198 protein-coding genes, 3 tRNA genes and 30 pseudogenes (2 of these 231 only partly in view) are annotated in these 227,584 nt (G+C 65.1%); 132 read left to right on the forward strand and 99 right to left on the reverse strand.

Annotation, left to right across the window (positions count from 1 at the left end):
• From G4G28_RS02585 to G4G28_RS02620, 8 genes and pseudogenes are all read left to right on the forward strand, one after another.
• On the forward strand, positions 1-451 hold the 3' portion of the coding sequence (locus G4G28_RS02585) for a type 4a pilus biogenesis protein PilO (protein WP_374011276.1). Its footprint begins 110 nt before the window's first position; the window shows 451 of its 561 coding nt (coding positions 111-561); the start codon falls outside the window, past its left edge; it ends in the stop codon at positions 449-451.
• Positions 448-987: a pilus assembly protein PilP gene (locus tag G4G28_RS02590; RefSeq protein WP_182990737.1), complete on the forward strand. Its 540-nt coding sequence runs from the start codon at positions 448-450 to the stop codon at positions 985-987. Before G4G28_RS02585 ends, G4G28_RS02590 begins: the two co-directional genes overlap by 4 nt.
• The gene (pilQ, locus tag G4G28_RS02595) at positions 984-3,131 is read left to right on the forward strand and encodes a type IV pilus secretin PilQ (protein WP_182990738.1); all 2,148 of its coding nucleotides are present in this window, start codon (positions 984-986) and stop codon (positions 3,129-3,131) included. Before G4G28_RS02590 ends, pilQ begins: the two co-directional genes overlap by 4 nt.
• A 190-nt stretch (positions 3,132-3,321) precedes the next feature.
• Entirely contained in the window at positions 3,322-3,609 is a 288-nt protein-coding gene (locus G4G28_RS02600; protein WP_183107994.1) for a hypothetical protein, read from the forward strand.
• Positions 3,610-3,623: 14 nt separating this feature from the next.
• Positions 3,624-5,348, forward strand: coding sequence for an Ig-like domain-containing protein (locus G4G28_RS02605; RefSeq protein WP_183107995.1), 1,725 nt, complete (start codon positions 3,624-3,626; stop codon positions 5,346-5,348).
• 34 nt (positions 5,349-5,382) lie between these two features.
• Positions 5,383-6,994, forward strand: a pseudogene (aroKB, locus tag G4G28_RS02610) (bifunctional shikimate kinase/3-dehydroquinate synthase AroKB).
• A 10-nt stretch (positions 6,995-7,004) separates the two neighbouring features.
• Positions 7,005-8,144 carry a deoxyguanosinetriphosphate triphosphohydrolase gene (locus tag G4G28_RS02615; RefSeq protein WP_183107996.1) on the forward strand — a complete coding sequence of 380 codons (1,140 nt, stop codon included), beginning with the start codon at positions 7,005-7,007 and terminating at the stop codon, positions 8,142-8,144.
• 3 nt (positions 8,145-8,147) lie between these two features.
• On the forward strand, positions 8,148-8,924 hold the full coding sequence (locus G4G28_RS02620) for a hypothetical protein (protein WP_182990742.1): 777 nt from the start codon (positions 8,148-8,150) through the stop codon (positions 8,922-8,924).
• A 108-nt stretch (positions 8,925-9,032) separates the two neighbouring features.
• On the opposite strand, the gene mutY is transcribed toward G4G28_RS02620, so the two are convergent.
• Genes mutY through mutM form a run of 3 tightly spaced genes read right to left on the reverse strand, consistent with a single transcriptional unit; the run spans position 9,033 to position 12,935 of the window.
• A complete protein-coding gene (gene mutY, locus G4G28_RS02625; protein WP_182990743.1) occupies positions 9,033-10,130 on the reverse strand; it encodes an A/G-specific adenine glycosylase in 1,098 nt (365 codons plus the stop codon).
• Positions 10,131-10,154: 24 nt separating this feature from the next.
• Positions 10,155-12,074, reverse strand: a complete 1,920-nt coding sequence (locus tag G4G28_RS02630; protein WP_183107997.1) for a dynamin family protein — start codon at positions 12,072-12,074, stop codon at positions 10,155-10,157.
• Between the two features lie 27 nt (positions 12,075-12,101).
• Entirely contained in the window at positions 12,102-12,935 is an 834-nt protein-coding gene (gene mutM, locus G4G28_RS02635; protein ID WP_182991691.1) for a bifunctional DNA-formamidopyrimidine glycosylase/DNA-(apurinic or apyrimidinic site) lyase, read from the reverse strand.
• Between the two features lie 152 nt (positions 12,936-13,087).
• On the opposite strand from mutM, the gene G4G28_RS25130 reads away from it, so the two are divergent.
• The 11 genes from G4G28_RS25130 to G4G28_RS02680 all read left to right on the forward strand — a co-directional run bounded on the left by G4G28_RS25130 (position 13,088) and on the right by G4G28_RS02680 (position 21,164).
• A complete protein-coding gene (locus tag G4G28_RS25130; protein WP_229507861.1) occupies positions 13,088-13,669 on the forward strand; it encodes a hypothetical protein in 582 nt (193 codons plus the stop codon).
• 114 nt (positions 13,670-13,783) lie between these two features.
• On the forward strand, positions 13,784-14,440 hold the full coding sequence (locus tag G4G28_RS25135; RefSeq protein WP_229507862.1) for a lipopolysaccharide assembly protein LapB: 657 nt from the start codon (positions 13,784-13,786) through the stop codon (positions 14,438-14,440).
• Positions 14,373-14,858, forward strand: a complete 486-nt coding sequence (locus tag G4G28_RS25140) for a M48 family metallopeptidase (protein WP_229507863.1) — start codon at positions 14,373-14,375, stop codon at positions 14,856-14,858. The genes G4G28_RS25135 and G4G28_RS25140 overlap by 68 nt, the downstream gene beginning before the upstream one ends.
• Positions 14,859-14,929: 71 nt before the next feature.
• Positions 14,930-15,541: a lipoprotein insertase outer membrane protein LolB gene (gene lolB / locus G4G28_RS02645; RefSeq protein ID WP_183107998.1), complete on the forward strand. Its 612-nt coding sequence runs from the start codon at positions 14,930-14,932 to the stop codon at positions 15,539-15,541.
• Entirely contained in the window at positions 15,541-16,425 is an 885-nt protein-coding gene (ispE, locus tag G4G28_RS02650; protein WP_182990744.1) for a 4-(cytidine 5'-diphospho)-2-C-methyl-D-erythritol kinase, read from the forward strand. Before lolB ends, ispE begins: the two co-directional genes overlap by 1 nt.
• 66 nt (positions 16,426-16,491) lie before the next feature.
• Positions 16,492-16,568 (forward strand) — tRNA-Gln (locus G4G28_RS02655).
• 144 nt (positions 16,569-16,712) lie between these two features.
• Positions 16,713-17,663: a ribose-phosphate pyrophosphokinase gene (locus G4G28_RS02660; RefSeq protein ID WP_182990745.1), complete on the forward strand. Its 951-nt coding sequence runs from the start codon at positions 16,713-16,715 to the stop codon at positions 17,661-17,663.
• A gap of 194 nt (positions 17,664-17,857) precedes the next feature.
• Complete coding sequence (locus tag G4G28_RS02665; protein WP_182990746.1) at positions 17,858-18,436, forward strand: 50S ribosomal protein L25/general stress protein Ctc; 579 nt, start codon at positions 17,858-17,860, stop codon at positions 18,434-18,436.
• 179 nt (positions 18,437-18,615) lie between these two features.
• The gene (gene pth / locus G4G28_RS02670; RefSeq protein ID WP_182990747.1) at positions 18,616-19,200 is read left to right on the forward strand and encodes an aminoacyl-tRNA hydrolase; all 585 of its coding nucleotides are present in this window, start codon (positions 18,616-18,618) and stop codon (positions 19,198-19,200) included.
• Between the two features lie 155 nt (positions 19,201-19,355).
• Positions 19,356-20,687, forward strand: a complete 1,332-nt coding sequence (locus G4G28_RS02675; RefSeq protein WP_182990748.1) for a GGDEF domain-containing protein — start codon at positions 19,356-19,358, stop codon at positions 20,685-20,687.
• Positions 20,688-20,750: 63 nt separating this feature from the next.
• Positions 20,751-21,164 (forward strand): hypothetical protein, encoded by a 414-nt coding sequence (locus G4G28_RS02680; RefSeq protein WP_210283278.1) that lies wholly within the window; start codon positions 20,751-20,753, stop codon positions 21,162-21,164.
• A 73-nt stretch (positions 21,165-21,237) separates the two neighbouring features.
• Here G4G28_RS02680 and G4G28_RS02685 read toward each other — a convergent pair whose 3' ends face one another.
• Both G4G28_RS02685 and G4G28_RS24870 read right to left on the reverse strand, forming a co-directional pair.
• Positions 21,238-22,032 carry a vanadium-dependent haloperoxidase gene (locus tag G4G28_RS02685; RefSeq protein ID WP_183107999.1) on the reverse strand — a complete coding sequence of 265 codons (795 nt, stop codon included), beginning with the start codon at positions 22,030-22,032 and terminating at the stop codon, positions 21,238-21,240.
• Entirely contained in the window at positions 22,011-22,238 is a 228-nt protein-coding gene (locus G4G28_RS24870; RefSeq protein ID WP_210283279.1) for a hypothetical protein, read from the reverse strand. Before G4G28_RS24870 ends, G4G28_RS02685 begins: the two co-directional genes overlap by 22 nt.
• Before the next feature lie 881 nt (positions 22,239-23,119).
• Here G4G28_RS24870 and G4G28_RS02700 point away from each other — a divergent pair.
• From G4G28_RS02700 to ychF, 3 genes are all read left to right on the forward strand, one after another.
• Complete coding sequence (locus tag G4G28_RS02700) at positions 23,120-23,650, forward strand: glutaredoxin family protein (protein WP_182990751.1); 531 nt, start codon at positions 23,120-23,122, stop codon at positions 23,648-23,650.
• Positions 23,651-23,725: 75 nt separating this feature from the next.
• Complete coding sequence (locus G4G28_RS02705) at positions 23,726-24,823, forward strand: patatin-like phospholipase family protein (RefSeq protein WP_183108002.1); 1,098 nt, start codon at positions 23,726-23,728, stop codon at positions 24,821-24,823.
• A gap of 165 nt (positions 24,824-24,988) precedes the next feature.
• Positions 24,989-26,080, forward strand: a complete 1,092-nt coding sequence (ychF, locus tag G4G28_RS02710) for a redox-regulated ATPase YchF (RefSeq protein ID WP_182990752.1) — start codon at positions 24,989-24,991, stop codon at positions 26,078-26,080.
• A 182-nt stretch (positions 26,081-26,262) separates the two neighbouring features.
• Here ychF and G4G28_RS02715 read toward each other — a convergent pair whose 3' ends face one another.
• From G4G28_RS02715 to G4G28_RS02725, 3 genes are all read right to left on the reverse strand, one after another.
• Positions 26,263-26,721, reverse strand: coding sequence for a hypothetical protein (locus tag G4G28_RS02715; RefSeq protein WP_182990753.1), 459 nt, complete (start codon positions 26,719-26,721; stop codon positions 26,263-26,265).
• A gap of 107 nt (positions 26,722-26,828) precedes the next feature.
• The gene (locus G4G28_RS02720) at positions 26,829-27,248 is read right to left on the reverse strand and encodes a L,D-transpeptidase (protein WP_182990754.1); all 420 of its coding nucleotides are present in this window, start codon (positions 27,246-27,248) and stop codon (positions 26,829-26,831) included.
• Positions 27,248-27,736 carry a type VI secretion system tube protein Hcp gene (locus G4G28_RS02725; RefSeq protein ID WP_182990755.1) on the reverse strand — a complete coding sequence of 163 codons (489 nt, stop codon included), beginning with the start codon at positions 27,734-27,736 and terminating at the stop codon, positions 27,248-27,250. Before G4G28_RS02725 ends, G4G28_RS02720 begins: the two co-directional genes overlap by 1 nt.
• Before the next feature lie 248 nt (positions 27,737-27,984).
• Between G4G28_RS02725 and G4G28_RS02730 the strand changes: the two genes are divergently transcribed.
• Positions 27,985-29,973 carry a PhoX family phosphatase gene (locus tag G4G28_RS02730; RefSeq protein WP_182990756.1) on the forward strand — a complete coding sequence of 663 codons (1,989 nt, stop codon included), beginning with the start codon at positions 27,985-27,987 and terminating at the stop codon, positions 29,971-29,973.
• Between the two features lie 158 nt (positions 29,974-30,131).
• On the opposite strand, the gene G4G28_RS02735 is transcribed toward G4G28_RS02730, so the two are convergent.
• From G4G28_RS02735 to G4G28_RS02750, 4 genes are all read right to left on the reverse strand, one after another.
• A complete protein-coding gene (locus G4G28_RS02735) occupies positions 30,132-31,583 on the reverse strand; it encodes a ShlB/FhaC/HecB family hemolysin secretion/activation protein (protein ID WP_229507864.1) in 1,452 nt (483 codons plus the stop codon).
• Positions 31,584-31,802: 219 nt separating this feature from the next.
• On the reverse strand, positions 31,803-32,963 hold the full coding sequence (locus G4G28_RS02740; protein WP_183108003.1) for an MBG-2 domain-containing protein: 1,161 nt from the start codon (positions 32,961-32,963) through the stop codon (positions 31,803-31,805).
• Positions 32,960-34,609 carry an MBG domain-containing protein gene (locus G4G28_RS02745; RefSeq protein ID WP_183108004.1) on the reverse strand — a complete coding sequence of 550 codons (1,650 nt, stop codon included), beginning with the start codon at positions 34,607-34,609 and terminating at the stop codon, positions 32,960-32,962. Before G4G28_RS02745 ends, G4G28_RS02740 begins: the two co-directional genes overlap by 4 nt.
• Positions 34,610-34,618: 9 nt before the next feature.
• On the reverse strand, positions 34,619-36,475 hold the full coding sequence (locus G4G28_RS02750) for a filamentous hemagglutinin N-terminal domain-containing protein (protein ID WP_183108005.1): 1,857 nt from the start codon (positions 36,473-36,475) through the stop codon (positions 34,619-34,621).
• A gap of 223 nt (positions 36,476-36,698) precedes the next feature.
• Here G4G28_RS02750 and G4G28_RS27870 point away from each other — a divergent pair, with 223 nt between their 5' ends.
• The 3 genes and pseudogenes from G4G28_RS27870 to G4G28_RS28800 all read left to right on the forward strand — a co-directional run bounded on the left by G4G28_RS27870 (position 36,699) and on the right by G4G28_RS28800 (position 38,763).
• A complete protein-coding gene (locus tag G4G28_RS27870) occupies positions 36,699-37,175 on the forward strand; it encodes an MOSC domain-containing protein (protein WP_308601707.1) in 477 nt (158 codons plus the stop codon).
• Positions 37,163-37,546 (forward strand): MOSC domain-containing protein, encoded by a 384-nt coding sequence (locus G4G28_RS27875; protein ID WP_308601708.1) that lies wholly within the window; start codon positions 37,163-37,165, stop codon positions 37,544-37,546. Before G4G28_RS27870 ends, G4G28_RS27875 begins: the two co-directional genes overlap by 13 nt.
• A gap of 99 nt (positions 37,547-37,645) precedes the next feature.
• Positions 37,646-38,763: pseudogene (locus G4G28_RS28800) on the forward strand (DUF484 family protein).
• 213 nt (positions 38,764-38,976) lie between these two features.
• On the opposite strand, the gene G4G28_RS02765 reads toward G4G28_RS28800, so the two are convergent.
• Positions 38,977-40,956 (reverse strand): monovalent cation:proton antiporter family protein, encoded by a 1,980-nt coding sequence (locus tag G4G28_RS02765; RefSeq protein ID WP_182990763.1) that lies wholly within the window; start codon positions 40,954-40,956, stop codon positions 38,977-38,979.
• 97 nt (positions 40,957-41,053) lie between these two features.
• On the opposite strand from G4G28_RS02765, the gene G4G28_RS02770 reads away from it, so the two are divergent.
• The 8 genes and pseudogenes from G4G28_RS02770 to G4G28_RS02805 all read left to right on the forward strand — a co-directional run bounded on the left by G4G28_RS02770 (position 41,054) and on the right by G4G28_RS02805 (position 47,775).
• A complete protein-coding gene (locus tag G4G28_RS02770; RefSeq protein WP_183108006.1) occupies positions 41,054-42,076 on the forward strand; it encodes an SIS domain-containing protein in 1,023 nt (340 codons plus the stop codon).
• Positions 42,076-42,627: an HAD family hydrolase gene (locus tag G4G28_RS02775; RefSeq protein WP_229425412.1), complete on the forward strand. Its 552-nt coding sequence runs from the start codon at positions 42,076-42,078 to the stop codon at positions 42,625-42,627. Before G4G28_RS02770 ends, G4G28_RS02775 begins: the two co-directional genes overlap by 1 nt.
• Before the next feature lie 16 nt (positions 42,628-42,643).
• The gene (gene lptC, locus G4G28_RS02780; RefSeq protein ID WP_229425413.1) at positions 42,644-43,246 is read left to right on the forward strand and encodes an LPS export ABC transporter periplasmic protein LptC; all 603 of its coding nucleotides are present in this window, start codon (positions 42,644-42,646) and stop codon (positions 43,244-43,246) included.
• A gap of 15 nt (positions 43,247-43,261) precedes the next feature.
• Entirely contained in the window at positions 43,262-43,873 is a 612-nt protein-coding gene (gene lptA / locus G4G28_RS02785; RefSeq protein ID WP_183108007.1) for a lipopolysaccharide transport periplasmic protein LptA, read from the forward strand.
• The gene (gene lptB / locus G4G28_RS02790; RefSeq protein ID WP_229425414.1) at positions 43,873-44,634 is read left to right on the forward strand and encodes an LPS export ABC transporter ATP-binding protein; all 762 of its coding nucleotides are present in this window, start codon (positions 43,873-43,875) and stop codon (positions 44,632-44,634) included. Before lptA ends, lptB begins: the two co-directional genes overlap by 1 nt.
• 29 nt (positions 44,635-44,663) lie before the next feature.
• Positions 44,664-46,140 (forward strand): annotated as a pseudogene (locus G4G28_RS02795) (RNA polymerase factor sigma-54).
• A gap of 61 nt (positions 46,141-46,201) precedes the next feature.
• Positions 46,202-46,555 carry a ribosome hibernation-promoting factor, HPF/YfiA family gene (hpf, locus tag G4G28_RS02800; protein ID WP_182990765.1) on the forward strand — a complete coding sequence of 118 codons (354 nt, stop codon included), beginning with the start codon at positions 46,202-46,204 and terminating at the stop codon, positions 46,553-46,555.
• A gap of 132 nt (positions 46,556-46,687) precedes the next feature.
• A pseudogene (locus G4G28_RS02805) lies at positions 46,688-47,775 on the forward strand (enoyl-CoA hydratase/isomerase family protein).
• A gap of 311 nt (positions 47,776-48,086) precedes the next feature.
• Here G4G28_RS02805 and rapZ read toward each other — a convergent pair.
• The 5 genes and pseudogenes from rapZ to ilvA all read right to left on the reverse strand — a co-directional run bounded on the left by rapZ (position 48,087) and on the right by ilvA (position 53,690).
• On the reverse strand, positions 48,087-48,950 hold the full coding sequence (gene rapZ, locus G4G28_RS02810; protein ID WP_182990767.1) for an RNase adapter RapZ: 864 nt from the start codon (positions 48,948-48,950) through the stop codon (positions 48,087-48,089).
• 212 nt (positions 48,951-49,162) lie between these two features.
• Positions 49,163-50,098: an HPr(Ser) kinase/phosphatase gene (gene hprK, locus G4G28_RS02815; RefSeq protein ID WP_182990768.1), complete on the reverse strand. Its 936-nt coding sequence runs from the start codon at positions 50,096-50,098 to the stop codon at positions 49,163-49,165.
• Between the two features lie 45 nt (positions 50,099-50,143).
• Positions 50,144-50,626 carry a PTS sugar transporter subunit IIA gene (locus G4G28_RS02820; protein WP_182990769.1) on the reverse strand — a complete coding sequence of 161 codons (483 nt, stop codon included), beginning with the start codon at positions 50,624-50,626 and terminating at the stop codon, positions 50,144-50,146.
• Positions 50,627-50,982: 356 nt separating this feature from the next.
• Complete coding sequence (queF, locus tag G4G28_RS02825; protein ID WP_182990770.1) at positions 50,983-51,813, reverse strand: NADPH-dependent 7-cyano-7-deazaguanine reductase QueF; 831 nt, start codon at positions 51,811-51,813, stop codon at positions 50,983-50,985.
• Positions 51,814-52,158: 345 nt separating this feature from the next.
• Positions 52,159-53,690, reverse strand: a pseudogene (gene ilvA / locus G4G28_RS02830) (threonine ammonia-lyase, biosynthetic).
• Between the two features lie 194 nt (positions 53,691-53,884).
• Between ilvA and G4G28_RS02835 the strand changes: the two are divergent.
• The 4 genes and pseudogenes from G4G28_RS02835 (at position 53,885) to G4G28_RS02850 (ending at position 59,648) form a co-directional block, all read left to right on the forward strand.
• A complete protein-coding gene (locus G4G28_RS02835; RefSeq protein WP_182990771.1) occupies positions 53,885-54,388 on the forward strand; it encodes a YqaA family protein in 504 nt (167 codons plus the stop codon).
• A gap of 378 nt (positions 54,389-54,766) precedes the next feature.
• A pseudogene (locus tag G4G28_RS02840) lies at positions 54,767-58,784 on the forward strand (DUF3683 domain-containing protein).
• Positions 58,781-59,224 carry an HIT family protein gene (locus G4G28_RS02845; RefSeq protein ID WP_182990772.1) on the forward strand — a complete coding sequence of 148 codons (444 nt, stop codon included), beginning with the start codon at positions 58,781-58,783 and terminating at the stop codon, positions 59,222-59,224. Before G4G28_RS02840 ends, G4G28_RS02845 begins: the two are co-directional and overlap by 4 nt.
• Before the next feature lie 10 nt (positions 59,225-59,234).
• Positions 59,235-59,648, forward strand: a complete 414-nt coding sequence (locus G4G28_RS02850; protein WP_182990773.1) for a gamma-butyrobetaine hydroxylase-like domain-containing protein — start codon at positions 59,235-59,237, stop codon at positions 59,646-59,648.
• Between the two features lie 245 nt (positions 59,649-59,893).
• Here G4G28_RS02850 and G4G28_RS02855 read toward each other — a convergent pair whose 3' ends face one another.
• The 7 genes and pseudogenes from G4G28_RS02855 to G4G28_RS02880 form a co-directional block, all read right to left on the reverse strand.
• Positions 59,894-60,097, reverse strand: coding sequence for a cold-shock protein (locus G4G28_RS02855; protein ID WP_182990774.1), 204 nt, complete (start codon positions 60,095-60,097; stop codon positions 59,894-59,896).
• A gap of 200 nt (positions 60,098-60,297) precedes the next feature.
• Complete coding sequence (locus G4G28_RS02860; protein WP_182990775.1) at positions 60,298-61,014, reverse strand: LytTR family DNA-binding domain-containing protein; 717 nt, start codon at positions 61,012-61,014, stop codon at positions 60,298-60,300.
• Entirely contained in the window at positions 61,011-62,156 is a 1,146-nt protein-coding gene (locus G4G28_RS02865) for a sensor histidine kinase (RefSeq protein ID WP_183108008.1), read from the reverse strand. The genes G4G28_RS02860 and G4G28_RS02865 overlap by 4 nt, the downstream gene beginning before the upstream one ends.
• Positions 62,153-62,986, reverse strand: coding sequence for a M13-type metalloendopeptidase (locus G4G28_RS27340; RefSeq protein ID WP_374039791.1), 834 nt, complete (start codon positions 62,984-62,986; stop codon positions 62,153-62,155). The genes G4G28_RS02865 and G4G28_RS27340 overlap by 4 nt, the downstream gene beginning before the upstream one ends.
• Positions 62,969-63,605, reverse strand: a pseudogene (locus G4G28_RS28805) (hypothetical protein); the annotation flags it as partial. The gene G4G28_RS27340 and the pseudogene G4G28_RS28805, both read right to left, overlap by 18 nt.
• A gap of 49 nt (positions 63,606-63,654) precedes the next feature.
• A pseudogene (locus G4G28_RS28810) lies at positions 63,655-64,137 on the reverse strand (hypothetical protein); the annotation flags it as partial.
• Between the two features lie 118 nt (positions 64,138-64,255).
• Positions 64,256-65,467, reverse strand: a complete 1,212-nt coding sequence (locus tag G4G28_RS02880; RefSeq protein WP_182990779.1) for a response regulator — start codon at positions 65,465-65,467, stop codon at positions 64,256-64,258.
• Here G4G28_RS02880 and G4G28_RS02885 point away from each other — a divergent pair.
• The 6 genes and pseudogenes from G4G28_RS02885 (at position 65,466) to G4G28_RS02910 (ending at position 71,466) form a co-directional block, all read left to right on the forward strand.
• On the forward strand, positions 65,466-66,632 hold the full coding sequence (locus G4G28_RS02885) for a hypothetical protein (RefSeq protein WP_183108011.1): 1,167 nt from the start codon (positions 65,466-65,468) through the stop codon (positions 66,630-66,632). The genes G4G28_RS02880 and G4G28_RS02885 overlap by 2 nt on opposite strands.
• A 27-nt stretch (positions 66,633-66,659) precedes the next feature.
• Positions 66,660-67,394 carry a bifunctional demethylmenaquinone methyltransferase/2-methoxy-6-polyprenyl-1,4-benzoquinol methylase UbiE gene (gene ubiE, locus G4G28_RS02890; protein WP_182990781.1) on the forward strand — a complete coding sequence of 245 codons (735 nt, stop codon included), beginning with the start codon at positions 66,660-66,662 and terminating at the stop codon, positions 67,392-67,394.
• A 23-nt stretch (positions 67,395-67,417) separates the two neighbouring features.
• Complete coding sequence (locus G4G28_RS02895) at positions 67,418-68,401, forward strand: Tim44 domain-containing protein (protein WP_183108012.1); 984 nt, start codon at positions 67,418-67,420, stop codon at positions 68,399-68,401.
• A gap of 165 nt (positions 68,402-68,566) precedes the next feature.
• Positions 68,567-69,296 (forward strand): annotated as a pseudogene (locus G4G28_RS02900) (SCP2 domain-containing protein).
• Between the two features lie 2 nt (positions 69,297-69,298).
• A pseudogene (ubiB, locus tag G4G28_RS02905) lies at positions 69,299-70,867 on the forward strand (ubiquinone biosynthesis regulatory protein kinase UbiB); the annotation flags it as partial.
• Positions 70,851-71,466: pseudogene (locus G4G28_RS02910) on the forward strand (methyltransferase domain-containing protein). The pseudogenes ubiB and G4G28_RS02910, both read left to right, overlap by 17 nt.
• A gap of 161 nt (positions 71,467-71,627) precedes the next feature.
• Here the strand turns inward: G4G28_RS02910 and G4G28_RS02915 are convergent.
• Together G4G28_RS02915 and G4G28_RS02920 are read right to left on the reverse strand one after the other, a co-directional pair.
• Positions 71,628-73,328: a M4 family metallopeptidase gene (locus tag G4G28_RS02915; protein WP_182990784.1), complete on the reverse strand. Its 1,701-nt coding sequence runs from the start codon at positions 73,326-73,328 to the stop codon at positions 71,628-71,630.
• A 527-nt stretch (positions 73,329-73,855) separates the two neighbouring features.
• The gene (locus tag G4G28_RS02920; protein WP_183108013.1) at positions 73,856-74,392 is read right to left on the reverse strand and encodes a hypothetical protein; all 537 of its coding nucleotides are present in this window, start codon (positions 74,390-74,392) and stop codon (positions 73,856-73,858) included.
• A 265-nt stretch (positions 74,393-74,657) separates the two neighbouring features.
• Between G4G28_RS02920 and G4G28_RS02925 the strand changes: the two genes are divergently transcribed.
• From G4G28_RS02925 to epsC, 6 genes are all read left to right on the forward strand, one after another.
• Positions 74,658-74,963, forward strand: coding sequence for an FmdB family zinc ribbon protein (locus G4G28_RS02925; protein WP_182991695.1), 306 nt, complete (start codon positions 74,658-74,660; stop codon positions 74,961-74,963).
• Between the two features lie 45 nt (positions 74,964-75,008).
• Complete coding sequence (locus G4G28_RS02930; RefSeq protein WP_182990786.1) at positions 75,009-75,596, forward strand: DUF502 domain-containing protein; 588 nt, start codon at positions 75,009-75,011, stop codon at positions 75,594-75,596.
• Positions 75,597-75,654: 58 nt separating this feature from the next.
• Positions 75,655-77,457 (forward strand): aspartate--tRNA ligase, encoded by a 1,803-nt coding sequence (gene aspS, locus G4G28_RS02935; RefSeq protein ID WP_182990787.1) that lies wholly within the window; start codon positions 75,655-75,657, stop codon positions 77,455-77,457.
• A 95-nt stretch (positions 77,458-77,552) separates the two neighbouring features.
• Complete coding sequence (nudB, locus tag G4G28_RS02940; RefSeq protein ID WP_182990788.1) at positions 77,553-78,008, forward strand: dihydroneopterin triphosphate diphosphatase; 456 nt, start codon at positions 77,553-77,555, stop codon at positions 78,006-78,008.
• A gap of 42 nt (positions 78,009-78,050) precedes the next feature.
• The gene (locus tag G4G28_RS02945) at positions 78,051-78,401 is read left to right on the forward strand and encodes a DUF3147 family protein (protein WP_182990789.1); all 351 of its coding nucleotides are present in this window, start codon (positions 78,051-78,053) and stop codon (positions 78,399-78,401) included.
• Positions 78,402-78,611: 210 nt separating this feature from the next.
• Positions 78,612-79,529, forward strand: a complete 918-nt coding sequence (gene epsC, locus G4G28_RS02950) for a serine O-acetyltransferase EpsC (RefSeq protein ID WP_183108014.1) — start codon at positions 78,612-78,614, stop codon at positions 79,527-79,529.
• A gap of 89 nt (positions 79,530-79,618) precedes the next feature.
• Here epsC and G4G28_RS28815 read toward each other — a convergent pair.
• The 8 genes and pseudogenes from G4G28_RS28815 to G4G28_RS02990 form a co-directional block, all read right to left on the reverse strand.
• Positions 79,619-80,304: pseudogene (locus G4G28_RS28815) on the reverse strand (ABC transporter ATP-binding protein).
• Entirely contained in the window at positions 80,301-81,173 is an 873-nt protein-coding gene (locus tag G4G28_RS02960) for an ABC transporter permease (protein WP_183108015.1), read from the reverse strand. Before G4G28_RS02960 ends, G4G28_RS28815 begins: the two are co-directional and overlap by 4 nt.
• A 2-nt stretch (positions 81,174-81,175) precedes the next feature.
• Complete coding sequence (locus G4G28_RS02965) at positions 81,176-82,162, reverse strand: aliphatic sulfonate ABC transporter substrate-binding protein (RefSeq protein ID WP_182990792.1); 987 nt, start codon at positions 82,160-82,162, stop codon at positions 81,176-81,178.
• Between the two features lie 15 nt (positions 82,163-82,177).
• Positions 82,178-83,604 (reverse strand): annotated as a pseudogene (locus tag G4G28_RS28820) (LLM class flavin-dependent oxidoreductase).
• Positions 83,601-84,425, reverse strand: a complete 825-nt coding sequence (locus tag G4G28_RS02975) for a MetQ/NlpA family ABC transporter substrate-binding protein (protein ID WP_182990793.1) — start codon at positions 84,423-84,425, stop codon at positions 83,601-83,603. Before G4G28_RS02975 ends, G4G28_RS28820 begins: the two are co-directional and overlap by 4 nt.
• 21 nt (positions 84,426-84,446) lie before the next feature.
• A pseudogene (locus G4G28_RS02980) lies at positions 84,447-85,106 on the reverse strand (methionine ABC transporter permease).
• Positions 85,099-85,913, reverse strand: a pseudogene (locus tag G4G28_RS02985) (methionine ABC transporter ATP-binding protein). Before G4G28_RS02985 ends, G4G28_RS02980 begins: the two co-directional pseudogenes overlap by 8 nt.
• 3 nt (positions 85,914-85,916) lie before the next feature.
• Positions 85,917-87,137, reverse strand: coding sequence for an acyl-CoA dehydrogenase family protein (locus tag G4G28_RS02990; protein WP_183108016.1), 1,221 nt, complete (start codon positions 87,135-87,137; stop codon positions 85,917-85,919).
• Positions 87,138-87,326: 189 nt separating this feature from the next.
• Here G4G28_RS02990 and ssuE point away from each other — a divergent pair.
• The 14 genes and pseudogenes from ssuE to G4G28_RS03060 all read left to right on the forward strand — a co-directional run bounded on the left by ssuE (position 87,327) and on the right by G4G28_RS03060 (position 102,256).
• Positions 87,327-87,901, forward strand: a pseudogene (ssuE, locus tag G4G28_RS02995) (NADPH-dependent FMN reductase).
• Positions 87,902-87,932: 31 nt separating this feature from the next.
• A pseudogene (locus tag G4G28_RS03000) lies at positions 87,933-88,904 on the forward strand (sulfonate ABC transporter substrate-binding protein).
• A 10-nt stretch (positions 88,905-88,914) separates the two neighbouring features.
• A pseudogene (ssuD, locus tag G4G28_RS03005) lies at positions 88,915-90,065 on the forward strand (FMNH2-dependent alkanesulfonate monooxygenase).
• Positions 90,065-90,892 (forward strand): aliphatic sulfonate ABC transporter permease SsuC, encoded by an 828-nt coding sequence (ssuC, locus tag G4G28_RS03010; RefSeq protein ID WP_183108017.1) that lies wholly within the window; start codon positions 90,065-90,067, stop codon positions 90,890-90,892. Before ssuD ends, ssuC begins: the two are co-directional and overlap by 1 nt.
• 11 nt (positions 90,893-90,903) lie before the next feature.
• Positions 90,904-91,656, forward strand: a pseudogene (locus tag G4G28_RS03015) (ATP-binding cassette domain-containing protein); the annotation flags it as partial.
• Between the two features lie 560 nt (positions 91,657-92,216).
• Entirely contained in the window at positions 92,217-92,432 is a 216-nt protein-coding gene (locus G4G28_RS03020; protein WP_182990795.1) for a hypothetical protein, read from the forward strand.
• 111 nt (positions 92,433-92,543) lie between these two features.
• Positions 92,544-93,376, forward strand: a pseudogene (locus G4G28_RS03025) (endonuclease/exonuclease/phosphatase family protein).
• Positions 93,355-94,515 carry a phosphatidylserine/phosphatidylglycerophosphate/cardiolipin synthase family protein gene (locus G4G28_RS03030; protein ID WP_229507868.1) on the forward strand — a complete coding sequence of 387 codons (1,161 nt, stop codon included), beginning with the start codon at positions 93,355-93,357 and terminating at the stop codon, positions 94,513-94,515. The pseudogene G4G28_RS03025 and the gene G4G28_RS03030 overlap by 22 nt, the downstream one beginning before the upstream one ends.
• A 42-nt stretch (positions 94,516-94,557) precedes the next feature.
• Positions 94,558-94,938, forward strand: a complete 381-nt coding sequence (locus G4G28_RS03035; RefSeq protein WP_182990797.1) for an RNA-binding S4 domain-containing protein — start codon at positions 94,558-94,560, stop codon at positions 94,936-94,938.
• A gap of 288 nt (positions 94,939-95,226) precedes the next feature.
• Positions 95,227-95,838, forward strand: coding sequence for a TetR/AcrR family transcriptional regulator (locus G4G28_RS03040; RefSeq protein ID WP_182990798.1), 612 nt, complete (start codon positions 95,227-95,229; stop codon positions 95,836-95,838).
• Between the two features lie 48 nt (positions 95,839-95,886).
• Positions 95,887-97,677: an acyl-CoA dehydrogenase C-terminal domain-containing protein gene (locus G4G28_RS03045; protein ID WP_182990799.1), complete on the forward strand. Its 1,791-nt coding sequence runs from the start codon at positions 95,887-95,889 to the stop codon at positions 97,675-97,677.
• A 21-nt stretch (positions 97,678-97,698) separates the two neighbouring features.
• Positions 97,699-100,095, forward strand: a complete 2,397-nt coding sequence (locus G4G28_RS03050) for a 3-hydroxyacyl-CoA dehydrogenase/enoyl-CoA hydratase family protein (protein ID WP_182990800.1) — start codon at positions 97,699-97,701, stop codon at positions 100,093-100,095.
• 24 nt (positions 100,096-100,119) lie between these two features.
• The gene (locus G4G28_RS03055; protein ID WP_182990801.1) at positions 100,120-101,316 is read left to right on the forward strand and encodes an acetyl-CoA C-acyltransferase; all 1,197 of its coding nucleotides are present in this window, start codon (positions 100,120-100,122) and stop codon (positions 101,314-101,316) included.
• A 166-nt stretch (positions 101,317-101,482) separates the two neighbouring features.
• Positions 101,483-102,256, forward strand: a complete 774-nt coding sequence (locus G4G28_RS03060) for an enoyl-CoA hydratase (protein WP_182990802.1) — start codon at positions 101,483-101,485, stop codon at positions 102,254-102,256.
• Positions 102,257-102,340: 84 nt separating this feature from the next.
• Here G4G28_RS03060 and G4G28_RS03065 read toward each other — a convergent pair whose 3' ends face one another.
• Complete coding sequence (locus G4G28_RS03065; RefSeq protein WP_183108018.1) at positions 102,341-104,293, reverse strand: PKD domain-containing protein; 1,953 nt, start codon at positions 104,291-104,293, stop codon at positions 102,341-102,343.
• A 569-nt stretch (positions 104,294-104,862) separates the two neighbouring features.
• On the opposite strand from G4G28_RS03065, the gene G4G28_RS03070 reads away from it, so the two are divergent.
• From G4G28_RS03070 to G4G28_RS03110, 11 genes and pseudogenes are all read left to right on the forward strand, one after another.
• A complete protein-coding gene (locus G4G28_RS03070) occupies positions 104,863-105,402 on the forward strand; it encodes an MHYT domain-containing protein (RefSeq protein WP_210283281.1) in 540 nt (179 codons plus the stop codon).
• A complete protein-coding gene (locus tag G4G28_RS03075; protein WP_229508054.1) occupies positions 105,402-106,541 on the forward strand; it encodes a HAMP domain-containing sensor histidine kinase in 1,140 nt (379 codons plus the stop codon). The genes G4G28_RS03070 and G4G28_RS03075 overlap by 1 nt, the downstream gene beginning before the upstream one ends.
• Positions 106,505-106,861, forward strand: a complete 357-nt coding sequence (locus G4G28_RS03080) for a response regulator (RefSeq protein WP_202033871.1) — start codon at positions 106,505-106,507, stop codon at positions 106,859-106,861. The genes G4G28_RS03075 and G4G28_RS03080 overlap by 37 nt, the downstream gene beginning before the upstream one ends.
• A 320-nt stretch (positions 106,862-107,181) precedes the next feature.
• Positions 107,182-107,676 (forward strand): annotated as a pseudogene (locus G4G28_RS27345) (alkaline phosphatase family protein); the annotation flags it as partial.
• A gap of 232 nt (positions 107,677-107,908) precedes the next feature.
• Positions 107,909-108,634 (forward strand): annotated as a pseudogene (gene acpA / locus G4G28_RS27350) (acid phosphatase); the annotation flags it as partial.
• A gap of 257 nt (positions 108,635-108,891) precedes the next feature.
• A complete protein-coding gene (locus tag G4G28_RS03090; RefSeq protein WP_183108021.1) occupies positions 108,892-109,755 on the forward strand; it encodes a DUF4142 domain-containing protein in 864 nt (287 codons plus the stop codon).
• A gap of 172 nt (positions 109,756-109,927) precedes the next feature.
• Complete coding sequence (locus tag G4G28_RS03095) at positions 109,928-110,533, forward strand: hypothetical protein (protein ID WP_183108022.1); 606 nt, start codon at positions 109,928-109,930, stop codon at positions 110,531-110,533.
• A 70-nt stretch (positions 110,534-110,603) separates the two neighbouring features.
• On the forward strand, positions 110,604-111,170 hold the full coding sequence (locus G4G28_RS03100) for a DNA-3-methyladenine glycosylase I (protein WP_182990807.1): 567 nt from the start codon (positions 110,604-110,606) through the stop codon (positions 111,168-111,170).
• A complete protein-coding gene (gene mnmC / locus G4G28_RS03105) occupies positions 111,167-112,681 on the forward strand; it encodes an FAD-dependent 5-carboxymethylaminomethyl-2-thiouridine(34) oxidoreductase MnmC (protein WP_308601737.1) in 1,515 nt (504 codons plus the stop codon). The genes G4G28_RS03100 and mnmC overlap by 4 nt, the downstream gene beginning before the upstream one ends.
• The gene (locus G4G28_RS27900; protein WP_308601739.1) at positions 112,627-112,848 is read left to right on the forward strand and encodes a hypothetical protein; all 222 of its coding nucleotides are present in this window, start codon (positions 112,627-112,629) and stop codon (positions 112,846-112,848) included. The genes mnmC and G4G28_RS27900 overlap by 55 nt, the downstream gene beginning before the upstream one ends.
• Before the next feature lie 139 nt (positions 112,849-112,987).
• A complete protein-coding gene (locus tag G4G28_RS03110; RefSeq protein WP_183108023.1) occupies positions 112,988-114,610 on the forward strand; it encodes a tetratricopeptide repeat-containing response regulator in 1,623 nt (540 codons plus the stop codon).
• 175 nt (positions 114,611-114,785) lie between these two features.
• Here the strand turns inward: G4G28_RS03110 and G4G28_RS03115 are convergent, their stop codons facing one another.
• The 4 genes from G4G28_RS03115 to G4G28_RS03130 form a co-directional block, all read right to left on the reverse strand.
• A complete protein-coding gene (locus G4G28_RS03115; protein WP_183108024.1) occupies positions 114,786-115,619 on the reverse strand; it encodes a hypothetical protein in 834 nt (277 codons plus the stop codon).
• Positions 115,519-115,848, reverse strand: a complete 330-nt coding sequence (locus G4G28_RS03120) for a hypothetical protein (protein WP_183108025.1) — start codon at positions 115,846-115,848, stop codon at positions 115,519-115,521. The genes G4G28_RS03115 and G4G28_RS03120 overlap by 101 nt, the downstream gene beginning before the upstream one ends.
• Positions 115,806-118,073 (reverse strand): patatin-like phospholipase family protein, encoded by a 2,268-nt coding sequence (locus G4G28_RS03125; protein ID WP_183108026.1) that lies wholly within the window; start codon positions 118,071-118,073, stop codon positions 115,806-115,808. Before G4G28_RS03125 ends, G4G28_RS03120 begins: the two co-directional genes overlap by 43 nt.
• 131 nt (positions 118,074-118,204) lie before the next feature.
• Complete coding sequence (locus G4G28_RS03130) at positions 118,205-118,849, reverse strand: PhaM family polyhydroxyalkanoate granule multifunctional regulatory protein (protein ID WP_183108027.1); 645 nt, start codon at positions 118,847-118,849, stop codon at positions 118,205-118,207.
• A gap of 419 nt (positions 118,850-119,268) precedes the next feature.
• Between G4G28_RS03130 and G4G28_RS03135 the strand changes: the two genes are divergently transcribed.
• From G4G28_RS03135 to G4G28_RS03170, 9 genes and pseudogenes are all read left to right on the forward strand, one after another.
• Positions 119,269-120,111: a DUF3108 domain-containing protein gene (locus tag G4G28_RS03135; protein WP_229507869.1), complete on the forward strand. Its 843-nt coding sequence runs from the start codon at positions 119,269-119,271 to the stop codon at positions 120,109-120,111.
• Positions 120,111-120,854 (forward strand): DUF3108 domain-containing protein, encoded by a 744-nt coding sequence (locus tag G4G28_RS03140; RefSeq protein ID WP_183108028.1) that lies wholly within the window; start codon positions 120,111-120,113, stop codon positions 120,852-120,854. Before G4G28_RS03135 ends, G4G28_RS03140 begins: the two co-directional genes overlap by 1 nt.
• Positions 120,855-121,131: 277 nt before the next feature.
• Positions 121,132-122,514 (forward strand): hypothetical protein, encoded by a 1,383-nt coding sequence (locus tag G4G28_RS03145; RefSeq protein WP_183108029.1) that lies wholly within the window; start codon positions 121,132-121,134, stop codon positions 122,512-122,514.
• The gene (locus G4G28_RS03150; RefSeq protein ID WP_182990812.1) at positions 122,507-123,205 is read left to right on the forward strand and encodes a hypothetical protein; all 699 of its coding nucleotides are present in this window, start codon (positions 122,507-122,509) and stop codon (positions 123,203-123,205) included. The genes G4G28_RS03145 and G4G28_RS03150 overlap by 8 nt, the downstream gene beginning before the upstream one ends.
• A 6-nt stretch (positions 123,206-123,211) precedes the next feature.
• Positions 123,212-126,032: pseudogene (locus G4G28_RS03155) on the forward strand (ATP-binding protein).
• Positions 126,033-126,195: 163 nt separating this feature from the next.
• On the forward strand, positions 126,196-128,952 hold the full coding sequence (locus G4G28_RS03160; RefSeq protein ID WP_182990814.1) for a DUF6531 domain-containing protein: 2,757 nt from the start codon (positions 126,196-126,198) through the stop codon (positions 128,950-128,952).
• A gap of 169 nt (positions 128,953-129,121) precedes the next feature.
• The gene (locus tag G4G28_RS03165; protein WP_182990815.1) at positions 129,122-131,437 is read left to right on the forward strand and encodes an RHS repeat protein; all 2,316 of its coding nucleotides are present in this window, start codon (positions 129,122-129,124) and stop codon (positions 131,435-131,437) included.
• 309 nt (positions 131,438-131,746) lie between these two features.
• Positions 131,747-132,175 (forward strand): hypothetical protein, encoded by a 429-nt coding sequence (locus G4G28_RS24875; RefSeq protein WP_182990816.1) that lies wholly within the window; start codon positions 131,747-131,749, stop codon positions 132,173-132,175.
• 256 nt (positions 132,176-132,431) lie between these two features.
• Positions 132,432-132,809, forward strand: a pseudogene (locus G4G28_RS03170) (chromosome segregation protein SMC); the annotation flags it as partial.
• Between the two features lie 244 nt (positions 132,810-133,053).
• Here G4G28_RS03170 and G4G28_RS03175 read toward each other — a convergent pair.
• Positions 133,054-133,566 carry a hypothetical protein gene (locus G4G28_RS03175; protein ID WP_229425419.1) on the reverse strand — a complete coding sequence of 171 codons (513 nt, stop codon included), beginning with the start codon at positions 133,564-133,566 and terminating at the stop codon, positions 133,054-133,056.
• Between the two features lie 128 nt (positions 133,567-133,694).
• Between G4G28_RS03175 and G4G28_RS03180 the strand changes: the two genes are divergently transcribed.
• A complete protein-coding gene (locus G4G28_RS03180) occupies positions 133,695-133,868 on the forward strand; it encodes a hypothetical protein (RefSeq protein ID WP_182990817.1) in 174 nt (57 codons plus the stop codon).
• A gap of 131 nt (positions 133,869-133,999) precedes the next feature.
• Here G4G28_RS03180 and G4G28_RS25160 read toward each other — a convergent pair whose 3' ends face one another.
• From G4G28_RS25160 to G4G28_RS03190, 6 genes are all read right to left on the reverse strand, one after another.
• Positions 134,000-134,989 carry a translocation/assembly module TamB domain-containing protein gene (locus G4G28_RS25160; RefSeq protein ID WP_229507870.1) on the reverse strand — a complete coding sequence of 330 codons (990 nt, stop codon included), beginning with the start codon at positions 134,987-134,989 and terminating at the stop codon, positions 134,000-134,002.
• On the reverse strand, positions 134,980-135,162 hold the full coding sequence (locus tag G4G28_RS25165) for a hypothetical protein (RefSeq protein WP_229507871.1): 183 nt from the start codon (positions 135,160-135,162) through the stop codon (positions 134,980-134,982). Before G4G28_RS25165 ends, G4G28_RS25160 begins: the two co-directional genes overlap by 10 nt.
• A gap of 133 nt (positions 135,163-135,295) precedes the next feature.
• Positions 135,296-136,045, reverse strand: a complete 750-nt coding sequence (locus tag G4G28_RS25170) for a hypothetical protein (RefSeq protein WP_229507872.1) — start codon at positions 136,043-136,045, stop codon at positions 135,296-135,298.
• Between the two features lie 72 nt (positions 136,046-136,117).
• Complete coding sequence (locus G4G28_RS25175) at positions 136,118-137,794, reverse strand: hypothetical protein (protein ID WP_229507873.1); 1,677 nt, start codon at positions 137,792-137,794, stop codon at positions 136,118-136,120.
• On the reverse strand, positions 137,691-138,452 hold the full coding sequence (locus G4G28_RS25180; protein WP_229507874.1) for a hypothetical protein: 762 nt from the start codon (positions 138,450-138,452) through the stop codon (positions 137,691-137,693). Before G4G28_RS25180 ends, G4G28_RS25175 begins: the two co-directional genes overlap by 104 nt.
• Entirely contained in the window at positions 138,452-140,320 is a 1,869-nt protein-coding gene (locus G4G28_RS03190; protein ID WP_183108030.1) for an autotransporter assembly complex family protein, read from the reverse strand. The genes G4G28_RS25180 and G4G28_RS03190 overlap by 1 nt, the downstream gene beginning before the upstream one ends.
• A 194-nt stretch (positions 140,321-140,514) precedes the next feature.
• Here G4G28_RS03190 and queC point away from each other — a divergent pair, with 194 nt between their 5' ends.
• Complete coding sequence (queC, locus tag G4G28_RS03195) at positions 140,515-141,225, forward strand: 7-cyano-7-deazaguanine synthase QueC (protein WP_183108031.1); 711 nt, start codon at positions 140,515-140,517, stop codon at positions 141,223-141,225.
• Positions 141,226-141,281: 56 nt separating this feature from the next.
• Here the strand turns inward: queC and G4G28_RS03200 are convergent, their stop codons facing one another.
• Positions 141,282-141,458, reverse strand: coding sequence for a hypothetical protein (locus G4G28_RS03200; RefSeq protein WP_183108032.1), 177 nt, complete (start codon positions 141,456-141,458; stop codon positions 141,282-141,284).
• Between the two features lie 443 nt (positions 141,459-141,901).
• Between G4G28_RS03200 and G4G28_RS03205 the strand changes: the two genes are divergently transcribed.
• Positions 141,902-142,138 (forward strand): hypothetical protein, encoded by a 237-nt coding sequence (locus tag G4G28_RS03205; RefSeq protein ID WP_182990819.1) that lies wholly within the window; start codon positions 141,902-141,904, stop codon positions 142,136-142,138.
• Positions 142,139-142,265: 127 nt separating this feature from the next.
• Positions 142,266-142,766, forward strand: a complete 501-nt coding sequence (locus tag G4G28_RS03210; protein WP_182990820.1) for a hypothetical protein — start codon at positions 142,266-142,268, stop codon at positions 142,764-142,766.
• A gap of 56 nt (positions 142,767-142,822) precedes the next feature.
• Here G4G28_RS03210 and G4G28_RS03215 read toward each other — a convergent pair whose 3' ends face one another.
• Positions 142,823-144,178 carry a S41 family peptidase gene (locus tag G4G28_RS03215; RefSeq protein ID WP_182990821.1) on the reverse strand — a complete coding sequence of 452 codons (1,356 nt, stop codon included), beginning with the start codon at positions 144,176-144,178 and terminating at the stop codon, positions 142,823-142,825.
• Positions 144,179-144,269: 91 nt separating this feature from the next.
• Here G4G28_RS03215 and G4G28_RS27355 point away from each other — a divergent pair.
• The 3 genes and pseudogenes from G4G28_RS27355 to G4G28_RS03225 form a co-directional block, all read left to right on the forward strand.
• Positions 144,270-144,806: pseudogene (locus G4G28_RS27355) on the forward strand (LysR family transcriptional regulator); the annotation flags it as partial.
• A gap of 104 nt (positions 144,807-144,910) precedes the next feature.
• On the forward strand, positions 144,911-145,180 hold the full coding sequence (locus G4G28_RS27360; RefSeq protein WP_267875268.1) for a LysR substrate-binding domain-containing protein: 270 nt from the start codon (positions 144,911-144,913) through the stop codon (positions 145,178-145,180).
• Between the two features lie 121 nt (positions 145,181-145,301).
• Positions 145,302-147,257, forward strand: coding sequence for a GAF domain-containing protein (locus tag G4G28_RS03225; protein ID WP_182990822.1), 1,956 nt, complete (start codon positions 145,302-145,304; stop codon positions 147,255-147,257).
• A 211-nt stretch (positions 147,258-147,468) separates the two neighbouring features.
• On the opposite strand, the gene G4G28_RS03230 is transcribed toward G4G28_RS03225, so the two are convergent.
• A complete protein-coding gene (locus G4G28_RS03230) occupies positions 147,469-147,789 on the reverse strand; it encodes a hypothetical protein (RefSeq protein ID WP_182990823.1) in 321 nt (106 codons plus the stop codon).
• On the opposite strand from G4G28_RS03230, the gene G4G28_RS03235 reads away from it, so the two are divergent.
• Positions 147,767-148,237, forward strand: a complete 471-nt coding sequence (locus tag G4G28_RS03235) for a hypothetical protein (protein WP_182990824.1) — start codon at positions 147,767-147,769, stop codon at positions 148,235-148,237. The genes G4G28_RS03230 and G4G28_RS03235 overlap by 23 nt on opposite strands.
• 70 nt (positions 148,238-148,307) lie before the next feature.
• Here G4G28_RS03235 and G4G28_RS03240 read toward each other — a convergent pair whose 3' ends face one another.
• Both G4G28_RS03240 and G4G28_RS03245 read right to left on the reverse strand, forming a co-directional pair.
• Complete coding sequence (locus G4G28_RS03240; protein WP_182990825.1) at positions 148,308-149,810, reverse strand: HD domain-containing phosphohydrolase; 1,503 nt, start codon at positions 149,808-149,810, stop codon at positions 148,308-148,310.
• A gap of 153 nt (positions 149,811-149,963) precedes the next feature.
• Positions 149,964-150,701: a DNA-formamidopyrimidine glycosylase family protein gene (locus G4G28_RS03245; protein WP_182990826.1), complete on the reverse strand. Its 738-nt coding sequence runs from the start codon at positions 150,699-150,701 to the stop codon at positions 149,964-149,966.
• 165 nt (positions 150,702-150,866) lie between these two features.
• Between G4G28_RS03245 and G4G28_RS03250 the strand changes: the two genes are divergently transcribed.
• Complete coding sequence (locus tag G4G28_RS03250; protein ID WP_182990827.1) at positions 150,867-151,355, forward strand: DUF3016 domain-containing protein; 489 nt, start codon at positions 150,867-150,869, stop codon at positions 151,353-151,355.
• Here G4G28_RS03250 and G4G28_RS03255 read toward each other — a convergent pair.
• The 6 genes and pseudogenes from G4G28_RS03255 to G4G28_RS25190 form a co-directional block, all read right to left on the reverse strand.
• On the reverse strand, positions 151,313-152,488 hold the full coding sequence (locus tag G4G28_RS03255) for a hypothetical protein (protein ID WP_183108033.1): 1,176 nt from the start codon (positions 152,486-152,488) through the stop codon (positions 151,313-151,315). The genes G4G28_RS03250 and G4G28_RS03255 overlap by 43 nt on opposite strands.
• A gap of 139 nt (positions 152,489-152,627) precedes the next feature.
• Complete coding sequence (locus G4G28_RS03260; RefSeq protein WP_183108034.1) at positions 152,628-153,152, reverse strand: hypothetical protein; 525 nt, start codon at positions 153,150-153,152, stop codon at positions 152,628-152,630.
• Between the two features lie 24 nt (positions 153,153-153,176).
• Positions 153,177-153,392 (reverse strand): sigma factor-like helix-turn-helix DNA-binding protein, encoded by a 216-nt coding sequence (locus tag G4G28_RS27725; protein ID WP_275944332.1) that lies wholly within the window; start codon positions 153,390-153,392, stop codon positions 153,177-153,179.
• Between the two features lie 170 nt (positions 153,393-153,562).
• A pseudogene (locus G4G28_RS27730) lies at positions 153,563-153,787 on the reverse strand (RNA polymerase sigma factor); the annotation flags it as partial.
• 226 nt (positions 153,788-154,013) lie between these two features.
• A complete protein-coding gene (locus G4G28_RS03275; protein ID WP_182990830.1) occupies positions 154,014-154,457 on the reverse strand; it encodes a thioesterase family protein in 444 nt (147 codons plus the stop codon).
• A gap of 9 nt (positions 154,458-154,466) precedes the next feature.
• The gene (locus G4G28_RS25190; protein ID WP_229507876.1) at positions 154,467-155,345 is read right to left on the reverse strand and encodes a sorbosone dehydrogenase family protein; all 879 of its coding nucleotides are present in this window, start codon (positions 155,343-155,345) and stop codon (positions 154,467-154,469) included.
• A gap of 368 nt (positions 155,346-155,713) precedes the next feature.
• On the opposite strand from G4G28_RS25190, the gene G4G28_RS25195 reads away from it, so the two are divergent.
• The gene (locus G4G28_RS25195) at positions 155,714-156,007 is read left to right on the forward strand and encodes a hypothetical protein (protein WP_229507877.1); all 294 of its coding nucleotides are present in this window, start codon (positions 155,714-155,716) and stop codon (positions 156,005-156,007) included.
• Here the strand turns inward: G4G28_RS25195 and G4G28_RS03285 are convergent.
• From G4G28_RS03285 to G4G28_RS03295, 3 genes are read right to left on the reverse strand one after another with little or no spacing between them, the layout of a single operon-like run.
• Complete coding sequence (locus G4G28_RS03285; RefSeq protein ID WP_183108036.1) at positions 156,004-156,363, reverse strand: hypothetical protein; 360 nt, start codon at positions 156,361-156,363, stop codon at positions 156,004-156,006. The genes G4G28_RS25195 and G4G28_RS03285 overlap by 4 nt on opposite strands.
• A complete protein-coding gene (locus G4G28_RS03290) occupies positions 156,360-157,220 on the reverse strand; it encodes a hypothetical protein (protein WP_229425426.1) in 861 nt (286 codons plus the stop codon). Before G4G28_RS03290 ends, G4G28_RS03285 begins: the two co-directional genes overlap by 4 nt.
• Positions 157,221-157,225: 5 nt before the next feature.
• Positions 157,226-157,762, reverse strand: coding sequence for a DUF882 domain-containing protein (locus G4G28_RS03295; protein WP_182990833.1), 537 nt, complete (start codon positions 157,760-157,762; stop codon positions 157,226-157,228).
• Between the two features lie 121 nt (positions 157,763-157,883).
• Between G4G28_RS03295 and G4G28_RS25200 the strand changes: the two genes are divergently transcribed.
• The 4 genes from G4G28_RS25200 (at position 157,884) to G4G28_RS03305 (ending at position 159,732) form a co-directional block, all read left to right on the forward strand.
• Complete coding sequence (locus G4G28_RS25200; protein WP_229507878.1) at positions 157,884-158,126, forward strand: PQQ-dependent sugar dehydrogenase; 243 nt, start codon at positions 157,884-157,886, stop codon at positions 158,124-158,126.
• Between the two features lie 11 nt (positions 158,127-158,137).
• On the forward strand, positions 158,138-159,025 hold the full coding sequence (locus G4G28_RS03300) for a PQQ-dependent sugar dehydrogenase (protein WP_267875269.1): 888 nt from the start codon (positions 158,138-158,140) through the stop codon (positions 159,023-159,025).
• Positions 158,989-159,075, forward strand: a complete 87-nt coding sequence (locus G4G28_RS27365; RefSeq protein ID WP_267875281.1) for a hypothetical protein — start codon at positions 158,989-158,991, stop codon at positions 159,073-159,075. Before G4G28_RS03300 ends, G4G28_RS27365 begins: the two co-directional genes overlap by 37 nt.
• Before the next feature lie 66 nt (positions 159,076-159,141).
• Positions 159,142-159,732 (forward strand): isochorismatase family protein, encoded by a 591-nt coding sequence (locus tag G4G28_RS03305; RefSeq protein WP_182990834.1) that lies wholly within the window; start codon positions 159,142-159,144, stop codon positions 159,730-159,732.
• A gap of 118 nt (positions 159,733-159,850) precedes the next feature.
• Here G4G28_RS03305 and G4G28_RS03310 read toward each other — a convergent pair whose 3' ends face one another.
• Positions 159,851-160,837, reverse strand: a complete 987-nt coding sequence (locus G4G28_RS03310; RefSeq protein ID WP_182990835.1) for an LLM class flavin-dependent oxidoreductase — start codon at positions 160,835-160,837, stop codon at positions 159,851-159,853.
• A gap of 208 nt (positions 160,838-161,045) precedes the next feature.
• On the opposite strand from G4G28_RS03310, the gene G4G28_RS27370 reads away from it, so the two are divergent.
• The 3 genes from G4G28_RS27370 to G4G28_RS03320 all read left to right on the forward strand — a co-directional run bounded on the left by G4G28_RS27370 (position 161,046) and on the right by G4G28_RS03320 (position 164,100).
• The gene (locus G4G28_RS27370) at positions 161,046-162,017 is read left to right on the forward strand and encodes a serine hydrolase domain-containing protein (protein WP_308601755.1); all 972 of its coding nucleotides are present in this window, start codon (positions 161,046-161,048) and stop codon (positions 162,015-162,017) included.
• Entirely contained in the window at positions 161,987-162,319 is a 333-nt protein-coding gene (locus G4G28_RS27905) for a serine hydrolase (RefSeq protein WP_308601757.1), read from the forward strand. Before G4G28_RS27370 ends, G4G28_RS27905 begins: the two co-directional genes overlap by 31 nt.
• A 1,355-nt stretch (positions 162,320-163,674) precedes the next feature.
• Positions 163,675-164,100, forward strand: a complete 426-nt coding sequence (locus G4G28_RS03320) for a type II toxin-antitoxin system HigA family antitoxin (RefSeq protein WP_229425431.1) — start codon at positions 163,675-163,677, stop codon at positions 164,098-164,100.
• Positions 164,101-164,535: 435 nt separating this feature from the next.
• Here the strand turns inward: G4G28_RS03320 and G4G28_RS03325 are convergent, their stop codons facing one another.
• Both G4G28_RS03325 and G4G28_RS03330 read right to left on the reverse strand, forming a co-directional pair.
• Positions 164,536-165,030 carry a hypothetical protein gene (locus tag G4G28_RS03325; RefSeq protein ID WP_182990836.1) on the reverse strand — a complete coding sequence of 165 codons (495 nt, stop codon included), beginning with the start codon at positions 165,028-165,030 and terminating at the stop codon, positions 164,536-164,538.
• A 662-nt stretch (positions 165,031-165,692) separates the two neighbouring features.
• Positions 165,693-166,031: a hypothetical protein gene (locus G4G28_RS03330; RefSeq protein WP_183108037.1), complete on the reverse strand. Its 339-nt coding sequence runs from the start codon at positions 166,029-166,031 to the stop codon at positions 165,693-165,695.
• Positions 166,032-166,124: 93 nt separating this feature from the next.
• On the opposite strand from G4G28_RS03330, the gene G4G28_RS03335 reads away from it, so the two are divergent.
• Positions 166,125-166,529, forward strand: coding sequence for a hypothetical protein (locus G4G28_RS03335; RefSeq protein WP_183108038.1), 405 nt, complete (start codon positions 166,125-166,127; stop codon positions 166,527-166,529).
• A 138-nt stretch (positions 166,530-166,667) separates the two neighbouring features.
• Here the strand turns inward: G4G28_RS03335 and G4G28_RS03340 are convergent, their stop codons facing one another.
• The 3 genes and pseudogenes from G4G28_RS03340 to G4G28_RS03350 all read right to left on the reverse strand — a co-directional run bounded on the left by G4G28_RS03340 (position 166,668) and on the right by G4G28_RS03350 (position 168,645).
• Complete coding sequence (locus G4G28_RS03340; RefSeq protein ID WP_183108429.1) at positions 166,668-167,000, reverse strand: zinc ribbon domain-containing protein YjdM; 333 nt, start codon at positions 166,998-167,000, stop codon at positions 166,668-166,670.
• Positions 167,001-167,075: 75 nt separating this feature from the next.
• A pseudogene (locus G4G28_RS28825) lies at positions 167,076-168,010 on the reverse strand (bestrophin family protein).
• 128 nt (positions 168,011-168,138) lie between these two features.
• Positions 168,139-168,645, reverse strand: coding sequence for a host attachment protein (locus tag G4G28_RS03350; RefSeq protein ID WP_182990840.1), 507 nt, complete (start codon positions 168,643-168,645; stop codon positions 168,139-168,141).
• A 298-nt stretch (positions 168,646-168,943) separates the two neighbouring features.
• On the opposite strand from G4G28_RS03350, the gene G4G28_RS03355 reads away from it, so the two are divergent.
• The 8 genes and pseudogenes from G4G28_RS03355 to G4G28_RS03385 all read left to right on the forward strand — a co-directional run bounded on the left by G4G28_RS03355 (position 168,944) and on the right by G4G28_RS03385 (position 176,483).
• On the forward strand, positions 168,944-169,183 hold the full coding sequence (locus G4G28_RS03355) for a hypothetical protein (protein WP_183108039.1): 240 nt from the start codon (positions 168,944-168,946) through the stop codon (positions 169,181-169,183).
• Positions 169,184-169,327: 144 nt separating this feature from the next.
• On the forward strand, positions 169,328-169,459 hold the full coding sequence (locus tag G4G28_RS27380) for a hypothetical protein (protein WP_267875270.1): 132 nt from the start codon (positions 169,328-169,330) through the stop codon (positions 169,457-169,459).
• A gap of 99 nt (positions 169,460-169,558) precedes the next feature.
• Positions 169,559-169,696, forward strand: a complete 138-nt coding sequence (locus tag G4G28_RS03360) for a DUF2905 domain-containing protein (protein ID WP_229508055.1) — start codon at positions 169,559-169,561, stop codon at positions 169,694-169,696.
• 276 nt (positions 169,697-169,972) lie between these two features.
• Positions 169,973-172,627, forward strand: a complete 2,655-nt coding sequence (locus G4G28_RS03365; RefSeq protein WP_182990844.1) for a TonB-dependent receptor — start codon at positions 169,973-169,975, stop codon at positions 172,625-172,627.
• 98 nt (positions 172,628-172,725) lie between these two features.
• Positions 172,726-173,697 (forward strand): annotated as a pseudogene (locus G4G28_RS03370) (family 20 glycosylhydrolase); the annotation flags it as partial.
• Positions 173,698-173,812: 115 nt separating this feature from the next.
• Positions 173,813-174,567: pseudogene (locus G4G28_RS27385) on the forward strand (family 20 glycosylhydrolase); the annotation flags it as partial.
• A gap of 155 nt (positions 174,568-174,722) precedes the next feature.
• The gene (locus G4G28_RS28830) at positions 174,723-175,211 is read left to right on the forward strand and encodes a family 20 glycosylhydrolase (protein ID WP_374039792.1); all 489 of its coding nucleotides are present in this window, start codon (positions 174,723-174,725) and stop codon (positions 175,209-175,211) included.
• Between the two features lie 114 nt (positions 175,212-175,325).
• On the forward strand, positions 175,326-176,483 hold the full coding sequence (locus tag G4G28_RS03385; protein ID WP_308601766.1) for an MFS transporter: 1,158 nt from the start codon (positions 175,326-175,328) through the stop codon (positions 176,481-176,483).
• 95 nt (positions 176,484-176,578) lie between these two features.
• Here G4G28_RS03385 and G4G28_RS03390 read toward each other — a convergent pair whose 3' ends face one another.
• Positions 176,579-177,481 (reverse strand): helix-turn-helix domain-containing protein, encoded by a 903-nt coding sequence (locus tag G4G28_RS03390; RefSeq protein ID WP_183108043.1) that lies wholly within the window; start codon positions 177,479-177,481, stop codon positions 176,579-176,581.
• A 258-nt stretch (positions 177,482-177,739) separates the two neighbouring features.
• Here G4G28_RS03390 and G4G28_RS03395 point away from each other — a divergent pair, with 258 nt between their 5' ends.
• Positions 177,740-179,797, forward strand: a complete 2,058-nt coding sequence (locus G4G28_RS03395) for a M13 family metallopeptidase (protein ID WP_182990847.1) — start codon at positions 177,740-177,742, stop codon at positions 179,795-179,797.
• 201 nt (positions 179,798-179,998) lie between these two features.
• Here the strand turns inward: G4G28_RS03395 and G4G28_RS28835 are convergent.
• Positions 179,999-180,253 (reverse strand): annotated as a pseudogene (locus G4G28_RS28835) (CAP domain-containing protein); the annotation flags it as partial.
• Here G4G28_RS28835 and G4G28_RS03405 point away from each other — a divergent pair.
• Positions 180,165-180,425: a hypothetical protein gene (locus G4G28_RS03405; protein ID WP_183108044.1), complete on the forward strand. Its 261-nt coding sequence runs from the start codon at positions 180,165-180,167 to the stop codon at positions 180,423-180,425. The pseudogene G4G28_RS28835 and the gene G4G28_RS03405 overlap by 89 nt on opposite strands.
• A 466-nt stretch (positions 180,426-180,891) precedes the next feature.
• Here the strand turns inward: G4G28_RS03405 and G4G28_RS03410 are convergent, their stop codons facing one another.
• Positions 180,892-181,872: a LysR family transcriptional regulator gene (locus G4G28_RS03410; RefSeq protein WP_182990849.1), complete on the reverse strand. Its 981-nt coding sequence runs from the start codon at positions 181,870-181,872 to the stop codon at positions 180,892-180,894.
• A gap of 165 nt (positions 181,873-182,037) precedes the next feature.
• Between G4G28_RS03410 and G4G28_RS03415 the strand changes: the two genes are divergently transcribed.
• Both G4G28_RS03415 and G4G28_RS03420 read left to right on the forward strand, forming a co-directional pair.
• Positions 182,038-183,129 carry an alkene reductase gene (locus G4G28_RS03415; protein WP_182990850.1) on the forward strand — a complete coding sequence of 364 codons (1,092 nt, stop codon included), beginning with the start codon at positions 182,038-182,040 and terminating at the stop codon, positions 183,127-183,129.
• A 348-nt stretch (positions 183,130-183,477) separates the two neighbouring features.
• Complete coding sequence (locus G4G28_RS03420) at positions 183,478-184,614, forward strand: sensor histidine kinase KdpD (RefSeq protein WP_182990851.1); 1,137 nt, start codon at positions 183,478-183,480, stop codon at positions 184,612-184,614.
• A 73-nt stretch (positions 184,615-184,687) separates the two neighbouring features.
• Here G4G28_RS03420 and G4G28_RS03425 read toward each other — a convergent pair whose 3' ends face one another.
• On the reverse strand, positions 184,688-185,716 hold the full coding sequence (locus G4G28_RS03425) for a chemotaxis protein CheB (RefSeq protein WP_182990852.1): 1,029 nt from the start codon (positions 185,714-185,716) through the stop codon (positions 184,688-184,690).
• A 146-nt stretch (positions 185,717-185,862) separates the two neighbouring features.
• Between G4G28_RS03425 and G4G28_RS03430 the strand changes: the two genes are divergently transcribed.
• Complete coding sequence (locus G4G28_RS03430; protein WP_182990853.1) at positions 185,863-187,020, forward strand: branched-chain amino acid ABC transporter substrate-binding protein; 1,158 nt, start codon at positions 185,863-185,865, stop codon at positions 187,018-187,020.
• Positions 187,021-187,197: 177 nt separating this feature from the next.
• On the opposite strand, the gene G4G28_RS03435 is transcribed toward G4G28_RS03430, so the two are convergent.
• The 3 genes from G4G28_RS03435 to G4G28_RS03445 form a co-directional block, all read right to left on the reverse strand.
• The gene (locus tag G4G28_RS03435; RefSeq protein WP_056334485.1) at positions 187,198-187,830 is read right to left on the reverse strand and encodes a response regulator transcription factor; all 633 of its coding nucleotides are present in this window, start codon (positions 187,828-187,830) and stop codon (positions 187,198-187,200) included.
• Positions 187,831-188,022: 192 nt separating this feature from the next.
• Positions 188,023-188,163, reverse strand: coding sequence for a hypothetical protein (locus G4G28_RS03440; protein ID WP_183108045.1), 141 nt, complete (start codon positions 188,161-188,163; stop codon positions 188,023-188,025).
• A gap of 138 nt (positions 188,164-188,301) precedes the next feature.
• Entirely contained in the window at positions 188,302-189,294 is a 993-nt protein-coding gene (locus G4G28_RS03445; protein WP_182990855.1) for a HEAT repeat domain-containing protein, read from the reverse strand.
• Between the two features lie 373 nt (positions 189,295-189,667).
• On the opposite strand from G4G28_RS03445, the gene G4G28_RS03450 reads away from it, so the two are divergent.
• The 4 genes from G4G28_RS03450 (at position 189,668) to G4G28_RS03465 (ending at position 192,422) form a co-directional block, all read left to right on the forward strand.
• Positions 189,668-190,804, forward strand: coding sequence for a toxic anion resistance protein (locus tag G4G28_RS03450; RefSeq protein WP_183108046.1), 1,137 nt, complete (start codon positions 189,668-189,670; stop codon positions 190,802-190,804).
• 72 nt (positions 190,805-190,876) lie between these two features.
• The gene (locus G4G28_RS03455) at positions 190,877-191,464 is read left to right on the forward strand and encodes a TerD family protein (RefSeq protein ID WP_182989773.1); all 588 of its coding nucleotides are present in this window, start codon (positions 190,877-190,879) and stop codon (positions 191,462-191,464) included.
• Between the two features lie 68 nt (positions 191,465-191,532).
• Positions 191,533-191,733 carry a hypothetical protein gene (locus tag G4G28_RS03460; RefSeq protein WP_182990857.1) on the forward strand — a complete coding sequence of 67 codons (201 nt, stop codon included), beginning with the start codon at positions 191,533-191,535 and terminating at the stop codon, positions 191,731-191,733.
• The gene (locus G4G28_RS03465; protein ID WP_183108047.1) at positions 191,730-192,422 is read left to right on the forward strand and encodes a hypothetical protein; all 693 of its coding nucleotides are present in this window, start codon (positions 191,730-191,732) and stop codon (positions 192,420-192,422) included. The genes G4G28_RS03460 and G4G28_RS03465 overlap by 4 nt, the downstream gene beginning before the upstream one ends.
• A 3-nt stretch (positions 192,423-192,425) precedes the next feature.
• Here G4G28_RS03465 and G4G28_RS03470 read toward each other — a convergent pair whose 3' ends face one another.
• Complete coding sequence (locus G4G28_RS03470; RefSeq protein WP_202033714.1) at positions 192,426-192,587, reverse strand: DUF2256 domain-containing protein; 162 nt, start codon at positions 192,585-192,587, stop codon at positions 192,426-192,428.
• A 54-nt stretch (positions 192,588-192,641) separates the two neighbouring features.
• Positions 192,642-193,001: an MmcQ/YjbR family DNA-binding protein gene (locus G4G28_RS03475; RefSeq protein ID WP_182990859.1), complete on the reverse strand. Its 360-nt coding sequence runs from the start codon at positions 192,999-193,001 to the stop codon at positions 192,642-192,644.
• 231 nt (positions 193,002-193,232) lie between these two features.
• Between G4G28_RS03475 and G4G28_RS03480 the strand changes: the two genes are divergently transcribed.
• A complete protein-coding gene (locus tag G4G28_RS03480) occupies positions 193,233-193,703 on the forward strand; it encodes a hypothetical protein (protein WP_182990860.1) in 471 nt (156 codons plus the stop codon).
• A gap of 171 nt (positions 193,704-193,874) precedes the next feature.
• Here the strand turns inward: G4G28_RS03480 and G4G28_RS03485 are convergent, their stop codons facing one another.
• From G4G28_RS03485 to G4G28_RS03500, 4 genes are all read right to left on the reverse strand, one after another.
• The gene (locus tag G4G28_RS03485; protein ID WP_182990861.1) at positions 193,875-194,717 is read right to left on the reverse strand and encodes a surface-adhesin E family protein; all 843 of its coding nucleotides are present in this window, start codon (positions 194,715-194,717) and stop codon (positions 193,875-193,877) included.
• Between the two features lie 456 nt (positions 194,718-195,173).
• Positions 195,174-198,128: a PAS domain-containing protein gene (locus G4G28_RS03490; RefSeq protein WP_182990862.1), complete on the reverse strand. Its 2,955-nt coding sequence runs from the start codon at positions 198,126-198,128 to the stop codon at positions 195,174-195,176.
• Between the two features lie 277 nt (positions 198,129-198,405).
• Positions 198,406-198,481, reverse strand: a tRNA-Phe gene (locus G4G28_RS03495).
• A gap of 73 nt (positions 198,482-198,554) precedes the next feature.
• A complete protein-coding gene (locus tag G4G28_RS03500; protein WP_183108048.1) occupies positions 198,555-199,571 on the reverse strand; it encodes an AraC family transcriptional regulator in 1,017 nt (338 codons plus the stop codon).
• 103 nt (positions 199,572-199,674) lie between these two features.
• On the opposite strand from G4G28_RS03500, the gene G4G28_RS03505 reads away from it, so the two are divergent.
• Positions 199,675-200,544, forward strand: coding sequence for a class I SAM-dependent methyltransferase (locus tag G4G28_RS03505; protein WP_182990864.1), 870 nt, complete (start codon positions 199,675-199,677; stop codon positions 200,542-200,544).
• Positions 200,545-200,613: 69 nt separating this feature from the next.
• On the opposite strand, the gene uvsE is transcribed toward G4G28_RS03505, so the two are convergent.
• Positions 200,614-201,510, reverse strand: a complete 897-nt coding sequence (uvsE, locus tag G4G28_RS03510) for a UV DNA damage repair endonuclease UvsE (protein ID WP_182990865.1) — start codon at positions 201,508-201,510, stop codon at positions 200,614-200,616.
• 390 nt (positions 201,511-201,900) lie between these two features.
• Here uvsE and G4G28_RS03515 point away from each other — a divergent pair, with 390 nt between their 5' ends.
• From G4G28_RS03515 to G4G28_RS03530, 4 genes are all read left to right on the forward strand, one after another.
• Entirely contained in the window at positions 201,901-202,434 is a 534-nt protein-coding gene (locus G4G28_RS03515; protein WP_183108049.1) for a CPBP family intramembrane glutamic endopeptidase, read from the forward strand.
• 40 nt (positions 202,435-202,474) lie between these two features.
• Complete coding sequence (locus G4G28_RS03520) at positions 202,475-203,890, forward strand: hypothetical protein (RefSeq protein ID WP_182990867.1); 1,416 nt, start codon at positions 202,475-202,477, stop codon at positions 203,888-203,890.
• Between the two features lie 129 nt (positions 203,891-204,019).
• Positions 204,020-204,556, forward strand: coding sequence for a DUF2058 domain-containing protein (locus G4G28_RS03525; RefSeq protein ID WP_182990868.1), 537 nt, complete (start codon positions 204,020-204,022; stop codon positions 204,554-204,556).
• Positions 204,557-204,894: 338 nt separating this feature from the next.
• A complete protein-coding gene (locus G4G28_RS03530; RefSeq protein WP_182990869.1) occupies positions 204,895-205,104 on the forward strand; it encodes a DUF2945 domain-containing protein in 210 nt (69 codons plus the stop codon).
• Positions 205,105-205,155: 51 nt separating this feature from the next.
• Here G4G28_RS03530 and G4G28_RS03535 read toward each other — a convergent pair whose 3' ends face one another.
• The 9 genes from G4G28_RS03535 to G4G28_RS03575 form a co-directional block, all read right to left on the reverse strand.
• Positions 205,156-205,695 carry a hypothetical protein gene (locus G4G28_RS03535; protein ID WP_183108050.1) on the reverse strand — a complete coding sequence of 180 codons (540 nt, stop codon included), beginning with the start codon at positions 205,693-205,695 and terminating at the stop codon, positions 205,156-205,158.
• Positions 205,696-205,736: 41 nt separating this feature from the next.
• A complete protein-coding gene (locus G4G28_RS03540) occupies positions 205,737-207,035 on the reverse strand; it encodes a DUF4105 domain-containing protein (protein ID WP_183108051.1) in 1,299 nt (432 codons plus the stop codon).
• The gene (locus G4G28_RS03545) at positions 207,032-207,415 is read right to left on the reverse strand and encodes a hypothetical protein (RefSeq protein WP_183108052.1); all 384 of its coding nucleotides are present in this window, start codon (positions 207,413-207,415) and stop codon (positions 207,032-207,034) included. Before G4G28_RS03545 ends, G4G28_RS03540 begins: the two co-directional genes overlap by 4 nt.
• Before the next feature lie 3 nt (positions 207,416-207,418).
• Complete coding sequence (locus tag G4G28_RS03550; protein WP_182990873.1) at positions 207,419-207,823, reverse strand: PEGA domain-containing protein; 405 nt, start codon at positions 207,821-207,823, stop codon at positions 207,419-207,421.
• Positions 207,824-207,970: 147 nt separating this feature from the next.
• Entirely contained in the window at positions 207,971-208,753 is a 783-nt protein-coding gene (locus G4G28_RS03555; protein ID WP_182990874.1) for a LytTR family DNA-binding domain-containing protein, read from the reverse strand.
• Between the two features lies 1 nt (position 208,754).
• Entirely contained in the window at positions 208,755-209,969 is a 1,215-nt protein-coding gene (locus G4G28_RS03560) for a sensor histidine kinase (RefSeq protein WP_182990875.1), read from the reverse strand.
• A gap of 21 nt (positions 209,970-209,990) precedes the next feature.
• Positions 209,991-210,350 carry an alpha/beta fold hydrolase gene (locus tag G4G28_RS03565; RefSeq protein WP_183108053.1) on the reverse strand — a complete coding sequence of 120 codons (360 nt, stop codon included), beginning with the start codon at positions 210,348-210,350 and terminating at the stop codon, positions 209,991-209,993.
• A 93-nt stretch (positions 210,351-210,443) separates the two neighbouring features.
• The gene (locus G4G28_RS03570; protein ID WP_183108054.1) at positions 210,444-211,376 is read right to left on the reverse strand and encodes a S9 family peptidase; all 933 of its coding nucleotides are present in this window, start codon (positions 211,374-211,376) and stop codon (positions 210,444-210,446) included.
• Between the two features lie 204 nt (positions 211,377-211,580).
• Positions 211,581-212,273 carry a glycoside hydrolase family 19 protein gene (locus G4G28_RS03575; RefSeq protein ID WP_182990877.1) on the reverse strand — a complete coding sequence of 231 codons (693 nt, stop codon included), beginning with the start codon at positions 212,271-212,273 and terminating at the stop codon, positions 211,581-211,583.
• 441 nt (positions 212,274-212,714) lie between these two features.
• Between G4G28_RS03575 and G4G28_RS03580 the strand changes: the two genes are divergently transcribed.
• Positions 212,715-213,671 carry a MerR family transcriptional regulator gene (locus tag G4G28_RS03580; protein ID WP_229507880.1) on the forward strand — a complete coding sequence of 319 codons (957 nt, stop codon included), beginning with the start codon at positions 212,715-212,717 and terminating at the stop codon, positions 213,669-213,671.
• Between the two features lie 126 nt (positions 213,672-213,797).
• On the opposite strand, the gene G4G28_RS03585 is transcribed toward G4G28_RS03580, so the two are convergent.
• Positions 213,798-213,873, reverse strand: a tRNA-Phe gene (locus tag G4G28_RS03585).
• Between the two features lie 132 nt (positions 213,874-214,005).
• Between G4G28_RS03585 and G4G28_RS03590 the strand changes: the two genes are divergently transcribed.
• The 6 genes from G4G28_RS03590 to G4G28_RS03615 all read left to right on the forward strand — a co-directional run bounded on the left by G4G28_RS03590 (position 214,006) and on the right by G4G28_RS03615 (position 220,334).
• On the forward strand, positions 214,006-215,226 hold the full coding sequence (locus G4G28_RS03590) for an FAD-dependent monooxygenase (protein WP_182990879.1): 1,221 nt from the start codon (positions 214,006-214,008) through the stop codon (positions 215,224-215,226).
• 19 nt (positions 215,227-215,245) lie between these two features.
• A complete protein-coding gene (locus tag G4G28_RS03595; protein WP_182991703.1) occupies positions 215,246-215,968 on the forward strand; it encodes a DsbC family protein in 723 nt (240 codons plus the stop codon).
• A gap of 26 nt (positions 215,969-215,994) precedes the next feature.
• The gene (locus tag G4G28_RS03600) at positions 215,995-216,453 is read left to right on the forward strand and encodes a (2Fe-2S)-binding protein (RefSeq protein ID WP_183108055.1); all 459 of its coding nucleotides are present in this window, start codon (positions 215,995-215,997) and stop codon (positions 216,451-216,453) included.
• Between the two features lie 16 nt (positions 216,454-216,469).
• Positions 216,470-217,039, forward strand: a complete 570-nt coding sequence (locus tag G4G28_RS03605; protein WP_182990881.1) for an NTP transferase domain-containing protein — start codon at positions 216,470-216,472, stop codon at positions 217,037-217,039.
• Positions 217,040-217,135: 96 nt separating this feature from the next.
• Positions 217,136-218,956: a M61 family metallopeptidase gene (locus tag G4G28_RS03610; protein ID WP_182990882.1), complete on the forward strand. Its 1,821-nt coding sequence runs from the start codon at positions 217,136-217,138 to the stop codon at positions 218,954-218,956.
• Positions 218,957-219,026: 70 nt separating this feature from the next.
• Positions 219,027-220,334, forward strand: a complete 1,308-nt coding sequence (locus G4G28_RS03615; protein WP_374011280.1) for an amidohydrolase — start codon at positions 219,027-219,029, stop codon at positions 220,332-220,334.
• A 1,022-nt stretch (positions 220,335-221,356) separates the two neighbouring features.
• Here the strand turns inward: G4G28_RS03615 and G4G28_RS03620 are convergent.
• The 8 genes from G4G28_RS03620 to rpe all read right to left on the reverse strand — a co-directional run.
• On the reverse strand, positions 221,357-221,848 hold the full coding sequence (locus G4G28_RS03620; protein ID WP_182990883.1) for an energy transducer TonB: 492 nt from the start codon (positions 221,846-221,848) through the stop codon (positions 221,357-221,359).
• A 1-nt stretch (position 221,849) separates the two neighbouring features.
• Complete coding sequence (gene trpC, locus G4G28_RS03625) at positions 221,850-222,650, reverse strand: indole-3-glycerol phosphate synthase TrpC (RefSeq protein ID WP_182990884.1); 801 nt, start codon at positions 222,648-222,650, stop codon at positions 221,850-221,852.
• 15 nt (positions 222,651-222,665) lie between these two features.
• Complete coding sequence (locus tag G4G28_RS03630; RefSeq protein WP_183108056.1) at positions 222,666-223,301, reverse strand: LysE family translocator; 636 nt, start codon at positions 223,299-223,301, stop codon at positions 222,666-222,668.
• A gap of 10 nt (positions 223,302-223,311) precedes the next feature.
• Entirely contained in the window at positions 223,312-224,346 is a 1,035-nt protein-coding gene (gene trpD, locus G4G28_RS03635; RefSeq protein WP_183108057.1) for an anthranilate phosphoribosyltransferase, read from the reverse strand.
• 67 nt (positions 224,347-224,413) lie between these two features.
• Positions 224,414-224,977, reverse strand: coding sequence for an aminodeoxychorismate/anthranilate synthase component II (locus G4G28_RS03640; RefSeq protein ID WP_182990886.1), 564 nt, complete (start codon positions 224,975-224,977; stop codon positions 224,414-224,416).
• Position 224,978: 1 nt separating this feature from the next.
• Complete coding sequence (gene trpE / locus G4G28_RS03645) at positions 224,979-226,475, reverse strand: anthranilate synthase component I (protein WP_182990887.1); 1,497 nt, start codon at positions 226,473-226,475, stop codon at positions 224,979-224,981.
• Positions 226,476-226,674: 199 nt separating this feature from the next.
• Positions 226,675-227,319 (reverse strand): HAD-IA family hydrolase, encoded by a 645-nt coding sequence (locus G4G28_RS03650; protein WP_229425571.1) that lies wholly within the window; start codon positions 227,317-227,319, stop codon positions 226,675-226,677.
• A gap of 62 nt (positions 227,320-227,381) precedes the next feature.
• Positions 227,382-227,584, reverse strand: the end of a protein-coding gene (gene rpe / locus G4G28_RS03655; protein ID WP_182990888.1) for a ribulose-phosphate 3-epimerase. Its footprint extends 469 nt past the window's final position; the window shows 203 of its 672 coding nt (coding positions 470-672); its start codon lies beyond the right edge, outside the window — the gene reads right to left on this strand; it ends in the stop codon at positions 227,382-227,384.

Below are 227,584 nucleotides of genomic sequence, written 5' to 3' on the forward strand. Positions count from 1 at the left end.
CAACCTCGAAGCCCTGCAAGCCCAGAAGCTGCAGGTCGACCAGTCGGTCGAGCGCCTCGAGAAGCAGTTGCCGAGCAAGGCCGAGATGGCCGCGCTGCTGTCGGACATCAACCAGGCCGGCGTCGGCCGCGGCCTGCAGTTCGAACTGTTCCGCCCCGACCAGGTCGTCGTGCGCGATTACTACGCCGAGCTGCCGATCGCGATCAAGCTCACCGGCAGCTACCACGACCTCGGTGCCTTCGCCGCCGACATGGCCCACCTGCCGCGCATCGTCACCCTCAACAACATGAAGGTGAAGACCGAGAAGGACATCCTGACCCTGGAAGCGACCGCCAAGACCTTCCGCTACCTCGACGCCGAGGAACTGGCTTCGCAGAAGGCCGCGCGCCTGAAGGCGAAGAAGGACAAGAAGGACAAGAAGGGCACGAAAGACGCGGGGAGCGCCTCATGAAGAAGATGAACGGAGCGCTGCTGGCGCTGTCCGGCCTGCTGCTGGCCGGGTGCGGCGACAGCGACGTGCGCGAAGTGCGCAGCTGGATGGAAGAAACCAAGGCGCAGACCAAGCCGGCCGTCAAGCCGCTGCCGGCGTCGAAGGAATTTGTTCCCTACGCCTACAACCAGGCCGGGACGGTCGACCCCTTCAATCCCGCCAAGCTGGCCGGGCCGGGCGGAGTCGGCCAGGAAAAGCACGATCCGCTGCAGCCGGACCTGAACCGGCCGCGCGAAGTGCTGGAGAACTACCCGCTCGACACCATGCGCATGGTCGGCATGATGGAGAAGGGCGGGGTTTCATTTGCCCTGGTGCAGATCGAGCGCAGCGTGTATCGCGTACGCGCCGGCCAGCGCCTGGGCCAGAACTTCGGCCAGGTCACCCGCGTGACGCCGGTGGCGGTCGAGATCAGGGAAATGGTACAGGACGCCGCCGGCGATTGGGTCGAACGGATATCGAAGCTGGAGCTGCAGGAAAGTAAGGAGTCGGGTAAATGACCGTATTTGGAATCAAAGGCGCGCGCCTTGTGCTGCTGCCGCTGCTGCTGGCGCTGGGCGCCGGTGCGCGTGCGCAGGAAAACGCGATCGAGGCGATCACGGCCAACCAGCAGGGTAGCAACGTGGTGGTCAACATCGCCATGAAGAATCCACCAGCGAAGCTGCCGCTCGGCTTTGCGATCACCAACCCGGCGCGCATCGCGCTCGATTTCGGCGCCACCAGCAATGCCACCGGCTCCAGCTCGAAGGAGATCAACCTCGGCGAAGTGCGCGGCGTGAACGTGGTGCAGGCCGGTGAACGCACGCGCCTGGTGATGAACCTGAAGCGTCCGACGGGCTACAAGACCGCCATCGAGGGCAAGTCGGTCGTCGTGACGGTCGAGGGCGCCAGCGGTGGACCGGCCGTGCCGGCGCAGGCCGTCGCAAGCAACCGCGCCGCGGTCGGACTGCCGTCATCCAACCTGCGCAACCTCGACTTCCGCCGCGGCGGCCAGGGCGAAGGCCGTGTCGTCGTCGACCTGCCGCACAACCAGGTCGCGGTCGACGTGCGCCAGCTCGGCAACCGGGTCCAGGTCGACTTCATGAATACCGGCCTGCCGGAAACGCTGCGCCGCCGCCTCGACGTGACCGACTTCGGCACGCCGGTGACCCGCGTGACGACCAGCAGCCAGGGCGCCAACACGCGCATGATCATCGAAGCGCAAGGCCTGTGGGAACAGTCGGTCTACCAGAGCGATACCCAGCTGGTGGTGGCCGTGCGTCCGGTCAAGGAAGACCCGAACAAGCTGTCCACGGGCCCGCAGGGCTACCGCGGCGAGAAGATCAGCTTCGACTTCCAGAACATTGAAGTGCGCGCCGCGCTGCAGGCGGTGGCCGACATCTCGGGCCTGAACATCATCGCCAGCGATTCCGTCGCCGGCAACCTGACCCTGCGCCTGAAGGACGTGCCCTGGGACCAGGCGCTCGACGTCATCCTGCAGTCGAAGGGCCTGGACATGCGCAAGAACGGCACCGTGCTGTGGATCGCGCCGAAGGACGAACTGCTGACCAAGGAAAAGCTGGAACTGGAGCAGCGCGCGCAGATCTCCGACCTCGAGCCGCTGAAAACCGAAATCTTCCAGCTGAACTACCAGAAGGCGGAAGCCTTCCGTACCGTGTTCGGCCTGGATGCGAATGGCGGCGCCACCGGCAGTGACCGCAACCGCGTGCTGTCCAAGCGCGGCAGCGCCATCATCGATCCGCGCACCAACCAGCTGTTCGTGACCGACATCGTCTCGAAGATCGAGGACATCCGCCTGCTGATCCAGAAGACCGACGTCGCCTCCAGGCAGGTGCTGATCGAAGCGCGCCTGGTCGAAGCGAACGACGGCTTCTCGCGTAACCTGGGCGCCAAGATCGGCTTCAACGACATGCGCGCCCTGCGCGGCGGCGACCAGGGCTTCGGCATCGGCGGCAACAACCGCGTCGCGATCGGCGGCAACCTGGTCGGCATTGGCCAGGACACGCTGCAGACCCCGGACAAGGGCGACGCCTACACCAATACCACGATGGTGAACCTGCCCGCCGCGGCGATCAACGGCCTGTCGCCGACGAGCATCGCGTTCTCGCTGTTCTCCTCGGCCGACAACCGCTTCCTGAACCTGGAACTGTCGGCGCTGGAAGCCGACGGCAAGGGCAAGATCATCTCCAGCCCGCGCGTGATCACCGAAGACAAGATGGTGGCCGTGATCGAGCAGGGTATCGAACTGCCGTACCAGGTGGCCTCCTCGAGCGGCGCGACCTCGATCCAGTTCAAGAAAGCCAACCTGCGCCTGGAAGTGACGCCGCAGATCACCCCGGACGGCAACGTCGTGCTGGAAGTGGACGTCAACAAGGACTCGAAGGGTGAAGAAACGCGCGCCGGCCCGGCGATCAACACCCAGCACGTGAAGACGAAGGTGATGGTCGAAAACGGCGGCACCGTGGTGCTCGGCGGTATCTACCAGCAGGCCGAGCGCAACAGCGAATCGAAGGTGCCGCTGCTGGGCGACATCCCGGTGGTGGGCTACCTCTTCAAGACCCAGGCGCGCGAAAACACGAAGACCGAGCTGCTCATCTTCATCACGCCGAAGATCGCTGCCGACCGCGCGACGACGAGCCGCTGAGCGGTCACGCCAGCGAGGCTCCTCCAGACCAGACCATGCCGGCGCGTCCTGTCGACGTGCCGGCATTTTTTTAGCCGACAAAGAATAGGAACAACCATGTTGCAGTCATCCACCCGCATCTCTTCCGCCTCACGCGTGGCGGTCCTGACCCTGATCGCCGCCGCAGTGCTGAGCGCCTGCGGCGGCGGCGGTGGCGATCCTGGCGCCGTGCCGCCGAAGTCGGGCGTCACCCCCGACCAATCCCGGCACGGGCACGGGCACCACCCCCACCACGCCTGTCGTCAGCGAGACCAAGGTCGCGGTGACGATGGTCGACGGTTCCGGCAATCCCATCAGCAGCCTGGCCGGTGGCCAGAGCGCCACCCTGCGTGCGACCGTCGTGTCGCCGAGCGGCCAGCCTGCGGCCAATACCATCGTCGAATTCGCCACGGCTTCGTCCAACATGGTGGTCTTCACCCCTGGAACCGGCTCGACCTGACCGACTCGAAGGGCGTGGCCACGGTCAGCGTGAAGCCTGCCAGCTACAACACAGCGGGCGCGGTCGGCATCAGCGCCACCGCGGTCGTGGAAGGCAAGACCGGTACCAACGGCGTGAACATCGCCATCGGCGCGGCGCCGCTGACGCTGGGCACGATGTCCTTCTCGCCGGCGCCGACCGGCCCGCTGCCGGCTTTTAACGCCGTGGCGCTGAAGATTCCCGTCACCAGCAATGGCCAGCCTGCCGATACCGCGGCGGGCCTGGTCCTGAACTCGCAATGCGTGACCGACGGCACCGCCACCCTGGTACAGGGCGCGATCAGCGACGGCGTGCAGCTGGCGACCTACACCAACAACGGCTGCGTGCGCGGCCGCGATACCATTACCGCCACGATGGGCAGCTCGAGCCAGACCATCGGCATCGATGTCGGTGCCGCCAACATCGGCGCCATCCAGTTCTCGGGTTCCAGCCTGGCCGGCACCTCGATCGTGCTCAAGGGCTCGGGCGGCGAAGGCCGCTCGGAATCGGCCCAGCTGAACTTCCGCGTGGTCGACCAGCAGGGCAATGGCCTGGCCGGCGTCGACGTCGACTTCAGCGCCACCACGAATACCGGCGGCCTGACGGTCACCCCGCTGCGCGCCACCACCGACGCAACCGGCAACGTCACCGCCACCGTTTCGTCGGGCACCATTCCGACGCCGGTGCGCGTGATCGCCAGCGCCCGCCGCAACGGCGTGAACATCACCGGCCTGTCGGACGCGCTGACCGTGTCGACCGGCCTGCCGATCCAGAAATCGCTGTCGATGAGTGTGGCCCGCTACAACATCGAAGGCGACAGCTACGACAACGAAAGGACCTCGGTCACCGTCATGCTGGCCGACCAGTATGGCAACCCGGTCTCCGACAACACCGCCGTCAACTTCGTGACCGAAGGCGGCGCCGTCGGCAGCTCGGCGCGCGGCGCCTGCACCACGGTCGACGGCGCCTGCTCGGTCGACCTGCGCAGCCAGAACTTCCGCCCGGCCAACGGCCGCGTCACCGTGCTGGCCTACGTCCAGGGCGTGGAGACTTTCACCGACACCAACGGCGACGGCCAGTACAGCTGCACCAACTGGACCGCGGGCGACGCCAGCAACCCGGTTGCCTACCGTCCGCTGGTGGACACCTGTCTCTCCGGCGGCGAGCCCTTCGTCGACCAGGGCGACGCCTTCCTCGACACCAACTTCGATCGCAGCTACGACGGCAGCGCCGGCGACCTGCCGTTCCCCTTTGGCCATCCGAGCTATTCGGCTACCGGTAACGGCAAGTGGGGCATGAACTACATCTACGGTACGGCGGAAGTGGTGTTCAGCGGTTCCTACGCCGATGCGACGCGCCAGGTCTGCTCGGGCAACAGCTGCCGTGACTGGACCCTCAGCGATGGCAACAATCCATCGGCGATCACTCTGCCAGGCACCGCCGGCACCTGCGGCGATGGACTGCTCGCCGTGCGCCTGGCCGACAGGAACAACAACCCGATGCCGTACGGGACGACCTTGTCGGCCATCCCGGGCAGCAACGTCACCGTGTCGCTGATTTCGCCGGACAATGTTGCCTCGACTAATGGGGCCGGCGGTACCTATCACTTCCTGTCCATCAAGCCGAACAAAGCCGACGCCGCCTGCGCCGCCGGCTCGTTTACGCTCCAGGTCAAGACGCCAAAGGGTAATATTAGCCAGTTCCCGTACACGACTAACTAATGTGAAATCCGAAAATGTGTTTCTTGTCGGACTGATGGGGTCCGGCAAGACCACCATCGGCCGGCTGCTGGCGCGCCGGCTGGGCAAGCGCTTCATCGATTCCGACCATGCTATCGAGGCGCGTACCGGCGCCACGATCCCCTGGATCTTCGAAATCGAAGGGGAGGCAAGCTTCCGCCGGCGTGAAGCGGACATGATCCGCGAACTGACCGGCCAGCACGGCATCGTGCTGGCCACCGGTGGCGGCGCCGTGCTCGACGCCGCCAGCCGTGCCTATCTCGCCGAACGCGGCACCGTCATCTACCTGCGTGCCGGCATCGGCAGCATCCTGCAACGCACTTCCCACGACAAGAACCGCCCGCTGCTGCAGACGGCCGACCCGAGGAGAAAACTCGAGGAGCTGCTGGCCCAGCGCGAGCCGCTCTACCGCGAGGTCGCCGACCTCGTCATCGATACCGGCCGACCTAACGTACAATCCATGGTTCAGACCATATTGGACCAGCTGGACGCGCTCGAAGGCGGGCGTGCCCGGCGCGCAAGGGCGGCATCGATGAACGGACAAGCACACATCAACCTCAACGTCGACCTGGGCGAGCGCAGCTACCCGATCGCGATCGGCCCCGGCGTCATCCAGGAGGGCGCGGCCCTGCTGCGCCATGTCGGCGGCGGCAAGGCGGCCATCGTCACCAACACCACGGTGGCGCCGCTCTATCTCGAGCAGGTGGCAGCGCCCCTGCGCGCCGCCGGCAAGGAGGTGGTCGAGATCGTGCTGCCCGACGGCGAGGAGCATAAACACTGGGGCTCGCTGATGCAGGTGTTCGATGCGCTGCTGGCCCACAAATGCGACCGCAAGACGACGCTGGTCGCCCGGGCGGCGGCGTGATCGGCGACCTGACCGGCTTTGCCGCCGCCAGCTACATGCGCGGCGTGCCCTTCATCCAGATTCCGACGACGCTGCTGGCCCAGGGTCGACTCCTCGGTCGGCGGCAAGACCGGCATCAACCACCCGCTCGGCAAGAACATGATCGGCGCCTTCTACCAGCCGCGCGCCGTGCTGGTCGACACCGCGACGCTGGCGACGCTGCCCGCGCGCGAACTGTCCGCCGGCCTGGCTGAAGTGATCAAGCATGGCGCCATCCTCGACGCCGAGTTCTTCGACTGGATCGAGGCGAACATCGCGCGCCTGATGGCACGCGACCCGCAAGCGCTGTCACACGCGATCGCGCGCTCCTGCGAGATCAAGGCCGAGGTGGTGCGCAAGGACGAACGCGAAGGCGGCCTGCGCGCGGTGCTGAACTTCGGCCACACCTTCGGCCACGCCATCGAAGCGGGCCTGGGCTACGGCACCTGGCTGCATGGCGAAGCGGTCGGCTGCGGCATGGTGATGGCGGCCGACCTGTCGTGCCGGATGAAGCTGGTCGACGAGGCCACGGTGGCGCGTGTGCGCGCTGGTGGCGGCCGCGGGATTGCCGACGGTCGCCCCAAGCCTCGGCGCCGAGCGCTGGATCGAGCTGATGGAAGTGGACAAGAAAAACGAGGGTGGCGACATCAAGTTCATCCTCCTGAAACCCCTGGGCAGCCCGAGCATCGCGAGCGTGCCGCTTGATGCGCTGCGGGCGACATTGGCCGCCTGCACACAAGCATGAGGAGCCACGCATGATCGATTTCGACTGCAACCTGGCCCCGTATGCGGCCCATCCGGCGAAGTCGCGCGGACGCCGCTTTGCCGAGCCGGCGCCGGGCTCGCGCAGCGAGTTCCAGCGCGACCGCGACCGCATCATCCATTCGACGGCCTTTCGCCGGCTGGAATACAAGACGCAGGTGTTCCTGAACCACGAGGGCGACCTGTTTCGCACGCGCCTGACGCACTCGATCGAGGTGGCGCAGATCGGCCGCACGCTGGCGCGCAGCCTGCGCCTGAACGAAGACCTGGTGGAAGCCACCGCGCTCGCGCACGACCTCGGCCACACGCCTTTCGGCCACGTCGGCCAGGACGTGCTCAACGAATGCATGAAGGATTACGGCGGCTTCGAGCACAACCTGCAAAGCCTGCGCGTGGTCGACCAGCTGGAAGAACACTACGGCGCCTTCGACGGCCTCAATCTCACCTTCGAGACGCGCGAGGGCATTCTCAAGCACTGCTCGCTGAACAATGCGCGTGCCCTCGGTGAGCTCGGTCAGCGCTTCCTCGACAAGACGCAACCGAGCCTGGAAGCGCAGCTGACGAACCTGGCCGACGAAATCGCCTACAACAACCACGACATCGACGACGGCCTGCGTTCGGGCTTGCTCACGATGGCGCAGATGGAAGAGGTGGAACTGTTCGCGCGCCACCGCCATGCGGTGGAGGCCCAGTATCCGGGGCTGCCGGGCCGGCGCGCCCTGTACGAGACGATCCGCCTGATGATCACGGCGATGACGGCCGACCTGGTCGAGACCTCGGCCGCGCGCCTCCTCGAGGCTGCGCCGCAGAGCATCGACGACGTGCGCGCCAGTGCGCCTTTGATCCGCTTCTCGGACCAGATGCGCGCCGAGACCACAGCCCTGAAACGCTTCCTGTATGCGAATCTGTACCGCCATTTCCAGGTCAACCGCATGCGCGTGAAAGCAAGCCGCATCGTGCGCGAACTGTTCGACGCCTTCATGACGGACCCGGTGCTGCTGCCGCCGGACTACCAGGCGGCGGGTGGGGACACGCTCAAGCAGGCGCGCAAGATCGCCGACTACATCGCCGGCATGACCGACCGCTATGCCATCCGCGAACACAAGCGGATCTTTTCGCTCGACCATCTGTAGCGCGTGACGACAGGTAGCAATCGCGCCGCCCACGCGGCGCGCGCACTCGCTTACCTGGCCTGGGTGCAGCTGATCCTGTGCGTGCTGCCGATGACCTTCGCCTATGGTGTCACGGCCTTCGTCTTCGCCGTGCACCTCGTCGATGCGAATGCGCGCGCGCTGCGCGGGACCGTCGCGGCCGTCGTGCTGGGCGGCGCCGGCCTGGCGATCCTCGCCATGGTCGTGCGGCTGCTGCACTCGCTGTGGCAGGACGGGCGGCGCCATCTGGTGCGGCTGATCGTGATTGTGCTGTTACTGGCGCTGTCCCTGCCGCTGGGCGGGGCCATCCTTGCCCATGGCGAGGCCTTGCTGGCGATCCTGGCGCTTGCCGTGGGCATCTGGACCTGCCGGCAGGGCTACACCATCCGGCATGCGCTCCTCATGCTGGCGGTGCTGCTGTTGCTGCTGTTCGTACCGGCGACCCGGCTCGCGCCCCCGGGCATTGGATTGCTGGCGCTGTGGCTGCTGGTGCTGCGCCTGAAGGCCTATACGCTCGACCGCATCCCACCCCTGGTCTGGTTCGGACTGGCGCTGGGCATGTTCTTCACGGTCCGTGGCTTTAGCGCACGGATAGTGTTCGACGCCTGGGAGGCGGGCGCCTACCGGACCGCGCTGAACAAACTGTACTGGGGCGGCGGCGGTCCGCTGCTGTGCATGGCGACCGCGCTGCTGGCAATCAAGGCCGGGCGCCACGCGCTGGAAGCATCGATGGACGAGGACAGCGAACCGTTGCCGTCGTAGGGTGGGGTCCTGACCCCACGCGGTATAGCACGTTCGCGTGTCGAAACGCGGGCCAACACCGTTCAACCGGTGATCCGCGTGGAGTCAGGACTCCACCCTACAAGAGGATTAGAACAAACTGGGATGCGTCAGGTCGAGCAGCAGCTTCTTCACCGGCGCCGGCAGCGCGGCGTCCTCGATGCCCGTGAAGGGCACCCACACCTGTCCCGGCATGCTTGCCGGCCGTGCAGCCAGCGTCACCTTGTGCGGATGAATGTGCAGTTTGTAGTGGGTGAATACGTGCACCAGCGGCAGCAGGGCCTGGACCTCCTCGACCGCGCCGAAAGCGGCGATGGCTGCGTTGCGGACTGCTCCGTCGCGCATCGTGTCGATACCCAGGTGGCCGTCGACTTCCGGCAGCGACAGCAGGCCGCCCCAGATGCCGCTGGACGGCCGCTGCTCGAGCAGCACGTGGCCGTCATGCACGACCACCAGCAGATCGGCGCGTTTTTCCGGCGTCGCCTTCTTCGGTTTGCGCACGGGCAGCTCGGCGGTACGGCCGGTGGCATGGGCGACGCAGCGCGCCTGCAGCGGGCAGCGTCCGCAGTCGGGCCTTGAGCGCGTGCACAGGGTTGCCCCCAGGTCCATCAGGCCCTGCGTGTAGGCCTCGATGCCTTCGACAGGCAGCAAGGCCTCGGCACGCCGCCACAAGCCTTCCTCGATGCGTTTCTCTCCCGGGTAGCCATCGACGCCGAACACGCGTGCGAACACGCGCTTCACGTTCCCGTCGAGGATGGCGGCGCGGGTGCCGTTCGAAAACGCGGTGATCGCGGCCGCTGTCGAGCGGCCGATGCCGGGCAGTTCGGCCAGCATGGCCGGATCGGCAGGGAACACGCTCCCATGCTCGCGCACGACGCGGATCGCGCAGGCATGCAGGTTGCGCGCACGTGTGTAGTAACCGAGGCCGCTCCAGCAGGCCATCACGTCTTCGACCGGCGCCGCAGCGAGCGTCTGCACGGTGGGGAAGCGTTCCGGGAAGCGCGCGTAATAGCCGAGCACCGCGGCGACCTGCGTCTGCTGCAGCATGATTTCGGACAGCCAGACGCGGTAGGCGTCGCGCGTGTTTTGCCACGGCAGCGCGTGGCGGCCGTGTGCGCGCTGCCAGTCGATCACGGCTTGCGAAAAGCTCGGGTCGGCCAGCGTGTCGAATTCGGTCAGGCGTTTCACCGCACCAGCCTCATGCAAGCCCGGTCACGCCGCCTGCCTGAGCATCGGGTCGTCGAGCGCCACGCCGACCGCGCGGCCGAGACCCTGCAGGTGGCGGCGCTGTTCATCCAGCTCGTCCTGGCTCGTCTCGAAGGCCGAGATCTTCTGCTCCAGGCTGTCGGTGGCGTCGTGCACGCGCTGGATCGAGGCCAGGCGATGGCGCAGCTGTTCCTTGTGCTGGCGGATCTGGGTCTCGAGCGGCACCATCATCACCTTCAGCCAGGCCTCGACCTCGGCGTTCGCCGCGCGGAACAGGCGGCGCAGGCTGGAAACGATCGAATCGAAGAAGCGCTCGAGCAGGCTGGCGCGGCTGGTCATCAGGAGCGTCGCGGTGCTGAACTGCTTGGTGTACAGGCCCTCGATGGTGTCGATCGCTTCGCGGTAGCGCGCCAGCGACAGGGGCGTCAGTGGCGACAGGGTCAGCCCGTGCTCGGCCGCGAAGCCGCGCACCAGCGCATCCATCGTGCTGCCGATTTCGGCGACCTGCTCGATGGCCGAATCCATGCTCTCGCGGGCGGCGGCGAAGAAGTCGCGCACCGGTCCGCGCATGCCGGTGGCAAAGCGCACCGTGGTCGTGGCCAGGCGCACCGTGTCGGCCTGGCGCGCCAGGTTGTCCAGGGCCAGCGTCGTGTACAGGCGCGTCGACAGGGCCGCGAACTTCATGCGCGCTTCCTGCAGGCGCATCAGGCCGGCGTCGAAGTCCTTCCGCTCGGCTTCGATGCGGCGCATCATGTGCGTGAGCACGTTCTGGTTCTTGCCGCGCAGGCTCTTCAGCTCCTGCAGCTGCTCGACCAGGTTGCGCGAACGGGACGCCAGCGTGCTGGCCAGCGCCGCTTCCAGCGCCACCAGGTCTTCGTGCAGCTGCTTGCCGAGGATGGTTTTCTTCTGCGGGATCAGGCCGTGCAGCAGCGCCGCTTCCAGCTGGCCCAGGCGGCTGCGTTCGAACAGCGCCGCGTCGCCCTGGATGCGTCCGACCAGCCCTTTATGGGCCGATACCGGGTAGACCTGGCCGGGGGAGAGCCCGAGCTGCTGCGCCACGCTGGCCTGCTGGCGCGCGATCTCGGCCTGGTTTTCTTCTTCGCTGCGCAGGGCGTCCCACATCGAGTCGATCTTGTTGAGCACGACGATGCGGCCCGGACCGGCACCGATGTGGGTGCGCCAGACGTCGATGTCGCTGCGCGTGACGCCGGTATCGGCGGCCAGCACGAACAGCACCGCGTGGGCATTCGGAATCAGGTTCAGCGTCAGTTCCGGCTCGGTACCGATCGCGTTCAGGCCCGGCGTATCGAGGATCACCAGGCCCTGCTTGAGGAGCGGGTGCGGCATGTTGATGATCGCGTGGCGCCATTGCGAGATTTCGACCAGGCCGTCCGGCCCCAGCGCATCGGCCAGTTCCGGGTCTTCCGGGTCGTACAGGCCGTAGCGCTGGGCTTCCTCGGGCGCGACGCGGCGCGTCAGGCTGACCTGGCGGAAGGCTTCCTGCATGCGCTCGGGCGACTCGAGGTCGAGCGGCAGCATGGTCCAGGCTTCAGGCATGTCGCGGTAGTCGCCAGTGGACAGCTGGGTCGCGCGCGTGCCGATCGGCAGCAGCCGGATGCAGGGCGGCAGGTTCTCTTCGTAGAGCAGCTCGGTCGGGCACATCGTGGTGCGGCCGGCCGAGGAGGGCAGGATGCGCTGGCCATAATCGGCGAAGAAGATCGCATTGATCAGCTCCGATTTACCGCGCGAGAACTCCGCGACGAAAGCGACCGACAGCCGGTCGTCGCGCACCCGCGATTGCGCCTGCGCCAGGCGCGCCATGACGCCGGCGTCGGCCAGGTCATGCGCTTTGAGCGCCGCGCGATAGTCTTCCAGCGTCGCGACGATCCCCGCGCGCCAATTGCCGTATTCTTGAATGTCTTGCATTTCTCCGCCCGCTCTATCCAGTTGGCCTTACCGCTGGCAGGTCGCGCAATAAAACGTCGACCGCTGCCCTTGCTTGATCTGTTGCACCAGTGCACCACAGTTGCGGCAAGGCACTCCAGCACGATCATAGACGAAATATGTCTGCTGGAAATATCCAGATTGCCCATTTACTGCAATAAAGTCACGCAGCGTACTGCCGCCCTGCACGATCGCGGCGGCCAATACTTCGCGAATTGCCGTCGCCAATCGCTCGTAGCGGGCGCGGCTGATGCGTCCGGCGGGTGTTTTCGGGCTGATTCCGGCGCGAAACAGACTTTCGCAGGCATAGATGTTCCCGACCCCGACAACGATGTCTCCTGACAACAGTACCCCCTTGATCGGCGCACTGCGCTTGCGCGTTTGCCGGTACAGCAGCTCGGCCGAGAAGCCTTCTTCGAGCGGTTCGACGCCGAGGCCGCGCAGCAGGACGTGCTGGTCCAGCTCGCCATCGTCGTTGGCATGCCAGAGCACGGCGCCGAAACGGCGCGGGTCGTGCAGGCGCAATACCTGTTGTGTGCTGCCGTCGCTCACGACCAGGTCGAAATGGTCGTGCTTCTTCGGCTCGACACCGGGCGGCAGCACGCGCAGGTGGCCCGACATGCCCAGGTGGATGATCAGGGTCCCCGTGTCGAAGCCGAGCAGCAGGTATTTGCCGCGCCGGCCGACACCGCTGATGCGCTGCCCGACCAGCTTGTCGGCGATGTGCGCAGGGAAGGGCCAGCGCAGGCCTTCGCGCCGGAACACGACCTGTTCGACCACGCGTCCTTCCAGGTGCGGTGCGACGCCGCGCCGCGTGACTTCTACTTCGGGGAGTTCAGGCATGAAAATCTGACAAAATTCTTGTAAATTGGCGGAGCCGGGCCGCACGCGAAACGGGGCTTGAGCGTAGAATCGGACATCCTTCCACACATGGACTTGCCTTGAAAAACGCTTTCGTCATTGTAACTCTCTCCGGGGTGCTGTCGGCGTGTGCTGTGGCGCCGCAACCGCAGCCTGTTGCGCAATCGGCGCAGGCAGCCGCAGCCGCTGCCGACGCGGTGGCCGCCGATGCCGAGAGCGCCGCCCAGGCCGCCGCCGAGGCGGCAGCGACGGCCGCCGCCGACGCCGAGAAGGCACGCCTGCCGAAAGTGGAACTGACGAGCACCCTGCTGAACCAGCTGCTGCGCGCCGAGTTCGCGTTTCGCCGCGGCGACTGGCAGGGGCCCTACCTGACGATGATGAGCCTGGCGCAGCAGACGCGCGATCCGCGCCTGGCGCGCCGCGCCGCCGAAATGGCCATGGCCGCGCGCCAGCCCGAGGACACCCTGGCCGCGGTGCGCCAGTGGCGCCAGCTCGACCCGCAGTCCGACGAAGCGACCCAGTACTATCTGGGGATGGTGATCCTGTCCGACAATATCGCCGATGCCGAAGAGATCTTCCGCAAGCGCCTGGAAAGCGCGCCGGCCGGCGTGCGCGGCGTGGTGCTCTACCAGGGTTCAGCAACTGCTGACGCGTGCCAAGGACAAGGAGGCTGCCACCGCCATGGTCGAGCGCCTGGCCACGCCTTACCGAGGTAGCCTCGAAGGCCACGTGGTGCTGGCCCAGAACGCGCGCTGGCACGGGGCGACCGTGCACGCGCCAGGAGCGAGGCGCAGGCCGCGCTGGCCCTGCAGCCGAAGGCAGAGATCGCCGTGCTGACGCTGGCCCAGGCAGGTGAGGACGAAGCGCAAGTGCGCAACCTGCTGCAGCAATTCCTGGCAGCGAACCCGGAGGCGCGCGAAGTACGCGCGGCCCACGCGCGCCTGCTGGTCAACGAGAAGCGTTTCGAGGATGCGCGCCAGCAGTTCCTGCTGCTCGACAAGCAGCAGCCGGACAATGTCACCACCCTGTATGCGCTCGGCGTGCTGTCGACCCAGCTGCAGGACCCGGCCGCGGCGGAGCGCTATTTCGCGCGCTTTGTCGAGGTGCTGGGCCGCAATCCCGACGACGAGCGCGACCCCTCGAAGGCGCTGCTGATCCTGTCCCAGCTGGCCGAGGAGCGCGGCGACCTGAAGGCAGCCGTCGACTGGCTGGATAAACTGCCCGAGAGCGACGAGAAAACCCTGTTCGGCGCCCAGCTGCGCCGTGCCCAGCTGCTCGGCAAGGGCGGCGACCTGCCGGCCGCGCGCCGCCTGCTGGCCTCCCTCAAACCCGCCGAGCCGGCAGCCCAGGGCGCAACTGGCGGCGGCCGAGGCGCAGATCCTGCGCGACGCCGGCCAGGCCGAGCAAGCCTATACCCTGATGCAGGCCGCCACCAGGCGCTTCCCGAACAACGCGGACCTGCTGTACGACTTCGCCCTGCTGGCTGAAAAGACCGGCCATCTGGACGTGATGGAGCAGAGCCTGCGCGAGGTGATGCGCATGGCGCCGGAAAACCACCATGCGTACAATGCCCTCGGCTATTCCCTGGCCGAGCGCAACACCCGCCTGGACGAAGCGCGCGTGCTGGTCGAGAAGGCCCTGTCGATGGCGCCGGAAGACCCCTTCATCATGGACAGCATGGGCTGGGTCGAATACCGCCTGGGCAACCTCGACGCCGCCGAAGCCCACCTGCGCCGCGCCTACGGCCTGCGCCGCGACCCCGAGATCGCCGTGCACCCGGGCGAAGTCCTGTGGCAGAAAGGCAAGCGCAGCGACGCCCAGCAACTGTGGCTGGAAGCGCGCGCCAAGGACCCGCAGAACGACACCCTGCGCAGCACGCTGGCGCGCCTGCGTTTGTCCCTGTGAAATAATCCGCGAATGCGTGTCACGCGGCGGACGCATGCCGTCCGCCGTCCCATCCACTTTCCTGTTGACCGATGCCGATCACCCGCCGTCTTACCGCCTTCATCTTTGCCGCCGCGCTTGCCGGCTGCGCCACCACCGCCACCAGGCAGCCGGATGCCGCGCCGGGCGCCGCAACGTCCGCCGCAGCCTACCGCGACAGCATCGAGCTCGCCGGACGCCTGTCGGCGAATTACCAGCAGGACGGCCAGCCCGGTTCCGTGACCGTCAACTTCGAGTGGTCGCAGCAACCGGGCCGGATCGACGTCACCCTGGCCGCACCCACCGGGCAGACCGTCGCCATGGTCAAGGTCACGCCCGACGAGGCCACGCTGACCCAGGCGAACCGGCCGCCGCGCACGGCGAAGGACATCGACACCCTGACCGCGCAGGTGCTCGGCTGGTCGCTGCCGGTCTCGAACCTGCGCGACTGGCTGCAGGGCTATGCGACCGACGCCAACGGCCAGCGCTTCGCCGCCTCGCCGGTCAGGAGCGAGGTCTTCACGGCCGACGGCTGGCGCCTGCGGTTCGTCTCCTGGCAAAAAGGGAGTGCCACGCCGATGCCGAGCGTGATCAATGCCGAGCGCAGCGCCACCGCCACGGGTGGTGAACTGGCAATCCGCATCGCGATCAACCCGCCCGCGTGATGATGAGGTCGCTGCACGATTGCCCGGCCCCGGCCAAGCTGAACCTGTTCCTGCACGTGGTCGGCCGCCGTGCCGACGGCTACCACCTGCTGCAAAGCGTCTTTCAATTGATCGACCGCGGCGACACGCTGCATTTCGACCTGCGCGATGACGGCCGCATCCGCCGCACCAATGACGTTCCCGGGGTGCCGGAGGCGAGCGACCTGATCGTCCGTGCCTTGACCCGCCTGGCCGACGCGTTCCAGCAGCGCCATGGCCGCGCCGTACCCGGCATCGATGTCGCGATCGACAAGATCCTGCCGATGGGCGGGGGACTCGGCGGCGGCTCGTCGGATGCGGCCACCGCCCTGATGGCGGCGAACCACCTGTGGCAGGGCGGTTTCACGGACAGCGAACTGATGGAAATCGGCCTGCCGCTGGGTGCGGACATTCCCTTTTTTATCTACGGCCAGACGGCGTTTGTCGAGGGAGTCGGGGAGGCAATGCAGCCAGTGGAAGGACCGGATTGCTGGTATGCCGTGATCGAACCGGGAGTGCATGTCCCGACGCCGGCAATTTTTACCGCGCCCGATTTGACAAGAGAGTCGAAAGCCGTCAGAATAGCGGACTTTCCTGAAGCGCAGTTGTTGAGTGCGTTTGGGAAGAATGATTTGCAAGCAGTGGCAAGCCGCTTGTTCCCGCCAGTAGCTCAGGCGATCGAATGGCTGGGGCGTTACGGCGCTGCCAGGATGACTGGCTCAGGGGCGTGTGTGTTTTGCGCACTGCCCGATGAAGCGCAGGCGGATGAGGTGTTGCAGGCAGTGCCGAGTCGCTGGCGTGCCTGGAAAGCGAGATCGCTGGCACGACACCCGCTGAAAAAGCTCTTGCAAAACAGTATGTTGTAGAATAAAATTTCGCCTGTCGCAGCGTCTGACGTAAAATGTGATGCTGCGGTAAGCTGTAAGTTGCGTAGGGGAATCGCCAAGCTGGTTAAGGCACCGGATTTTGATTCCGGCATACCAAGGTTCGAATCCTTGTTCCCCTGCCATTCGATTTGTCCGGTCTGTCGATGCCATGCGTCCAGCGGATGAACCTGGTGATAGCGCTCTCGCGATCCACCAATGAACGCATAATCAGCCGGCATGTCCGGCTGATTGTTTTTCAAGAATCACGCTCACCTCCTGGGACTCCCATGGCTTACGAAAACCTGATGGTTTTTACCGGCAATGCCAATCCGGCGCTAGCAGAAGGGGTCGCAAAAAGCCTCGGTATTCCTCTCGGTAAAGCAGTCGTCTCGAAGTTCTCCGACGGCGAAGTCATGGTCGAAATCAACGAGAACGTTCGTGGCAAGGATGTCTTCGTCCTGCAGTCGACCTGCGCTCCCACCAACGACAGCCTCATGGAAATCATGCTGATGGTCGACGCTCTCAAGCGCGCATCGGCTGGCCGCATTACCGCCGCCATTCCCTACTTCGGTTATGCCCGCCAGGACCGCCGTCCACGCTCGGCGCGCGTCGCGATTTCGGCCAAGGTGGTGGCCAACATGCTGGAAGAAGCCGGCGTCGAGCGCGTCCTGATCATGGACCTGCACGCCGACCAGATCCAGGGTTTCTTCGACATCCCGGTCGACAATATCTACGCATCGCCGCTGCTGCTGGGCGACCTGCAAAAGCGCAACTACGACGACCTGCTGGTCGTGTCGCCTGACGTCGGCGGCGTGGTGCGTGCCCGTGCGCTGGCCAAGCGCCTCGGCTGCGACCTGGCGATCATCGACAAGCGCCGTCCGAAGGCGAACGTGTCGGAAGTCATGAACATCATCGGTGAAGTCGAAGGCCGCAACTGCGTGATCATGGACGACATGGTCGACACCGCGGGCACGCTGACGAAAGCCGCCGAAGTGCTCAAGGAACGCGGCGCCAAGAAAGTCGTGGCGTATTGCACCCACCCGGTCCTGTCGGGCCCGGCGATCGAGCGTATCTCGAACTCGCCGCTCGATGAACTGGTCGTTACCGACACGATCCCGCTGAGCGAAGCCGGCCGTGCTTGCGGCAAGATCCGCCAGCTGACCTGTGCTCCGCTGCTGGCCGAAACGTTCAAACGTATCGTCAAGGGCGATTCGGTGATGTCGCTCTTCATCGACTAATCGACACCAGCTTCACCACACGGCGCGCCGGGCTGAAAAGCCGGCGCGCCGTTGTACTGTCAGTGATTAAGAATTCTTGAGTGCGCTGTTGGCGCTCAATCATAGCCGGTTCCTGGTCGCGGGAGCCGGTCAACATCGGGCAACCGGGCCGGGAAAGATCCTGGCATTCGAGCCCACAACTCTTGGAGTTTCACATGAAAGTAGTCGCATTCAATCGCAACCTGCAGGGCACCGGAGCGAGCCGCCGCCTGCGCAACGCTGGCCAGACCCCTGGCATCATCTACGGTGGCGCCGCAGCTCCGCAGCTGATCGCCCTGGACGGCAACGCGTTGTACCACGCGCTCAAGAAAGAAGCTTTCCACGGTTCCGTGCTGGACATGGAAATCGAAGGCCAGACCCAGCAAGTCGTCCTGCGCGACTTCCAGATGCACGCATACAAGCAACTGGTCCTGCACGCTGACTTCCAGCGCGTCGATGCATCGCAGAAGATGCACACCAAGGTCACCCTGCACTTCGTCAACGCCGAGACCTCGCCAGCCGTCAAGCTGAGCGGTGCTGTCATCTCGCACGTGATGAACGAGCTGGAAGTGTCCTGCCTGCCAGGCCAGCTGCCAGAGTTCATCGAAGTCGACCTGGGCAACCTGGAAGCCGGTGCCTCGATCCACGTCAACGACCTGAAGCTGCCGGAAGGCGTGACCCCGATGACCCACGGCCAGAACCTGACCGTCGTCACCTCGTCGATCCCACGTGGCGCCGCCACCACCGAAGCGTAAGCAGTCATCTTCGCCTGCCGCGTGAGCGGCGCGAGCGAAAGCAAGCCCGCCGTGCGCAAGCCGGCGGGCTTTTTCTTTGAGAGCGCCCAACAAAACCGCAGCGCCCGCACTGCAGCCCGGCAGGCTGGTTTTGTTGGACGTTCTTAAGCGATAATCCCTTTTTTCCTGACGCGACCGCTATGTCCATCCGCCTCATCGTCGGCCTCGGCAATCCGGGCCCCGAATACGAACAAACCCGCCACAATGCCGGCTTCTGGCTGGTCGACAATCTTGCCAACAGCCTGCCGGGCTGCCGTCTGCAGCGCGAATCGCGCTTCAATGCGCTGATGGCGAAGACGTCCATTGGCGGCAAGGAGGTCTGGCTGCTCGAGCCGCTGACCTACATGAACCGCTCCGGCCAATCGGTCGGCGCGCTGGCGCGTTTCTATAAAATCAATCCCGACGAGGTGCTGGTCGTGCACGACGAACTCGACCTGATGCCGGGCGTGGCCAAGCTGAAGAAGGGCGGTTCCTCGGGCGGGCACAATGGCCTGAAGGACATTACCGCTGCGCTCGGTACCCAGGAATACTGGCGACTGCGCATCGGCATCGGCCACCCGCGCAGCCTGAACCTGCAGCAGGGAGTGGCCGACTTCGTGCTGCACCGCCCGCGCCGCGAAGAGCAAAGCCTGATCGAGGAATCGATCGACAAGGCACTGCGCATCGTTCCGCTGGCGGTGGACGGCAAGCTCGACACGGCAACAATGCAGCTCCACACGGCTTGACGGCGGCAGGCCAGTGCCGCCCCACGGCAACGGGCGCGCGGACGACCTTGCCGCGGCGGCGAAAAAAGGCTTGTCGCCTGTTCCCGTCGCCCCCATTCTTCTGTATGGTTGCAAAGAAAGACAGATATTCCGACGATTTTGAAAGCTGAACCGACATGATGAGCGATGCGCCGCTGTACCGGAATCACGTAATGCTGTTGTCGCAGAACTTCTTCATCAAGGACAACCGGGCGCAACTGCTGCTGCATGCGCACAAGTACGACTTCGACATCCTGTTCTTCAGCGAACTGCGCGACTTCGTCGCCGCCGTCGAGGGCGACCACGGCAACAGCCTGTACGTCATCGACCTCGACGCCCTGCACAACATGCAGGCCGACATGCAGGACAGCCGCAAGACGCTGATGCTGGGCGAACTGCTGCAGCGCTTGCCGAACGAAAAAAGCTATGTCTACCTGCAAAGCGCGCGCCAGGGCGGCCGCTTCCTGCTGCAGCAGCGCCTGGTCGACAGCAATTGCCTGGCCTATGCGGAAAAGCCGATCGCCAACGACGTCCTCGTCGACAAGCTGTTCAACCTGTTCGTCCAGCGAAAGCGCGGCGACCTGATCCGTGTTGTCGGCCTGAACGTGCCGGCCCACCTGGACGCCGCCGCCCTGCTCGAGCAGCGCCTCGAGCTCAAGCACCATCCCGATCCGCAGACCCTGCACCTGTGCGTGAAGGAGCAGCAGCCTGACCTGGTGCTCATCACCGACGCCGACTACGAACGCACCGAGGCGCTGGTGCGCGTGCTCAAGAAGAACATGGAAGCCGATCCGGTGCGCGAAATCATCCTGTTGCAGCGCCAGCTCGACCCGGGCCTGACCCGGCGCGCCCTGGCCAGCGGCTTCGACGCCATCGTCATGCTGGGCGACGCCGACCTGGTCGCCGCCCAGCTGGTCAACCGCGCCAACAAGATCCGCGTCAACAAGGACCTGATCGGCAAGGACCGCGCCACGGGCCTCCTGAACAAGGTCGGCCTGCAACGGAAAGCCCAGGAACTGATTCGCCAGGCAGGACAGGAAGGGCAGCCGCTCGCCTTCGGCGTGGTCGACATCGACAAGTTCAAGACCATCAACGACACCTGGGGCCACCATTTCGGCGATATCGTCATCAAGCGCCTGGCACTGACGCTGGCCGCCCAGCTCGAGGACGGCGACCTGCTCAGCCGCTTCGGCGGCGAGGAATTCGTCGTCGTGTTCTGGGGCCGCACCCTGGACGAAGGCTGGCGCCGCCTCGACGCGATGCGCCAGAGCTTCGGCGCGATCGCCTTCGAGGTCAAGCCGGGCGAGGTGCGCCACTTCTCGTTCAGTGGCGGCCTTGCCGCCTACCCGGAATACAAGAGCGAGAACGAACTGTTCCTGCGCGCCGACGCGATGCTGTACGAAGCGAAGCAGGGCGGACGTAACCGCATCTGCACGGTGCCGGGCGGCCATGCGGCCCGTACGGCCTGACCCCTGGGACGACGCCGTGGGCGATGTGCACGAAGTGCTGACGTGACCAGGCAAGAAGAAGCGGTGGCACGCGACGACATCCACATTCCGCGACCACGGCTCCTCGTGGCATTCGCTACTGCGCCGCTGGTCGCCGTCCTGGCCCTGGCCTTGGCGGACATTGTCCAGGGACGAACCAACTGGCGGCTCTCACTGGGCCTCATTCCCATCCTCTACATCTTTGCGGCGATATCGAGCCTGGGAGTCGCCGTACCCGCGTACTTCTTGCTAAGCCGTTATCGGCTCGTGAATTTTTTCACGATCTTCCTCGCCGGCCTGGTCGTGCCTGTGGTGGTTGCGGCGATTCTGCGCCTTCCAAACCCCCTCAATCCGGACGATCTGTCGGGGATGGTGCCGGCCGGCGCACTCTCCGCCTGTGTATTCTGGGCGATGTGGCGGCGCGCCCGCATGGAACAAGCAGGCCGGCAGGCACACTGATTTGCACCCGGGCCCGGCAGCGCAACGGGGAGTGGTTCCAGCCCGGTGCGCTGCCGGCATCTACATCGCTTCATCAAGGCTGGGTCGGCGGCGCCGCATCCGGCTGCACCAGCCCGCGCGCCAGGATGGCCTCGGCCACCTGGTGGCTGAGGTCCCAACCTGCTGTCTTGTCGAACTGCCAGTGCACGCCCAGGTAGATCCGGCTCTGGCCGGCTTCTTCTTCGGCCTGGGTCAGCGATCCATAGCTACGCGGCAGGCGTGGCCGCACCCGGCCCTGGTTGTCGCGCGTGATGCCGTTGAACTCGTCCGAAACAAAGCTGAAGCGCAGCTTGTCGCCGTAGAGCTTGCGCAGCATGTGGAAGGTCGAGCCGCAAAAGCCGGCGTGACCCGAGACGTAGGACGGGAAGGGTGGCGTGAAATTCGGGCCGGTCAGGTTGCTGGCGGGTGCGCCCAGCGGTGTCCAGGCGGGGGCGGCATGGGTGCGCGGATTGCCGTCGCCAGTTCCGGTAGGGCCCGTACCGGGGCCTGCTTCGCGGATCGCCGTCACCGGGCGCCAGAAATCGTAGTCGTACTTCGCGTTCCACACGGCGATCGTCGCGTCGGCCATGGCCACGTTCACCAGTGCCAGGGTGCGCGCCAGTTCCAGCGCGTCGCTGCTGCGCCGCAGGGCCAGCTGGGTGGTGATCTGGTTGAACAGGCGCGCCGGCGTGCCGATCCAGCCGGTGCTGTCGTAGGCCCAGTAGATGCCGGCAACGGTCTGGTCGCGGGTACGTTTGGTCGGCGTAGCCACGCCATCGCCGCCCAGCTGCTTCACTTCGTAGAAGGCACGGGTATAGGCTTCGCTCGTCAGCGCCGGTGGTGGCGGCACCGGAACTGGTCGCCCGACTGCAGGACAAAGGGGCGCACGCGCGGCCACCAGGCGCCGAGCGCGATGGGGCTGCGGCTGACCGGATCCGGGCGCCAGCTGCCAGGCGCGTTGCTCACCGGGTAGTCCTCGCCGACCACTGGCTCGTGCTCGTAGTTGCCGTCATTGGCGCGCAGCGCCGGGATTGCCGCCGCGGCGCGCCGGCCCACGTCGGCGCCGTTGAATCTGGCGCGCCCGCCCGGCAGGCGCGCCAGGTCGGCGCGCAGCCAGGTGTCGAAGCGCTCCTTCTGGCGCGGATAGAGCGCAACCGGGTGTCGTGCGTCGCCTGGGCGATGGCGGCATCCTGCGAACTGTCGGGAAGCGCGTCCAACTGCCCGCTGTAGCCGGGGTAGCGCCGGGCGATGGCATTGAGTGCGTCGTACACGGCAAGGTGGACGATCGCCATCGCCCGGGACGTGCGTGTCGGCCCCAACTGCTCGGCTTCGCGCTCGACGCTACCCACCACGGCTGGCGTATGGTCGACGGCGACGGCCCGCAGTGCCACCTCGTTCCAATAGGCTAGGCGCGCCGTGGCGTTCGGCCCGGCAGGGGGCGCGTAGCGTGGCGGCAACTCGCGCGTGCCCGGCTGGGTGCGGTAGACAGGCCCGCCGCCGATGGGGGGCTGCAAGCCGACGCAGGGGGGGCGAAGGAGGTGAACAGGGAACAGCACAACAGCGAGTACAACAGCGCAGCGCGCGACTTCATGGTGACTCTCCTGTCGGAAATGGTACCCGAGTCGAAATGGCGGGGCGCTCTGGCAGACAGTGCGGTCCCCGGTCGTGAAGTCGAGCTTAGGAACGGACGAGCTGCAAGACAAGCGGAACAGCGATCCGGCTTGACTTCGCCCAGCACGAATTCTGCTCAGCATTAATGTGCTGACGAGAATCTTTCCGCTTGCCCATTAGTACAGGGAACCGTCGGCGCGCCTGCCATGGGGCGCTGGCAACACTTGAGGTAGCGGGATACTTGTTGACAGGAAATTTGGCGGAAACCTATACTTGTTTTTTGTATATTCCCAGACCGAAGGCGGCGTGCGCTGCCGACTCCACCCATGCCCACCATCTGCCCCAAATGCGCCCATGTGCGCCCGCCCAACGCGACCAATCCCGAGTGGCAGTGTCCGGTCTGCGGTGTCTGCTATGCCAAAGTCGGGCAAGCGCAGGCAGTCGTGAGTACGGCGGCGCCGCCGCCTGCCCAGGCCTGGGATATCCCCTGGGGCAAGCTGCTGCTGCTTGGCGTGCTGGCCTGCGCGGGATGGGCTTCCTATCAGCACTGGAACAAGCTGCGCAGCGAGGAAACGGAAGAGTTCGTGGCCCTCGATCCGCGCGCCATGGCGGCGACCGTGCGGCCAGGCGATGTCGTGATGTACACCACCACCACGTGCGTCTATTGCCATCAGGCCAAGGCGTGGCTGAACCAATATGGCTTTCCCTTCAAGGAATGCAATATGACTGTCGACCGCAGTTGCCAGGACGAATTCATGCGCCGTGGCGCGACCGGGACTCCCTATCTGCTTGTGCGCAACCAGGAAATGAAGAACGGTTTCGATTCCGATGAATTCCTGCGCTTGCTGGACAATTAACCCGGCAGGCCTGTTGACCCGCATGCAAAGGGGCCACGTCGGCAAGACCCCGCTCGTCCTGCGATAATCCAGCCCATGAGTGCACTTCATTTCCACGCCGGCCCCCGTGCGCTGGCCCAGATCCGCGCGCATGGCTTGCGTGCATCGGACGTTGCCGTCATCCCCGCCGCCGCCGGCGGCCCCAAGGGCCTGATCTTCCGGGCGCTCGACCAGTTCGTGTTCGGCGACTGGCTGCCTGGCGCGCCGCGCGAGCGCATCCTGATCGGTTCCTCGATCGGCGCCTGGCGCATGGCCGCCGCCTGCCAGCGCGATCCGGTACGCGCATTTGCCCGCCTGGGCGAACTGTATGCCGGCCAGCGCTACACCAACACCAAGCCCAGCCCCCAGCAGATCGACGAGGTGGTGCGCGGCTTCCTGCACGAATTCGTCCGCGGTCACGAGGACGACATCGTGGCGCACCCGCAGCACCGCCTGCACCTGCTGGCCGTGCGCGGCAAGGGAGCGCTCAGCGCGCCCGCGCACCGCCGCGCCGAAATGCGCGGTTTCGCTGCCGCCGCGCTCACCAACTTTGCTTCGCGTGCACGCCTGGCCGGCCTGCTCGAGCGCGTGGTCATTGCCGACTGCCGCGCCCCGGCGAACTGGCTACGCGACCAATTCGACGCCTTCACTACCCATTTCGCGCCGCTCACCGGAAACAACCTGGCCTCGAGCCTGCTTGCTTCCGGCACACTGCCGCTGATCATGCCGCCGGTAAGGGGAATTCCCGGTGCGCCCGATGGCCACTACTGGGATGGCGGCATCATCGACTACCATCTGGCCTTGCCCTATGCGCGGCTGGAGCAGAACGAGCCGGGCGCCGTCGTCCTCTACCCGCATTTCAACGAGCACATCGTGCCTGGCTGGCTCGACAAGGCGATGCCCTGGCGCCGCGCTGCCCGTGGGCCGAACCGTGCCTGGCTCGATAACGTGCTGATCGTTTCACCTTCGCCCGCGTTCCTGAAAACCCTGCCGAACGGCAAGCTGCCAGACCGCAGCGACTTCAATCGCTATGGACTCGACCACGATGCCAGAGTACGTGCCTGGACCACGGCCATGCGCGAAGGGCAGCGCCTGCGCGACGAGTTCGCCGACTTCGTCGCCAATCCCGACCCAAGCCGCCTGCGCGCGATCTGAGCTTGCCGGGCAGCGCGCGGCACGGCGCAGACTGTGGCGGACGCGGTCGCTGCCCCGCCTGTTTTTGCGGCATGCGAGGCCATCCCCGGTTACAATGTGGGGTTTCCGAGTTGCGCGCTGTCGTGCAAGCTCGCGCTCCATCCCTATCCGAAAGAAAGAATTTCCATGAGTCTCCAATGCGGCATCGTCGGCCTGCCCAACGTCGGCAAGTCCACCCTGTTCAATGCGCTGACCAAGGCCGGCATCCCGGCTGAGAACTACCCGTTCTGCACCATCGAGCCGAACGTTGGCGTGGTCGAGGTGCCGGACCCGCGCATGCAGGCGCTGGCCGACATCGTCAAGCCCGAGCGCATCGTGCCGGCCATCGTGGAATTCGTCGACATCGCCGGCCTGGTGGCGGGCGCGTCGAAAGGCGAGGGCCTGGGCAACCAGTTCCTGTCGCACATCCGCGAAACCGACGCCATCGTCAACGTGGTGCGCTGCTTCGAGGACGACAACGTGATCCACGTCGCCGGTAAAGTCAGCCCGATCGACGACATCGAAGTCATCCAGACCGAGCTGGCGCTGGCCGACCTGGGCGCCGTCGAAAAGGCGATCCACCGTGAAAACAAGAAGGCGCGCTCGGGCGACAAGGATGCGGCGAAACTGGTCGCCATCTGCGAGCGCATGCTGCCGCACCTGAACGAAGGCCAGCCAGTGCGCACGATGGGCCTGGATGCCGACGAAATGGCCCTGATCCGCGAACTGCACCTGATCACGGCCAAGCCGGCCATGTACGTGGCCAATGTCTCCGACACCGGCTTCACCAACAACCCGCTGCTGGACCAGTTGAGCGAATTCGCGAAGAAGCAGAACGCGCCGATCGTGGCCATTTCCGCCGCGATCGAATCGGAAATCGCCGACCTCGACGACGCCGACAAGGCCGCTTTCCTGGGCGACATGGGCATGGAAGAGCCGGGCCTGGACCGCCTGATCCGCGCCGCCTATAAACTGCTCGGCCTGCAGACTTATTTCACCGCCGGCGTGAAGGAAGTACGCGCCTGGACCGTGAAAGTCGGCGCCACCGCCCCGCAGGCGGCCGGCGTGATCCACACCGACTTCGAACGCGGCTTCATCCGCGCGCAGACGATTTCCTATGACGACTACATCGCCTACAAGGGTGAAGCGGGCGCCAAGGAAGCGGGCAAGATGCGGGCCGAGGGCAAGGAATATATTGTCAAGGATGGGGATGTGTTGAACTTCCTGTTCAACGTCTAAGCATCAAGCCAGAACCTGACGGATCCCGCTGAACAATAAACGCCCCGCACTCCTCTGGAGCCGGGGCGTTGTTGCATGCATGATCGGCCGGCTGCGGGCATTGATCAATTTATTGGTGGTGCTGATCAGGTGGGGGCATGTCGCCATGGCAGCCCCTCATGCCGCCAGACCCCATCACATATCTATCTTTGTGCTGTCGAGGGAAATCCCAAGCAAGCCTTCTCCATCCATTCCAGTTCCGCCGCCTGCAGCGTCACCTCGGCGGCGCCGCCATCAACAACGACGGCAAGCGCGGTCCGGTCCTTGTTCGCGAACACCAGCACCGGCCCGGCCGGCTCGGCGATGACCGTGTCGCGGACGTCGATGACGCCCAGCTGATCGGGAAACGCGGCTTCGCGCTGCTCGCGCGAGAGGCCGCGCCGCGCCGTCAGCGTTGCCAGCTTGCCGAGACGCCTCGCCATGTCCTCGGATGCACTGCAGCGCTGGGCCGGCCGGCCATCTGTAAAGGTAGAAAGGATGTGATAGGGCGCGCTCGCTGCGGAGCGCTGCGCCGTGGTCATGCCGTTCGGCGTTGCATAGCTCAGGGACATCACCGCGTCCGGCAAAAAACTCACCAGCGTGGCGCCTTCACCGATCGCCACGTGTGAAGGTGACGACGCCCAACTGGTGATCGCAATACCCGTGGCCAGCCCTGTCACAAACAGTCCGGCGCCAAAGAGCAGTAAGCGAGTAACAGGTCGCGGCCGCATTAGAATACCTCCACGGTGGTGCCGAGCGGTGTCCACTCGAACAGAATCCGCGCATCCGTTTCCGACAAGCGCACGCAGCCGTGCGATCCGAACCATTCGCTGACCTTGCTGCGGAACGTACGCACGACGCTCAGTGGCACTGCGCCATGGTACTGGTGCAAAGCCTTGCCGTCGGCGGTGAAAAACATGGCGTAGTTCATTTGCACATTGTAGGCACGGCTGCGGTAGATCGGGTGCTTGCGCTGGACCTTGAACTTGCCGCGATCGGTCGCGTGATCCTTGTCGCCGCTGACGCATGCGAAGCGGTGGACGCGTTCGCTTCCATCGTAAGCATCCACCAGCTGCGCCCTCAGGTCGACCTTGATGAGCTTGCGCGACTTCGGCGCCCCAGGCATGGGGGAGGAGCCGGTCGCGCGCATCACGCGATCCTGTTCGTCGCCAGGTCCCAGCCGCCGGTCGTGTTGCCGGTGCTACCGCCTGCGATCTTCTGCTGGGTGTACTTCCACCGTACCTTGGAGAACTTGAGACCCAGGGTCTCGGCCGGGAAGTCGCCGCCGAAACTGGGCGCCAGGTGGCCGATCAGTACATTCTCGAGCTCGACTTCGAAATATTTGATCGGCTCACCGTTACCGTCAGCGCGCAGCATCTCGAGCTTTGCCTTTGGAATCGTCTTGCCGCATGCGCAGGTTTGCGCAAGGATCGGCGAGGCGATGTCGATCAGTTTGCTGATGCTGATTTCGGTGAGTTCAGCCCGCTCCGCGGTGTGCCCGCCGCCAGTGGATGCGGTCGCGCTTCTGGGTTGTTTGATTTCCCAGTGCACCATCGTGCACTCGATCCAACCCTGGTGTTTGCTGTCGGTCGATTCGCCTTTGATGCCGTCCAGCTGCAGGTAGTAGTCTACTGCCATGATGCCTCCGTTATGTGGTGAGGCATTCTGGCTGTGTTGTGTTTATTGAAACCTGTCGGGCATCAAAAGGAGGGAAGGGCGGGAGCAACGTGATGGGTAGTGCACCGTCGGCATCGACGCCATTGTTGTACTGATGAATGTTTATACGCCGAAGCACGATGCCGTCCTGTCATCAAGCTGACACACGCCTCCACTATTCTGCGCCTCCATGAACGCGGCACCCGCCGTACGACCTGGAGAGAAGACGCATGAGTTCCAACCCCGCCACCCCCGAACTGTCCCGCCGCCGCCTGCTGCGCATGCTGGGTGCCACGCCGATGCTGCCGCTGGCGGGCGTCGCCGGCGCTTCGCTGCTGAGCGCTTGCGGTGGCAACGACGACAAGGACACGCCCGTGGCGACCCTGCCGGCACCTGTCGTCACCCTCGGCTCCGTCTCCTTCGCCTCGATGCCGGCGCCGACCCTGGCCAACCCGGCCGCGATGGCGACCAACACCGTCGGCTCGACCATGACGGTGAACTTCAGCGATTCCAGCAAGTTGGACTTCAAGCTGGCCTATCAACCCTTCTTCATCACCGGCGACATGGTCCCCAACGGCAGCGGCGGCAACGTGCTGGCCGGCGGCTACTATGACATCCGCAACCAGCCCATCATCGACACCACCGTGCCGGGCAAGGAGCGCCAGTTCTTCTCGGATGCGCCGGATGGCACGTCCCTCTTGAGCGTACCGAACGCCAGCGTGCCCGGCGTGAAGGGCAAGCCCGTGTTCGCAGTCGTCCAGTTCGAGTACACGACCTTCGCCCAGGACGGCAAGACGGGCATGTATGGCCGCCTGCCGTCGCCGATCGGCGTGCTCACGCTCGACCAGGACGGGGCCACCGGCAAGCTCACCCTGGTGAAGTACCACAACGTCGATACCTCGAGCGTCGAGGGCCTGTGGATCACCTGCGGCGCCAGCCTGTCGCCCTGGGGAACCCACCTGTCGAGCGAAGAGTACGAGCCGAACGCCTTTACTGCCGCAAGCGACGCCCAGTTCAGGGCCTTCAGCAAGAATCTATACGGCAGCGAAACCCAGGCCAATCCCTACAACTACGGCCACCTGCCGGAAGTGACGGTCAAGCCGGACGGCACGGCGTCCATCAAGAAGCACTTCTGCCTGGGCCGCATCTCGCACGAGCTGGTGCAGGTGATGCCGGACGAACGCACCGTGCTGATGGGCGACGACGCCACCAACAGCGGCTACTTCGTCTTCGTTGCCGACAAGGCCAGGGACCTGTCCTCGGGCACCCTGTACGTGGCGAAGGTCGGCGCCGGCTTCTCGCTCGACCCGCAGGGTGCCGCCGCGCCGCTCACCTGGATCAAGCTCGGTTCAGCCACCAGCAACGAGATCCGCGCGCTGGCCGTCAGCATCAAGCCGCAGCAGATCATGGACGTGCGCACGCTTGATCCGCAGGACGCGTCGTTCACGAAGGTGACGGCGAACGGCGCCATCGAATGGATCAAGCTGGTGCCGGGCATGGAGAAGGCGGCGGCTTTCCTCGAGACCCACCTCTACGCCGCCCTGGTGGGCGCGTCGATGGGATTTACCAAGATGGAGGGCACCACCGTCAACGCCAGGGACAAGATCGCCTACTCGGCGCTGCAGAACTGCCAGAGTGCGATGGTGGCGGGCCACGCGCTGAACGTGCCGGGCAATGGCGTGGCGATTCCGAAGGCGCTCAATGCCGGCGCGGTGATGGCGCTGAACCTGAAGGGCGGCCAGAAGGATACGAATGGCGCAGCGATCGACAGCGAGTGGATGCCGGTCGACCTGAAGGCCTTGCTGACGGGCGAAGACATCGCCGCCGACGCCTTGGGTAACACGGCCAATCCGGAGCGCATCGGCAATCCGGACAATTTGAAGTTCTCGGAAAAGATGCGCACCCTGTTCATCGGCGAGGACAGCGGCGAGCACGTCAACAACTTCCTGTGGGCCTATAACGTCGACACGAAGCAGCTGGCGCGCGTGATGTCGATTCCGGCGGGTGGCGAGTCGACCGGGCTGCATGCGGTCGACGAACTCAATGGCTGGACCTACATCATGAGTAACTTCCAGCACGCGGGGGATTGGGGTGGGATCCACAACGTGGTGAAGGGCACGCTCGATCCATTGGTGCGGGCGAACTACAAGGACAAGTTCGGGGCGGCGGTGGGGTATCTGACGGCGGAGTTGAGCCAGATGAAGGTGGCGAAGGGGTGATGACGCGCGCGCCGCGTGGACATTGGGGGGGAACGCGTGGAGTCGGGACTCCACCCTACGAAACGAGATGACCGTAGGGTGGAGTCCTGACTCCACGCTTTTCAAGGCCGGCACGCCCGCGGCGCACAAAAAACGGGCGCCAACAAGGCGCCGTCGCTTTAAAACCGGTACTGCACATCCACCAGCACCATCGGCGACTTGGCTTCTGCATCCGACTGCGCCACCCCGCCACGGCCGCGCCAGGCGGCGACCAGGTTGGCATACCACTGGCCGTGGTGGTAGCGCAGGCCGATGCCGCTGCCCGAGAGGCTGCGCTTGTTGCTGTCGCCGGTCCACGGCTTGCGGTTGACGGTGACCTTGCCGGCGTCGTGGAATACGAAAGGCGCGAAGTCCTGCGCCGTGTAGCGTAGTTCCACCTGCATGATGCTGCCGGCATCGCCAAAGCCTTCGCCGCTCGGGTAGGCGCGCACGCCCTGGGCGCCGCCGAGGCCGAATTTTTCCGACGAATCGAGGTTTTTTGATGCCCACTGGCGCGACAGGCGGCCATACAGGTCGATGTGTTCGCTCAGCGCCTGGATGCGCGCCAGGTCGAGGTTGACCTTGCGGAAAGCGCCGGCGCTATGGGCGCTGATGCGGTCGCCCGCGGCCAGCGAGTCGTCCAGCTTCAGGTCGCCCAGGCTCCAGCGCAGGGCGCCGAAGGTGATGCCGGTGCGGATGAATTCGTCCCTGGCGTCGAAGTTCAGCGCCATGCTGGCAAGCTTGCTCGATTTATCCGCTTGCGTGTCGAGCGCGCCCTGGCGGTCGTTCAGCCGCTTGTGCTCAACCTGGCCGGAGAGCGACAGGTTGCGCCGCTGCGAGCGCACAATCGGGTAGCTCAGTCCCGCGCTGGCGATGTCGGCGGTGCCGGTGGCGTCGAGGGCGCTGAAGTCGCCCGCCAGCGTGTAGTAGGAGTGGGTGACCCCTGCGCGTCCGCGCAGGCCCGAGGAGCCCAGCGGCAGGCTGTAGGCGAGCGAACCGAACCACATTTTTTCATCGGTGACGAGGCCCTGTACCGCGATCTGGTCGCCGAAGGTGAAAGGGCTGTTCAGCTCCAGGCCGACGCGAACCCGGTACTTGCCGGTGTAGCGGTTGCCGTGGTTGTCGAGCGCGACTTCGCCGCTGTAGGGCTGCTCGCGCGCCACGCCCACCATCAGGTCGCCGCTGCCATAGGCCTGGCCGGGGCGGATCGACGGCGTGGTCTTGATGCCCGGCTGGTCGTCGAGGATCAGGGTCACGCGTTCGAGCTGGCCGCTTTCGATCGGCGCACCGGTCGTCAAGTGGTCGAGGAAAGGCTGGGCGCCTTGCACCAGTTGCGGCGTGCCGGTGGCGGCGATCTTGCCGTAGCGGCCTTCGATGACGCGGATGCGCAGCGTGCCGCCCGAGACGTCCTGCTGCGGCAGCACGGCGCGTGCGAACGGGTAGCCGGCTGCCTGGTAATGCGCGGTGATGCGCGCCGCGAGGGCATCGAGGCCGGCGAAGTCGAATTCCTTGCCGTCGACGTCGCCCGGGGCGGCCAGCAGCGCCGGCGTGGCGATGACGCTGTTGCCTTCGATGACGACGGCGCGCAGCACGACCTTGACGCCGCCGCGCTGCGCGGCCTGCGCCGGCGACTCGACCGCGACGCCAGGGGCCGTACGCGGCAGCTGCAGGGCGGACCTGGTGTTTTCCTGCAGCAGGCGGCCGGCGTCGGGCAGCTGCTGGGCAAGCGCCGGATGGGCCGACAGGGCCAGCAGGGCAGCCGGCAGGAGGGGGGAAGCTTGTTCATGGTTGCTCAGTCAGTATGCTGTTCTTCAGTTGCCGGGTGCGGCCGGGGCGCCGGACCGTTTGTCGGCCTCGCCCATGTTGATACCACCGCCGACCACCATCACGTCGAGGAACTTGACGTCGCGGCCCGAGGTCGGTGCGTGCGACGCGGCGCGGTCCAGTCCCGTTTCTTCCTTGCTGGCGTTGCCGTCGCCGGCCGCCTCGCCACCCGCGCTGCGGTCGGCCACGTTGACGTAGGAGAGGGCACCGACGGTCGGCGGCACCAGTTCGGGCACCATGTTGGTGTAGATCGACGGGACCACGACCGGACCTGCGGCCGGTGCCGGTGCCGGTGCGGGCTGTTCGGCGACGACTGGTGCCGGTGCCGGCACGGCTGGCACCACGACAGGCGGCACCACGGCCGGCGGAACCACGGCGACCGGCGGAACCACTGCCACTGGCGGAACCACTACCGGCGGAACGGCCACGGGAGCCGGTACCGCGGCGATGTCGAGCGCGCCACCATTGAAGGCGATCGCGTAGTTCGAATTGGCCAGCGTGCCCTGGCCGATGGCATAGCTGCCGGCCGCTTCGCCGGGTGCCCGCGAAAGCGCGCCGGCCAGGCTGTCGTTGCCCACCAGACTGCCGCCGGTGAGGCGCCAGCTCAGTTGCGGGTCGGCGGCGCCAAGCTGTTTCGCGACGTTGTCGGCGCTGACCGTGAGCGGACGCGGCGCGATCGTCAGCGTGCCGTCGTTTACCGTCAGCACGTAGTTACCGTTGGCCAGGCTGCTGGCGGCGATCGCGTAGCTGCCGGCGTTCTCGCCCGCGCTGCGCTGCAGGCTGACGCCCAGCGTGTCGTTGCCGACCAGCTGGCCCGACACCAGGCGATAGGACAGCAGCGGGTCGGCGTCGCCATACACCTTGGTCGCGTCGTCGACGGCCAGGTTCAAGGCGCGCGGCAGGATGGTCAACTCGCCGGCGCTCGTCGTGAGCACATAGTTCGGGCTGGCGCTGGCGGCAAGCGCGTAGCTGCCGGCGTCTTCGCCGGCCACGCGGCTCAAGGCCAGCGTGTCGCCGTTCACCAGGCTGCCGCCGAGGAGGCGGTAGGCCAGCTGTGGATCGGCGTCGCCATAGGTCTTCGATTGCGGATCGAGTGCGATCGACAGCGCGCGCGGCGCAATCGTCAGGCTGCCGTTCTGCACCGTCACCGGTAGTTGCCGTTGGCGAGGCTGCCGGCATCGATGGCATAGCTGCCGACGTTCTCGCCGGCGGCGCGCGTCAGGCTGCCCGCCAGGCTGTCGCTGCCCACCAGGCTACCCGCCACCAGGCGATAGGACAGCTGCGGGTCGGCGTCGCCGTAGGCTTTGGTCTTGTTGTCCGCCGCCACCGTGATGGCGCGCGGCGTGACCGTCAGGGCGCCGTCGCTCGCCATCACCGCGTAGTTCGGATTCGACAGGTTCGAGGCGTCGAGCGTGTAGGTGCCGACGTTCTCGCCGGCCGCGCGCACGATCCGGCCGGTCAGGACGTCGTTGCCGAGCAGGTCGCCGGAGACGACGCTGTAGCCCAGCTGCGGATCGGCGTCGCCATAGACCTTGGTGGCGTTGTTGACGGCGACGCCGACCGGACGCGCATTGATGTTGGCCGCAATGTACTTGCTGGAGGTATCGAGCACGTAGTCGCGCGCATTGGCGACGCCGCCGGTGACACCGGTCACGCTCAGGCCGGACACGATCACGCGGTCGGCGTCCGGGGCATTCGGGCTGTTGAAGGCCATGCCGGTTGCGCCGACCGTAACCTGGGCGCCGAGGTCCGCCGCGGCCAGACCGCTGGTCGAGTAGGCCGGTACGTAGCCAGGACGGACCGCCGTGGTGCCATCATAGGTCTTGCTCGTCATGCCGCCCACCTGCACGGTGAGCACACGTGGGGTGATCGCCGCGCTGTTGGCGTTCGAAGCACCGGCCAGCGACGGCAGCGCGTAGTTGGACGCCGAGCCATTGCTGCCGTTGGCCAGCACGATGGCGGAAACGTGCGTCGCGCCGTCCACGTGCAGGCTGTTGGCCAGTGCGCCGCTGTAGTTCAGGTCCTCGCCGGCGACCAGGTTGCCGAAGGTGACGTGGCCGTCCAGGTTGTCGCTGCCGTCATAGGTCTTTTGTGCCGTGAGCGTGAGCTGGCGCGGCGTGATGCTGGCGCTCATGCCGGCGACAGAATTGCTGCCCAGCGTGTAGTTGGCGGCGTCGCTGCCCTGCAGCGTGATGCCGCTGGCGCTGACGTTGGCATAGTCGCCAATGTTCGTGCCGCCGAAGCTGCCGCTGCCGACCAGGCGTACGTTGTCCGTACCGATGACGCCGAGGGCGCTCACTGCAGCCGTGCTGCTGCCGTCGTAGACCTTGCTGGTGACGACCGGGGTCAGCGTACGCGGCGTGATGGCATACGTGCCGCTGTTGAAGTAGCCCACCGCATAGGTGTCGCTGCCCGAGACGAGCCGGGTCGGATTGGCGGCGTCGCGGACCAGGCGCGTATAGGTGCCGACGTTCTTGCTGGTCGTGTGGAACAGCGGGTAAGGCTGCAGGCTGGCCGGCGTAAAGCCGACCGGGCCGCCGAGCGGCGTCAGGGTGAGGTTGGTGGCGAGGTCCGAGCCGTCGTAGACCTTGGTGCCGGCGCCGCTCTGGATCACGTAGGCCGCCTTGGTCGCCATGTCGACCGCGTTGTAGCCGGCGTACAGGTAGCTGTTGTTCGAACCGGGCACGACGAGGTAGCCGCAGTTCAGGTATCCGGCCGCGCAGTTCAGCTGGGGCGCGCGCGTGTAGCCCGACAGCTGGGGCACGCCGTTGATGAACACCAGCCAGCTCGCCACCGACGGGCCTTAGAAGGACAGGCGGTCGGTGCTGCCGTTGTTGACCAGGCCCATCGCACCTTCGTCGCGCTGGGCTGCGGTGCCGCCGGAGCTGTTCACCGCATTCATCAGCATGTTGCCGCCGTTGGTCGCGCTGCCGACGACGGTCTTGCTGCCGGCATTGGCTTCGAAGGCGATGCCGAAGGTCTTGAGGCCGCCGGCGCTGTCGCCGGTGATGTACAGGTCGCCGGTGCCGGAGAGGATCTGCGCGCCCGATTTCACGTACACGCCGCCGGTCACGCCCGAATAATTGCCGTTGTTCGAGCCGACCGTCGAGCGGCCGTTGATGGTGATGTGGCCGCCGCCCGAGAGGATGGTCTTGTCCTGCTCGACGACGATCGCCGCTTCCGAGTCGTTCAGGTTGGCGGCGAAGCCGATGCCCCGGTTGGCCACGCCGCGTGCGCCGCCCACCAGGATGTCGCCGCCGTTCGAGGTGAGGTTGCCGCCCACGCGCACGCCGCCGTAGCTGCCGGCGCCGTTGCCCGCGCTCAGGGTCACGCCGAGCTTGCCGCTGGTGGCCTTGATGTCGGCGCTGACGATCACGTTGCGGTCCGCGCGCAGGGTCAGCGTGGCGTCGCCGCCGGCCGATTTGGTAATCGCGCTGCTGACGGTGATGTCGCCGCTGCCGGCACTCGTGGCGCCGCTGCCGTAGGCGGCGTTCGCGGACTGGGTGGTAATGGTGACGCTGGTGCCGGTGTTGAGGGTGGCGCCGATGTTCTGCGCCGCCGTGGCGTTGATCACGTAATCATAAGGGTCGACCAGCCACTCGCCGCCGCGGCCGTTGGCGGCGGCGCCGGCGTTCACAAGCAGGCCATCCTGCGTCGTCACGTGCGCGGCCGAGGTCTCGATGAAGCCGCCATTGCCGACGTTAGTGACATTCGGGGCGCTGGCGTCGAGCGTGCCGCCGACGTTCAGCTGGCCGTTCGCCATGTCGCCCAGCAGCAGGATCTCGCCCTTGGCGCCGGTGGCCAGGGTCTGTGCCTGGATGGTGCCACCACGGTTGATCACGCTCGCGTGCAGGTCGGAGGCCGCGCGTGCGGTCAGCAGCACGGTGCCGCCGTCGGCGCGGATGGCGCCGCCGTTCTCGACGAGGGTGTCGACGCTTGCGCGCTGCAGCTGCAGCTTGACCGGGCCGCCCAGGTCGACCAGCACCTGCGATCCCGCGCCCGGGGCCACGGCGCCGCCAGGGGCGTCGATGCTGCCGGCGTTGCTGACGGTGGCGGCGACCAGGGCGATGGAACCGCCTTCGCTTGCGCGCAGCGCGCCCTGGTTGACCACGGCCCGGGCACTGTCGCCTTCAAGCTGGTAGCGGCCGGCGAGGAAGTCGCCGACCTTCATGTCCAGCGTCGAGGCCAGCAGGCCGCCGGTATTGACCTGCGCCGTCGGCGAGAACAGCACGCCGTTCGGATTGAGCAGGAAGACCTGGCCGTTCGAACGCAATGCGCCCTGGATGCTGGAGGCATCCGGTCCGAGCACGCGGTTCAGCGCCACCGAGGTGGTCGAGGGCTGGCGGAAGACAACGGTGTTGCCCTTGCCGATCGAGAAGCTCTGCCAGTCGATCGCCATCTTGTTCGTCGTCTGGTCGATCGTCATGACCTCGCCCGACTGGGTGATGCTGCCTTCGCCGGCGACGATGATTCCGTTGGTCGGCAGGGGCGCGGCATGGGCCGATACGAGGGCAGCGGCGGCCAGGGCGATCGTGCTCAGGGCGTGACGGGGCCGCAGCGCGCGCGCTGACTTGCTTTTGCCACGGCCCCTGGCGGTTTCGGGGGCAGCTTGCCACAGGCCGAGGGTGGCGTTCCAGACCAGGCGATAGGTATTATTCATGATTTTAGGCAACTATAGATGCCGTGATTCTATACTTTGGTGTAGGAACCGTCTTACAGAGTCGATAAATCCGGTAATTTTGTAGGGCGGCAACAACGGTATGTGTAAAACTCGGCAAGAATTGCCGAGCACGTTTCGTAAAGGTGAAACCGGCCTGTGGCCGCTCCGGCTTCGTCCGGCGGATTTGGTGCGATACTGTCGGCCCCTCGATTCCCTTTGCGCCATGGCCACGCTCTCCCAGCTCATCCTGTATCCGATCAAATCCTGCGCCGGCATGGCGGTGGACACCGCGCGCGTCTCGGTTTCCGGCCTGCAGGCGAGCGGCGTGCACGACCGCGAGTGGATGCTGGTCACGCCGGAAGGCCAGTTCCTGACCCAGCGCGAGTTTCCGCGCATGGCAACAATCGTGCCCCGGGTGGAAGAGGGCGCCCTGCTGGTAAGCGCACCGGGCGTGGCTGTGCTGCGCCTGCCGCTGGCCCGGCCCGATGCGCCGTCCACGCTGCGGGTGCAGATCTGGGACGACTTCGTCGAAGCAGCCGACTGCGGAGACGCCGCGGCGCGATGGTTCGGGAGGTGCTGGGCACGCCTTGCCGGCTGGTGCGTTTTCCGGGCGGAGGGGCGCGCCCGACCAGCACCAAATGGACGGCCGGCGCCCCATCGTCGGCACGCTTTGCCGACGCTTACCCCTTGCTGCTCCTGATCGGCACCGCCTCGCTCGAGGAGATCAACTTCCGCCTGCGCGCGGCCGGACGCGCGGCCGTGCCGATGGACCGCTTCCGTCCCAACCTGGTGGTCGACGGCCTTGACCCGTTCGAGGAGGATTACCTCGCCGAGCTGGTCTGCGGGGACATCGTCGTCAAGCCCGTGAAACCCTGCGCGCGCTGCCCGATCCCGGCGGTCGACCAGGCCACCGGCATTCCCGGGCCGGATCCGCTCGACATCCTGCAAGCCTGGCGCACGAAGGCGGTGCTCGATGGCGCCGTCTGCGTCGGCATGAACTGCATCGTGGGCGGCGGGGCGGGCGGCGAACTGCGCATCGGCCAGGTGCTCGAGACCAGCCTGTCGTTTTAAGGCAGCGCCGGGGCTGTTCAAAACCGAAAAAAGCGGTAATCCCGTTTGCAAGCGCTGGCGGATCGCGTAATGTAATGGGTATTGCTGAAAGGAATGATCATGCACCAGCCGGACGCGACGTCGCGCGACCTGATTGCCGAGAACGAAGCCCTGCGCGCGCGCATGACCTATGTGCTCGAGCAGGCCCAGCGCAATCACGACATCATGTGCCGGCACCAGGCGTTCGACCTCGAAATCGTCGGCGCGTCCAGTTTTCCCGAGCTGGTCGGCACGATTTTCCGGCGCCTGCCCATCATTTCAGAGCTTGACAGCGTTACCCTGTCCCTGGTCGATACCGACGCCGACATCTATACCGTGATGCACAAGCTGGGCGTGGACTTCGAGCTGCTGCCCGACCTGCTGTTCTGCGAGCACGCCGTCGAGCTGGGTTTTGGCGCGACCGACGGCGCGCCGCCGCGTCCGCGCCCGGGGCCTATGAACGCGTCCTGCACGGCGCGCATTTCCCGCAGCCGCCCGCCGGCCTGACCAGCGTGGCGCTGGTGCCGCTGCTGCGCAACAAGCGCCTGATCGGCAGCCTGAACCTGGGCAGCTTCGACCCGCAGCGCTTCACGGCGACGCACGGCACCGAATTCATCGAGCACATGGCCTCGATCATCGCCATCTGCCTGGAAAACGTGATCAGCAACGAGATGCTGAAGTACATCGGCTTGACCGACCCGCTGACCGGCATCTACAACCGCCGCTACATCGACCGCCGCCTGGTCGAGGAAATCGCCCGCGCGCGGCGCCAGGGCTACCGGATTTCCTTCATGTTCATCGACGTCGACCATTTCAAGGCCGTCAACGATACGGTCGGCCACCAGGGCGGCGACGATGTCCTGCGCGAGGTGGCCTCGCGTATCAAGATGGAACTGCGCCTGTCGGACGCGCTGGCGCGCTTCGGCGGCGAGGAATTCGTCGTGCTGCTGATCGACGCCGATCTCGACGCGGCGGCGATGGTGGCCGACCGCATCCGCGCCGGCATCGCCGACCGGCCGATCGACCTGGCCGGCGGCCAGTACCTGAACGTGTCGGTGTCGATCGGCGTGTCGGTGCTGGACGACTACGCCCGCGACCACGCCATCGAAGGCGTGGCCCAGCAACTGGTGGCGCAGGCCGATGCCGCGCTGTACCAGGCGAAGGAAGCGGGACGCAACCGGGTGGTCACGGCGGGGTAGCCGCTTGTGCCGGATGCACCGTAGGGTGGACGGCTTCGTCCGGACATTTGATGGATCGCACAATGGGCGCCGTCCACGCGTTCAACGCACGTGTGCTCGGCCGCACTATCTCGAACGTGGGTTGAACGGGTGGACGGCGCCACGGCCGCGTGTTCAACCGCCGGATCGGTGGAGCCGTCCACCCTACGTGCCGGTTGCGATGTCGGCGCTACCCTACAACAACCGTCCTTCCGCCCGCGTCACCGCATCGGCGCCGCCGCGCAGCACCACCACGTCGCGCGCCTGCAGCACCGTCTCCGGCGCCGGTTCGATGCGCACGCGCTCGCGCCGGATGCCGCTCACTTCGGCGCCCAGTTCCTCCAGTCCGAGTTCGTCGATGCGCCGGCCCACCGCCTGTGCATCCTCGCCCAATACCACCGAATGCAGGCGCACGTACATGTGCTCGGGGTCGTCGCTGACGTCGCTGGAGCCGTGGAAGTAGCCACGCAGCGCCGCGTAGCGTTCGTCGCGTGCGCTCTGCACCCGGTGCACCACGCGCCGCAGCGGTACGCCCACCACCACCAGCGCGTGCGAGGCCAGCATCAGGCTGCTCTCGAGCGCTTCCGGCACCACTTCCGTCGCACCCGCCTGGCGCAGCACATCGAGGTCGCTGTCGTCGTGGCTGCGCACGATTACCGGCAGCGAAGGCGCCAGCTCGTGCACCAGGTGCAGCACTTTCAGCGCCGCGCGGGTGTCGGCAAAGGTGATCACCAAGGCGCTGGCCCGGTTGATGCCGGCCGCGATCAGGGCTTCGCGCCGGCCGGCGTCGCCATACGACACGTTCGAACCCGCGGCCTGCGCTTCCTGCACCCTTTCCGGGTCCAGGTCGAGCGCGTACCAGGGCAGTTTTTCGTCGGAGAGCAGCGTGGCCACGCTCTGGCCGCTGCGCCCGAAGCCGGCCAGGATCACGTGCTTTTGCGCCGCCATCGTGCGGCTCGCCAGTTGCGTCAGCTGCAGCGACTGCATCATCCACTCGTTCGAGGCGATCTTCATCACGATCTTGTCGGAGTTGGCGATCACCAGCGGCGCGACCAGCATCGACAGCACCATCGAGGCCAGCACCAGCTGCATCAGGAAAGGGTCGATCAGTTTCGAGCCGGAGGCCATGTTCAAGAGCACGAAGCCGAATTCGCCGGCCTGCGCCAGCGCGAGACCGGTGCGCATCGCCACGCCGTCGGATGAACCGAAGGCTTTCGCCAGCAGGGCGATCAGCGCGAATTTCAGCAGAACAGGGAGAACGAGCAAAAGGAGCACCAGCCACCAATGTTCCAGCACCAGGCGTACGTTCAGCAGCATGCCGATGGTGATGAAGAACAGGCCGAGCAGCACGTCGCGGAAGGGCTTGATGTCTTCTTCGACCTGGTGCTTGAACTGGGTTTCGGAGATCAGCATGCCGGCGACAAAGGCGCCCAGCGCCATCGACAGGCCGGCGCGCTCGGTGATCCAGGCCGCGCCCAGCGTCACCAGCAGCAGGTTCAACATGAACAGTTCCTGCGAGCGGCGCTTGGCCACCAGCGTGAACCAGCCGCGCATCAGTTTCTGTCCGAAGAACAGCAGCAGCGCCAGCACCGCCGCCGCCTTGACGCCGGCCCAGGCCAGGGTCGGTGCCAGGTCTTCGGGATTGCGCGCCAATGCGGGAATCAGGATCAGGAGCGGCACCACGGCCAGGTCCTGGAACAGCAGGATGCCGATGATGCGGCGCCCATGCTCGCTTTCCAGTTCCAGGCGCTCGGTAAGCAGCTTCACGACGATCGCCGTGGAAGACATGGCCAGCGCGCCACCAAGGGCAAAGGCCGCCTGCCAGCCCACGTGCAGGCCAGGGGCCCAGATGGAAAAGGCGATCGCGCCCAGCATGGCGGCGACGATCGTCAATACCACCTGGGCCAGGCCCAGTCCGAACACGATGCGCCGCATCGCCCGCAACTGCGAGAGCGAGAATTCGAGGCCGATCGAGAACATCAGGAACACGACACCGAATTCGGCCAGCGCGTGGGTGGCGCCGGTTTCGGCGGCCAGGCCCAGCGCATGGGGGCCGATCAGCACGCCAACGGCGAGATAGCCGAGCATGGGCGGCAGGTGCAGCGAGCGGAACACGACCACGCCCAGCACGGCGCTGCCGAGCAGCAGCAGGGTCAGTTCGAGGCCAGATGCCATGCGTTCAGTATTAAGTAAGAGTAACTTTTTGTAAGGGATGCGTTGTTTGATACGTCTGGCAAGTTTTTTGCTTTCTCAATTCGTTTATACTTCGGTGATGAGTGTAACCGATGAAAAAACAATGCTGAACAGTTTTGACGAGAGCCAGTCCCGCCGCGTGATGGAACTGGCGCGCGAGACCCTGGCGATCGAAGCCGACGCCATCACCGCGCTGCATGCACGGCTCGATGCCGACGACAGCCTGGTGCGCGCCGTGAACGTGCTGTACGCCTGCACCGGCCGCGTGGTCGTCTCGGGCATGGGCAAGTCCGGCCATATCGCGCGCAAGATCGCCGCGACCCTGGCCTCCACCGGCACCCCGGCGATGTTCGTGCACCCGGGCGAAGCCGCCCATGGCGACCTCGGCATGGTGACGGCGCAAGACGTCTTCATCGCCATCTCCAATTCCGGCGAGTCGTCGGAACTGATGGACATCCTGCCGGTCGTCAAACGCATGGGCGCGCCCCTGATCGCCATGACCGGGCGGCCGCAGTCGCGCCTGGCGCTGCTCGCCGACGTTCACCTCGACATTTCCGTTGCGAAGGAAGCCTGCCCCTTGAACCTCGCGCCGACCGCCAGTACCACCGTCACCCTGGCGCTGGGCGACGCGCTTGCCGTGGCGCTGCTGGACGTGCGCGGTTTTCGCGAAGAAGATTTTGCGCGTTCGCACCCGGGCGGCGCGCTCGGCCGCCGCCTGCTGACCCATGTGCGCGACGTCATGCGCAGCGGCGACGCGATCCCCGCCGTGGCGCCCGAGCTGCCGCTGGCGCAAGCCCTGCTTGAAGTCAGCCAGAAGGGCATGGGCATGACCGCCATCGTCGACGGCGCCATGCATCCGCTCGGCGTGTTCACCGACGGCGACCTGCGCCGCCTGATCGAACGCGAGCAGGATTTCACCAAGCTCACCATCCGCGACGTCATGCACGTCGGCGCGCGCACCGTGCACCCCGACCAGCTGGCCGTGGACGCCGTCGCCATCATGGAAGAATTCCGCATCAACCAGATGCTGGTGGTCGACAGCGACGGCGTGCTCGTCGGCGCGCTGCACATCCACGACCTGACCCGCGCCAAGGTGATCTGATGAGTGAGCTCATGAACGCGCTGACCCCGCTGGCCCACGTCGAGCGCGCCGCGCGCATCAAGGTCATGATTTTCGACGTCGACGGCATCCTCACCGACGGCAGCCTGACCTACGGTCCCGACGGCGAAGTCACGAAAACCTTCAATGTGCTCGACGGCCTGGGTATCCAGTTGCTGCAGAAGTCGGGCGTGGCCACGGCCATCATCAGCGCGCGTAATTCGCCCATCGTCAACGCCCGTGCACGCGACCTGGGCATCACCCACGTCTGGCAGGGCTTCCACGACAAGCGCATCGCCTTTGCCGAGCTGCTGGCGAAGACGGGCGTCACTGCCGAGGAATGCGGCTACATCGGCGACGACGTCATCGACATGCCATTGCTGTCGAAAGTTGGCTTTGCCGTGACGGTGCCGAGCGGGCACCCGGAAGTGCAGCACCGCGCCCACTACGTCACGAAAGCCGGCGGCGGCCGTGGTGCCGTGCGCGAGGTCTGCGACCTGGTGCTGCGCGCCCAGGGCAACTACGAGCGGGTGCTTGCCCCGTATTTCGCGTGACCGGATGGCGGCCTACGTGAACAAGCGTACCGCGCACCGCTGGCGCCTGCTGGCGCTGATGCTCACGGCCGTGTTCTTCGCCTTCGGCAGCTTCTGGCTGCTGCAGGCGATCCAGGCCGGCGACGGCGCCAACCCCGTCAATTCGCTGACCGAGCCCGATTACATCGTCGAGAACTTCAGCTTCGTGCGCATGACCGAGTCCGGCGCGCCGCGCTATGTGATGTCCGGCGCCAAGCTGGTGCACCATCCCGATAACGACGTCTCCGAAGTCACGCGGCCGATCGTTGACAGCATGGCGCCGGGACGTCCGCGCATGAGCATGCGCGCGCAACGCGCCCAGGTCTTCCATGGCGAGAACCGCGTGGAACTGATGGACGACGTGAACATCGTGCGTCCGGCCACGCCCACGAGCCAGGCGATGCACGCGCGCACCGAGGCGCTGACCGTGCTGGTCGACGACGAAATCGTCAAGACCAGCCGCCCGGTGCAGATGACGCTGGGCGCGGCGAAGGTGAGAGCCGTCGGCATGGTGGCCGAGAATCCCACCCAGAAGCTGCACCTGGGCGGCCGTGGCCAGATCGTCTATCCGCCGCGGGGACAAGCCGCACCCAACCAATAACAGGAACGAGCAAACATGAAAAACATCCTCGCCGCCACCGCCGCTGCCCTGGCGCTGCTGTCGCTGCCGGCCCACGCCGAGCGCGCCGATTCGCTCAAGCAGGCCGTCATCGATTTCAATAACGCCGACATGGACGAAGTCACGCAGACGCGCATCCTGACCGGCAACGTGGTCGTCACGCGCGGCACGCTGCTGCTCAAGTCCGAGCGCGCCCTGGTCAAGGAAACGCCGGAAGGCTACCTGCACGTGACGCTGATCGCGGCGCCGGGCAAGGTCGCCACTTTCCGCCAGAAGCGCGACGGCGGCCCCGACCTGTGGATGGAAGGCCAGGCCGAGCGCATCGAATACGACGAGCGCAGCGAGATCGTCAAGCTGTTCTCGAAGGCGAACGTGCGCCAGCTGGAAAACGGCCGCCTGACCAACGAGATCGACGGTCCCTTCATCTCCTACGACAACCGCAAGGAAGTCGCCTCCGTGCGCAACGACGCCAGCGGCGAAAGCAAGGCAGGCGGTGGACGCGGCACCCTGATCATCGCGCCGCGGCGCGTGGCACCGGCGGCGGCAGCGGCGCCGGCCGCCCCGGCGCCCGCACCGACGCCGTCGGCGGCAGCGGCGGGAAAACAATAATGATGGCAGCAAGCGAGAAGGGCAGCACCCTGGTGGTCCAGGGGCTGCAGAAAAGTTACGGCAAGCGGCTGGTCGTGCGCGATGTGTCGCTGCAGGTGAAATGCGGCGAAGTCGTCGGCCTGCTGGGACCGAACGGCGCCGGCAAGACCACCTCGTTCTACATGATCGTCGGCCTGGTGCCGTCGGACGCCGGCTCGATCGAGATCAACGGCACCGACATCTCGAGCCTGCCGATCCACCGCCGCGCGGTGCTCGGCCTGTCCTACCTGCCGCAGGAAGCTTCGGTGTTTCGCAAGCTGACGGTCGAGGACAACATCCGCGCCGTGCTCGAGCTGCAGCGCACCGACGAGGGCAAGCCGCTGTCGAAAAGCGCCATCGACGAGCGCCTCGATTCGCTGCTGGCCGAACTGCAGATCGAGAAGCTGCGCGAAAATCCTGCATTGTCGCTGTCGGGCGGCGAGCGCCGCCGCGTCGAGATCGCGCGCGCGCTGGCCACCAATCCGCGCTTCGTGCTGCTCGACGAACCTTTCGCCGGCGTCGACCCGATCGCCGTGATCGAGATCCAGCGCATCGTGCGCTTCCTGAAGGAGCGCGGCATCGGCGTCCTGATCACCGACCACAACGTGCGCGAAACGCTGGGCATCTGCGACCGCGCCTACATCATCAACCAGGGCGCCGTCCTGGCCTCGGGCCGCCCTGACGACATCATCGCCGACGAATCGGTTCGCCGCGTCTACCTGGGCGAACACTTCCGCATGTAAGCCCGGCAGCAACGACACAGCAAGAAGCGATGAAACAATCCCTGCAACTCCGGACTTCGCAGCACCTGGCGCTCACGCCGCAGCTTCAGCAGTCGATCCGCCTGCTGCAGCTGTCCACGCTCGAATTGCAGCAGGAGATCGAGCAGATCCTGCACGACAATCCCCTGCTCGAGCGGCTCGACGATCCGCTCGACCGTTCGGTGCGGCTGCTGGCCGACGGCGCCATCCAGAATGGTCCGGCCCGGGGCGAGGCACCCGCGCCGGCACCGGGCGGCGAGGAAGCTGCGCCTGCGGGCGAGGGCGGCGACGCGCCTGACGGCGGCGGCGATGTCGAGCGCGGCGAGTCCGATGGCGACTGGGAGAATCCAGCCGCGCATCGAACAGCGGCAGCGACGACGAGGATGGCCGGCCGCAGCTGGAAGCGGGCGGGGTCACGCTGCGCGAGCACCTGTCCGAGCAGGTGCGCGTCACCGGCGTGACGGCGCGCGACCGCGCGCTGGCCGAACTCGTGATCGACGCCATCGACGACAACGGCTACCGGAAGAGCAGCTCGATGAGATCCACGCGCGCCTGCCCGAGGAGCTGGAAGTCGAGATGGATGAGCTGCGCTGCGCGCTGGCGCTGGTGCAGAGCCTGGATCCGACCGGCGTCGGCGCGCGCAGTGCCGGTGAATGCCTGGCGCTGCAGATCCGCGCCATGCCGGGCGTGCCGCTGGTGACGCGGCGCATGGCCCTGAAAATCGTCGAGGGCTACCTGACCTGGTTCGCCCAGCGCGAATTCACCAAGCTGAAAAAGGCGCTCGACTGCGACGACGAAGACCTGCGCGAAGCGCAAGCCGTGATCCGCCGCTGCAATCCGCACCCGGGCGCCGCCTTCGCGGCCAGCACCTCGGACTATGTGGTTCCGGACGTTATCGTCCGCAAGAACGGCGCCGGCTGGACCGTCACGCTGAACCACGAAGTCATGCCGCGCCTGCGCGTGAACAACCTCTATGCGGCCCTGCTCAAGCAGGGAAAAGGCGAGGCGCAGATGAGCGCGCAGCTGCAGGAAGCCAAGTGGCTCATCAAGAATATGCGCCAGCGTTTCGACACGATCCTGCGTGTTTCGCAGGCCATTGTGGAGCGCCAGCGCAACTTTTTCAGCCATGGCGCGGTTGCCATGCGTCCCCTTGTGCTTCGCGAGATAGCTGATACACTAGGCCTACACGAGAGCACGATTTCTCGTGTCACAACTCAGAAATTCATGCTGACCCCGCACGGCATGTTTGAGTTGAAATATTTCTTCGGAAGCCATGTCGCCACCGAAGCGGGGGGCGAAGCATCGTCAACAGCGATACGGGCGCTCATTGCGCAACTGACAGGAGCAGAGGACCCCAGGAACCCATTATCCGACAGCAAGATCGCGGAAATGCTCGGTGAACAAGGCATGGTCATCGCGCGCCGCACGGTTGCCAAATACCGTGAGGCACTCAAGATTCCCCCAGTCAGTCTCCGCAAATCCTTGTAACAGCGGCACCCTTATGCACAATGCGTAACGCGGCGGCCGCTATCTTCTCAAAGGAGTGTGTATGAATCTCACTATCAGTGGCCACCACCTCGAAGTCACCCCCGCCATCCGAGAGTACGTACAGAACAAGCTCGAACGCATCACCCGCCACTTCGACCAAGTGATCGACTCCCACGTCATCCTCGCGATCGACAATCTCACCGAAAAAGAAAAAAGGCAGAAAGCCGAGATCAACCTGCATATGTCAGGCAAGATGGTGCACGTGGAAAGCGTGGCGCACGACCTGTACGCCGCGATCGACCTGTTGATGGACAGGGTGGACCGCCAGGTCGTCAAATACAAATCGATGCTGCAGAACCATAATCACGAGTCGCTCAAGCGCCGTCCGGATAGCGGAGAGGCTGCTGCCCTCTGATCGCAAGCCAAGTATCATCTGAACGAGGGCGCCGGGAGGGCGCCCTTTTCATTTTGAGCCCGCCGCTTCATGGCGCACCGGGAGCGCTCCCTGTTCTGTAAAATGCATGTCTTTTCCATCACATCATCCACCATGACCGACCACGTCCTGACCCGCGTTGCCAATGGCACCGGGGTGATCACCCTCGACCGCCCGAAGGCCCTCAATTCGCTGTCGCTGGCGATGGTGCGCCGCCTGACCGAGATCCTGCTGGCCTGGCGCGACGACGCCGATGTCGCTGCCGTTGTCCTCACCAGCAGCAGCGAGAAAGCCCTGTGCGCCGGCGGCGACATCCGCTTCTTCCACGAAGCCGGCCACGCCACGCCGATGGGCGACAGCGCGCTGCTGGAAGACTTCTTTACCGAGGAATACGCGCTGAACCACCTGATCCACTTCTACCCGAAACCGTATATCGCGATCATGGACGGCGTGGTGATGGGCGGCGGCATGGGCATCGCCCAGGGCGGCCCGGAGACCGGCCTGCGCATCGTGACCGAGCGCACGAAGATGGCGATGCCGGAAGTGAACATCGGCCTGTTCCCGGATGTGGGCGGCAGCCATTTCCTGTCGCACGCCCCTGGCCAGCTGGGCAATTACCTGGGCCTGACGGGTCTCACGATCGGCGCAGCCGACGCCCTGTATGTCGGCCTGGCCGACCTGTTCGTGCCGAGCGCGCAGCTGGGTGAACTGAACGCGCTGATCGCGTCGACGCCCGGTGCGCAGCTGGCCGAATCGATCCGCGCCTTTGCTGCCGGTTTCGCCCCCCAGGCCGGAGAAAGCGCCCTGGCCACCGCGCGCGCGCTGCGATCGACCGCCACTTCGGCGCCGGTTCGGTCGACGCCATCATGGCTTCGCTCGCGGGCGACGACAGCCCCTTCGCCCAGAAGGCCTTGAACGCGATGCGCCAGCGCTCGCCGCTGATGATGTGCGTGACGCTCGAGATGCTGAAGCAGGGCGCCTCGATGGACGTAGCCGAGTGCCTGCGCATGGAACGCTCGCTGGTGCGCCGCAATTTCGAGCATGGCGAAGTGCTCGAAGGCGTGCGCGCGCTGGTGATCGACAAGGACAATGCGCCGAAATGGAATCCGCCGACGCTGGAGGAAGTCACGCCCGAGATGGTGGCGCGCTTCTTCGAGCCTGTGTGGCCGGATCACGCGCATCCGCTGCGGCATCTGGCTTGACCCTGCAGGGTGGGCGCGGCCGGCGAGGCACTCCGTGCCCACGCGGTCGTACGGATGCGCAGTCGTAGGGTAGGCGGCTACACCTGGTAGAAAATTATCAGGCTGCGTATGCGCCGCCTACGCGTTCAACCGGCGCTGGAAACGTCGCGCCGCTCGCGTTGGCGTTCAACCGGCTTCGTGAGAGGCCGCGTTCCCACACGCTGGGTTTGAACGCGTGGACGGCGTTGAGGGCGCGTCGATGCACCTGTCCGGGTGGAGCCGTCCACCCTACGCGAACCCGGCCGCGAACGCGGGCCGGATGGATCAGGCCTCTACGACTGCTCGCGGTGCCGCAGCACGACACGCTCGGTGTCGCCGAAATAGGCCGCCAGGCGTTCGGCCATGTAGACCGAGCGGTGCTGGCCGCCGGTGCAGCCGACGGCCACCGTCAGGTAGCTGCGGTTATCGGTCTTGAACGAAGGCAGCCACTTTTTCACGAACTTGAGGATGTCTTCCAGCATGTCGGTGGCGCTCGGCTGGGCGTCGAGGAAGGCGATCACGGGCGCGTCCTTGCCGGTCAGCGGGCGCAGCGACAGGTCGTAATACGGGTTCGGAATGGCACGCACGTCGAAGACGAAGTCGGCGTCGAGCGGCACGCCCTTCTTGAAGGCGAAGGATTCGAAGAACAGGGTCAGCGGCGCATGCTGCACATCGACCAGCTCCTTGATCCAGGCGCGCAGCTTGTTGGCCGATGCCTCGGACGTATCGATCACGTGGCCCAGGTTTTCGATGGCGGCCAGGCGCTCGCGCTCTTCGGCGATGCACTCGATCAGGGTGCGGCGCGATGCCGGATTTTCGCCGGGGCGCAGCGCGTGCGACAGGGGATGGCTGCGCCGGGTTTCCGAAAAACGCGCGACCAGCGAATGGGTGCTCGCGGTCAGGAAGATCACTTTTACTTGGTGGCCTTCTTCTTTCAGGGCACGCACGGTGAGCGGCAGTTCGGTCAGCGATTCCGAGCTGCGCGCGTCGACGGCGACGGCCAGCTCGCGCGTGCCTTCGCCGCGCACGGCCTTTACCAGCTGCGGCAACAGTGCCGGCGGCAGGTTGTCGACGCAGTAGTAACCCGCGTCTTCCATGACTTTCAGGGCAACCGATTTGCCCGATCCGGAAATCCCGGTGATGAGTACGATGTGCATGGCTCGATGATACCGCAACGGCAAGGGCTTGTGACGGACGGGTGCCCGCGAAATTTCGCGGAATCGGCGTCAATACAGGCTGATCGTGTGCGTTGAGCGAAATATGGAGCGTAGGGTGGGCACTCCGTGCCCACGCGGAACGATGCGCCAACGCGACGCCGATGTCCGCGTGGGCACGGGGCGCCTCGGCGGCCCCGCCCACCCTACGAAATTCAATCGCCGCTCATCGCCTGTCTCTGGCGTTCCATGAACTCCTGCAGCGTATCGATGCCGCGCAGTTGCAGGATGGTGTTGCGCACGGCCGCTTCGAGCAGCACCGCGATGTTGCGGCCGGCGGCGACGGGGATGACGACCTTGCGGATCGGCAGGCCCAGCACTTCCTCGGTCGGGAAGTGGAAGGGCAGGCGCTCGACTTCCTCGTCGAGCACGCCGCGTTTGACCAGGTGGACGATCAGTTTCAGGCGCATCTTGCGGCGCACGGCGGTCTCGCCAAAAATCGCCTTGATGTCGAGCAGGCCCAGGCCGCGCACTTCGAGCAGGTTCTGCAGCAGCGGCGGACAGCGCCCTTCGATCATGTTCGGCGCGATGCGCGAGAATTCCACCGCATCGTCGGCCACCAGGCCGTGCGAGCGCGAGATCAGCTCCAGGCCGAGCTCGCTCTTGCCCAGGCCCGAGTCACCGGTAATGAGCACGCCGACACCGAGCACGTCCATGAAGACGCCATGCATGATCACGCGCTGCGCCAGCTTTTTCGACAGATACACGCGCAGGAAGTCGATTACCTGGGCGGCCGGCAGCGGCGTGGAAAACAGGGGGATGTTCTGCTCGTCGCAGATGGCGAGGATGTCGGGCGGCGTTTCCAGGCCTTGCGCGATGATCAGCGCCGGCGGGCCGCCGCCGATGAGTTCGCCAATCACGTGGCTGCGCGAACTCGATTTCAGGCGGGTGTAGTAATTCAGTTCCTGGTGTCCAAACACCTGAATCCGGCCCGGGTGGATCAGATTCAGGTGGCCGACCTGGTCGGCGGCCGAGGCGACGTCGCCCGAGATCAGCCGCTCGCCACCGGGAAAACCGGCAAACCAGCCCAGTTGCAGGCTGTCCCGGTTATCGTCGTACAGCCGTTGGATAGTGAGGGGAGTCTGCAGCATGGTCTTGGTCGGTAGGGAAGGCCTGGAAGAGTCGGCCCCCCAAGTTTAACCCATGGCCTGCAAGCTTGGTTGCCAGTTGATAATACGCTCGTGCACGCTGCGCGGATCGGCATCGGTAGCCAGCGCCGTGCGGATCGCCTCGTCCGAGAACAGCTCGGCGATTTCCGACAGGATTTCCAGGTGCTGCTGGGTCACGTGGTCAGGAATCAAGAGGAAGAACAGCAGGCTGACCGGCTGGCCATCGGGCGATTCGAAGGGAATCGGCGAGGCCAGGCGGACAAAGGCGGCGATCGGATTCTTCAGGCTCTTGCTGCCCTTGACGCGGCCGTGGGGCACCGCGACGCCATGCCCGAGTCCGGTGGAACCGAGGCGTTCGCGTGCGAACAGGTTGTCCGTCACGGTCGAACGGGCAATGCCGCAATTGTTTTCAAAGATGAGTCCGGCCTGCTCGAAAGCACGTTTCTTGCTCGACACTTCGATATCGAGCTGGACGTTTTCAAGCGAAAGGATTTTGCTGAGATTGGTCATAACACGCTTCAAATGTTGCGGCGCACAACAGGCCACTTGCCGTGCAGAATTATAGGCCTGTTTCCCGGCCGTGGCTTGCGATTTCGCGTCGGTATGCTACCCCCGTCCGGCCCGCGTTTCGAGCCTCTGGTCAGCCGTGCGCAAAGGCTTGTTTGCGCTTCCACAAGAGGTGGCGCAATTTCTGATACGAAAAGTAATGCGCGCTGGGTGAATCGCGGGAGCGGGGCCGGTTTTGCCGTCTTTTCCCTGTATTTGCACAAAATTTGTGCAAAATTCAAACACTCTGTAACTGTTGTTTTCTCGTCAGTTTCTGTGGCGCAAAAGGTACGGCGAACCCGGCTGTAATGGCGCAGTGCCTACTGGCGCGCGCCGCGCAGGTTATGGGGACGGCCTGTACTGAAATTGGCGCGCCATGGATTGATGTCGAGGCCGCCACGGCGGGTATAACGGGCATACACCGACAGCTTGCTCGGCTTGCACTGGCGCAGGATGTCCATGAAGATGCGTTCCACGCACTGTTCGTGGAATTCGTTGTGTTCACGGAAGCCGATCAGGTAGCGCAGCAGGCCTTCCTGGTCGATCTGCGGGCCGGCGTACTGGATCTGCACGCTGCCCCAGTCGGGCTGGCCCGTCACCAGGCAGTTCGACTTGAGCAGGTTCGACACCAGGGTTTCTTCAACCGGGGCTTCCTCGAAATTGGCAGTCAGCAAGTGCGGCGCGGGGGCATAGTTGTCGACGTCGATGTCGAGACGGTCGAGCGACAGGCCTTCCAGCTCGCCCATCTTGAGCTTGCCGAAACCTTCCGGTTCCGTCAGCGTGATGTGGACCGGCGCGCCAAAGGCGTTCGACAGGTCCTCGCGCAGCAGCGCCTGCAGGGCCTCGATGCCCGCGACCCGGGTCTGGTTGAAGGAATTCAGGTAGAGCTTGAAGGACTTCGACTCGACGATGTTCGGCGAATCCGCCGGGGCGCTGACGGTGGCGATCGCGATCTGCGGTTTGCCGCGCATGTTCAGCCACGACAATTCGTAGGCATTCCAGATGTCCAGGCCAAAGAAGGGCATCGTGCCGGCGATGGCCAGCTCGTCGCGCTTTTGCTGGCGCGAAATCGGGAATAGCAGCTCCGGCGCGTACTCGGTCTGGTAGGCGGAGGATTTGCCAAGGGGCGATTGATCGGGGGTATTGTTCATGGTCTCTCTCGATACGCCGGCACCGCGCGAAAGCTTGCTCGCGCGTAATGAATGCCGGGCCGGCGGCGGCAAAGCGGCGTATCGTACACCTTAATCGCGGGTGCTGCGCGTCGGGGTTGCTTGCGGTGCGGAGAGACACGTGACGCGTGCACAAGGCGTAGGGTAGGCGGCTCGACTGCGACGGCTGAACATGGTGAACGCATGCGCCGCCTACGCGTTCAGCGCACGCATGAACGGGTGCGAGTTTTCCGAGGGCGCTTGAACGCGTAGGCGGCGCCAAGGTAAGCGATGATCTGATGGTCGGGTAGAGCCGCCTACCCTACAGGCTTCATCGCGCTTGCATTGTTACAAGAACAGCTTGTACACCGGATTGCCGCTCTCGTCCCAATACCGGTAGCCCAGCGTCGCCAGGAATTCGCGGAACTCGCCCATCTCCCCGGCCGGCACCTGCAGCCCGACCAGGATGCGCCCGACGTCGCCGCCCTGGTTGCGGTAGTGGAAAAGCGAGATATTCCAGTTCGGCGCCATGCTGTCGAGGAAGCGCATCAGCGCGCCGGGGCGCTCGGGGAATTCGAAGCGGTACAGCAATTCGTCGCGCGCCAGTGCGCTCTTGCCGCCGACGAGGTGGCGTACGTGCAGCTTGGCCAGTTCGTCGTGGGTGAGGTCGAGCGTGGGGAAATCGTGCTCCTCGAAGGTACGTGCCAGCAGCTTCGATTCGCCGCGGCTGCCCACCTGCACGCCGACAAAGATGTGGGCTTGGCGTTCGTCGCTGATGCGGTAGTTGAACTCGGTGACGTTGCGCGGGCCGACCAGGGCGCAGAAGCGGCGGAAGCTGCCGCGCTGCTCGGGGATCGTGACCGCGAACACGGCTTCCCGCGCTTCGCCCAGTTCGGCGCGCTCGGCGACAAAACGCAGGCGGTCGAAATTCATGTTGGCGCCGCAGGCCACGGCCACCAGGCTTTGTTCGCGCAGCGCCTGTCCTGCCGCCTGCGCGCGCTCCAGGTAAGCCTTGGCGCCGGCCACCGCCAGCGCGCCGGCCGGCTCGAGGATGCTGCGCGTGTCCCGAACACGTCCTGGATCGCGGCGCAGATCGCATCGGTGTCGACCAGGATGATCTCGTCCACCACCTGCTGCGCCACGCGGAAGGTCTCTTCGCCCACCAGGCGCACGGCGGTGCCGTCGGAGAACAGGCCGACGTCCGGCAGCGTCACGCGCTCTCCGGCCTGCAGGCTCCTGGCCATCGCGTCCGAGTCGACGCTCTGCACGCCGACGATGCGGATATCCGGCCGCACCGCTTTTACATAGGCACCGATGCCGGAGATCAGGCCGCCGCCGCCGATGGCAACAAAAATCGCGTGGATCGGACTGGAATGCTGGCGCAGGATCTCCATGCCGATCGTGCCCTGGCCGGCGATCACGTCGGGGTCGTCGAACGGATGCACGAACGTCAAACCCTGCTCGCGTTCGAGGATGAGGGCGTGGTGGTAGGCGTCGGTATACGAGTCGCCGTGCAGCACGACTTCCACCGCTGCGCCGCCGCGCGCCTTGACGGCATCGATCTTCACCTGGGGAGTGGTGGTGGGCATGACGATCAGGGCCCGGCAGCCGAGGCGGGAGGCCGACAGGGCCACGCCCTGCGCATGGTTGCCGGCCGAGGCGCAGATCACGCCGCGCGCCAGCGCTTCCTGGGGCAGGTGCGCCATCTTGTTGTAGGCGCCGCGCAGCTTGAAGCTGAAGACGCTCTGCATGTCTTCGCGCTTGAAATAGATGCGGTTGCCGAAGCGCTGGGACAGGGTAGGGGCGAGTTCGAGCGGGGTTTCCTCGGCCACGTCGTAGACGCGGGCGGTGAGGATTTTTTTCAGGTAGTCGATGGTCATGGTCGGGTCAAAAAGCGGGGCAGGCGTGAATGGGCGGCCAGTGTCCTGGTTCCTGTGACGCGAGACTGTGTTCCCTTGGCGGATGACCGGGGTGTGCAGTGCGATACGCGGCGCTGGGTGACAGCGCACCGTATCGTGTCGGGGCGATGAGTTTTCATCTCTATAATAAACACCTCCCACTCGAAATTCCACCGATGATCGAAACCGCCGTCCTTTGGCTGCTCAAGGTCCTTGCCGCTCCCACAGTCGGTCTCACATCGGTATTCCTCATCGCGTTCGTGTCGGCCACCCTGGTGCCGCTCGGCTCCGAGCCGGCCGTGTTCGCCGTCGTGAAGGCCAACGAGGCCATGTTCTGGCCGGCGATCATCGTCGCCACGATCGGCAATACCCTGGGCGGCGCGGTCGACTACTACCTCGGCTACCGCGCGAAGATCGCCTTCGCCAGGGAGCGCCAGAGCCGCTGGTTCGGCTGGCTGGCGAAATACGGTTCGAAAACCATGCTGCTGTCCTGGGTGCCCGGCATCGGCGACCCCTTGTGCACGCTGGCCGGCTGGCTGCACCTGCCGTTCTGGTCGAGCGTGATGTACATGGCGATCGGGAAGTTCGGGCGCTACCTGACGATGACGGCGGTGCTGCTGTATGTGCCGGACGGATTCTGGAAGCGGGTGGGCGACATGATCACGCAGGTGACCGGGTAGGCGGACGCGGCGATGTAGGGTAGGCGGCTCCGCCCGGAGCCTGCACCTACGGGGCATATGCGCCGCCTGCGCGTTCAAGCGACGCGTGATCGGTCTACACCTTGCGCTCTCCCTTCGTGAAGCTTCCTGGTGCATCAAGCATGCATTGGACGCGCAGGCGGCATGGCCGCCTACCCTACGCGATTTGGGTACTATCTACACACGAGATATATTCCATGCTCAACCGGCGTTTTTTGCAAAGCAAATTTGCATGCAGGGCTGCCTATGCAAATATAGTTGCGTAGCGGCCTTGGATGCAATAACCCGAACCCAGCGTTGTGCGCCGCAATAAGCTAGAATGGTTGTCCTTCGGGCCAGTCCTATACCGCGATCTCATCCATGAACGCCCCAGCACACGTCCACACCCTGCTCGCCGATAACGCACCGGCACGCCTGCGCGAAATCCCCTACAACTACACCTCGTTCTCGGACCGCGAAATCGTCATTCGCCTGCTCGGCGAATCCTGCTGGCAGCTGCTCGATACGCTGCGCGGCGCACGCCAGACGGGGCGCTCGGCGCGCATGCTCTACGAGGTCCTGGGCGACATCTGGGTAGTGCGCAGGAACCCCTACCTGCAGGACGACATGCTGGACAACCCGAAGCGGCGCCAGAAGCTGATCGACGCGCTGCACCATCGCCTGGCCGAAGTGGACAAGCGCCGCACCAGTGTGGATGCGAGCGAAGGCGGGAGCGAAGGCGAGGGCGCCAGCGCGCTCGCCCGCAGCGAAGCTGTCGCCCAATTGCTGGCCGCCGCACGCCAGGCCGTGGACGACTTCGGCCGCGAGTTCCGCGAGATGTACGACCTCAGGAAGCGCGCCCGCGCCGTGCTCGGCGCCTATACCGACAAACGCAACATCCGCTTCGACGGCATGCACCGCGTCTCGCACGTGACCGACGCCACCGACTGGCGCGTCGAATATCCCTTCCTGGTGCTGGTACCCGACAGCGAGGAAGAGATGGCGGGCCTCGTGAAAGGCTGCATCGAACTCGGGCTGACCATCATTCCGCGCGGCGGCGGCACCGGCTACACGGGCGGCGCGATTCCCCTGACCGCCAAGTCGGCCGTCATCAACACCGAAAAGCTGATTGGTCTCGGCGAAGTCGAGATGACACGCCTGCCGGGCCTCGAGCGCGACTACGCGACCATCCATACCGGCGCCGGCGTCGTCACCCAGCGCGTCTCGCAGGCAGCCGAAAAGGCCGGCTTCGTGTTCGCGGTGGACCCCACCTCGGCGCACGCGTCCTGCATCGGCGGGAACATCGCGATGAATGCCGGCGGCAAGAAAGCGGTGTTGTGGGGCACTGCGCTCGACAACCTCGCCTCCTGGCGCATGGTCGACCCGAACGGCGACTGGCTGGAAGTCACGCGCATCAATCACAATCTGTCGAAGATCCACGACGCGCCGACCGCCGAATTCCTGCTCGAATGGACCCATCCCGCCGTGAAGGGTGCGCCGAAAGGCGAACCATTCCGCACCGAGACCTTGACCATCGAAGGCCGCAAGTTCCGCAAGGAGGGCCTCGGTAAGGACGTCACCGACAAGTTCCTCTCGGGCCTGCCCGGCATCCAGAAGGAGGGCACCGATGGCCTGATCACCTCCAGCCGCTGGATCCTGCACAAGATGCCGAAGTTCACGCGCACGGTGGCGCTGGAATTCTTCGGCCAGGCGCGCGACGCGATTCCCTCGATCGTCGAAATCAAGGATTACCTCGACAGCCTGCCGAAAAGCGGCAAGCCGGAATTCGAGACACTGCGTCTCGCCGGCCTCGAGCACCTCGACGAGCGCTACCTGCGCGCGGTCGGCTATGCCACCAAGTCCAAGCGCGGCGTGCTGCCCAAGATGGCGCTGTTCGGCGACATCGTCGGCGACGACGAGAACGCGGTGGCAATCGCGGCCTCGGAAGTCGTGCGCATTGCGAACACCCGCGTCGGCGAAGGTTTTATCGCCGTCAGCCCGGAAGCGCGAAAAAAATTCTGGCTCGACCGCGCCCGCACCGCGGCGATTGCCCGCCACACCAACGCGTTTAAAATCAACGAGGACGTCGTCATTCCGCTGAACCGGATGGGCGAATACACCGACGGCATCGAGCGCATCAACATCGAGCTGTCGATCAAGAACAAGCTGCAACTGGCCGAACAGCTGCACACCTATCTCTCGGGCGGCCACCTGCCGCTGGAGAAGAGCGATGACGCCACCGGCGACGGCGTGGCACGCGACGAGATCATGGGCGACCGCCCGCAGCAGGTCGTGGCCCTCGTCGACGCCGTGCGCGCGCTGGAGCTATGTGCTGGCCAATCTCGACCAGCCGCTGCGCGCCGTCCACGCCCGGCTGGACGAACTCGGCCTCGGCCAACTGTCGAACGCTGTTGATGTGCGCATCGGCCAGCATCCCCATGCCACCCTGTTCGACCTGGTCCAGGACCATACGCTGCGCATCTCGTGGAAGACGGACCTGCGCGCGCCGCTGCGCCAGATCTTCAATGGCGCGGCCTACAAATGCATCCTCGACGAGTGCACGGCCATCCACGGCCGCGTGCTGCGCTCGCGCGTGTTCGTCGCGCTGCACATGCACGCGGGCGACGGCAACGTCCATACGAACCTGCCGGTGAACTCCGACGATTACGCGATGCTGCAGGACGCCCACAAGGCGGTGGAGCGCATCATGAAGCTGGCGCGTTCGCTCGACGGCGTGATCTCGGGCGAACACGGCATCGGCATCACCAAGCTCGAATTCCTGATGGAAGACGAAATCCAGTCCTTCCGCGACTACAAGCTGCGCGTCGACCCGGAAGGGCGCTTCAACAAGGGCAAGCTCCTCAATTTGAAGGATGCCCACGCCGACCTGCGCAACGCCTACACGCCGTCCTTCGGCCTGATGGGGCACGAGTCGCTGATCATGCAGCAGAGCGACATCGGCGAGATCGCCAATTCCATCAAGGACTGCCTGCGCTGCGGGAAGTGCAAGCCGGTCTGCACGACCCACGTGCCGCAATCGAATCTGCTGTACTCGCCGCGCGACAAGATCCTGGCGACGTCCGCCCTGATCGAAGCCTTCCTGTATGAGGAGCAGACCCGCCGCGGCGTGTCGATCCGCCACTGGGAAGAGTTCGAGGACGTGTCGGATCACTGCACCGTATGCCACAAGTGCGTGACCCCGTGCCCGGTGAACATCGACTTCGGCGACGTCTCGATGAACATGCGTAACCTGCTGCGCAAGATGGACAAGCGCAGTTTCAAACCGGCCAACCGCGCAGCGATGTTCTTCCTGAACGCGACCGACCCCACCACCATCAACGCCACCCGCGCGGCGATGGTCGGCATCGGCTTCAAGGCCCAGCGCATGGGCAACCGCCTGCTGAAGAAGTTCGCAAAAGAGCAGACCGCGGCACCGCCACCGACCACGGGCAAGGCGCCCGTGCGCGAGCAGGTGATCCACTTCATCAACAAGAAAATGCCGGGCAACCTGCCGAAGAAGACGGCGCGCGCGCTGCTCGACATCGAGGACGACAAGGTCATCCCGATCATCCGCAATCCGAAGGCGACGAATGCCGACAGCGAAGCGGTGTTCTACTTCCCCGGCTGCGGCTCCGAACGCCTGTTCTCGCAGGTGGGACTGGCGACCCAGGCGATGCTGTGGGAAGTGGGCGTGCAGACCGTGCTGCCGCCGGGCTACCTGTGCTGCGGTTACCCCCAGCGGGGAGCGGGCCAGTACGACAAGGCCGACAAGATGATGACGGATAACCGGGTGCTGTTCCACCGTATGGCGAATACCCTGAACTACCTCGATATCAAGACGGTGCTGGTCTCGTGCGGCACCTGCTACGACCAGTTGGCGACCTACGAATTCGAGAAGATCTTCCCGGGCTGCCGCATCATGGACATCCACGAATACCTGCTCGAAAAGGGCGTCAGGCTGGAAGGCGTATCGGGTACGCGCTACATGTACCACGACCCCTGCCACACGCCGATGAAGCAGCAGGATGCGGTGAAAACCGTGAACGCGCTGGTGCAGACCTTCGATAACGTCAAAATCGAGAAGAACGAGCGCTGCTGCGGCGAGTCCGGCACCTTTGCCGTGACGCGTCCGGACATCGCCACCCAGGTGCGCTTCCGCAAGGAGAGCGAAGTCGAGAAGGGCGCGGCCAGGCTGCGTGAGGACGGCTTCGATGGCCAGGTCAAGGTGCTGACCAGCTGCCCGTCCTGCCTGCAAGGCCTGTCGCGCTACAATGCCGACGCCGGCACCTCGGCCGATTACATCGTGGTCGAAATCGCGCGGCATTTGCTGGGCGAGAACTGGCTGCCGGATTACGTCGCGCGCGCCAACAGCGGCGGCATCGAAAGGGTGCTGGTATGACCGAACAAAGCCTGCGTGAACCGGGCTGCGAATTGTGCAGCCTGTCCATGCCGACCGTATGGGAAGACGACAAGCTGGCCGTCATCATCGTCGACGACGCCAACTATCCCGGCTTTTGCCGCGTCATCTGGCGCGACCACGTGCGCGAGATGAGCGACCTGGCGAAGGATGACCGCCTGCGCCTGATGGACGCCGTGCACGCCGTGGAGCTGGCCGTGCGCGAGGTGATGGCACCTACCAAAGTGAATGTCGCCAGCCTGGGCAACGTGGTACCCCACCTGCACTGGCACGTCATTCCGCGCTACCCCGACGATGCCCATTTCCCCGCGCCGGTCTGGGCCACCGCTAGCCGCGCCACCGACGACAGCGTCCTGGCCGCACGCCGCGCGCTGCTGCCGCAACTGGCGGACGCGATTGTCCGCTACATGAAACAAGCTTGAGAGAACCACCATGCCTATCCCAACCGACCTGACCGTCCGCCAGCAATCGCGCGTCCTCGAGATCGCTTTCGACGATGGCAGCAGCTTTTCGATCCCGCTGGAACTGATGCGCGTCTATTCGCCCTCGGCCGAAGTGAAAGGCCATGGTCCGGGCCAGGAAACCCTGCAAGTCGGCAAGCGCGAAGTCAGCATCCGCGGCGTCGAGCCGGTCGGCAATTACGCGATCAAGCCGCTGTTTACCGACGGCCACGAGAGCGGCATCTTTACCTGGGATTATCTGTACAAGCTGGGCAGCGAGCAGGACGCACTGTGGCAGGATTACCTGAACCGGCTGCATGCGGCCGGCTTCGAGGGCGACAGCGGGCGCGAGACAGGGACCGTGCTGCCAGGCGCGACCGTGCGCACCGGGTGCCACAGCCATTGAGTTGTCACCCGTGGATTGGTAGGGTAGGCGGCTCGGCCGCGACCGTCATGTCCAGGCAGCAGCAATGCCGCCTACGCGTTCAACGCTTGTCCGAGCGGCCGCGATCGATCGAGGGCCGGTTGGACGCGTAGGCGGCCGAGCCGCCTACCCTACGCGAACCCGGCGTGCCAGGTGATGCACACAAAAAAGCGCCCGCAGGCGCTTTTTTTATTCCCGATGACGACGTCGCCGCCGCCACGAAAACATTACTGCGGCTGGATGTTCGCAGCCTGCTTGCCCTTCGGACCGGTGGTGATCTCGAAGGTCACGCGCTGGTTTTCGGCCAGCGACTTGAAGCCTTGTGCGTTGATCGCCGAGAAGTGGGCGAACACGTCTTCACCGCCGCCGTCAGGCGTGATGAAACCAAAACCTTTTGCATCGTTGAACCATTTAACGGTACCGCTCGTCATGTTGTTACTCCCCAAAGATTAATTGTTGTTATGCCTTGCTCGTACTACGGTGTTGAACGCATGACGCCAGCGCCGATCTCAACAAAGCGAATTAATTATAGGGATAACTTGCCCTCTGTGAAGCACATTTCGTGACATTTTTTTATTGTTGAGTTGGATAGCGACGACGGGGCACCCCGGGCGCATGAGAAGCGTTGCTCTTAGAGACTTAGTGTTTCTTTCAGTAGTGCGGCATGGCGCCGCGATATCTCGATTTTCTTTCCGGTATCGAGTGTGACGAGGTAACCGCCGCTCATCGCCTCAAGCATCGTCACGATGGCCGACAAGTTCACGATGTGCTGGCGACTGACCCGCAGGAACAAAGTGCGCGGCAGGCGTTCTTCCACGCTGCTCAGCGATTTCTTCACATACGCATGGCCGTCGCCGAAATAGACCTGCACGTGGTTCTTGCAGCTCTCGAAGCAGCGGATGCTTGCTAGCGGCACCATGTGGCAACGCTCGCCGTCCTTGATGAAGATGCGGCTGTGCTCGTCGAGCGGCGCCCGCACGGGTTCGTCCGGCACGGGCAGGGCGCGTGCTCCGAGCTTGCCGATGGCTTGCGCCAGCCTTTCGCTGCTGATCGGCTTGAGCAGGTAGTCGACCGTATCGAAGTCGAAGGAGCGCACCGCATATTCCGCATGGGCGGTGGTGAAGACGATGCGCGGATGCGGGTCGAGCCGCGCCAGCAGGTCGAAGGCATCGGCGCCGGCCATCTGGATATCGAGGAAGAGGACATCCGGGCTGCTGGCCCCGATCAGCGGCAGGGCGCTGTCGGGGTGGTCCGCTTCGCCCACGACCTCGATTTCCGGGTGCGCGGCCAGCATCCGTATCAGGCCGCTGCGCGCGAGGCGCGAATCGTCGACAACAAAGGCCTTCATGCGCTCCTCTCCAGGGGCAGGGTGAGCGTCACGCGAAACTCGCTGCCGCTGTCGGCCACGGTGTGCATGGCGCGCTCGCCGTACAGCAGCGCCAGGCGCCGGGCCAGGTGCGGCAGGCCGATGCCCAGCCCCGGGCCGCTGCCCGCTACCGGCTTGTCGTTCGCGACAAGCAGCTCCAGGGCGTTCTTCCCACTGCGCCTGCCGCTCACTATCAAGGTTCCTCCTTCGCGCTGTGGTTCGATGCCATGCTTGACCGCGTTCTCCACCAAACCTTGCAGCAGCAGGGGCGGGACCAGGCACCCGCTCAGGTCGGCGGGAATGTCGATGCGGCAGCGCAGGCGCGCTTCCAGCTGCACGCCGACAATCGCCAGGTAGCGCTCGATGACCTCGAGCTCCTCGCCCAGGCTGACCTTGCCGTGCTCGCCGGCGCGCAGCGAATAGCGCAGGATGTCCGACAGGCCGACCAGCATCGCATCGGCGCGGTCCGCATCCTCGTGGATCATGAAGCGGATGTTGTTGAGCGAATTGAACAGGAAATGGGGATTGAGCTGGTTTGACAGGCTGTGCAGCTGCGCCTCGCGCAGCGCCGCCTGCAGGCGCGCATTGTCCAGCTCGCGCTCGCGCACGTCGCGGCTGCCTGTGAAGCTGATGTAGATGAAGATCCAGGCGCAGATGAACACCTGCGCCTGCAGGCTGGCGCTGCTGACCGTCTGCAGCAGGTGCGGACCGAGCGACAGCCTGACGTCGCGCACGGCATACCAGGCGATCAGCGCATCCCAGAAGAAGGGCAGCGTGAAGGCGGCGACGGCCAGCGCTACCAGTACCGCCGTCGCGCTGGCGTAGGCGACGGCGATGGCGATGAGCCGCGCCATCGGCAGCGCCTGCCAGCGGCGTGCCCTGTACAGCCAGCGAAACCCGAGCACTGCCAGCGTGTAGGGCAGCAGCCAGACGATGGTAGCCACGCTGTCCTGTTTTACAAGCGGACTCCACAGGAAGATGGTCAGCAGCGTGACCGCCATGCAGAAGGCACTTGCGCCCAGGTGGTAGCGCCAGAACAGGGAATCACGCGGGAAGAAACGCAGGGCCATCAGGGTCTCGTTGTTGTACTGCGGCAAATTCACGCGGCGAGTATAGCCGTTCACCAGACCCGCAGGCGATCTTGCGCTGGCACGAACATGGCATCGCCCTCGCGCGTGCCGAAAGTCTCGTGGAAGCCGTCGAGCTGCATGGCGGGGAAGTTGGCGCGCAGCGAAGGCGGCGCATGCGGGTCGCTTGCCAGCAACTGCCGGGTGCGCTCGTCGCGGCGCTTGGCGGCCCATTGCTGGGCGTAGGCCAGGAAGAAGCGCTCGGCGCCGCCGGAAGCCTGGCCTGTCTCCGGCAGACTGCGCCAGGCGCGCCAGGCCAGCTGCAGGCCCATCAGGTCGGCCATGTTTTCCGGCAGGGTGAACTTGCCATTTACGCGTGCGCCGGGCAAGACCTCGATCGCGTCGAAGCGTGCCACCACCTGCGTGGTCAAGGCGTCGAAGGCGGCGTGGTCGGCCGCGCTCCACCAGTCGCGCTGCACGCCACGGCTGTCGAACTGGGCGCCGTTCGAATCGAAGGCATGGCTGATCTCGTGGGCGATCAGGGTGCCGATGCCGCCGTAGTTGGCCGCGTCGTCGGCCTTGGCGTCGAAGAACGGCGCCGGCAGGATGCCGGCCGGGAGGTTGATCTGATTGAGCATCGGGTCGTAGAAGGCGTTCGGCTCGAGGGGACTCATGGCCCAGGCCTGGCGGTCGACTGGCTTGCCCGATAGCGCGGCCAGGCGCAGCCACTCATGGCGGCGGGCGCGGTCGCGATTGCCGAGGGCATCGGCGCGGCGGATTTCCAGCGCCCCGTAGTCGCGCCAGGCCGCCGGGTAGCCGACCTTGGCCGTCATGCGCGCCACCTTTGCCGCCGCTTCCGCGCGCGCCGCCGGCGTCAGCCAGGCCATCTGCGCCACCGCTTCGGCAGCCGCCTGGCGCAGCTGCGCGAACATCGCCTCTACCCGGGCCTTTTGCGCGGGAGGGAAGTGGCGTTCCATGTAGAGCGCGCCCAGCCCATCGCCCAGCGCCTCGGTCAAGGCGTCCGGGGCCCGCTCCTGTTGCGCGCGTGGAGCGGACTGGCCACCCGTGGCCTTGCCGCGGAAAGCGAAATGGGCATCGCGAAAGGCCGTGGGCAGCAAGGGCGCCGCCACGTCCGGTACGCAGGCGGAAATACAGTTTCCAGTCCGCGAGCGGCAGTTCGCGCTGCAAGCCGGCGATCGCGGCGGCGGCAGGGGGCTGGGCGACGTTCACGGCTTCACCCCGTGCGATGCCGGCGCCTGCCAGGAAGGCTTGCCAGTCCAGGCCGGCGGCGGTTTGCGCCAGCGCGCCGGCATCCATGGTCTGCACCTGCGCCGGATTCATTGCCTGGGCGGCGGGCAGGTGGGCCGTGGCCAGGCGCGTTTCCAGCGCCAGCACGCGCGCGGCGGCGGCCTGCGGATCCGGCTCGCCCGCAAGCCGCGCCAGCGCGGCAAGGTAATCGAGGTAGGCGCGCCGCGTCGCAAGCAGGCGCGCGTCCTCGCCCGTAATAGTCGCGCTCGGGCATGCCCAGGCCGCCCTGCATCAGGATGGCGCGGTTGAGGTCCGGCTGCTTGAAATCGGCAAAGCCGCCCCACAGCCAGAGCGGCGTTTTCAGTATGCCTTGCATCTTTCCCTGCCACGCCGCCAGTTCGCGCGGGCTGCCGATGGCATCGATGGCGGCAAGCCGCGCCCGCATCGGCGCCAGGCCGGCACGGTCGATCGCCGCCAGGTCGAGCTGGCTGTCGTGGAAGTCGAGCAGCTTGCGGCCGATGCTGCCCGCCGGCTGGGGCTGGCGGCGCAGGTCGTCGACGATGGCCAAAATGCGGGCGTTGACGGTGGCGGGGAGGTCGGCGCCATACACTTCGGCGCGGTCCGGCGGAATCGGGGTGGCATCCAGCCAGGCCCCGTTGGCGGCGCGGAACAGGTTCTGGGACGGGCGGACGAGGGGATCGATACGGGCCGGATCGAAGGCGTGGGCATTGCAGGTGGCGGCAAGCGTCAGGAGCAGGCCGGCGCGCAGGCGAGGGAAGTAGTGGGACAAATGGGCACCCTGGTTCGGTTAAATGCCACCAGTGTCCCTGTCCGCGCGCCCGTGCGGCGAAAGAGGTGCCGGACGGCGCCGGGCCCTGATGAGCGGCGCAGGGCGCGTGCCGAACGGCTCAGCTTACCTTGTTCGTCGTCGAACGCGACAGCAGCGTCACCAGCTGCTCGATGGTGTAGGGTTTTGCAAGCACCTGCACGCCCGGCAGCGACATCTGCTGTTCGGTGTAGCCGGTCGCCAGCACGACCGGCACCGCGGGGTAGCGCTGCTGGAGGATGCCGGCCAGGTCGATGCCGCTGACCTGGCCCGGCATCACGATGTCGGAAAACACCACGTCCGGGGTGCGCACGCCGCTCTCGAGCAGGCGCAGTGCGGCTTCGCCGCTGTCGGCCACCATCACGTCGAAACCGCTTTCGCCAAGCGCGCGCATCACCGCTTCGCGCACGAGGGCGTCGTCCTCGACGAAGAGCACCGTGCCGCTGCCGCGTACCGGTACCGTGGCGGCAAGCGGCGCGGCGGGCAAGGCCGGTTCGCCTTTCGCCCTGGCGAGGTAGAGGTCGACCCGGGTGCCGATACCGGGAATGCTGTCGAGGACGAGGGTGCCGCCGCCCCGGGTGGCGAAGGCGTAGGCCTGCGGCAGGCCGAGGCCGGTGCCCTGGCCGGGCGGCTTGGTCGTGAAGAAGGGGTCGAGCGCGTGGGCCATGACGTCTGGCGTCATGCCGCTGCCGCTGTCGGTCATGCGCACCAATACATAGTCGCCGCGCGCCAGGTTGCCGCTGCCGTCGTGGGCGAGGTTGCTCGCGTCCACCCGCAGCGTGCCCCCATTCGGCATGGCGTCGCGTGCATTCAGTGCCAGGTTCAGGAGCGCCACGTCGAACTGCAGCGGCTCGACCGTGACCGGCCACAGGTCTTCCTCGCAGTGCACTTCGACGACGATATCGTTGCGCAGCGATCCCTTCATTAATTGCACGGCGCTGTGCAGCTGCTCGCAGACGTCGACCGTGGCGACGCGGGCTTCCTGCAGGCGGCCGAAGGCGCCCAGCTGGCCGGTCAGCGCGGTGGCACGCGCGACGGTGCGCTGGCAGGTCTGGACCAGGCTGCGCACCTTTTCCTCGCGCGTGCTGAACGCGGCCAGCTGCAGCGCGGTGGTGAGCGTTTGCAGCAGGTTGTTGTATTCGTGGGCGATGCCGCCGGTGAGGCGTCCCAGCGCCTCGAGTTTCTGGTTCTTCAGCAGGGCGCTTTGCGCGCGCTCGGTGGCGGCGATGGCCGCGGCGACGCGTGCTTCCATCTCGGCGTGGGCGTGCCCGATACGCGTGCCCGCTTCCGCCATGCGCGCGGCGACGCTGTCGATTTCCGCCCAGCCGGCGCTGGTAGGGGACCTCGGTGCCCTTGCCGAGGGCCTCGGCGCTGCGGCCGAGCGCCTCGAGGGGGACGATGGCGCGGTTGGCGAAGCGCCGCGCCGCGGCCAGCCCGATCAGCAGCAGGAAGGCCATCAGGCCACCGAGCAGGGCGGCCGCGCGCAGCGGTGCCTGGCGCAGCTCGCTCGACGGAACGCTGAGCAGGATCTTCCAGCCGGCGCCCGGTACCGTGCCCACATAGACGCGCACGTCGACACCGTCGAGGGTGCGCGATTCGAAGGTCGTTTCCCGGGCACCCATGACGCGGGCGCGCGTCCCCTCGCTCATCGGCTTGCCGACATACAGTTCCGGAGCGCGGGTGCGCGCAACAACGATGCCCTTGCGGTCGACCACTGTCGCCAGCCAGGCATCGGGCAGGCGCTGGCGCAGCAGCAGCGGTTGCAGCGCGCTGGCATTCACGCCCATCGCGAGCCGGTAGCGTATCGTGCCGTCGATCTGGACGGGCACCTGGATGGCAAAGTCGTAGTGCTGGCCCACCTGGCCCACGAACAGATCGGATACGAGCGTGCGTCCGGCGCCGTAGCGCTGTGCCAGCTCGGCAAGGTTCGAACTGGTACGTGCGGGCAGGGCGCTGCCGAAGGGGCGGCGCGTATTGATCAGCTGGCGCATCTGCGGATCGAACAGGACCACCGTCGTCGCCGGCGGTGGCACCACGCTCCTGGCATGGCCGTAGAAATCGGCCAGCTGTCCTTCCCGCAGCGCCGGCGACGCGGCCAATGCGCGCAGGATTTCTTCCTTCTTTTCCAGTTCGTTATCGACCAGCAGGGCCATGGCCCGCGCCGTCTCGGTCATGCTGCGGTGCTGGGCCTGCTGGGCGTCGTCATAGACGTAAGCCACCGCCAGTGCCGCCGCGATGAACGAAGGAACCAGGACGGACAGCACAAGCAGCAGGAAACGGCTCCTGGTTCTCATCGAAGAGTGTTGCCTAACGGGAAAAACAAAGTGAAGAGAGGAATTATACAAGAGCTAACTATTGCCTGTCGCACTGATGAGCGCGCCGCGCGCGGCAGAGCCCGCCCCGCCGCGTGGCCCTGGCCACGCCCCAGCCGGGCGCCGGTATGCTGCACGCTTGTATAATGTGGCAAGACTAAACTGCCTACGCCTATGACCAATACCACCCATTTCGGCTACAAGACCGTTTCCGAGGACGACAAGGTCCACGAGGTCGCCAAGGTTTTCCATTCGGTCGCGTCGAAGTACGACGTGATGAACGACCTGATGTCCGGCGGCCTGCACCGCATCTGGAAGACCTTCACCATCGCCCAGGCGGGCGTGCGTCCGGGTTTCAAGGTGCTCGACATTGCCGGCGGCACGGGCGACCTGTCGAAAGCCTTTGCGAAACAGGCCGGGCCGAGCGGGGAGGTCTGGCTGACCGACATCAACGAGTCGATGCTGCGCGTGGGCCGCGACCGCCTATTGAATAAGGGCCTGGTGACCCCCACCCTGTTGTGTGACGCGGAAAAGCTGCCGTTCCCGGACAATTATTTCGACCGGGTCAGCGTGGCCTTCGGCCTGCGCAACATGACGCACAAGGATGCAGCGCTGGCGGAAATGCGCCGTGTGCTCAAACCCGGCGGCAAGTTGCTGGTGCTGGAGTTCTCGAAAGTCGCGGCGCCGCTGCAGAAGCCCTACGACCTGTATTCGTTCTCGGTGCTGCCATGGCTGGGCCAGCGCATCGCCGGCGACGCCGACAGCTACCGCTACCTGGCCGAGTCGATCCGCATGCACCCGGACCAGGAAACGCTGAAGACCATGATGCAGGATGCGGGCCTGGAGCGGGTGCAATACTTCAACCTGACGGCCGGGGTCGCGGCCTTGCATACGGGTATCAAACTCTGACGATTCACCTGGGAGGGAGCGCGATGAAAAAATTCCTGGTCACGACGATGCTGGCGCTGACCGCCGCATCGATGATTGCCGAGGCCACCGCGCGCCCGATGGGCGGTAAACGCTCCATCGGGCGCCAGTCGCAGGCGGTGCGCCAGATGCGTGCACCGGCCCCTGCTCCCGCTCCCGCCCCGATGACGCCGATGGGGCGCCAGGCGGCGCAGCCGAATCCCGCCGCGCCGATGGCGGGCGCCGCCGCCGGTGCCGCCGGTAGCCGCGCCATGCAGCAGCAAAGGCGTCCGAGCATGTGGAAGGGCTTGCTGGGCGGCGCGCTGCTCGGCCTGGGCCTGGGCGCGCTGTTTTCGCACTTCGGCATCGGCGGCGCGATGGCGTCGATGCTGTCGAGCATCCTGATGATCGCGCTGCTGGCATTGGCCGTGATGTTCATCGTGCGCATGTTCCGCCGCAAGGACACGCCGGCCAACCCGGCCTTCCAGGGCGGCTACGGCCAGCCCGTACCGGCTGGCGGCACGCCCGAGATCGGTTCCGGCCTGCGCCAGGCGCCGCAGTCGTTCAACACCCAGCCTTCCAGCTCGAGCGTATCGCTGGACAAGGGCGCCGCCGCGCCGCATGTGCAATGGGGCGTGCCGGGGGACTTCGACAGCGAGGCCTTCCTGCGCCATGCCAAGTCCTCCTTTATCCGCATGCAGGCCGCCTGGGACAAGGGCGATGTCGCCGACCTGCGCGAATTCACCACGCCGGAAGTGTTTGCGGAACTCAGGATGCAGATCCAGGAGCGCGGCGGCAATGCCGACTTCACCGATGTGGTGAACATCGACGCCCAGCTGCTCGGCATCGAGACCTCCGCCACCGACTACCTGGCCAGCGTGCAGTTCAACGGCAGCATCCGCACCGCACCGAACGCGCCGGCCGAACCCTTCGCCGAAGTGTGGAACATGGAAAAGCCGCTCGACGGCAGCAGCGGCTGGGTACTTGCCGGGATCCAGCAGCTATCCTAGCGTGGCGCACGGGGAAAATTGTTCATGCGTGCGGTGCAACGTCTCGCTGTCCGGATTTCATAATTTCTTGCAAAGTTTCCCGTGCGCTCGGGTTTGTGCCCGGCAAACTGGTAAGATCGAAACCGCCCGTTTCACAGGGCGGTTTTGTTTTTTGAGTCGATAACCATGTTCCCGAGTCCAACTTTCCTGTCGCCGCAACGTGCCCTGACGGGTTCCGCCGTCGCCACCATCAACCACCTGCTGGCCGGGGAGGACTGGGCGCGCGCGTCGCTGCGGCGCCATGCCGGCAAGACTGCCTGCATCGATACCGGCCACCTGGCGCTGCGCATGCACGTCGGCGCCGATGGCCTGCTCGAGGCCGCCGACGAAGCGCAGACGCCGACGGTGACGATCCACGTCAGGCTGGCCGACCTGCCGCTGATTGCCCAGAACCGCGAGCGCGCCTTTTCCTACGTGCGCATCGAGGGCGATGCGGAATTTGCCAACACGATTTCCCAGCTCAGCCGAGGTTTTACGCTGGGAGCCGGAACATGACCTCGAGCGCCTGTTCGGCCCGATCGGCGCCGTGCGCCTGGCCGGCGGCGCGCGCGCTGCCTTCAGCCATGCGCGCACGACGAGCCGGCGCCTGGCCGAAAACCTGGCCGAATTCCTGGTCGAGGAGCGCCCGGTGCTGGTGCGCCCCGCCGACGTGGACGAGTTCGGCAGCGGCGTGGTGCGCCTGCGCGACGACATCGAACGCACCGCCAAGCGCATTGCCCGTTTGGAGCAGGCGCTGGCGCAATCCGCGCAATCGGCGTCAGCCCCCGCACCCGGCACGGCCCTGCCGCCACCGACGCCACCTGCCGCCCTCATTCCGACAACCCGCCCCAGCGGGGACACTACCCTGGATAGCTGATGATATTGAAATTCCTGCGCCTGCTTAAAATCTTCACGGTCGCAACCAAGTACGGCCTCGATGAAATTGCAATGTCCGGCTTCAACGCCCCGCGCACGGCACGCTTTGTCAGCGGCATGTTTTTCTGGCGCAGGCGCATTACCACCCCACGCGCGATTCGCCTGCGCCTGGCCCTGGAAGAGCTGGGCCCGATCTTCATCAAGTTCGGCCAGGTGCTGTCGACCCGGCGCGATCTGATGCCGCAGGATATCGCCGACGAACTGTCTCTGCTGCAAGACCGGGTGCCGCCCTTCGATTCCGCGCTCGCCATTGCCCAGATCACCGCCTCGCTCGGCGCCCACCCCGACCAGCTGTTCGCCAGTTTCGACCCGGTGCCCGTCGCCTCGGCCTCGATCGCCCAGGTGCACTTTGCGACCCTGAAAAACGGCAAGGAAGTCGCCGTCAAGGTGCTGCGTCCGGGCATGAAGAAAACCATCGACGAGGACATTGCCCTGATGCACATGGCGACCGGCCTGATCGAACGGGTGTGGGCGGAAAGCCGGCGTTTGAAACCGCGCGAAGTGGTCGCCGAATTCGACAAATACCTGCATGACGAGCTCGACCTGATGCGCGAGGCGGCCAATGCCAGCCAGCTGCGCCGGAATTTCGCGGACTCGGAACTGCTGATGGTGCCGGAAATGTACTGGGACTATTGCTCCAGTAGCGTCATCGTCATGGAACGCATGAAGGGTATTCCCGTCTCGCAGATCGAGCGCCTGGCAGCGGAAGGTGTCGACCTGCAAAAGCTGTCGCGCGATGGCGTCGAGATCTTCTTCACCCAGGTATTCCGCGATGGTTTTTTCCACGCCGATATGCACCCCGGTAACATCCTGGTGTCGGTCGAGCCGGAAACCTTCGGACGCTACATCGCGCTCGATTTCGGCATCGTCGGCACCCTGAACGACTTCGACAAGGATTACCTGTCGCAGAACTTCCTGGCCTTCTTCCGGCGCGACTACAAGCGCGTGGCCGAAGCCCACATCGAATCGGGCTGGGCGCCGAGGAATACCCGCGTCGACGAGCTCGAATCGGCCGTGCGTGCCTGCTGCGAGCCGATCTTCGACCGGCCCCTGAAAGACATTTCCTTCGGCCAGATCCTGCTGCGCCTGTTCCAGACTTCGCGCCGCTTCAATGTCGAGGTGCAGCCGCAACTGGTGCTGCTGCAAAAGACCCTGCTCAACATCGAAGGTCTGGGGCGCCAGCTCGACCCCAACCTCGACCTGTGGAAGACGGCAAAGCCCTACCTGGAGCGCTGGATGGCCGAGCAGGTCGGCTGGCGCGGTTTCGTCGAGCGCCTGAAGGCCGAGGCGCCGCGCTACGCCCACATCTTCCCGCAACTGCCGCGCCTGGCGCACCGCGCGCTGGAACAGCAGGCGCAGCCGCACCTGGCCACCCATGAACTGCTGAGCATGCTGGTAGTCGAGCAGCGCCGCACGAACCGCATGATCGGCTTCGTCGCCTGGCTGGCCGGCGGTATCGCCTCCGGCATCATCTTCGCGGCCCTGTTCGCGCGTTATGGCCAGCACCTCTGACGTCCCTGCGTTCCGGAGCCGCGATCCGCTCGCCCCTGATTTCTGGGACGAGCGCTTCGAACGTGATTTCACGCCACGGGACCGCGGCGGCGTGCCTGCCGCCGTGCGCGACTTCGTGGCGCGGTCGCCCAGGAACCTGCACGACCCTGATTCCCGGCTGCGGCAACGCCTATGAACTCGCTTTCCTGTGCGAAGCCGGCTGGGACGCCATCGCCATCGACTTTTCCCCGGCGGCCGTGCGCCGCGCGCGGGAACAGGTCGGTCCCTGGGCGGCACGGGTGGAAGAGGCGGATTTCTTCGCCTGGGAACCGCCGCGTCCGCTCGCGCTGATCTACGAACGCGCTTTCCTGTGTGCGATGCCGCCGGCGATGTGGCCGCGGGTCGCGGCGCGCTATGCGGCCTTGCTGCCAGTGGGCGGCTTGCTAGCAGGATTTTTCTTCATTGGAGAAACGCTGAAGGGACCGCCGTTCGGGATCGACCGCGCCGCGCTCGCGACGCTGCTGTCGCCCGATTTCGACCTGGTGGAAGAGGAGGCGGTGACCGATTCCTTGCCGGTGTTCGGCGATGGCGAGCGCTGGATGGTGTGGCGGCGCCGCTGAGCCCTCGCGCCAGCGGAACCCTGGTCCGGATCGTCGCGGACAAGCTCGGGCTTGAACTGCCCGGTGTACCCGGTCATTGAAACAACCCCGAAAGTTGGTGTCCAACTTTCGGGGTTCAGCCCGGCGAACCGGCGGGCTATGGCAAGCGGGAGGCGCTCCGATTATTCGGCGACGTCTGCGCCCACGTTGATGGCAGCATAGGCACGGGTCACGGCCTTCGCTTCCTTGCTGCCTGCACCATACAGCTCCGTCGCCGCGGCGATCATCTTGGCGCGTGCGTCAGCATAGGTCGACGACGAGGTCAGCTTGGTCGTGTTGGCGCGGAACCAGATGCGGTAGGCATGGTCGATCCCGATACCGGTCATGGCCCTGGGCAGCTGGGTCAGGTAAGACGAGTACATCTCCGAGGTGGAGGTGGCATTCGACCCCATGGACAGGAAGTAGAACATCCGGTTGTTCGGGCCCGAGCTATTGTGCACGTCCAGGTTCCTCAGGCTGGTCGACCAGGCATCCTTGGAGACGCCATCCTTCGATGGTTTCCACATCCAGCGCAGCGGGGTACCGGTCTTCGAGATTTCCTTGCCCATCATCCAGTCGTTCTTGCCCGCCGGGATCACGGTGCCGGTGCCGCCGTTCCGGGCATACGCTTCCACCGCCTCGCCATTGATGTCGGAGGAGGACTCGTTCAGGCCGCCCGACTCGCCACGGTAGGTCAGGTTCGAGGTAGCGGCAGTCACGCCATGGCCCATTTCGTGGCCGATCACGTCAATCGAACCCAGGCTGTAGAACCTGTTGCCGTCGCCGATGTACATGCACCTGCAGGTGTCGGTATAGAAGGCGTTGTCATAGGCGGTGCCGACGTGCACGGCAATATAGGTCGCCGTGTTTCTGCCGTCCAGGGACCTCCATCCCATGACGTTCTTCATGGTGTCGTAGGTGTTCATCATGCCCCACAAGGCGTTGACCGCTGCGGTCTGGCCGTTGGCATTGGTGGTGCTGCCGCCGCTGATGTATTGCTTGCCATCGCCCCAGCTGTTACTCGCGTTGGTGTAGATCAGCCCCGGCTGCGGGTTGGAAGTCGAGCTGTGGTTGGCGTTGGTGATGGCCATGCCGCCGAAAGTGCCGCCCACGCCACGGGTAGTGTCGAGCATCTTGTACTGGGTGCCGCTCAGGGTGGTCTGGATCGGGACGGTGCCGTTGTACTGGCTGTAGCCGGTGCCGGCCACGGTGTGCAGCATGCTCCACTGGTCGAGCACGGCGCCGTTGGCAGCGTCGATCACGGTGTTGAAGTAGACGGGTTTGTTGCCCTTGTTCGCACGGGTCTCGACCAGATAGGCCAGCTTGTAGCCCTCGACCACGTCTTCGACGTCCAGTGCGTTCAGCTCGGCTTCCTTCTTGTTGGCGGCGCCGGCGACACGCTGCTGCTTCACGATCGGGAAGATGATGGTTTCAGCCTTTGGCGCCACCACATGCTTGTCGGCACCGCCCAGGCCGGCAACGGCTGCCTTGATGGCTGCGTCGGCGCTGATTGCGGCAACAAGCGACACGCCCGACCTGGAAATCTTGTCGCGGCGTTCCGAATGGGACTGGCTCACGATGCTGCCGCGCGCATCCGTCGTCACCACCGATTCCGATTCAAAAATGCGGATGCCCTTGTACGTGTGATGCAAGCGCGTCACCTGCAGGCCCTCGGGCCCCGGGTATTCCATGCTTTTTGCATAGCCGTGGTTGTTGTCCAGGCCATTCCTCAGGCGTTCAGCGTTCAGTGCGTTGACCACCTTATCGGTATTGCCATTACCTGCGTAAGCTCCGGTTGCTGCCAATGCGAGGGCAGCTGCAATCAAAGTCTTCTGCAAAATCATTTTTCCGTCTCCAGTTATTAATAAAATTTTATTTCTGACTTGCCTAGAGACGATAGGTTGCTGGACTAAACGGAGTCAACAGGAAACGCATGGCGCATTATTTGCCGTGTCGGATTTGGAACACCGCCAACCGTCGAGGATATTTTCCTGGCTATTTAATACGCTGATGCAAATGCGGGTGCAGCAGCACATCGACAATATCTGCGTAGAAAGCACGTATAAAACAAATGGGCCCAAGCTATGCGATTGCGCATTCATGCGTCGATTGAATCCAGAGCGGAGCGAGGCGACATGCCGAATACGGCAGGCAACGAAGCTGTCTTGAACCGCAGCTACCGGACGCGCTTTTCGCTTCACGACGGAGATTCGCATCGTATCGATGAGCGGGCTGCGAGAAATTTAAAGATGAAATGTGACAACATTCCCAATTTGTAATAATTGGGTGTGCCATTCCGCGCGGTCATATTCCCGTCGTGTAGCGGGCCGGTTCCCTATAAAGGCTATGCCGGGCGATTGAATTGCTGAGTTCAATACTCCCGGTTTTCAATTGCGGAGGCATTAATGCGGCTATCCCATGCGGCGATATGGAATCTGTCGATCACGCTCGCAAAATGCCCGAGCGAGTGGCGCAGCTTCGCCAGGTCGACCAGCCAGTCCTGCTCGGCCTTGCGATAACCCAGCGGCAGCATAATCGGCGGCAGGTTTCCCGGCCTTCGTTGCGGAAACCGAGCATCTCGTTGGTGAGGTCGGTGACGGTGTCGACCGACGCGACGGGCGTCATCTGGCTGGCCGAGCAGGGGAGGGGGAGCGCACTGTGCCTGCGCCTGTTTGCGCAAGCCCGCCTGGCGGCGGGACGGCTGGTCGAGGTGTTGCCGCAGCCGGGTGGTCGGACGCGCACGTTCCCGGTTGCCTGTCCGCCCCGCCGCGGCTTGTCGGGGGCGTCGCGCGCTGATCGACATGTTGGTAGCCGCGCGGGAAGGGGCGACGACAGGGCCAAAAAAAATGCCCGCTGATGCGGGCGACTGAAGTACAGCGTTCTTGTACGGCCATGCGGCGATCTGCATCGCGCAAACTTCTGTTTCTTAAACCATGCGGTCGACAGGCAGGCCTGCCGACAGGTGTGCTGTTCAGGGATGGTATTTAATCACATAGTTGACGCTTGGCAAACTGTGCGCAATGCAATGCTGACGAAATACAACACCTGAGGGCGGCACCGGGGCATCCGGGGCAGGGCGTGTTCGCCATGCCAGAGGCCTTTCCGCGGAATCGGCAACACCCGCCGTAAAAGCTTTATAATTCAGGGTTTTGAAGATTTTTGCGGAGTATCAAATGCCGATTTACGCTTACCGCTGCGACGAATGCGGTTTTTCCAAAGATGTACTGCAAAAAATTTCTGATCCTGTGCTGACGACCTGCCTGTCCTGCGGCAAGCCTGCGTTCAAGAAGCAGGTGACCGCGGCTGGCTTCCAGCTCAAGGGTACTGGCTGGTATGTGACCGACTTCCGTGGCGGCAGCGCCCCGGCCACCGGCACGGCGCCTGCGGCGACGGCGGGTACGGTCGCCGCACCCGCTGCTGATGCCGCCGCTGCGCCGGCGCCGGCGCCAGCCGCGAAAAGCGAGCCGAGCGCTTCCTGATGCACTGCGGCCCCCGGGCCGCAGCAATAAGAACAACGAGAAACAATGCGCAAATATTTCCTTACCGGCTTGCTGATCCTGGTCCCGCTGGCCATCACGGCCTGGGTGCTGAACCTCGTCATCGGCACGCTCGACCAGTCGCTGCTGCTGGTGCCGGTGCGCTGGCGCCCCGCCACCCTGGTCGGCTTCAACATCCCGGGTATTGGCGCCATCCTGACGATCGCCATCGTCTTCCTGACCGGCCTGCTGACAAATAACCTGGTCGGCGGCTATGTCGTGCGCCTGGGCGAACGCCTGCTCAAGCGTATTCCCGTGGTCAGCTCCCTCTATGGCAGCGTCAAGCAGGTGTCCGATACGCTGTTCTCGTCGTCCGGCAATGCCTTTCGCCAGGCCGTGCTCATTCCCTATCCGCACGCCGATTCCTACACCATCGCCTTCGTCACCGGCGCGCCCGGCGGCGACGTGAAGAACCACCTGGTCGGCGACTACCTGAGCGTGTATGTGCCGACGACCCCGAACCCGACTTCCGGCTTCTTCCTGATGATGGAACGCAGCAAGGTCGTCGAGCTGGACATGACCGTCGACGCGGCGTTGAAATACATCGTTTCCATGGGCGTCGTCGCTCCCGAATAAAATAGCATCAAGGCCGCCGCAGGCGGCACCGATATACCAACCTGGAATAGAGAAAAATATGTCCTCCATGCGTACCAACTACTGCGGCCTCGTCACCGAAGAACTGCTGGGCCAAACCGTCAGCCTGTGCGGCTGGGTGCATCGCCGCCGCGACCACGGTGGCGTCATCTTCATCGACCTGCGCGACCGCGAAGGCCTGGTGCAGGTGGTCTGCCATCCCGACAATGCGGATGTCTTCAAGGCCGCGGAGCACGTGCGCAACGAGTACTGCCTGCGCATCACCGGTACCGTCGTCAACCGCCTGGAAGGCACGGCCAACGCCAACCTGAAGTCGGGCAAGATCGAGATCAACACCACCCAGCTGGAAGTGCTGAACGCATCGGTGCCGGTGCCTTTCCAGCTGGACGACGACAACCTGTCGGAAACCACCCGCCTGACCCACCGCGTGCTCGACCTGCGCCGCGGCCAGATGCAGCACAACCTGCGCCTGCGCTATAAAGTGTCGATGGAAGTGCGCAAGTACCTCGACAACCTGGGCTTCATCGACATCGAAACCCCGATGCTGACCAAGTCGACCCCGGAAGGCGCCCGCGATTACCTGGTGCCCTCGCGCGTCAACCCGGGCAACTTCTTCGCGCTGCCGCAGTCGCCGCAGCTGTTCAAGCAGCTCTTGATGGTGGCGAACTTCGACCGTTATTACCAGATCACCAAGTGCTTCCGCGACGAAGACCTGCGCGCCGACCGCCAGCCGGAATTCACCCAGATCGACTGCGAAACCTCCTTCCTGACCGAACAGGAAATCCGCGACCTGTTCGAAGACATGATGCGCGTGGTGTTCAAGAACGCCGCCGGCATCGACCTGCCGAACCCGTTCCCGGTGATGGATTTTGCCACCGCCATGGGCAAGTACGGTTCGGACAAGCCGGACATGCGCGTGAAACTCGAATTCACCGAGCTGACCGAGCTGATGAAGTCGGTCGAGTTCAAGGTCTTCAACAGCGCCGCGAACATGAGCGGTGGCCGCGTGGTCGGCATGCGCGTGCCGCAGGGCGGTTCGATGCCGCGCTCGGAAATCGATGCCTACACCCAGTTCGTCGGCATCTACGGCGCCAAGGGCCTGGCCTACATCAAGGTCAACGAGAAAGCCAAAGGCCGTGACGGCCTGCAGTCGCCAATCGTCAAGAACATCGCCGACGAGGTGCTGACCCAGATCCTGGAAATGACCGGTGCGCAAGATGGCGACCTGATCTTCTTCGGCGCCGACAAGGCGAAGGTCGTCAACGATGCCATGGGCGCGCTGCGCGTGAAGATCGGCCACTCGGAATTCGCCAAGAAGGCCGGCCTGTTCGACGACGTCTGGGCACCGCTGTGGGTGATCGACTTCCCGATGTTCGAGCACGACGAAGAAAACAACCGCTGGACCGCGACCCACCATCCGTTCACCGCGCCAAAGGACGGCCACGAAGACATGCTGGAAACCAATCCGGGTGCCTGCATCGCCAAAGCCTACGACATGGTCCTGAACGGCTGGGAACTGGGTGGCGGCTCGATCCGTATCCACCGCGAAGACGTGCAGAGTAAAGTGTTCCGCGCGCTGAAGATCGACGCCGAAGAAGCGCAGCTGAAATTCGGCTTCCTGCTCGACGCCCTGCAATACGGCGCGCCGCCGCACGGTGGCCTGGCTTTCGGCCTGGACCGTCTGGTCACCCTGATGACCGGTTCGGAATCGATCCGCGACGTGATCGCCTTCCCGAAAACCCAGCGCGCACAGGATCTGCTGACCAATGCGCCGTCGGAAGTGGACGAGAAGCAGTTGAAGGAACTGCATATCCGCCTGCGCAACGAGCCGAAAGTGGGCTAAACACGCTCGGCCGTACGGCTGGGTAGAATAGGGGCTGGCGCCACGTCGCAGGACGGGCTCCAGCCTTTTTTGTTTGTCCCACGGAGAAACCAAGCGTGCACAAGATTCCCGAATCGGTCCTGGTCGTCATCCACACCGCGGATTTGCAGGTGCTGCTGATCGAGCGGGCCGACCGTCCGGGTTTCTGGCAGTCGGTCACCGGTTCGCTCGATGCGCCTGACGAGCCGCTGCTGGCGACGGCCACGCGCGAACTGTTCGAGGAGACCGGCATCGTTGCCGACGGCGAGCGTATCCGCCTGCACGACTGGAAGCTGTCGAACGTCTACGAGATCTATCCGACCTGGCGCCACCGCTACGCGCCGGGCGTCACCCATAACACCGAGCACGTGTTTTCGGTCTGCGTGCCGCGCGATATTCCCATCACGCTCAGCCCGCGCGAGCACCTGCAGTACGCCTGGCTGCCGCTGCTGGAAGCGGCCGACCGCTGCTTTTCCTCGTCGAATGCGGAAGCGGTGCTGCAGTTGCCGCGGCACCTGCACGGCGCCTCCTGAGGCGAGGACGCCGCCTGTTTCAGAATAAAAGAAAGCAACACAATGAAGTGGATTATCACGAAATACCTGATCACGGCGGCCGTCGTCGTGCTCGTGTCCGAAGCGGCCAAGCGCAGCGATCGCATTGGCGGGTTTATTGCCGCCTTGCCGATGGTGACCTTGTTGACGCTGGTATGGCTGTACCTGGAACACCAGCCGCAGGCCAAGCTGGCGAACCACGCCTGGTACACCTTCTGGTATGTGGTACCCACCCTGCCGATGTTCCTGGCCTTTCCCTGGCTGCTGCAGCGGCTCGGGTTCTGGTGGACGCTGGGCGCCTGCACGGCGCTGACGGTGGCCTGCTTTGCGGCGTTTGCGATGGTGGTGAAGCGTTTCGGGATTGTTTTGCTGTAGATGACCGAGTGGGCCCGGGGAGCCCACCCTACGCCTGCCGCGCCGTAGGGTGGGCGCCCCGAGCCCACGCGGAACCTCGAGGAGCGTTAGCTGCCGCCGTCCATGCGACATGAATAGCCGCCGATGCGTTAGCACGACGTCCGCATTTCGATATAAGAAAGTGTGATCAAAATCGTTCGCTTTTGGCCCGGCTTGGAGTAGTCTGGTCAAATGAACAACGATCAGACGGAGCAGGCCGGCTCCAGCCATTGGCACCTCGGCCCCATCATCGACGCGCTGCGCACTTCGCGCGAATCGACCCACAACATCCGCCACCAGGGACGCGTGCGCGAACTGCCGTCGCGCGCGGTGCTGCAGCAGGTGATCGAAGGCGTGTCGGCGGCGCTGTTCCCCACGCATTACGGGCGGCCAGACCTGAACGACGAAAGCATCGATTACTTCGTCGGCGACACATTGAACGTCGCGCTCGACCGCCTGGTCCAGCAGGTGCGGCGCGCGCTGCGCTTCAATCCTGGCCAGGAAGACCTGGGCGAGGCCGAGCTGACGACGCGCGCCTGCGCCATCACGCGCTCGTTTGCCACCAGCCTGCCGGAAATCCGCGCGCTGCTGGTGTCGGATGTGCAGGCGGCCCTTGCCGGCGATCCCGCGGCCAGCTCGGTCGCCGAAATCATGCTCTGCTATCCCGGCACCATTGCCGTGCTCTACCACCGGCTGGCGCATTGCCTGCATCGGCTTGGGGTGCCTTTCCTGGCGCGGCTGGCGGCCGACATCGCCCATACGCTCACCGGCATCGACATCCACCCGGCCGCGCAGATCGGCGCCAGCTTCTTCATCGACCACGGTACCGGCGTCGTGATCGGCGAGACGGCCATCATCGGCCAGCGCGTGCGCCTGTACCAGGCCGTCACGCTGGGCGCGCGCCGTTTCCCCACCGACGAACACGGCGCCACGGTGAAAGGTGCGCCGCGCCACCCGATCGTCGAGGACGACGTCGTCATCTACGCCGGCGCCACCATCCTCGGCCGCATCACGGTGGGCGCCGGCTCGACCATCGGCGGCAATGTCTGGCTCACCCAGAGCGTGGCACCGGGCAGCAACGTCACCCAGGCGCAGATGCGCGGCTGCTAGACCGGGCGCCGGCGCCCGCCCCGCGGCGGTACCGGCCAGCGTCGGCTACACGGCGTGCATCGCATGCAGGCTGGCCAGGATGTCCGCTTTTACGGAGGAGGCCGCCAGCGCCGCGCGCGCGGCCGCGCCAGGCCCACCTCGAACTCCTCGCGCGGCGGGCCCGGTAGCTTATCGAGCAGGACGACGCGGTCGCTCAGTTGCAAGGCTTCGTCGATGTCATGGGTCACCAGCAGCACCGTCAAGCGGCGCTGTTCGGCCACGCGCGCCAGCAAGTCCTGCAGGCGCATGCGCGTGAACGCGTCCACCGCCGAAAACGGTTCGTCCAGCAGCAGCACACGCGGCTCCAGGTAGAGCCCGCGCGCCAGCGCCACCCGCTGTGCCTGGCCGCCCGACAGCTGCTTCGGCAGCGCTTGCGCATAGCCGGCCAGGCCCACTTCGTCGAGCAGCGCCGCCACGCGTGCCGCGTCAAACGCCCCCGGTGCCGCACCGAAGACGATGTTCTCTTCCACCGTCAGCCGGGAAACAGGCGCGGCTCCCGGAAGATCAGGCCGATCTCGCGCTGCGGCCCGCTGACCTGTCCGCCGCGCAGGCGCACGCCGCCGCGGTAATGGGGATCGAGACCGGCGGCGATCGACAGCAGCGTGCTCTTGCCGCAGCCGCTGGGCCCAACCAGGCTGACGATCTCGCCAGCCTCGAGGAAGAGGCGCAGTCCGCGCAGGATGGTGCGCTCGCCATGGCGCTTTTCGTCGATGGCCACATCCAGCAGGGCGCTCATCGGGCCTCCCGGTAGCCGGTGCGGTAGCCGGCGCGGTAGCCGGTGCGGTAGCCGACGCGGTTGCCAAGGCTGTCGCGCCAGGACAGCAGGCGTGTCTCCAGCGCCCCCATCGCGGTATCGCTGGCCTTGCCCAGCAGGGCAAGCAGGAAGATCGCGGCGAGCATGATGTCGGCGCGGCTCGATTCGCGCCCGTCAGACAGCAGGTAGCCCAGGCCCTGGCTGGCCGCGATCAGTTCGGCGGCGACCATGAACATCCACGCCAGGCTCAGGCCGTTGCGCAGTCCGGTCAGGATCGACGGCAGCGCCGAGGGCAGCAGCACCCGCCTTGCCAGCGCCGCCGGCCGCAGTCCGTAGAGCTGGCCGACCTCGACCAGCTTGCGGTCGACGCCGCGCATGCCCGCCACCACGCCCATGTAGACGGGGAAAAAGGCGCCGATGGCGATCAGGAGCAGCTTGGGCGTCTCGTCGATGCCGAACCAGAGCAGCAGCAGCGGCACCCAGGCCAGCGAGGGAATCGCACGCAGGGCCTGGAAGCTGGGGTCGAGCAGGCGCGCGCCATGGCTGCTCAGCGCCACCAGGGCGCCCAGCAGCAGCGCCAGCGTGGACCCCGCCGCAAAGCCTGCCGCCACGCGCAGGCAGCTGCTGGCCAGGTGCCCGCCCAGGCCATTGTGCGCAAGCCAGGTCAGGGTGCCGGCGATCTCGCTGGGCGCCGGCATCAGGTTGGCCGGCACCAGCCCGCTGCGTACGCCTGCCTCGGCGCCGGCCAGCGCCAGCGCAGGCAGGATCAGTCCTAGCGGCAGGCGCAGGCGCGGCCGCGGCCGGGCCGAGGGCGGCGCCAGTTCGATCGACTGGGGCGCGTCGCGTTTCATGCTCAGGCGCGCGCGATCAGCGATCGAGCGAAACGGGTGTCGATCAGGCTGGAGATCGCGGCGTCCAGGTCGGTACCCGGCTTGACCAATGCCTCGTCGCGCAGGATGGGCGCGGCCAGCTGCAAGGCCTTGATGTGTTCGTTGGACGGCTGCGGGTTGCTGAAGTCGCTGCGCAGCTTCACCTGCAGCAGGGCGACCGGCAGCGACACCTTCGCTTCGTTCGACAGGATCTTGGCCGCCTCGACCGGATTGGCGCGGGTCCAGGCGCGGGCGCGCTCGTAGGCCCCGATCACGCGCGCCGTCTCCTGCGGATAGTTGGCCAGGAATTCCTCGCGCACGTTCAGGAAGCCATAGGTATTGAAGGCCACGTTCCGGTACAGCAGGCGCGCGCCGCCTTCGAGCTCGCTGGCCGCCATGTGCGGATCGAGCCCGGCCCAGGCGTCGACGCGGCCCTGCTCCAGCGCCGTGCGCCCGTCCGCGTGCTGCAGGCTGACGTGCTCGATGTCCTTGCGCCCGAGTCCCACGCTGTGCAGTGCGCGCAGCAGGAAGAGATACGGATCGGTACCCTTGGTGGCCGCGATCTTTTTGCCTTTCAGGTCGGCGAGCGTGCGGATCGGCGAATGCTTCGGCACCACCAGCGCGGTCCACTCCGGGCGCGAATAGATATAGGGCGTGCGGATCGGGTTGCCGTTGGCGCGGGCCAGGAGGGCGGCGAGGCCGGCGCTCGAGCCGAAGTCGATGCTGTTCGCATTCAGGTATTCGAGCGCGCGGTTGCTGCCGGCGCTGAGCACCCATTTGATGCGGGTGCCGTCGGCCTTGAAGGCTTCTTCCAGCCAGCCGAAATGGCGCAGCACCAGGCTGGTGGGCGAATAATAGGCGTAATCGAGGCGCAGTTCTTCCAGCCGGGCCGATGCCGAACGGGCCGACAGCGGCAGGATGGACAGGGCGGCGCCGCTGGCGGCTAGCTGGAGCAGGCTTCTTCTTTTCATGGTGTTCGCTTTCGGTCAGGCTGCGGGACGCAGCGCAATGTCGATCCGGACCTGGCGGCCCGGGTGGTTTTCCTGCAGGCGCGGGCCGGTGCCGAGCAGGCGTTCGCGCAAGGTGGTGGCGCTGTCCGCACCGGCTTCGTCTACCCTGTAGCGGCCGCGCCGCCGCAGTTCCGGCACCACCAGTTCGACGACGTTGCGCATGTCTTCTTTCGCCAGCGCATAGGCCAGGTTGAAGCCGTCGATGCCGGTCTCGTCGAACCATGTCAGCAATTCGTCCGCTACCTGGCGCGGGTCGCCCACGATCACGGGGCCGCGTCCACCCAGGCCGATGAAGCGCGCCGCCTCGCGCACGGTCCAGCGTCGCGACGGATCGGCGACGGAAAGCGATGCCAGCGCCGAGCGGCCGGCCTCGGTGTCGATGTAGTCGATCGTGGCGTCGAGGTCGTAGCGGGAAAAATCGACACCGGTCCAGCCCGAGAGCAGGGTGAGGGACGCGTCGATGTCGATGTGCTCTTCGTATTCGCGCAGGCGTGCGCGTGCTTCCTCTTCGGTGGCGCCCGTGACCACCAGCGCCTGCGCATACACCAGCAGCGCCTGCGGATCGCGCCCGGCGGCGGCGACGACCGCGCGCGCGCTGTCGACATAGCGCTTGACGATGGCGCGGGTGGGCGCGCTGACAAAGGTGGCTTCGGCGTGGCGCGCGGCAAACGCCAGCCCGCGCGGGGGGCCCCGGCCTGATACAGGAAGGGCGTACGCTGGGGCGACGGCTCGCACAGGTGGATGCCGGGGACGGTGTAATGCACCCCTGCGTGATTGATCGGGTGCACCCGGCTTGGGTCGGTGTAGACGCCGCGCGCACGATCGCGCACCACGGCGTCCTCGTCCCAGCTCTTTTCCCACAGTTTATAGACGACTTCCAGGTATTCGTCGGCCAGGTCGTAGCGGGCGTCGTGGCCAAGCTGCTGCGCCTGGCCCAGGTTGCGCGCGGCGCTGTCGAGGTAGCCGGTGACGATGTTCCAGCCGATCCGCCCCCCGGTCAGATGGTCGAGCGTCGACATGCGGCGGGCGAAAGTGTACGGATGTTCGTAGGTGACGGCGGCAGTGACGCCGATGCCGAGGCGCGTGGTCGCACCCGCGATGACGGGTGCCAGCAGCAGCGGATCGTTCAGCGGGATCTGCACGCCGTGTTTCAGCGCCGCGTCCAGGCTGCCGCCATGGACATCGTAGGCGCCCAGCACGTCGGCGAGGAAGATGGCGTCGAAGCCGCCCGCTTCCAGCAGGCGCGCCAGCTCGGCCCAGTAGCCGGCATCGCGGTAGTCGGCGCCGCGCTTGAAGCCATCAGCGCGGGGATGGCGCCACAGCCCTGGCGACTGGTGGCTGGGCGTGTTCATCTGGAAGGCGTTGAAGCGGACCGGTTTCGAAAGAGTGTGCACCGCTGTCATTTTGCGTTTTTCTCCATCGCCAGCTGGTAGTCGGTCTTGGCGTAGTCCGCGAACAGGCGGTTCGTCACCTCCAGGAACTCACGCGAGCGGTAGGCCGCGGCGATGTCGCGCGCGAAGGGCTTGTCCTTGTCGGCGGTGCGCACCGCCACCAGGTTGGCATAGCTGGGCGAAATCTTCTCGGTGCGCAGCGCGTCGCGCAGTTTCAGGCCCGAGGCCAGGGCGAAGTTGCCGTTCACGAAAGCGTAGTCTGCGTCCTGCAGGGAGCGCGGCAGCTGCGCCGCTTCCAGCGGCAGCAGTTTCACGCCGCGCAGGTTGGCGGCGATGTCCTTCTCGGACGCCCGGATCGGGTCGATGCCGGGACGCAGGCGGATCCAGCCGAGTTGGTCCAGCATCACCAGTGCGCGCGCCTGGTTGGTCGGGTCGTTCGGCAGCGCGACCGTGCTGCCCGCCCTGGCCTCGTCGAGCGAGCGGTGCTTGCGGCTGTAGATGGCGATCGGCGCGGTCGGGATCTTGACCAGTTCCGACAGCGCCAGCTTGTGCTGCTCGGCGAAGCGGGTCAGGTAGACGATGTGCTGGAACACGTTGGCATCGAGCGAGCCTTCGGCCAGCGCGAAGTTCGGCTGGATGTAGTCGTTGAATTCCACCAGCTTGACCTTGTAGCCCTGTTTTTCCAGGATCGGCTTGATGCCGAGGCGGACCTGGTCGGCGTACGGCCCGGCACTGGTGCCGATGACGAGTTCCTTCGGGTCCCTGGCCTGGGCGCCGGCGAGCAGCGACAGGCCGAGCATGGTAGCGAGCAGGGAACGGCGGGCAGAAAACATGAGGGGTCCTTGTGGGTTGGATCAGCGTTTGTCGAGGCGGCGCGCCGCGCGGTTGCCGGCGAACTGGATCAGCTGCACCAGCAGCACCAGCAGGGCGACGGTCAGCACCATGACCTCGGTCTCGAAGCGGTAGTAGCCGTAGCGGATGGCGAGGTCGCCGATGCCGCCGCCGCCCACCACGCCGGCCACGGCCGAATACGACAGGAAGCTGATCGCCAGTACCGTCAGCGACAGCACCAGGCGGCGCGCGCTTCCGGCAGCAGCACGCGGATGACGATCTGGAATTCGGAGGCGCCCATCGCCTGCGCCGCTTCGATCACGCCGCGCGGCACGTCGCGCAGATTCTGTTCGACGAGGCGCGCGAAATAGAAGATCGCCGCCAGCGACAGCGGCACGGCGGCCGCCAGCGGGCCAATGGAAGTGCCGGCCAGGGTGCGCGTGACCGGCACCAGCGCGACCATCAGGATGATGAAGGGGAAGGAGCGCACCGTGTTGACGATCCAGCCCAGCACCAGCGCGGCGGGGCGATGCGCCAACGCCTGGCCCTGCGATACCGGGAACAGCAGCACCCCAGCGGGCCGCCGACCAGCAGGGCGCGCCCAGGCCGATGCCGAGCATCAGCGCGGTTTGCAGGAAAGCGGTCCAGAGTTCGGGCAGGATGGCGATGAGTTGTTCAGGCATGGGCCGCTCCCCAGGCGGCCGCGGCGAAGGCCTCGGTACCGTAATAGGCCAGTTCGCGTCCCAGTGCGGTGCGGCGCGCGACGCTGTGGTCGGCCAGCGCGAACTCCTCGGCAACGAGGCCGTGTTCGATGACGGCGACGCGCCCGCACAGCGTGCCCAGCACCGGCAGCTCGTGACTGACGATGACGACCGTCACGCCCAGCTGGGCGTTGATGGTGCGCAGGGTCTCGAGCAGGGCGCGCGTGGTTTCGGGGTCGAGCGCGGAAGTCGGCTCGTCGCACAGCAGCACGGCCGGATGGCTGGCCAGCGCGCGGGCGATCGCCACGCGCTGCTTCTGCCCGCCGGAGAGCTGCGCCGGATAGGCGGTCGACTTGTCGGCCAGCCCGACCAGTTCCGGCATTCTTCCACGCGCGCTTGCAGGCGCGGGGCGTTCATCGCATCGTGGATGCGCAGCGGGAAGGCGACGTTTTCGAAGACGCTGGCGTTCTGCAGCAGGTTGAACTGCTGGAAGATCATGCCGATGCGCCGGCGCGCCGCCCGCAGCTCGCGCTTGCCCAAGCGCGTGAGTTCCTCGCCGTCGACGCTGACCGTGCCGCGGTCGGGCCGCTCGAGCAAATTCATCATGCGCAGCAGGGTCGACTTGCCCGCGCCGCTGCGCCCGACCAGGCCGAAGATCTCGCCGCTGGCGATGTCCAGGCTCGCATCGCGCACGGCATCGAAACAGCCGCCATCGGGCAGGGCGAAGGATTTGGCGACGCCGTCGAGGCGGATCGCGCTCGCCGCCGCGGGTTTCGGATAGCTGTCCATGGGTCAGGAGTAGGGCGTGGGTTCGGGCAGGCGGCCCTCGAGCGCATAGCGTCCGAGGTCGCGCAATTTGTAGTCGACCGGGTCGTGCAGCGTGTGCACGCGGGCGTTGCGCCAGTAGCGGTCGAAGCCGAAGCGGTTCGAGGTCGAGCGCGCACCGGTCAGCTCGAACATCTCGCTGCCGATGTCGAGCGCGGCGCGGTGCGCCAGCACCTTGGCTGCGGCGACGGAAACTGCCACCTCGCCCCGTTCCTGCGCGCTCAGGGCGGCACCCTGGTCGAAGGTCGCGTCGAGCAGGCGCGCGGCCTCGTCGGCCAGCAGGAGCGCCGGGCGCAGCTTGAGCCAGAACTCGCCATAGCGGTGCTGCACGAACGGGTCGTCGCTGGACTGGCCGACGCTTGATGCAAACCAGGGCCGCGCGTGGTCCAAAGTCCAGGTGCGCGCGGCGCCGAACGCCCCTTCGGCGATGCCGAGATACAGGTTGGTCATGATCAGCTGGGCCACCTGCGAGCGCAGTGTCGACTGGGGTGTTGGTGTCTGCCCGGGCGCCTGCAGGACCAGCGCCGACGGCAGGTAGACGCCGTCGAAGTGGACGTTGCCGCTGTCGGTCTGGCGCTGGCCGAAGGCATCCCAATCCGCCTCGACGCGCACGCCCACCTGGTCGGTCGGCAGCACCCCGATCAGGGCGGCGCCTGCCTCCTCGACCCAGGCCGACACCGTCAGCCAGTCGGAACCCACCGAGCCGGACGAAAAGCTCTTGACGCCGTCGAGCACGAAGCCGCCGGGGATGGCACGGGCCGCGGTGCGCTTGTCGAGCGGGTTCAAGGCATTACCCCAGAACAGGCCCTGCTGCACGGTCGCGCCCAGCAGGTTGCGCTGCTGGACCGCGGTGCCGTACAAGAGGATGCCCGCCAGCTGCAGGTGGTGAAAGCCGAACACGTGGGCCAGGGCGCTGTCGCTGGCCGCCAGCGTGCGCACGGCGGCCAGCACGGTCTGCCAGGACGCGCCCTGGCCGCCGAAGGCGCTCGGGATCGACAAGGTCAGCAGGCCGCTGGCGCGGATCAGGTCGCGTTCGTGCGCGGCATGGCCGCCGGCGCGGTCGCGCTCGGCGGCGGTGAGGGCGAACTGCGCCGCCAGTTCGGCCGCCAGCGCCAACGGGTCTTGCGGGGCGGTGGCGGCCGGCGTAGCGTCCGCGGTGGCCTGCACGGCCGAGGAAAGAGAAGGCATGGGGAAGCATTGTCGAGAAAGTGGCGGCCAGTATTGCACCGCCCAACGGCGTTCGTGAACGAAGAAATCCGGTCTTCGATATGCGCAAAACCTTAAAACGCCGAGCGCATATCGATGTGCGAAACGATTAGTTTTCTTTCAACACGCAGGGCTCTACGCTGTCCTCATCCATATTGATCGGACAACATCATGAGCGTCATCCTGCTGGGCGGAAGCCCCTCGCCGCATTCTTCTTCCTCGCGCCTGCTGCACTACATCGGCGACCGCCTGGCCCTGCACGGCCATCGCATCGCGGCCATCGAAGTACGCGAACTGCCGGCGCAGGCGTTGCTGGCCGCCGACCTTGCCGACGCCGAGATCGCGCGCCCCTGTCGCTGGTGCGCCAGGCGGAAGCGGTGATCGTGGCCACTCCCGTCTATAAAGCGTCCTACACGGGCCTGTTGAAAGCTTTCCTCGACCTGTTGCCGCAGGACGGACTGGCCGGCAAGCTGGTGCTGCCGCTGGCCACCGGCGGCAGCCAGTCGCACATGCTGGCGCTCGACTATGCGCTGCGCCCGGTGCTGGCCTCGCTGGCGGCGCGCTTCATCCTGCCGAGCATTTATGCGACGGCGGACCAGCTGGGGCGCGGCGGCGACGGCAGCCTGGTGCTGGCCGCCCCGATCGCCGTGCGCGTCACCGCGGGCGTCGAGCAGCTCGCCTCCGAACTCCAGGGCGGCGCACCGGCGCCAAGTGCCGCCATCGACCGCGTCCACGCCCACGCCTGAATTCCCATCTATATAGAAGAGAGAACACCACATGCCTCCCGACCATCCTTCGCGGCCCGCGCGCCGCCACGCCCTTGGTCTGCTTGCCGCGGGCATCGCCGCCGGCCTGCACGGCCATGTCCTTGCCCAGTCCGCCCCGCTGTCGGAAGTCCGCATCGGCTACCAGAAATACGGCACCCTGACCCTGCTCAAGGGCCGCGGTACGCTGGAAAAGCGCCTGGCGGCGCGCAAGATCGCCGTCAAGTGGACTGAATTCCCGGCCGGCCCGGTCCTGCTCGAAGGGCTCAACGTCGGCAGCATCGACTTCGGCACGGTAGGGAGGCGCCGCCGATCTTCGCCCAGGCTGCCGGCGCGCGCCTGGTCTATGTCGGTCACGAACCGGCCTCCCGGGCAGCGAGGCGATCGTCGTGCCGAAGGGTTCCACACTGCGCACGCTGGCCGACCTGCGCGGCAAGAAAATCGTCCTGAACAAGGGCTCGAACGTGCACTTCCTGCTGGTGCGCGCCCTGGAAAAGCCGGCATCGCCTACAACGAGATCCAGCCGATCTACCTGCCGCCCGCCGACGCGCGCGCCGCTTTCGAGCGCGGCAGCGTCGATGCGTGGGTGATCTGGGATCCGTTCCTGGCCGCCGCCGAGCAGCAGCTGGGCGCACGCGTACTGGCTGACGGCCGCGGGCTGGTGTCGAACCACCAGTTCTACCTGGCCTCGCGCAGCTTCGCCGAGGCGCACCCGGACGTGAACCGCATCCTGCTCGAGGAAATCGCCAAGGTCGACGAGTGGGGCCGCGCCAATCCGGCCGAGGTGAGCGCAATCCTGACGGCCCAGACGGGCCTCGCGCCGAATGTCGTCGAACTTGCCGCGAAGCGCTATGCCTATGGCGTCAAGCCGATGTCGCCTGAAGTGATCCGCGAGCAGCAACGCATCGCCGACGCCTTCCACGGCCTGAAACTGATTCCGAAACCCATCGCGGTAAAAGACGCCCAGCTGGCGACCCCGCTCTGAAGGAAAGTCCATGTCCACCCCTGACGTTTTCTGGTTCCTCCCTACCCACGGCGACAGCCGCTATCTCGGCACGGCAAAAGGTGCCCGGTCGGTCGACGCCGACTATCTGCGCCAGATCGCGGTCGCGGCCGACACGCTCGGCTACGACGGCGTGCTGCTGCCCACCGGCCGCTCTTGCGAAGATCCCTGGATCGTCGCCTCCTCGCTGATCGGCGCCACCCAGAGGCTGAAATTCCTGGTGGCGATCCGGCCGGGCCTGTCGACGCCGGGCCTGTCGGTGCGCATGGCGTCCACTTTTGACCGCCTGTCGAACGGGCGCCTCCTGATCAACGTCGTCACCGGCGGCGACCCGGGCGAACTGGAAGCCGATGGCTTGGTGGCCGACCACGCCAAGCGCTATGAAATTTCGGATGAGTTCATCCGCATCTGGCGCGCCAGCATGGCCGGGGAAGGTGGCGCGGCCGGCTTCGATTTCGAGGGCAAGCACCTGCAGGTGAAGGGCGCCCGCACCCTGTACCCTCCAGTGCAGAAACCCCATCCGCCGCTGTATTTCGGCGGCTCCTCGGAACCGGCGCACGAGCTGGCGGCCGATCAGATGGACGTGTACCTGACTTGGGGCGAGCCGCCGGCGGCGGTGGCCGAGAAGCTGGCCGATATCCGTGCCCGCGCCGCCAGGCGCGGCCGCACCGTGCGCTTCGGCATCCGCCTGCACGTGATCGTGCGCGAGACCAATGAAGCGGCCTGGCAGGCAGCCGATGAGCTCATCAGTCACCTCGACGACGAGGTCATCGCCAAGGCGCAGGCCGCGTTTGCGAAGATGGATTCGGTCGGCCAGCAACGCATGGCCGCGCTGCATGGCGGGCGCCGCGACAAGCTCGAGGTGTCGCCGAACCTGTGGGCGGGCGTCGGCCTGGTGCGCGGCGGCGCCGGCACCGCCCTGGTGGGCGACCCGGAAACGGTGGCGGCGCGCATGCGCGAGTACGCCGACCTCGGCATCGAGACCTTCATCCTGTCGGGCTATCCGCACCGGAAGAGTCCTACCGCTTCGCCGAACTGGTGTTTCCGTTGCTCGGCAAAGGGAAACAGCAGGGCGAGCAGTCGCTGACCGGTCCCTTCGGCGAGATGATGGCCAGCGACATCGTGCCGAAGAAGGCGGCCTGATGGCGGCGGCCGAGCTGACTGGGGCAGCCGCGGCCGGCACGCGGCAGGCGCCGGCACGGGAGCGTGGACGCGGCCTGGCCGCGGCGCTGGCCGGCTGGGCATTGCCGGTCGCGCTCGTGCTGGGCTGGCAGCTGGCAGCCCAGCTCGGCTGGCTGTCGAGCCGCATCCTGCCCGCGCCCTGGCAGGTGCTGACGGCCTTCTGGTCGCTGGCCGAGTCGGGAGAATTGTGGACCCACCTGCGCACCAGCCTGTGGCGCGCCACCGTCGGCTTTGGCCTGGGCGGCGGACTGGGGCTGCTGCTGGGCTTGCTCACCGGCAGTTCGCGGCGGGCGGAAACGCTGCTCGACACCACCCTGCAAATGATCCGCAACATCCCGGCGCTGGCGCTGATCCCGCTGGTCATCCTCTGGTTTGGCATCGACGAGACGGCCAAGCTGTTCCTGCTCGCCGTCGGCGTCTTCTTCCCGGTCTACCTGAACACCTTCCACGGCATCCGCTCGGCGGACCAGGGCCTGATCGAGATGGCGCGCAGCTACGGGCTATCCGGCTGGGCGCTGCACCGCGACGTAATCCTGCCGGCGGCGCTGCCTTCGATCCTGGTCGGGATGCGCTTTTCGCTGGGCCTCGTCTGGGTACTGCTGATTGTGGCGGAAACGATTTCGGCGCAATCGGGGATCGGCTACATGACCATGAACGCGCGCGAATTCCTGCAAACCGACGTGGTGCTGGTCGGCATCCTGCTGTACGCCCTGCTGGGCAAGCTGGCCGACCTGGCGGCACGTCTCCTCGAGCGGCACTTTCTGCGCTGGAATCCCGCTTACCTTTGATAGGACCCACGATGCATATCACAACGGAAGAAGCGGCCCGGGTCAGCCTGGCAGCAAGGCAGGGCGCGCGCGGCGCGGCGGTATCGCTGCGCGGCTTGTCGAAACGTTATGGCGGGCGCAGCGTACTGGAAGGGATCGACCTGCGCATCGCGCCTGGCGAATTCGTTGCCGTGGTCGGGCGCAGCGGCTCTGGCAAGAGCACGCTGCTGCGCCTGATCGCCGGCCTCGAGCGTGCCGACGGCGGCGAGCTCGTCGTCGATGCCGGCAGCGACGGCCAGGGCCTGCGCCTGATGTTCCGTGGAAGCGCGGCTGCTGCCCGGAAGACTGTGCTGGACAATGTCGCGCTCGGGTTGAAGGGCGCCGAGGGCATCCGGAAGGCCAGGGGGCGCTGGCGACCGTCGGCCTGGCCGAACGTGCCGGCGAGTGGCCCGCGGTGCTGTCGGGCGGGCAACGCCAGCGCGTCGCCCTGGCGCGCGCTGGTGCATGCGCCGCAACTGCTGCTGCTCGACGAGCCGCTGGGCGCGCTCGACGCTCTCACCCGCATCGAGATGCAGGAATTGATCGCCTCGCTCTGGCGGCAGCAGGGTTTCAGCGCCGTCCTCGTCACGCACGACGTCCAGGAAGCACTGGCGCTGGCCGACCGTGTCCTGGTTGTCGAGGACGGGCGCATCGCGCATGACCTGGCCGTCACGCTCCCCCATCCCCGGGAGCGCGGCAGCAGTGCGTTTGCCGCCCTCGAGCGCGCATTGCTGGACTGCGTGCTCGGTACGGGGTCTTGAAGGCCGGGCGGGTTGCTTTACGGCCGAGTGTTCGCGCAGCCAGCGCAGGCGGCGGGCTGGCGCCGTATCGCTGTATTTACATCTCAAGAGCAATAAAAGTGCCGCAATTCTGTGGCTTTAAAAAAGTCAAGCGTTTTCGCTAGTTCATGCATGAATACAACAGTCAGAAAGTATTAATCCTACAACTTAACAAGATTTTGTCGGACAAATTGATGGCCCATGGCAAAAGTTTCCACGCTTGCGTCGCCGTCTTGTCTTTCTTGACACAGTGAAAGTTGGCCAGAACAGCGAAAAATCCGGGTGAAATCCCCTACATTTAGATACAAATATGCAGCCTGAGTAGAATATTTTCTTCTAGGAAAATTTAATATTTGCCTAATTAAATCAATTATGCAACGTAAGTTACCTATAGGAAATTCGCTATGTGGCCTAGCGCACAATAGATTCTGCGTTTGACATTCAGAAACGGGTCGCATATCGTCATCGGTTCGCGTCGAGCGAGTTTTTGAACTGCAACACAGTCCAACTAGATTCTGGAGATACGCATGGAACCATCCGAACAGAAGCACGAGGAAAAAGTGAAAGCAGTGAGCGTGGACGATGAGTGCTTTTACATCGACCTGCAATGCGGCCTGCGCTTGAGCGGCCCGCGTCTGGTTTCCGTTCCGCTGTCCGAGGCAGAGAACCTGGCGTCGCCCCGCAATGCCGCGCTGCGCCAGGAATGGGAAGCAGCCCCCGCGTTCGAATGCGCGGGAGAGTGAGCTGAACGATTTCCTCCTCGCGGGGTAGCGGCCCCAAGAGGCCGCACCCCGTGCCGCACGATTGCGGACCTTATTAAAATGAACACGGACTGATGGGGTTAGAATGTTCCCATGAAGATTCGTGTCGCAACCTACAATATTCACAAGGGCGTCTCGTCGCTGCGCAGTACCCCGCGGGTGCTGGCGCTGAAAAAAGCGATTTCCGAATTCCACGCCGATATCGTCTTTCTGCAGGAAGTGCAGGGGCGGCATGACCGCCACCAGGAGCGCTACGGCAACCACAAGCGCCCGCACCGGGTGTGGCCCGAAGCCGCCCAATACGAATATTTCGCCGGCGACTCCCACCACGCGGCCTATGGCATGAACGCCGTCTACGACCACGGCCACCACGGCAATGCGCTGCTGAGCAGTTTTCCGATCGAAAACAGCCATAACCACGACGTCTCCGACCACGCCTACGAACAGCGCGGCATCCTGCACTGCGTACTGGAAACCCCGGCGGGCAAGGTGCACTGCTATGTCGTCCACCTGGGCCTGTTCGAAGGCGGACGCGGGCGCCAGGCCGAACAGCTGATCGAGGCCGTCCAGCGATCCTCGCACGGCGAGCCGGTGATCATCGCGGGCGACTTCAACGACTGGCGCAATACCCTCAGCGCGCGCCTGCGCAATGCGCTGGGCGTTGTCGAGGTATTCGACGAACTCGGGCCGAAATCGGCCCTGGGTGACATGGTGCGCAGCTGGGCAGGCCGCCAGCCGCGCCTGGCGCCGGCGCGCACCTTCCCGGCCGCGCTGCCCTGGTTCCGGCTCGACCGCATCTATGTGCGCGGCTTCAAGGTCGACAATGCCCGGTCATGGCCGGGCCGATGTGGGCCAGGCTGTCCGACCATGCGCCGATCGTGGCCGAACTGCAGCTAACTGAAGCATGCGTAGCGTTACCTACGTAGCGAACAACGACGTCATCCTCCTCGAAACCGGCCGCCAGCTGTTCCCGGCAATGATCGAGGCGATCGACGCGGTCCGTCACGAAATCCTGTTCGAAACCTATATTTTCGCCGAGGACACGGTCGCGCGCGGCATCGAGGCCGCGCTGGTGCGGGCCGCCGCGCGCGGCGTCAAGGTGCGCGTGCTGGTCGACTGGTTCGGCACCGGCGGCCGCGCCTGCCGGCGCCTGGGCGAGGTGTTCGCCGCCGCCGGCGTCCATTACCGCATTTTCAACCGCTGGTTCAGGCGCGGCATCGCGCGCACCCACCGCAAGATCACCGTTGTCGACGGCACGGTCGCCTTTGTCGGCGGCATCAATATCAACGACGACATGCTCTGCGATTACGATCCCGACAAGGCGCTGCCCGCGCCGCGCTGGGATTTCGCGGTACGCGTGACCGGGCCCCCCGGTGGCGCAGATCCATTTCGAGGCCCAGGCCCAGTGGATGCGCGCCGGCCACCTCGACCTGCGTCACCGCATGGAGCTGTTCCGGGAGACGCGGCGCCAGCCGCCGACCGAGGGCGCGGGCCGATGCGCGCCGGTTTCGTCGTGCGCGACAACCTGCGCAACCGCCGCACCATCCAGCGCGCCTACCTGCAGGCCATCGGCCAGGCCCGTAAAAGCGTGCTGCTGGCCAATCCCTATTTTGCGCCAGGCCGCAAATTCCGCGACGCCCTGGCCCAGGCGGCCAGCCGCGGTGTCGAGGTGACCCTGCTCATCGGCGTCGGCGAATTCCACCTGCAGGACGCCGTGGCACGGTCCTTCTATCCGAAACTGCTGGCGGCCGGCATCGAGGTCGTGGAATACCGCAAGACCCAGCTGCACGCGAAAATCGCCGTGGTCGACGATGACTGGGCGACGGTCGGATCGAGCAACTGCGACGGCCTGTCGCTGTTCCTGAACCAGGAAGCCAATATCGTCGTGCGCAACGCCTCTTTTGCCCGCGCCGTACGTACCCATATACAGAAAGGTATCGCCGACGGCGTGCCCGTGCTTCCCCAGCAGTTCGAGGGCATGGGATGGGTGCGCCGTGCTGCATATGAAATGGCGTACCTTCTCTATAAACTGACGATGCGCATATTCGCCATCGGCTACGCGTGATGGGTTCGATAAACCTGCTGCGCGTTGATACAAGGGTAAGGCATGGAAGACAATAACGTACGCATCGACAAGTGGCTGTGGGCGGCGCGCTTTTTCAAGACGCGTTCGATGGCGGCCGACGCCGTCGAGCGGGGCAGGGTGCGCATCGGTGGCGAACCGGTGAAGCCAGCCCGCAACGTCAAGGTCAACGACAAGCTGGTGATCGATAACGGTTCCGATCGCTGGGAAGTGATCGTTGCCGCCGTTTCGGACAAGCGCGGCCCGGCACCGGTGGCCCGCGAGCTCTACTTTGAAACCGAAGAGAGCATCGCCAAGCGCGAGAACGACAAGACGGCGCGCCGGCTGTTCCCGGAACCGAGCCTGGACATCAAGGGGCGGCCGACCAAGCGCGACCGGCGGGCGATTTCGCGGGCGGGTGGGTAGGATGGCATCGTAGGGTGGGCACGCTGTGCCCACGCGGAACGTGGTGTCATTGACAGCTCCCTGCATTTTGCTTGCACATCACCTGCGTTAAGCGAGGCCAACACTGCTCAGATTTCCGCGTGGGCACGGAGTGCCCACCCTACACGTAGCCTGGGCACAGGGTGCCCAGGCTACTAGAACCCCACCTCTAAGTTCCCGTTTGACATTCCACGGCCGATAGATAATAGTACGAGCGTTCGGATTTTTCGATTCACGCAGGGGACAGTCATCAACACTTCAGCCAAATTCATGCGCAAGGGCGAGCAGACGCGGGCGGCGATTCTCGACGTCGCGCTGGAACTCGCCAGTCGGAATGGCCTGGAAGGCCTGACCATCGGCCTGCTGGCAGATCGCATGAACATGAGCAAGTCCGGCGTGTTCGCGCACTTCGGTTCGCGCGAAGACCTGCAGATGGAAGTGCTCAAGCTCTACCACCACCGTTTCGAGCAGGAAGTGTTTTTCCCCAGCGTGAAAGAGCCACGCGGTTTGCCGCGCCTGGAATCGATGTTCGCACGCTGGGTCAAGCGGGTATCGGTCGAAATCGCGTCCGGCTGTATCTATATCAGCGGCGCGGTGGAGTACGATGACCGGCCAGGCCCCATCCGCGAAGCGCTGGTGTCGATGGTGCGTGCCTGGCAAGGCGCGCTGCTGCGCTGTGTCCAGCAGACCATCGATTGCGGCGCCTTGCAGCCCGGCACCGATCCCCAGCAGCTGGTGTTCGAAATGTACGGGATGATCCTTGCCCTGCACCACGACGCACGTTTCCTGCGGATCCCTGGCGCCGTCGAGCGCGCCAACCGCGGCTTCGTGCGGCTGATCGAGAATTACCGTAATCCCACTCAAGGCCAACAAGCGGGCTGATGCCCGCTTCAGTCAGTCAAATCATCTTACCTTCGTCAGGAGAAAACCATGGGTCAGTACGTCGCGCCAATCCGGGATATGCAGTTCGTTCTGCACGAGTTCCTCAACGTCACCGAAGAATTCAAGAACTTGCCGGCATACCAGGAAATCGATGCCGACATCATCAACCAGGTCCTGGAAGAAGGTGCGAAGTTCACGCAGGAAGTGCTGTTCCCGCTGAACCACTCGGGCGATCGCGAAGGCTGCCATTTTGACGCGGCCACCAAGACCGTCACCACGCCAAAAGGCTTCAAGGAAGCCTATAAGCAGTATGTCGAAGGCGGCTGGGCGGCATTGGCTTGCGATCCGGAATACGGCGGCCAGGGCCTGCCTGTCTCGCTGAACAATTCGTTCTACGAGATGTTGAACTCGGCCAACCAGGCCTGGACCATGTACCCGGGCCTGTCGCACGGCGCCTACGAGTGCCTGAAGGAACACGGCACCGAAGAGCAGAAGAAGTTCTACCTGCCGAAGCTGGTCTCGGGCGAGTGGACCGGCACCATGTGCCTGACCGAAGCGCACTGCGGTACCGACCTGGGCCTGCTGCGCTCGAAGGCCGAGCCGCAAGCCGACGGCACCTATAAAATCACCGGTTCGAAGATCTTCATCTCGGCCGGCGAACACGATGTGTCGGAAAACATCGTCCACCTGGTGCTGGCACGCCTGCCAGACGCACCGGAAGGCTCGAAGGGCATCTCGCTGTTCCTGGTCCCTAAATTCCTGCCGAACGCGGACGGTTCGATCGGCGAACGCAACCCGATCTTCTGCGGCGCCATCGAAGAAAAGATGGGCATCCACGGCAACTCGACCTGCCAGATGAACCTGGACGGCGCCGTCGGCACCCTGATCGGCCAGCCGCATAAAGGCCTGAACGCGATGTTCGTGTTCATGAACGCCGCCCGCCTGGGCGTGGGCATGCAGTCGCTCGGCCTGACCGAAGTGGCTTACCAGAACGCCCTGGTCTACGCGAAAGACCGCATCCAGATGCGTTCGCTGTCGGGCCCGAAAGCACCGGACAAGCCGGCCGACCCGATCATCGTGCACCCGGACGTGCGCCGCATGCTGCTCACCGCCAAGGCCTATGCCGAAGGCGCCCGCGCGCTGACCTCGTACATCGCGCTGCAGATCGACCGCGAACTGAACCACCCGGACGAAGAAGTGCGCAAGGCCGCCGCCGGCGAAGTCGCGCTGCTGACCCCGATCGTCAAGGCTTTCATTACCGACAACGGCTGGATCGCTACCTCGGAAGCGATGCAGGTCTACGGCGGCCACGGCTACATCAGCGAGTGGGGCATGGAGCAGTACGTGCGTGACGCGCGCATCAACATGATCTACGAAGGCACCAACACCGTGCAGTCGCTCGACCTGCTGGGCCGCAAGATCCTGATGGACAACGGCACCAAACTGCGCGCCTTCGGCGAGAAGATCAAGAACTTCGTCGAAGAGAACGGCCTGGACGAAAACATGTCCGAATTCGTGACGCCGCTTGGCGAACTGGGCGAAAAAGTCACCAAGCTGACCATGGAAATCGGCATGAAGGCCTTCCAGAACCAGGATGAAGTCGGCGCCGCCGCCGTGCCTTACCTGCGCGTGGTCGGTCACCTGGTGTTTTCCTACTTCTTCGCCCAGATGGCGAAGATCGCGCTGGCCAAGAAAGACTCGGGCGACAAGTTCTACGAAGCCAAGCTGCACACGGCGCGCTTCTACTTCGCCCGCCTGTACCCGGAAACCGCCATGCTGATCCGCCAGGCACGTTCGGGCGCGAGCAACCTGCTGGCGCTCGACGCCGACCTGTTCTAAGAACTTCTAGGGATAAAAACCATGACCAATTTCACCGTCAAGAAAGTCGCCGTCCTGGGCGCGGGCGTGATGGGCGCGCAGATCGCTGCGCACTGCATCAACGCCAAGGTGCCTGTCGTCCTGTTCGACCTGCCTGCCAAGGAAGGTAACAAGAACGGTATCGTCCTGAAGGCCATCGAAGGCCTGAAGAAGCTGTCGCCAGCCCCGCTGGGCAACAAGGAAGACGCAGCGCTGATCGAAGTCGCCAACTACGAGGACAACCTCGACGTGCTGCTTGGCTGCGACCTGATCATCGAAGCGATCGCCGAGCGCATGGACTGGAAGCACGACCTGTACAAGAAGGTCGCGCCGCACATTGCGCCGAACGCCATCTTCGCGTCCAACACCTCGGGCCTGTCGATCAACAAGCTGGCCGAGGGTTTCGGCGACGAGCTGAAAGCGCGCTTCTGCGGCGTGCACTTCTTCAACCCGCCGCGCTACATGCACCTGGTCGAACTGATCCCGACCACGTCGACCAATCCGGAAATCCTCGACCAGCTCGAGACCTTCCTGACCTCGGTGCTCGGCAAGGGCGTCGTGCGTGCGAAAGACACGCCGAACTTCATCGCCAACCGCGTCGGCATCTTCGGCATGCTGGCCACCATCCACGAAGCCGAGAAATTCGGTTTGTCGGTGGACGTGGTCGACGACCTGACCGGCGCCAAGCTGGGCCGTGCCAAGTCGGGTACCTTCCGTACCGCCGACGTCGTCGGCCTGGACACGATGGGCCACGTCATCAAGACCATGCAGGACAACCTGCAGGACGACCCGTTCTTCGCCGTCTACAAGACGCCGGACGTGCTGGCCAAGCTGATCGAGAAGGGCGCGCTGGGCCAGAAGGCCGGCGGCGGCTTCTACAAAAAGGTCGGTAAAGAGATCCAGCGCCTCGACTTCGCTACCGGCGAATACGTCGCCGGCGGCGCGAAAGCGGCCGACATCGTCGCCCGCATTCTGAAGGAAAAGGATCCGGTCAAGAAGTTCAAGGCCATGCGCGAATCGACCAACCCGCAGGCACAGTTCCTGTGGGCGATCTTCCGCGACGCCTTCCACTACATCGCGATCCACCTGGACACCATCGCCGACAACGCACGCGACATCGACTTCGCCATGCGCTGGGGCTTCGGCTGGAGCGTGGGCCCCTTCGAGACCTGGCAAGCCGCCGGCTGGACGCAGATCGCCGAATGGGTAAAAGAGGATATCGAAGCCGGCAAGGCGCTGACCAATGCTCCGCTGCCAGCCTGGGTCTTCGAAGGACAAGTCGCCGAGAAGGGCGTGCACACCCCTGAAGGTTCCTATTCCGCCGCCTCGAACAGCTACGTGCCGCGTTCGAACCTGGCCGTCTACGAGCGCCAGGCCTTCCGTGCACCGGTGCTGGGCGCCGGCGTCACGGACGCAAAAACCGCCGGCACCACCGTGTTCGAGGACGACTCGGTGCGCCTGTGGCACAGCGGCGACGATGTGCTGATCATCTCGCTGAAAACCAAGATGCACGTCATCGGTGACGGCGTCATCGAAGGCCTGAAGCGCGGCCTGGCGGAAGCCGAGGCGAACTTCAAGGGCCTGGTGATCTGGAATACCGACGCGACCGAAGGCGGTGCCTTCTCGGCCGGCGCCGACCTGCAATCGGCCATGCCTGCCTTCATGGCCGGCGGCGCGAAAGCGATGGACCCGATCGTCAAGAAGCTGCAGGACACCTTCATGCAGATGAAGTACTCGAACGTGCCGGTCGTTGCGGCTGTTGCCGGCCTGGCGCTGGGCGGTGGCTGCGAGATGGCCCTGCACGCTTCAAAACGTGTCGCTTCGATCGAGTCCTACATTGGTCTCGTCGAAGTCGGTGTCGGCCTGGTGCCGGCCGGCGGCGGCCTGAAGGAAGCGGCAGTGCGCGCCTTCACCGAAGCCAAGGGCAACGACATCCTGCAATTCCTGAAGACCGGTTTCACCAACGCGGCCACCGCGCAGGTGTCGAAGTCGGCACTGGAAGCCAAGGCGATGGGCTACCTGAAGGAAGACGACATCATCGTCTTCAACCCGTACGAACTGCTGCACGTGGCGAAAGTCACCGCGCGCTCGATGTTCGACGCAGGCTACCGCGCACCGATGCAGCGCCCGGTCACCGTCACCGGCCGCTACGGCTGGGCGACGATCCGCGGCCAGCTGGTCAACATGCGTGACGGCGGCTTCATCTCGGCCCACGATTACAAGCTGGGCGACATGATCGCCGAGATCGTGTCGGGCGGCGACATCGACCAGGGCAGCGTCGTGTCCGAGCAGTGGCTGCTGGACATGGAACGCAAGGCTTTCATCGAACTGCTGAACCACCCGAAGACGCAAGAGCGGATCATGGGCATGATGCAGACCGGCAAGCCAGTGCGGAACTAACGCTGAACATACAGGACGACTAACATGAGCAAACAACTTCAAGACGCATACATCGTCGCAGCGACCCGCACCCCGATCGGTAAGGCGCCGCGCGGCATGTTCAAGACCACCCGCCCGGACGACCTGCTGGTTGCCGCGATCCGTGGTGCGATGGCCGCCGTGCCGAACCTGGATCCGGCACTGATCGTCGACGCCATCGTCGGCTGCTCGTTCCCGGAAGCCGAGCAGGGCTTCAACATCGCCCGTAACTCGGTGGTGCTGGCTGGCCTGCCGAATACCGTCGGCGGTGTGACCGTCAACCGCTACTGCGCTTCGGGCATCACGGCCCTGGCCATGGCGGCGGACCGCATCCGCGTCGGCGAAGCCGACGTGATGATCGCCGGCGGCGTCGAATCGATGTCGATGGTGCCGATGATGGGCCACCACCCGTCGATCAACATGGACACGTTCAGGGACGAGAACGTGGGCCTGGCCTACGGCATGGGCCTGACCGCGGAAAAGGTCGCCCAGCAGTGGAAAGTGTCGCGCGAAGACCAGGATGCCTTTGGCCTGGAATCGCACCGCCGCGCCATCGCTGCCCAGCAGGCAGGCTACTTCAAGGACGAGATCACCCCGGTCGAGATCATCACCCGCACGCCGAACCTGGCCACCGGTGAAGTATCGGTCAAGCGCCGCACCGTCGACATGGACGAAGGCCCGCGCGCCGACGCCAGCCCGGAAGGCATGGCCAAGCTGAAACCGGTCTTCGCCGCCAAGGGTACCGTCACCGCTGCGACCTCGTCGCAGATGTCGGACGGCGCCGGCGCCCTGATCGTCGTCAGCGAAAAGATCCTGCGCGAGCACAACCTGACCCCGCTGGCCAAGTTCTCCTCGTTCGCCGTGCGCGGCGTGCCGCCGGAAATCATGGGCATCGGCCCGAAAGAGGCGATTCCTGCCGCCTTGCGCGCCGCCGGCATCACCCAGGACCAGCTGGACTGGATCGAGCTGAACGAAGCGTTTGCAGCACAGGCGCTGGCCGTCATTCGTGACCTCGGCCTGGACACCAGCAAGGTCAACCCGATGGGCGGCGCGATCGCTCTCGGCCACCCGCTGGGCGCCACCGGTGCGATCCGCGCCGCGACCGTCGTGCACGCACTGCGCCGCAACAGCCTGAAGTACGGCATGGTGACGATGTGCGTCGGCGCCGGCATGGGCGCGGCTGGTATCATCGAGCGCGTTTAATTTTCGGCCGTGGCCGTGGCCGTGTCAGCGTGTTGCGTTGATGCGGCTTGTAATCCGCGTGGGCATGAATGCCCGCCCTACCGAACCGTAGGGTGGGCACTCCGTGCCCACGCTGTCTTTCGTGCTTCCGAAAACCACCAATGATTCGCCACTGGGGACACAAGAAATGAGCATCCAAACCACCAAAACCGACGGCATCCTGAGCATCGAATTCGACCGCCTCGAGCGCAAGAACGCCATCACCGGCGCCATGTACACCACCATGGCCGAGGCCCTGCTGGACGCGGAACAGGACCCGCAAGTGCGCGCCGTCCTGATCACCGGCAAACCGGAAATCTTCACCGCCGGTAACGACCTCGATGACTTCCTGAATAATGTGGGCGCAGGCGCCATGACCGAAGACCGCCCGGTGTTCCAGTTCATGAAGGCCCTCGAAGGCTGCACCAAGCCCGTGGTAGCGGCAGTCGCCGGCGCGGCCGTCGGCATCGGCACCACGATGCTGATGCACTGCGACCTGGTCTATGCGGCCGACAACGCCAAATTCTCGATGCCTTTCACCCAGCTCGGCCTGTGCCCGGAATTCGCGTCCTCGCTGCTGGTGGCACAAGCTGCCGGCTACACCCGTGCGGCCGAAAAGCTGATGCTGGGCGAAGCCTTCGGCGCCCAGGAAGCGCTTGAAATGGGTATCGTCGCCCGCGTGCTGCCGGCCGCCGAACTGGTCGCCTTCGCCCGCGCCCAAGCCGCCAAGCTCGTCGCCCTGCCGGCCGCCTCGATCCGCGCCACCAAGGCCCTGATGCGCCGCCCACGCGCCGCCATCGTCGCCGATACCATCGGCGTCGAAAACAAGCAGTTCAGCGCGATGCTGGTCGGCCCGGAAGCGAAGGAAGCGTTTACCGCCTTCTTCCAGAAGCGCAAACCGGACTTTTCGAAGTTCGACTGATGTGAACGAAGCGTACTGCCCGCAGATGGGCAGTGCGCTCCGGTGCGACTCCGCTTCCTTGCCTTTCCTCGCTTGCCGAGGCCTCTACTCGGCGCCGAGTGCGATCCTTCCCTCACCCAGCACCACGCTGCCCTCGACGCCGGCCGTTGCCACCTGCGCCGTGCCGGCTTTCGCCCCCGCGCTTGCGCCATTGTCGTAGTCGACCACCTCGCGCTGTGTCCCCGGCTCGCTATGCGCGATGCGCACGTGGATCCGGTCCTTGCCGCCCGTTTTTGCACCGGCCGTCGCCGTGAGCGTGAAGCGGTAGCCTACCTTGCCGTTGACGCTGCCCTGGCCTGCGTACTGGACGCGCGTGCCATCGTTCGTCACCGACTCGACCTGGCTGCTGCGCAGCGCCATGCCGGCGACGTTCACTTCGACCGCGGCCTTGCGCGCGCCGGGTCCCTCGGACAGGAAGGCGAAGTTGCCGATCGACGGCTTGCGCACGCCCGGCGTGGGCGTGGTGGCGGCAGGCGCGGCGAACGCACCTTCGCCGGCGATGGCGGCGCCGGTGCCGCTGACGATGACCTTGCGTTCCACGCTACTGCTCTTGCCGCTGCTATCCGTGAGGGTCAGGCGCGCGGTGTAGATGCCGGCGGCGCGGTAGGCGTGCTGGCCGCTGACGCTGCCGGTGCCACCCCGTTCGCTGACGGTGCCGACCGTCTTGCTGCCGTCGCCCCAGGACCAGACGGCCTTGTGCGTGTCGCGCAGGTCGACGTCCGTGAAGCCGGCCGAGAACGAGAGCAGGGCATTCGCGCGCGCCGAATCCGTGTATTTGACGGGGCCTGCCACCGGCGCCAGTGCATGGCAGGTGTTCGGTACCAGCAGCACCAGGGTACCGGCATTGGTGGCGGCGACGATGGTCCCGTTGTCGTTGATGGCCATGCCGCTAAACAGCGTCAGCTCGGGCGGCGCACCCACGACGCGGGAGGTGAGGTCGACGAAGCCGCCGCTGCGCGTCCACAGGTAGCCGCGGCCGTTCAGGCTGCCGACCACCTGGCCGCGGTTGTTGACGTCTGCCACGTCCGACGAATCCACGGCGGGCGTCCCGACCAAGAGCAAGCCGCTGTCACGGCTCCAGATAAAGCCGTTCCTGTCGACCGGGGAAGAATACAGTTGCCCGATCACGAGTCCCTTTTCGTTGATCTGATCCGCCCAGGACAGGTAGGAAGGCTCGGTGCCCAGGCCCTGCAAGCCGCCTGCCCGTGTCCAGAAGAAGGCCTGGTCGCTCAGCCGCGCGTCGAACGCGGCGCCGCCAACGATCTGGCCGGCGCTATTGATGTCGTACCCGATCGAGGCGATGCTGGGGAAGCTGTTGAGGGGGATCACGCCGCCGCCGGCCGGCCATTTGACGGCCAGGGTCAGGAGCGGCCCCGCGGCTTCGTCGGAAAAGCCAGTAGCAGTCCCGGCATCGTTGATCGCGAGGGCAGACGAGCTCGCCGTGGGGCCGAGCGAGCCGAGATCGACCATCCCGGTGTGGGGGCTCCAGCGGAAAGCGTGGAAAATCGGCGACGCGCCGGAGAAACGCGCCGCACCGACGACCTGGCCCTTTTCGTTGATGCCGTTTGCGCTCGAATACCCGGCTCCAGGCCTGTTGAGGTCGACCAGGCCGCTGTGCCTGCTCCAGCGGAAAGCGTGATACAGCCCTTCGGTGGCCGTCGATGCCGTCCCGGCAACCTGCCCCTGCTCGTTGAGTGCGCTGGCGAAGGAGTCCGGTCCTCCGAAGGTACCCAGGTCGCGCACGATTGCTCCGTCATAGAACCGCGCGCGCGGATTGTCACCGACGAACTCGGTGAACGCCACCTGGCCCCTGTTGTTGATGCCAGCAGGGAAACTGTTGGGCGCTAGCGGGACGACACGGTAGGTCGCCGGCGCCGAGGCGGGAGCGGCAGCGATGGCGCTGCCCAGTCCCATCGTGGCGCAGGCCGTGGCGACGAGGGAAGCGAGCCGCCAGCGCTGCGGACCGCGCGCCGGACCGTTTGCAGTTCTCATTTGCATTTGTTCCTCCTGGTTCAGAATCGTGCGCCTGATCAAGATGCCACGCGGGAATGGGTGGTAGATGGGCGACTGCCTATAGCTTAGGCAGCGCTGTCGAGATAGGTGCTAATGCAGGTCAAAGGATGTGCAGGCTGGCGCAATGCGTGGCCAATGCGCTGGAGAGCAGAAAATCTGGTGCCGGTATGTTTCCCGACCGCCGGCGCCGGTAGGGCAGCAGGGCTGCCATGTTCGTTTGAACAGCGACATCGTGCCTGTCGAATGTGACCGGCGTTTGACTACCGCATGAGAATGGGCGACGAGCGCCGTGCCCTGTCGCCCTCCGTGATGCCCGCAATGGGCCGGCGCTTGACAACCAGTCATCGCCTTGCCGGTCATGCTGGAAATTGCAGCAATCTTCGCACTGTCGAGCGTCGTATTTTTGCCAGCGAAGGCATGCGCACAGTATCTTTTGTGGCTTTGCGGAAACAATTTAAGTTCGAGGAAGCCGGCGGGGCACTATACTGGCAGCGTGGAACACCGCGGGCACGACCGTGCCCGGCGCTGCCCCGTTTCTGGAGATTGCCCTTTTGATGCTCATCGGACGCTATGATCCGTCGCTCGTGCTGGTGTCGGTGCTGGTGGCGGTGTTCGCCTCTTTCACTGCGCTCAGCGTGGCCGGCCGCGTCAAGCAGTCGCGTGGTTACGGCAGCCTGGCCTGGACGGCGGGCGGCGCCATTGCGATGGGCAGCGGCATCTGGGCCATGCACTTCATCGGCATGCTGGCCTTCAGCCTGCCCATCACGCTCGGCTACGACCTGTGGCTGACGCTGCTGTCGCTGCTGTTGCCGATCGTCGTGTGCGGCATGGCGCTGTGGCAGCTGCGCGAGCCGGAACTGGCGCGCAGCCAACTCGCGTCGAGCTCGATCCTGATGGGCATCGGCATCAATGCGATGCATTACACCGGCATGGCGGCGATGCGCATGGAACCGGGCATCGTCTACGATCCCTGGCTGTTCGCGCTGTCGGTGGCGATTGCCATCGCCTCCTCGTTCGGTGCCCTGTGGATCGCCTTCCGCCTGCGCCAGGGCGCGGTGGGTGCCGGCCTGGTCCAGCCGCGGCCGCGGTCGTGATGGGTTTCGCCATCGCCGGCATGCACTACACGGGCATGGCGGCTGCCGGCTTCCCGGCGGGCAGCGTCTGTTCGGCGGCGACCGGCTGGATCAGCCAGCACAACCTGGCCCTGATCGTCACCGTCGTCATCGTCGGCATGCTGCTCGTCGCCTTGCTGGTGTCGGTCTACGATGCGCGCCTGGAAGCCCGCGCCGCCAGCCTGTACGCGTCGATGCAGATCGCCGAGCAGCGCAAGCACCTGTATTTGCACGAACTGGAAGCACGGGTCGAGGCCGAGCGCCTGAACCAGCTGAAGGATGAATTCCTCTCCACCGTGTCGCACGAGCTGCGCACCCCCCTGAACGCCATCCTCGGCTGGTCGCAACTGCTGTCCCAGAAAGGGCCCGTCAGCGACGTCATGCTGCGCAAGGGACTCGAGACGATCGAGCGCAACGCGCGCGCCCAGGTGCAGCTGATCGACGACCTGCTCGACATGAGCCGCATCCTCTCGGGCAAGGTCAGGCTCGACCTGCAGCCGGCCTGGCCGGCCGAGATTGTCGGCGCCGTGGTCGAGTCGCTGCGGCCGACGGCGCTGGCCAAGCGCATCCGCCTCGAAGCCGAACTCGATGCCGCGGCCGGCCCGGTGCTGGCCGACGGCGGCCGCCTGCAGCAGGTGATGTGGAACCTGGTATCGAATGCCGTCAAGTTCACCCAGACCGGTGGCGAAGTGCGGGTGTCGATGCGGCGCGAAGGCGAGCAGCTGGCGATTGCCATCGTCGACAACGGCGCCGGCATCAAGGCCGATTTCCTGGCGCACGTGTTCGACCGCTTCCGCCAGGCCGATACCTCGACCACGCGCCAGCATGGCGGCCTGGGACTGGGCCTGTCGATCGTGCGCCAGCTGGTCGAGCTGCATGGCGGCACGGTCGGTGTCGAGAGCGCGGGCGAAGGGCAGGGCGCCACCTTCACCGTCCGCATCCCGCTGCAGCCGGCGCTGCCGCCCCGGGATGTGGCATCCGATACGCCGCGGGGCGACGACGGTGTCACCCCGTCCGGGCGCAGGCCGACCTGGCCGGCCTCACCATCCTGGCGCTGGACGACGAACCCGATTCGCTCGAGGTGGTGCAGGAGATCCTGTCCGCCACCGGTGCCCGCGTGATCGCCGCGCGCAATCCGCTCGAGGCCCTGCGCGTGCTCGAGGAAGAACGTCCGCAGCTCCTGATCAGCGATATCGGCATGCCGGGACTCGACGGTTTCGAGCTCATCCGCCGCGTGCGCGCGCTGGCCGACCCGAAGCTGGCGGCGATGCCGGCACTGGCGCTGTCCGCCTTCGCGCGCAAGGAAGACCGCCAGCGCGCGGTCGAGTGCGGCTTCACCGATTACCTGGTCAAGCCGGTCACGCCGGCCCTGCTGGTGGACGCCGCTGCGGCCTTGCTGGACGACGCCGCGCGCCGCCGCACCGCCGGCCAGGGCGCCTGAGTCCAATCTTTCGGCAGCTTTGCCCGTGGGCGCCGCGCCTGTCCGGCGGTGCTCGCCTTCCTCTTCCCTACCTGCAAGAAAAGAAGCGATAATCCCGCTTCTGTCCGCTGACATCACAGGAGTAGCCAGTGCAAGACCACGACCATCACGACGAGGCCGATCAGCCCGCCAGCCCAAGCCGCCGCCGCATCTTCCAGGCAGCGGCCGCCGTCGGCATCGGCGCCGGCCTGCCGGGTGCCGCCGAAGCCGCGACCAGGCGCCCCGCGAAACCGGCTGCCTCGCTCGACGCCAAGCTCAAGGCGCATGTCAAGAACGTGGTCGTGATCTTCCTGGAGAACCGCAGCTTCAACAACCTGTTTGCCGGCTTCCCGGGACTGGCCGAGCCCATGCCTGCTACTGCACCGCAGAAGGACCGCGACGGCTCGACCCTGGCCGAGTTGCCGAAGATCTGGGGCGGCATGGTGCCGGGACGCCAGGACATCGGCGGCAAGGAATACCAGATCGGCGAGGACAAGATCGTCCACCTGCCGAACGGGCCCTGGAAGCTGGTCGATACCGAAGGCAAGCCGCTGCCGGAAGGCCTCGTCACACGCGACCTGGTGCACAATTTTTATCACAACCAGATGCAGATCAACGGCGGCAGGAACGACGGCTTCGTCGCCTGGGGCGACTCCGGCGCGCTGGTGATGGGTTATTACGGCGAGACGGCGAAAAACCTCGGCCTGTGGCAGATCGCGCGCGAGTACACGCTGTGCGACAACTTCTTCATGGGCGCCTTTGGCGGCTCTTACCTGAACCACCAGTTCCTGATCAGCGGACGCACGCCGGAATTCTTCAACGCCGCCGAGACGCCGGCGAAGAAGAAGATCACGGTGCTGGCCGACGGCCCGCTCGGCCACCGGCTGGCCGTGGCGCCCGAGTCGCCCAAGTCGGCCTTGGCGGGCAAGCCGAAGTTCGTCAACGCCGGCACCATCACGCCGGACGGCTACGCGGTCAACACGATGGCGCCGCCTTACCAGCCGAGCTGGGTGCGCCCGGCCCCCGGGGGCGACGCCAACGCGGTCCGATCCGAACGACCCCTCGGTGCTGCCGCCACAAAGCTACGACACCATCGGCGACCTGCTCTCGCGCGCGGGCGTGAGCTGGGCCTGGTATGGCGGCGCCTGGCAAGCGGCGCTCGACGGCCGCGGCGCCGGCCAGCGGCCGAATTTCCAGCACCATCACCAGCCCTTTAATTACTTCAGGCAGTTCGCACCGGGCACCCGCGCGCGCGAAGAACACCTGCTTGACGGCGGGCTGGGCGACAGCCCGATCTCGAACCGCTTCATCGCCGATGCGGTGGCTGGCAAGCTGCCGGCGGTGAGCTTCTACAAACCGCAAGGCAACCTGAACCTGCACGCCGGCTATTCGGACATCGAGTCGGGCGACGCCCACGTGGCGAACGTCATCGAGCACCTGAAAAAATCGCCGCAGTGGAAGGACATGGTGGTGCTGGTGACCTTTGACGAGAACGGCGGCTGGTGGGACCACGTCGCGCCGCCCCAGGGCGACCGCTGGGGACCGGGCTCGCGCATCCCGGCCATCGTGGTGTCGCCGCATGCGAAGAAGGGCGCCGTCGACCACAACTTCTACGACACGACCTCGGTCCTGCGCTTCATCACGCGCCTGCACGGCCTGCCGCTGCTGGAAGGCCTGGCCGCGCGCGATGCCGCATTCGCCAAGCGCGGTGCGCGCGGGCCTGGCGACCTGACGGCGACGCTCAGCTTCCGCTAGCGCCTGCACCGCTCGCTGCACCCACGAAGCCGGCCATGCGCCGGCTTTTTCATATGCTTATGCGATTTTCTATTGCCAAAAGGCTACCGCGCGCTGGGTTCCGGAACGCGGCGGTACACTGATTTTCGGCTCGAGAATGCGCGCACCGTGACGCAGGCAGCGTCGGGGCGTCGCGCGGAGATGCCGATGCCAATGTAAGTGGAGCGGCACAGCGAGGACGTGATGCCGGCTCCATCCCCAACCCCCAGGAGAGCATCATGCAAAAAAACAAAGCATTGAAAGGACTGCTCGCCGTATCGGCAGTAGCAGCCATGTTGAGCGCCTTCGGCGTCCAGGCACAAACGGCCACCAGCTCCACCCAGAGCGCAGCCGACCTGCAGAAGCAGAGCGACCAGGGCAAACCTAACCTGACGGGCAAGGCCGCCCGCGACGGCACCGTCGGCAACACCAACAGCCAGGGCATGGAAGACCGCAGCGGCCAGGTCGGCTCGAGCACGGCCGGTTCCACCACCGCTGCCGGCACCCACGGCGCCAGCGGCCACCAGAGCGGCACCGCCGGTACCGCCGGCATGAGCGGCAGCACCGGCGCAGGCGCGGCCGGCATGTCGACCCAGACCTCGGGCCAGTCGGGTGCGGCTGGCGCCACCGCCGCCGGCGGCGCGACGATGAGCAAGGCCGACAGCAAGGGCATCATGGACATGGCGATGGTGAACATGGCCGAGATCGAAATGGGCAAGCTGGCCCAGAGCAAGAGCCAGAGCGCCGAGGTGAAAACCTATGCCCAGCAGATGATCGACGACCACACCAAGGGCCTGCAGGAAGTGCAGACCGTCGCCCAGGCCAAGGGCATCACCCTGCCGACCGAGCTCGACGCCAAGCACAAGGCCATGTCGGCCAAGCTGGCCAAGCTCAGCGGTGACGCCTTCGATCGCGAGTACATGAAGGTCGGCGGCGTGGCATCGCACAAGGAAGCGCATGCCCTGCTGAAGAAAAACGAGAAGTCCGCCAAGGATGCCGACGTCAAGGGCCTGGCCACCAAGATGATGCCGACTGTCGAGCAGCATCTGAAGGCTGCCCAGCAGATGCCGGCAGCGAAGTCCGGCACCACCTCGGGCAAGTAAGCAGGTAGTCAGGTGCACGCCGGGCCCTCGGGCCTGGCCGAACAGGCGTACGCAGGCAGCAGCTTGCGTACGCCTTTTTCGTTTTCCGGTTTGGCGGCGCGCAGGTTTTTCCCATGTTCAACTCGGTCCCGCGCTATGATGGCTTGTCCATACGGCCATCTTGCCTGTGCGGATGATTTTCCTTGACCAGGAGCTCGCCATGACCGCCGGCCGTACCCCCGATCCGAACACGCCCCCGTTGCCCCACCTCGAGATTCCCGTTCCCTGCACGGAGTCGTGGGACGCCATGGAGGGCGACGAACGGGTGCGGCACTGCGGGCTGTGCAGGAAGAACGTGTACAACCTGTCCGCGCTGCCGCAGGCGGAAGCGGCCGCGCTGCTGGCCGGGGATGTCGACGGCCAGCTGTGCGTGCGTTTCTACCGCCGCAGCGACGGCAGCGTGATGACGAGCGATTGCAGCACGAGCCCGCGCGTCCGGCTGCACCGCGCCATGCGTACGCTGCCACGAACGGCGGCGGGCGCTGCGGGCGTGGCCGCGGCGGCGGCGGTTGCGGTGGCCGTCGCGCATGTGGCGCCCTTGCCGCCGGGCCGCGCCAGGCCCCATCCCTCCGTGGTGGAAGTCTCGCTCGTGCCCGAAATGATGCCGCCTGTATTGATGGGGGTGTACCTGCCCATCTCGGAGCCAGCGACGAAGGCGCGTTCGGCCCGCAAGGGCAAGCGGCACGCGGACACGCAGGCACGCAGGGCCACCGACGGCGATCCGGTGCGCGTCGAGTAAGCGTGCCGATAAAGGAGGAGCCGGGCTGGCGGCTGACGATGTGACGCCGCTGCGCAGGTATACTTGACCCATGACGACGCCACGCTGCCGCTGGGCCAACCCGGCCAATCCCCGCTACCTCGACTACCACGACCATGAGTGGGGCGTGCCCTGCCACGACGAGTTGCGCCTGTTCGAGATGCTCAACCTTGAAGGGGCACAGGCCGGCCTGTCCTGGGAAACCATCCTCAACAAGCGCGAGAGCTACCGTGCCGCCTTCGATGGCTGGGACGCGGAAAAGATCGCCCGCTACGACGAGGCCAAGGTGGCGCAATTGCTGGCCAATCCCGGCATCGTGCGCAACCGCCTGAAGGTGGCTGCCGCCATCGGCAATGCGCGTGCCTATCTGGCGCTGCGCGACGAGGGCCGCACGCTCGACGACTTCCTGTGGGCCTACGTCGACGGCAAGCCGCTGGTCGGTCACTGGCCTGATGGCCTGCGGCCGGCAAAAACGGCGCTGTCGGACCGCTTGTCCAAGGATTTGAGCAAACGCGGCTTCAAGTTCGTCGGCTCGACCATCGTGTATGCCTACATGCAGGGCATCGGCATGGTCGACGACCACGATCCCGGCTGTTTCCGCCATCAGGGAGCGGCGTGAACCCGGCAGACTGCTGGCAGGGACGCGAACGCTATACCGTGTTCGACACGCGCCACGAGCCGGGTGCGGTGGCAGCCTTGATTGCCGCCTGGCGCGCCGATCCGGCACGGCCGGCACGCCTGCACATCGTCGCCCTCGCTACCGGGCTGCTGCCGGGTTTCCACCGCATCCCGCAGGTCGATGCGGCCGTCACCTTCGATCTGGTGTGCGCACCGCTCGAGGAGGCGCTGGCCCAGCTGTCGGCCCGCATCGATTACGTCCAGCTGCGTGACGTGCGCGGGCAGGGCGGCGCCTTCGCGCGCGGCCTGGCGCGCCTGGTGGCGGCCGATGCCCGTTTGTCGGCCGAGGGGCTGGACGCGGAGCAGCGCGCGGCGCTGGCGGCGCAGGGTTTCGTGTTCGAGGGCGGCAGCGGGACAGAAGCCCGCGCGCGCTTCGCCAGCCGCAAGCCGCGCCTGCCGCTGGACCCCGTGCCGGCGCGCCACGCCATCGTCATCGGCGCCGGGCTGGCCGGCTGCGCGGCGGCGCACAAGCTGTGCGCACGCGGCTGGCAGGTGACGCTGGTCGAGCGCCATGCGGGGCCGGCCCGGGGCGCCTCGGGCAACCTCGCAGGCATCTTCATGCCGATCTTGTCGAAGGACGACAATATCCCGACGCGGCTCACGCGCGCCGCCTACCTGTACGCGCTGCGCTACTGGGAGACAATCGGCGGCATCGGCCGCGCGATCGAAGGCGCCGCCTGCGGCGTGCTGCAGCTGGCGCGCGACGGCGACCACGCCGAGGCTTCGCGCGCGATCGCCGCCGATGGCACGCTGCCGCCGGAGTTTGCCGAATGGCTGGAAGCGCCGCAGGCCGGGGCGCTGCTGGGCCTGCCCGCGCCGCTGGGCGCCTGGCTGTTTCGCCAGGGCGGCTGGGCCCGTCCCGGCAGCGTGTGCGAGGCCATGCTGGACGCCTGCGGTACGCGGCTGACGCGCCGCTTCGGTGTCGGCGAGGTCAGCCTGGCGCGCGATGGCGAGGCCTGGACCGTTCGTGGCGCCGGCGGCGACATCGTCGCCAGCGCCGCGACGGTGGTGCTGGCCGGCGGGGCGGAGTCCGTGCGCCTGGCGCAGGCGCAATCCCTGCCGCTGGCCGCGCTGAGGGGCCAGGTCACCCACCTCGACGCCGCCACGCTGCCACGCCTGCCCTTCGTTCTCTGCCGCGAAGCCTACCTGACCCCTGCCGCCGGCGGCATCGCCTGCGCCGGCGCCACCTATGACAGCGACGCCGACCCCGACTTGCGCGCAACCAGCCAGCAGGAGAATGTGGCGCGCCTGCGCGTGCTGGTATCCGATCCCGATGTGGCGGCGGACGCGCCACTGGCAGGCCGGGTCGGCTTTCGCAGCGTTGCCCCCGACCGCCTGCCGCTGGTCGGCGCGCTGCCCGATGTCGCGGCCCGGGCGGCACCGAACGCCTGCGCGACGTGCCGCGCCATCCCGGCTTGTACGGTCTGCTCGGCTACGCCTCGCGCGGGCTGATCTGGGCGCCGCTGTGCGCGGAATTGCTGGCGGCGCGCCTCGAGAACGAACCGCTGCCGCTGGAGGCCGCGCTGGTCGATGCGCTCGACCCGGCCCGTTTCGTGTTGCGTGCGCGCCGCAATCGGCGCGGGCCGGCTGCCCAAATGGGGAGTGGCGCCCTCGAATAAGCGAAGATGCGCTGGCGCAAGGCGCACCCCGGCCTCTATCTGCGTATAATTGGCGTACGGCAACTTTTTTGCGCCAGTGGAGGGCGCCGTCGCATGGACGACACGCCTCATCCCCGGACTGGGCCGGCAAGCACTACCGGTGGCCGACGATGTCGCCGGCGTGCGCCAGCTGCTGCGCGAGGCCCTGCGCAGCCTGGGCGCGAAGAACATCGACCAGGCCGCCAGCGGCGGCGAAGCCATCGCCCTGCTGGCCAGGACCCGCTACGACGTCGTGCTGTGCGACTTCAACCTGGGCGAAGGCAAGAATGGCCAGCAGGTGCTCGAAGAAGCGCGCGTGCGCAACCTGCTGCTGCCGTCCTCCGTGTGGATGATGGTCTCGGCCGAGAAGAGCGTCGAGTCGGTAATGGGCGCGGCCGAGCACCAGCCGGACGCCTACCTGGTCAAACCGATCACCGAGGGCGTGCTGCTCACGCGCCTGAACCGCGCCTGGCAGCGCAAGCAGATCTTCCGCCCGATCGACCAGGCCTGCGCCGAGAAGGATTACCTGCGCGCGGCGCGTCTGTGCCAGGAGCAGATCGACGGGCAGGACGGCGGTCACCGCGTGCACGAGATCGACCTGCTGCGCATGCAGGCGCGCCTGATGGAAAAGAGCGGCGAGCCGGAACGCGCGCGCGCGTGCTACGAACGCGTGCTGGCCCAGCGTGAATATCAATGGGCGCGCGTCGGCCTGGCGAAGATCCGCATGGCCAATGGCGACCTGGAAGCGGCGCGCCAGATGTTCCAGGGCGTGATCGCGGAGAACCGCTACTACATCGATGCCTACGACCAGCTGGCGCAGGTCTACGCCGCCATGGGCAAGCTGGAAGAGGCCTGCGCCATCCTCGAACGGGCGGCGAAACTGTCGCCAAACTCGGTGCCGCGTCAGCGCAAGCTGGGCACACTCGGTCTCAAACTCGGCAATGTCGCGCTGGCAGAGAGGGCCTTCCGCAAATGCATCGCCATCGGCGCCTGGTCGGTGCTCCGCTCGCCCGACGCCTATCTTGGCCTGGCGCGCGTATGCGGGCTGAAGAACGATCCGAAGGAAGCGGTCGTGCTGCTACAGGGTGCGCTGCGCGAGTTCGGAGAAGCCCATCCGGACCTGGCCCTGCGCGCCAAGATCACCGAGGGGCTGGTCTATCACGAAAGCGGCGACTACCGCCACGCGCGCAAGGCCGGCGACGAACTCGAAGCGCTGCTGGCCTCGAGCGAGGAGCGGCCCGACGTGCCGACCTGCCTGGAGATGGCGACCCTGCTGTTCGCGGTCGGCGTCAAGGACGCGCCGGTCGAGCTGCTGTGCTACCTCACCCGCAACAACCACGACAACGCCAGCTTGCTGGAAGAGGTGCAGGCCATCTTCGAGCAAGCGCGCATGGGCGACGAGGGTGGTGAACTGATCCGGGAAGCGAAGAAGGAAGCGGCGGACCTGATGAACGGCGGCGTGCTGCTCTGGAAAACGGGCAAGCTCGGTGAAGCCGTCGCGTGGATGCGCAAGGCCCGCGCGCGCCTGCCGAACAACCAGCGCATCCTGTTCAACGCCGCCCAGGTGCTGGTATCGCAGCTGCGCGAGCAGGGCTTTGACGCCGCGCTGGCGGACGAAGCGCATGCGGTGCTGATGCACGTCGACCGCTTGCAGCCGGGGCAGCCGCGTTTTGCGCAATTGATGGAGCAGCTGGCGGCGCTGGCGCCGCGGCCTGAGGCGCTTGAGGTCGACACAACGGCGTAGGGTGGACGGCTGCACCTCGTCGACCCGCATGGTCGCGACGGTAGCGCCGTCCACGCGTTCAACGCACGCCTGATTCGTTCGCGCCTGTTCGCCGGATGCCTGGACGCGAGTGCCGACGCCTTGCCGCTGCGGGTCGAAAGCACAGTGCGTACCGCGTGGGCACGGGGTGCCCACCCTACAAGGGCAGTTCGTTACCGCATGCGGCTTCGCTCGACGGGGCTCGGCCGGATGTCGATTCCGCCAGCGCCAGCCCATGCGGCCGCATCAGATGCGCGCACAGGGCCGCGATATCGTGCCCGCCGCCCGCCATCTCCGATGCACCCGCCGCCCCTGCCAGCGCTGCTTTCGTGATGTGGTAGCCGAGCGCGCGGTAGCTCTCGAACTGCGCCTCGTCGAACCACTGGTCGGCCGTGCTCTGGTGCGGGTAGGCGGGATTCGCCTTCCGATAATTCAGGACGTCGGCGTTCTCGGAGCCGACGATCGCCGGCTTGATGTACAGGAGGGTGCCGTCGACCCCGATCGGATCGACGTGGCTGTAGCGGATCGCGCCCACGGCGCAGCTGGCGCCGCACAGGCCCGTGTCCTTCACCAGGTCCATCTTCGAGACATCGATCTCGATGCTCACATGCAGGTCGGTCGCGCACTTGCGGATCGCATTGCCCAGGTCCTCGAAAGCCATCTCCTTGTCGCTGGCGACATCGACCGCGACGACCAGGCGGCAGCGCCGCCGCACCAGTTCGTAGATGCCCAGGTTCTCGAAGTGGCCGCCGTCGGACAGGTAGACGTAGTTGGCGTCGGCGTTGGTCATGCCGAACAGCTCGGCGATGAGGCTGAACAGGCCGATGCCGGGCGAGGAGTGGGTCCAGGTGGCCTTGCGCGGGTTCGGGCACCAGCGCCCGAGGCGCACGTTAAACATCGTCATCAGGAAGTTCAGCGGCGGCGACGAGTGCGTGCCCATGTTCGGACTGGCCGCGGCGCCGGACAGGGCCACCGCCATGCCGAGGCGCACGGTGGCGTCGTCGTCGCCGGCGCCCGACTTCGACGCGTATTCGCGCGTGGGCCGGTAGATGCCACGCCGGGCGTCGCCCCCCTTGCGCCGGCATCAGCGGCATCTCGAAGCCGCAGAAGCGTGGCGTGAAGGCGAACGAGGCGGCCTTGCGGGTCTGCCACGCGAGTTCTTCGCCGCTGACCAGGTTCAGCGCCGTGTTGACGATGTGGTAGGGGCGCTGGTCGGCCATGTCGGCCAGCTGCGGGTCGTCTTCCGGGTCGAAGCCGGTGAACGGATGCGGCTTGCGCGCGGCGCTGCTGGCGCCGAAATAGGCGCGCACCAGTCGGTTCCGGTACAGCATGTAGAGCGAGAACTTGTTGATGTCGACGCGCCAGCCCAGCAGCAGCGCCGCGCCCAGGAAGCAGCCGAACGCGATGAGCAGGGTGCCGCCATCGGTGGCCAGGGTGGCGTTTGCGTGCGCCGCGTAGACGCAGGGGAGCGACACCGGTGCCGGGCAGCGCACCTCTGGCAGCGCCACCACCGCCTGCACCAGGCTCGATAGCAGCGCGAAGATACCGATCGTGAAAAGTAGGGCGCCAGGCGCGCGACGATTTCGCGCTTGGCGCAGTTGCCGTCGCGCGAGCCGGTGGCGCTTCCGCTGCCGGCCTTCAGGCCGATCCAGGTCATCACCAGCCAGCCGAGCGCGGTGCCGGCGTTGGCGATCGGTTCATAGGTCAGCCAGGCCCAGTGCAGGAGCGGTGCGCAGAAGAAGGCGATGCCGAACATGGCCACCCAGCCCAGCGAGAAGATCGTCGACCAGGCGCCCTGGCGGCTCCACCACTCGCGGCTGGCGTCGCTGTACAGGGAGCCGATCAGGCCGATCATCAGCGTCATCGTCACCGAGAACAGCGTCGTCATCAGCGGCATGCCGAAGCTGCCCAGCGCGATGGCGTTGTTCAGAATCGGATGCGCGGCGGGATTGGGCAGCAGCGCCAGGCCGGCCAGCAGCAGCAGGGTACCGGCCGCGAGCGCGCCGATCGCGCACAGGAAGTGGCCCAGGCCTTCGAGCAGTTCGGCGCGCGAGATGTCCGGGATCGGCCGGTGGCGGCGCAATTTCTGTTCCAGCGCCAGTCCCAGGCCATGGAGCAGCAGCACGGCGCACAGCCCGGGAAAAACGCGCCAGGCCAGCAGCTGGGCGACGTCGATCGGCACGAAGTGGGCGACCGCGCCGGCGGCGAATTCCAGCGCGGCCGACAGCGACATGGCGGCGACGGCCGCCGCGCCGGCGCCGCAGATGACGTAGCCGGCGGCGCGATACGGGCTGGTGCGGTCGTGCGCCAGGTACCAGCCGCTGGCCCAGACAATGAAGTAGACCAGTCCCGGCACCAGCAGCCAGGCCCCCCAGCCCTGGAAGCGCGCCGGCAGCCCCACTTCCCAGACGGCCGGCACCACGCCGCCATGGCGCCACAGGCCGATACTCACGAGGGAAACCGGCCGCCAGCAGCGGCAGGTTGACGTAGCGTAGCACCGCCCCCCCTGCTGCAGCGGAAAGCGGCGCAGCCCGCGCGAGCTTTCCGGCTTGCTCGAAATGGAGAGGGCGATGCAGAACACGGCGAACAGGAACAGCAGCGTGCCGGCCAGCCAGATGGCGTCCGACCAGGTGGCCCGGGGCGCTCGCGGCCCAATGACCCGGTGCACGGCCCAGACGGCGAAGCGGGGCAGGAGCAGCAGCGCGCACAGCCAGGCCACCAGCATCGCCAGGTTCAGGCAGGTATTGCGCACATAGGTGCCGATCAGGGTCCAGGTATCGGCGCTGAAGGTGCCGCTGCGGGGCGACAGGTAATTGCTGTACTGGCGCAGGAACTGGATCTCGACCGGCTCGGCCGCCACCGCCTGGCCGGCCGCGCCGGGCGTGAGCAGGGCCTCGACGGCGGCCACGTCGCCGCGCCGCTCGCGGATGCATTTCGACAGCCAGCCGCCGATGAAGCCGCCTCCCGACACCGTCGACAGGTAATCGAAGTCGCGCAGCAGGCGCGCTTCGGCCAGCGCCTGCAGGGCGCCGAGGTTGAAGGTGGCCGAGCGCACGCCGCCGCCGGACAGGTCCAGTCCGGCCAGCTGGGCGCCATGCGCCCGTCCCAGCAGTTCGCCCGTGCAGGCGGGGTGTACATCGTCCGCGCTGCCAGGCGCGACGGCGGGGCGCAGCAGGTCGAGCTCGTTCTGGAACACTTCGCTGAATACGCTGCCGCTGTGCGCGTTCAGGCGGCGCCAGGTGGCTTCGTCGAGCGGACCGGTCGTGTCGATGTCCTGCTGCTTGCGGAAGGCGGCAATGGCGCTGCCCAGTTCGTCGAGCGTGTGGGCGCGCGGCGGCACCGGACAACCGGCACTCTCGAGCTTGCGGCGCAGGTCGGCGACTTGCTCGGCCGACAGGTAGGAAAAATCGCGGGGAAGGTTGTGGAACTGATCAGTGGCGGACATGCCGGCCTCCAACGTGAGAACGCGGCGGCGGGAGGTCCGGGCCGCGCTGTCAAGTTCAGCACGGCGGATAGCGGTGTGATGCCCGTCAAATCAAATGACGGGCGCGGCAAGACCGATTAAGTGCCGGATGATTAAGGTTTGTCGGCTTTCGTGCGCCCTGGTTTCGGTGCCGAGGTGCCTGGCGTGCCGCCGACATCGCCACCCGTGGTGGCGCGCGGCGCCGGGTCGGGCGCGCCCCGGCCTGGGCCGCCTGGTTGCCGGCCGTGCCGTCGGCGGGCATCGCGCTGCTCACCGCCTGGCGGAACTGGTCCTGCAACATGTTCCACCACGCAACTGCAGCCGGCATCGCCGCGTCGGGCGCGGGCGCATCGGCCCCGGGCTGGGCTGCCGCGGCGCCGGTACCGCCCCGGGGCGCCATTCGCACCGAAGAAAGCGGCGAAGGGCGGCAGGGACGCGGTCTGCTCGCCTGGTTTGCTCATGGCCTGGGCCATGCTGTCGCTCATCGATTTCAAGGCGGCAAGGGTGCCGCGCTGCACTTCGAGTGCCTGGATCGAGGTGCGCAGCATCGACAGATTCAGGTTGAGCCAGCTTTCGACGGCCTTCAGGTCGGCGATGCGCTTGTCGAGGTCCTCGGTGGACATGCTGGGCACGCCAAGGCTGGAGGATCCCATTCCCGACATGCCGACCCCGGGCACGCCCATGCCGCCCCACAAATTCTTCACGAACTCGAGCGTATCTGTCATGCCGGGAACGTTCTGCGAGGGAGGTTTGAGCATGGTGGTCTCCGATAGTGGTCGTGTTGGTGTGATGGGAAGCGCCTGGCAAAGTCCGCAGGCCATGGGCTTCATGAGGGCTCCTAGCGTAGCAGATAAATAACACGCGTACAAAGGCATGGAACAGACTGCCGGACAGCAAGCCCGGACGCGGGCGGTTACACTAGTCGTCATGGGTATTGTTTCCTACATCGCAAGCCGGCGCCGCCCCGTCCTCCTCGGAACGCTGATCGTGGTGCTGCACGCACTGCTGTTTTCGTTCATGGGCCAGGTCGGGCTGCCGCGCATGCCGGCTGCCATGCCCGGGATGGACCTGGTGCAGGTGCGCGTGCTGCCTACGCCCACGCCGCCGCCGGCTGCAGTGCCGCTGCCGCTGCCCAAGCCGCCACCGCCGCCGCCCTTGCCGGAGCTGGCGCCGATTGATGCCGCGCCTCCCACTTGTGGACGACGCCGTCGCGCCCGCGGTCGAGCCGGGCCAGGGCGGCGCCGGCGAGGGCAACCCGCCACCCGAGTCCACGGCCCTTGCCGCTGCCGAGCCCGCCGCACCCGAGGCAGCACCCACGCCGCCTGTGCCCGAGCCGCGCCGCTACAAGGTCGACGTGCCGCCGCCGGCCAGGGTGACGCTGGACGTCGCCCGGGTCGACGCCGACGGCACCCGCTGGAGCGGCGAAGCGCAACTTGCCTGGACTTTCAACGACGACCGCTACCGCATCGATTTCGAAGCCGGCATCCGCATCGTATTTACGCGCGTCAATCTCGCGGTGCTGACCAGCGAAGGGGCGCTTGGCGCCACCGGGTTTGCGCCGGTCAGGATGACGGAAAAGCGCCGCGGCCGGGCACTGACGGCCACGCATTTCGACTGGGGCAGCAACAAGATCACTTTTTCTTCCTCGCAGAAGAACGTGCCCTTGACGGCCGGCGCTCAGGACAAGGCCAGCGTGCCGCTGCAGTTGGCGGCGATCGCCCGGGGCGACCCTACGCAACTGAACGGCGACATCGATATCCAGGTGGGCGAAGACCGCGACGCGGTCGTGTTCCGCTTCGTCGTGGTCGGCAAGGAGGAGATCGATACCAAACTCGGCCGCCTGCAGACCGTACACCTGTCGCGTCCGCCGAAAGAAGGCTCCTACCGCTCGAGGCTGGACGTCTGGCTGGCACCGGACAAGGGCTGGTATCCGGTGCAGATTCGCAATACCGAGTCCAACGGTGCAGTGACCACGCAAACCGTGAATAATATAGCCCTCACCGATAACGGAAAACGATAATGCGAAGCAATTTTTGGATGCGGACCGGGCTGCTTGCCGCGCTGGCCCTCAACCTGGGCCTGGCGCTTGCCGCGCCCGCCAAACATGCGGTCGAGCTGCCGCCATCGGCCGACCTGGCCTATGAATTGACGGCCCAGCAGCGCGGCTTCGGCCTGAAGGGCGACGCGCAGATCGCCTGGCGCGCGGACGAGGGCAAGTACGACGTCAACGTCGAGGCCAGCGTCTCCCTGCTCGGCAAACTGACCGAATACCGCAGCCACGGCACGATCGACGCTTACGGTCTGGCCCCAAGCGAGTTCTACGAAAAGCGCTACCGCAAGGAAGCCACCACCACGAGCTTCGACCGCGAAGGCAAGACCATCGCCTTTACCGAGGGCAAGGAGCAGTACACCATGAAGGGCGGCGAGCAGGACCGCGCCTCGGTGACCTGGCAGCTCGCTTCGGTGGCACGCGCCGCCGGCGCCACCCGTTTCAAGCCGGGCAGCGAATGGACTTTCATTGTCGCCGGCCGCCGCGATGCCGAGCCCTGGACCTTCAAGGTCGTCAAGCGCGAGAAAATCCAGACGGCGATGGGCGCGCTCGACACCCTGCTGGTCACGCGCCAGCCGCGCGCCGAGGGGAAAAGCGAGGGCGTCGACATCTGGCTGGCACCTGGCCAGGAGTGGTACCCGGTGAAATTGCGCTTCCGCGACGACGAGCGCGAGACGATCGAGCAGACGGTGACGAAGATTACGCGCAAGTGAGCGTCCCGGGCTCAGGCACCGCCCACCCGCGCCGCGGACCGTAGGGTGGGCGCCCCGTGCCTACGCGGCGCTGGCGTTGACGCTCGACCCGGCCTGATCCTCGTGGGCTGAGCGCGTTCAACCTGGGGACTGTGTCATTCTCGCCAACCCGCCCAGCCCGGGCCGCTTTCCGCTGCTAGTTGCCCTTCCTTAACTGTTATACTGGCGCCCCCGCGAAAAACGCCGGGCGGCCGACAAGCTGCCGGATTTTTGCGCATTCGCGAAACTGGTATCCCACATGATCGACATACAGGCAGGCGCGGCCCTCGCCGCGGAACCCCATGGAGTGGCGCAGGACGAGATCGACACCCTCGATCCGCTCGCCGCGCATTTCCAGAATGGCATCGCTCCGGACGAAATCGAGCAGGTTTTCCACCTCAAGCGTGCGCAACCGATGCTGTCCGCCTTCTCGGCGCTGTTCCACGGCAGCCAGGACGGCGTGCTGGTGCGCCTGCTGGTGCTGCGCGAGCTGGCGGCCGACACGGCCAGTTCCGCCTTTTCGCGCGCGGACATCAACCAGAAGCTGGCCTACCTGATCCCGGAAAGCCTGGAAACGGTGCTCAATCGCCTGCGCTCACACGGCTTGCTGGCCTGGGACGCGCCCTCGGCCGTGTACCGCATCACGCCGCTGGCGCGCAACGTGCTCTCGGCGCTGGACACCCTGATCGCGCTGGCCAAACCCGAGGAAGACGATGCCGAGATGGGCTTCCTGCTGTCGCAGGTGGCCGGCGCCCAGGCGGTCGGCGGCGTCACCGTCGAACAGTTGCGGCACCTGCTGGGCCGCCTGGTGGAACTCACCGAGGAATTCCGCGATGCGATCGCCTCCGGTTCCGAATTCAAGCTGCGCACCTCGCAGGCAAAGTGGCACATGGCCTGCGACTGGGTCGAGAAGGGCTCCGTGATCCTGCGCGCGATCACCTCCGACGAACGCGCCGATTCGGCCACCCACAAGGCGGCCCAGGCGATCGGCCGCGCCCAGAGTGCGCTCTTGAACATGCAAGGCATGTTTTCTCGTGCGTTGAACCAGATCGAACGCCAGCGCGTACACCTGGGCCAGTCGGGCCTGTCGACCACCGACGTGAAACGCTGGCTGCTGGCGCACGAAGACCTGGCCAGCCTCGCCGCCGGTGCGATCGACCGTCCGGTGGTGCCGCTGTTCGGCACGCCGGCCGAGATGATCGACGTCGCCGAGACCGAACTGCTGACGGAACGGGTGGTCGTCGCCGGGCCCAGGGGTCTGCCGAGCGGTGCCGATGCGCCGCTCACGGTCAACGACAACCCGGCCATGCAGGCGGAACTCGACGACTGGATCAACAAGCTGGCCGACTTCGCCAACCTCGGCAACTTCCCGGAATTCTCGGAGACCGGCCCCAAAAAAGTGCAGCTGCACGAGTCGCTGCTGCCGGCCGGCTTCGCCGTCGCGTCCTACCGCGCCTCGCTCTTGCCGCTGCTGGGCGACGCCGCCGAGGCCAGCCTGCAGGGTGCCACGGCCGAACTGGCGCGCCTGCCGATCCGCTTCGAAGCACGCGACGAACTGATTCAATTGGACGATCCGGAAGTGGCGGCCATGTCCTTTGCAACCCTTTCACTAGATTTAGATAGCGGCACGCCCCATGAATGACGATGCACAAATCCTGATTGCGCGGCTGCTGACGCACCAGACCCTGCGCCGCGACGACAAGATGGTCAAGCGCGCGCTGTCGGACGAGCAGTTCCGCGCCGAAGTCGACAAGCGCCTGCTCGAATCCGGCCTCAAATTGCTCGACAACGTCTATGCCGACCACGTCACCATCGCGCTGCACCGCAATGTCGAACCGAAGATTTTCGGCGCCAAGGACATCTGGCAAAACAATAATTTCGGCCTGACGCGCGACGGCGTGGCCTTGCTGGTGGTGCTGTGGGCGCAGATCATCCTGCCCAAGCGCGAGCGCCAGGAAACCCACACCACGGTGGCGGACGACCAGAACGATTTGTTCGACAAGGACAACCCGATCCCGCGCGCGGAAGACGCCTCGATCGGCATTTCCTACACGGCGCTGCTGTCGGACTTCGGCGACAAGCTGGGCAAGAAGACGCGCATGGACATGAACCTGGGCGTGCTGGGTAAACTCGGCTTCATCGAGCGCCGCGGCGACGTCATCCTGGAAGGCCCCTTGCTCGACCTGATGATGGACACCGACGTGCTCAAGGAGCGCATCATCAACGGCGCGCTGTCGGACGTGTTCAAGCGCGCACCGCTGGCGGCAGTGCCGCGCAAGGTCGACGCGGCTAACGACGCCGAAGTCCTCGAGCCAACAGACACTTCGAACTGAGACAGCATGTTCCACATTAAATCACTCGAACTGGTCCACTGGGATTACTGGCAGCGGATCAAGAACATCCCGCTCGACGCCAAGATCATCACCATCGCCGGCCAGAACGGCTCCGGCAAGACGACCCTGCTCGATGCGCTGCGCACCCTGTTCGGGCTGGACTGCTCGATGGGCCGCACCTATAAACACTATGCGCGCCACTCCGGCCAGCAGAGCGCCTGGCTGCGCGCCGTGGTCGACAACAAGCCGGTCGGGCGCCAGCTGTCGAACCGCCCGTTCCGCCATTCCGGCTTCTTCGCCGACGACGAAGTCACGCTCTTCTGCCAGGTGCAGAAGAACGGCGGCGACTGGAAGCGCCAGTACCTGATGCGCCCCGGGAATGTCGAGATCGAGGAAGTGACCGAGGCCACCGACTGGCTCGGCGTCGAGAACTATCGCAAGCGCCTGGCTTCGGCCGGCCTGTCGCCGGCGATGTCGAAGGTGCTGGCGCTGGAGCAGGGCGAGACCGATAAACTGTGCGAATACGCGCCGCGCCAGCTGCTCGACCTGGTGTTCCAGGTCTTCGGCGACAAGGAAGTGCTGGATGCCTACGACGAAGCCAAGCGCCACCAGCGCGACACCGAGACGGAACTGAAGCGCTTCGAGGCCGAACTGGAAACTTCGCGCATCAACCTGGAAGGCCTGCGCCTGCGCGTGGCGAACTACCATCAGTGGGAAGACCTGCACAAGGAACGCCGCGATCTGAAAGAAGAAGTGCTGCCGAGCCTTGAGTACCACGAGGCGCGCGAAAAGGCGGCGGCGATCAGCCGCAACCTGCGCGAGCAGCGCAAGCCCATGGCGCAGGCCGACAGCATCCTGAACGAAAAGCGCCAGGCCCTGGCCGCGCAACAGCGCGCGCTGACCGAAGCGCAGCAGCAGGAAACCCTGCTCGAGCAGGAAGGCACTGTCCTGGCGAGCCGCCTGACCGCCGTCAACCAGAAACTCAAGCCGCTCGAAAACCTGCTCGAGCAAAAAGAGCGCTTGCAAAAGCTGGCGGCGGAGGCCGGCGCGGACCTGGCCGAAGTCGCGACCCAGTTGGAAGAAAAGGAAGCGGAACTGGCACGCCAGCGCGCCGCGCGCGAAGCCATCACGGCGAAGATCGCCGGCGAAATGGCGACCATCTCCGCCCTGCAGGGCAAGAGCGCGATGCCGGAGCCCGAAGCCCAGCGCCTGATGCGCCGTGCGCTGCGCGACGAGGGCATCCCGCACGCGATGCTGTCGGATATCGTCGAAGTGACGGACCCGAAATGGCAGGGCGCCGTCGAGGGCGTGCTGGGCGGTTATGCCTCGGTCGTGCTGCTCGAGCGCGCGAAGGATGCGCCGGCGGCTTACCGTCTGGCGGAGAAGGAGCGCTATCGCCACTTCATCGTCCCGGACTGCATCGACGCGCCGAAAATGAAGGACGACAGCCTGCTGTCGGTGGTGAACTTCTCGGCACCGGCCCCTGGCTGGCTGATCGACCAGCTGGCACGCATCGACCGTGTCGATTCCGTCGACGCCGGCTTCAAGTCGGGCACCGACGAGTGGATCACGCCGGACGCCTACCACCGCGAACGCCGCGGCGGCCGCTCGCTGTTCGTCGAACCCTCGCGCTACCGTTTCGGCGCTGCGGGCAAGACCCAGCGTTTAGAGGCGATCCAGAAGTCGCTCCCTGCGCTGGAAGCGAAGGAAGACGCGCTGACGCTCACTATCAGCAAACTCGCGGCGGAAGTGGGCGCCCTGAAGGCGCGCATCGCCGGTGTGGACGCGGCCAAGGAACTGGCGGCACGCCAGGCCGAATTCGAGGAAGCGACCCGTTCGATCGCGCCGCTGAAGGCCGAGCGCACGAAGTCGGCGCGCGCCTGGGCGAGTTGCAGACGCTGACGAAAAACGCGACGGTCGCACGCACCCGCGCCGACACGGTCTGGCAGAACGCGCGCATGGCGCTGTCGGAAGCGGAAGCGGGCCTGCGCCTGAACCACCGCCGCCAGATCGAGCAGCGTGCCGAACACGCGAAGGCGCTGCTGGCCCTGCGCCGCGGCTGGCGCAATATCCCGGCCAGCTGGCGCCGTCCGGCACGGCGCGCGGCGCTGGTGTCGCAGCACAGAACGCGCACCAGGTCAACCTGCGCATTTCCTCGCTCGAGCACGCCCTGGCGCGCGACGACTGGGAACTGGACGCCACCGTCATCGACCAGTACGCACGCCTGAACGACCAGCTGGCCGGCCGCCAGGTGGAGACCGAGGAGCGCCGCTACCAGAACAACCGTGCGATCGAAGCGACCGGCAACGCCCGTGGCGCCTACATCGAGCGCCTGCGCTATACCATCAAGACCTATTCGAAGAACATCAAGGAATTGGGCGCTCTGGCGGGTATCGACGTGCAGGCCGACCCGGTGCGCCTCGAGAACGACGACGTGCAACTGGCGCAAGCCGGCCTGCACGTGCGCTTCAAGTTTGACGGCAAGGACCAGATCGGCATGAACGACGGCGAGGCCTCCGGCGGCCAGCAGGTGATGAAGTCGCTGGTGCTGTTGATCGGCTTGCTGAAGTCGGAAGAAGGTTCCGGCGGCTTCGTCTTCATCGACGAACCCTTCGCCCACCTGGACATCCGCAACATCCAGCTGGTCGGCGAGTTCCTCAAGAATACCGACGCCCAGTACCTGATGACGACCCCGCTGACGCACAATACCGACGTCTACGATCCTTCGGAACTGACGCTCATCACGAGCAAGAAGAAGAAGGACACGCAGTGGGCGCAGCCGATTTTCGTGCTGCAGCGAAGGAAGGAAGAGGCGAAAGCCGCTTGATGGAAGGAGCCCGATGGGCTCCTTTTTTTTGTTCGTGTATTCGAGATTTGAAGTCAATCTACCCACGGTGGGTATCTATGCATGGATCATAGATAACCGAATGGGGATTGCTTATAAACGATTCATGACAGATTACAAAACGTCTAGGTGAGGAAAAGAAAATTTGACAATTGGCTTGTTTCTTTTCCTCTGTGCAAACGTTAAGATAACTTGCTTCGTGAATTCGGAAAATAAAATGAAGAATTACTCACCTTACGGTAAAAACTATACAATTTATTTGAAACAACTATTTTTTCCTGCCGGTAAGTCGCGAGCCTTTTCTTGGCCGATATGCCTATGTGGAATATTTATAATGTTTTGTTTTGGTGAGGGCAGTGCTTGGGCGCAACTTCCATCTCAACCGCCTGAGGTGAAGCCACGGTACGCCTTTTTCGAACCCGGCCGGAACGAATTAGTTTGGACTGAAGTAGGTTCGCATGCCGAAGCGTGTATTGGTTCTATGAATGCGCATAACGCGTTAGCCGCGCCAGATCCAGGTTATTCTAACCCACGTGTCGTCCCATGGCATGCAACTGGCGAAATTGACAGTGATTATGTTGCCCAGGAGCAATTAGATTGCCTTTGGTGGTACTCTGTCCAGAGCGTAGACATCCCGGCTACCGCCGGGTGGGCAATCTGCGGTGGCGATTTCTCATACCCTTTTAGCTCAAAGGGACTTGTCCTAAATATCGCAACGATTAAATGCGAATGCCAGCCACCGGCACGGTGGTTTGCCGATGTGCAACAATGCATTGAGGTTCAAAAAGTAGTCCCAACGAACGTCGGCCCACCGGATTGCGACGTTTGCAATAGTAAAGATGGTCCACAGTTCGGTGAACCGATCGATCCCGCTACGGGAAATATGTGGCACGTGGAAACGGATTTTGCGGCAGTTGCTCCAGGCGGACTCGAGGTAAAACGGACATATAACAGTTCCCCTCTTAGCGAAGAAACTCGTGGCATGCATAGTTTCGGTGCCAATTGGGTTTTTCGATACGATGCTATGCTCCGGCACGAGCAGCCCCCCCCAACGTCTGAGGATGCGTGGGGTAAGCAGTGTTGGCAACGTATGGATACTGAATTCATTTGGTGTGAACCATTCCTTTACACGAAATTCACGAACAACCCTTCTGCTATCTCTATTTTGCGCGGCAACGGTAAGCGGTCCTATTTCAAGCTGATAAATAGCGAATGGGTAAGCGGTGCTGCGACAAACGACCGTATTGCACCTCTATACGATTCCACATCTAAGGCAATCGTCGGCTGGTCTTACACAGCAGCGCCTGGCGACTTCACTGAACGTTACGATGCGGGCGGTAAATTAATTTCGATTAGCTCGAGAGCAGGTGCTCGACAGAGTTTGACATACAGTAGCGGTGACACGAATAACACTGCCATATCCAGGTGGCCTGCTGACGCCCCAGTTTGCTCACACGTGCAGGACGGTGAGACTCTACCCAGCGGGAGGCTGCTCTGCGTAACAGATCAGTGGGGACAGCAAATCCAGTTCGAGCATGATCCGGCTGGCCGAATTACAAAAGTGATCGATCCGAACGGAAAATCTTACCTGTATGAGTACGATGGGGTATCCGGAGGATGTTTGGGGCCTGGCTTCGGCGGCGCGAGCTGCTCAGCAAATAATCTAACGAAAGTTACTTTTCCAGACGAGAAAAGTCGCACTTACTTTTATCACGAATCGGCCAAAATCAATAGTGGACAGTCCTGTTCCTCAGGAGATTTTTCCGGGGCAGGTGATGTGTCGCTCAATGCATTGACTGGACTTATTGACGAGAACGGTCAGCGTTATATCACTTGGGAATACGATTGCATGGGTCGCGCTACATCTTCCTATTTGGGAAACGGTGTAGACAAGGTCAGGATCACCTATTCCAGCAACATGGGGCGAACCGTTACTGAGTATATCGGGTCTCCGGACGCTCCAAGCACTGTGACGAGTACACTCACATACAAGAGAGTGCTGGATGACGTAAAGAATTCCAAGTTAAGCGGTTCCTGTGTGGGGTGTGGACTTTTCAAGTCCAGGCTGTACGACGCCAACGGCAACGTTTCACAGACTGAGGATTGGAATGGGGGTAAAACAAGTTATCAATATAACCTCACCCGCAACCTGGAGAAAGTACGTATTGAAGCGTACGGAACGACGGCACCTAGAACGATCTCGACCGAATGGCATCCTAAATTCCGTTTGCCAGTCAGGATAGCTGAGCCAAAACGTATCACCATTAACACTTACGATAACCAAGGAAACTTGCTTTCAAGGCGACAAGAGGCGACGGACGATAGCGATGGGAGCAAAAAATTTTCCGCTGTATTGTTAGGGAAATTCCGAGTGTGGAACTACACATATAATACTGCAGGAAGAATTGCCACGGCCACCGATCCAAATAAATACACAACCATTTATGATTACGATCAGAAGGGTAATTTGGAAAAAATAACCAACGCCCTCGCTCAGATAACGACGTTATCGAACTATGATGCAAATGGGAGGGTTGGCCGTATTATCGAGCCAAATAAGGTGACCACCGATCTGACATATCATCCGCGAGGTTGGCTCGAAACCAAAACTGTTGAGGCCGGGGGAGTCAAGCACGTAACGCGTTACGAATACGATGGAGTGGGGCAGTTGAAGGCCGTGGTCAATCCGGATGAATCATATATTCGCTACGAATATGACGACGCACACCGATTGACAGATGTGACCGATAGTCGAGGAAATAAGATTCACTACACACTTGATTTGAAGGGAAATCGGATTAAGGAAGAAGTAAGTGATGCAGAGGGATTGGTGATTCGGAAAATTAGTCGGCAATACGACAAAATGAATCGCTTGCAACAAGTTACCGGGGGAACGCAATGATCGCGAACATGGCCGATAATACATGCTGGCGACATATGCCAGCCGTTATCTTGCTGGCATCCAATTCGGTGAGTGCTCAAATCCAGAACACTGTTTTCTTCCATAGCTATGGCAGGCTGGCTAACCATACCGTTATCAGGAATGCACTGGGTCAGACTGGCGGTGCCCTGTGAAGCATTCGCCTGCAAAACGCACGGTCGCGGCCGTGATGACGCTAGTTACGGCGTATTCGCCTTTGTTTGCTTCGCTCAACAGTTCAGCGGCCTATGCGCAGGCAACGCAGAATACGAGCTACAGCTACCTGTACGACGCGAACGGGAATGTCAAACAGATAACTGACCCATTAGGCAGAGTTACAAATCTGAGCTTTGACACGCTTGGACGGATCAAACAGCAGTTGCAGCCAGCACCAGTGGCTACCGCAACAAGGCCGGCAGTAGACTACACGTTTGATTTGCTCGATCAGCCAGTTACGGTAAGCGATCCACGTGCTTTGGTGACAAAGTATGGTCACGACGGCCTGGGTAATGCAGTCAGTCTCTCCAGCCCGGATACAGGCGGGACCACGCGTACCTTCGATCTGGCTGGCGCAGTAGCTACATCCAAGGATGCTCGGGGTGAGATAACGATTTATCAATACGACGCTTTGGGGCGGATCAAGAGTGAGAGCTATGGAACCGGTACCGCGACCGTTTTCGAATATGACGGAGGCACCGGCGGAGCACCCAATACGGTCGGCAAACTCACGAAGATCACCGACGAGTCGGGTTTCACCGTTTACTCCTATACCGATTTGGGCCAAGTGGCGAGCAAGACCCAAACGGTAACAGGGGGAGGCAAATCGCTGGCGCAGGTAGTGTCATATGCCTACGGTACGGAGGGCACATCGACCGGCAAGCTCACCGCGATGACCTACCCGAGCGGCAATCGAGTGAACTACCGCTACGACGACGCCGGCCGCGTGAGCATGATCACAGTGAACCCGGTGAACACGAATGGCACAGGTACCAACCTGAGCGTGGAGTACGCCCTGCTTACGAACGTCGAGTACGCGGCGCACGGTCCTGTCCAGGCTTGGAAATGGGGTAACAGCACGGACGCCAGTCCAAGTGGTTACAGCCGTGCGTTCGACCTCGACGGGCGTGTAATACGCTACAACCTCGGTAACCCCGCTTCGACTGGTGTTATGCGCACGGTGGAGTGGGACGCAGCAAGCCGTATCAAAGCCTATACGCATGTGAGCACCGGGGAGGGCACCAATGCAGCGGTGCTCAACCAGCGCTTCGAATATGACGATCTCGACCGCCTGACGAGCTTCATCGGAAACGGCGCGACCCAATCGTTTTCCTACGACGCGAACGGCAACCGAACCGCTGCCACGTTCGGAGGGACCGGCTACACGAACACGATTGCTGCTAGCAGTAATCGTCTCGAAGCCACCACAGGTCCCACGCCCGCCAAGACCAATACCCATGATCTGGCGGGAAACCTGACCAACGATGGAACCATTGTCTACGCTTATAGCGCCCGTGGTCGAATGAGCAGTGCCACCATCGGTGCGGTCAAGACTTCGTATCTCTACAACGGAATGGGACAGCGCGTCAGACAGGTGGCCGGTACGCAAGCCAATGCAGCAGGATTGCTCATGTACGACGAAGCTGGCCATATCATCGGCGAGTACAACAGCTCAACTGGGAAGGCGAGCAAGGAATTCATCTATCTGGGTGACATGCCAGTCGGGGTCCTTGAGCAGGTGGTCACGAGCACCGCTCCGAATCAGGTGCATGCAATGAACATGTACTATTTGTATGTCGACCACTTAAACACGCCGCGCTTTATCACGCGTTCGCCGGATGGGAAGGTAGCGTGGCGCTGGGACAGCACCGACCCGTTTGGCTTGCTACCACCGAACGACAATCCGGCTGGCCTCGGTGTGTTTACGATGAACCTGCGCATGCCTGGGCAGTACTTCGACAAGAACACAAATCTGTTCTACAACTATTACAGGGATTATGATCCGCAGACGGGGCGGTATGTCGAAAGTGACCCTATTGGTTTGCGCGGCGGGATCAACACCTATGGTTATGTTGGCGGAAATCCCGTAAGTAGAATTGATCCATTAGGACTGGAGCAATGTGATATTGATGCTGCCAGGGTAACAGCAAAGCGGTATCTTCCAAATTTGAATGTCGGCGCCGGTCCGCCAAAAGCAGACTACGCTGGGGGCGGCTGGTGGGGGGAAGCGCAAATTATAGGTAGGCAGCCACATTACGATGGCTATATACATATGACTATAAAATTTCTTGAACCGCTCGATCTGGCCATGCAAGCCAGAGTGTTAGAAAACTATTATCACGAGGCTGGGCATTTTACATGGCCGGATGCTGGTCACGAAACTATTTACCCTTACGCAAGAGCCAACTTGGAGAGAAGTTGGAAGGACTTTAAGGCTTTACGAGACAAACTCTGCAAATGCAAAAAATAATGTCGCTTTTATGTTGGCCTTCAATCGTTCGGGCGATAATGGCGCGCATATGTGTTGCCGAATGCTGAGTTCGCATCCTTGCCAACGTAGAGGAGTAGGCAATGCCTGAATAGTGGCCGGGCGTGCGCATGGCCTAGTTCAACAAGCAAAAAATTTCCGTCTTAGCAACTTATTCCGTAGGCTGAGCGCCTAAAAATCGACTTCGGCTGACAGCAGAAATATACCTGCTAACCTGACGGAGCAATTGGAAATTTGCGACTCGCTCAGTAGCAGATTTACTGAAGTGTTGAAGCTAAAAAATAGAAATAAATGAATACTGAAAATGAACGTTGCTTTCGAAGTTCTCTAACCGTCTTTGGCGCCGTAAGCTTGACGGTGCTCGCTGCGGTCATGCTTGTTCTTATCTTTGTCCGGCCTCATGTTCGAATGGACCCCGAAACTTCAATGGTAAGGGTGTCAAATGACACTGGCGTGCCAATAAACAATATTATTCTAAATGACGTATCATTTGGTTATTTGTCGAATAAGCAAATAAGCGAATATAAGCCATTAACTAACGCTTATCCATATGCGCACTTGCGATTAGAGGTAGCTAACAAAAAGTTCGAGTGGATGCCAGATGACCATTATGGAGAAAAACCATTAGGAAAAGGAAATTATACATATTCAATTCGGAGGGCAGAAACTCCGGTTGGTCCCCAGTTTGAAGCACATATTCGCGACGACTTCGAGCACTAAAGTTATACAACTTCTAGCGAGTACTACGATTTTAATAATATTCCGTGTCCAAGTGATGCATATTTCGTGATTCTGTTCTTAATATGGTTAGCTCTGGCAATGCTATTAATGGCTTGCTTTAAAATATGTGCGAAGAGGTTCATTGACTGAAGACGAACTAGTCATTCGTCTTGATTTTCGGTCGATCCTGATTAACTGGCTGCGAAGGCGAATCTCTCGCTTGGTATAGTGTCGGGACACAGTAGTTCAACGCGCTACCGGCCTGCACGTGCATTTCAAGTTCGACGGCAAGGACCAGATCGGCATGAACGACGGCGAAGCCTCCGGCGGCCAGCAGGTGATGAAGTCGCTGGTGCTCCTGATTGGCTTGCTGAAGTCGGAAGAGGGCTCCGGCGGCTTCGTCTTCATCGACGAACCGTTTGCCCACCTGGACATCCGCAATATCCAGCTGGTCGGCGAGTTCCTGAAAAATACCGACGCCCAGTACCTGATGACGACGCCGCTGACGCACAACACCGACGTCTACGATCCTTCGGAACTGACGCTCATCACGAGCAAGAAGAAGAAGGACACGCAGTGGGCGCAGCCGATTTTCGTGCTGCAGAGGCGGAAGGAAGAGGCGAAAGCCGCGTAAAGCGAAAGGGACCCGCGGGTCCCTTTTTTGCTGGCGGTGTTCCTTGTACCTGTCGGATGAAACGTCGATCCGTAGGGTGGGCGCCCTGTGCCCACGCGGTATGGCGTATGCGCGTCGACACGCTTGCGCGATCGGGAAGCGTTGCACCGCGTGGGCACGGGGCGCCCACCCTACGCGTGCGAGCGAGCAGGCAGTTCACGCGTGATTTGAACGCGTGGGCGGGAAACCCGCCCACCCTACAAGATCACACCCGGTCGATTTCCTGGCGCATCTTCCTGCGCCATAGCAGCAGACCAATCGAATAGCTCAGGAAATACGCCCCCGTCAGCCCCACGCACAGCATGGTCAGCGGGCTGTCGGTAAAGCCCGGTGCAGGTGCGCCGCTGCCGCGGTTGGCGTAGACGCCAAAGAAAATGTAGAGCACGCGCGCGACCAGGATCATCGCCATCAGGATCCCCAGGCGCATCGGCGGGGTGAAGAAGTAACCGCCTTCGGTGTCCTCGAACACGGTGCGGCGCAGCGCGAAGACACCCCAGAACACGCCCAGTGCGGTGCCGGCGGCCAGCGCGCCCAGCTCGTAGGGCAGCGTCAGCACTTTCGACAGCGACACCAGGATCATCGCCGCGAACACCAGCACGCCCGTGTAATGGCGCGAGACGATCGAACGCTGGCGTGACATCTGCGTCTTCAGGCGCGTGTAGACGCGCCAGACGAGAATCGGCGTCAGGAGGAGCAGGGCGAGGGTGGAAATGTCCATGTGAATCGGGTACCTGGGTTGAGCTGAAGCGGCATTGTAATCGACTGCCGGATGGGCGCGCGATGCGGGCGTCGAGACCAAGGCGCTCATGCTAAGGTGTTCACTTCACCGAATCAGGAGACCTGAAGATGATCTCAGCAAGCCCCGCAGTTAGTTCGGCACCGCTGCGCCTGCACCGCGCCCCCGACCCCGTGCCGATCGAGGAACCCGTGCCCGAGCCCTTCGATGCGCCGCATCCGCATCACACGCCCATCCATACTCCGCAAAACGAAGATCCAGTGCCGGATCCCAAACCGAGCTGAGGGAACCTCGATAAACCTACTGCGCGTCGGATTGCTGTCCTGCGATGCTCGCTGTACCGCCGTACAGCTGCGCTTCTCTGACAGCACTCCTTCCGCTCGCTACGGTTTCTCGAGGTCCCGTGGGGCTAGCTTCAATCAAAAGCCCAGGCATACAGCACGTCCAGCGCCGTATTCGTCCCCGTCTGGAACTGCAGCGTGAACTTCGGCGTCAGTTTATAGCGCAGGCGCACCAGGCTCGATGCCGTGGTCGCGCCCTGTTCGAAGCTGATGTAGGCGCGCGAGGAAATCCGCTTGCCCACGGTCACCACCGTATTCGCCAGCCCCTCGGCCTCGCCATTGCGGCCCTGGCCCACGCCGAGTTCGTCCACGCCCAGCGCATTGGCCAGCTTCGACTGGATGCCGCCGGTGCCGCCCTTGCCGCCGAGCAGGGCACCCGCGGCGGCGCTCAGCACATCCTTCTCGTTGCCGCTCGTGCCTTCCATGCCGTGCCCCAGCACCAGCCAGGACAGTTTTTCGCTGTCGGGTACGTTCGGCGTGGAGACCAGGCGCGCCTGCGGCGAGCGCGCCGTGCCGCGCACCTGCACGCCGGCCTCGACGTTGGTCTCGCTCAGCTGCTCGCCCTCGGGCTGCTTGCGCACGGCCAGCACGTCGAGTGTCGGGTTGTCGTAGGGACCGTTGAACGTAATCACGCCGCGTTCGATCGCCAGCTTCTGGCCATAGGCCGCGTAGTTGCCGCTGGCCACGCGGATGCTGCCGTTCACGCGGGGCGCCCCGCCCCCGGTCATGCGCACGCGGGCGCTGCCCTCGAGCATGGCGTCGATACCGAGGCCGCGCAGGTGGAAGTTGTCGCCCGGGTCGGCCGCCAGGTTCACGCTCAAGGGCACTTCGGCTTCCTGTTTTTGCGGCGGCGCCGGCTTGCCGCGGCCGAGGACGATGACGTCGTCGGACATGGTCGGGCGGCCCCGGGGCGCGAATTCGATCAGCGCACGGTCGGCCTTGAAGCGGCCTTCGAGCGAGAACCGGGTCGCATCGCGCACCAGTGCCGCATTCCCCGTCAGCACCACGGTGCGGTCCGGCCGCGACAGCGCTTCCAGCTGATTCGCCACCAGGTTCAGCTGCATGGCCGGGTCGCCCGCGCCGAAGCGGATCGAGCCGTCGGCCGTGGCATTGCCGGTATTGCCTTCCGGTGCCGCTGCAGCACCAGGCGGTCGCCCGTCAGCTGGGCGCGCAGCTGGCCGTTGCGCAGGCGTACACCCTGCTCGGGCCAGCGCACGGCCAGCGCGTCGCTGGACACCGTACCGTTCAGCGAAGGCGTGCCAATGGTGCCGGCGCCCGTCAGGTCAGCTTCAGGTTGCCGTCCAGTTCCAGGTCGCGCTGTCCGGCAAACGGCGCCAGCCAGCCGATCGAGGCCATGTCGGCGTTCGCCGTCATGCGCAGCGGACTGTCGCGGTTGACGCGCCGCCGATCATTTGCACGGTGCCGTCCACCTTTGCCGTGCCGGTGCGAGCGCCGTCCAGCGTCAGCTGGGTGCGCAGCGAACTGCCCTGCACATCGGCGCGCGCATCGAACGTGCGCAGGCCCAGCGGCACCGGTGAATCGACGCCGACGCTGGCGTCGCCCGCTTCGCGGAAGACGTGCACGCCGCCGGCGAGGGCAGGTGTGCCGCCGGTGGCGCTGGCCGTGCGCAGGTCCAGCGACCAGTCGGCGCCGAGGGTCAGGTTGCCGCGCACGTTCTCGCGCAGGCTCGGCGAGAACTGCGCCAGGTAGTTCAGCGGTACGCCGGCCGCGGCGCCGCGGCTGTTCCAGCGCGGCCCGGTTTTGGTCAGCGATTCGATGCGCACGGTGCCGGCCGGCAGGCGGATCAGCGCGCCGTTGAAGGCCACCGATTCCGGCTTCGCCAGGCCGGCCACGCCGGATCCCGGCGCCACGCCGATCCTCAAGGGCACCGGCTGCGCCAGCGTCAGCGCGAAACGGCCCCTTGTTCTGCAGGGCGGCCAGGGTGCCGGCCCGGCATTGCCGCTCCAGCCGCCACGCACCTCGACCAGGGCGTCGTAGTCGTCGCCGCGGCCTGCTGCGCGCAGGGTATGCGAAGCGCGGGTGCCGGTGGTCTGCAGGCTGGCGGCCGCCACGCGGGTCTCGCCGCTGGCGAATTCCGTGATCTGGATATCGCTGTTCAATGGGTCGCGCCGCCGCCGCGGCGGAACCGAGGTTGACGTTCGCGCGCAGCGTGCGCAGCGAATGCTTGCCCATCAGGCGCAGGTTCTGGCCTTCCAGGTTGGCCGCCAGCGAAGGCGTGTCCATCGTGCCTTCGACGCGGCCGGCGCCGCGCAGCACGCCCGCGTAGTCGGGGCCGAGTGCGGCCAGCTGGGGCGCGTCGATGCGCCAATCCAGGCGGTCGCCGCCGGCGCCGAAACTGCCGTTCGCGGCCACCACGTTCGCACCCACGTGCAGGTCGACATCGGCGCCGGACACGTGACGGCGGTCGGCCGCCAGGCGCGCGCGGCCCCAGAAGGGGATTTCGCCAGCGTCGAGTCCTGCACGGCCAGGTCGAGCGCGCCGTGCCAGTCGGCGCCCGAGCGGCCGCTGGCATCGAAACGGCCATTGATGCTGCCGGGGATCGGGCTACCAAAGGCGGCGGGATTGAAGCGTGCCATGGTGCCGCCCGCCTTGCCTTCGACAAAGCGCGCACCTTCGCCTCCGGCCAGCCAGGCTTCGCCGCTCACGTGCAGGTTGCTGGTATTGGCCTTGCGTTGTGCCGCCACCCAGCCGAGGCCATTCGCGTCGGCCACAAAAGTGGTGCGTGGATTGGCCATCGTGCCGGTGACGACGCCATTGGTCAGCAGCGCGCCATACAGATCGCTGCGCAGGGCGGCGAGATTGCGGCCGTCCACGTGCCAGGCCAGGCTTTCGCCAGGCGCGCCGAAGCTGCCTTTCAGATTCACCGTGTTCTGGCCCAAGGCCAGGTCGGCGTCGACGCCACTGACGTGCTTCGCATCGGCGGCCAGCTTGCCGCGGCCCGACAGCGGCTGGTCGAACAGGCGGCTCGGTCGCAGGGTGAAATCGGTGTTGACCTTCCATGCCGGCGCCAGCACGCCCTTCGCATTGACCAGGGCATTGATGTCGGCCTGCGGGTAGTCGCCCAGTGCCGCCGGGTTGAAGCGGCTGGCGTTGGCGGTCACCTTGAAGGCTTTGTCGTCGAGGAGCTTGGCGCTGCCGCTCAAGGCGATGCTGCCGTTGCCGGCGCTGAGGCGTGCTTCCGGCACGTCGACGACATTGTTTTCGAGTTTCGCGTGTGCGCTCAAGCGCAGGCCGCTACCGACCAGGCCTGTTTCGACCAGCTTGACATCGAGCGTCTGCACCTTGCCCACGTTCGCTACCGCGATGTCGCCGGCGATTTTCGTCGGCTTCATGCTGCCGTGGATGCCCTTCAAGTCGAAGCGGTCGGTGTGCAGCGCGAAGTTGGCGGCACCCAGGCCTTCTTCGTCCTTGCCGCGCTGGACGCTGCCGCTGCCTGTGAAGCGCCCCGCGTCACCGAAGTCGATCAGCACGTCGGCAAGGCGCATGGCATCGAGGTTGCCGCCGAGCTGGCCGCGGAAGGCGCGCAGCGGCAGGCGCTGCTGGTCGATGGTGCCGGCCGGGCCGTCGTTGACCAGGTTGACGCTGCCGGAAATGGCGCGCGCGTCGTCGAGCTTTGCGGCCACCGTCAGCGTCAGGTCGGCGGTGGGCAGCGCGGGATTGAAGAAGCCGGGGTCGATATTGCGCGCATTCAGGTTCATCGTGCGCAAGGGGATATCGGCGAAGGGCGACAGCGTCAGGCGCGCTTCACCGCCCGCGCGGCCGGCGTTGCCGGTCGCATCGAGCGTGGTGAGATTCAGGTCGCCGCCGGCACGCAGTTTCAGTTGCGCCGGCGTGGCGCCTGGTCCCACCTTGGCCTGCGACAGGCTCGCCGTGGCGTCCAGCTTGAACGGACGGGCGGCGGCGATATTGCCGTTGGCCGCAAGCTGCCCCCCTGGGCGTGGTGGCGGCGGCGTCGCGCAGCTGCCATTGCAGCTTGTCGCCGTGCAGGCGCATGCGCACGTTGGTGATTTCAGTGGCCGCGCCCTTGCTCACGAACGTCGCCTTGGCCAGGCGCGCGTCGTCGAGCGAGATCGGGAAGGGAGAAGCCAGCGAGGCCGGCATCTTGGTCTTCTCGTCGGTTTCCTTCAGCGTCTCCATGCGCAGGTCGGCCGCATGCAGGCTGTTGATCGCTATGCCTTTCGAGAGCAGCTGGCGTGGAGACCATTTCAAATCGATGTTGGTCGCAATCGCCAGCTGTTCGTCGGTACGCCAGACGATGCGGTCGATGTGCATGGCCCCATACAGCGAGCCGCGCACGCCGCTCAATGTCAGTTTGCCGCCGGTGGAACGGGCGACGCGTTCGGCGATCATTTGCAGGGTCGTCTCGCGGCCCAGGTACCAGGCGGCGCCGCCGATGACGAAACCGGTCGCGACCAGGCCGATGGCGACCCGGCGCGACCAGCGCCGCGGTTTTTTCGCCGGCGTCGGCGCCGGCGTGGCGGGAGTAGGGGGAGTGTGGTCGTCCATCAGAACGTGAATCCAAGTGAGAAGTGCAGGCGCGCCTTGCGTACCGCCTGGCCGTAGGCGATGTCGACATTGATCGGACCGACCGGGCTGCGCCAGCGCGCACCGACGCCGTAGCCGACTTCGGGTTTCAGTTCCTTGAACTTGTCGGCGGCGTTACCGGCGTCGACAAAGAAGGCCACGCCCCATGGTGGACGGAACCAGTACTGGTATTCGGCGCCGCCGGTGAGCAGGTAGCGCCCGCCGACGATGGCTTCGCCCTCGCGCACGCCCAGCTGCTGGTAGCCGTAGCCGCGCACGGACTGGTCGCCGCCGGCGCGGAACAGCAGGGTGCTCGGCACGCCCAGCTTTTCCCGCGAGAGCACGGCACCGGCCTCGCCGCGCAGGATCAGGGTGCCGCTGGTGCCGACCGGGCGGTAGTAGATGCCGCGGGTATAGCCGCGGATGAATTTCTCGTCGGTGAACAGCGGCAGCGGCGCCACGCTGACCTGCCAGTTGAGGGCATAGCCGCGCGTCGGCTGCACCAGGTCGTCGAGCTTGCGGCGGGTGACGTTGTAGGTCAGCGGAACGCTCTTGCTGCGGGTGGTGTCGAGGCCCTCGACTTCGCGCTGTTCCAGCAGCGCCTCGAGCGTCAGGCTGCGTTCCAGTTCCGGCGTGCCCCAGGCGCGGCGAGCGGCAACGGTGGCCACGGTCAGCAGTTCGCCGCGCAGGTCAGTGCGTTCGATGCCGCCGCCGACGCTGTCGTTGTAGCCGTCCGGCGTCGTCGGCCAATAAAAGTCGACACGCGCGTTCTGGCGCTTCTGCTCGTAGACCAGGTCGCTCTTCATGCGCTTGCCGAACACGTTCAGGTCGTCATAGCTGACGGAAGCACGCCCGCCGGTATTGGTCGAGAAGCCGACACCGATTTCGACGTTCTTCTGCTTGTTCTCGACCACGCGCACCAGCACCGGCAGCATGGTGGGGCCAGGGCTCGGCGGTTTGACGCCGGTGACGGCCTGGCCGGGCGCTGTATTGCTTGCGGCCGCATCGTCGCGCGCCGCCTGCACGGGCGCGGGCGCGGCGGGCGCATCGCCGTCCTGGTCTTCCTTGATTTCCTTGATCTCGGCGTTGAGCACGGCGCGCATGTCGGCGCTCACTTCGACGCTGGAGAAGTAGCCGGTTTCCTGCAGGCGCCCCTGCAGCGCCTGCAGCGCCGCTTCGCTGTAGAGGTCGCCCGGCTTGATCTTGTTGAGGTTGGTGATGACGGTGGCCGGGTAGCGTTTCAGGCCGCGGATGCGCAGTTCGCCGAAGCGCATTTCAGGGCCGCTGTCGATGACCACGCGCAGCGAGGCCTGGCGCGCATCCGGGTCGACAGTGGCGCTGTGTTCGACCAGCTGGGCACGCGGAAAGCGCGACTGCATCACTTCGCGCAGCAGGTCGCGCTTGGCCGCTTCCCAGTCGCCCATGCGAAAGCGCGCGCCGACCGGCAGCGACCAACGGTTGCGCAGGGCGCCGGCATCATACGGGGCGCCGCCTTCCTCGAACGGCACGAAACCCTGCAGCACCAGGTCGAGGTCGGAGACGACGGTGGGCTGGCCCGGGTCGACATTGACGCGTGCCACCGGGGTGCCGCCGCTCGTGTCGAGCGTGGCGGTGATCTGCGGGGAGTAATAGCCTTCGGTTTCGAGCAGCGTCTTCGCTTCCTCGGGGGCGGACTTGACCAGGCGTTGCAACTGGTCGAGGTCGACGCGCGGGTTGCCGCGCCAGCGCAGCAGCTCGAGATTGTCTTCCAGCAGATTGTCGAGGCGGCCGGGCGCATCGATGCGCACGTTGTAGTCGATGCCCTGCGCGAACCCGGCCGGCGCGGCCAACGCGAGGTACACGGACAGCATGAATTGTGCCAAAATCCGTGGTTTCCCTGGCGCCTGTGCGCTCCGGTGGGGTGTCGCGAGGACCATGTCTCTCCGTCTCAGTGTCAGTATCAATGCTGAGCGCATCTTAACGGAATTGCAAAAATGATGGCGAACGCTTAACTGTTAATGCAACTTTCGCGATCACCGTCGCGACTGACTACCGGATGACCCCCATGCACGCTCCCGATACCGCCCTCGTCCTCTTCAGCGGCGGACAAGATTCGACCACCTGCCTGGCCTGGGCCCTGCAGCGTTATGCACGCGTGGAAACGATCGGCTTCGACTATGGCCAGCGCCATGCCATCGAGCTGGACGTGCGCCCGACCGTGCTGGAGAAGATGCGCGCGCTGTCGCCCGAGTGGAATGCGCGCCTGGGCGAAGACCACCTGGTCGACCTGTCGCTGATTTCCCGCATTTCCGACACTGCGTTGACGAGCAATGTCGCCATCGAAATGCAGGCGAATGGCTTGCCAAACACGTTCGTTCCCGGCCGCAACCTGCTGTTCATGACGGTGGCGGCCACCGTGGCCTACCGCCGCGGCTTGACCGTCCTGGTGGGCGGCATGTGCGAGACCGATTTTTCCGGCTATCCGGATTGTCGCGACGACACCATGAAGGCCCTGCAGGTGGCGCTGAACCTGGGCATGGCCACGCGCCTGAAGGTCGAAACGCCGCTGATGTGGATCGACAAGAAGCAGACCTGGCAGCTGGCGGAAGAGGCCGGCGGCCAGGCCCTCGTCGACCTGGTGCGTTTCGACACCCACACCTGCTACCTGGGCGAGCGCGGCGCTCGCCACGACTGGGGCTATGGTTGCGGTACCTGCCCGGCCTGCGCGCTGCGGGCACGGGGTTACGAACAGTTTGCGGCGGAAAAAGCTGCCTGATCTGAAGTGCTGCGGGCGGCGGCGCGATCGGGATCGGCGCCGCCGGATGACTTGCCTCAGGCCGTCGGGTGGCTCACCGGTTCGCTGACGGCGTGGCTCACGGGCTGGCTCATCGCCTGGCGCTTGCGCGAGCGGCTTGCCAGGTAAAGGATCAGCGCCAGCGGCAACAGCAGCGGCAGCAGGAAGGGGCACGATGGCCGCCACCACCGCGATGCCGGCGATGCACAGGGCACCCAGCACCGCGATGCCGACGCCGGCGAACACCACCGCCAGCACGACGGCGACCACGACCGCCACCAGTACCCCGATCAGCGTGCCCCCGCTTGCGAGCAGGATGCCAAGCATGGCGCCGAGCGGCCCATCGAACTCTTCGCCGTCGATGTGGAAGCTGGCGTCGCCGAAGGTAAACAGCATGTCCCACAGCAGCAGGGCGCACAGCAGCAGGATCAGGTAGGGAAGGATCTTTTTCATGGCAGGGTCCTCGAATTGGGCTGGAATGCATTCACTTTAGGGACGAGGCGCAGGCCGTGCCAGCGGACTGCGACGGATGGTGTTTTGGACGGGCCGGAGCGCAGCAGGCGCCGATGAATGCGGCCCCTTGCTCATGCATTGCCGACCTTGCAATGCGCGGCTCGGCGCCTATACTGACAGCCTGCTCTGTTGGAGGAGGGACCCCATGCATGACGTCAGCTCAATGATGAAACTGCAGCGATCCGGCTGCCACCAGATGCGGGCAGGCGGCGGGCCGAAGGGACCGCCATCGGCACCGCCCACCATCCCGCCGATCATCATCAATCCGTTCAATCGCGAGGCGCCGCGCCAGTCCAGTATCGACCCCTTGCGCACGCCCTTGCCGCCTCCGGTACGGCGGCCAGGTCTGCCTGGCATGCGCCTCCGCGCTGCCGGCCCGTAGCGGCCCGCGGCGCAGGTTTCCACGCTCCAAATTTGTGAATCTTGTGTGTCTGATATCCCATTGGCCTCTCCATTTGCACTATGATCTGTGCTTTGGGCGAAAGCCCTGCAGATGGAAGCAGTGAGCGATGAACGACGAAGAAAATAGCCTGGAAAACGGTGGCGAAGACGCCCTGGTCCAGGAAGCGCGCCTGTGGCAAGCCAACGGCTGGACCGCGCGCGTGATCAAGAACGAGGACGACGAAGGCTGGGCCGTGGCCATGTACAAGGACGGCGAGCCGGAACCGGCCCTGGTCGGCCCCTGGACCATGGGGCGCGACAAGAAAAACCCGAAGCCGCTGGACGTGAACGCCTTCCATACGCTGGTCAAGACGGCGTCCGAGGTGATCCGCCGCCACGAGCAGCACCTGCACGCGATGCTGCACAAGAGCACGGTGGTGTCGACCGAGCAGGGCGAGCTGAAAGTCACGCTCGACATCGTGCCCGACGACGACGACCCGTATGCCATGCTTGCCGCCATCGACGAGATGGGCGAGCAGGTGGCACGGGTGCGCGTGGCCGCCAGCTTCAAGCTGACGCCGGCTTCGGCCTACGCCTGGATCGAGAACGAGTTCCGCGCGCCGCGCTGAGTTCTATCACGCGGGGCCGGGCTGCCATACCCCGGCCCTGCGAATATTTACAACGATCAACGTGCCTGCGCTGGCGGCTCGCCTTCACGCCGCAACAAGGCCTCGACCAGCGCGTGCCGGTTGTACGGATCGTCGGCCAGGACAATGTCCGGCTGCACCATGACCGCGCCCGCCGCGCCCGCCGGCCGGTCGAGCACCATGCGCGGCACCAGCAGTTCCAGTCCGGTATGGGGCAGGGTGCGGCTCTGCAGGCCGCCGCTCTGGCGCGCGCGTGCATAGCCGCCGGTGCCGACGAGCTTGCCGAACCCGAAATCCTGCATGACGTTACTGAACAGCACCGCTGACGAGTAGGTCATGCCGCCCACCAGCACATAGACCCGGCCGCCGAAGCGCAGCGGATTGCCCGGCTCGGGCTGCTCCCACTTGTCGTAGTTCGCCTGGACGATGTCGCCCTCGCGTTCCGTCTCGCTGCCCCGGCCCGGCAACACCTTCTTTATATAGGCCGAGGTGTGGCGGTAGGGCGTGGTGGCGATATACGGCAAGATGCCCCGTTTCCACAGTTCGTCGTCGCCACCGCCGTTCTCGCGCACATCGATCAGCAGGGTCGTCGTGCCCGCTTCACGCATGCGCGCAAACGCCGCGGCGGTAAAGGCATGGAACTTTTCCGGATCCGGCCACAGGAACTGGTTGATGGTCAGCAGGGCGGCACGCTTGCCCAGCAGCTCGAAACGGAAGACCTGGTCGAAGTCCGCGGCGCGCGTGCCGACGACAGCTTCGGGCCGTGCCCGGCTTGCTGCGAGGGTCAGCGGTTTGCCGTCGATCGACAGGGTAAAGCGGGCCGGCGCGCCGTGGTGCTTCCAGTAGAAGAACCACCAGCGCCGCGACATCAGCTCGGCCCGGAATTGCGGCGTGTCGCCATGCGCCAGTTGCAGCAGCTTCGGCGCAAGCTGCGCCACGGGCACGCCATTGATGCGCTCGATCCGTCGTCCCGCCAGCGCGCTGCTTTTGCCGCCCAGTTCGGAACGGACGAACAGCTTGCCTTCCGGCGTCACCCGCACCTCGAAGGGGAAGAAGGCGCCGCCCGAGGCCAGGAACGCTTCGGCCTGGGTGCGCCACTCCGGCTGCACCACGGCAAAGTGGGCATCGGCGAAGGGGGGATTGAGCCGGGCCAGTACACGCCAGGCTTCGTCGCGGCCCATCGGTACGGACAAGTCCCGCCGTGCGGTGTCCAGCACCGCGTCCAATTGTTCGCGCGGGATCGACGACTCGGGCTGCGGGTGGATCTCGTCTATCGTTTTGCGGATGAACGCCACGTCCTGCTGGAGTTGCTCCACGGTGAACTCCGGCTCGGCCGCATGGACGGCGGCGCTGGCCAGCAGGCCGGCAATCAGGAGGGGAAAAGGCAGTCGCATCGAACGCTCGTGTTGTGAAAACGCCTATTGTATAGTCCGCTATTTGGGTAGGGGTTTACCTCAACCGACTGCTTGATTAAGGCTGGACCATATGCTCAATAGCGATGACCTGCGTTTCTTTTGTGCCGTGGCGAGCCAGCCGACGCTGGCGGCCACCGCGCGCCTGCTGCACGTGACACCACCATCGGTAACCCAGCGGCTGCAGGGGCTGGAAGCCAGGCTCGGCCTGCGCCTGCTCGACCGTTTCGGCCGGCGCACCAGCCTGACCGACGAAGGCCAGCTGCTGGCGGCGCGCGCCCGGCTGATCCTCGACGAAATGGACGCGCTGGCGAATGCGCTGGGCGACCGCAAGAACGACATGGTCGGTTGCCTGCGCATCCTGGCGCCGCTGGGCTTCGGCAATGCCTATGTGGCGCCGCTGGCCGCCCGCTTCCAGGCCGATCATCCCTTGCTGTCGGTCGAGCTCGAGCTGTCCGACCGCCCCAACCTGGCAACCGGCGACGGCTGGGACATCGTGCTGCACATCGGCGAACTGCGCGACTCGACCCTGCAACGTCACGTGCTGGCGAAGAACCGGCGCCTGCTGTGCGCGGCACCAACCTACCTCGAACGCCATGGCACGCCGCGCACGACCGACGATCTCCGCCACCACCGCTGCCTGATGCTGCGCGAAAACGCCGAGCACTGGGCCTGTGGCGCCTGCGTGCGCCGGGCGGTACGGGCTACGAGGCGGTGCGCATCCAGCCTGCGCTGTCGAGCAACGACGGGCGCGTCATCAAGGGCTGGGCGCTGGGCGGCTACGGCATCATCCAGCGCTCGGGCTGGGATGTCGCGCACGAACTGCGCCAGGGGAAACTGGTGCAGGTCCTGCCCGACCATGCGCTGCCGGATGCGGATATCGTCGCGCTGCTCGGCGCCCACGGCGGCCGCCGCTCGGCCCGTACCGAGCGCTTCCTCGCCCTGCTGAAGCAGGAAATCGGCACGCTGCCCTGGGAGGAATAGGCCCCTGGTCTAGCCGGCGTTGCGTTTCTGCTGTCTTGCTCTGTTCGGGCCTCCAGGAAGCTGTATGCAGCGACGATCTGCTGCTAATATTTCCACCTGGAATTAATTGTCAGGGAAATCCATGGACCGTCTCGCCCGCCTGGAAGCGGTGCAATCGATGCTGCTCGAAATCGGGCAGCTGTCGACCAGTTGCAGCGACATCAGCGTGTTTCTGCGCGCCGTACACCGCGCGCTCGGCCGCATCATGTATTCGGCCAATTTCTATGTTGCCCTGTCCGACCGCGAGGAAGGGACCGTGCGCTTCGTGTATTTCGTCGATGAACGCGATGCACTGGACGCGCTGGCGATGGACCAGACGGTGCGCCTGGCTTCTCCGGAAGAGTCGCCGACGTCCTGGGTGATCCTGAACCGGCAGCGTCTGGTGATGACGGCCGCCGACTTCGAAGCGCGCGAAGCGCAAGGGGTGTTCGGCGCGGGCAGCAACGCCGAACACTGGATGGGTTGTCCGCTGCTGGACCAGCAGCAGCAATCGCTGGGCGCGATGGTGATCCAGAGCTATACCCCGCAGCACACCTACAGCGAGGAAGACCAGGCCCTGTTCGCGGTGATTGCCAACCATGTGTCGGTTGCCCTGCAGAGCCTGCAGAGCATGGACCGGCTCGAGCGCGCCGTGCAGGAACGCACTGCGCGCCTGGCCCATGAAGTGGCCGAGCGCCGCCGCGCCGAGCAGATCCAGCATGCGCTGTACCAGATCGCCAACCTGTCGGCCAGTGCCGTGTCCACCGACGTGCTGACGGCCAGCCTGCACCGCATCATCGGCGAACTGATGGTGGCGAAAAATTTTCTGATCGGCCTGTATCACCCGGACACCCAGGAAATCAGCATCCCGTATTTCGTCGACCAGCACGATGCCGAGCCTCCGGTCAAGCGTTTCCCCTATGGCAAGGCGATGTGTTCCTACGTGCTCGCCTCACGCCAGGCCCAGCTGCACGATGCCGGCAGCTTCACGCGCCTGGTGGCGAGCGGGCTGGTCAAGGAGCCGCTCGGCAATGTCGATATCGCCAGCTGGATGGGCGTACCGATGCTGGTGCACGACCAGCCGTATGGCGTCCTGATCGTGCAGAGCTATGACCCGGCGGTGGTGTACACCAAGGCCGACCTCGACCTGCTGGCCTTCGTTGCCAGCCACGTCGCCGTGGCGATCGCGCGCATGCAGGCCGACCGCAGCATGCGCAAGACCAAGGAACTGCTGGAAGAGCAGAACGCGGCGCTGAACACGGCCCTGCAGCAGCTGCGCGAAGCGCAAGGCGAACTGGTGCGCCAGGAAAAGCTGGCTTCCCTGGGCGAACTGGTGGCCGGCGTCGCCCATGAAATCAACACCCCGCTCGGCATCTGCGTCACCGCCACCAGCCACCTCGTCGAGGAACTGCGGCTGACGCGCGCCGAGCTGGCCGCGGGCGAGATGACGCAGGAGAGCCTGGCATCCTTCTTCGACATCGTCGACCAGTCGCTGCGCATCATGACCACCAACACCCAGCGCGCGGCCAGCCTGGTGCGCAGCTTCAAGCAGGTGGCGGTGGACCAGTCCTCGGGCGACATCCGCAGTTTCAACCTGCGCGCCTACCTCAACGAAGTGCTGCTGTCGCTGCAGCCGCGATTGAAAGGGCGCCCGGTGAAGGTGGAAGTCGACTGCCCGCCGGACGTGGCGATGGAAAGCTACCCGGGCGCGGTGTCGCAGATCGTGACCAACATGGTGATCAACTCCCTCATCCACGGCTTCGAACGCGACCAGCCCGGCCATATCGCGATCCGGGTAGCGGTGGAGGGCGAGCAGGTGGCCATGTCCTACGCGGACGATGGCGCCGGCATGGACAAGGAAACGCTCGATAAGCTGTTCGACCCCTTCTTCACCACCAAGCGCGGCAGCGGCGGCAGCGGGCTTGGCGCGCACATCCTGTACAACCTGGTGACGGGAGCCCTGGGCGGGACCGTGAAAGTGGAAAGCGCGCCGGGGCAGGGCCTGCGCTACGACCTGAGCTTTCCGCGCAGCCGGCGGGCGGAAAAGGCGCCAGTGTGACGCGGAACGCCTGAAAGACGGGGTCGACGGCAGGGCGGACGGCTTCCACGCGAACGGTGCATCAACGCACCGCCGGCGCCGTCCACGCGTTCAAACGGTGCATGCATGGACGCGACCAGGCAAAGGAGTCGAACGCCTGGACAGCCACGATACTGCGAGCGTTCATGCTTGCGCGCCGTCCACCGTGCGCCGCACGCGGCGGCGCGAGCGATCAAAAGGCCGTTTTCGGGCTGAAGGCAAGATTGCCCTGCAGCTTGATCGTGCCGGCGCCCGTGGCCATGTCTTCGCCGCCGCTCAGGGTACCGCCGCCCAGGGCATTGCGGTATTTGCCGGTGCCGCCGGTGATACGGAAAGTCGCGCCGGAGAAGACGAACTTGGTGCCTTCGCCGGTCGGGACGAACTGGCCGCTATAGGTGGCGAAGAGCTGGTCGCCCGAGGTGTCCATGACGATGAATTTGCCATCGCTGAAGTTGAACAGTGGTCCCTGTGGCGTGATGCAGTCGGTGGCGATGAAGACGACCTTGCCGTACATCCGCTTGCTGTCGCCGTGGCCGGCGATGGTGCCGCCGAAATTCGCCGGACAACGTGAAGAAAACCCCACGGTTTCTTGCAAAACGCCTTCGATGGCGAAGGTTGGCTGCAACACCTGTGCCGATGCAGTGGCCGAGCTTGCCAAAAGGAGGGTAGCGGCAACGGGACCAGCAACAGCGCGCACGATGGATTTGAACATGTATCAGCTCCGAGGTAAGTTGAAGAAGGACGTGATGTTACCTATCCTGCAACACTTCGGAGATATTTTTTTGCTACTTGTGGTAAACAATAAACATATAATTGCGGCAACATTTGTTCTGTTCCGCGGGCGTGCTGGACGAGGGTGGAACCGCCAGGATGCGGCTGTGCCGTCGCTGCTTGAACGCGTAGGCGGCAGTGACGTAGCGGGACGATTGAACGGACGGGTGGAGCCGCCTACCCTACGTTGAGCGCCGGCCGCATGAAGGGTGCCAGGCTTGCCACCCGCGGCGTTCATTCACGGCGGGGAAGCGGCCAGGTTCAATCCGGCCACTGCCGGTTGATTTCCACCGCCTTGTCGATGTTCTGGATCAGCAGGTCGACGTAATACGGGTCGAGGTGCTGGCCGGCGACTTCGCGCAGGTAGTCGGTCACCTGTGGCACCGGCCAGGCGGACTTGTAGCAGCGCTCGTGGCAGAGGGCATCGAACACGTCGGCCACCGCGACGATGCGGGCGTACGGGTGGATCGCTTCGCCCTTCAGGCCTTGCGGGTAGCCGCTGCCGTCGTATTTTTCGTGGTGCTGGTGGGCGATGACGGCGGCGGCCTTCAGGATGGGGCGCGTCGAGCCGTCGAGGATCTGCAGGCCGACGGTGGGGTGCTGCTGCATGACTTCCCATTCGTCCGGGCTCAAGCGGCCGGGCTTGAGCAGCACGGCGTCGGGCGTGGCGATCTTGCCGATGTCGTGCATGGGCGCGGCGTGCATCAGGGTCGCGGTTTCATCCTCCGGCATGCCCGAAGCTTGCGCCAGCAGGTGGCAGACTTGCGCCATGCGGCGCACGTGGTTGCCGGCTTCCTGCGAACGCGATTCGACCACGTCGCCCAGGCGCAGGATCAGTTCGGCCTGGGTATCGGTGATTTCCTGGTTCAGCAGGATGTTGTCGAAAGCGATCGCCACGCCCGAGCAGAACACTTCCAGCAATTGCGAGTCGATCTCCGAGATTTCCTCGACGCCCTGCAGCACGAGCAGCGACGCCTTGCCGCTGCTGTTCGGGAAGTAGCCGACATAGGTGTCGCCGTGCAGTTTCGAGATGCGGTTGTGGCGCGCGTCGTCGAGCTGGGCCACCAGGGCCGGGTCGATGTCGTCGCCGAAGTCGCCGATCTTGGCCAGCACCTCGTACTGGCTCTCGCCGCTGATCATGCTCGCGCCCTTCAGGCGCAGCAGCATGCTCTGCTCCAGGCGCAGCAGCGCCACCACCTGCTGCAGCAGGCCGCTGGCGAAATCCTTCAGGCTGCGCTGCTTGAAGATGTGCGAAGAAGCGGCCAGTACCCGTTCCAGGCCCTCGCGGTAGTTCTGCTGCACGCGGCGTGCTTCCTCGACCTTCATGATGTCGCGGTAGGCACGCAGCGCGGCGAAGGTGGTCGTGAACAGCTTGGTGCGATCGAGCTCGGTCTTTTCCTTGTAGTCGTTGATGTCGTAGTCGACGATCACGCGTTCTTCCGGCGCCTGGCCCGGCTGGCCGGTGCGCAGCACGATGCGGGTAAATTGATTGTCCAGTTCCTGGCGCATCCAGCGCGCCACTTCCAGGCCGCTGTCCTCGCGCTCCATCACCACGTCGAGGAACACCAGCGCGATATCGCTCTCGCGCGCCAGCACTTCCTTCGCCTCGGCGCCGCTGTGGGCGTGCAGGAAGGTCAGCGCACGGCCATCGAGGCGGAAGCGGTTCAGCGTCAGCTTGGTGATGTCGTGGATATCCGGTTCGTCGTCGACGAGCAAGACCTTCCAGGGAGCGAGCTTGGGCGCGGCAGGGGACAGAAAGGACATGGCGGTTCCGATACCGTAATCAATCGAGACGAACGAACAGGAGTTTCTGCACGAACATGCAGGATGAATCGATTGTAGTATGGGTCTACGGCATTAACAACAAGCAATAGATGAAGTCCTGGTGCAACTGTCAAGGAATGTGGGGCGGATGAGTCAGGTATAGCGTTTCTGGCAGCGTTCGCAGAAAAAGCTGCGCCGGTTGGTGCGGCCGAGGTGGGCCTTGTGGAAGGGAATATTGCAGCGCGGGCAGATTTTTTTGGCATGGGCCAGCCAGTGCTGTTTCAGTACATATTCTTTTTTCCAGGCCAGGAATTCGAAACTGTACTGGCGCGCCTGCTCGACCAGGGCGCGCAGCTTGGGCGCGGGCAGGGCGCCGACCGTCGACGCCGGATGCACGCGAATGCGGAACAGCACTTCGTTCTTGATGATGTTGCCGACGCCGGAAAAGATGTCCTGGTCGAGCAGGGCATCGCAGGCCAGCAGGTCGGGCCTGGCGCGCAGCTTCTTGAGGGCGCGGCGCGGGTTCCAGGCCTCGGACATGACATCGGCCTGCCAGTCGTACAGGCTGTCGAGCTCGCCCTCGATTTCGCGTACCGAACACGCATAGAAATTGATTTCTCCGCCATCGGCCATACGTAGGAAGAGGCGCGGCGGTTTGTCACGGCGCTCGTTCACGCGGTAGGTGCCGAACAGCAGGAAATGGATGCGCACGACCATGTTCGGCAAGACAATCAGGAAGTGCTTGCCCCAGGTGCGCAGCGAGACGAGCGTCTGGCCGACCAGGCGCCCCGGGTCGATGGCGGTCGTGTTGCCGCCGGCCTCGACGATTTCCTGGCCGACGAAACGGGCGGTGTCTTCCCGCAAGATGACGAGCGATGGTCCTTCTGGCACGGTGAGCCTCCTTGTCCCCATTCTTGCCCAACTCAGGCAGGGCCGGCTGTGCGAGGACTAACAGACTGAAACAGGATTTACATGGAGGCTACCGCATGGCGCCTCGAAGCAAGGTATATTGAGTGGTTGCATGAGAAGCTAAACAAGATAGCGAAAGGAATCGCCATGAAGATTCGACACCTGGCCGTAACAAGCCTGCTGGCGCTGGCCGCCGGCGCCGCCTCGGCCGACGTGACTGTCAATTACGTGGAGCCTGATAACTTCACGGACCTGCCGTTCACGAATTGGGAGCGCGAGGCCACCCTGAAAGACCTGACGAACCACTTCACCAGGCTCGGTGCCCAGCTGCCGGCCGGACAGAACCTGAAGATCGACGTGATCGACGTCGACCTTGCCGGCCGCGAGTATCCGGGACGCGGGCCGCGCGACTTGCGCATCGTGAAGCAGATCGACTGGCCGCGCATCGACCTGCGCTACACCATCGAGCAGGATGGCAAGGTATTGCGCAGCGGCGATGCACAGTTGCGCGACATGACCTTCATGGACCGCTTCACCCGCGCCAACGAAAGCGGCTCGCTCCGATTCGAGAAACGCATGATCGACGAATGGTTCTACTCGACGATCGTGCCGCGCGAGCAGGCCGCACGGCGCTGAACGCAGCCCCGGCACGCCCCACAAACCGCAAGCCGGCGCCGCCGTGCTTGCGGTTTTTTATTGCACCCGCGGCGGTGGCCCGCCCGGGCCTGCTCCCCGGTTTTTACTCGCCACGCTTGCCGGGCTCGCGCCCTGACCGCGGCCGGGCGCCGGCACCTGTCCTTCACCTGGTAGTCGGCCGGCACCGTGAACAGCGCCGGGTCCGGTTCGCCACGCTTGAGACCTTCCGTGCGGTAGACATAGTCGCCGCTGCGCGGGTCGCTGTGCTTGGCATACACCGTCAGCTGCAAGTCGGGCGCATACCAGCTTTCGTCGGCGACGATAATCGGATTGCGGTTGCCGACTTCGCCGGCCGGAATTTCGTAGCTGCGCAGCTTGCCCTCGGCCTTGACGCCGTCGAAGTCGCGCGTGCCGAGGTCGCGGCTGACGGCCTTGCTTGCCCATTTGCCGTCTGCCGCGGCGCCGGCGATCAGCGGGCCCAGCTGGCCGAGCTGCGGACCGAGGCCGCGCAGCTCGGCGCCGAGTTCGCGCGGCAGGCGGATCACGCGCACGGTTTCACGCATGCCTTCGCGCGCCTCCCTGCCTTGCCCGGCACGTCCGGGCTCGCCACCCTCGCGCTCGATCCGGACCACGGTGCGGCCTTCGCCGCCGCGCTCGAGGGCCGGCAGGCGGCCCTCCTTGCGCAATTGCTCGACTCGCGCCCGCGCCGCCTCGGCAATGCGGGCGACATCCGGCCCCGAGGGAAGTTTTCTCGCCGTGCGTGTTTGCGGGCTCAGCAGCCAAGTTGCGTTCGCTACCGGATCCTTGATCGTCACGCTGCGCAATTCCCCCTTCGCATCGCGCACTTCGTGGCGAGTGCGGCCGGCGCTGTCGCGATAGCTGGCAGCGCTCGTGCGCTGCTCGATCCCGTTACCGTCGGCCAGTTGCTGCAGTCGCTCGGAGACGATCCGCGCGCTGTAGGGCGCATCCTTGACGGCCGCGCCATGGCCGCGCAGGTGCAGGCGCGGGACGTTCTCGAAACGCATGGCCCCGGCCATGGCCGGCGGTTCCGGGCTCTCCAGCTCTTCGGCGGCAAAGGCAGGAGAAGACAGGCAGGCCAGCAGGGCCGCCAGCAGCAATCGGTTCTTGTTCATGGTGTCCTCGGTTGTAGTGATTGGAAAGTCAGGAGCTCCTGACAAAACCGCCATAGCCGCGTTGCGGCTCCTTGCCGTACAGGCGTACTGTCCGCGTCGCCGCGCCTTGCTCTGACGGTTTTGTTAGAAGCTCCAGGTGTCATGGATCATTCGAAGGCGCCCAGGCGCAGGGCAAGCGGCTCGCCGGCCGCGTCGACCAGCATTTCGGCGCGGATGCTGTCGCCCGCGTATTCCGGATCGATCGGCAGGCCGAGTGTGGCCAATACCGTACGTGGCAGGTCGGCCGCGACCAGGCGCGGCGCGGGCTCGCGTTCGATCCGTTCGAGCGAATCGAGGGCGACAAATGCGCCGCCGTCGTCCAGGCGCAGCAGGGCGCCTGCGGATAGCCATCGCCGGCCAGGCGCGGCGGCACCAGCAGCAATGCCAGCATGGCGGCGCCCAGGCCACCGGCGAGCGCGGTGGCAATCCACTCGAGCGCGCCGAGGCGGCGGTACCGGGGCCGGCGGGAGAACTGGGCCTGGAAGGCCTGCATCAATTCCTTGTCGACGCAGCGCGGCGTGTCGACGGCAGAGAGCGCCTCGCGCAGGCCGGCCAGGCGCAGGTCGAGTTCCGCGGTGTCGCCAAGTGGGTCGGGCAGGTGGTCGGGAGGGTGTCTGGTGTCCATGATGTGATCGGTATCCGTGTCGATTCAGGCATGCTCGGCGTGGGCACGCAGGGCCTTGGCCAGGGCCGCACGTCCGCGCGCGAGGCGCGAGCGCACGGTGCCGATATCCACCGCGCAGATCGTCGCGATCTCGAGGTAGGACAGGTCGTGCAGTTCGTAGAGGATGAGGGCGTCGCGGTAGTGCGGTGCCAGCCGCGCCAGCGCCCGGCGGGTCTGTTCGGCGGACTCGTTGGCGAGCACCCGCACGAGCGGGTCGGCGTCCCTCGCAGGGCAGGTCGATCTCGTCCGCGTCGCCGTCGGCGCCGGTTTCCCTGGGCGGGCAGGGCGGCTTCGCGCCGGCGCCCTTCCTCCTGCTTCAGGATCAGGAGGCGCACGACGCCGAACAGGAAGTTGGGCAGGGAGCCGCGCAGCGGGTCGTAGGCGAGGCGTCCGTTCAGGAGGCCCATGAAGGCTTCCTGCACCACGTCGGCGGCGGTGCCGCTGGCGCTGGCGCGTAGCAGCGCGAAGCGGTACAGCGGTCCCCGGTGGCGCCGGTACAGCGCGGCGAAGGCCGCGGCCTCGCCGGCGCGCATGCGGCGCAGCAGTTCATCGTCGGAAGTGGAGGGCGTGATGTTCATGGGTGGTCTCTTACCCATATTCCAACTCAGCGCCCGGAAAGTTCCAACTATTTTGCTGGCCGGGAGGCAAGGAGGGGCGGCTGGCCTGGCGCGGGCGGCCGGCGGCTGGCGCCGTGCATGCCGGGAGATCCTCGGCTCCGTATGCGGCGCGCAGCGTCTGCTTGACGGAGCGCGGCGGCACCGCGGCGCCTGTGGGAGGTGCGCCGTCGATCCAGCTCAGTCGATCCAGCTCAGTCGATCCAGCTCAGTCGATCCAGTTCACCCGCTCGAACTTGGTGCGGAACTCCTCGGGCATGGCGACGACCTGGCTGGTCTTGTAGTTGTAGAAGACGAAGCCGGACTTGGCCATGGCGACGAGGGCCTTGTCGCGCGGGCGCGTGACGCGGAAGGTGATGTCGCCGCCGTACTTGTTGAAGTCCATGACGCCGACCTCGAACAGCAGCTGGTCGCGCGCATGGGCTTCGGCCCGGTAGGTGGTGGCCAGGTCGGTGACGATGATGCCGGTGCCGTCGCGCTCGGTTTCGGCGACACCGAACTCGAACAGGAAGCGTGCGCGCGCCTCGGAGATCATCGAGATCATCGAGTCGTTGCCGAGGTGGTTGGCGGCGTTGATGTCGGTGACGCGCACCGTCAGCGGCGTGGAATAGTAATACTGGTCTTCGGGGAAGTGGAGGTGTAGTCGGGCCATGGGGCGATTCTACCCCGAGCTGCCGCGGGCGATGCGGAAGATGCGCCCGGCCGCACTGACCACGTACAGCTCGCCCGCGCCGTCGCGCCCGAACGAGACGACCTGGGTGGCGCTCAAGCCCCAGTCGCGCTGCTCGACGACCCCGGCGCCGGTGGCGAAGAAGCTTTTCACGAAGCCGCGGCAGAAGTCGGAATAGAAATAGCGTCCGACCAGTTCGGGCAGGGCCGTGCCGCGGTAGACGTAGCCGCCGGTGAGCGAGCAGCCGTTGACGTCGTTCGCGCCGTGTTCGTATTCGAAGACGGGCAGGGTCATGCCCGTGCGGTCGCAGCTGGCGGCGTTGTAGCAGATGCTGCCTTCCATGATGTCCCAGCCGTAGTTCAGGCCGCCCTGGGAAACGGCGGCGATGTCGACTTCCTCGCGCGTATCCTGGCCGACGTCGGCAATGTAGAGCTGTTCGCCGTCGAAGCTGAAGCGCCATGGGTTGCGCAAGCCACTGGCCCAGATTTCGGGACGGCGCCCGGCCTGGTTGACGTAGGGGTTGGTGGGCGGAATGGCATAGGGCTGGGCGACGCTGGCATTGCGCACGTCCACGCGCAGGATCTTGCCGAGCAGCGAATCGAGGTTCTGGGCATTGCCGAAGGGGTCGCCGGCACCGCCGCCATCGCCCGTGCCGGCATACAGCATGCCGTCCGGCCCGAAGGCGACCTGGCCGCCGAAGTGGTTGTCGAACTGCGGATGGGCCACGCGCAGGATGGCCAGGGCCGAGGTCGGATCGCCCACGTCGGGCAGCGGCGAGCTGGCATAGCGCTCGACGACGATGTTCTGCGCGAGGTCGGTGTAGTACAGGTAGACGTAGCCGTTGCGGGCGAAATCCGGGTCGAAGGCCATCGACAGCAGGCCGCCTTCGCCGCCGGTGAAGACACGGTCGCTGATGTCGAGCCAGGCTGGGTCAGCACGGCGCCGTTGCGCACGATGCGGACCAGGCCCGCGCGCTCGACGACGAACAGGCGCTCGTCGCCGGGCGGCGCAGTGACGAAGACCGGTCGGGTGAAGGTGGGGCCGATGTCGGTCAGCGTCAGTGTCACTGGCCCGCTGGCATAAGTAACGCTGGCGGTGGCCGTGGCGCCGGCCGCGACGACGACATTCTGGGTAGCGGGCGTGGGCGCATAGGTGGCGCCGCCGACGGCGACGTTGGACGCGGCCACGCTGTAGCTGCCGGGTGCGAGATTGGGCAAGGTTTGCGTGGCGGTCAGGTCTTGGGCGAAATTATTTGGACCGGTGACGCGCACGGCGCCGTTGACGCCGGCGGGCAGGGCCGTGATCGTTACTTGCAGGCTGCCGGTCGTGGCGCCGCTGCCGGTACCGTCGCCAGGTGTGGGGCCGAGGGTGCCGGGATTGCCGCCGCCACCGCTGCAGGCCGCCAGCAGGAAGGAGGACAGCAGGCAGAGCAGGAATATCCGTACGCGATCGACCAGCATGGCAGCCTCCACGGGGAACGGCAATCGACGCGGCCATTCTGCCACTGCCGGGCCGTGCCGCGCGCACGTTAGCCGGCGCACAATTGATTCTGTTCGGAGGAGGAAGGCGGCGCGTCGCGCGGACGTTCAGGGTGCGGCCGGCGGACGCTGGCGCGTTTTGCCACCACGCCCGACGGGGCGATCAGGACGACGAACTCGGCAAAGCGGCCGGCGCCGGCGGGCGACTGGTACAGCCAGGCTTCGTAGCCGCTATCGAACACGACCGACCTGGTCTTGCCAAAGGCAGCCAGCAGCTCGGCCTTCGTCGTGCGGCCCGGGACGATGCCGCTGGCCAGGCGCTCGGCGGCGACCTGGGTGCCGGGCGGCACCGCCTGCGTGGCGCAGCCGGCCAGCAGCAGGGCCGCGAGCAGGAGGGCAGCGCGCCTCATCGCGCCACCTCGGCCGGCGCCGTGACCGACGCGGCCGGCACGTCCACCATGTAGTCGAACTCGACCAGCGTGTCGTCCGGCCAGCGGCTGTCCCAGATCGGTGCGTAATAGGTGCGGTCGAGCAGCACCTGGCAGTCGCAAAAGGGCAGCATCTCGCGGGTCTGCCCGCCGCCGGCATAGAGCATGCTGAAGGGCAGTACTTCAGAGCGGTCGCCAAAGCGCAGGCGCACCGCGAACAGGGGGCGCTCGGCGAAGAACAGGTAGTTGCCGTCGGGGCTGTTGCAGACCCCGTCGGCGCTCGTCAAGGCATCCGCCAGCCAGCCAAACAGCGGCGAGCTGTTCGAGACCAGGCCAGCTTCCATGCCGACCCGGCATTCCAGGCGCAAATCGCCCAGGCGGCGCGTGCCAGGCGGCAAGCCCGGGGTGGCGATGGTAGCGCGCCAGGTCATGCTGGTGGTCTTGCGGTTGGCGAGCACGGCGGCGTCTTCGCGCAGGGCTTGCTCGTTGCGGGGCAGCACGAAACTGTTGTCGGGCGCGACCGGCACCGGTACCGACAGGGTGTCGCCGGCGATGCGCAGGGTGATGCCTGTCATGTTGACGTCCGGCGTGCGCGGCAACAACTGGAAACGCAGGCTGGCCGCAGGAGCGAGCGCATGTTCGCGTTCGAAGCGTTCCATGCCTTTGATCATCTTGCGGTAGGATTTGTCGACCGGGTCGCGGGTGCCCTTCACGCTGACGGTGGCGACCTTGCTCGGCGAAGGGACAGGCGAGGAAGAGGCTTCCTGCGCGCCTGCCGTGGTGGCGAAGGCAAGCGCGCAGAGGAGGGTGAGGCCGGTGCCTTGCGCGAGCGGCCCCATGCTGCTTACCAGTAGCGGACCCGGCCGGTGTCCATGTGCACGAACTGCGAGTCCGGGTAGTAACCGACGCCGCCGGCGCGCATCGACACGGCCGCCTTGCGCAGCTGGGCCAGGTCCTTGCCCGGCAGGCGGATGTCGATGGCCTTGCCGTCCATGTGCATGCTGTGCTTGGCCACGCCACTGCTATTGGCGTGCAGCTTCGCGTTCGATTCCGGCGAGCGGTAGCCGGAAATGATGTGCAGGGTCTGGTTGTCGCCGAACTTGGTGCTGACCTCGTTGAGCAGGACGATCAGCTTCGTATCCATTTCGGCAATCTTGTTGTTGCGGTGGTCGCGCAGCAGCTTGTTGATGTCTTGCAGCGCGTCCGGGATGAACTGGCCTTCGGCCCAGAAAACACTACGCAGGCTTTCACCGGTATGCGTGTTGTACAAGCGCAGGGTACGTTCGCCAGGAGCGGCCTGGGCGGCTTTCGCCAGGGCGGGCATGCCGATCGCGGACGCGAGTGCAACAGAGCTTTTGAGGAAAGAGCGTCGTTGGTTCATTGAGCATCCTTTACGCAGGTTCGGAAACAACGATGATACCCCGTTTTCGTCGAGCTTGCAGGGGATGACGGGTAAATGCGACACGATGACGGTTGAATAACAACTTTTAACGGAGATTTGCATGCAATTCCGCCAACACGGCAGTTTTTCGCAACGCGTCCGGACCGCCTCGTGCGCGCTTCCTTTCCTCATCGCCGCCAGTAGCGCCGCGCACGCCCAGGTGCAGGCGAGTGGCGCCCCGCCCGAAGTCAAAGGCTGGCGCCTCGAAACCGTCACCGACGCGCTGCCCCAGGCCTGGGGCATGGCATGGCTGCCGGACGGGCGCATGCTTGTTACCGGCAAGGAAGGCACGCTGCACTGGTAGCGGGCGGCAAGGTGCAGGACCTGCCCCTGGCTGGCTTGCCGAAGCTGATGACGGGCGGCCAGGGCGACCTGCTCGACATCGCCGTGCATCCGGCCGACAAGGGGCCGCAGGTGCGCGTCTACATGACGATGGCCAACGGCACCGAGGCCGAGAACCGGACCATGCTGGTGCGCGGCACCTTCGATGGCAAGCGGGTGACCGGCATCGTGCCCCTGTTCACGGCCTCACCCTCGAAGAACGGCGGCGAGCACTTCGGTTCGCGCATCGCCTGGCTGGCCGACGGCACGCTGCTGATGAGCATTGGCGATGGCGGCAACCCGCCCCAGCGCGTGGGCAGGATGCTGGCCCGCGACCAGGCCCAGAACCTGGGCAGCCACAACGGTTCCATCCTGCGCCTCACCAGCGAGGGCAAGCCGGTGCCGGGCAATCCGCTGGCGAGCAAACCTGGCGCCCTGCCGGAAATCTGGTCCTACGGCCACCGCAACATCCAGGGCCTGGTGGTGGATGCGGCCGGCAAGCAGGTGTTTGCCAGCGAACACGGCCCGCGCGGCGGTGACGAGATCAACCGCATCGAGGGCGGCAAGAACTACGGCTGGCCGATCCAGACTTTTGGCCTGGACTACAAGACGCGCGAACCGGTCGGCAAGCCCAGCGTGCCGGGCATGGTCGATCCCCTGGTCGCCTGGTCCCCGTCCCCGCCCTCGGGCCTGGCCTGGTACACGGGCCACGCCTTCCCGCAATGGCGGGGCAGCCTGTTCAGCGGCAGCCTGGCCGGCATGGACGTGCGCCGCATCGCCTTCGACGCGGACGGTAAAGTTGTGAAGCAGGAAAAAAGCTGGCGATCGGCAAGCGCGTGCGCGACGTGCGCCAGGGGCCGGACGGCCACCTGTACCTGCTGACGGACGAGGACCACTCGCGCATCCTGCGCGTGGTACCGGACAAATCCTGATCGCCTGCCGGGCCGTGCGCCGCAGCGCGCGGCTTTCTCCGATACTCGCCCGAAAGGAGGAGAGAGATGGAACACTTTTCGATCGATCTCGCCAGTACCGCCCTGGTACTGGTTGACCTGCAAAACGGCAACGTTGCACGCGAACTGGCGCCCTATTCGGCCGAGCAGGTGGTGGGCAACTGCGTGCTGCTGGCGGGGGAAATGCGCAACCGCGGCGCCATGGTCGTCTATGTACGGGTGCTGATGAACGAATTGCAGCCCGGCCCGAGCGACGCGCCCCTGCGCGCGCCCGGCAGCCCGGCGCCACCGCCGGATGCCTCGCACCTGGCGGACAACGCGGGCGTCGAGGCCACCGACATCGTCGTCACCAAGCGCCAGTGGGGCGCCTTCTATGGCACCGAACTCGACCAGCTATTACGGCGGCGCGGCATCAAGACGCTGATTTTGGGCGGCATCGTCACCAATTTCGGCGTCGAGTCGACGGCGCGGGCGGCGCATGACCGTGGCTATGCGATCGTGTTCGCGGAAGATGCGATGAGCGGGATCACGGCCGAGGCGCACAATTTTGCCTGCGCCAACATCTTTCGCGTGATGGGGCGGGTGCGCAGCACGAAAGTGCTGATCGACATGCTGCAGGAGGGGACGGGCGACGCCTGAGGCCTGGACAGGGTTCGCGGGTCAGGGATACGCCGCAAGAGCGCGCACGCTGAGACCGCGTGGGGCAATGGAAGCCGGTGGCTTCCATTGCAAGCCCACCCTGCGAACTGCGAAATCGCTACGCCGCCGCGTGAATCGCCGCCGTGATCTCGTACGAACGCAGCCGCGCCGCGTGGTCGAAGATCTGCGAGGTAATCATGAGCTCGTCGGCACGGGTGTGGGCAACGAAGGCCTGCAGCTGGGCCGCCACCGTTTCCGGCGCACCGATGGCCGAGCACGACAACACGCTGTCGAGCATCGCGCGTTCCTGCATGCCGAGGCTTTCCAGATAGCCACGCTTGGGCGGTTGCAGCCTCGTCGGGCGACCGCTGCGCAGGTTCACGAAGGCCTGCTGCATCGAGGTGGCCTGGTACCGGGCTTCCTCGTCGCTGTCGGCCGCGAACACGTTGAAGCCGAGCATTACATACGGCTTGTCCAGCTGCGCCGACGGCTTGAAATTCGCACGGTACATGTCGATTGCCTGCATCATCATCTGCGGTGCGAAGTGCGAGGCAAAGGCGTAGGGCAGTCCGAAGTGGGCGGCCAGCTGGGCGCCGAACAGGCTGGACCCGAGGATCCACAGCGGCACGTTCAGCCCGGCACCGGGCACGGCCTTGACTTGGCGGCGCGGCGAGTCGGCAAAATAGTCCTGCAGCTCGAGTACGTCCTGGGGGAATTCGTCGGCGTCCGAGGCCAGGTTGCGGCGCAGGGCACGCGCGGTGACGTGGTCGGAACCCGGCGCACGGCCCAGGCCCAGGTCGATACGGCCGGGGAACAGCGACTCGAGCGTGCCGAACTGTTCGGCGATAACGAGCGGCGAGTGATTCGGCAGCATGATGCCGCCGGCGCCCACGCGGATGCGCGAGGTGCCGGCCGCGACATAGCCGATCAGCACCGAGGTGGCGGCGCTGGCAATGCCCGGCATGCCGTGGTGTTCGGCCAGCCAGAAACGGTTGAAACCCCAGCGTTCGCCATGCTGGGCGAGGTCGAGCGAATGCTGGAAGGAAGCGCGCGCATCGCTGCCTTCGGCGATGGGCGAGAGGTCGAGTATCGAAAAGGGAATCATGAGCCGCATGATACGCCGAAGGATTTTTTCCCGCTGCGCGCCACTGCACAGGCGGCTTGTCGCCGGTGCAGCGGTTGACAGCATGCGGCCCTCGGACCGGCGCGGTCCCGCTGTAAAGATTGACCAGCAGATATTGCCTGTCTATGATTCCCGGCTCCTGCCGCCGCGCCGCCGCGGCGCGCGCCAACTGCTCCAGGCCCGGATGTTCATGCGTCGTCATTCTTCGTCCAAACGTTCCCGGCACCGATACGCCATTGGCGCCTGCCTGGCGCTGCTGGCCGGGTGTGCGCCGCTGTCCGGGGACAGTCCTGCAGGGGGCACACTGGCTGCACATGGGCAACTCGACCCTGCCCAGTTCGCACGCATCGACGCGGCAATCGGCGCCGCCATCGCCGAGCGCCGCCTGCCGGGCGCGGTGTTCCACCTCGAGCGGGGCGGCGCCGTGCACGAACGCGCCTACGGCCAGTTCAGCTACGAATCCGGCGCCGCGGCGGTGACGCCCGACAGCGTGTTCGACGCCGCCTCGCTGACCAAGGTATTGGCCACCGCGCCCGCCGTCCTGCTGCTGGTCGAGGAGGGCAAGCTCGAGCTCGACGCGAAGCTGGTCGACTATTTTCCCGAATGTGGCGGTGGCGGCAAGGAGGCGATCACGATCCGCCATCTTCTGACCCATACCTCTGGCTTGCCTGCCGGCCTGCCCGCCAGGCCATCCTGGCAGGGCGATGCGGCCGCGCATGCGCTCGCCTGTGCCCAGACCGTCACCCACGCGCCAGGGAGCTTCTTCCGCTATTCCGACATCAACTACATCCTGCTCGGCCAGCTGGTGGCGCACCTGTCCGGCGAGCCGCTCGATGCCTACGCGCAGCGCCATATCTTCACGCCGCTGGGCATGCGCGACACCGGCTACCTGCCGCTGCGCCGCATGGCGGCGTCCAGCATCGTTCCCACCCACCGGGCGCCCCGCCGGTGGCGACGCGGCCGGTGCACACGGGGACGTGCGCGGCGGCGCGCGGCTGCAGGGCGTGGTGCACGACCCGACCGTGCGCCGCATCGGCGGTGTCGCCGGTTCGGCCGGCGTGTTCAGCACCGCGCGCGACCTGGCCCGTTTTGCGCGCATGCTGCTGGGAGAAGGCGAGCTGGAGGGTGCGCGTGCTGTCGCCCGGGAGCGTGCGCCTGCTGACCACCGTCGGCAGCCCGCCCGGCATCGCCTCCCTGCGCGGCCTCGGCATGGACATCGATTCGCCTTATGCCGAGCGTCCGCGCGGCACGCTGTTCCCGCTGGGCAGCTATGGCCACACGGGCTTTACCGGCTGCATCCTGTGGATCGACCCCGGTTCGCGCACGTTCTACGTGTTCCTGTCGAACCGCGTTTATCCCGACGACAGGAGCAATGTGTTGCCCCTGTACACCCAGCTCGGCACGCTGTCGGCCCAGGCTGCGGGCATGGGCGCGGCCAGCCCCCGAACCAGTGGTGGTCGGTGATCGCGCACAGGTCTTTGTAGACCAGGTACCACCAGTGATAGATGCTGTTGCCCCATGGGCGGGCACTCCGTCCCTTGCGCGCTGCGGCGGCCGCCAGGTCGTAGACCTTCGCCTTTTTTGGCTCTCGGGTGCCCAGCACCTCGTCGGCCAGCTCGTGCATCGTCCACACGGTATCGGTCAGCACCACGCCTCGCACCTCCCGGCCGTTCTTGCCGTTGGTGGTTCCTACCAGGCGAAGCACGCGCAGGCAATCACTCGCGGACGGGTCGGCCTTGATGCCGGCCAGCGCGCGGATAAGGGCGCCCTGTACGAGGCGCCAGACCGGCAGGGCCTTGTCGGGGGGCGGCTCCAGGAGCCAATACAGGTGCATACCGCGGCCTGAGAAGACGGCAAACGACGGCGCCGGCAGCTTGGCAGCGCGGAGCAGGTCGAGCGCATCCTCGAGGTTGCCGGAGCCGTCGACGTCGACGTAACACGCGCGCAGGCTACGCAGCTGGCGAACGTGGCGCCAGCCGTGAAACTCGTTCACGGTCAGGTATGTGTCGACGCCGCCGGCGAAACCGGCTACCAGTTTCGCGACAGGGTCACCCGGGTAGATCTTCGTCCACCGGTTTGCCTCCTTGCGCTGCTCCCAATACAGCACCGCGCCATGGGCTGCGTGGTGCAGCTTCTACATTTCACCATGTCGCTCTGGACGTGGTTGCAAATGCCGTGGCCGTAGGATGCCCGAGTCGGAAAAACCACAAGAGGATCGCCAAACGCTGTACTGGGACACTTCGGGTGCGCCTTTTTGCGAGTCGTGATGGTAGGCCGGGCAGTGTCGATGGAAAACCCACCAGAGGAAGGCAGCAGTCGAAAGTGAAACACTTCGGCCCGCATACGTACCGCCGAGTCGTGACACCATGATTAACTGCAGCTGGTTAGGAAAACTTGCCGAAGACCAGCTGCGCGCGACTGGCAAAGTGCGCCTACCTAAACCTGAAGAAGGAATTTCCTAATGCAATTCGATCTCACTCCGGCCACCATCACAGCCTTGGCCTTGCTTGTCCAAGTGCTCGGCAGGAACCGTTTTGGCTCCGTAATGGTCGTCCTACTCATCCTCGCCGTTGGCGTAGCTGCAGCCCTGCCAGGTCTACCTGCTGCCCTAGTCGCCTAAGCATGGCGATCCCACGTTTGGCCAGGTCACCACCGGCACACCTGTGAGCTGCCACAACTCATCGCACGGCACAGCAGCAAAAATACAACTACGCATCTTGCGAAGTTGCATTGGTATTTTATGGTGTCCAGAGGGTGCAAATACAGTTTGTAGGCACACATTCTGAAGACGATAAATGGTCGAAAGATAATCGCAAAAAATGAATCATCAAAACCAGTCGAGCAGCGTAACGCCCGGCCTTAAAATGGCTTGGGCTACGCTGCAGGATCAAGCCCTGTTACGCCCGATTCGGAACGACACTGATTTTGAACGTGTACATGCTCTAGTTAACGAGCTGGCCTACGAAGTAGGGGATGACGAGAGTCATCCCCTCTTTGATCTTTTTGAGCTAGCAATGTTGCTAATAGAAAAGTGGGAAGACGAGCATGTAGAAATTCCGGATACGGAACCAAAAGAGGTATTCCGCTTTCTGTTGGAAGAACATGATCTAAAGCAAAAGGACTTGGCTGATATCGCGTCGCCTACTTTGATTAGCGATATTTTGGCAGGTCGTCGTGAAATAAGCCGAGTTTTAGCGAAGAGCTTAGCAAAACGTTTCAACGTTGATGCCAGTGCATTTCTGTAACTAGCGAATCAGCGGCCACCTTGGCCATGCTCGATTTTGCGCTGTCTTACTTTGCCCACGAATGGGCCCAACTACTAAGTCAATTAGGTGCCGGCTGCGCAAGCAGTTGAGCGCACGCGCCCGCTTATCGGGACTGCGAAGTGCCGGTACCGTCCTTCTCCATGCCTGTCCAGGTGAACTTATAGTGGCGGCAACTCATCCCCATATTCCCGCATGAGGTAGGCGTGCATCGCGGCTACCAGCGGCGACACGTCTGCTGGGCTGTAGTCCTTCCGCTGTTCAGCGCGACAGCATTGGTGCCACTGCTGCTTTTGATTTGGGCTGATCGGATGCTGCTACTCATTGCCAGTCTGTAGCTGGGCCGTGCACTACGCTCGAGCACGCGCAGCGTTTCTCCAAGCAATTCAGTACGATTATAGATTCGCAGCCGCCCTGCTAAAATGAACATTCAACCAATACGTCAACATAGCTCAGGTCCACTAGCAATTTATGACCTTCGATATCTGGGCAATCAGGACTATCTATAATCTCGCACATAACGAAATTCATATCGAGGAATCCGTAGGGATTCCAGTCGAATAGATCGATGAATTGAAGGGAAACATTAGAATCTAGTTCTTTAACCGGATGATCCCAATAGCCAGCAGACTCCCGCTTCTCGCGATTTATCATAACAGCTGTTTTACGTCGGCTACGTAATTTTACTTTGATTAATCGCGAAGATTTTCCGAGGACATAATCGTCGTCACTACAATCAAGTTGGCGTAGAACGATACTACGAAAAAGCTCGTTCTTTATTCTCGCAAATGAATCAGATATCGCCCAATCTTGATTTATCTGGAACTTGGCCATAAAGGCTCGATTCCATAAACCACGACTGCAGTCACGATATTCGTTTAACTGATCAAGAACCGACACTGTAGATTCCACTATTGACCTCCTCTCTACTTCCAATCTTTTCCATCAGGTAGCAGCGCTACGCTCGCACTGCAGTCCGGTTCCAGGAACGGCTCCCGTCTTCCGATATAAAGGGAAACAGGTTGCGTCTTCCTACGCAGGATCTGCGACGGCATTCGTCGAAAACAGAGAAGCAGCTACGAGGACAGGAACCGTAAGGTTCAGGACAGACGGACATAAACGAATGCGCACGATGACCTCATCAGCAAAGGAGATCGTAAATTATAGGCATACTTACCTTTCCTCGAAGATATTATTTTTATAATTTACCCAAGATGAATAAATAGCGTTTTTTCATGCAAGTAGCATTAAATTTATAATGAAATAATTGCCCAGTTGAAATATTGGATATAAAAAGTAATGAATCTTGGTGCAGGTTAATGGTTTTCTCGTTTCAAATGGGCACAGCTCTTTATTGATATGACACTTTAGCGAAGCAGACTGTTCAAATTCGACCGTTTTTGGACAGGTCCGCCCGGTGCGGGCCGGGCTGTTTCGCGCCCGTGACGATGCCGCTTTAACTTTCCAAAAGGCTACCGCGCGCTGCATTCATGTCGACCTCTCTACACTTGGTTTCCTCCAATGACCTGACATAGGTCGTTGAAATTGCTGAGTTTTTTTTGCCCCCATGATATTTAGGAGAAAGACATGAAAATGCATAAACTGTTGAAGGGTCTGCTGAGCGCGTCGGTTGCCGCGGCGATGGTTGCTTCCTTCGGTGCGCAGGCGCAGTCGAGCAGCACCTCGGGCTCGAGCGGCTCGGGTTCGCAGGCTAGCAGCCAGAGCGGCAGCTCGGATACCGGCACCACGTCTTCCACCAAGAAGAAGCAGAAACGCAGCAAGAAGCAAGGCAGCAGCTCGCAGAGCGGCAGCTCCCAGAGCGGCAGCTCGGGCTCGGGTAGCGGCGCGTCCAGCACCGGTTCGATGGGCACCAGCGGCAGCGGCAGCGCCAGCGGCACCTCGGGCAGCGGCACCCGGCGGTACGTCGGGCACCAGCGGTACCCGGCGGCACCTCGGGTACCAGCGGTACCTCGGGCACTTCCGGCACCTCGGGCACCAGTGGCTCGATGGGCACCGGCACCTCCGGCTCGAGCGGCACCAGCGGTTCGATGGGCACCGGCACCTCCGGCTCGAGCGGGTCGATGGGCAGCGGCAGCTCTGGCTCCAGCGGCTCCAGCGGCTCGATGGGCAGCGGCGCGTCGGGTACCAGCGGCAGCAGCGGCGCCATGGGTACCAGCGGCTCCATGGGCACCAGTGGCGGCACCGGCACGATGGACAGCGGCCGCGCCGGCACCACCGGCACTACCGGCACTACCGGCACGTCGGGCAGCTCGGGCAGCTCGGGCACCAGCGGCACCTCAGGCACGTCCGGCACCTCGGGCACCTCGGGCACCTCTGGCACGTCCGGCACCTCCGGCACCTCCGGCACGAGCACCGGTACCGGTGGCGGCACCGGCGGTCGCGGCTACTGATCCGGTTCCAGGCCGCCCACCCGCGGCCAAGGTCTGGACATGAAGAAAAAACACCAGTCCCAGGGCTGGTGTTTTTTCATGCGTGCGGGTTCGGAACCGGCGCTGGGCCTGGAGCACGCACAGGCCGGTGCACGGCGCTCACACCTTGCGCACGAACTCCGACTTCAGGCTCATCGCGCCGAAACCCTCGATCTTGCAGTCGATATCGTGGTCGCTGTCGACCAGGCGGATATTCTTGACCTTCGTGCCCTGCTTGATGACGCCGCCCGAGCCCTTCGGTTTCAGGTCCTTGATGACGGTGACGGTGTCGCCGTCCTGCAGCAGGTTGCCGGCGGCATCTCGGTACTCGCGCACGGTCTCGGCTGCGGCTGCGCCGGCCGCCGGCGACCACTCATGGCCGCACTCGGGGCAAGTCAGGTGAGCGCCATCCTCGTAGGCGTACGCGGATTGGCAGACGGGGCAGGGAGGCAGGGGACATGGCGGTACCGGAAAGGAAAGCCGCCAGTATAGCGCCGGCGCACCGCGGCGCGGCGTGCGCGTGCCAGGTCAGCGCAGCCAGTAGTTCACAGGGCTCAACGGTGGCGGCAGGTCCGGGTCGCCCAGGGCGTCGCGCAGGTCGATCTCGATGACGCGGCAGAGGGCATCGAGGGGCAGGTCGTTCGGCGACAGGCCGAAAGGCTCCTCGATTTCGTCGCCCAGCGCGTCGAGGCCGTAGAAGGTATAGGCGACGATGCCGACCACCAGCGGCGTCATGTAGCCGATGGCATCGACCAGGCCGAAGGGCAGCAGGAAGCAATACAGGTAGGCGGTGCGGTGCAGCAGCAGCGTGTACGAGAACGGCACCGGCGTATTCTTGATGCGTTCGCATGCGGCGGCGGTGGCGACCATTCCCGACAGGGTGGTGTCGAGTGTTGCCGCGCTGACGCTGTCGAGCAGGCCGGCGCGGCGGCAGCGCGCGATATCGGCGCCCATCTCGAGCATCAGCGCCTGGTGCAGGTTGACGCGTCCGCACAGTGACTGCCATTCGCCAGGGTCGAGATGCGGTGCCACATCGGGGGCGGGTCGCTGCGGCGCAGGCCATGGCGCAGCGCATGGGCGAATGCCACCGCGCGGCGCAGCATGCGGCTGCGCAGGACGCCTCCGGGCGCGGGGTCGCCGGCCCCGTCGTCCACCAGGCTCAGGCATTGACGCGCGAGATTGCGGCTGCGCGTGACCAGTTCGCCCCACAGCTTGCGTCCTTCCCAGTAGCGGTCATAGGCCGAGTTGTTCCGAAAGCCCAGGAAGATTGCCAGCGGCAAGCCCATCAGCGTGAACGGGATGGTGGTCACGCGGATTTTCTGGTGCCAGAGTTCACCGTGGGTCGCGGTGACGACCACGGCCAGCACGACAGTGAAGAGCAGGCTCTTCCAGATGCTCGGCATGACCGAGCCGCGCATGGTGATGAACAGGCGCAGGCCGGTCGGCCGGTCGCGCACGATCATGTCGCTTCTCCCTGGCGCAAGGCTTGCCTCATGACCCCGGTCGGGCAATAAGGTGCCTGACCGCCGCGCGGACGGGCAAAAAAAACGCCAACCCGCAGGTTGGCGTGACGGTCATGCCGGGCGTGGCCTTACTCCGACTTCGCCTGTTGAGCCTGCAGCTGCTCGCGCAGCTGGTGCGGGGCGACGTGGGTGTAGTCCTTGTTGAACTCCTGCTTGATCGCCGCCTTCACGTGCGGGTCGAGGTTCAGGCGCAGCGTGCCGAGGAATTGCGGCGAGGCCGACAGCACGATGTTGTTGTAGCGGCCTTCCTGCTGGGCTTTCAGCAGGAATTGCGAGATCTCCTTCGCGAAGAGTTCGGTCTCGTGTTCGACCGGCGTCTGGTTCGGCTCGTACTGCTTGTTCGGTGCGCCGGCGCCATGGCCGTTGTGCGACATCGCCACCGCGTTGGTACCGATATTGTGGCTGCTCTTGCCGGCCGAGGTCGGCCCGAGCCTGTCGGTTTCGCTTTCGGCGGTGCGCAGGCGCGCGCCGTTGTTCACCATGTCCTCGAGTTCCTGCAGCGGCTCTGCCGGGTCCTGTTCGGAAAAGAAGCGTGCCCGGCCTGCATTGGCCGTCATGATCCAGGTTGTTGGCATGTTACCCCCTGTGAATTTTAGTCGTGAATGATGTGCGCACCCGCTATCCGTGACAGGTGCGGGAACGAGCGTGTAAGCGAACAACCCGTACGCATACGGAGGGGCTGTGGCCGGCGCTGCGCGTCCTGCGCGGTGCAGCTTGCAGCCCATGCATGCCGGTTGTCGCGTCGAGGCCAGTGTAGCACTGGGGTTTCGATCCGCGACGCACCGCTGCCGCCGCCTGCTGCGCGCCGGTCCGGCCACGACTTCGGCACAATCATCCGGTACGTTTTACGTCGCACTGAACAGGAGATCGACTATGGCAAACGAGCAACGAGATACGCAACAGGGCGCCGGCAGCGCACCCGGGCAACAGGTGAGCAATGCCGATACGCTGGCCGAAGGCGGCGCACGGCCCGTGCAGGGCCAGCAGCGCCCGGTTGGGGCCGACATCGTCGGCGCCGCCGGCGGCACCGATGCGGCAGCCGGCGCGAAGATGGCCGGCAGCAGCGGCCCCGGCGGTGCCGGCCCTGCGCCACATGGACGACACCGCCGGTAACCCCGGTACCCCTGGCGGCACCCTTGCCGGGAAGCCATCAGCCCGGCAGCAGGGGCGGGCGCGGCGGGCGGTACTGGCCTGGGCGAAGCGTCGGCCGGCGACGACACGCGCGAGAACGGCAGCGCCGGCGGTCAGGCCAGCTCGATGGCAGCGGGCGGTGATCCGAGCGGCGGCAATACGCTGGCGGGCAACCGCGGCGGCGCCGGCGGCGGCAGCCGCGGCACGGGCAGCCGGGGCAGCGGCAGTGGTGGCGGCAGCCAGGGTGGCCAGCCTTGAGCGGGCCCGCTCCGCACGGACGGCAGCCTGCACCACCATGCAGCGCACCCTGATCGTCCCGGCCTGGCGATCGCCGCCATCGGCGTCGCCTGGCCCTGGCTGCGCCGGCTCCCCTTCGGCCGCCTGCCGGGCGACATCCATGTCGTGCGCGAAGGCTTCAGCTTCAGTTTTCCGGTCGTGACCTGCATCGTTATTTCAATCGTGGTGTCGGTCATTCTCTGGCTATTCAAACGCTGAGCCGCTCCGCAACCTGCATCCACGCAGCCAAGACGCCACCTCCGGGTGGCGTTTTTTTTGCCCACGCTGCTAGCACACCCCCATGTCCAAAATGTGACACCCCTGTACGCTCAGCAAGATTTGACAAACATGGCCACAAAAATAACAACACAATGCCGTCCATACGAAGAGGAGAGGCGCACAGCGTCCGCCACATTCGAAACGGGTTGGTACTGCAACTGAACGGCTGCACCGGCGTCACGCCGTGCCGGCCACCATGAATGTTTTGGAGACGACATGAACGAGTTGAAGGCACGGCATCACACCAAACATACCGCGATCGCGGCCGCAGTCATGCTACTGGTGGCGGGGAGCGCCTTCGAGGCCCACGCCCAGGAACAGGCGCCGGGCACGGGCGAACCGGTGCAGCAGGTCGTTGTCACCGGCGTGCGCGCGGCGCTGGAACAGTCGCTGCGCCAGAAGCGCGGCGCCGACTCGGTGGTCGAAGTCGTCACCGCCGAGGACATCGGCAAGATGCCCGATAAAAACGTGGCCGATGCCATCCAGCGCCTGCCCGGCGTGAACACCCAGTCCTCGGCCGGCGGCGAGGGCGGCTTCGGCGAGAACGACCGCGTCAGCCTGCGCGGCACCAGCCCCAGCCTGCAGCAGACCCTGTTCAACGGCCACGCCATCAGCACCGGCGACTGGTTCCTGCTGAACCAGATCGGCGGCAACGTCGGCCGCTCAAGCAGTTTTTCGCTGCTGCCGTCGGAACTGGTCGGCTCCATCGTCGTCCAAAAAAGTCCTACCGCCGACCTGGTGGAGGGGGGCGTTTCCGGCGCCATCAACGTCATCACGCGCCGTCCGCTCGACTTCCGCCAGCCGCTCACCGTCGAGGGCTCGATCCAGGCGAACTACAACGACCTGTCCGGCAAGACCGAGCCGCACATCTCCGGCCTGGTGTCCTGGAAGAACGCCGCGAACACCGCCGGCTTCCTGCTGCAGGGCTTCTCCGAAAAAGCCGCCGTACGCCGCGACGGCCAGGAGATCCTCGGCTACACCCCGATCGACCCGACCAGCGCCGCGGCCGTCGCCAATCCATCGCTGGCCGGCGTGGTGATGCCGACCTTTATCGGCGCCAGCCTGTTCGAGCAGACCAAGAAGCGCAGCGGCGGCGCCTTCGACTTCGAGCTGCGCCCGATGCGTGGCCTCAGCCTCGACGTCAACGGCTTCTATTCCGAACTCAAGGCCCCGCACCTGAACACCAACTGGCTGGCCGCGCCGGCCAATTCAATCAACCGGGACGGCCTGATTCCGCAAAATCCTGTCGTGCGCAACAATACCCTGGTCGGTGCCGGCTTTACCGCCAACAGCGGCGAAGTCGACAACATCTACCGCCCGAATGCGGGCGGCGAATCCTGGTACCTCGACTTCAACGGCAAGTTCAAGGTCAACGACGATCTCACCGTGTCGGGCAAGCTGGGCAAAACCCACGGCGTGGGCTACGACCGCGACGATGTCTTCTACCAGAACAACGTCGACGGCGGCATGGTGTATGCCCTCAATGGCCTGTCGCCGGCTTCGGTCAGCTACCCCGGCGGGAACACCGCGGTGCCCGGCTCCACCGCCTGGGCCGGCGGCGGCGAGGCACAATCGGTCGACCAGGAAAAGTATGCGCAGGTCGATGCCGACTGGCGCGTGCGCGACTCCATCGTCACCATGCTGCGCTTTGGTGCGCGCTTCACCGACCACCATCGCACGGCCGAGCACCCGTTGGAAACCCGTCCGGGACCGAACGGATTCTCGAACCCGGGCCCGGCCTGGAACGGCCAGATGTACCCGTCCGATTTCGCCAGGGACCTCGGTGGCAACCTGTCGTCGAACTACTTCAAATACGACGGCGCCGCGCTCGGCGCCTGGGGTGCGGTGCCCGGCAACCGCCTGCTCGACTACACGCTGCGCCACAACTGGACCGACGAATTCCAGGTCGGCGAAAAGACCTCGGCCCTATACGGCATGGCTGAATTCGGCGGCGACCGCTGGAGCGGCAACGCCGGCCTGCGCGCGGTGGAAACGCGCCAGAACACGGTGGTGAACCTGCCGGGCGGCCCGAACCCGGTCACCGGTTCAGCCTTCGGTCCCTACACGCCGACCACCTTCAAGCGTACCTACCGCGACTACCTGCCGAGCGTGAACGTCAAGTTCGATGCACGCGAGGACCTGGTGCTGCGCGCGGCGCTGGCGAAGACCATCGCCCGGCCGGATTACTCGGCGCTCGGAGGTTCGGTGTCGCTCAACGACGACGCCCTGAGCGGCAGCGGCGGCAACGTCAACCTGGACCCGGTCCGCTCGACCAACTTCGACCTCTCGGCCGAATGGTATTTCGCACCGAAAGCGCTGCTCTCGGCAGGCTTCTTCTACATGGACCTGCGTTCGATCGTCGCCCAGGGCACCAGCACCGGCACCTACTACAACAACAAGAGGAGCGCCCCGGCCGAGTACCAGATCACCTCGCCCTTCAACACCACCGGCACCAACAAGGGCATCGAGTTGAGCTGGCAGCAGCCCTTGTGGAACAACTTCGGCTTCCTCGCCAACTACACTTACGCCGATGGCGAACTCGATGATGGCGGCGAGCTGCTGAACTCCTCGAAGCGCACCTGGAACCTGACCGGCTTCTTCGAGAACGAACGCTTCAGCGCGCGCCTGGCCTACAACTTCCGCTCGGCCTACAAGGCCGGCGTGGACCGCGGCGCCAGCCAGCACGTGGACGACATGCCTTCGCTGGCGGCGTCCGTCAACGTCAAGCTGACCGAGCAGCTCACGCTGACCTTCGATGCGCTCAATCTCACCAACGAGACCATCAAGATGTATGCCGAGAACAAGGACCGTCCGCGGGCCTTCTACTCCAACGGCCGCACCTTCTACGTCGGCATTCGCGGCAAGTTGTAAACCTCTGTCCTGCGGTGCATCCGCCGGTTCCGTAGCCGGCGGTGATTCGGGCAAGGCCGCCTGCGGTCTTGCCCTTTTTTCTGGAACAAGGGAAAACGATGCCGACAAGGTCTCCAGTGTCCATCGAGTGGGAATGCCTGGCCAACGGCGTGCGCGAGAATACTTTCGCGGCGCGGCTGGCGCTGCGCAACGAAGGCGAGGCGCCGATCGCGGCGGGCTGGCAGCTGTACTTCAATACCTGCCGCAAGGTGCTGGCGGACACCGTCAGCCCCGCTTTCCTCATCGAGCATGTGAACGGCGACCTGTTTCGCCTGACGCTGCGCGAACGCGCACCCTGGCAGGCGGGCGAGGAGTTCGACATCCGCTACGAAGCGCGCTTCTGGGCCATCAGCATCACCGATGCGCCGCTCGGCTTCTACCTCGTCACCGGCGAGGGCGAGGCAATCGACCTGGGCGATCCGCACATTGTCCCTTTCACACGTGCGGCGCAGCGTGCACGCCATAGCGAAGACCGCGTGCCGACGAACGATGCCGCGCGCCGCTTCGACGACAATGCCGGCTTGCGCCTGCTACCCATCGAGGAGGTCGGACGCATCACGCCACAGCCGCTGGCGAGCCGTTTCACGGACGCATCCTGCCGCATCGGCAGCGACAGTCCGTTGCTGCACGAGGCGGCGCTGGCCGGCGAAGCGGCTTTCCTGCGCACGCTGCTGGCCGGGCTGGCGCCCGGAGGCGCCGGGGTGCGCATCACGCTCGAGACGGGGCCGGTGGACGTGGGGCAGGGCGTGCCGGAAGAAGCCTACCGGCTCGATATCGCGCTCGATCAAATCCGCCTGCGCGGCGCTTCGGCGCACGGCGTCTTCAACGGCCTGCAGACGCTGCGCCAGCTGATCGAAGCTGACGGCAGCGTGCCGCTCGGGGAGGTCGTCGACGCACCGCGCTTTGGCTACCGCGGCATGATGCTGGACGTGGCGCGCCATTTCGCCGGTGTCGACACGGTACTGCGCCTGCTGGACTGCATGGCCCGCTACAAACTGAACCGCTTTCATTTTCACCTCACAGACGACGAAGGCTGGCGCCTCGCAATCGCCGCGCTGCCCGAACTGACCGAAGTCGGGGCCCGGCGCGGCGTGGCCGCTGCCGGCAGAGGCCTGCCTGCCGCCATCCTTCGGCTCGGGCGCGCAGGTGGATGGCTCGGCCGGCAGCGGTTACTACAACGCGGACGAATTCATCGCCATCCTGCGCTACGCACATGCGCGCCATATCGAGGTCATCCCCGAGTTCAACATGCCGGGCCATGCGCGCGCCGCCGTGCAGGCGATGCGTGTGCGCCACGACCGCCTGCTGGCGCAGGGAGATGTGGCCGGCGCAATGGCCTATCGCCTCGACGATCCGGACGACACGTCCCGCTACGAATCGGTGCAGCTGTGGCACGACAACGTGATCTGCATCGCGCTGCCTGCGGTGGACCGCTTCATCGATACGGTGGTGGCTGAAGTACGCGCCCTCTACCGCGAGGCCGGAGTGCCGCTACGCGCCATCCACACCGGCGGCGACGAGGTGCCACTCGGTGCCTGGCTCGGCTCCCCCAATCTGCCGCGCGCATGGCGGAACAGGGCTGGCAGGACGTGGCCGAGCTGCGTGCCGACTTCGTGGCACGCTGCCGCGCCATCCTGGCAGTCCACGGCCTGGCCTTTGCCGGCTGGGACGACACCGCACTGCTGCACCCGACGCCCGGCGGCGCCGAGGCTTCAAACAATCCGGGCGCCGAGCCCGACCCGCGCTTTGCCGGACCCGGCTTCCAGGTGTATGTGTGGAACAATGCCTGGGGCTCGGGCCAGGAAGACTGCGCCTTCAAGCTGGCCAATGCCGGCTATGAGGTGGTGCTGGCGAACGCCGCCAACCTCTACTTCGACCTGGCCTATGCGAAAGACCCGCAGGAGCCCGGCTATTACTGGGCCGGCTTCGTCGACACGCGCCAGGCCTTCCTTTTCAGCCCGCTCGACCTGACGCTGCTGCCCGGTGCCGACCAGATGGGACGGCCGCTGTCCCCGATGCGCTGGGGCGGCTGGTACCGCTGGCGGCGCCGGAGCGCGTGCTCGGCCTGCAGGGCCAGCTGTGGGGCGAGAACGCGCACTCGCGCGCGCGCATCGAATACCTGGTGGCGCCCCGGCTGCTGGCATTGGCCGAGCGCGCCTGGAGTCTTGACCCCGGCTGGCTGGCAGCGGATTGCGGATCCGGCCCGGCGCGCCGAGCGGATCGCGGCCGACTGGAACGCATTCGCCAACCGCCTCGGCCAGCGCGAACTGCCGCGCCTGGACCGCGATCCGCCCGGCTACGGCTATCGGCTGCCGCCACCGGTGTCGTGCGACGCGACGGCGTCATCCAGGCGAACGTCGCGCTGCCCGGACTGAGCTTGCGCTATGCATTCGATAACGGCGAGCTTGACGGCGCCAGTCCCCGCTACACTGGACCGTTGACGCCGCCGCCGGGTGCCGGCACATTGCGGATTGCCAGTTTCGACACGCGCGGCCGCGCCAGCCGCGTTGTCACCCTCGACCTGAAGGATGCTCCCGATGCGTAATGCTCCTCCTCTTGCCGTGCCGGTAGCGGCGCCGCGCCACCCGCTGGCCTGGGTGCCGACCCTGTACCTGGCCCGGGCCTGCCGTTCTATGCGGTAGCCCTGGTGGCGGGCCTGATGTTCAAGAGCATGGGCGTGCCCAACGAGCAGATCGCCCGCTGGACGGGTTTGCTCGGCCTGGCCTGGGTGTTCAAGGCCCTGTGGAGTCCCTTCCTCGAGCTGGCGCGCAGCAAGAAGCGGCTGGTGGTCGCCTTCCAGCTGCTCGGTGCCGCGGCGCTGGCGGCGCTCGCGCTGGGCTTGCAGCTGCCGGCCTGGTTCGCCCTCGCGATCGCGGCGCTGGCCGTGGTGTCGCTGGCGTCGAGCACCCATGACATCGCTGCCGACGGCCTGTACATCATCAGCCTGTCGGCACGCCAGCAGGCGATGTACGCGGGCTGGCAGGGCGCCTTTTTCAATACCGGCAAATTCCTGTCGCTGGGCGGGCTGGTGATCCTGGCCGGCTACCTGGAAGGACGCATCGGTGTCGCGCCGGCATGGACCGTGGTGTTTGCACTGATGGCGGCGGCCATGGCGGGACTGGGCCTGTATCACGGCTGGGCCTTGCCCGGCACCCTGACGGTGCCGCCGGCCGATGCGTCGCTGCGCGGCGTCGCGCGCACGCTGGTCGAGGTGGTCAAGGATTTCTTCGCCAAGGACGGGATCTGGATGTACATCGTCTTCATCGTCGCCTTCCGCCTGGCGGAGGGGCAGATCCAGACCATCGGCCCGCTGTTCCTGCGCGATGCGCGTGCGCTCGGCGGCCTGGGCTTGAGCACCGGGGAAGTCGGCATCGTGTATGGCACTGCCGGCACGGTTGCCTTCCTGGTGGGCAGTATCGGCGGCGGCTATTTCACGGCCTGGCTGGGCCTGCGCCGTGCGCTGCCCTTCCTGATCCTGGCGATGAATTTGCCGAACCTGGTGTTCTGCTACCTGAGCGCGGCGCAGCCGGCCTCGCTCACGCTGATCGCCGCGGCGCTGTCGATCGAGATGTTCGGCTACGGCTTCGGCTTCGTCGGCATCATCCTGTTCATCATGCAGGTGGTGGCGCGCGGGCGCTTCCAGACCGCGCACTATGCGCTCGGCACCGGTTTCATGCAGCTTGGCCTGGTACTGTCGAAGATGGTCAGCGGGGATATCCAGGCGGCGCTGGGTTACCGCTCGTTTTTCCTGTGGGTGCTGGTGTGTGCGTTGCCGGGGCTGGTGTTGACGCGCTTCCTGCGTTTTGACGACAAGTAAGGTGGGCGGGGCCGCCGAGGCACGCTGTGCCCACGCGGTATTGCCAACAATGACCATGATTCGGCGTGGGCACGGGGTGCCCACGCTACGGACGATCAGCGCTTCTTGACCGGCAGCGCCAGCCAGCCCTGCCAGCCATCGTCCTGCCCGCGCTCGACCTTCTGGATATGCGGGCGCGTGCTGTCGAGGCGCCAGACGCTCTGGCGGTCGAGCCAGTCTTCGTACATCGAGCGAAAGCGCGGCCACTCGCCGGAAAAATCGAGGCAGGCGTAGCTGCCGGCCGGGAGCACGCGCGTGCCCAGCGACGGGTCCGGCCTGTCGCTGCCGGCAAAGCCGAAGTCGTAGCAGTACTCGCGCTCGCCCGTGAAACCGGGGTCTTCGTCGAACACGCCGTACCAGGGCGTGGTGCGCCCGACGTCGCCGCGGCGTTCGCGCTCGCAGATGAAATCGTTGCAGGCGATCGACAGCGCAGCGCCCGACTGGCCGAAGAAGCGCTGGTAGCGCAGGGCGATCGGCGCCAGCGCCTGCACCCGGATGCGCGCGACCACGCTGCCCGGCGCCGGCGGAGAATAGGGCGCCAGGATCACGTCCAGGTTGCCCGGTTCGGCGACAAAGAAGCTGACGTCGCTCTCGCGTCCGACCTGCTGGTCCATGTAGGTGCGCCAGCCACCTTCGCGCCAGGCCTTGGCCGACATCGCGAACTGCTGCTTGAAGGCCTTGGCGAAGGCGGCGTTGGACGGAAAACCGCAGTCCTGGGCGATGCGCAGGATGGAGACGTCGGGCTCGTGGCGCAACAGGTGTGCGGCGCGGCGCAGGCGGCGTTTTCTCTGGTATTCCACGGCGGAAAAGCCGGTCAGCTCGCGGAAGATGCGGTCGAAGTGGAAGGAGGAATAGCTGGCCGAGGCGGCCAGGTTCTTCAGCGCCAGCGGGTCGCCCACCGAGTCGAGCATCAGGTCCATGACCTCGTACAGGCGCGAGACGCGCGAGGTGGGCTTCATGGACGCAGCTCTCTGGCGATGGATGGGCGGGAATGCGGCATTGGAACGATCGTTGGCAAAGTTCTATTCATTATGGCTGAAGTCCGCGGTGCTGGCGACCATTCCCGTCAATACACGCCCGCCGTTTTCGATAGCGCCCGTACGTACGGGCGCCCTGCCATGCCGGCATGCGCCGGCAATCGCCCCTGCTTCCCTTGGCAGGGCCAGCCATTTGCTTTAGCATCGGCCGGTTGACCATGATTCGAAAGCGGAGAGACCATGAAGCCTACCCTGTGCAGCACCCTGATCGCGGGGCTGTTTGCCGCCGCCAGCCACGCTGGCGCCCACGATGCGGTACCGGCACCGGCACCGGCCGCGGCCGCGGTGTCCGGCGTCGACGTCGCTGCGATTGATCGGAGCGTGCGTGCACAGGACGACTTCTTCCGCTACAGCCAGGGCACATGGCTGAAGGACGTCGAGATTCCGTCGGACCGCTCGAGCTGGGGCGCCTTCAACGTCGCCCAGGACAAGGTCGAGGGCCAGGTGCGCGACATCGTCGAGGGCGCGGCCGGCGACAAGGACGCCCGTCCTGGTTCCGACATCCGGAAGATGGGCGACTACTACGCCAGCTACGTCGACGAGACCCGCCGCAATGCGCTGGGCCTGGCGCCCCTGAAGCAGGAGCTGGCACGTGTCCAGGCCCTGAAGGACAAGCGCGGCATCGCGGCACTGGCGGCGCGCTTTTCCCGCCTGGATGCCGGTGCGCCGCTCGACATGGTCGTTCATCAGGACAACCGCGATTCGACGCGCTACATCGTCGACATCAACCAGTCCGGCCTGGGCATGCCGAACCGCGACTACTACCTGCAGGACGAGGCGCGCCTGAAGGACATCCGCGCCCGGTACCAGGCCCACGTCGAGAAGATGCTGGCGCTGGCCGGACACGCGGACGCCGCTGCCAAAGCCGCGCAGATCCTCGCGCTGGAAACGGAGATCGCGCGCGTGCAGTGGAGCGCCGTGGAAAACCGCGATCCGGTCAAGGGTTACAACAAGCTCTCGTTCGCCCAGCTGAAAACCCTGACCCCGCACTTCGACTGGCAGGCCTACGCGAAGGGCACCGGCATTGCCGGCAAGGTCGATTCGCTCATCGTCAGCCAGCCGAGCTACCTCGAGAAGCTGGATAAACTCATCGTCGCCACGCCGCTCGATACCTGGAAATCCTATTTCGCCTTCCGCCTGCTGAGCAGCTACGCCCCTTACCTGTCGCAGCCCTTCGTGGACGAGAACTTCGCCTTCCGCGGCACCGTGCTGTCGGGTGCGAAGGTGAACCGTCCTTTGGAGAAGCGCGCGATTGCCCAGGTCAACCGCGACCTGTCCGAGATCGTCGGCAAGGTCTATGTCGAGAAGCACTTCCCGGCCGAGCGCCGCGCGCAGGTGGAAGCGATGGTGAAGAACTTCGTCACGGCCTTCGGCGAAGGCATCGAGAAGCTGGACTGGATGACCGAGGAGACCAGGAAGCAGGCGCAGTTGAAGCTCTCGAAGATGAAGGCGAAGATCGGCTACCCGGACAAGTGGCGCGATTACTCCAGCCTGGCGATCGAACGCGGCGACCTGGTGGGCAACGTGATGCGTGCGCGCGAATTCGCGCACGCGTATGGCATCGGCAAGCTGGGGAAACCGGTGGACCGCAGCGCCTGGAGCATGTCGCCGCAGACCGTCAACGCCTACTACAGCCCCGAGCTGAACGAGGTCGTGTTCCCGGCCGCGCGCCTGCAGTATCCGCTGTACGACGCCAACGCCGAGCCGGCGGTCAACTACGGCGCGGTCGGCATCTCGATCGGCCACGAGATCAGTCACGCTTTCGACGACCAGGGTTCGCAGTTCGATGGCGACGGCAACCTGCGCAACTGGTGGACGAAAGAGGACGCCGACAAGTTCGCGGCACGCGGCAAGGTGCTCGTTGCCCAGTACGGCGCCTACAGCCCGCTGCCGGGCTACCACGTGAACGGCGAATTGACGCTGGGCGAGAACATCGCCGACAACGCCGGCGCCATCATGGCCAGCCGCGCTTATAAAATCTACCTGGCCGGCAAGCCGGCGCCGGTCATCGACGGCTTCACCGCCGAGCAGCGCCTGTTCATGGGCCTGGCCCAGGTCCGGCGCGGCAAGGCGCGCGATGCGGCGTTGATCTCGCAGGTGAAGTCCGATCCGCACTCGCCGTCGGAATTCCGCGTCAACGGCAGCCTGCGCAACCATCCTGGTTTCTACGAAGCCTACGACGTCAAGCCGGGCGACAAGATGTATCTGGCGCCGGAAGAACGCGTCATCTTCTGGTAGGGCGGGGCGGCGCATCCGGCGCGATGCCGGGTCGCCGCAAGTCTCCTGCGCGAGCGCTCGCGCTGCAATCAGCCCCGCGGCCGCGCCAACCCTACCGGGGCACCGCGAATACCGGGTCCAGTACACGAAGCCTGGCATGCGTGCGCGGCTGATGTCGTAGCCGGCGCCCATCTCGACAAAGGAGGGGTTCATCAGGTTGGCGCAGTGGCCGGGGCTGTCCAGCCAGCCCTCGACCGCTTCTTTCGGCGTGGTCTGGCCGGCGGCGATGTTTTCGCCGACCTGGCGCCAGTTGTAGCCGGCACGGCTGGAGCGCAGGCCCACTTCGCTGCCGTCGCTGCCCTGGTGGGCGAAATGGCGGTGCGTGGCCATGTCGCGGCTGTGCACCAGCGCGGCGGCGGCCAGTGCATCGTTCCAGCGCACCGGTGCGGCCGGGCCGAAGGAGCGCTCGCCACACATGCGCGGGCTGGCGCGCGCCGCGTTCACCAGGCCGAGGATCTCGCGGCCTACCTCCTGCTGGCCAGGCAGCGTTACCGGCGGCAGCGGCCGCGCCAGCACGATCGTCCATTCCTCGCCGCGGCGGCTGGTGCCGACTTCCGTGAAGCTCGCATCCAGCAGGGCGCGGCAATAGGTTGCGAATCGCCTCCATTGCCGCCGCCGCGTCGGCTGCGCCACGTACGCCGATCACCTCCACGCTGGCGGCATGGTAGCCCGCCTGCTCCAGCACCGATTCCGGAAAGGCACCGGGGCCGAAACGCACGCGCGCCAGCGTCGCTTGGGCGCGCAAGGGCGGTGCGGGCCTGCCGGCGCAGGCGTCGGGATGGGCGCGGTAGTCGTTGATCAGGGCGACCAGGCCCGGGTCGCCCTGGGCATGAGCGGCACCCGTTGCCAGCAAGGCAGTGGCGAGCAGGGAGGTGGAAACGAAATGTTGCATGTCACTATCGGAAAGCGGTATCCGGAACAGGATGCCCATGCACTGCACATGGGGACGCTCCTGCGATTGGCAAGTCGGCGCGGCTTGTGACTGCAGTCCGGCTTGCCTTCGCGGCACGGGCATCGGGAATCGCGTCCGATCGGCGTTGCCAAGCGGTAAATGGTCAGTGCTGCCTGGCGTCCCTGCCGCCGTAGTCGCCCAGCGTCGCCAGCGCATCGTCCTTCCCGTCCCGCGCCAGCATCGGCGAAATATCCGGGTCGCGTGCGAATTCCTCGGCAAAGAAAGACACGAAATGGCTGATCTTGAGTGAGGGCCGGCGCGCCGGCTGGAACACGACGTTCAATGGCAGCGGCGGCAGCCGGTAGTTCGTCAGGATCGGTTTCACGCGGCCGGCGCGGATGTCGTCGCCGTACACCCACTGCGGCGTGTAGCAGATGCCGAGGCCCTCGACCACGGCCTGGCGGATCGCTTCGGAGCTGTTCGACTGCAGGTGGCCATTCACCCGCACCGTGTGGTGAGCGCCGTCCTCGTCCTGGAAGTTCCATTCGTTGAGGTTGGTGAGGCCCGTGTAGACGATGCACTGGTGGCGGGCCAGGTCCTCCGGGTGCTGCGGCTCGCCATGCCGCGCAAGATAAGCCGGGGAAGCGAGGGCGGCGCGGTGGGCGGTGCCGATGCGGCGCGCGATCAGGCGGCTGTCCTTGAGTTCACCGACGCGGAAGGCGACGTCGATGCCGCCAACGACCAGGTCGACGAAACTGTCGTCGAGCTGCAGGTCGATCTTCAGCTGCGGATAGCGCGCAAAGAAGGCCGCCAGGCGCGGTACGATGTGCAGGCGCCCGAAGGAGACCGGCGCGGCCACGCGCAGCACGCCGGTGATCTCGTTCTCGGTGCGCTGGACTTCGACGCGCGCTTCCTCCAGCGTGTCGAGTACCTGGCGGCAGCGCTCGTAGTAGCGCTTGCCTGCTTCGGTCAACGCGTGGCTGCGCGTGGAGCGCACCAGCAGCCTGGCGCCGAGCAGGGTTTCCAGCGCCTGCACCTGTTTGCTGATGGCCGACTGGGTACTGCGCTCCTCGCGCGCGACGGCCGAGAAGTTGCCGGTCTCGACGACGCGGACAAAGGTTTCCATCAGGCGCAAGCGGTCCATCTTGTCTCCATCCATTCCGGTCAGGAATAGATCATATCATTCGTGCGGCCTACCCAATGCTTATGGGAATACGCATACTGTTCATTGTCGTGGCCGCCGGCGACCGCCTCCCATGGCGTAGCGACCGGCGGCCCAATCATCCAACTTCTAGAAACGGAACGGACAATGACCCAGAAACTGTTTCAAGCTACCCGCATCGGCGACATCGACGTCGCCAACCGTGTCGTGATGGCCCCGCTGACCCGCAGCCGCGCCGACGAGGCCGCCGGCGACATCCCGGGCAGCCCGATGAACATCGAATACTATCGCCAGCGCAGCAACGCCGGCCTGATCATCAGCGAAGGCACCCAGGTCTCGCCGGTCGGCAAGGGCTACATGGCCACGCCGGGCATCTATTCGGATGCCCAGGTCGAAGGCTGGAAGCCGATCACCCAGGCCGTGCACGAAGCCGGCTCGAAGATCGTCGCCCAGATCTGGCATGTGGGCCGCGTGACGCACCCGATTCTCACCGGCGGCGTGCAGCCGATCGCCCCGTCGGCGGTGGCGCCGAAAGTGGTGGCCTACACCCACGCCGGCAAGGTCGACGCACCGGTGCCGCGTGAACTGGCCCTCGACGAGATCAAGCAGATCGTCGACGAGTACCGCCGCGGCGCCGCCAACGCGATCCGCGCCGGTTTCGACGGCATCGAACTGCATGGCGCCAACGGCTACCTGATCGACCAGTTCCTGCGCGATGGCGCAAATAAACGTACCGACGCCTACGGCGGTTCGATCGAGAACCGTGCCCGCTTCGCGCTGGAAGTCGTCGACGCCGTGGTGGCCGAGATCGGCGCCGGCCGCGTCGGCATCCGCCTCTCGCCCGTCACCCCGGCCAACGACCTGTCCGATACCAATCCACAAGCCGTGTTCGGTTACCTGGTCGAAGAGCTGGACAAGCGCGGCATCGCCTTCATCCACTTCGTCGAAGGCGCCACCGGCGGCCCGCGCGACATCCCCGGCTTCGATTTCGCCTGGGCGCGCAAGGCCTTCAAGGGTACCTATATCGCCAACAACGGCTATACCCGCGACATGGCGATCGAGGCGGTGGAATCGGGCCGCGCCGATGCGGTGGCTTTCGGCCGTGCGTATATCGCCAATCCGGACCTGGTGCAGCGCCTGAAACTGAACGCGCCGCTCAACACGCCGGACCCGAAGACTTTCTATGTGCCGGGCGAAGCCGGGTATATCGATTACCCGACGCTGGACCAGGCGGCCTGAGCGGCTGGGAAGTCGCCAGGACCAGTGAGAACGCCAACCTGAGGGTTGGCGTTTTTGTTCGCGCGATGCGCGCCCAGAGAAATCATGCAGTACAGAAATGTAGCCGTATAGGGAATATGCGCTTACACTGCCGTCACAGGTACTCACCCAGACTACATGTGTTTTTGGCTGCCGGAACCGGCGCGTTGCTGCCTTGGCGCGCCTGCAGTGCCCGCACTGCGGCGCACCGCATCCGGTTCTGTTTGCCTAATGCGCATCGAGTTCTGGCCGCGTACCTGGATCAGCTTATTCTCGACGGTCCGATTCCGTGGATCGCCACTCGCGCGACAGCACTAACCGGAGAGGTCGATGCACTCGAGCGACATCAGTGGCCAGATTGCGCCCACGAATGATGTTGTACCTTCGTTTGCCGCTTGCCGCGACGAGGTACTCGATCTTTGGAGAAAACGTGTCGCTGCCGAGGTGCCGGCGGCCGCGAAACTCGGCAGCCCGATACTGACGGATACACTCCCTATCCTGTACGAGAATATTGTCGAAGCGCTTTCCGTCAGCGATAGGCGTCACACCGCGACTGCAGGTACCAACCTGGGCAATGTTCATGGCCGCGAGCGCGCCAACATGACCGAGTATGGCCCGCAAGACTTGATTCACGAACTGCAGTTATTTCGCGAGGTCTTGTTCTCGGTCGCCAAAACGAAAGGGCTGCGTTTAAGCCAGGCCAATGCCGACGTGATCGGCCACGCGATCGAGCACGCGACACGCGAGTCCATCAGCGGTTACAGCGCCGTTAACAAGGAGGTCAACGAAGCCTTCATCATGAGCCTGTCGCACGACCTGAGGAATCCGCTCCACGTAGCGAACGCGTCTGCCCAGCTCATTTCGCTCAAGACATCCGATCCCGGCATCCTCCGCCTGGCCGGAAGCATCGTCCAGAAGATCCGGGAGACGGATGAAATGATCCAGACCTTGCTCGATGCGGCGCAGCTGAGGGGGCGAATGAAGCTCAAGCTCCACTTGACTGCGTTCGACATCATGCCCCTGGTGGAAGAGGTGTGCGCCGACATGCCGCTCGTCGGGCAGTCTGTCCAGGTTGCTGGAGAGAATCTGGTTGGGCAGTGGTGCCGCGTTTCCATGAAGCGTGTGCTGGAGAACCTGGCCTCGAATGCACATAAGTATGGCGATCCGTCCAAGCCGATCACGGTGACTGTGAGCAAAGCCGATGACAGGATGCTGCTGTCTGTTCATAACGAAGGCCGGCCCATTCCCGAGACCGACATCTCGCGTCTTTTCAACACGTTTCAACGTCTTGAAGATGTCGACATAAAGGGCTGGGGCCTCGGTCTGCCTTTCGTCCAGAACGTCATCGAAAGCCACGGCGGCAGTGTCGTCGTCGACAGTGCCGAGGGCAGAGGCACGACGTTTACGGTAAGCGTCCCCATCGACGCGCGCCCGTACGTCATGCCCCAGGACGTTCGAAGCGCGTGACAAATCGCCAGGGTTGTTTTGCGGCTTCTCGGCGTGCGGGGGAGCGTACGCGACGCCCGTTCTGAAGCGACGTTCAGGAGGCTTCCTCCACAGCGAGGAAATCCGCATCGAGAACCAGTTCGCGCAAGGGCGCGCATTTTTCCTCCGCTTCGGCTGCCTTGGCACGTAGCCGCGAGGCATCAGTCGTGCGTCCCGCCTCCTCAGCGATTTCTGCCAATTGCTTCAAAACCAGGATTCGCTCTTCGATTGCACGTACCGTCGACCACAAACTGGAATCGATGGCCTCGTTCACCTCGACAAGCAGCGACTTGAACGAATACGCATGACCCGTATGGCAGCGAAAGCGCACAAGCTTGCCTTCCTCGATCTGCACCAGGACACCATGGCATTCGGGACAGGTGTATTGCGAGACTTTTCCAAGGTTCATTACGCCAGCGTACATTCCCTTCCCCTCCAGTGCGACTGCATTCTCGACCTGCTGGGCATGACGTGGCTGGCCGACCTGTGGCAGTTCCGGCTCCCTGGTTGTTTCCTGCGCGATTTCCGCGCTCAGGCGCTCGATCGAACCGAGGCAGTCGACTTCGACGTGTTCGATCGCGCTATCCGGCATCGATCTGTGCGCGGCCTGGTCGGGTTCCTGTACGAAGACCAGGCCTTTGCGGTCCTTGATCTGCCACAGTCCGGCAGTCCCGTCATCGAGGCTCCCGGTCAGGATGACACCAATCACGCGTGGCCCGAAGGCCAGCGCGGCAGAGCGGAACAGGACGTCGACTGCCGGCCTGGAGCGGCATTCCCTGGGGCCGCGCGTCACGCGCACCTGGTCGCCTTCGATCATCAGGTGGCGATCCGGCGGCGCAATATAGACGGTGTTGGGCACGATCGGCTGCCGGTCGCGCGCGAAGGCCACGTGCATGGACGTAGTCTTTTGCAAGATGCGATCCAGTTGGCTTGGCGAATGCGGGCTCAGGTGCAGCACCACAAAAAAACTTGCGGATAAATCTGTGGGCAAACCGGCAAACAGCGTCCGTAGCGCCTCGACACCGCCTGCGGAGGCCCCGATGACAACAATGTTTCGTCTGTCGCAGTTCAGGCGTGCATCCATTCAAGCTCCTCAGCCATTAAAGTCCGATTGTAGTCCTCATCAGGAGCTCGGGCGCTTTCTTCATGATCCGGGCATCGCACGCTTGTTTTCAGGCGGGCTGCCGTAGCGCATTACAATCGACAGCACTGTCCTTTGGAAAGCCATCCATGCGCATCGCCCATTCCCTGATTACCTGCCTGCTGGGGCTGTCGGCCATCTCGTCCGCCCACGCCCAGCCCGCCGCGCCGATGTTGAAAGTGAAAATCGGCACGGCGTCTCCCTTGTCCGGCACCGGTGCCCACCAGGGCAAGGACATCGAGAACGGCGCGCGCATGGCGATCGACGAGCTCAACGCCGCAGGCATCGTGCTGGGCGGGAAAAAAGTGCAGTGGATCCTGCAGCCGGAAGACGACGCCGCCGATCCGAAAACCGGCACGGCGGTCGCGCAAAAGCTGGTCGATGCCAGGGTGGCGGCCGTGGTGGGCCACCTCAATTCGGGCACGACGGTGCCGGCGTCGAAAATCTATGCCAATGCCGGCATCCCGCAGATTTCGCCGGCCGCGACCACGCCGTTGTATACGAACCAGGGTTTCAGGACCGCGTTCCGGGTGGTCGCCAACGACAACCTGGTCGGGCGCACGCTGGCAACCTATGCCATCGGCACCCTGAAGGCGAAAAAGATTGCCGTGATTGACGACCGCACCGCCTTCGGCCAGGGCCTGGCCGACGAATTCGTCAAGGGCGTGCGCCGCGCCGGTCCGGCGGCCACCGTCGTCAGCCGCCAGTTCACCAACGACAAGGCGAGCGACTTCAATGCCATCCTGACCCAGATCCGCGCCAGGGATCCGGACGTGATTTTTTATGGCGGCATGGATGCGGTGGCCGGCCCCATGCTCAAGCAGATGAAGGCGCTTGGCCTGCGTGCGAAGCTGGTGTCGGGTGATGGCGTCTGCTCCGAAAAAATGCCGCTGCTCGCGGGCGACGCGCTGGTCGACGACAAGGTGTTCTGCGTGGTGGCGGGCGGGGTCAGCGGGGCGCAGGAAGCCGGCTTCAATGCGTTTACCGAGCGCTACCGCCAGCGCTACAGGATCCCGCTGCAAACCTATGCGCCCTATGCCTACGATGCAGTGATGGTGTTTGCCAGGGCGATGCAGACGGCGAACTCCGCCGAGCCGGCCAAATTCCTGCCGGCGCTGGCCGGCATCCGCTACGAAGGCGTCACCGGCAGCATCGCGTTCGACGCCAAGGGCGACCTGAACAATGCCGCGCTGACCCTGTACACCTACCGCAAGGGGCAGAAGACCAAACTGCAGGTATTGCGCTAAGTACTCACCCAAAAATAAATATGTTTTTGGCTTCCATAACCGGCGCGTTGCTGCGTTGGCTCGCGTCCGCTTGCGGGGCAGTGCTCGCACTGCGGCGCGCTCGCCGCCTTGCACCGCATCCGAACCGGCACGTCCGGTTCTGTTTGCCAAAATTCACATTTATTTCTGGTCGAGTACTTAGTCGAGCAGGTTGTTCTTCATGGCATAGTAAGTCAGGTCACTGTTTGACTGCAGGCCCATCTTTTCCATGATGCGGGTACGGTAGGTGGAAACGGTCTTGATCGACAGCGACAAGGCATTGCCGATGTCGGACACCGTTGCACCCTTCGCCAGGCGCAGGAACACCTGGAACTCGCGGTCCGACAGCTCGGTGTGCAACGCTGTGTTCGGATCGCGATCGAAACTCTGCGCCAGCAGTTCGCCGACGGTGGAGCTGACATAACGGCGGCCCTGGAAGACGGTGCGCACGGCGGTCTTCAGTTCGTCCGCGTCGCATTCCTTGTTCAGGTAGCCGTTGGCACCCATCTTGAACAGGTTCAGGGCATATTGTTGTGCCGGATAGCCGGACAGGATCAGCACCGGCAGGTTGGGCTGGCCCTGGCGGATGGTGCGCAAGATGTCGATCCCGCTCTGGTCGGGCATCGCGATGTCGAGCAGCAGCACGTCGCAGATCTCACGACGGGCAATATCGAGCGCCTCGCGGCCGGTGGCACCCTCAGCGACGACTTCGAAATCGCCGGACGACGAGAAAATCTGTTTGAATCCTGCTCGAACTATCTGGTGATCGTCACAAATGGCAACGCGTATCATTGTCTTCCCTTAAATTTTCCTGGCACAGGAAAGAGCCGGAAACATTGCCCGGCTGTCATGCGTTGAATGAGCTAAACCGCATGTAACATTTTAGCACTCCCTCGGCCTTCTACAACAGGGCGCACGAATGCTGGGCTAACGGAACCGTGCAGAATGCGCGCGGCTTCCGGCAGCAGCGGTTCGACAGGGGTGTCAGGCCGGCCGTATGCCCTGCTTGAGCAGTGCGACGACCTCCAGCACGCTCGAATCGCCGCCGTAGAAGGCGCGCGCGGCGTCGTCGCTGCCGGGCGGAATCGCAACCTGGACGTGGTCGATACCGGCGATATGGGGCATGGGCTTCTCCGCAGTGATTGGCAATGGTCCCGTCATTATCGCATCGCCACCCGCGCCGGTACTGTCCGCCAGCGTGCACGTCCGAAAACGACAATGCCACCGCGAGGGTGGCATCATCAGCTTAAGACGCGTGACCGATTACAGGTAGAGACCGATGATTTCCTTGGTCCACATCGCTTCCTTGTCGGTGCCCGCGCTGAATTTGGACAGCTGCTTTTCCAGGTAGGCGCGGCTTTCCGGGGTGTCCAGGTCGCCGATGGCCTTCAGGGCCATGGCACGGTCCTGCCAGATGCCGGCCGGCGCTTCGAAGCGGCCGATCAGGAAACCGAGCTGTCCCTGCGCTTTCAGGATGCCCAGCGAGGACAGGGCGGCCAGGCGCACGTACTCGCTCGAGTGCGAGCTCAGCCTCACGAGATGCGGGATCGCGGCCGGGTTGTTGCTGAAGCCCAGCTGGTAGACGTCGAGATAGGCATCGCCGCGGGTGGCCGCGTCGCGGTCGATCTTCGCGGCCAGGCTTTCCACCTGGTCGGTGCCGACCACCTGCTGGAAGAACTGCTGGTTCAGCTTTGCCGCCAGTTCCTTGGTCAGCAGCGACAGCGGCTCGTTGAAGGTCGGGTCGATGACTTCATTGAACGACCAGACCGGCACCTTGGCGCGTTTCACGTAGGCCGTCACGCGGCGCATGCCCTGCGGCGTTTCGACGTCGGCCCGTGCCGAGGTAAACGTGACGAAGGGAGAAAAGCCGCTGGCGCGATAGTTTTCGATGTGCACACGCTTCACCGACACCCTGGTCGCCTCGCTGCCGTCCTGCGCCAGCGTGACCGGCAGGCCGCGTGCCACCATTTCCCTGACCGTCTGCTCGGCAATCCAGTTGACGCTCTCGAGCGGCTTGTCCTTGTACATCGGGTTCATCGGAATGGTGCCGGTCATGAAGGCCGCCTTGTCCGCATCCGACTGGTCGTTCCTGAACGCCAGGTTCAAGGGCTTGAGCGCACTGCCCTTGGTGTAGGCGACGGTGGAGGCGGCGGGCTCGGTGATCGGCACCGGCATGTTGACCGCGCAACCGCTCAGTACCGCCAGCGCAAGGCTTGCTGCCGCCGCGCGCGTGAAAGACGTGTTCCAGCTCTTCATGACTTCCCCTTATGTAATTGTATTGATAGTGCTGCAATACATTATTGCATAGGGAAAATACTAGCGAAACAAGGATGTGTTGTTCGAATGGCAGTCCTGGCGAGGTGTGGACGTGGCGCGACAATGCGCTGGACGGCGACGGCCTTGCATGCAAAAAGAGGCGCGCGGCCAGGATGCGGGCGTATCCTCCCGCCAGGCACGATTGACGCTGTGCCGATTGGTTATACTGAATGAAGCCCTGCGGCACAGGAGCCTTCCATCTGCGCTACTCACGGCGATGCCGACGCCAGGACCTGCCGCAAGTGAAACGTACTCAGCAGGGTTGCTCGATGGTAAGCTATTCATATTGTCACTTCACACCTGAAGGAATGCTATGAAACCGCTGTTCTCCTCCGACGACGAAGCGAAAGCCGCACCCACGGCGCCGGCGACGCCCGCGCCGACGCTGGCGCCCCTGTTTGAGCCCCTGCGCACGTCCGACGCGCTGCCGGCGCTGCGTCCCGAGGTCAGCGTGGCGCCGCAAGTAGCGCCGCAGGTGCGTGTCGATATCTCCGGCATCGACGACAAGGCCATCGAGACCCTGGGCGGCTCGGCCGGCCCCGGCGTGGCCAAGGTATCGGCCAAGCTGCTCGGCACCGTGCGCGCCTCCGATGCGGATGTGTTCGGCACGCAGCTGAACGAACTGATTGCCACTTCGAAGGGACTGGACCCGGCCAAGCTGCGCTCGGGCGGCCTGCTGTCGCGCGTGACGAACATGTTCGGCTCGGTGAAGGAGAAGATGCTGTCGCAGTACCAGGTCGTCGAGTCGCGCATGGATACGCTGGTGGCCGAGATGACGCGCCATGCCAACCTGCACCGCTCGCGCATCCAGGACTTCGACGAGATGTACAAGGGCCTGGAAATCTACTACCAGGGCCTGGATGCCGACGTGAAGAAGGGCGAAGCCTGGGCCGAGCGGCTGCGCCAGGCGCTTGCGCAGCAGGGGGCGGCGGCGAACGCCTTCGAGGCGCAGCAGGCGACCGAACTCAAGCGTCGTCTCGAGCGCCTGGAAAAGCGCATCGACGACCTCAAGCGCGCCATGCTGATGGCCACGCAGATGGTGCCGCAGATCCGCCTGTCGCAGGACAATGCCCGTGCCCTGACCGACACCTTCACCGACATCGTCAACGTGTCGATCCCGGCCTGGCGCAACGTGTTCTCGCTCTATCTGCTGCAACTGGAAGCCAAGCAGAGCGCGGCCGTCGCCAACGCCGCCTACGACGCCACCGACGCCGCCTTCCGCGCCCAGGCCGACATGCTGCTGGAAAACACCGAGACTGTCGCCCGCGCCAAGCAGCGTTCCCTGGTCAGCCTGGAAACGGCCCAGCACGTGCAGACCCAGCTGATTACCGCTTTCGACAAGCTCGAGCAGATTTCGAACGAAGGCCAGCAGCGCCGCCGCGACGAACTGCCGAAGCTGCAGGCACTGGAACGCGAACTGATCGAACGGTTCTCGCCGTCGGGCACCTGATTCCCGGGGCCACCCATTGCCGAGGGTGGCCATTCGGGCGAAAATAGTATTTTTACCATTCAAGGAAAGTCCATGGCGACGACGCTCGAAACCGGCCACCGCATCAACCTCGAAAAAACCGCCCCGGGCTTGAAACGTGTTCGCATCGGCCTCGGCTGGAAGGTCAACGCAACCGCCGGCCAGGCCTTCGACCTCGATTCGTCGGTGTTCCTGTGCGGGAAAAACGCGAACGACGATCCGGTCATGCTCAGCAACGCCCATTTCGTCTACTACAACCACACGACCTCGCCCGATGGCGCCGTCGTGCACTCGGGCGACAACCGCACCGGCGACAAGGATGGCGACGACGAAGTCATCACGGTCGACCTGGCCAGGGTCGACCCGGCCGTGGTGGAAATGCCGATCGTGGTCACCATCCACGAGGCCGAGGCCCGCCGGCAGACCTTCGGCGCCGTCAACGACGCCTATATCAAGGTGTACAACGACGACACCGGTGAAGTAATCGCCGAGTACGACCTGGACGCGGACTATTCGGACAAGACCGCGCTGCAGTTCGGCTCGCTGTACCGCAGGGATGGCGAATGGCGCTTCCAGGCCGTCGGCGCCGGCTTCAAGCTCAATCTCGCTACCTTCATCCGCAAGCTCGGCGGCACCGTCTGAGGACCGTCGCGCGCCTGCCGCAGCCGCCGTTCGTCGAAGTGCGCATCAGTCCCGCCGCAGAGTAGCCGATGACCGAGCAGACGCCCAAGCCATTCGATTTCGGCGAGGAGGCGGCGCCACCGCCCGCTGCTCCCGCGCCGCCTCCGGCCGCACCGCGCGCATTCGACTTCGGCGACGAGGAGGGCAGCGCCGCGTCGTCCGCCGCCAGCAGCGCGCCCAGGCCGCTGTCCTTCGACGACCTTCCCCGGCGCCGGCATCCACAGGGATGACCGCGAAAGGCGCGGCCAGGGCGCTGTTCGACAGCGAAGACCATCCGGCCGTACGCGATGCGCTGGCAATGGCCAGCGTCGATTATCCGACCCTGTTCGCGCACGCGCAGGCGCGCCTGGCGGCGCTGTTTCGCCGCATCCTGCCCGTAAAACTGTCACTGGTGACGGACTGGGCGGAGGCACCCTTGATGGAGCAGGCCGCGCTGCTTCAGCCCATCACCGAGCAGGTCGTGACATTTTCGCAGATGGGCGTGCCGGCGCTGCTGGAGAGTGCGCTCGAGAGTACCCGGGCGCCAACGGGCATGTTCGACAAGCTGTTTCGCCGCGGCCAGTCGCCCTTTCAATACAAACCGGCGCTGAGCGCCAGCCGTGCGCAACTGCTGCAGCTGATGGCCGACAGCGAGGCCGCCATGCGCGCGCTGGAGGAATCGGCGCAGAACCTGAGCCTGCACGGGGCGGTGCTTGCCGTGGTGGCCAAACTGGCCGCCAGCGCGCCCGACCCGGTCCTGCTCGACGCGTTCACGCAGCGCCGCACGCTGATCCAGCAGGCCGTGCGCCAGGCGGAACTGTCGATGCTGCAGATGGGGCAGATGCGCCAGCAGGCCGCCGACCTGATCGCGCAGATATCGGCTTTCCTGACGGTGACCTTGCCGGCACTGGAGATGGCGCAGGCGCAAGAGAATCGATAGCGGCTAGTCCCGCTCTTTCGCGGCCGCGGGCGCGGCACGGCGGCAGCGTTCCGAGCAATACTTGACCTGCTCCCAGTCGCGTTCCCACTTCTTGCGCCAGGTAAAAGGCAGCTGGCAGTGCGCGCAGAGTTTGGTGGGCAGGTCGGATTTTCGGCGCATCTTCATGCCGGCGATTGTACGCCGCGGCGTGAATCATCGAATGCAGCGAGGAGCTCGGTTTTACCGAGCGAGGATGGCATGCCGCTTGGCCTTGCTGAGCGAGTCGAGCGCTGTGCGATACGACCACTCCACCAATTCGGTCAAATATGCCGGCGGAAAGCGGTCGACGTGGACGATGGTCACCCAATGAAAGCGCCCCATGTACCGGGCCGGCTTTACGCCAGGAATACCGGTCAGCTCCACGAAGCGGTCGGGCGAGACTCTCGTGCTGAAACGCCACTTCTCCGGCTCACTCGTCTTGAAGTACGCGAACTTTTTGTCGCCGACGGAATAGACGAGCATGTTCGGTGGGGCCGCATAGCGTGTTTCAGTGACACCAGGGAATCCCTGGCAAAATAACTTCAGCTCTTCAACGTTCATGGCGGGCAGGTATTGGATGTGGTGGCATGCCGCCCGATTGTAGACGACGCTTCAACCTGAACAGCAACATGACTCGCCAGCCGATACGACGCCTGGAATCACGCACCCCACCCATGCAGTGCCTTGCCCGGCAGTGATGGGAAAGCGATGCCATCGGAGACTGCTGTTAGAATTTACGGCAGCCATCCGATGCCCACTTGCAGGAGTACGCAAATCCTACGTTATTTAGTCATGGCGGCGATAGGCAAGCCGAAGCTGGCGATCGCCCTTGTGTTGGTGTTGCTGGCAGCCCTGGCCAGCACGATGACCTATACCGGTTACCTTGTCATCGGCGAATTGGCCGCTCAGCTGGGCACGGGCCGGGCAACGGCAGGCTTGCTGCTTGGCGCGCTGTTCGCACGGTTCCCCTGGATCAGCAAGGGCAAGCTGCGCATCGTCGGGCTGTTACCCAAACCTGTGCGACGGCCACTCATCGTGAGCCTGCTCGCACTCTCTCTGCTGAGCTTCCTGTCGCGCAGCGACTACGTGCCCGCACTGTTCACCGGTTTCGCTACGCTGTTTCTGCTGACCTACCCCTGGATGAGAAAAGCGGTCTTCGCTCGCATGGTATCGTCCGGCGTCAAATTCGCAGCTGGCCGCAGTCCGCGCCAACGCACCGACGACACGGTGATTGAGGGTGAATTCAGGGAAAAGAAGGAATAAGGACTCGCACACAAAAAAGCCACCGGAAGGTGGCGTTTTCTATGCGCGCCGCCTGATGGCCCTGGGCGCAAGCAACGCATCGACACATGGACTGCCAAGTCGAACGCCTACCAGTGCTCGTCCGAAACCGGCTCTTGCATCAAAGCTCCGTTCAAGGTCAGGGTGAAGCGTTTATTTGCAAACGATCTTCTTTAAACCGTTGTCGTCGGAGGTCCAGGATTCCTTGCTCGATTCCGAAGGCGTGTTGTCAAAAACGTTGACCCGGTTTCCAGTTCCCATCTCTCCGCTGTACGATTCCGTCCCCTTGATGAAGACACTTTCTTCATCCTTGGCCTTGCAGGAAACCAGAAGCAGATAGATCTGTGAACGAAAACGGTAGGTCGCATAACCGGCACCCTGGTCGACAGGGTAGCTCATCATTTGTCGAACCATGACATTGTTACCATTTTTCACAGGGTGGGTATCGTAATAGGTCTTGCTTGCCGACGTCCACTTGTTACCGGCAAAAGAATTAAGCAATTTCCATTCGGGTTTTGGCAGACTGGACATGGCGATCCGCTTCACCACCGGCTTTGGAGCCTCCTCTGCTTGTGGCTTGCTACCCGGTTTGGGAATGCAGTTCACATTAGGGTATTCACTGGCATCCTGGCCAAGGGCGCCCGTTTGTGGGGTGCCGTCCATTCGCTGGCAATATGGGTTCGTGTACAACGCGGGCGCGGTCACCTGCCATTTCCCGGTCTGGCGATTCTGGTAGAAGCTGACGATGATCGAGAGTGGGTAGACGAAAATGCGCTGGGTAGACGACACCGGTTGCTCGCGATAGGGCCGTCCCATAATGGCAAGCACTTCGTCCACGGACATGTCCGTCTTCAAGGAATTCATTTTCCTCACGTACTCGCGCACTTCCGATTCCGAGTACTTCAAGGTTTTCACACCGCCGATCGTGACAGTTTCAGAGGCATTGGCGAGACTGGCGCAAAGCGCAAGAAGGGCAGGCAGGAGAAGGTTTTTCATCGAGGAGGCTGTTCGAAAAATGGGATGATGGATGAGGCGGGTATGGGGCATGGCGCATTCGGATTCCCAGGGAATATCTTGCCGCCATGTTCTTCGTCTTGTTGGGGAAAAGGACGTCGCCCGATACACAAGAATGCGCTGAAATGCCGTACGGCAACATATTACAGTAAGAAGTGTTTGCGCGCCGGGGTTCAAGGAGGGCCATCGCTGGATGTCGACACGCCGGAGTCCATGTGACCGCGTAGCACAGCGGGAAATAGAAAAAGGCCCCGATCCACGCCGCGGGTGTGTGGACGAGCCAGTTTGCAGGTGGCCAGTAGCGATTCGTGCCGGATAACGGAAACTTGGCCGAATAGCGGCTGCAAAAACAAAAACGCCACCCGGAGGTAGCGTTTTTGTTTTACTGCTGAATTCCTGGTGGTCCGGGGCGGAATCGAACCACCGATACCAGGATTTTCAATTCTCGTCCCTGGCAACCGTCAACGACGACCCACATGCTTCATCAAGCAAGGAAATGAGCCTCGCCGAATCCACCGGTTTGACCAAATAGTGGTCGAAACCAGCGTCGAGCGAGCTGCGCCGGTCCTGGTCGTGACCATAGCCGGTAGCGGCGATAAGCAGCATGTGCGCTGTCTCGGGTTGGCTGCGCAGGTGCCGCGCCAGCTCGTTGCCATTCATTTCCGGCAGGCCGATATCGAGGATCGCGACGGCCGGCCGGGTATGGAGCGCTTGCTCGAGCGCGGGGCCGGGCCGATGCTCGACGCTCACTGCGTAGCCGGACGCTTCCAGCACCAGCGATAGCATGTGCGCGGCGTCGACGTTGTCGTCGACAATCAGGATACGCGGGCGCTCGCGCACCGGCCGGGCCGCCGGGGCCGCCGTTACTCGCTCCGGGGCGCTCAGCGCCGGCACCGCCAAACGCGGCAGGCATACGGTAAAGCAGCTGCCTTGGCCCGGCCCCGTGCTCTCGCACCGGACGGTTCCGTCGTGCAGTTCTGCAAGGCTCTTAACCAAGGCCAAGCCAAGGCCGAGTCCGCCTTGCGCCCGGTCGGCAGTCCGTTCCGCCTGCGCAAACAAATCGAAGGCATGCTTCTGCAACTCCGCTGTCATGCCGACGCCATTGTCGAGCACGTGCACGAGCACGCGCTCGTCCTCCAACGCAATGCTTAGCCGGACGTGCCCGCCCGGCGGCGTGTACTTGGCCGCGTTGTTCAGCAGGTTGGTGAGAATCTGGACCAGCCGCTTATCGTCTCCGCAAACGTAGGCAGGGTCGAAAGGCAGGTCGACGGACAGGCGGTGCCGGTGCCCCTCGATCAGCGGACGGACCTGTTCGACCGCATTCGATACGACCTGCTTCATATCCTGTGGTGATTTATTGAGGGCTACCAGGCCGCGCGTAACACGCGACACGTCGAGCAGGTCGTCCACCAGTCCTGTCATGTGACCCACCTGGCGGCTGATGATCTCGCTGGTCTTGCGCAAGCGCGCTTCGTCCAGGCGCGCGATCGCCATCAGCTCGGCCGCCGCGCGGATCGGGGCCAGCGGATTGCGCAGCTCGTGCGCCAGCATGGCCAGGAATTCGTCCTTGCGCTGGTTGGCTTCGCGCAGCATTTCCTCGGCCTGCTTGCGCTCGGTAATATCACGGAAAAAGGCGGCAAGTCCACCGTCGAGGGTGGGATAGGCGCTGATTTCGGACCACATGACGTGGCCATTGGCAAACGTTTGCCGATACACGCGCGTGTCGGGGATGCCGGTTTCCTTCACGCGGCGGTACAGCTGGCCGCCCTCCGAGTCGATGGTCTCCGGCCATACTTCCCAGTGGTTGTGGCCGATCGCCTGTTCCGCAGTACGGTGGCAGATCCGCAATCCAGCGGCATTCATCTGCAATACGGTCCAGTCACGGTCGATCAGCACGAACCCTTCGGTCATGTTGTCGAAAATCGCCTTGTTACGCGCGTGCTCGGTCCGCAGTTGCGCGTGGATCCGGGCCTGCTCGACAGCCAGCCAGGTGCGCGCCGCCACATCGCTTGCCGCTTCGATGTCGGCGTCGCTCCAGTGCCGCGGCGTCGATTGGTGCAGCGTGAGCACGCTGAGGAGCCGGCCCTCGCCGACCACCGGAACGGCGAGATTGGCGTGCACCCCAATCTTTTCGTAGGCAAGGCCGTGCGGCGCGGTCCGTGGATCGAGCATGACATCCGGCACGGCGACCAGCTGGCCGGCGCGTAGCGCGGCGATGATTTCTGAACCGAAATCGTCCAGCCGCCTGGCGTCGCCGGCCAAGCTGGGCAGGCCTGGACTGGTCCAGTCGTTGCGGACAACAAACGTTCCCTTTGCGTCGTCCACTTCGCAAAACGCGACGCGCGACAGGTCGAGGTGACGGCCCAGTAGCGCGCAAGCCGTCTGGACGATATTTTCGGGGGCGACCAGTGTCCGCAAGCGGTCGGCCAATGCGAGCTGGAAAGACTGTAGCGCGGCGGTGCGCTGCAGTTCGGCTTCGATGCGCCGCTTTTCCGTGATGTCGGCGCCCTGTCCGCAAATGCCGGTCACGGTGCCGATCGCGTCCGTGATTGGCTGCAGGACAAGATCCACGTAGCGTACGGTCGTTGACCCGTCGGGTGCTGCCTGCAGCACGATGCGCTGCGCATGTGCGATGTAGGGCTGTCCGGTGCGCCAGACCTCGTCATGCAGTTCGTGGAATTTGCGTCCTGCCAGTTCGGGTAATGCGGCCGTGACGGCTTTGCCGATGACTTCCTTTTGGCCGATCAGTTCTTGATACGCATTGTTGGCCTGTTCGATGACATGGTCCTCGCCTTTGGTGAAATAGACAAAACCCGGGGCGTGCTCGAACAACATTTGCAAGCGGGTCCGCTCGGCCTGCAGGGCAGTGTTGACCTCGTGGACGCTTTTCGCACGCACGAACGTACTGGCCTCGAGGTGCGCCAGCTTGTCGGTGGCGATCTGGTGATCTTCGCGCAGGGCGACCATCTCGGTGACGTCCATCGTGCTGTGCGATATGCACTCCAGGCTGCCGTCATCGCCGAATATCGGCGTGCTGACGGCGCTCCAGTAGCGTTCCTCGAAACGGGTAATGCCATCGGCTCCGGTGACGCTGATCGGGTAGCGTTGCAGCGCAAGCGTATCCGGTTTACCGCTTGCGATGACCCGCATGAGGGATAGTCGCAGCGCTGCCACGCCGGTATCGGCCGGGTCGTCGGGGTTTTCCGGAAAGGCGACAAACAGGCTGGTGCCGACCAGCTCTTCCCGCGTGCGTGAAGACGCTTTGAGAAACGCGTCGTTGACCGCCAGGATGATCGCTTCCGGCGTGGGCGACAGCAGGTATTCGCCAACCGGCGAGGAGTTGAAAGCAGCCTGGTACACCGACGAGGGAAGTGTGGATCCGGTTGTGGCCATTGTGAGGTAACCCGAACCCGTGGGGCGGCGGTGCGTAGTCGATGGAATCATTACATCATACCGTGCATGGCCTGCCAGCCGCGCCACGCATGCCGGCGCCTCGCACGGCTGTCGTCGCTTGCAGGCGTGTGGGGCCAGAACGACTGGGTGACCGGGCGGTCTGGCAGTTCGTGTGGAAGAGTGAAAGGCGACCGGTAATGGACCGGACACGAGGACTTCTTGCGCAGGAAAAGAAAACGCCGATCTGCGTGGATCGGCGTTTCGTCAAGGATGTTCTTGGTGGCCCGGGGCGGAATCGAACCACCGACACAAGGATTTTCAATCCTCTGCTCTACCAACTGAGCTACCAGGCCAAGGCGGCGCATTTTAGCACGAAGTGGCGCCGCGTCCAGCATTTCTTGCGTTGGCGCCAACACCCGCAGGTCCTCAAGCGCTGTGCTGCGCGTGCTGCATCCGCCGCCAGCGCGCGGGCGAGGTGCCGATTTCGCGCTTGAAGGCGCGGGCGAAAGCGGCTTCCGATTCGTAGCCGACGTCGAGCGCGACCGAGGCCACTGGCGCGCGGCTGCCGCGCAGCAGGCCGGCGGCCGCTTCCATGCGCCAGCGCGCCAGGTACTGCATCGGCGGCTGGCCCAGCAGGCGCAGAAAACGGGCGCAGAACACCGAGCGCGACAGGCCGGCGGCGCGCGCCAGGTCGTCGATCGTCCATGGCCGCGCCGGGGTGCGATGGATCAGCGCCAGTGCGCGTCCCAGTTGCGGGTCGCGCAGGCCGGCCAGCCAGCCCGTGCTGCCCGCCGGCAGGCATTCGAGGTAGCGCCGCAGGGCATCGATGAACATGGTTTCGCTGGCGCGCTCGAGCAGCGCGGCCGCGCCCGGCTGGCCACGGTCGGCGCGCAGCGCCAGTTGTCCGAGGCTCATTGGCGAGCGGGGATCGGTCGCGGCAGCCGTGCCGGCCGGCAGGTGCAGCAGGCGCGGCAGGGCGTCGAGCAGCGGATTGAAGGGGTGGCGGTCGCAGCTGAGAAAGCCACAGACGACTTCGTTGTCCGCCGGCGTCGCGTGTTCGCCCCAGGAAAATTCGTACTGCGAATGGAACACCACCGGGATCGGTTTCGGGGCATCGCGCGTGGCGGCGACCCAGGCCGGGTCGATGCGGGTCGGCAGCAAGGACTGGTCGCTCGAGAGCACGTGGGCGTCGCCGTGGGGAACGATGACGACATCGCCCTCGCGTAGCCGTACCGGCGCCAGTCCTGCCATCGTGGCCCAGCCGCTGCCCTTGGCCAGCACGTGGTATTCCATGACGTGCTCGGCGTCGGGAAACAGCAGGCGGCCGAGCTCGCTCATCGGCGGCGCTTCCACTGCCCAGACCGCGGGGAAGCCGATCTGGTAGAAGACCGCGCCGCGCAAGCGCACCGAACGCAGCACATCGGACAGGGTATCGGTCTGCATGGCGTCAGGACGCGCGGGCAAACCGGCGCGACGCCCGGACAAGCGGCCGGCGCCCGCACCCGCGATACTGAAAATTTTAATGTCGAAAAGGGAGCATGACATCATGGACCACACAACGCAATCGTCCCCGGCTGCGGGGCAGGGGATGCAGGCGGCGGCGCCGGATTTCGCCGCCATCAAACAACGCCAGCAGGCCACCTGGGCCAGCGGTGACTTCGCCGTTGTCGGCGTGACCTTGCAGATCGTCGGCGAATCGCTGGCGGAAATGGCCGACATCCGCGCCGGCGAGAACGTGCTCGACGTGGCAGCGGGCAACGGCAACGCGACTTTGGCCGCGGCGCGCCGCTTTGCACGCGTCACCTCGACCGACTACGTGCCGGCGCTGCTCGAGAAAGGCCGCCAGCGGGCCGCGGCCGAAGGGCTCGATGTCCAGTTCCAGGTGGCCGATGCCGAGAACCTGCCGTTCGCCGACGACAGCTTCGATGCCGTGCTGTCGACGTTTGGCGTCATGTTTGCGCCCGACCAGATGCGCTGTGCCAGTGAACTGATGCGCGTGGTGCGGCCGGGCGGACGTGTCGCCGTCGCGAACTGGACGCCGGACAGCACCATCGGCCAGCTCTTCAAGATCATCGGCAAGATGGTGCCGCCGCCGGCGGGCCTGATGTCGCCCTTGCTGTGGGGCACGGAGGCCTACCTGGGCGAGCTGTTCGGCGATGCGGCAGCGGACATCCGTAGCGCGCGCCGCCACTTCAACATGCGCTATGCCTCGCCGGCGCACTGGCTGCAGGTCTTCCGCGATTTCTATGGTCCGGTAAACAAAGCCTTCGGCGCCCTCGACGCCTTTGGCCAGGCTGCGCTGGAACGCGACATCCTGGCGCTGCTCGAGCGCGAAAATATCGCAGGCAGCTCGTCGCTGGTGGTGCCGGTCGAGTATTTGGAGGCGGTGATCTCGAAACGCATGACGACGCACTGACAGCGCGCCGCAGCGAAGAGGCTGGGCAGTTTGCGCTGCCAGCCTGTTTCGGTGCGCCCCTGCGCCGGCTCAGCCGACCGTCGCGCCCACTGAGCTCAACCAGGATTGCAGGCCGCCGATCGCATCTTCCTTCATCTTCGCCTCGATCTCGATCCAGGGCGCAGTGGCATACGAGGCGGGCATGGTATCGATCAGGTCGGCATGCTGGCGATCGTTGAAACCGCTGCGCCCGTTCGAGATATGCACCAGCTGGTGGGCGGGGTCGGCCCAGGTCGCGCGCGCCTTGAGCAGCATTTCCTCCACGCTCGGATGATCGTAGCTGGGCAGGTCTTCATGCACGATGTGGTGGTGGGCATCGAACACCATCGGCACGCCGCTGCGCATGCAGATCTCGTAGATTTCCTGCGCGCTATATGAGTACTCGTCATTCTCCAATCCGAGCCGGCAGCGGATCGCGTCCGGCAGCGCGGCGATGGCGGAGACCAGGGCATCGCTGCGGTTCGATTTACCGCCATGGATTTCCAGCAGGGCCCAGGACGAACGGGGTTGCTCCAGCAAATCCATGATGTCGGCGTGCATCTGCAGGATCGTGATGCTGTTCTTTACCACGTCGGGCGAATCGGAACTGAGCACGACAAACTGATCCGGATGCATCACCAGGCGAATGCCCGCTTCCCGCGCCCGCTTGCCCGAGCGGGCCAGGGCAGGGCTGAGCGACCGCAGCAGGTCCAGGCCCTCGGGCGTGTCGGCGAAGGGGAAGATCGAGGACGGCAGGCGGTACAGGCGGATGCCGTTCGCGGCGCAGTAGCGCATGGCGGCGTCGAGGGTCTGCAGGTTGTCGCGGTAAATATCTTCCAGAATCTTGCGCTGTCCATCGGGTGACTGCTCCAGCAGGCGCTTGCGCGTGACGGTACGGTAGCGGATGTCTTTCGAGGCGGTAATGCAGACAAGGCCAAGGTTCGGCATGGGAATCTCTCGCAGTAGGCTTGTCCCCAGTATATGTCTTCCCTTGGAGGGCCAGAGCGCGCTAGCGGCCGCTGATGTTGGGCGCTCCGACGGGGCGGCATGCAACGCGCGCTACCGGCACAGGACGGGGCATGGGATTCGCAGCGCGAAATACTTGCCAAGACACATTGCTTGCCACCTCAGCAACAAGCCTCGTACACTCATCCTTACCGAGTCGAATCCCTTACCGTCCTATCTTGCGAGTGCCGATTGGCTGCTGCTTCAGATCACCCTCCTTTCAGCGAAGCTGCCCTGCTCATTGCGATCAGTTTCGGCTGGTTCATCTTCGGGTCCATTCTTTCCGTCATCTACGAATTTCCCTCCTCCGGGTCGTTCTCCGATGTAGCCTTGATGGAAACGATGATGCTGGAACTCGTGCTCGGCGCACTGGCCCTGGCTTTCCTGCGGGCCCGCGGCTACCGGATCAGCGATACCCTGCCATCGCCAAGCTGGCGCGGTTTACAGGAAGGCTTGCTGCTCTACGCCGCTGCGGCGGCGGCATGCTTTGTCGTGGGCTGGCTGGTCCCCTCCAGGTCCGACCTGGTGCAACCGATTGCCCAGATGCTGACGAACGCCAAGCCATCGCTTGTCGTCGTGCTGCTGGTCTCGATGCTGAACGGCCTGTATGAGGAGACCTTCCTGCTCGGCTACCTGACGCGCCGCTTCGCCACGCTGGGCGCCTCGTTGGCGGTCGGGCTGAGCGTGCTGGTACGCTTGCTCTACCACCTGTACCAGGGACCGTCCGGCGCCGTATCCGTTGTCGTTTTTGGCATCGTCCTCGGGGCCGTGTACTGGCGTACCCGTCGTCTCTGGCCGGCTGTCGTCGCGCACTCCGTGGCCGACCTGGTCGGCCTGGCCTTCTGGACCGGGGCTCAGGGCGCATAGCGGCACGCTCGGGCTACAAACACCGGTTTATGATGCTTCCATGAATATCATTCGGCAGTTTTTTTTGTTCCTGACGAAATCGTCACCTGCTCGGGTGGCGGTGCCTGCGCTTGCGCCTGATTCCAGGTTTGCGTGGCGGCAGCGTGAGCTGGCGGGGCTTTACGAAGCTGGCAGCGTCGAGCGCTTGCGCCACTATACGCATCACCCCGATGGCTTCGTACGTCAGGCCGCCGTCGAGCGAGCGGCGGGCATGGCATTGCCGGGACTGCCGGCCCTGCTCGTCGAACGCCTGAACGACTGGGTGCCGAAGGTGCGCCTGGCTGCTCGCTACGCGTTGAGTCAGGCACTGCCGCTTGCCGACGCGGCCGATATCATCGCGGCGCTGCCCGCTGTTCAGCGACTGGACCAGGCACGCCGCGAGCAACACGCGGCATGGATCGCCGAATTCGAAGCGAGTGTGTTCGCCATGGTCGGCACCGATGCACTGTTGCAGGCAGTGCGCGTGGCGCCGGTCCAGGTAGCGCGTGCCGCGTTTCGGCTGCTCGCCAGGGTCGACACGATCGACCCGGCATTGTTGTATCGCGCGATTGTGCCCGCAAGCCGCGACGTGGTGCTGGCGACCTGGGCGTTTGATCATCTGGCCGCCCGCGGGGAGCCCGACGAGGAAATGCTGGTGCGGGCTTTCCGGTCGCGCGTGGCACCTAATCGGGCCAAGGCCTTGCGCGCGTTGATCGCTCGAGGTGCAACAGTATATGCCGATGAAGCTCTGTTCGCACGCCAGAGCCAGTTGCGTTCGATCGCGGCATCGTTCCTCGCGCAACAGGGAACCGACGTCGGTGCCTTGTATGCGCAGGCCTTGCGCGAGCCTGTGCAACAGGAGAGGCGCATCGTCATCTGCCTGGTGGAACTGGGCAGGCTGAAGCGCCGCGACGCGCTCGACGATGTGCGCACCTGGCTCGGCGATGCCAGCCCGTCGATCCGGGTGGCGGCCGCGCAATGCTGGCTCCAGTTGGCGCCTCAGGCGAAAGACGAGGTCGCGGCATATCTGCTGGCTGACCCGGTCCGACGCGTGCGGGCGGTCGCAATGACCCTGATCCGCAGGTACGGTGCTTATGTGCCGTTCAAGCAGGCACGTGCCCTTCTGGACGCGCATGGGGATACGGAACAACTGCTGACTTTGGCCGCACTCGATCCCTGGAACTGGCTCGAGACAATTGCACGCCTTGCCACCGAGCAAGCAACCGATCGGCAGCGCATGCTGCGCTTGCAGGAGGAGTTGTGCCGCTGGCTCGCACGAAGCTCGAACGCTTGGGCCCGGCTCGGCAGTGAGCAGCGTGAACGACTGGCGCTGCTGTTGCAGGGCCGTGCATTGCAGCCCCTGACAGCCAGCGCCAGTCAGTCTTGGCGCGAGCAGTGGCGGCATGTGCTGGCACAAGCCGGCCTATCGGACGTCTGAGGCACGGCTGGATTGCCGCGCGGGCCGGCAACAATAAGCTGCGCGCAAGGATGCGTGTCCCGCGGTTTGCTATGCTAGCGAAAGATTTACACCGGCAGGGGCCGGAACGTCACCGATGGAGCGCCGAACATGGCATCGTTGCAGGATCAGTTTTTGAAAGCGGGCTTGGTCAACAAGAACAAGGCCAAGCAGGTTCAACAGGAAAAAAGCAAGCAGCACAAGATCGAGCTGCGTACCGGCACTCAAAGCGTCGACGAGGCCAAGCTGGCGGCGGCCGAATTGCAGCGCAAGAATGCGGAGCGCGCGCGCGAACTGAATGCCCAGCGCGATGCGCAGGCGCAGCAGAAGGCCATCATGGCCCAGATCGTCCAGATGGTGCAGAAGAATCGCCAGAGCAAGGGCAATGGCGACGTCCCCTACAACTTCACGCACGGCACCAGGATCGAGCGCATTCACGTCTCGCAGGCTGTACAGGAACACCTGATGGCCGGCCGCCTGGTCATCGTGCGCCTGGGCGATAGCACCGAACTGGTGCCGCGTGTCATTGCCGACAAGATCGCCGAACGCGATGCCTCGCTCGTGGTGCGGGTCAAGAAGGTCGAGACCGCTGTCGAGGAGGACGACCCTTACGCCGCCTTCCAGATCCCCGACGACCTGATGTGGTAAGCGGCTGGCGCGTCGCCGCCAACCCTGGCCAGGAAGAACGCCACCGCAAGGTGGCGTTTTCACAGCAAGCCTGCGCTTGCCTCAATGGTGCATGGGCGCGGATGCGGCTTGCGCCTGTCCGGCCTGGTCCGGGCGGAAGGCCCGTTCGCCCGCGGCGGTGTCGTTGTAGCTCTCGAAGCGCGCCACTTTGCCCTCACGCACCGTGAACAGTCGGCCGCATGACCATCGCTGGCTTCCCGCTCGCCCACCGCCCAAGCGTGCATGCCGCGCGGCGCCGCTGTGTTCCAATACCGTCAGCGGCCGGCGTGCGCCGCTGTCACTCATTGGGAGACCCGAGCATGACCGACGCATTCAAGGCAGGCGACAAGGTGCAGTGGCATTCGCCGCAAGGCACGGTGCACGGCACCGTCAAGAAAAAGCTCACCGCGCACACGAGCATCAAGGGGCACGAGGTCGCGGCCTCGCCCGAGAATCCCGAATACCTGGTCGTCAGCGACAAGACCGGCGCCGAGGCTGCCCATAAAGCCTCGGCGCTGAAGAAGGCCTAGCGCCCCGACACGCACCACGAACCGGTCTGTCCTGGCACGCCGGAGAAGGTCCTATTTCTGCCAGGGACGGACCAGGCTGGGCTGGCGCCACTTCAGGCCGACGAATGCTTCCTGCTCGCGCCGCGGTGCCTGGCGCGTGGCAGCGCCAATCGCGACGGACAGGTTGCGCGACACGCGGAATTCGGCAGTGGCGCGCAGGCTCTCGCGGCGCAGCGAAGCACCCGCAAAGTAGCGCTCGGTCACGGCTTCCAGCTGGGCGGACCAATGCGCTCCTTGCCGTGTCAGCGTGGTGCGCAGCGCACCGAGCAGGGCGGCGTCGTGCGGCAGGCCGCTGCCGGCTTCAAGCCCCAGGCCGGGCAGCAGCGCCAGCACGGTATTCCCCGGAAGCAGCCAGGCGCGGCCCGTGTGATAGGCCAGGCGCGTGGCCATGTGGTCGCGCCCGGCAAAAGGCGTAGCACGGGTGGTGAGTTCGACCCGCCAGGCGCGCGGTGCAAACAGCGTCGACGAGGGGATCGTCGATTGCGCCACGAGCCAGTCGATGCGGCGCAAGCGCACGCGATCTGCGCCGATCTCGATTTCCGGGTTGAGCACGGTGATCTCGGCATGCGGTTCGTAGCCGGGCAGGGGATCGGTCAGGCTGTGCTGGAAGGCCGCGTAGTCGAGTGCCGGGCATGCCTGCCGCCGCGTTGGCGCAGGCTGGCCGCCAGCAGGCCGCCATCGTGGCCATCTTCCGGACCGTTCGGTGTACTGCGGCTTGCCAGCACCTCCGGCTGCGCCAGCGCCAGGCGGGCCTTGGTGATGGCGCCCGGGATCTCCTTGCGCCGCACGCGGTCGCCTTCGTCGCGGTCGATCAGGACGGCGCCATATTCATAGGCCAGCTGCAGCGTGCCGGCTTGCCGCGCCGGGGACAGGGTGCGCACTTGTGCGGGTGTGGCCAGGCCGAGCGCAAGCTGCCGCGCCAGCGCGCCGTCCTCGCCATCGACTTGCGTCTCCAGGTCGCGTACCCGTTTCGGGAGCGACGGCCACAGACGCTGCGCGCCGAGCATGCCGGCCGCACGCAGGGCACGCACGGTGTCGACGGGTACCGTGACGGCGCCGAAGCGATCGAGCAGCCCGGTGCCCGGGCGCGCCGCGTCGAGCAGGGCCAGCGTGCGGTAGGCGCAGTTCTCGTGGATGAAGTAATAGTCGAAGACGCCGTCCTTGATCTCCCAGGTATGCAGCAGCAGCCGGCGCACCTCGGCGGGCGTCAGTGAGAGTTCGTACTCATGGATGTCGCGCCCTTCGATCTCGGTATAGGTGCGCAGGCGCCGGTAGAAAGGCAGCGTGTCGGCCACGCCGGGAAAGCCGCCGAACAGGCCTTTCGTGACGAAGGCGAGATCGCCCTCGCGCGCGTCGGTACGGGCCGCGTAGTTGATCGTCGGACTGAGCAGTTCGTCGCTTGACTCGCGATAGATGCGCAGGAAGGTGTGGCCGAAGGTGGACGACGGATTTTCCAGGTAGCTCGACGCAAAGTCGATGCTGACGCGGCGGCCCGGGAAGGCCGCGAGCCATTCAGCCAGGGCGGCGCATTGGCTTGTTAGCGCCTCCGCGCCTTCGCGTCCCAGGCGCGCGCTCAGCCACTCAAAGCGGGCGGGAAAGCGGCAGGCGAAGTCCTGTGCGGCGGCGGCGTCGTGCAGCGCGGCCACCGCGGCCAGCAGCTCGGCGCGCGGCGAATGGCGGGCGCCATCGGCCAGGAAGAAGCGCGGCTGGTCGGCCTGGCTTTCGATGCCGCTGCCATCGGGACGGTAGTGCAGCAGGGCCAGCCAGGCGGGGTCGCGCTCGAGGCGTTCGGCCTCGACCCGCTGCAGGTCCTCATGCAGCCCGGCCAGGGCAGGCTGGACGGCGCACAACAGCAGGCAGGCGCCGGCCAGGAAGCTGCGGAGAAAATTCATTGTGCCGGGGGAGGGCAGGCGCGGGCCTGTTCGTAGGCGTGCGCGATGCGTTCGGCGAACTGGCTGGTGTCGCTCGTTGCGGCAAGGGCGCGGCGCAGCCAGGCGCGCTTGAGCGTCTCGTCCGGGCAGGACGACAGATAGGTCGACACGGTGTCGAGGTAGGGCCCTTGCTGGCGGATCAGGTCGGCCCCGATGCGGCGGTGGGCGAACAGGACGAAGTCGCGCAAGGTCCGCGCTTCGGGCGAGGGGGCGGCGGGGGCGGGAACGCTCTGTTCGGCATCGGGCGCGAATGGCGCGCAGCCGCAGGGCGCGGCCATGGCTGTCGCCTGCAGCCCCGCCAGGGCGAGGGCGGCAAGCTGGCTCGCGCCGAACAGGGACATGACTTACTTGGCGACCGGCTGCAGGTCGACCATGAATTCACCCGGGTCGTATTCGCGCGCGGCGCCGGTCGAGGTGTCGATCGAGGTGCTCAGCGGGCTGGTCAGCAGGATATCGCCCCACACCCACGGATTCATCCTGGTGGTCAGCTGCACTTCGGTGGCGACAAAACCCTCTTTTTCGACGAACAGGGCGCCGTGCTTGCGCGACAGGGTCACGGTCAGCGGGGTGACGCCGACGGCGACCTTGTTCGAGACCACGCCATCCTTCTTGATGGCCGTGTAGACGGTCGCGCCCGCCGGGTTACTGGACACTTTCACTTGCTGCGTGGTGCCGGAGTGCATGCTGGCGCAGCCGGTCAGGGCGAGCGCGGTGGCGGCGATGGCAATCGTCGAGGAAAAACGGTTCATGGAGGCTTTCGGTATCGTTATCGGAAAAAAATTGAGGAAGACCTCAGGCAATGTTCACCATTGCCAATTAGTCTTTCCTAAAGGATACCATGCGCATTTGAGTTGTCCAAAGGCAAACATTCAGGCCGTTGGTGAAATGGAACAGCTCTAGCGGGAAGCCGCGCCCTCCCGGCGCACCAGGCCGTCGCCCCGGAAGCGCCAGGCATAGGTCTGGCTGACCTTCAGCTGTTCCGGATGGCCGCGCAGCTCCACGGTCAGCGTGCCCAGCTCGTCGCGGCGAACGCGCGCGATTGCCCGCACCGCCACCACGGTGCCGCGGTGGATTTGCCAGAACATGTCCGGATCCAGCCCCGCCTGCAGTTCCTTCAGGGGCGTGCGGATCAGGCCCTCGTCCTGCGCGCTGACCACGCGCGTATAGCCGGAATCGGATTCGAAGAACAGCACCTCGTCAACCGCGAACAGCTTGATGGTGCTGCCGGCCGTGGTGCTGATCCAGCGGATGCGTTCCGCCACAGGCGCGCGCAGGCGCCGGTCGAGTTCGGCCATGGCGTCGAGCAGGGCGGCGCTGCCCTGGCCGACCTGGCTGCGCAGGCGCGCCACGGTCTGGACCAGCCGCTCCTGCGTGACCGGTTTGAGCAGGTAGTCGATGGCGCCCAGGCCGAAGGCTTCGATGGCGTGGCTGTCGTAGGCGGTGGTGAAGACGACGCGGCAGCTGCCGCCGCTCGCACCCGCGACTTCCAGGCCGCTCGCGCCCGGCATGCGGATATCGAGGAAGGCGATGTCCGGGCGCAGGCGCGCAATCGCTTCGAGGGCATCGGCCCCGTCTTCGCAGAGGGCGACGATCTCCAGCTCGGGCCAGGCCAGGGCCAGCATGCGGCGCAGGTCGCCCCGTTGCAGGTCTTCGTCGTCGGCGATGATGGCGGTGGGCATGTCAGTTCTTTCTTGTGGAGAGCGTGCGCAGGGGCAGGACCAGGCTCGCCACCACGCCGCCGGCATCGCCCGCACGCAGCGACAGCGCCGCTTCGCCGCCGTACAGGTGCTTCAGGCGTTCGCGGATATTCGCCAGGCCGATGCCGCTGCCGCTGGTGGCCGTGCCGAAGCCGATGCCGTCGTCCGCCACCGCGACTTCCAGCAGATCGCCGCGCTCGCCCTGGCGCCGGGTGGCGCTGATCTCGATCCGTCCCGGCCCCTTTTTGAGCTCGATACCATGCTTGACCGCATTCTCGACGAGCGAGATCAGCATCAGCGGCGGAATGGCGGCGTCGCGCAGTTCAAGCGGACAGGCGATGCGCGAGCGCAGGCGCGGCATGCGCGCCTCGATGATGCCGAGGTAGGCCTGGGCCGCGTCGAGCTGGGCGCCAAGCGCAACATACGGCTGGGCGCCGTCGGCACGCAGTTGCGGAATGGTCGCACGCAGGTAGTCGACCAGGTGGTCGATCATCGCGATACCGCGCGCCGGGTCGGACAGCATGGCGGCGCGCACGCCCGAGAGTGTATTGAACAGGAAGTGCGGTTCGACCTGGCTGGCCAGCACGGCCAGCTGCATCGCCACTTCGTTGCGTTCGTCCTTGTAGCGCTCGACCTGGCCGAGCAGCTCGCTCTCGCGCAGCAGGCGCCGCTGGCGGAAATACGCCACCAGGTCGGTGGTGCCCCCCAGCCAGGCCAGTGCCAGCGACCAGATGACGAGATTGACCACTTCTCCCTCGCGTTCGAGCTGCAGTTGCCGCGGCGTCAGTGGGCGCTTCCCGGGCGCTTCGGCAATGCGGGTATAGGGCGTGAGCGGGAGCAGGACCAGCATGCCGAAGGCCAGCGCGCAGACGACGCCCACCGCTTCGCGCTGTGCCGGCCACCCGCGCGTGCGCACCAGCACCGCCAGTGCGCGGCCCAGCGACAGGGCAAGCGCCACGATGCACCAGATCGCCGTCAGGGTGAGCAGCATGCCGGGTACCTGCCTGGCGAAGAAGCCGATCAGCCCCAGCATCAGCGCCAGCAGCAGCAAGGGCAGCAGGAAAGAACGCATCCGGTAGCGGAACCAGGTCCGGCCGAAGATCGGATACTGGCGCGCGATGCTTGCCGCGCCCGCCAGCCGGGTGCTCATGCTGTGCGGTAGCGGCTGGTCCTGGCGGGAAGCGGTGCTGTTGTCCATGGATGGATTTTACGCTGTCAATTATTTATTGGTGGCAATAACACTGCCGATCCAGTTGCCGATCGTCGCGAGGGCCTGCGGCGCCATCGTCTGCTCGATGTCGACGTACTCGTTCACTGCCCCGGTGCGGGCCTCCTGGAACAGGTGGTTCATGCCCGCCATTTCCTTGACCACGGCACGCGGATTGCCTTGCAGTGCCGTGCGCACGGCGGGCAGGTCCATGCTGGCCAGGACTTGCTGGTCGCGCTCGCCGTTCAGGGCCAGCACTGGCTGGCGCACCGCCTGCAGGACCGGCGCCGGTTCATAGCGCAGCAGGGCATGGAACCAGGCCGTGCCGAAGCGATCGACCAGGGGACTTGGCCGTCCCGGCCGGCAATTCACCCCGGCCCTCGGCTTCCCCAAGGATGCGGCTGGCCTGGCTGCGGGCGCCGTCCAGGGTCGGTTCCGCCACCATCGCCGCGAAGAGCTGCCCGTTCAGGGCGCGCTCGCGGGCGATGCGCGCTTCCGACGCACCGCGCGCTTTCGACGCCAGCGCCATCTGTTCCACCAGGATGCGGTCGCCGCGCACGCCGGGGCGGCCAGCATCACGACAAAGCCGAGCGCTGGATCGCGCGAGGCGATCAGCGGGGCGATCAAGCCGCCTTCCGAGTGGCCGACGACGCCGATCCGCGCGCTGTCGACCTCGGGACGCGTGCGCAGGAAGCGCACGGCCGCCCCGGCGTCGTCCGCCAGGTCGAGCGTGGTGGACTCGCGCAGCGTGCCCGTCGACTTGCCGATACCGCGTTTGTCGTAGCGCAGCACCGCGATGCCCTGGCGGCTCAGGTGGTCGGCCAGTACCAGGAAGAGCTTGTGGCCGAAGACCTCGCTGTCGCGGTCGAGCGGGCCGGAACCGTGCACCAGCACCACCGCCGGGAAGGGGCCTTTTCCTTGCGGGACGGTGAAGGTGCCGGCCAGCTTGACCTTGGCCGCGACGTTGTCGAAGCCGACCTCGCTGCTGGTGTAGGTGGCAGGGCTGGCGGCGATCGCTGCTTCCTGGGGACGCTTCGGCTTGACTGCTTCGGCACTGGTACGCTTCAGGTCCAGCGGCGTGGCCTGGCCCTGCTTCCAGGTGCCTTTCCACAGCCCGTCCTGCGCGTTCCAGGTCGCGGAGTAAGTGGCTTTCAGCCTCGGCAGCGCGAAGCTGACCTGTTCGGGCGTGACGACCACGTTTTCCACCGGCGCACTGAAGTTCTGGGCGGGGACGGTGATGCTGGCCTGCCAGGGGCCGTCCGCCGGCTTGGTGAACTGCACGATCACGCGCAGGGAATTGGCGATGGTGCCGCTCCAGACGCCCTGGGCGTCTTCGGCCTGCGCGGGAGCGATGGACATGGCAAGCATGGCTGCCAGGGTGGTGAAGATAGTCTTCATGGCGATAAGGTGGTCGTTGGAAAGGACTCGACTGTAGCCCGATCCGCTGCGGCTGCCCCCGGCGAAGGGACGAAGGGGGTGGTTTTTGCCATGAACCCCGGCACCAGGGTCATGAATGCCAGTAGGAGAGGGCACGCAGAAACAATGACGCCACCCGAAGGTGGCGTTCTCGTGTGCGGGAAGTCCAGTGCTTTTTACTGCCGACTACTGAAGGCAAGCGTAAAACGCTTTACCGTGCGCCGCAGTGATTTCAGCGCGGGATGAATAAGGATTCACGATTTTTCTGGCTGTAATCCAGTCTTCTCTATGCTCGTTGAAATCGTCTTTCAATGCGCGTTTGGTGAACAGTCCGCGCGTCATGCCCTCGACCAGGATCGCAACCGATCTTTCCGGATCGAGCACCAGACCCGGATTCCCCACCAGCTCATCTTTCCACCCCATGGTTTTCGACATTGTCTGGTAATTTTCCTTAAGGCTCAGCTGCACGTAGCCCCTGCCAAAATACGAGCGTCCGTGTTCGTCCGGCAGCGCGTAATTCGCCATGAGTTTTTTCTTCTTGATGTTTCTCTCGACGTTTCTCTTGTTGACCAGCTGCGTGACTGCACGGATCGAACACGCGTCACTCTTGCATAATCCCTCGCGCACCGGCTGCATCATTCCCGCGGTTTCACGGTAGGCGGTGCCCAATATGTAAGCAAGCCAGCGCGGGTCGGTATGTTCGGTCTTTTCCCAATAGCCGAAGATATGTTCAAAGCCCTCCCGCGATTTGCCGCTGAAAACATGCTTCGGGAATGCCGGCTTGCACCGCTCGTAAAACTTGTCCTTGTCGACAGCACCAGCACGAACATCAGGTACGAACGCTGCAAAAACGACCCAGAGAAGGAGGCATGTTTTCATCTGTTTACCTTTGCGGATTGAATTCACCATGCAGGCACTGGCCCGTGGATAAACGCCGTGGTCATGTGCGTTACTCGAGGGAGTTATCTGGATTTGACTTCTGGTTTTATTCTACCGCTGTTCGTTCGGGCGGTATCGCCTTTTTTTCGAATACGGTATCGCCGATCGCGACAACCGTCGTGGCCAAGCGGGGAAGTAGGCAATCGCTCGGCTGCCATCGGCGTCGATGCGGCAGGGTGGAGCGTTGCACCGATCGCAAAAGCCAGCGGGAGGGCGAACAAGACTTTTTTCATGAAAGGCGCCTGTCAGTAGTGGCAGTCCGTCGTGAATTGACATGCGCACGATTTGGTTCGTCGCGGCCGCTTTGTCTAAGATTTGTCGCAGTATAATCAGAATTAAATGGGACAATATCGGGACACTACTATGACTACCTCCACTGCAATGGAACAAGATCGCATCACCTACCGTAGTGGCGCCGCAGCCCGGCTGGCTGGCTTGCCAGTCGAAACGCTGCGCATCTGGGAGCGTCGCTACGACCTGTCCAATGCCCAACGTTCCGAGCGTGGACAGCGCCTGTATTCGGCCGAGCAGGTGGCGCGTCTTGGACTGCTGAAGCAGCTGGTCGACCAGGGACATGCGATTGGCGTGCTTGCAGCCCTGTCGCGCGAGCAGTTGCAGGCGATGCTCGCGTCAGCGGGAGCAGGCGTACAAGCGGGCAGCGCCAGGGTGCCGGTCCTGCTGGTCGGGACCGGGCTGGCGCGACGCGTGGCGGCCGAGCGTGAAGGGTTCGGCCTCGACGTTCGGGCCAGCTATGCCAGTCTGGAGCAGGTTGCCGAGGGCGAAGAGGGAAGTGGCGCGCAGGTGCTCGTCGTCGAACGATCCGAGATCGACGAAACGATCCTGCCCCTGCTTGCCGCGGCGCGCGCGTTTTCCGGCGTGGCAGCAGTTGTCGTGTTGTACCGGTTCTGCGGCAGCGCCACGATTCGTGCGTTGCGCGCACAGGGTTGCCTCGTGGTGCGCGTTCCGGGCGACCTCGGCGAGCTGGCGCTGCTGTGCCGTTCGGCATTGACTGGACAACGGCTGCCCCAGCCGGAGGCGGCCCTGGAATCGGCAGCGGAGACGGTCGCGCCCCCTCGTTTCGACGAGGAAGCGCTGGCGGCAATGTCGGCCGCGAGCAAGCGCCTGATGTGCGAATGCCCTCGCCACCTGTCGGACTTGCTGATGATGCTGTTCAGTTTTGAGCGCTACAGTGCCAGCTGCGCCAACCGCAACCCCGACGATGCGCGCCTGCATGCGCAATTGGGGCAGGCGGCGGGGCAGGCCCGCATGGTGCTGGAACAGGCCATGGAGAAACTCGCCATCGCCGAAGGGCTGCCCTTGCCCTGGGAGCGCAAGTGAGGCTTGGGAGCGCCTGCCTGGCGATGCGCATGCACACTGCGCTCGTCACTGGAACTGGCTGAGTGGAAAACAAAAACGCCACCCGAAGGTGGCGTCTTGTTTGCATCGTGACCGATGCTGAATTCTTGGTGGCCCGGGGCGGAATCGAACCACCGACACAAGGATTTTCAATCCTCTGCTCTACCAACTGAGCTACCAGGCCAAGAGAGGCATGATTATAGCCAGCCGTAGCGCGCCGTGCAAGTCCCCGCTGCAACTTTCTTCGGAGTCCAGGCGGCCGAAGACTGGCGCGGCCGCTGCGCTACCGGTTTTGACATGCCGCTATAATGCTCGGATGACGACACCTACCTTTACCGCACACCAGATCAGCGATGTCTGCATCGTCGGCAATGGTGCCATCGCCAAGACGGCGGCCCTCGGTTTCGCCCAGGCCGGGCACAGCGTCACGCTGCTGGTGCCGCCCAGGCCGCCGGGTGAGGGTGCTGCCTCCAGCGGGAGTGAAAAGCCCTGGGACGTGCGCGTCTATGCGCTCAACCACACGGCCCAGGCGCTGCTGGACTCGCTGAAGGTCTGGGGCGCGCTGGACGGGGCGCGCGTGGCGCCGGTCGATGCGATGGCGGTGAACGGCGACGGCAAGAACGGCGGCAGCCTCGGTTTCGATGCCTTTGGCGCCCATACCGGCGCGCTGGCCTGGATCGTCGAGGACAGCAACCTGAACGACGCGCTCGACGCCGCCCTGAAGTTTGCCCACAAGGTGCAGGTCGTCAGCGGTGTCGCCAGCTGCCTGACCTGCGGTCCAGAAGGCGCGCAGGTCGCGCTCGAGGATGGCCGCAAGCTCGATGCCAGCCTGGTCGTTGGCGCCGACGGCCGCGATTCCTGGGTGCGCGGGCAATGCGACATCGGCATCGACTACCGCTCGTATCACCAGCGCGCCATCGTCACCAATTTCTCCTGCGAAAAGCCGCACCACGGCGTGGCCCACCAGTGGTTCACCTGCAGCGACGGCATCATCGCCCTGCTGCCGCTGCCGGGAAACCGCGTATCGCTGGTGTGGTCGGCACCGGAAACCCTGGCTGCCACCCTCATGGACGAATCGATGGGGGAACTGGCGGTGCGCCTGTGCGAATACGCCGACGCCCCGCTTGGTACCTTGAAACCGCTGCAGCCGGAAGCGGTGAAATCCGTGCCGCTGGCGCTGGTGCGTCCGCACGCGCTGGTCGCGCCCCATGTCGCCCTGATCGGCGACGCCGCGCACGCGGTCCATCCGCTCGCCGGCCACGGCATGAACCTCGGTTTCGGCGACATCAAGGACTTGCTGCGCGTGGTGGCCGGGCGCGAGGAGCACCGCTCGGTTGGCGACGAACGGGTGCTGGCGCGCTATGCACGGGCACGCAAGGAAGACGTGCTTCTCATGCAACTGGCGACCGACGGCCTCGAGCGCCTGTTCGGCGCCAACCTCGAGCCGCTGCGCGTCGCGCGCAATTTGGGTTTAAACTTGCTCGATAAATTGCCCTTCGTTAAGCGCCAACTGATGGCGCACGCCCTCGGCAAATAAACTTTAAGGATCCATCGTGATGGTAAAAACGAAGATCGCCGCGCTGCTGGCGCTGGGGATGATGGCATCGTGCGTCGGTGCCGAAAACAGCGCGGAAGCGAACATTCGCAAGAACATCGAGCCACGCCTGGGCGGCGCCAAGATCCAGTCGATCCGCCAGACCCCGTACAGCGGCCTGTACGAACTGCGCGTCGGCGGCGACATCCTGTACGCCGACAAGAAGGGGCAGTACCTGTTCATCGGCCATGTGTACGACGCCAAGTCGTCGCAGAACCTGACGCGCACGCGCATGGAGCAGCTGAGCAAGGTCAAGTTCTCCGACCTGCCGCTGGACCTGGCACTGAAGCAGGTGAAGGGCGACGGCAAGCGCACCATCGCCGTGTTCGAGGATCCGAACTGCGGCTACTGCAAGCGCCTGCGCCAGACCACCCTGAAGGAACTGGATAACGTCACCATCTACACCTTCATGTACAACATCCTGAACGAGGATTCGATCGCGAAGTCGCGCAACATCTGGTGCGCACCGGACAAGATGCAGGCCTGGGACGACTGGATGATCGATAACAAGCTGCCGCCGGCGGCAGCGGAAGATTGCAAGGCGCCGCACGAACAGGTCCTGGAACTGGGCCAGAAGCTCAATATCCAGGGCACGCCGGCGATCTTCTTCACCGACGGCACCCGCATCCCGGGCGCGGTCGACCTGCCTGCGCTGGAAGCGAAGCTGAAGTCGATCAAGAAGTAACGCAAGCACGTCTACAGGTAGCCGATATGGTCCAGCTCGAAATCAATGGGCGCGCAACGCAGGTCGACGCCGATCCGGCCACGCCCATCCTGTGGGCGCTGCGCGACAACCTGAACCTGACCGGCACCAAGTTCGGTTGCGGCGCCGCCCTGTGCGGTGCCTGCACCGTGCACCTGGACGGCCAGCCGGTACGCGCCTGCGTCACGCCGATCGGTTCAGCCGTCGGCCACCGCATCACGACCATCGAGGCAATGCACCAGGATCCGGTCGGCAAGGCGGTGCAGGCCGCCTGGATCCGGCACGACGTGCCGCAGTGCGGCTACTGCCAGAGCGGCCAGGTCATGAGCGCCACCGCGCTGCTGCGCACAAATAAAACGCCAACCGACGCCGACATCGACGCCGCCATGAGCGGCAACATCTGCCGCTGCGGCACCTACCAGCGCATCCGCGCGGCCATCAAGGATGCCGCCACCACCCTGGCCTGAACCCCGCGACGACTCGATGAACCCGGTCGGCATCCTGCTCGCGGCCGGCCGCGGGCGCCGCTTCGATCCGCTCGGCCGCCAGAACAAACTGCTGCAAGCGCTGCCCGGCGGCGACGCCGTGGTGGTGGCCAGTGCACGCCACCTGCTTGCCGTTCTTCCGCGCGTGGTCGCGGTCGTGCCGCCCGAGGATGGCGGCGTGGGCGAGGCCTTGCGCGCGCTGGGCGTCGAGGTCACCGTGTGCCCTGACGCCGACAGCGGCATGGCCGCGTCGCTCGTCCACGCCATCCGCCATTCGCTGCCGCAGGCGGACGCCTGGCTGGTGGCCCTCGGCGACATGCCGCACGTGGCGCCGGCCACCCTGCGTGCCCTGCTCGAAGCGCTGGCCGCGGGCGCGCAGATTGCCGCGCCTACCTACCGCGGGCAGCGCGGCAACCCGGTCGCATTCGGTCAAGGACACCTGCCTGCGCTGCTGGCGCTGGAAGGCGACGCCGGCGCGCGCGGCCTGCTCAGGTCCTGCCCGGTGCGCGAGGTAGCGGTCTGCGACCCTGGCATCCTGCGCGACATCGATACCCCCGCCGACCTGTAGGCCCCGCTTCCTTGCTGTTGTGGGTGCCCTGGCGCATGTTGCCGAGCGTGTTGAATCCGTTACACTAGACGAATCGGCACGACTTCTTTCGTCATCATGAAAAAAACAACCCAGAAAAAGCAGCCTGCGATCCACTACACCATCGTCCCGAAAGACCTGGCGGGACACCTGTTCAATGTGAGCGTCACGGTCGCGACGCCAAGCGCCGATGGCCAGGTGTTCGCGCTGCCGGCATGGATCCCGGGCAGCTACATGATCCGCGAATTCGCGCGCAACATCGTGCGCATCCGCGCCGAAGCGAACGGCATTCCCGTCGCCCTCGCCAAGCTCGACAAGCACTCCTGGCAGGCCGCACCGGCCGAAGGCCCGCTCACGCTGCACTACGAGGTCTATGCCTGGGACCTGTCGGTGCGCGCCGCCCACCTCGACCAGACCCACGGCTTCTTCAACGGCACCAGCGTGTTCCTGCGCGTGCTTGGCCAGGAGGCGGTTGCGCATACGGTCGACATCCAGCGGCCAGCCGACCCGGCGGCCAAGCAATGGCGTGTCGCGACCGCGATGAAGGAAGCCGGCGCCAAGCGCTACGGCTTCGGCACTTACATCGCCGCCGACTACGACGAGCTGATCGACCATCCGGTGGAAATGGGCGACTTCGCCCTAAGCACGTTCAAAGCCCACGGGATCCCGCACGACATCGTCATCACCGGGCGCGTGCCGAACCTCGACATGGCGCGGTTGCAGGCTGACCTGAAAGCGATCTGCGAAGCGCAAATCGCCTTCTTCGAGCCGAGCACGAAACGCGCGCCGATGGACCGCTACGTCTTCATGACGATGGCAGTGGGCGACGGCTACGGCGGCCTGGAGCACCGCGCCTCGACGGCCCTGATCTGCGCGCGTGGCGACTTGCCGGGCAGCGCGACGGTGCAGGCCGGGGAGCCAAACGAGGGCTACCTGAAATTCCTCGGCCTGTGCAGCCACGAGTACTTCCACACCTGGAACGTCAAGCGCATCAAGCCGGCCGCGTTCGCGCCCTACGACCTGCAGGCGGAAAACTACACGCCGCTCCTGTGGCTGTTCGAGGGTTTCACCAGCTATTACGACGACCTGATGCTGGTGCGCGCCGGGATCATTGGCGAGCCGACCTATTTCAAGCTGCTCGGTAAAACGGTCGGCAGCGTGCTGCGCGGGAGCGGGCGCACCAAGCAGAGCGTGGCCGATTCCAGCTTCGATGCCTGGAGCAAGTACTACCGCCAGGACGAGAATTCGCCGAATGCGATCATCAGCTACTACACCAAGGGTTCCCTGATCGCGCTGGCTTTCGACCTGACGATTCGTGCGAAGACGAATGGTGCGAAGTCGCTCGACGACGTCATGCGCGCGCTGTGGGAACGCTACGGGCGCGACTTCTACGAAGGCGCCGGCCGCGGCGTCACCGAACAGGAGGTGGAAGCCCTGTTCGACGAGGTCAGCGGCCTGAAGCTGCGCGCCATGTTCGACAAATACGTGCGCGGCACGGAGGACCTGCCGCTGGCCAAGCTGTTTGCGCCGCTGGGCGTGAAGCTGGTCGACGAGCGCAAGAAGGGCAAGCCTTCGCTGGACGCCAGCATCGGCCGCGACCCGCTGGGCGCGAAGCTGACGCAGGTGCACGAGGGCGGGGCGGCGCACCAGGCCGGCCTGTCGGCGCTGGACGTCATCATCGCCATCGACGGCCTGCGCGTGAGCGGCAACCCGCCGAATGTCGACGCGCTGCTGGCACGCTACCGCGTGGGCGACAAGGTCGTCGTGCATGCCTTCCGCCGCGACGAATTGATGGCCTTCGACCTGACCCTGCAGGGCGAGCGCGTGCCGGGGATTACCCTGTCGCAGGCGGTGCCGGGCAAGAAATCTTCACCGATCACGCGCCCGAGCGCGGTGTAATCCTGCTGTCGGGAGCCCGCGCCGCGCGCTCTCGCCTTTCCTGCATCCCCGCCCATCGAAGAGGCTATCCGTGAAAAAAACCGTCGCCGCCACCGTCCTGGCTTCCCTTGCACTTCCGGTACTGGCCCAGTCCCCCGCACCCTTGAAGAACGAGGTGGCGGCCAGGGTCAATGCCATGTATCCGTGGCTCGACACGGTCTACAAGGACTTGCACGCGCACCCGGAAATCGCCTTCCAGGAAGTGCGCACGGCGGGCAAGCTGGCCGGCGAAATGCGTAAACTCGGCTTCACGGTGACGGAAAAGGTCGGCAAGACGGGCATTGTGGCCGTCTACAAGAACGGCGCCGGCCCGACGGTGCTGGTGCGCACCGAACTCGATGGCTTGCCGATGGAAGAGAAGACCGGTTTGCCCTACGCCAGCCGCGCCAGGGCGCTTGGCGACGGGCGCGAGAGTTTCGTGGCGCATAGCTGCGGTCACGACGTCCACATGTCGGCCTGGCTGGGCGCGGCGCGCACGCTGACCGAACTGAAGAACACCTGGAAGGGCACCCTGGTCTTCATCGGCCAGCCGGCCGAGGAAACCGTCTCGGGCGCGAAAGCGATGCTGGCCGACGGCCTCTTCACGCGCTTTCCGAAGCCCGACTATGCGTTTGCGCTGCATTCCTGGCCGCTGGCCCACGGCACGGTCGGCTACAACGTCGGCGCCGTGTCGTCGAACTCGGACGCGATCGAGATCGTGTTCAAGGGCCGCGGCGGCCACGGCTCGGCGCCCGATAAGTCCATCGACCCGATCGCGATCGCCGCGCGCTTCGTGGTCGACGTACAGACCGTGGTCAGCCGCGAGAAGGATCCGAAGGAATTCGGCGTGGTCACCATCGGTGCGATCCAGGGCGGCACGGTCGGCAACATCATTCCCGACAGCGTGCAGGTGCGCGGTACCATCCGCTCGTACAGCCCGGCGACCCGCGCCAGGCTGCTCGACGGCGTGCGCCGCGTGGCGACCGCCTCGGCCGCGATGGCGGGTGCTCCGGCACCCGACGTGCAGCTGATCGCAGGCGGCGCGGCCATTGTCAACAGCGAAGCCCTCGTGACCAGGACCGAAGCCGTGTTCAAGGATGCGTTTGGGGACGCCAAGGCCCAGCGCATGCCGGCCATGACGGCCAGCGAAGACTTTTCCATGTACGTCAACGAAGGCGTGCCGTCGATGTTCTTCTTCACCGGGGTGTACGACCCGAAGGCGGTGGCGGACGCCGAGCGCGAAGGCGGCAAGCCGATCGCCTTCAACCATTCGCCGTTTTACGCGCCGGTGCCGGAGCCGTCGATCAAGACGGCGGCACAGGCGATGAGTCTGGCGGTGTTGAATGTGATGGGGCGGTGAACATGCGTTGCCGAAACGCGTAGGGTAGGCGGCTCCATCGTGCTTGTGAAATCGACGCGGCCTATGCCCCGCCTACGCGTTCAACGCACGCGTGCATTGCGCGAACGCCCATGGGCTGGTTGAACGCGTAGGCGGCGTTGAGGGAACGTATGCCCGACCTGCGCGATATAGCCGCCTACCCTACTGGGCTCGGCCAGGCTGCGTTTTCGTAGGGTGGGCACTCGTGCCCACGCGGAACGTGGCACCGTGGCGGCCGTTTTACATTCGTTCCCCTTGCATGGTGGAGACGTATCCGGGTGAACCGCGATAGCGCGTCCGGTTTGATGGTGTTATCGCCGCGTTCGCCCGCCAACTTAACGCAAATATTCGCGTGGGCACGGAGTGCCCACCCTACTGGGGGCCGGCCAGTGCATTGCGCGAACGCGCATGGGCTGGTTGAACGCGTAGGCGGCGTTGAGGGAACGTATGCTCGACGCGCCCGATATAGCCGCCTACCCTACTGGGCTCGGCCAGGCTGCGTTTTCGTAGGGTGGGCACTCGTGCCCACGCGGAACGTGGCACCGTGGCGGCCGTTTTACATTCGTTCCCCTTGCATGGTGGAGACGTATCCGGGTGAACCGCGATAGCGCGTCCGGTTTGATGGTGTTATCGCCGCGTTCGCCCGCCAACTTAACGCAAATATTCGCGTGGGCACGGAGTGCCCACCCTACTGGGGGCCGGCCAGTGCATTGCGCGAACGCGCATGGGCTGGTTGAACGCGTAGGCGGCGTTGAGGGAACGTATGCCCGACCTACGCGATATAGCCGCCTACCCTACTGGGCTCGGCCAGGCTGCGTTGGCGTAGGGTGGGCACTCGTGCCCACGCGGAACGTGGCACCGTGGCGGCCGTTTTACATTCGTTCCCCCTGCATGGCGGAGACGTATCCGGGTGAACCGCGATAACGCGTCCGGTTTGATGGTGTTATCGCCGCGCTCGTCCGCCAACACAGCGCAAGTGTTCGCGTGGGCACGGAGTGCCCACTCTACTGGGGGCCGGCCAGGCTGCGCAGCTGGAAGCGATACTGGTCGTCGAACAGGAAGGTCTCGGAAAACGTCAGTGCCCGCGCATGCGTGGCCAGCAAATTGGTCGGACGGGGCAGGGGACCGCTGCGCCGCATCGATGCCAGCGCTACCCGCGACGCGCCGTCGTCGCGCGAACGCTGCACGGCCACGTCCTGCAATTCGCCATCTTCCCCTACCGTGATGTTCACCACCACGATCGCCGGCAGCATCGGCGGCAGCTTTCCGCTGAACGTGCGTTCGCTGTTGCGGCGCATGACGTGCTGCGCCACCTCGGCCTTGTAGGCATCGAGCGCATGCCAGGGCTGGGGAACGGGTGCTTCGATCCTCGGGGCGGGGAGTATGGCCGCCGCGATACGCTTCGCCGTGGAAGCGAGGGGCTGGACCGTGCTACATCCGCCCAGGGCTGCCAGTAGAAGAAGGAGAGCGGCCCGGGTGCGGATGGAGGTGGTCATGTCAGTCGAATAATCGTCGCAGTTGGGCGCCCGGGTTGGAAGCGCGCATGAACGCTTCGCCCACCAAAAACGCATGCACGTTCGCCGCGCGCATGCGCGCTACATCGCCTGGCACCATGATTCCCGACTCGGTGACGACCAGGCGTTCGGCCGGAATGTTCGGCAGCAAGCCCAGGGTGGTATCGAGCGTGACCTCGAAGGTGCGCAGGTTGCGGTTGTTGATGCCGAGCAGCGGCGTTTTCAGGCGCAGCGCCGCGGTCAGCTCATCACCGTCATGTACTTCGACCAGCACATCCATGCCGAGTTCCTGGGCACAGGCTTCGAGTTCCGCCATCAGGCCGTGATCGAGCGCGGAGACGATCAGCAGGATGGCATCGGCTCCCATCGCCCGCGCTTCGTAGACCTGGTACATGTCGACGATAAAATCCTTGCGGATGACCGGCAGGTCACAGGCGGCGCGCGCCTGGCGCAGGTAGTCGGCATGACCCTGGAAGAAGTTCACGTCCGTTAGCACCGAGAGGCAGGACGCGCCGCCCTCGGCATAGCTTTCGGCAATCTCGGCCGGACGGAAATCCGCGCGCAGCACGCCTTTCGAGGGCGAGGCCTTCTTGATTTCGGCAATCACCCCGGCGCGGCCGGCGCCGATGTTCTTGCGCAGGCTGGCCCCGAAACCGCGGAGGCCGGTGCGCAGTTCGGTATCGGTTTCGACCTCGCGGCGCAGGCTGGCCAGGTCGCGGTGCTTGCGCGCACTGGCGACTTCGTCGGCTTTGACAGCCAGGATCTTGTTCAGGATATCGGACATGCTTGCTAAAACCTTTTAGTGTTGCTCGGACAGCGCCAGCTTGACGCCAAGCCAGACGAACAGGCCGCCGGTGACCCGCTTCAGCCAGAGCGAGACCGCCGGATTGATTTTCAGGCGCTCGCTCGCCCTGGCGGTGGTCAGCGCCAGCGCGCCGCACCAGAGCATGCCGTTGACGTTGAAAATGCAGCCCAGGACGATGAAGGCGAGTGCCGTGCTCGGCGCGTGGGCGTCGATGAATTGCGGCACGAAGGCAAGGAAGAACAGTGCGACCTTCGGGTTCAGCACATTGGTCAGGAAACCCTGCGAGAAGATGCGGCGGTAGGGCAGGGCGGGCAGCACCGGGGCGGCCGTGGTGCCGTCGGCCTTCCTGCTGCGCAGCAGACCGACGGCCATGGTCAGGATATAAGCCGCGCCAACCAGTTTCACCACCAGGAAGGCGGCGCTTGAGGTCGCCAGGATCGCCGACAAACCCAGGGCCGCGGCGAAGATGTGCACCCGGGTGCCGGCGCCGATGCCCAGCGCCGCGGCGCAGCCGGCGCGCCAGCCCCGGGTGGCGCTGCGGGTCATGATCAGGAGCGAATCGGGGCCCGGCATGATGTTGAGCAGCAGGCCGGAAATCACGAACAGGGGAAGGTCATGGATACCGAACATGCTGCTCCCTTCAATGGGCGCCGAGCTGGCGCGTGACGTTGACGAACTGATCGAGCTTGGCCAGTGCCGCGCCGGACGCGATGGTGGCGCGCGCCTTGGCCAGGCCTTCCTCGATCGAGGAGGCGACGCCCGCGGCGTACAGGGCGGTACCGGCGTTGAGCGCCACGATGTCGGTTGCCGCGCCCGGCTCGCCGCGCAGCGCTTCCATCACGCGCAGCTTCGACTCTTCCTTGTTCGCCACCTTCAGGTTGCGGCTGGCGATCATCGACAGGCCGAAGTCTTCCGGATGGATTTCGTATTCGCGGATTTCGCCGTGCACCAGTTCGCCGACCAGGGTGCCGGCGCCGAGCGAGACTTCGTCCATGTTGTCGCGGCCCCAGACCACCAGCGCGTGCTGGGCGCCGAGGCGCTGCAGCACGCGCACCTGGATGCCGACGAGATCCGGGTGGAACACGCCCATCAGGATGTTCGGGGCGCCGGTCGGATTGGTGAGCGGCCCCAGGATGTTGAAGATGCTGCGCACGCCCAGCTCGCGCCGCACCGGCGCCACGTGCTTCATCGCCGCATGGTGGTTCGGGGCGAACATGAAGCCGATGCCGGTCTGGGCGATCGACTGGGCGATCTGCTCGGGCGTCAGGTCGATGTCGGCGCCGAGCGCTTCGATCAGGTCGGCGCTGCCGGACGAGGACGAGACGCTGCGCCCGCCATGCTTGGCCACGCGGGCACCGGCGGCGGCCGCGACGAACATCGCCGCGCTCGAGATGTTGAAGGTGTGGGCGCCGTCGCCGCCGGTGCCGACGATGTCGAGCAGCTTGCGGGTGTCGGCCATCGGCACCTTGGTGGAAAATTCGCGCATGACTTGCGCGGCGGCGGTGATTTCGCCGATGGTTTCCTTTTTCACGCGCAGGCCCATGGTGAGGGCCGCGACCATGGTCGGCGACATCTCGCCCGACATGATCTGGCGGAACAGGTGCAGCATCTCGTCGTGGAAGATCTCGCGGTGTTCGATACAGCGCAGCAGCGCTTCTTGCGGGGTGATCGGCATGGGCGTTCCAGTAGCAATAGGTGAAGGACCGCAGCTTCGCGCAGCGCCGGGGGCGCCGCGAAGGTGCTCAGCCCTCGAGGAAGTTCTTCAGCAGCGCGTGGCCGTGCTCGGACAGGATCGACTCGGGGTGGAACTGCACGCCCTGGATGTCGTATTCCTTGTGGCGCACGCCCATGATTTCGCCGTCGTCGGTCCAGGCGGTCACTTCCAGGCAGGCGGGCAGGGAGGCGCGCTCGATCGCCAGCGAGTGGTAGCGGATCACGGTGAAGGGGCTGGGCAAGCCCTTGAAGACGCCGACGCCGGTGTGCGCGATGAGCGAGGTCTTGCCGTGCATGACTTCCTTGGCACGCACGATCTTGCCGCCAAAGGCTTCGCCGATGGCCTGGTGGCCCAGGCAGACGCCGAGGATCGGCAGCTTGCCCTTGAACTCGCGGATAGCGTCGACCGAGACACCGGCGTCAACCGGGGCTTTCGGTCCCGGCGAAATGCAGATGCGGTCCGGCTTCATTTCCGCGATCGCCTCGATCGTGATCTCGTCGTTGCGCACGGTGCGCACTTCTTCGCCCAGCTCGCCGAAATACTGGACGATGTTGTAGGTGAAGGAATCGTAGTTGTCGATCATGAGCAGCATGTCAGAACTCCCCATCCAGTCCGTCTTGCACTTGTTCGGCCGCGCGCAGCACGGCGCGCGCCTTGTTTTCCGTCTCCTGCCATTCCATCTCGGGGATCGAGTCGGCGACGATGCCGGCCGCGGCCTGCACATACAGGTTGCCGTCCTTGATCACGCCGGTGCGAATGGCAATCGCAACGTCCATCTCGCCACCGAAGGAGAGATAGCCGCAGGCGCCGCCATAGATGCCGCGCTTCACAGGCTCCAGCTCATCGATGACTTCCATCGCACGCACTTTCGGCGCACCCGTGAGCGTACCGGCCGGGAAGGTCGCGCGCAGCACGTCCAGGTTGGACAGGCCTTCCTTCAGCGTACCCTCGACGTTCGAGACGATGTGCTGCACGTGCGAGTATTTTTCGATGACCATGCGGTCCGTTACCTTGACGCTGCCGGTGTCGGCGATGCGGCCGACATCGTTGCGCGCCAGGTCGATCAGCATCACGTGTTCGGCGATCTCCTTCGGGTCGGCCAGCAGCTCGGCCGCGAGTGCCGTATCGCGTTCCGGCGTGGCGCCGCGCGGACGGGTGCCGGCGATCGGGCGCAGCGTGACCTTGCGTCCACCGGCGGGCAGGGTCTCGTTGCGCACCAGGATTTCCGGCGAGGCGCCGACGATCTGCATGTCTCCGAAATTGTAGTAATACATGTACGGACTCGGATTCAGCGAGCGCAACGAGCGGTACAGCGACAGCGGCGAGTCGACGTACGGCTTCCTGATGCGCTGGCCGATCTGCACCTGCATCAGGTCGCCGGCCATCACGTATTCATGGGCCCTGGCCACTGCTGCCAGGTAGTCTTCCTTGGAAAACTCGCGCACGGCTTCGGTGCGCACCGAGGCCGTGGTGACAGGCGCATCGACGCTCCGGCGCAGCATGATGCGCAGGTCTTTCAGGCGCTGGCGCGCGCGGCTGTAGGCTTCCGGCTGGGACGGGTCGGCATAGACGATCAGGTAGAGCTTGCCGGAGAGGTTGTCGATCACGGCCAGTTCTTCCGTCACCATCAGCTGGATCTCGGGCAGGCCGAGGTCGTCCTGCGGGGCCTTGCCGGCCAGCTTGCGTTCGATGTGGCGCACCGTGTCGTAGCCGAAGTAGCCGGCCAGGCCGCCGCAGAAGCGCGGCATGCCCGGGCGCAGCGCGACCTTGAAGCGCGACTGGAATGCTTCGATGAAGGCGAGCGGGTTGCCCTCGTGGGTTTCGACGACGCGGCCGTTGGTGACGACTTCGGTGAGCTCGCCGCTGCTGCGCAGCAGGGTCTTCGCCGGCAGGCCGATGAAGGAATAGCGGCCGAAACGCTCGCCGCCAACGACCGATTCGAGGAGGAAGGTGTGCTTGCCGGTGTTTTGCGACTGGGCCAGCTTCAGGTACAGGGTAAGCGGCGTTTCGAGATCGGCGAAGGCTTCGGCGATCAGCGGAATGCGGTTATAGCCTTGGCTCGCCAGCGATTTGAATTCGAGTTCGGTCATGTTCTTCTCCAGGCCGCCAGTATGTGAACAGGAGGAGGGCGGCGGTGTTGTGCAAAAAACCTGCCGGATGCGCGTATGCAGCCGGCAGCAATCAGTACGGGTTAGTTAGCCCAGGATTGCCAGCGTCGCCACAGCCAGGCCTCGAGGGCGCCGGTTGCGTTGACAGTGTGTTTTTTGGTGAAGAACATGTATAGATAAGTTAGTTTGTGGTGCCGTTGTGTGCAGATATCCACTTCGCCGCTTGGAGCAGCGAATCAACTATACCATCGGAATTGATAGTTTGAACAGGCATTCCGTGGTTATAACCATATGGCACTGTGAGCACATAGCAACGCGCGGCACGTGCGGCTTCGGCGTCGTTCGAGGAGTCGCCAATCGCCACCACCTCGCTTGGCGCCAGGTCGAAATCCTGGCAGACCTGCAGCAGCGGCAGGGGATCGGGCTTCTTTTTCGGCAACGAATCGCCGCCGTAGACCAGATCGAACCAGGGCGCCAGGCCTTTCTGCGCCAGCAGCGGCGTGGCAAAGGCGATCGGCTTGTTGGTCACGCAGGCCAGGCGCAGGCCCATGCGCTTCATCTCCTGCAGGCCCTCGATCACGTCCGGGTACAGGACGCTCTTCTGGCCATTGATGGCGAGGTAGTGGCGCTGGTAGGTCGCCATCGCCTCCTCAAAAACGGCGTCGATGCGCGCCGCGTCGTAGTCGAGCGCCAGTACGTCGCGGATCAGCTTTTCGGAACCCTTGCCGACCATCGGCGTGATGACCGCCTGCGTGATCGGCGCCAGCCCGAATTCGGCGCGCATGGCGTTCAGGGCCAGCTCGAAGTCGGGCACGGTGTCGAGCATCGTGCCGTCGAGGTCGATGATGGCGGCACGAATGGCCTTGTTCAGGGCAGCGCCTTGCACCCTTATTTCCCGACCGTGGCCAGTTCGGCGCGCATGGCGTCGATCACGGCCTTGTAGTCGGGCTTGCCGAAGATGGCCGAGCCGGCGACAAAGGTGTCGGCACCGGCCGCGGCGGCGGCGGCGATGTTGTCGGCCTTGATGCCGCCATCGACTTCCAGCAGGATGTCGCGGCCCGATTCGTCGATCAGCCGGCGCGCGATCGCGA

It is taken from the genome of Massilia sp. Dwa41.01b (assembly GCF_014171775.1).
Taxonomy (GTDB): Bacteria; Pseudomonadota; Gammaproteobacteria; order Burkholderiales; family Burkholderiaceae_D; genus Telluria.

What these genes read in the sequence shown, in the direction of transcription:
- G4G28_RS02590 (WP_182990737.1), top strand. Translation starts at nt 448, where the DNA reads ATGAAGAAGATGAACGGAGCGCTGCTGGCGCTGTCCGGCCTGCTGCTG.
- pilQ (WP_182990738.1), top strand. Translation starts at nt 984, where the DNA reads ATGACCGTATTTGGAATCAAAGGCGCGCGCCTTGTGCTGCTGCCGCTG.
- G4G28_RS02615 (WP_183107996.1), top strand. Translation starts at nt 7,005, where the DNA reads ATGATCGATTTCGACTGCAACCTGGCCCCGTATGCGGCCCATCCGGCG.
- G4G28_RS02630 (WP_183107997.1), bottom strand. Translation starts at nt 12,074, where the DNA reads ATGCAAGACATTCAAGAATACGGCAATTGGCGCGCGGGGATCGTCGCG.
- mutM (WP_182991691.1), bottom strand. Translation starts at nt 12,935, where the DNA reads ATGCCTGAACTCCCCGAAGTAGAAGTCACGCGGCGCGGCGTCGCACCG.
- G4G28_RS25140 (WP_229507863.1), top strand. Translation starts at nt 14,373, where the DNA reads ATGCAGGCCGCCACCAGGCGCTTCCCGAACAACGCGGACCTGCTGTAC.
- lolB (WP_183107998.1), top strand. Translation starts at nt 14,930, where the DNA reads ATGCCGATCACCCGCCGTCTTACCGCCTTCATCTTTGCCGCCGCGCTT.
- ispE (WP_182990744.1), top strand. Translation starts at nt 15,541, where the DNA reads ATGATGAGGTCGCTGCACGATTGCCCGGCCCCGGCCAAGCTGAACCTG.
- G4G28_RS02660 (WP_182990745.1), top strand. Translation starts at nt 16,713, where the DNA reads ATGGCTTACGAAAACCTGATGGTTTTTACCGGCAATGCCAATCCGGCG.
- G4G28_RS02665 (WP_182990746.1), top strand. Translation starts at nt 17,858, where the DNA reads ATGAAAGTAGTCGCATTCAATCGCAACCTGCAGGGCACCGGAGCGAGC.
- pth (WP_182990747.1), top strand. Translation starts at nt 18,616, where the DNA reads ATGTCCATCCGCCTCATCGTCGGCCTCGGCAATCCGGGCCCCGAATAC.
- G4G28_RS02675 (WP_182990748.1), top strand. Translation starts at nt 19,356, where the DNA reads ATGATGAGCGATGCGCCGCTGTACCGGAATCACGTAATGCTGTTGTCG.
- G4G28_RS02700 (WP_182990751.1), top strand. Translation starts at nt 23,120, where the DNA reads ATGCCCACCATCTGCCCCAAATGCGCCCATGTGCGCCCGCCCAACGCG.
- G4G28_RS02705 (WP_183108002.1), top strand. Translation starts at nt 23,726, where the DNA reads ATGAGTGCACTTCATTTCCACGCCGGCCCCCGTGCGCTGGCCCAGATC.
- ychF (WP_182990752.1), top strand. Translation starts at nt 24,989, where the DNA reads ATGAGTCTCCAATGCGGCATCGTCGGCCTGCCCAACGTCGGCAAGTCC.
- G4G28_RS02720 (WP_182990754.1), bottom strand. Translation starts at nt 27,248, where the DNA reads ATGCGCGCGACCGGCTCCTCCCCCATGCCTGGGGCGCCGAAGTCGCGC.
- G4G28_RS02725 (WP_182990755.1), bottom strand. Translation starts at nt 27,736, where the DNA reads ATGGCAGTAGACTACTACCTGCAGCTGGACGGCATCAAAGGCGAATCG.
- G4G28_RS02730 (WP_182990756.1), top strand. Translation starts at nt 27,985, where the DNA reads ATGAGTTCCAACCCCGCCACCCCCGAACTGTCCCGCCGCCGCCTGCTG.
- G4G28_RS02750 (WP_183108005.1), bottom strand. Translation starts at nt 36,475, where the DNA reads ATGAATAATACCTATCGCCTGGTCTGGAACGCCACCCTCGGCCTGTGG.
- G4G28_RS27870 (WP_308601707.1), top strand. Translation starts at nt 36,699, where the DNA reads ATGGCCACGCTCTCCCAGCTCATCCTGTATCCGATCAAATCCTGCGCC.
- G4G28_RS02765 (WP_182990763.1), bottom strand. Translation starts at nt 40,956, where the DNA reads ATGGCATCTGGCCTCGAACTGACCCTGCTGCTGCTCGGCAGCGCCGTG.
- G4G28_RS02770 (WP_183108006.1), top strand. Translation starts at nt 41,054, where the DNA reads ATGAGTGTAACCGATGAAAAAACAATGCTGAACAGTTTTGACGAGAGC.
- G4G28_RS02775 (WP_229425412.1), top strand. Translation starts at nt 42,076, where the DNA reads ATGAGTGAGCTCATGAACGCGCTGACCCCGCTGGCCCACGTCGAGCGC.
- lptA (WP_183108007.1), top strand. Translation starts at nt 43,262, where the DNA reads ATGAAAAACATCCTCGCCGCCACCGCCGCTGCCCTGGCGCTGCTGTCG.
- lptB (WP_229425414.1), top strand. Translation starts at nt 43,873, where the DNA reads ATGATGGCAGCAAGCGAGAAGGGCAGCACCCTGGTGGTCCAGGGGCTG.
- hpf (WP_182990765.1), top strand. Translation starts at nt 46,202, where the DNA reads ATGAATCTCACTATCAGTGGCCACCACCTCGAAGTCACCCCCGCCATC.
- rapZ (WP_182990767.1), bottom strand. Translation starts at nt 48,950, where the DNA reads ATGCACATCGTACTCATCACCGGGATTTCCGGATCGGGCAAATCGGTT.
- hprK (WP_182990768.1), bottom strand. Translation starts at nt 50,098, where the DNA reads ATGCTGCAGACTCCCCTCACTATCCAACGGCTGTACGACGATAACCGG.
- G4G28_RS02820 (WP_182990769.1), bottom strand. Translation starts at nt 50,626, where the DNA reads ATGACCAATCTCAGCAAAATCCTTTCGCTTGAAAACGTCCAGCTCGAT.
- queF (WP_182990770.1), bottom strand. Translation starts at nt 51,813, where the DNA reads ATGAACAATACCCCCGATCAATCGCCCCTTGGCAAATCCTCCGCCTAC.
- G4G28_RS02835 (WP_182990771.1), top strand. Translation starts at nt 53,885, where the DNA reads ATGATCGAAACCGCCGTCCTTTGGCTGCTCAAGGTCCTTGCCGCTCCC.
- G4G28_RS02845 (WP_182990772.1), top strand. Translation starts at nt 58,781, where the DNA reads ATGACCGAACAAAGCCTGCGTGAACCGGGCTGCGAATTGTGCAGCCTG.
- G4G28_RS02850 (WP_182990773.1), top strand. Translation starts at nt 59,235, where the DNA reads ATGCCTATCCCAACCGACCTGACCGTCCGCCAGCAATCGCGCGTCCTC.
- G4G28_RS02855 (WP_182990774.1), bottom strand. Translation starts at nt 60,097, where the DNA reads ATGACGAGCGGTACCGTTAAATGGTTCAACGATGCAAAAGGTTTTGGT.
- G4G28_RS02860 (WP_182990775.1), bottom strand. Translation starts at nt 61,014, where the DNA reads ATGAAGGCCTTTGTTGTCGACGATTCGCGCCTCGCGCGCAGCGGCCTG.
- G4G28_RS27340 (WP_374039791.1), bottom strand. Translation starts at nt 62,986, where the DNA reads ATGGCCTGGCTGACGCCGGCGGCGCGCGCGGAAGCGGCGGCAAAGGTG.
- G4G28_RS02885 (WP_183108011.1), top strand. Translation starts at nt 65,466, where the DNA reads ATGCGCGCGGCGACGCTGTCGATTTCCGCCCAGCCGGCGCTGGTAGGG.
- G4G28_RS02880 (WP_182990779.1), bottom strand. Translation starts at nt 65,467, where the DNA reads ATGGCGGAAGCGGGCACGCGTATCGGGCACGCCCACGCCGAGATGGAA.
- ubiE (WP_182990781.1), top strand. Translation starts at nt 66,660, where the DNA reads ATGACCAATACCACCCATTTCGGCTACAAGACCGTTTCCGAGGACGAC.
- G4G28_RS02895 (WP_183108012.1), top strand. Translation starts at nt 67,418, where the DNA reads ATGAAAAAATTCCTGGTCACGACGATGCTGGCGCTGACCGCCGCATCG.
- G4G28_RS02915 (WP_182990784.1), bottom strand. Translation starts at nt 73,328, where the DNA reads ATGATTTTGCAGAAGACTTTGATTGCAGCTGCCCTCGCATTGGCAGCA.
- G4G28_RS02920 (WP_183108013.1), bottom strand. Translation starts at nt 74,392, where the DNA reads ATGCAGATCGCCGCATGGCCGTACAAGAACGCTGTACTTCAGTCGCCC.
- G4G28_RS02925 (WP_182991695.1), top strand. Translation starts at nt 74,658, where the DNA reads ATGCCGATTTACGCTTACCGCTGCGACGAATGCGGTTTTTCCAAAGAT.
- G4G28_RS02930 (WP_182990786.1), top strand. Translation starts at nt 75,009, where the DNA reads ATGCGCAAATATTTCCTTACCGGCTTGCTGATCCTGGTCCCGCTGGCC.
- aspS (WP_182990787.1), top strand. Translation starts at nt 75,655, where the DNA reads ATGTCCTCCATGCGTACCAACTACTGCGGCCTCGTCACCGAAGAACTG.
- G4G28_RS02945 (WP_182990789.1), top strand. Translation starts at nt 78,051, where the DNA reads ATGAAGTGGATTATCACGAAATACCTGATCACGGCGGCCGTCGTCGTG.
- epsC (WP_183108014.1), top strand. Translation starts at nt 78,612, where the DNA reads ATGAACAACGATCAGACGGAGCAGGCCGGCTCCAGCCATTGGCACCTC.
- G4G28_RS02960 (WP_183108015.1), bottom strand. Translation starts at nt 81,173, where the DNA reads ATGAAACGCGACGCGCCCCAGTCGATCGAACTGGCGCCGCCCTCGGCC.
- G4G28_RS02965 (WP_182990792.1), bottom strand. Translation starts at nt 82,162, where the DNA reads ATGAAAAGAAGAAGCCTGCTCCAGCTAGCCGCCAGCGGCGCCGCCCTG.
- G4G28_RS02975 (WP_182990793.1), bottom strand. Translation starts at nt 84,425, where the DNA reads ATGTTTTCTGCCCGCCGTTCCCTGCTCGCTACCATGCTCGGCCTGTCG.
- G4G28_RS02990 (WP_183108016.1), bottom strand. Translation starts at nt 87,137, where the DNA reads ATGCCTTCTCTTTCCTCGGCCGTGCAGGCCACCGCGGACGCTACGCCG.
- ssuC (WP_183108017.1), top strand. Translation starts at nt 90,065, where the DNA reads ATGGCGGCGGCCGAGCTGACTGGGGCAGCCGCGGCCGGCACGCGGCAG.
- G4G28_RS03020 (WP_182990795.1), top strand. Translation starts at nt 92,217, where the DNA reads ATGGAACCATCCGAACAGAAGCACGAGGAAAAAGTGAAAGCAGTGAGC.
- G4G28_RS03030 (WP_229507868.1), top strand. Translation starts at nt 93,355, where the DNA reads ATGCGTAGCGTTACCTACGTAGCGAACAACGACGTCATCCTCCTCGAA.
- G4G28_RS03035 (WP_182990797.1), top strand. Translation starts at nt 94,558, where the DNA reads ATGGAAGACAATAACGTACGCATCGACAAGTGGCTGTGGGCGGCGCGC.
- G4G28_RS03040 (WP_182990798.1), top strand. Translation starts at nt 95,227, where the DNA reads ATGCGCAAGGGCGAGCAGACGCGGGCGGCGATTCTCGACGTCGCGCTG.
- G4G28_RS03045 (WP_182990799.1), top strand. Translation starts at nt 95,887, where the DNA reads ATGGGTCAGTACGTCGCGCCAATCCGGGATATGCAGTTCGTTCTGCAC.
- G4G28_RS03050 (WP_182990800.1), top strand. Translation starts at nt 97,699, where the DNA reads ATGACCAATTTCACCGTCAAGAAAGTCGCCGTCCTGGGCGCGGGCGTG.
- G4G28_RS03055 (WP_182990801.1), top strand. Translation starts at nt 100,120, where the DNA reads ATGAGCAAACAACTTCAAGACGCATACATCGTCGCAGCGACCCGCACC.
- G4G28_RS03060 (WP_182990802.1), top strand. Translation starts at nt 101,483, where the DNA reads ATGAGCATCCAAACCACCAAAACCGACGGCATCCTGAGCATCGAATTC.
- G4G28_RS03065 (WP_183108018.1), bottom strand. Translation starts at nt 104,293, where the DNA reads ATGCAAATGAGAACTGCAAACGGTCCGGCGCGCGGTCCGCAGCGCTGG.
- G4G28_RS03070 (WP_210283281.1), top strand. Translation starts at nt 104,863, where the DNA reads ATGCTCATCGGACGCTATGATCCGTCGCTCGTGCTGGTGTCGGTGCTG.
- G4G28_RS03075 (WP_229508054.1), top strand. Translation starts at nt 105,402, where the DNA reads ATGGGTTTCGCCATCGCCGGCATGCACTACACGGGCATGGCGGCTGCC.
- G4G28_RS03090 (WP_183108021.1), top strand. Translation starts at nt 108,892, where the DNA reads ATGCAAAAAAACAAAGCATTGAAAGGACTGCTCGCCGTATCGGCAGTA.
- G4G28_RS03095 (WP_183108022.1), top strand. Translation starts at nt 109,928, where the DNA reads ATGATTTTCCTTGACCAGGAGCTCGCCATGACCGCCGGCCGTACCCCC.
- G4G28_RS03100 (WP_182990807.1), top strand. Translation starts at nt 110,604, where the DNA reads ATGACGACGCCACGCTGCCGCTGGGCCAACCCGGCCAATCCCCGCTAC.
- G4G28_RS03120 (WP_183108025.1), bottom strand. Translation starts at nt 115,848, where the DNA reads ATGGCCGACCAGCGCCCCTACCACATCGTCAACACGGCGCTGAACCTG.
- G4G28_RS03125 (WP_183108026.1), bottom strand. Translation starts at nt 118,073, where the DNA reads ATGTCCGCCACTGATCAGTTCCACAACCTTCCCCGCGATTTTTCCTAC.
- G4G28_RS03130 (WP_183108027.1), bottom strand. Translation starts at nt 118,849, where the DNA reads ATGCTCAAACCTCCCTCGCAGAACGTTCCCGGCATGACAGATACGCTC.
- G4G28_RS03135 (WP_229507869.1), top strand. Translation starts at nt 119,269, where the DNA reads ATGCCGCGCCTCCCACTTGTGGACGACGCCGTCGCGCCCGCGGTCGAG.
- G4G28_RS03140 (WP_183108028.1), top strand. Translation starts at nt 120,111, where the DNA reads ATGCGAAGCAATTTTTGGATGCGGACCGGGCTGCTTGCCGCGCTGGCC.
- G4G28_RS03145 (WP_183108029.1), top strand. Translation starts at nt 121,132, where the DNA reads ATGATCGACATACAGGCAGGCGCGGCCCTCGCCGCGGAACCCCATGGA.
- G4G28_RS03150 (WP_182990812.1), top strand. Translation starts at nt 122,507, where the DNA reads ATGAATGACGATGCACAAATCCTGATTGCGCGGCTGCTGACGCACCAG.
- G4G28_RS24875 (WP_182990816.1), top strand. Translation starts at nt 131,747, where the DNA reads ATGAATACTGAAAATGAACGTTGCTTTCGAAGTTCTCTAACCGTCTTT.
- G4G28_RS03175 (WP_229425419.1), bottom strand. Translation starts at nt 133,566, where the DNA reads ATGGACATTTCCACCCTCGCCCTGCTCCTCCTGACGCCGATTCTCGTC.
- G4G28_RS03180 (WP_182990817.1), top strand. Translation starts at nt 133,695, where the DNA reads ATGATCTCAGCAAGCCCCGCAGTTAGTTCGGCACCGCTGCGCCTGCAC.
- G4G28_RS25160 (WP_229507870.1), bottom strand. Translation starts at nt 134,989, where the DNA reads ATGCAGCTGAACCTGGTGGCGAATCAGCTGGAAGCGCTGTCGCGGCCG.
- G4G28_RS25180 (WP_229507874.1), bottom strand. Translation starts at nt 138,452, where the DNA reads ATGGACGACCACACTCCCCCTACTCCCGCCACGCCGGCGCCGACGCCG.
- G4G28_RS03190 (WP_183108030.1), bottom strand. Translation starts at nt 140,320, where the DNA reads ATGCTGTCCGTGTACCTCGCGTTGGCCGCGCCGGCCGGGTTCGCGCAG.
- queC (WP_183108031.1), top strand. Translation starts at nt 140,515, where the DNA reads ATGCACGCTCCCGATACCGCCCTCGTCCTCTTCAGCGGCGGACAAGAT.
- G4G28_RS03205 (WP_182990819.1), top strand. Translation starts at nt 141,902, where the DNA reads ATGCATGACGTCAGCTCAATGATGAAACTGCAGCGATCCGGCTGCCAC.
- G4G28_RS03210 (WP_182990820.1), top strand. Translation starts at nt 142,266, where the DNA reads ATGAACGACGAAGAAAATAGCCTGGAAAACGGTGGCGAAGACGCCCTG.
- G4G28_RS03215 (WP_182990821.1), bottom strand. Translation starts at nt 144,178, where the DNA reads ATGCGACTGCCTTTTCCCCTCCTGATTGCCGGCCTGCTGGCCAGCGCC.
- G4G28_RS03225 (WP_182990822.1), top strand. Translation starts at nt 145,302, where the DNA reads ATGGACCGTCTCGCCCGCCTGGAAGCGGTGCAATCGATGCTGCTCGAA.
- G4G28_RS03235 (WP_182990824.1), top strand. Translation starts at nt 147,767, where the DNA reads ATGAAGACGACCTTGCCGTACATCCGCTTGCTGTCGCCGTGGCCGGCG.
- G4G28_RS03230 (WP_182990823.1), bottom strand. Translation starts at nt 147,789, where the DNA reads ATGTACGGCAAGGTCGTCTTCATCGCCACCGACTGCATCACGCCACAG.
- G4G28_RS03240 (WP_182990825.1), bottom strand. Translation starts at nt 149,810, where the DNA reads ATGTCCTTTCTGTCCCCTGCCGCGCCCAAGCTCGCTCCCTGGAAGGTC.
- G4G28_RS03250 (WP_182990827.1), top strand. Translation starts at nt 150,867, where the DNA reads ATGAAGATTCGACACCTGGCCGTAACAAGCCTGCTGGCGCTGGCCGCC.
- G4G28_RS03255 (WP_183108033.1), bottom strand. Translation starts at nt 152,488, where the DNA reads ATGAACAAGAACCGATTGCTGCTGGCGGCCCTGCTGGCCTGCCTGTCT.
- G4G28_RS03260 (WP_183108034.1), bottom strand. Translation starts at nt 153,152, where the DNA reads ATGGACACCAGACACCCTCCCGACCACCTGCCCGACCCACTTGGCGAC.
- G4G28_RS03275 (WP_182990830.1), bottom strand. Translation starts at nt 154,457, where the DNA reads ATGGCCCGACTACACCTCCACTTCCCCGAAGACCAGTATTACTATTCC.
- G4G28_RS25190 (WP_229507876.1), bottom strand. Translation starts at nt 155,345, where the DNA reads ATGGCCTTCGACCCGGATTTCGCCCGCAACGGCTACGTCTACCTGTAC.
- G4G28_RS03285 (WP_183108036.1), bottom strand. Translation starts at nt 156,363, where the DNA reads ATGAGGCGCGCTGCCCTCCTGCTCGCGGCCCTGCTGCTGGCCGGCTGC.
- G4G28_RS03290 (WP_229425426.1), bottom strand. Translation starts at nt 157,220, where the DNA reads ATGGGGCCGCTCGCGCAAGGCACCGGCCTCACCCTCCTCTGCGCGCTT.
- G4G28_RS03295 (WP_182990833.1), bottom strand. Translation starts at nt 157,762, where the DNA reads ATGAACCAACGACGCTCTTTCCTCAAAAGCTCTGTTGCACTCGCGTCC.
- G4G28_RS25200 (WP_229507878.1), top strand. Translation starts at nt 157,884, where the DNA reads ATGCAATTCCGCCAACACGGCAGTTTTTCGCAACGCGTCCGGACCGCC.
- G4G28_RS03305 (WP_182990834.1), top strand. Translation starts at nt 159,142, where the DNA reads ATGGAACACTTTTCGATCGATCTCGCCAGTACCGCCCTGGTACTGGTT.
- G4G28_RS03310 (WP_182990835.1), bottom strand. Translation starts at nt 160,837, where the DNA reads ATGATTCCCTTTTCGATACTCGACCTCTCGCCCATCGCCGAAGGCAGC.
- G4G28_RS27370 (WP_308601755.1), top strand. Translation starts at nt 161,046, where the DNA reads ATGCGTCGTCATTCTTCGTCCAAACGTTCCCGGCACCGATACGCCATT.
- G4G28_RS03320 (WP_229425431.1), top strand. Translation starts at nt 163,675, where the DNA reads ATGAATCATCAAAACCAGTCGAGCAGCGTAACGCCCGGCCTTAAAATG.
- G4G28_RS03335 (WP_183108038.1), top strand. Translation starts at nt 166,125, where the DNA reads ATGGGCACCGGCACCTCCGGCTCGAGCGGCACCAGCGGTTCGATGGGC.
- G4G28_RS03350 (WP_182990840.1), bottom strand. Translation starts at nt 168,645, where the DNA reads ATGCCAACAACCTGGATCATGACGGCCAATGCAGGCCGGGCACGCTTC.
- G4G28_RS03355 (WP_183108039.1), top strand. Translation starts at nt 168,944, where the DNA reads ATGGCAAACGAGCAACGAGATACGCAACAGGGCGCCGGCAGCGCACCC.
- G4G28_RS27380 (WP_267875270.1), top strand. Translation starts at nt 169,328, where the DNA reads ATGGCAGCGGGCGGTGATCCGAGCGGCGGCAATACGCTGGCGGGCAAC.
- G4G28_RS03365 (WP_182990844.1), top strand. Translation starts at nt 169,973, where the DNA reads ATGAACGAGTTGAAGGCACGGCATCACACCAAACATACCGCGATCGCG.
- G4G28_RS03385 (WP_308601766.1), top strand. Translation starts at nt 175,326, where the DNA reads ATGTTCAAGAGCATGGGCGTGCCCAACGAGCAGATCGCCCGCTGGACG.
- G4G28_RS03390 (WP_183108043.1), bottom strand. Translation starts at nt 177,481, where the DNA reads ATGAAGCCCACCTCGCGCGTCTCGCGCCTGTACGAGGTCATGGACCTG.
- G4G28_RS03395 (WP_182990847.1), top strand. Translation starts at nt 177,740, where the DNA reads ATGAAGCCTACCCTGTGCAGCACCCTGATCGCGGGGCTGTTTGCCGCC.
- G4G28_RS03405 (WP_183108044.1), top strand. Translation starts at nt 180,165, where the DNA reads ATGTCGCGGCTGTGCACCAGCGCGGCGGCGGCCAGTGCATCGTTCCAG.
- G4G28_RS03410 (WP_182990849.1), bottom strand. Translation starts at nt 181,872, where the DNA reads ATGGACCGCTTGCGCCTGATGGAAACCTTTGTCCGCGTCGTCGAGACC.
- G4G28_RS03415 (WP_182990850.1), top strand. Translation starts at nt 182,038, where the DNA reads ATGACCCAGAAACTGTTTCAAGCTACCCGCATCGGCGACATCGACGTC.
- G4G28_RS03420 (WP_182990851.1), top strand. Translation starts at nt 183,478, where the DNA reads ATGCACTCGAGCGACATCAGTGGCCAGATTGCGCCCACGAATGATGTT.
- G4G28_RS03425 (WP_182990852.1), bottom strand. Translation starts at nt 185,716, where the DNA reads ATGGATGCACGCCTGAACTGCGACAGACGAAACATTGTTGTCATCGGG.
- G4G28_RS03430 (WP_182990853.1), top strand. Translation starts at nt 185,863, where the DNA reads ATGCGCATCGCCCATTCCCTGATTACCTGCCTGCTGGGGCTGTCGGCC.
- G4G28_RS03435 (WP_056334485.1), bottom strand. Translation starts at nt 187,830, where the DNA reads ATGATACGCGTTGCCATTTGTGACGATCACCAGATAGTTCGAGCAGGA.
- G4G28_RS03440 (WP_183108045.1), bottom strand. Translation starts at nt 188,163, where the DNA reads ATGCCCCATATCGCCGGTATCGACCACGTCCAGGTTGCGATTCCGCCC.
- G4G28_RS03445 (WP_182990855.1), bottom strand. Translation starts at nt 189,294, where the DNA reads ATGAAGAGCTGGAACACGTCTTTCACGCGCGCGGCGGCAGCAAGCCTT.
- G4G28_RS03450 (WP_183108046.1), top strand. Translation starts at nt 189,668, where the DNA reads ATGAAACCGCTGTTCTCCTCCGACGACGAAGCGAAAGCCGCACCCACG.
- G4G28_RS03455 (WP_182989773.1), top strand. Translation starts at nt 190,877, where the DNA reads ATGGCGACGACGCTCGAAACCGGCCACCGCATCAACCTCGAAAAAACC.
- G4G28_RS03460 (WP_182990857.1), top strand. Translation starts at nt 191,533, where the DNA reads ATGACCGAGCAGACGCCCAAGCCATTCGATTTCGGCGAGGAGGCGGCG.
- G4G28_RS03465 (WP_183108047.1), top strand. Translation starts at nt 191,730, where the DNA reads ATGACCGCGAAAGGCGCGGCCAGGGCGCTGTTCGACAGCGAAGACCAT.
- G4G28_RS03470 (WP_202033714.1), bottom strand. Translation starts at nt 192,587, where the DNA reads ATGAAGATGCGCCGAAAATCCGACCTGCCCACCAAACTCTGCGCGCAC.
- G4G28_RS03475 (WP_182990859.1), bottom strand. Translation starts at nt 193,001, where the DNA reads ATGAACGTTGAAGAGCTGAAGTTATTTTGCCAGGGATTCCCTGGTGTC.
- G4G28_RS03480 (WP_182990860.1), top strand. Translation starts at nt 193,233, where the DNA reads ATGGCGGCGATAGGCAAGCCGAAGCTGGCGATCGCCCTTGTGTTGGTG.
- G4G28_RS03485 (WP_182990861.1), bottom strand. Translation starts at nt 194,717, where the DNA reads ATGAAAAACCTTCTCCTGCCTGCCCTTCTTGCGCTTTGCGCCAGTCTC.
- G4G28_RS03490 (WP_182990862.1), bottom strand. Translation starts at nt 198,128, where the DNA reads ATGGCCACAACCGGATCCACACTTCCCTCGTCGGTGTACCAGGCTGCT.
- G4G28_RS03500 (WP_183108048.1), bottom strand. Translation starts at nt 199,571, where the DNA reads ATGCAGACCGATACCCTGTCCGATGTGCTGCGTTCGGTGCGCTTGCGC.
- G4G28_RS03505 (WP_182990864.1), top strand. Translation starts at nt 199,675, where the DNA reads ATGGACCACACAACGCAATCGTCCCCGGCTGCGGGGCAGGGGATGCAG.
- uvsE (WP_182990865.1), bottom strand. Translation starts at nt 201,510, where the DNA reads ATGCCGAACCTTGGCCTTGTCTGCATTACCGCCTCGAAAGACATCCGC.
- G4G28_RS03515 (WP_183108049.1), top strand. Translation starts at nt 201,901, where the DNA reads ATGGAAACGATGATGCTGGAACTCGTGCTCGGCGCACTGGCCCTGGCT.
- G4G28_RS03520 (WP_182990867.1), top strand. Translation starts at nt 202,475, where the DNA reads ATGAATATCATTCGGCAGTTTTTTTTGTTCCTGACGAAATCGTCACCT.
- G4G28_RS03525 (WP_182990868.1), top strand. Translation starts at nt 204,020, where the DNA reads ATGGCATCGTTGCAGGATCAGTTTTTGAAAGCGGGCTTGGTCAACAAG.
- G4G28_RS03530 (WP_182990869.1), top strand. Translation starts at nt 204,895, where the DNA reads ATGACCGACGCATTCAAGGCAGGCGACAAGGTGCAGTGGCATTCGCCG.
- G4G28_RS03540 (WP_183108051.1), bottom strand. Translation starts at nt 207,035, where the DNA reads ATGAATTTTCTCCGCAGCTTCCTGGCCGGCGCCTGCCTGCTGTTGTGC.
- G4G28_RS03545 (WP_183108052.1), bottom strand. Translation starts at nt 207,415, where the DNA reads ATGTCCCTGTTCGGCGCGAGCCAGCTTGCCGCCCTCGCCCTGGCGGGG.
- G4G28_RS03550 (WP_182990873.1), bottom strand. Translation starts at nt 207,823, where the DNA reads ATGAACCGTTTTTCCTCGACGATTGCCATCGCCGCCACCGCGCTCGCC.
- G4G28_RS03555 (WP_182990874.1), bottom strand. Translation starts at nt 208,753, where the DNA reads ATGCCCACCGCCATCATCGCCGACGACGAAGACCTGCAACGGGGCGAC.
- G4G28_RS03560 (WP_182990875.1), bottom strand. Translation starts at nt 209,969, where the DNA reads ATGGACAACAGCACCGCTTCCCGCCAGGACCAGCCGCTACCGCACAGC.
- G4G28_RS03570 (WP_183108054.1), bottom strand. Translation starts at nt 211,376, where the DNA reads ATGAAGACTATCTTCACCACCCTGGCAGCCATGCTTGCCATGTCCATC.
- G4G28_RS03575 (WP_182990877.1), bottom strand. Translation starts at nt 212,273, where the DNA reads ATGAAAACATGCCTCCTTCTCTGGGTCGTTTTTGCAGCGTTCGTACCT.
- G4G28_RS03580 (WP_229507880.1), top strand. Translation starts at nt 212,715, where the DNA reads ATGGAACAAGATCGCATCACCTACCGTAGTGGCGCCGCAGCCCGGCTG.
- G4G28_RS03590 (WP_182990879.1), top strand. Translation starts at nt 214,006, where the DNA reads ATGACGACACCTACCTTTACCGCACACCAGATCAGCGATGTCTGCATC.
- G4G28_RS03595 (WP_182991703.1), top strand. Translation starts at nt 215,246, where the DNA reads ATGGTAAAAACGAAGATCGCCGCGCTGCTGGCGCTGGGGATGATGGCA.
- G4G28_RS03600 (WP_183108055.1), top strand. Translation starts at nt 215,995, where the DNA reads ATGGTCCAGCTCGAAATCAATGGGCGCGCAACGCAGGTCGACGCCGAT.
- G4G28_RS03605 (WP_182990881.1), top strand. Translation starts at nt 216,470, where the DNA reads ATGAACCCGGTCGGCATCCTGCTCGCGGCCGGCCGCGGGCGCCGCTTC.
- G4G28_RS03610 (WP_182990882.1), top strand. Translation starts at nt 217,136, where the DNA reads ATGAAAAAAACAACCCAGAAAAAGCAGCCTGCGATCCACTACACCATC.
- G4G28_RS03620 (WP_182990883.1), bottom strand. Translation starts at nt 221,848, where the DNA reads ATGACCACCTCCATCCGCACCCGGGCCGCTCTCCTTCTTCTACTGGCA.
- trpC (WP_182990884.1), bottom strand. Translation starts at nt 222,650, where the DNA reads ATGTCCGATATCCTGAACAAGATCCTGGCTGTCAAAGCCGACGAAGTC.
- G4G28_RS03630 (WP_183108056.1), bottom strand. Translation starts at nt 223,301, where the DNA reads ATGTTCGGTATCCATGACCTTCCCCTGTTCGTGATTTCCGGCCTGCTG.
- trpD (WP_183108057.1), bottom strand. Translation starts at nt 224,346, where the DNA reads ATGCCGATCACCCCGCAAGAAGCGCTGCTGCGCTGTATCGAACACCGC.
- G4G28_RS03640 (WP_182990886.1), bottom strand. Translation starts at nt 224,977, where the DNA reads ATGCTGCTCATGATCGACAACTACGATTCCTTCACCTACAACATCGTC.
- trpE (WP_182990887.1), bottom strand. Translation starts at nt 226,475, where the DNA reads ATGACCGAACTCGAATTCAAATCGCTGGCGAGCCAAGGCTATAACCGC.
- G4G28_RS03650 (WP_229425571.1), bottom strand. Translation starts at nt 227,319, where the DNA reads ATGCTCGACACCGTGCCCGACTTCGAGCTGGCCCTGAACGCCATGCGC.